Source organism: Pseudomonas sp. LBUM1661 (assembly GCF_059695925.1).
This window is the reverse complement of sequence record NZ_CP166794.1, coordinates 1085266-1315951: the sequence shown is the minus strand read 5'-3', so window position 1 is coordinate 1315951 and position 230686 is coordinate 1085266. Positions and strand designations below refer to the sequence as shown.

Sequence of the window (230686 nt, the reverse complement as noted above, 5' to 3'; positions counted from 1 at the left end):
AGACGACTTTGCTCGGCTCTTCCCAATCCAGGTGAACGTTGACCACATGAGGATTCTCACGAACCTTGGCCGCGACTTTGCGCGCCAGCGCACGGACTTCCTCGATGTGCTCACCGGTCACCCGGAACTGCACCGGATAACCCACCGGCGGACCATTTTCCAGGCGCGTGACCCGCGAGCGCAGGGCCGGGAATTGTTCGTTGAGGGTTTCGATCAGCCAGGTCCGCAGGGGTTCGCGGTCCTCAATGGTTTTGGCCAGGACGACAAACTGCGCGAAGCTCGCCGCAGGCAGTTGCTGATCCAGCGGCAGGTAAAAGCGCGGCGAACCGGTGCCGACGTAGGCCACGTAATTGTCGATGCCGGCGTGATCCTTGAGCAGTGCTTCAAGGCGCTTGACCTCATCGGCGGTGTTGCTCAGGGATGCACCTTCGGCCAGTTTCAGATCGACCATCAACTCCAGTCGGCCTGATGCCGGGAAAAATTGCTGCGGGACAAAACGGAACAGGACGACCGAAGCGATGAACAAAATCACCGTCGCCGCGATCACTGTCTTACGCCGACGCACGCACCACTCCACCAGACGCCGAACCCGCTGATAGAAAGGCGTGGCGTACGGGTCTGGCTGATCAGAACCGTGTTTGGCCGCATGAATCTTCGCCAAATCCGGCAGGAGTTTTTCCCCCAGATAAGGCACAAACACCACCGCCGCCACCCACGACGCCAGCAGCGCAATGGTCACCACCTGGAAGATCGAACGGGTGTATTCGCCCGTGCCCGATTGCGCGGTGGCAATCGGCAGGAAGCCCGCCGCCGTGATCAACGTACCGGTGAGCATCGGGAACGCGGTGCTGGTCCAGGCAAAACTGGCCGCCTTGATCCGGTCGAAGCCCTGCTCCATTTTGATCGCCATCATTTCCACGGCGATGATCGCGTCGTCCACCAGCAAGCCCAGCGCCAGTACCAGCGCGCCGAGGGAAATCTTGTGCAGGCCGATGCCGAGGTAGTACATGCAGGCGAAGGTCATCGCCAACACCAGCGGAATCGCCAGCGCCACGACCATGCCGGTGCGCACGCCGAGGGAGAAGAAGCTCACCAACAGCACGATCGCCAGGGCTTCGACCAGCACCTGGACGAACTCGCCAACGCCGGTTTTTACCGCCGCGGGCTGGTCGGAGACCTTGCGCAGTTGCATGCCGGCCGGCAGGTTTTTCTGGATTCGGGCGAACTCGATTTCCAGCGCCTTGCCGAGCACCAGAATGTCGCCGCCGTCCTTCATGGCCACGGCCAGACCGATAGCGTCTTCGGCCATGAAGCGCATGCGCGGTGCCGGAGGGTCGTTGAAGCCACGGCGCACGTTGGCCACGTCCGAGATACGGAAAGTGCGATCGCCTACGCGGATCGGGAAGTTCTTGATCTCGTCGACTGTCTGAAAATTGCCCGACACCCGTAGCTGTAAACGCTCGCTGGTGGTCTCGAAGAACCCGGCCGTGGACACCGAGTTCTGCTCTTCAAGCGCCTGCTGCACCGCCGCCAAAGGCAAGCCGAGGGTGGCGAGTTTGACGTTGGAGAGTTCGATCCAGATCTTCTCGTCCTGCAACCCGAGCAGATCGACCTTGCCGACATCCTTGACCCGTTGTAGCTGGATCTGCACGCGATCGGCGTAATCCTTGAGCACCGCGTAGTCAAAACCATCGCCGGTCAGGGCGTAGATGTTGCCGAAGGTGGTGCCGAATTCATCGTTGAAGAACGGTCCTTGAATACCCGGTGGCAGGGTGTGGCGAATGTCGCTGATCTTCTTGCGGACCTGATACCAGAGCTCCGGGATTTGCACCGAGTGCATGGAATCGCGGGCGATGAACGTGACCTGGGATTCGCCCGGGCGCGAGAACGACACGATGCGTTCGTACTCACCGGTTTCCATCAGCTTCTTTTCAATGCGCTCGGTGACCTGACGCGACACTTCCTGTGCCGTCGCGCCCGGCCAGTTGGTACGAATGACCATGGCCTTGAAGGTGAATGGCGGGTCTTCGCTTTGGCCGAGTTTGGTGTAGGAAAGTGCGCCAACGATGGCCAGCAACAGCATCAGGAACAGAACGATCTGGCGATTACGCAGCGCCCATTCGGAAAGATTGAAACCCATCGGGGATTACTCCTTGTCGGCCAGATTGACCACGCGGTTGGAGCGATCCACCGGGCGCACCTGCTGCCCTTCGAGAAGCACATGGACACCGGCGGCCACCACCCAGTCGCTGGCGTTCAGGCCTTCGAGCACCGGCACGGTTTTCTCACCGAATGCGCCGACGCGCACCGGGGTCTTCTTCAAGGTGTTGTTGGCACTGACGACCCAGACGTAGGTCGTGCCGTTTTCGGCGGTCAGTGCGGAAAGCGGCACGGACAGCGGCACCACATCGGCGGTCTGCACGAACACCCGGGCGCTCTGGCCGAGTTCGGCGGGGACTTTGCCGGCGGTGAAGGCGATGCGTGCAGCGAACGTGCGCGATTTTGGATCGGCTGCGGGCGACAGCTCACGGATACGTCCGGCGAAACGCTGATCGGGTTGGGTCCAGAGTTCCACCGACACCGGCTGATCGACCTTGAAACGGCCGAAGCTCTGTTCCGGCAGACTGATCAACACTTCGCGCTCACCATCGGTCGCCAGGGTAAACACCGTTTGCCCTGCTGCCACTACTTGCCCGACTTCCACCGCCCGCTTGGCCACCACACCGTCCTGAGGCGCGCGCAGCACCGCGTAGCTCGCCTGGTTGGTCGAGACGTTGAACTCGGCTTTGATTTGCTTCAGGCGCGCTTCACCGGATCGGTAGAGGTTTTCGGCATTGTCGTATTGCGAGCGGCTGACCATCTGCCGGTCCATCAGGGTCTTGTAGCGATCGCGCTCGGCGCGAACCATGCTCAAATTGGCTTCGGCCGCCGCGACCTGGGCACGGGTGGCTTCCAGTTGCAGGCGCACGTCCTGCGGATCGAGCTCCGCCAGAGGCTGGTCAGCCTTGACCCGCTGCCCTTCCTCGACCAGTCGTCGGCTGACTTTGCCACCAATGCGAAACGCCAGGTCCGGCTCAAAGCGAGCGCGGACTTCACCGGGAAAGCTTTCCATGGCCTGGGCCGAAGGCTCTGGTTGCACCACCATGGCCGGCCGGACCGTGACTTGCGGCGCCTCTTCGTGACCACACGCCGTCAATAAAAATGCCAGGCTGACTGGCAACGCGAGGGGCAAGGCATAGCGGAACATGGTGAAGGGCCTTTCGCTAATGGTGCTTGGAATAATTATACTGACCAGTATGTTATTAATAGCAAACTCACCAGTCCAGTAATAAAAGCGAATATGTCGAACAATCCTTCAGCACCTAACGGTCCGGGCCGCCCCAAGGACCTGGCCAAGCGCCAGGCGATCCTCGATGCGGCGAAAATTCTGTTTCTGAGTCAAGGCTATGCCAACACCAGCATGGACGCCGTGGCCGCCGAGGCCGGTGTGTCGAAGCTGACGGTCTACAGCCATTTCAACGACAAGGAGACACTGTTCTCCGCCGCCGTGGTGGCCAAGTGCGAAGAGCAATTGCCGACGCTGTTTTTCGAGTTGCCGGACGGCATTGCGGTGGAAACCGTGCTGCTGAACATCGCGCGCGGCTTTCATCAGCTGATCAACAGCGACGAATCGGTCAACCTGCACCGGTTGATGATGACGCTGGGCAGCCAAGACCCGAAACTGTCGCAGATCTTCTTCGAGGCCGGGCCTGAGCGCATGCTGCACGGCATGGAGCGCTTGCTGACCAAGGTTGATCAGAGCGGCGCGCTGAGCATCGACAAACCGCACAATGCGGCTGAGCATTTTTTCTGTCTGCTTAAAGGGGCGGGGAATTTTCGGTTGCTTTATGGCTGCGGCGAACCATTGACTGGCGAAGCGGCCGAGAGACATGTGCGGGAAGTGGTGGGGTTGTTTATGCGGGCTTATCGGCCTGAGTGAGCCCGATGGGTTTTGGTTGTCTGGTATGGCCCCTTCGCGAGCAAGCCCGCTCCCACATTTGAACTCCATGCGACGCAGATCAAATGTGGGAGCGGGCTTGCTCGCGAAGCAGGCGACTCGGTCTTAAGGCTTGAGCGCTTTTTTCGGATAAATGTCATACCGACTGGATTTGCCATCCAGCGCATGACTCGGCTTCGGCCCCTCAATGCACGGCGCCTTGCGCGGGCGCTTGACCACCACCCGGTGGCTGGCGAGGGCCAACGCCGCTGCGAGCAACGCCGGCGCATCCGGATCATCGCCCACCAGCGGCCGGAACAGGCGCATTTCTTTCTTCACCAGCGCGGTTTTCTCCCGATGCGGAAACATCGGGTCGAGGTAGATCACCTGCGGCGGCTCGCCTTCCCAGTTACGCATTACCTCGATCGAATTGCCCTTGAGCAAACGCATGCGCGCCACGATCGGCGCCACGTCGAAATCTTCCGCGCCGCGTGCAAGGCCATCTTCAAGCAAGGCGCCGATCAACGGCTGACGCTCGATCAAGCTCATCTCGCAACCCAGGCTCGCGAGCACGAACGCATCCTTGCCCAGCCCTGCCGTGGCATCCAGCACCCGGGGACGCACACCCTGGGCAATGCCCACCGCCTTGGCGATCATCTGCCCCGTGCCACCCCCGAACAACCGACGATGGGCCGCACCACCTTCGACGAAGTCCACCCGCACCGGCCCCGGCGCATCAGCACCCAGCTGTTGCAGCTGCAAACCCTGGTCGCCCACCTGCAAGGCGAACTCGCCGTCATCCACCTGCAGGGGCAAGCCCAGGCGCTCGGCCCATTGCTCGGCCTGTGGCTGAAACGTCGCGCCCAAGGCCTCGACATGGATGCGGCAGGCCGCAGGTTGCTCAATCATGGGAAAACACGCTCAAAAAATTAATGATCGGCAAAAACGGCCGATAACAAAACTATCGAGCATTTTGCCAGAGCTGAGCGTCGACCGAGAGAAATGTCAGACATTCAACCCACAATCACAGGTTTTATCTCGCCCTACGGCGATTACAACCTGCGAAATACCCAGGCACTGAGCGGCGTCAGTCACATCTGGCAGGATTTCTTTGCCCGTGCGCTGGCCGATCAGTCGGGTGAAGTGCTGCCGGAATCGCTCAACTTTCCCCCGGTCGATCTCGACAGCCCGGTTGAACCAACGGTTGGCAGCGACCTGCTGGCGCACATTGTTTCCCAGCGTGAATGTGACGTGAAAGACAACGAAGTCCGCCCGCCCGAGCCGCTGTTCCTGCCGATTGCCGAGTTCGAAATGGACCTGGCCGACAAACCTTTCCCACCGTTCCCGGCGGAAGAAATCGTCGCTCAACAGCAACAACAGAACTTCGAAAGTGGCTGGGTACGCCCGCTCGTCCTGACCGCCGGCCAGCCTGTGCCGGAAGCCGGCCCGGCGCCACAACCGCGCCCGTTGCACTTGCCGATTGCCGAGTTCGAACTGCATCTGCTGGACAAGCCCTTCCCGCCGTTCTCGCCCGAAGAACTGGTGGAGCAACAGAAACAACTCGATTTCGATAACGGCTGGGCCCGCCCGATCATCCTGCAAAACCTGCGCATCGCCGCCTGAACCTCAGCGACACACCCACCACGGCCCGACATCGACATGAAAATGATTGCGGTGGGCGTCGTTGTAATCCGGGCTCAATACCACACTGAACATGTCGCAGGCGCCATCGCGGACCTGACGGAGAAACCGTGCGTCCTGATTATCCTTGGGCCAGTCCTTAAGCACATTGATGGTTCGGCCATCGGCCAATCTGAACCCGGCGATATCCAGCGCATTGGCGCTGGCATGCTGGCTGAGCCTGCCGTTCTCGCGGCCGTAGACATTGCGACAGGCAAAGCTGCCGAGATGATCGACACGCGTCACCGCCTGCCCATAGACCGCTTGTGCCGCCGGTTGCAGCGCGTGGCGGTCGAACAGCGCAAACGATACCGCCAAGCGACAACTGGCGAGGAAGCTGCTGCTCAGGGCCACCTCGCCGCCCTGCACACGCAGGGTGTTGGTCAACGGGCACTTCGCGTCAGGGCTGTCGGCCAGGTGCGTCACGCGTAGCCCGGAACTGCGCAAGGCCTGATCGCACAACTGCGGATCGTCGCGCAGGCGCATCAGTTTGTAGCGGGTCAGCAGGTTGGGGGCGGCCTTCACGTCCAGCGGCGCCCAAGGATTCCACTGCGGCGGCAACGAGACCCAGCCACGCCAGACGCTCACCGCCGCCGTGCCGATGATCAAAACCAGCACCAGCAAAACCCTGAGGAACCGCATGTTCAGCCTTTGAAAAATTGATTGGCTTTCGGGTAAGGCATGGACCGGGAGGTGAAGCCGAACGTGCCCGATTGCTGGATCTCTTCGGCCGCACGGAAGAACTCGCCATACGCCGCCAGGGCCAGGGCCGACCCGACGCTGACGCGTTTGACGCCCATTTCACTCAACTGCTCGACCGTCAGCTTGAGCCCACCGGACATCAACACATTGACCGGTTTCGGCGCCACGGCGCGCACCACCGCCAAGACATCTTCAGCACTGCGCAGTCCTGGCGCATAGAGCACGTCGGCACCAGCCTCGGCGAAAGCCTGCAAACGGCGAATCGTATCGGCGAGATCGGGAATGCCGTGCAGAAAATTCTCCGCGCGCGCCGTCAGCGTGAACGGAAAAGGCAAGCTGCGCGCCGCAGCGACCGCCGCCTCAATGCGCGCCACTGCGTGTTCGAAGCAGTAGATCGGGCGGTCTTCACGCCCGGTGGCATCTTCGATCGAACCGCCAACGGCGCCTGCGGCTGCAGCCTTCAAGATGCTTTGGGCGCATTCGGCGGGATCGTCGGCAAAACCGTTTTCCAGATCGACCGCGACGGGCAAATCGGTGGCCGCGACAATCGAGCGAACGTTCGCCAGGGTCTCGTCGAGGTTCAATGCACCGTCGGGACGTCCTTGGGAAAAGGCGTAACCGGCACTGGTGGTCGCCAGCGCCTCGAAGCCAAGGCTGGCGAGCATTTTCGCCGAGCCGGCGTCCCAGGGATTGGGAATCACAAAAGCTCCGTCGCGTTCATGCAGCGCTTTGAACGCCTGGGCTCGAAGGGTTTGCGCATCCATTTGGCAGGCTCCTGAAAAAGGGAACGAATCCGCTTCAGAGCAGGCCAAGTTGCTCCGCGGCGGGCTCTCTGTATAGCTCAGGCAGCGGCGGCAAGCCAGGCAAACGCAGCATCAGTTTTGCGTGAAAACGTTGCGCCAGCCTGGCGGCCAGCAGGTTGTCGGCGGTGTGCAGGAAGATATACGGCGTGCGGCCCTCTTCGATCCACAGGGCGATTTTCTCCACCCACGGCACCAGGAACGGATCATTGGCCTCAAGCTGCGGGTGGCCGATGAAGCGCACCTGCGGAAATTGGGTGAACGCCGCTGGACGGGGCGGAACCCTGGGCTTTTTCGATTGCGCGTGGAGCACCGACGGATCGGTCGATGTGCAGCTGAACAGCGCACGCGGATCGAGGCAGATGCGCTCGACGCCGCGGTCCAGCAACAGGCGATTGAGCTGGCGCTCGGCATCGCCCTTGGCGAAGAAGGCGTCATGCCGCACTTCGACGGCCAGCGGTCGGTCCATCACGTCGATGAATCCGGCCAGCTCCGACAGTCGTTGCGGTGTGAAACTCTTGGAGAGTTGCAGCCAGACTGGCGAAACCCGCTCACCCAGAGGGCTGAGCAATTGCAGGAAGGTTTCGGCGGCGGTCAGCTGTTCGCGCAGGTCACCGCTGTGGCTGATGTCGCCGGGGAACTTGGCGGTGAAGCGAAAGTGTTCGGGCATGGTCTCGGCCCAGCGCTGCACGGTGACGGCAGACGGGCTCGCGTAGAAGGTCGTATTGCCTTCCACGGCGTTGAACACTTGAGAATAGAGATTTAGAAAGTCGCTGGGTTTGGCGTCTTGCGGATACAGGTAGTCGCGCCAGGCGTTTTCACTCCACGACGGGCAGCCGAGGAAGTAAGGCAGCATCATCAGATGTACAGGTCGAGGCCCAGCACATCCGAATCCCAATCGACAAAACCGGCGGTGCTCAGGTAGCTGGCCAGGGCTTTCGCCACGCTGTTGCTCATGGCGCGGTGGTAAAGCATGTCTTGTTGACGGGCGGGGAGATTGCTCAAGCGTTGCGCGGAGGCTTTGGCGGCGCGGGCGGCCAGTTGCTCTTCGGAGGGGATTTCCAGCTCGCCGTCGATATCGACGGACTCGTCCTCCACCACTTGGCCTTTGCGAGGCTGGCGCTTGATGGGGTAGGACTGAGAAGAAAGGCCGTCTATACGCATGAGTACATGTCCGGTATCAATGATGGCAGTTTAGTGGCGCTAAGGGAGCTGCGCAAACGGCCGAGTGATAACTAGAACACAGAAAAGCGAAAAGGTTTAAAAGTGGGGGGATAAATCGACGATTGGCTATATCGGCTAGATCGCCTTCGCGGGCAAGCCTCGCTCCTACAAGGTTAGCGCTAACCCTGTAGGAGCGAGGCTGCCCGCGAATGAAACACCTCGGTGTAGCAGATCAACGCGCTTTAGGTGTCGCCACCTTATCTCTCAAATAAACCGGCTGCGCCTCATCCGCCACGATCGCTTCACCGCGTTCCCAGGCAAAACGCGCCAGGGTCAGCAGGTCTTCGGCATGCGGCAACATGCCCGCATCCTGCCCGCTCAGGCTGACGGCGATGCGCTCGGCATAACCCCAACCGGTGCCCGCGCCGAACCACTCGCCGCTGGCATCGGCCGGCAATGCCGCGACTTCCGGTGGCAATACCGCCTCTTTGCCGACCAGGCGCATCTCCCCCGCCGTTTCGCGGTAGCAACCCCAATACACCTCATCCATGCGCGCATCGATGGCCGCCGCGACCTGGCTGACGCCGTGTTCGCGATACGCGCGCTGCGCCAGCACAGCCAGGTTCGACACCGGCAGTACCGGGCGATCCAGCGCAAACGCCAGGCCCTGCACCACGCCGATGGCGATCCGCACACCGGTGAACGCGCCCGGCCCACGACCGAACGCAATGGCATCGACCGCTTGCAGCGTGGTGCCCGCATCGGCCAGCAACTGCTGGATCATCGGCAACAGCTTCTGCGCATGCAGGCGCGGGATCACCTCGTAATGGCTCGTGACTTTGCCGTCATGCAGCAAGGCAACGGAGCAAGCTTCAGTCGCGGTGTCCAGGGCCAGCAAGGTGCTCATCGATGTTTCCGTAAGAGAGGTTCAGAAAAAGTGCGCCAGTATAAACAACTACGGCCCGCAAGCGGGCCGTAGAAGATGAAGCGTTTCAGACTTTTCAGTTCAGCGCTTCAAGCACCTTGCCGGTGATCGCTTCAACCGAGCCAACACCTTCGATGTGGCTGTACTTCGGTTTGCCTTGAGCCGTCGACAGCTCCTGGTAAAACTTCACCAGTGGCTCGGTCTGGGCGTGGTAGACCGACAGACGATGACGCACGGTTTCTTCGGTATCGTCCTTGCGCTGCACCAGCTCTTCACCGGTGATGTCGTCGATACCGGCCACTTTCGGCGGGTTGTAGACGATGTGGTACACGCGGCCGGACGCCTCGTGAACACGACGACCGGCGATACGCTGGACGATGTCTTCGTCTTTAACGTCGATTTCCACGACGTGGTCCAGCTCAACGCCCGCCTTCACCAGGGCTTCTGCCTGGGGAATGGTGCGCGGGAAACCGTCGAACAGGAAACCGTTGGCGCAATCGGCCTGGCTGATACGTTCCTTGACCAGATTGATGATCAGGTCATCGGAAACCAGACCACCGCTGTCCATGACGCTCTTGGCGATCAGGCCCAGCTCGGTGCCGGCCTTGACCGCGGCACGCAGCATGTCGCCGGTGGAGATTTGCGGGATGCCGAATTTTTCGGTGATGAACTTTGCCTGAGTACCTTTACCGGCCCCGGGAGCTCCCAGCAGAATGACGCGCATCGATGTGCTCCTCAATTTTTTATTTAATAACAACGGATTCGCCTCGTGGGGCCAATCTCAAAAACAGGGTCGTGACCGCCCAAACGGCCAAAGGCTGCTCAAGATACACAGCAGGCCCGGACCACACAAGCCGCCGAAAGTCGGAGAAACCCGCGCCTTGCGTGACCTTTTAATGAGGTACCCCAAGTCGCAACCCCATCATTAACTGTCGCCTGGCAGCACTTTCCAACCTCTCCCCCGGCCGGCACCCGGCCCTTGCATCGAGTGCCTGCCCCCACGACAAAAACCTTAGCCGGTATTACGCAAACCGGCGGCAATCCCCGCTACAGACACCAGCAATGCCTGTTCTACCGGGCTGCCCTGCTCCACTTCCTGTTGCCGCGAGCGCGCCAACAATTCAGCCTGCAATAGATGAAGAGGGTCGAGGTAGGTGTTGCGCAAACGGATGAATTCGAGGGTGGCTGGGCTATGTGCCAGTAGCTGCGACTGACCGGTCAACCCGAGGACCACGGAGCAGGCCTGCGACAATAGGTCGCGTAAATGCACACCTAAAGGTAACAAATCCGACTCAACCAGACGTTCATCGTAGGACTGGGCGATATCAGCGTCGGCTTTGGCCAGGACCATTTCCAGCATATCGATGCGCGTGCGGAAGAACGGCCACTGCTCGCGCATCTGCCCCAGCAGCTCGCCTTCACCACGCTCCAGCGCCTTGCTTAACGCTGCTTCCCAGCCAAGCCAGGCCGGCAGCATCAGGCGTGTCTGGGTCCAGCCAAAAATCCACGGAATCGCCCGCAGGCTTTCGATGCCACCGGCGCGACGCTTGGCCGGGCGGCTTCCCAATGGCAGGCGTCCGAGCTCCTGTTCCGGGGTGGATTGGCGGAAATACTCGACGAACTGCGGATTTTCCCGGACCACGGCGCGGTAAGCGCTGACACCGTCAGCGGCCAATTCGTCCATCAAGTGGCGCCATTCAGGCGTCGGTGGCGGCGGTGGCAACAACGTCGCTTCCAGCACCGCCGCGAGGTACAGATTGAGGTTTTGTTCGGCGATGTCCGGTAGGCCGAATTTGAAACGAATCATTTCCCCTTGTTCGGTGGTGCGAAAACGTCCCGCGACCGAACCCGGTGGCTGCGACAGGATCGCCGCATGCGCCGGGCCGCCGCCACGGCCCACGGTGCCGCCGCGACCGTGGAACAACAGCAGTTCCACTTGTTGCTCGCGGCAAATGTCGACCAGACGCTCCTGTGCCCGATACTGCGCCCAGGCCGCCGCGGTGGTGCCGGCGTCCTTGGCCGAGTCGGAATAGCCGATCATCACTTCCTGCGGCCCTTGCAGACGCGCGCGATAACCCGGCAGCAGCAACAGCTTTTCGATCACCGGCCCGGCGTTGTCGAGGTCGGCGAGGGTTTCGAACAGCGGTACCACACGCATCGGGCGCAATACGCCGGCCTCTTTGAGCAGCAATTGCACCGCCAACACGTCGGAAGCGGCACCAGCCATGGAGATCACATAGGAGCCCAGAGACGCGCCCGGTGCCGCAGCGATTTCCCGGCAGGTCGCCAGCACTTCGGCGGTGTCGGCGGAAGGTTTGAAGTACGCCGGCAGCAACGGCCGACGGTTGTTCAGTTCGCGCATCAGGAAGGCGATGCGCTCTTCTTCACTCCAGTCTTCGTAGCGACCGAGGCCCAGGTAATCGGTGATTTCGGTCATCGCGGCTGAATGCCGCGACGAGTCCTGACGCACGTCGAGTCGTACCAGGAACAGCCCGAACGTCACCGCCCGCCGCAGGCAATCGAGCAGCGGCCCGTCAGCGATCACGCCCATGCCGCACTCATGCAACGACTGGTAGCACAGCTCCAGCGGATCAAGCAGGTCGCGATTGTTTTGCAGGACGTCGGCCGGTGCCGGTGTGGTGGTGGTCAACGAGGCGTGAGCCCAGTTACGGGTCGCGCGCAGGCGTTCGCGCAACTGTTTAAGCACGGCGCGATACGGTTCAGCGCTGTCCCCGGCCTTGGCCTTCAACGCGTCGCTGGCCTGCTGCATCGACAATTCGGCCGCTAGGTGATCGACATCGCGCACGTACAAATCCGCCGCCATCCAGCGCGCCAGCAACAGCACTTCGCGGGTCACGGCAGCGGTAACGTTGGGGTTGCCGTCCCGATCGCCGCCCATCCACGAGGCAAAGCGAATCGGTGCCGCCTCCAGTGGCAAGTGCAGGCCGGTGGCGTCGTACAGGGCTTTATCCGCCTTGCGTAAATAATTCGGGATCGCCTGCCACAGCGAATGTTCGATCACCGCGAAGCCCCACTTCGCTTCGTCCACAGGCGTCGGGCGGGTGCGGCGGATTTCTTCGGTGTGCCAGGCTTCGGCGATCAGGCGCTGCAGTTTCGCCTGGATCTGCTCGCGTTCGGCCGTGGTCAGGTCGCGATGGTCCTGGGCGGCGAGTTGCGCGGCAATGGCATCGTATTTCTGGATCAGGGTGCGGCGCGCCACTTCGGTCGGGTGCGCGGTGAGTACCAACTCGATCTCCAGTCGCCCCAATTGCCGGGCCAGGGAGTCAGCGCCATGCCCTTCGGCGCTCAGGCGGGCGAGCAGTTCCGGCAGCACCCGCGCTTCGAACGGCGCGGGCTGCGACTCGTCGCGACGATGAATCAGCTGATACTGCTCGGCGATGTTCGCCAGGTTGAGAAACTGGTTGAACGCCCGCGCAACCGGCAGCAACTCGTCTTCGCTCAATTGGTTGAGGCTGGCGCTCAGTTCGGCGTCCATCGAACCGCGACGGTCGGCCTTGGCGCCTTTGCGGATCTGCTCGATCTTGTCGAGAAAGCCGTCCCCGTACTGTTCACGAATGGTATTGCCCAACAGCTCACCCAACAGGTGAACGTCCTCGCGCAAGCGTGCATCAATATCGGTCATCAGCAGTTCTCCAGCAAAAAATCCGGGCGGCTATGAGCATAAAGAGTGCCGCTCTACAGCGCTTCTTACAAGCAAACGACGAAGGGACTTTAAACCCTGGGCGTTGAAGCTAGTCTGAAGAGTAAGCCGTACAACGGCTCAACCGGCCACCGCCGGACACCACACTGCCTGCCACGAGCAGGAGCGCATTGAGGTCATTATGAAAATCCGCGAGCTTGCCCAGCATTGGGAAGAAAACGCCAAGGGTCGCCTGACCGCGACGGGCTACACGATTCATCTGGACGTGGAAGCCGCCGCACGGCTGGCGGCGATTACCGAAATGTACCCCAAGCGCCAGCCTGAAGAACTGCTCGGCGAACTGATTGGCGCCGCGCTGGAAGAGCTGGAGAAAAGCTTCCCGTATGTGAAGGGGTCGACCGTCGTGGCGACCGACGAAGAAGGTGATCCACTGTACGAAGACGTCGGCCCGACGCCGCGTTTTCTCGCGTTGTCCCGTCGGCATTTGCATGATTTGTCGGCCGGTGACGACAAACCAAAACATTGATCCCTGTGGGAGCGAGCCTGCTCGCGAAGGCGTCAGTACATTCAACATGAATGTTGACTGATAGACCGCTTTCGCGAGCAGGCTCGCTCCCACATGGGTTCCAGTCCCCTCCAAAAATGGCGTATTCCCGATCAAAAAAAGGTCGGAACACCGTTGCGCATCGTGAAAAACCCGATCTAGAGCCTTGTCCGTTCGGTCAAAGTATTTTCGGGCATCGGGCCATCTTCTCTGAACTTTTGAAAAACGCCGCGGGTCACAGCCAGTAACCACGCCTGGGACGGCCGTTTCAAAACACCACGGAAACTGACGGTTACGGCTCCATACCCAGGATGGATTTTTAAGTTTTTCAGGAGTTAGCCCAATGGAGTTGAAGACCATGAAGACCCGAACTGCCCAATCCTCGTTTACCCACCTGCGCGGTTTGAAACTGGCCGCCCTGGCACTCGGCAGCAGCCTGGTTCTGGCCGGTTGTGCCGGTCACCCGCCGACCGAGCAATTCGCCGTGACTGAATCGGCGGTCAACAGTGCCGTCAGTGCTGGCGGTACCGAATTCGCCGCCGTGGAAATGAAGTCCGCCCAGGACAAGCTCAAACAAGCCGAACTCGCCATGCACGACAAAAAGTTCGACCAGGCCAAGACCTTGGCCGAACAGGCCGAGTGGGACGCTCGCGTGGCGGAACGCAAAGCCCAGGCGATAAAAGCCGAACAAGCTGTGAAGGACTCTCAGAAAGGGGTTCAGGAACTGCGTCAGGAAAGCCAGCGCACCGTTCAGTAACGGCGCGACACGACGTATTTCTTACTCGACTAAAAGGACGAAACCATGATGCGTAAACAATTGATGATCCCGGCTCTTCTGGCGGCAAGCGTTGCACTGGCGGCTTGCTCCACCCCGCCCAACGCGAACCTGGAACAGGCCCGCACCAACTACACCGGCCTGCAAGCCAACCCGCAGGCCAGTAAGGTTGCGGCGCTGGAAACCAAAGACGCCAGCGATTACCTGGACAAAGCCGACAAGGCCTATCAGGACAAAGAAGACCAGGCCAAGGTCGATCAGTTGGCTTACCTGACCAATCAGCGTGTTGAAGTGGCGAAGCAAACCATCGCCCTGCGCACCGCTGAGGCCAATCTGAAAAATGCCTCCGCGCAACGTGCCCAGGCCCGCCTGGATGCTCGCGATCAGCAGATCAAGCAGTTGCAGGACAGCCTGAACGCCAAGCAAACCGATCGCGGTACGCTGGTGACCTTCGGTGACGTGCTGTTCGCCACCGACCGGGCTGATCTGAAGTCCAGCGGTCTGGTGAACATCAACAAACTCGCGCAGTTCCTGTCGGAAAACCCGGATCGCAAAGTGATCGTCGAGGGTTACACCGACAGCACCGGTACCGCGAGCCACAACCAGTCGCTGTCCGAGCGCCGCGCCGGTTCCGTGCGCATGGCCCTGGTGAAAATGGGCGTTGATCCAGCGCGCATCGTCGCCCAGGGTTATGGCAAGGAATACCCGGTAGCGGAAAACGCCAGCGTCTCGGGCCGGGCGATGAACCGTCGGGTGGAAGTGACTATTTCCAACGACAACCAGCCGGTGATCCCGCGTTCGGCGGTGAGCTCGAACTAAGCTCGAATCGCTGATGCATAAAAGCCCCGCCTGATCTGATCAGGCGGGGCTTTTTTACATGGCGATCACTGAACCTGTGGGAGCGGCGGTGCGACGATTCGACTTGCCCGCGATAGCGGACTGTCACTCAACAAAGATGTTGAATGTGCCGGCCTCATCGCGGGCAAGCCCGCTCCCACATTTGATTTGTGTTGCAGGTTAATTCTGGTTATTGCTCAAGCTTCTGCGGAGTGTCCTGCCCCATGCAGCGCACAGCTTTTTTCTTGTTATTGACCAACACACCACTCAGGCCCTTCTGCTCGGTGTCGAACATCACCAGCACGCCATCGATGCACTGGGCCACTTGGGCTGCCGGTTCCAGGGAGATTTTGTACTCTTCGCCCGGCACGGTCTTGAGCATGGTGAAGTCGCTGAGCAGCAACGCATCCTCAGGCTTGGCGAAGTGCAGGTAACCGTAGAACCACAGGGCTCCAACAGTGCCGAGGATGCTGCAGATACCGGTGATGATCAGCGGGATGGCGTTACGTTCTTCACTCATTGCGGACTCTCTGGTGGTTCATTTTTTGAATTCGTGGGCGCCGGGTAGTTGGGGATTTCACCCAGGCGGCGCAGGCCGTTGAAATGCTGCGGATCGTCGAGATAGCGCAGCATGACTTTGCGCCAGACCGGGTCGGCGAACGTCTGCACATGACCACCACGGGTCAGTTGCAGCACTCGCGGCGGCGGCGCAGCTTGATACAGACGGATGCCGTTGGAAAGGGGCACGATCGGATCGTCGATGCTGTGGTAGATCAGTTTCGGTACGCCGTTGAGCTGCGCCATTGAGTTGATCGCACTGTCGCCGTCCGGCACCAGCCACGACAGCGGGACCTGGAACGTCCAGAACACCCACGAGTTGCTCAACGCATAACGACCGACACTGCGGTAACTGGCGGGTACGCCGTCGAGGACGAAGGCCTTGAGTTGCTTCTGTCGTTCGGGATGCTGGACGAGGTAGTGCACGGCCATTGAACCGCCGAGGCTCTGGCCCAGCAGGATTAGCGGCTTGCCCTTGACCTCCGGCGCCTGGTCGAGCCATTTGAACGCCGCATCGATGTCCTGATAAATCGCCGGCAGCGACGGTTCGCCCTCGGACAAACCGTATCCGCGATAGTCCACCAGCAGCACTTGATAACCTTCCTCGGGCAACCACCAACTGCCGCCCAAGTGCATCGGCAGGTTGCCGCCGTTGCCGTGCAGGTGCAGCACCGTGCCTTTGACCTCGACCCCTTTTTTCGCCGGCAACCACCAGCCGTGCAGCTTGAGGCCGTCGGCAGTGATCAGGGTGACGTCGCGGTATTCGAGCTTGGCTTTTTCCGGAGTGAACAACTGGCCGGGCTCGGGATAGAACAGCAGCGAGCTGCAACCGCCGAGGGTCAAGAGCAGGAAAAAAATACCGAGGATTCTCATCCCTTGAAACCTCGCGAAAATGGGTTGGCACAGGATCCTGTGGCAAAAAATCAACCTGTGGGAGCGGGCTTGCCCGCGATAGCGGTGTCACTGCCAACATGAATGCTGAATGTTAAGCCGCCATCGCGGGCAAGCCCGCTCCCACAATGGTCCCCACCGGCCTTAGAGGATGTTGGAGTAATCCGCTTCGATCCGGTCCAGGCTCAGGTGATTGAGGAAGTTGGAGAAGCACATCCACGCCGACAATGCGTTCAAGTCACGAAACTGGTCCGGCAGATATTTCGGCGCCACCACCAGGCCTTCATCGACCAACTGGCGCAAGGTGCGCATGTCTTCCAGCGTGGTCTTGCCGCAAAACAGCAGCGGTATCTGCTCCAGCTTGCCTTTACGCACGGCCAACTGAATGTAGTTGTAAACCATGATAAAGCCCTTGAGGTAGGACAAGTCTTTGGTAAATGGCAGACCGGTCGGCACCGAGCCACGGAAAACCCGGCTGGCGTTGCCGTAGCTTTCGGCCATTTCGAAACCTTGCTCACGGAAGAACTCGAAGATCTGCAAGAAGTCCGCGCCCTCCTCCACCATATGAATGGCGCGGGTGCGGTTGGTCAGTTTGCGCAGGCGGCTCGGGTACGAGGCGAAGGTGATGATTTCCATCAGGATTGCCAGGCCCTCCTGGGTCACCGTCGACGACGGCGGGCCTTTGGAGAGGAAGGTGCAGATCGGCTGGTTCAGCCCGTTGAGCGTGGTCCCCACATGCACCAGCCCCTCGTGGACTTCCAGGGCGCGCACGTCGCGGTCGTTGAACATCGCGTCGGCGCGGATCTTGATGTAGTCGGCGCCGGCCGCCGCATCGGCGACGATCCCGTCGGACTCAAATACGCGAATGGTTTCCTCGGCCTCGCCGAACACCTTGTTCAAGCGGGTTTGCAGCAGGTGGACGGCTTCCTTGGCGGTGAGGATTTTCGGTTCGTCCTTCAGGTCGCCACGGCCATCGATGTTGTTCAGGTAATCCGAGAGCATCAAGCCCAAGTCGGAAAGGGTCGGGTCGCCAGCGTGGAACGCGTCGGACGCGGCGCCGTACAGTTCCTGTGAAATCAGCCCGAAATCCTCGGTGCCGCGCGCTTCGAGCATGCGCACCACCATCCGGTATTCCTTGCACATGCGGCGCATGATCTGGCCGACCGGGTTGAACTGGCCCAGCTGGCGGGTGATGTCGCGCTCGATGTTCTGGAATTCCAGTTTCACTTTGCTGGAGTCGAAGGACAGCGGCCGGTTGAGGTAATAGTCGCGATCCACCGCCGGCATTTCCTTGCCTTTGGCCTTGAGGAAACCCTTGCGGATGCTGTCGTCCCACTTGACCGCATCGAGGACGCGGATCGGCGTCTGTGCCAGCACAATGCGATCGGACAAAATGCGTATCGACTGCTGGTAATCGTCCACCCGAAACTCCTGTAGAAAAACCGTTACGTACTGGGATTATTTGGCTTTGGCCGGGCGCTGGTAGCGCACTGCCTCGACGAACACATCGGAATTGGCTGGATCGTCGAGGTAGGCGAACACCTGATCCATGCTGGTGTTGATCAGCACGCCGTCGCCGTCGTCGGTCTGGAAGCCTTCGCCGCTCAGGACCTTTTGCCTCAACGCCTGGTTGATCTGCTCGAGGTCGAGGTTGTAGACCACCAATTCGTGTTTATCGGTGAGTTCGAAACCGGCGATCGTGAAATGCCCGCCGAACTGCGCAGGCACTTTCGCCGACAGGTACCAACGGCTGCCATGGCGCGTCACCGTGAACGGATAGGCTTCGCGTTCCTTGGGTTTAGCCTTGAAGTAGCTGACCGCCTGGTAGTGATGATCGCCGATGCGCGTCAGTTCCAGGTTCAGCGGCTCACCCCAGGCGTTGGTGCTGGTCCATTTGCCGAGTAACCCTTTGGGCGCGGGGTCGCTGTCGGGCAGAGGTTCCTTGAAGGTCACCAGACAGCCACTGAGCAGCAGGAACGACAAGGCGATCACAACGACACGCCAGGCTTTCATTCAACACTCCCTATGAACACACCGCCCCAAATGGTCACCGACCTTGTAGGAGCGAGGCTTGCCCGCGAAGGCGATATGTCAGTCAACATTGATGTTGAATGTTAAGCCGCCTTCGCGGGCAAGCCTCGCTCCTACAGGGGTGCGGTGCACCCGGGATTACACCGACGCCAGCACCAGGTGCATGTAGCGCGTGAGGATGCCGAGCATTTCGGCTTCGGCAACAGGCTCGGCGTCGTTGAGCAGGCCCTGATATTCCATCCGTCCGATAATGGCCGTCAACACTTTGGCATCCTGTTGTGGTTCGCGGGAACCCAGCACCTCGAAAAAATGGCAGGTGCCCTGCAGGAGAATCTGCTGGTGCGAGCGCACCAACACCGCCAGGCGCGGGTTCAACAGCGCTTCCTGACGGAACGCCTGCTCGGCCATCAAATGCTCGCGACGGTTCTGCAATTGGCGGTGTACATAATCGGACGTCAGCCGCGCAATGTCGTCCGCCAGCTGTGAACGGGACTCGGGGCTACCATCGCCATAGGCGACCATTTCCCGCAGCAATCCCTCGTTGTTGGCCCACAGCTTGGCCATGAAGGCCGCGCTGCGTTCCACGTATTGGGCGAAGGTATCGGTGAGCAGGTCATCGATATCCTTGAAATAGTAAGTGGTGGCCGACAACGGCACACCGGCTTCTGCCGCCACCGCACGGTGACGCACGGCCCGGACCCCCTCGCGCACGACAATGCGCATGGCTGCATCGAGAATGTCCTGGCGACGCTGCTCACTGCCCTGTCGGCTGGCCTTGCGGCCCTGGTACTGAACACTTTCAGCGACCGCAGTGGCGACACCCGCTGCACCTTCTTGAGCAATTGCATGATTCACGACAGGTCTTTCCTCTCAGATGAAAGCATCAAGTTGATACGTTTGTACCAGACAGGCAATAAAAAGCCGCCTGAATAGGCGGCTTTTTAATTGAAACACTTACGCTTGCGGCCGCATGTGCGGGAACAGGATCACGTCGCGGATCGACGGGGAGTTGGTCAGCAGCATCACCAGACGGTCGATGCCGATGCCTTCACCGGCCGTTGGCGGCATGCCGTACTCCAGCGCGCGAACGAAGTCGGCGTCGTAGTGCATGGCTTCGTCGTCGCCGGCGTCCTTGTCGGCCACCTGCGCCATGAAGCGCTCGGCCTGGTCTTCCGCGTCGTTCAACTCGGAGTAGGCGTTGGCGATTTCACGACCACCGATGAACAGTTCAAAACGGTCGGTGACGTTCGGGTTGTCGTCGTTGCGACGGGCCAGCGGCGACACTTCGAACGGGTACTGGGTAATGAAGTGCGGCTGTTCCAGCTTGTGCTCGACCAGCTCTTCGAAAATCATCACCTGCAGTTTGCCCAGACCTTCGAAGCCCAGCACCTTGGCACCGGCCTTCTTGGCGATGGCACGCGCCTTGTCGATGTCGTTCAGGTCGTCAGCGGTCAGCTCAGGGTTGTACTTGAGGATCGAGTCGAACACCGACAGACGCACGAACGGTTCGCCGAAGTGGAACACCTTGTCGCCGTACGGCACGTCGGTGCTGCCCAGCACCAGCTGCGCCAGTTCGCGGAACAGTTCTTCGGTCAGGTCCATGTTGTCTTCGTAGTCGGCGTACGCCTGGTAGAACTCCAACATGGTGAATTCTGGGTTGTGACGGGTCGAAACGCCTTCGTTACGGAAGTTGCGGTTGATCTCGAAGACTTTCTCGAAGCCGCCAACCACAAGCCGCTTGAGGTACAGCTCAGGCGCGATACGCAGGAACATTTCCATGTCCAGCGCGTTGTGGTGAGTCTCGAACGGCTTGGCCGCCGCGCCACCCGGAATGGTTTGCAGCATCGGCGTTTCGACTTCGAGGAAGTCACGCTGCATCAGGAAGCTGCGGATGTGCGCAATCACTTGTGAACGTACGCGGAAGGTCTGGCGCACTTCTTCGTTGACGATCAGGTCAACGTAACGCTGGCGATAGCGCTGTTCGGTGTCGGTCAGGCCGTGGTGCTTGTCCGGCAGCGGACGCAGGGATTTGGTCAGCAGGCGTACTTCAGTCATTTCGACGTACAGGTCACCCTTGCCGGAGCGCGCCAGGGTGCCAACGGCGGCAATGATGTCGCCCATGTCCCAGGTTTTCACCGAGGCCAGGGTTTCTTCGGACAGGGTTTTACGGTTGACGTAGACCTGAATGCGACCGGTCATGTCCTGGATCACCATGAACGAGCCACGGTTGAGCATGATGCGACCGGCAACCTTGACCGGGATTGCAGCCTCTGCCAGCTCTTCCTTGGTCTTGTCCGCGTACTGTTTCTGCAAGTCTTCGCAGTAGTTTTCACGGCGGAAGTCGTTCGGGAAGGCATTGCCCTTGGCGCGCTCGGCAGCCAGCTTTTCCTTGCGCAGGGCGATCAGGGAGTTTTCTTCCTGTTGCAGGGCTTGCGGGTCGAGTTCTAGGTCGCTCATGTCTTTAAATATTCCATCACAGGTTCGTTGTCCCCGGCCTGCGGCCGGGGATCGCGGGCAAGCCCGCTCCCACAGGGATCGCAGTGTGTCAGCCGATCCGGTATTGCATGTCTTACAGGCCTTGTTTCAGGCTTGCTACCAGGTATTCGTCGATGTCGCCGTCGAGTACCTTGTCGCAGTCGCTGCGTTCGATATTGGTGCGCAAATCCTTGATTCGCGACGCATCGAGCACGTAAGAGCGAATCTGGTGACCCCAGCCGATGTCCGACTTGGTGTCTTCCAGGGCCTGGGAGGCGGCGTTGCGTTTCTGCACTTCCTGCTCGTACAAGCGCGCCCGCAACATTTTCATCGCGGTGTCTTTGTTGGCGTGCTGGGAGCGTTCGTTCTGGCAGCTGACCACGGTGTTGGTCGGTACGTGCGTAATCCGTACGGCCGAGTCGGTGGTGTTTACGTGCTGACCACCGGCACCCGAGGAGCGGTAGGTATCGATGCGCAGGTCCGACGGGTTGATGTCGATTTCGATGTTGTCATCGATTTCCGGCGACACGAACACGGCCGAGAACGAGGTGTGGCGACGGTTGCCGGAGTCGTACGGGCTTTTGCGCACCAGACGGTGCACGCCGATTTCGGTACGCAACCAGCCAAAGGCGTATTCGCCCTTGATGTGGACCGTGGCGCCCTTGATCCCGGCGACTTCACCGGCCGACAGCTCCATGATGGTCGCGTCGAAACCGCGTTTGTCGGCCCAGCGCAGGTACATGCGCAGCAGGATGTTGGCCCAGTCCTGGGCCTCGGTACCGCCGGAGCCGGCCTGGATGTCCAGGTAGGCGTTGTTGGCGTCCATTTCACCGCTGAACATACGACGGAATTCGAGTTTTTCCAGGGATTCGCGCAGACGCTCGACTTCGGTCGCGACGTCATCGACGGCGGCCTGGTCTTCTTCTTCGGCGGACATCAGCAGCAATTCTTTGGCGTCGGCCAGGCCCGTGTGCATTTCGTCGAGGGTTTCGACGATCTGCGCCAGCAGGGACCGCTCGCGGCCCAGTTCCTGAGCGTACGACGGGTTGTTCCAGACATTCGGATCTTCAAGCTCGCGATTGACTTCAGTCAGACGCTCATGCTTTTGATCGTAGTCAAAGATACCCCCGAATAGTTTCGGAGCGCTCGGACAGGTCCTTGATACTGTTAAGGATCGGGTTGATTTCCATGGCGGGCAGCACTCGTTGGCGAACTTTTGAAAGCCGGCGAGTATACCGGCAAACGGCCTGAAACGGCAGTCCGCTTGGCTGAAAAGGCCTGCCCGCTCTTGTAGGAGCGAGCTTGCTCGCGAGAAATCCGTTAGCACCGCGTTTACTCAGGCAGCCATCGTCACCGTTGACGACCATCGCGAGCAAGCTCGCTCCTACTCGATACCGACCTGATTGCGCCCACTGTTCTTCGCCAGGTACAGCCCTTTGTCTGCCGCCGAGATCAGTTGACGGCAATCGGCGCCCGGTTGAGGGGTCATGGTCGACAAGCCGATACTAATGGTCAGGATCGAACCTTCTACCGGGAAAATGTGCGGGATCTTCAGCGCCGCCACGGTCTGGCGCAGTTTTTCCGCCACCAGCCGGGCACCGCCCAGCGATGTATTGGGCAGCACCAGGGCGAATTCTTCGCCGCCATAACGGGCCGGCAGGTCGGAAGGCCGGGCGCTGGCGTCACGGATGGCCGTGGCCACTTTGCGCAAGGCTTCATCGCCTTCGAGGTGGCCGAAGCTGTCGTTGTACGACTTGAAGTAGTCGACATCGATCATCAGCAACGACAATTGACTCTGGTCACGCAGTGAACGTCGCCACTCCAGTTCCAGGTACTCATCGAAATGCCGGCGGTTGGATAGCCCCGTCAGGCCGTCGGAGTTCATCAAGCGTTGCAGCACCAGGTTGGTGTCGAGCAACTGCTGCTGGCTGACCCGCAACGCCCGGTACGCCGCGTCACGTTGCAGCAAGGTCATGTAAGAGCGCGAGTGATAGCGGATGCGCGCCACCAGTTCGATGTTGTCCGGCAGTTTCACCAGGTAATCGTTGGCCCCGGCCGCGAACGCCGCGCTCTTGATCAGCGGGTCTTCCTTGGTCGACAGGACGATGATCGGAATGTCCTTGGTCGCCGGGTGATTGCGGTACTCGCGCACCAGCGTCAAACCGTCGAGACCGGGCATCACCAAATCCTGAAGAATCACCGTCGGCTTGATGCGGATCGCCTGGGCGATCGCCTGATGCGGATCGGCGCAGAAATGGAAGTCGATATTGTCTTCGTTCGACAGCCCTCGTCGCACGGCCTCGCCGATCATCGCCTGATCGTCCACCAATAACACCATCGCGGCGTTTTCGTCGGTTTTGAAGCCGTCGATCTGTAAGTCATTCATGTGCAGTCACCTGAGTACTACTTGGGCCAGGATTGCTGTGAAAATTGATCATTTGGGGAATATCTCCAGCAATCGTGGCGCTATCTTGTCCAGTGGTCGAATTTCGACGGCAGCGTCGACGGCCGCTGCCGCTTTGGGCATTCCGTACACAGCGCTGCTGTTCTGATCCTGAGCGATGGTCAGGTAACCTTGTTGGCGCATGAGTTTAAGCCCCTGTGCGCCATCGCGCCCCATGCCGGTGAGCAAAACACCCACGGCGTCACCGCTCCAGTAATGGGCCACGCTTTCGAAAAATACGTCGATCGACGGCCGATAGATCTCGTTGACCGGTTCGGCGGTGTAGGCCAGCGTGCCGTTTTTCAACAAACGGATATGGTGGTTGGTGCCGGCCAGCAGGACTGTGCCGCTTTGCGGTGGCTCGCCTTCCTGAGCCAGGCGAACATTCAGGCCGCTGGCACTGCTCAGCCATTCGGCCATGCCTGCGGCGAACACCTGATCGACGTGTTGCACCAGCACGATCGCCGCCGAAAAATCCCGCGGCAGACCTTTGAGCAGTATTTCAAGCGCTGCCGGGCCGCCAGCGGACGATCCGATGGCCACCAGGCGCTGGCGCGAACCCGAACTGCGCAGCGGCGCCGGTGCCGAGCGCTCGCGATTGCCACGGTCACCGATCAGCCAACCGATGTTGATGATTTTGCGCAGTAACGGCGCGGCCGCTTCCTGCGCATTGCCGGCACCGAGCGCCGGCGTATCGACCACGTCCAGCGCGCCATGGCCCATGGCCTCGAACACCCGGTGCACATTCTGCTGTCGGTCGACGGTGACGATGACAATGGCGCACGGGGTCTCGGCCATGATCCGCCGGGTCGCCTCGACGCCGTCCATCACCGGCATGATCAAGTCCATCAGGATCAGGTCCGGGGTGAATTCGGCGCAACGTTGCACCGCCTCGGCGCCGTTGCTGGCGACCCAGACCACTTCGTGCGCCGGCTCGAAGGCCAAAGCGCGGCGCAGGGCCTCTACGGCCATGGGCATGTCGTTGACGATTGCGATTTTCATGCCCGCGCTCCTCCGATGAGCTCAACCACTGCATCGAGCAGGGCGTCGTCATGAAAACTGGCTTTGGCTAGATAATAGTCGGCTCCGGCGTCCAGTCCACGACGACGGTCCTCTTCCCGATCCTTGTAGGACACCACCATAACCGGTAGCGATAGCAATCGATTGTCTCGGCGCAATAAAGACACCAGTTCGATGCCGTCCATGCGCGGCATGTCGATATCGGTGATCAGCAGATCAAAATCCTCCGAACGCAGGGCGTTCCAGCCATCCATGCCGTCCACCGCGACCGCGACGTCGTAGCCGCGGTTGAGCAACAGCTTGCGCTGCAACTCGCGCACGGTCAGGGAATCGTCGACCACCAGGATCCGCTTGCGCGCGGCTTCCACGACCTGATTGCTGTGGCGGGCTATCCGCTCCAGACGCCCGGTATTGAGCAGTTTGTCCACCGAACGCAGCATGTCTTCGACGTCGACGATCAGCACCACCGAGCCATCATCGAGCAACGCCCCGGCGGAAATGTCCTGCACCTTGCCCAGACGCTCATCCAGCGGCAATACCACCAGCGTGCGCTCGCCAATGAAACGCTCGACCGCCACGCCGTAGATCGCCTCGCGCTCGCGGATCACCACGACTTTGAGGGTTTGCGGGCTGTTTTGGCTCGCCGGGCGCTGCAACAGTTGACTGGCCGCCACCAGCCCGACATGCCGGCCTTCGTACCAGAAATGCTGGCGACCTTCGACCTGAACGATGTCCGCCGACTCCAGGTCGCACATGCGTTCGATGTGCGCCAGCGGGAAGGCATAGGCCTCGTCACCGACTTCCACCACCAGGCTGCGCACCACCGACAGGGTCAGCGGCACTTCGAGATGGAAGCGACTGCCCTCGCCCGCCGTCTGCTCCAGCACCACCGCGCCGCGCACTTGGCGGACCATGTGCTGAACCGCGTCCAGGCCGACGCCGCGCCCGGAGACTTCGGTGACCGTGTCCCGCAGGCTGAAGCCCGGCAGGAACAGGAAGGTCAGCAGTTCCTCTTCGCTCAACTGCGCGGCGGTCTCGGTCGGCGACAATTGGCGCTCGATGATGCTGCGGCGGACCTTTTCCAGGTCGACGCCATGGCCGTCATCGCTCAATTCCAGCACCAGCAACCCCGCCTGATGCGAGGCGCGCAGGCGAATCAGCCCTTCAGCCGGCTTGCCAGCCAGCAGCCGTTGCTCCGGGGATTCGATGCCATGGTCGACGGCATTGCGCAGCAGGTGCGTCAGCGGCGCCTCGAGTTTTTCCAGCACATCGCGATCGACCTGGGTCTTTTCGCCCTCGATCTCCAGCCGCACTTGCTTGCCAAGACTGCGGCCGAGGTCGCGGACCATTCGCACTTGCCCGGTCAACACATCGGCAAACGGCCGCATGCGACAGGCCAGCGCCGTGTCGTACAGCACCTGCGCCCGTTGACTGGCCTGCCAGGCGAACTCATCCAGCTCGGCGTTTTTTTCCACCAGCAGTTGCTGAGATTCCGCCAGCAACCGGCGGGCGTCCTCGAGGGCTTCCTGGGCTTCCAGGCTCAAGGCATGATCCTTGAGGTGGACGTTGAGGTTTTCCAGCGCCCGCAGGCCGTTGTTCTGCATGCGTTTGAGGCGCTGCATGGTGGCCAGGTGCGGCTTGAGCCGCAGGGTTTCCACCAGGGATTTACTCGACAGGTCGAGCAGGCTGTTCAATCGCTCGGCGGTGACCCGCAACACGCGTTCACCGTTTTCGGTGGTGCGCTTGGTCTTGCTCGGCTCGGCAATCGGTGTTGGCACTTCAACAACGGGTGCGGGCGCCTCGGGCTCGGGCGCGGACATGAAGGGTGCGATCGGCGTACTGATCGGCGCGGCCAGCGCCAAGGGATCGAGTAACCGCGCCATCAGGGCCACGTAGGCCTCGATGTCCGCTGTCACGGGATTGTTGTTCGGCGTGGCAATGCGCATCAGCAGATCGGTGCCTTGCAACAACGCGTCTATGTGCTCGGGTCGCAGGTACAGGCGCCCTTCCTGGGCACTGACCAGGCAATCCTCCATCACATGGGCCACGCTGACCCCGGCATCGACCCCGACGATCCGCGCCGCGCCCTTGAGCGAGTGCGCCGCGCGCATGCACGATTCGAGGTGGTCGGCCTGGGTCGGATCGCGCTCAAGCGCCAGCAGACCCGCGCTCAGCACCTGGGTCTGAGCCTCGGCTTCCAGGCTGAACAGCTCCAGCAAAGAGGCGTCGCGCATTTGCTCAGGGGTCATGTAAGGCTCCGGGTCACGGCGGACAGCAACTGTTCTTCATCCAGCCAGCGCAGGCTGCGACCTTTGAACGGCAATACGCCACGGGTGTACTTGGCGCTGGCCTGAGTGCCCGACCGCGAGGCGGCCTCGAGGATGTGCTCGTCGATGGCATGAATCCCGTCCACTTCGTCCACCGGCACCACCACCGGGCCGCCATGGGCCGCAATGATCAGCATCCTCGGCTTGACCCGCGCGCCGGACGCCACGCTGCTGACGCCATCAAGCCCGAGCAACTCAACCAAAGAAAGGCACGCCACCAGGGCGCCGCGCACATTCGCCACCCCGAGCAAGGCCCGGGACCGTTGATGAGGCAAGGAGTGAATCGCCTGCAACGGCGCCACTTCCACCAGACTGCGAGTCGCCAGGCCCAGCCATTCTTCGCCGAGACGGAACATCAACAGCGAGCGGGTTTTCACCTCGCTCTCGGCCACGGTGGACACTTGCCCGCGGTCTTCCTGCTGCAACGCGTAGCGGTCGAGCAAACGCGTGGCGGCGGCCGAATACACCGCGCAATTGCGGCAATGGATATGCTCGATCAGCAGCGGGCAGGACTTGTCGCCGTGGATACCGATGCGGTTCCAGCAGTCGTCGATGGCCTCGGCATCATCATGGGTGAGGCTAAAAGTGTCGGCGGCGTTCATCGTTTACGCTCACTGTCAGCGGCGCGCTCGCTGCGGGCGGCGCGGGCCTGCAAGCGCCTGGCTCCCGCCGTGTCGCCCTGGGATTGCAGCAAGGCGGCCAGGTGCATCAACGCGTCGGGATGTTGCGGTTCGAGGTACAACGCCTTGCGGTAAAAACCCTGGGCTTCAAGCGCACTGCCGGCCACATCGCTGAGCAGCCCCAGCCAATAGAACACCTGAGCCACCGGTTCGTGGCTGCGTAAATAGCGTTCGCACGCAGCGCGGGCTTCGGCACTTTTGCCTTCGTTGGCGAGGGCGGCGATGTTGGCCAGCAATGTCGCGGCGTCCGAAGTTTTCGGGGTGACGGGCAGCGGTGCAACCGTTGCAAACGGGCGACTGCGCACCGGCGGCGGGGCCACGTTGCGCACCGGCTGGCGCACGGGCAACGGGGTCGCAACGAAGACTGGCAGCGGTTCAGGCTCCGCCAGGCTCTGACGGCTGAAGGCAAAAGACTGCGGGATGCCGATCGAGCGCATGCCAAAACGCCCCAGCAAACTGCCCTCGGCCGGGCCGATAAACAGCACGCCGTCGACATGGGTCAGGCGCTTGAGCACTTCGAAGACTTGTTGCTGGGTCGGCTGATCGAAATAGATCAGCAGGTTGCGGCAGAACACGAAATCGTAAGGCGGCTCGCCAGCCAGCAACGCCGGATCGAGCAGATTACCGACCTGCAAACGCACCTGTTCGAGCACGCGTCCACTGAGGCGATAGCCGTCGCTTTCTGCGGTGAAATGCCGCTCGCGAAAGTCGATGTCCTGGCCACGAAACGAATTCTTGCCGTACAGCGCGCGCCGGGCTTTTTCCACCGACAGCGGGCTGACGTCCATCCCGTCGACCTTGAATTGATGCGGCTTGAGCCCCGCATCGAGCAGGGCCATGGCGATGGAATACGGTTCTTCGCCGGTGGAACACGGCAGGCTGAGAATCCGCAGCGCGCGCATGTGGTTGATCTCGGCCAACCGTTTGGTGGCCAGTTTCGCCAGCGTGGCGAAGGATTCCGGGTAACGGAAAAACCAGGTCTCGGGAACGATCACCGCTTCAATCAGCGCTTGTTGCTCGTCGTGCGAACCCTGCAAGGTGTGCCAATAGTCATCGGCCGTCAGTGCCTTGGACGCGGTGCTGCGCTGGCGCACGGCACGCTCGATGATCGCCGGGCCGACCGAGGTCACATCGAGGCCGATGCGCTCTTTGAGGAAATCGAAAAAACGCTGGTCGCTGCTCATGGCCGCTCCTCAAGCAACGCCAGGTCCATGGGCGGCGATGGAAACAGCAGCGCGCGGACCTGATCGTCGAGCAAGTCGGCGACCCGCACCCATTGCAACAGCCCTTGGGCATCCTCACGCACCGGCCCCAGGTACGGCGCCTCGCGGTTGTCCAGGCCATAGGGCTGGAAGTCCGCCGGGTTGCAGCGCAAGGTATCGGTCGCCTGCTCCAGAATCAGCCCGAGCAGTTGCGCCGGCGCGGTTTGATCCGGGCGGTAATTGACCAGCACCAATCGTGTGCTGGTCCGGGCTTGCGCCGGTTGGCCGAAGGTCAGCGCGCTGAGGTCGATCACCGGCACCACCGCGCCGCGATAGCCGAACACCCCGGCGACCCAGCCGGGCGCACGCGGGATGGGTTTCAACGGCAGGCGCGGCAACACTTCCGCCACCTCGATCGCCTGCAAGGCATAGCGCTCGCTGCCGATACGGAACACCAGGAACAACGATTGCGCCGCCGGTTTCACGGCGGTGCGTTTGGCCGTGAGTTCGCTCATCAGACTTTGAATCGCGAAACGCCGCTACGCAGCCCGACGGCCACCTGGCTCAGTTCGTCGATGGCAAAACTGGCCTGGCGCAGAGACTCGACCGTCTGGCTGCTGGCGTCGCCCAACTGCACCAGCGCGTGATTGATCTGCTCGGCACCGGTGGCCTGGGCCTGCATGCCTTCGTTGACCATCAACACCCGCGGCGCCAGCGCCTGTACCTGGTGGATGATCTGCGACAGCTGCTCGCCGACTTGCTGCACCTCGGACATGCCGCGGCGCACTTCTTCGGAGAACTTGTCCATGCCCATGACCCCGGCCGACACCGCCGACTGGATCTCGCGCACCATCTGCTCGATGTCGTAGGTGGCGACAGCGGTCTGGTCCGCCAGACGGCGCACTTCGGTGGCGACCACGGCAAACCCGCGACCGTATTCACCGGCCTTCTCGGCCTCGATCGCTGCGTTCAGCGACAGCAGGTTGGTCTGGTCGGCGACTTTGACGATGGTCACCACCACTTGATTGATGTTGCCGGCCTTCTCGTTGAGGATCGCCAGTTTGGCGTTCACCAGATCCGCCGCGCCCATCACCGAGTGCATGGTCTCTTCCATCCGCGCCAGTCCCTGCTGCCCGGACCCGGCGGCCACCGAGGCCTGATCGGCAGCAGTGGAAACTTCGGTCATGGTGCGCACCAGGTCACGGGAGGTGGCGGCGATTTCACGGGACGTCGCGCCGATCTCAGTGGTGGTGGCGGCGGTTTCGGTGGCGGTCGCCTGTTGTTGCTTGGAGGTGGCGGCGATTTCGGTGACCGAGGTAGTGACCTGCACCGAGGAGCGCTGGGCCTGCGACACCAGGGACGTCAGCTCGGTCATCATGTCGTTGAAGCCGGTTTCCACGGCGCCGAATTCGTCCTTGCGCTCCAGGTTCAGACGGCCGCTGAGGTCGCCGGTGCGCATGATTTCGAGGATCTGCACGATGCGGTTCATCGGTGCCATGATCGCGCGCATCAACAGCAAACCGCAGAGGCCGGCGGCCAGTACCGCGACCAGCAGGGAAATGCCCATGATGGCTTTGGCGGTGACGACGGCGTCGTCAATGGCTGCAATATCCTTGTCGGCCACGGCCTTGTTATGAAGCAGGATGTCATTGAGCTTCATTCGGCCGGCCGTCCAGGCCGGCGTCAAGTCTTCGTTGAACATCTTGATGGCATCGGCATCCTGGTTGCGCTTATGCAGCTCGATCACGTCATTCAGAATCCGGTGGTATTGCTCATGGAATTTCTGGAACGCGGCGTACTCGATCCTGTCATCATCGTCGGCGATTGTCTGGCGATAGAATTCCATCTGCTCTTGCAGACGCGCGGCATAGGCATTGAAATCCGAGGCATCCTTGGTGTTGAAGCCCTGACCTTCTTCAAGGCCAAGCATGGCCTGTATCCGCAGATAACTGTCAGACCAGGCACCGCGAATCATCGAGCTGTAAAACAACCCCGGAAGCGCATCTTCACGAACGCTGGCTTCGCTTTCTTCGATTTTCAACAGCCGCGAATAAGAGACGACGACCATCAGCAACATGATGGCGATAATTACTGCAAAGCTCGCCAGGATCCGTTGGCGCAACGTCCAGTTTTTCACAGTCATTCCTCGGGGCCGATCAAATGCTGCGGAGTATAGCCGAGGGTGGGGATGCATCTATCAAGGGTTGTGCAGCATTTTTCATCTCTGGCAGAAATAGCCGGAGTTGGGTCATTGAGGGCTGTGGCGGGGCTGGAAATGCCTTCGCGAGCAAGCCCGCTCCCACATTTGATCAGCGTCGTACACAGATTCTGTGCTCACTGGAGATTGGATGTGGGAGCGGGCTTGCTCGCGAAGGCGGCCTGAAGGGTTACAAAGAAGCCTGACGCACCTGCTTCTCCAGCTCCGCCTTCAACCCCGGCTCAAGCTTGAGCTGGCGCGCCAGTTCATCGAGGTAGGATTTCTCCATGAAATTCTCCTCGTCCACCAGCATCACGCTGGCGATGTACATTTCAGCGGCCATTTCCGGTGTGCTGGCGGCGCGCGCCACATCGGTCGGGTCAAGCGGCTTGTTGAGTTCTGCATGCAGCCAGTGCTGCAGTTCCTGATCGTTGTCGAGCTTGGTGAACTCGCCTTCAATCAACGCACGTTCGCGCTCATCGACATGACCATCAGCCTTGGCGGCGGCCACCAGGGCCTTGAGAATGGCCTGGCTGTGTTGTTCGACTTGCGCTGCGGGCACGCGATCGACCGTTTGCGGTTCGCCCGTCGGCGCAGTGCCTTGCTGGGCCTGCCAGTTGCCGTAAGCCTTGTAGGCAATCACGCCTAATGCGGCGAGGCCGCCGTAAGTCAGGACCTTGCCGCCGACGTTGCGGCCCTTCTTGCTGCCCAATAGCAGGCCCATGGCGCCGGCTGCCAATGCACCGCCGCCCGCGCCCGAGAGCAGGCTGCCAAGGCCACCCGAGCCAGCGCTGCCACCGAGCAATCCACCGAGCCCGCCCCCGGAAGACTTGTTCTGCGAGCCGCCCGCCTTGTTCTGCAACATGTCCTGACCGGACTTGAGTAGTTGATCGAGCAATCCACGGGTGTTCATTTGTTGCCTCCACGAAATGGGTGTAACCGACCTTAAGGCCTCCAGCCTAGATCGAAAGTGCCCGGTCTCCGGGCGTGAGAGTGCTTCGAGATGTTGCGCAGCTTCATGGGGCCGACTGCAGCACTTCAGAAAAATAGATATACACTCGAGTAAATCTATAAAACCGACTACCGGTACTGCCCCATGATGACCTTGCGTCAGATCCGTCACTTCATCGCCGTGGCCGAGACCGGCTCGATTTCCGCCGCCGCGCAAACCGCGTTCATTTCACAGTCGACATTGACCCTGGCGATCCAGCAACTGGAGCAGGAAATCGGCGTCGGCCTGTTCAATCGCCACGCCAAGGGCATGACGCTGACGCACCAGGGCCATCAGTTCCTGCGTCAGGCGCACTTGATTCTGGCCACCGTGGACAATGCCAAACGCAGCCTCCAGCAGAGCACCGACCAGGTGGCCGGGCAGTTGATCATCGGCGTGACCAGCCTGGTCGCCGGTTACTACCTGGCGGATTTGCTGACCCGCTTCCAGCGCGCCTACCCCAACGTCGAAATCCGCGTGATGGAAGACGAGCGGCCGTACATCGAACATTTGCTGGTCAGCGGCGAAATCGATGTCGGCGTGCTGATCCTCTCCAACCTGGAAGACCGTCACGCCTTGCAGACTGAAGTCTTGACCCATTCGCCGCATCGACTGTGGCTGCCGGCCCAGCATCCCTTGCTGGAGCACGACAGCATCAACCTGGCCGATGTGGCCCGCGAGCCGCTTATTCAGCTGAACGTCGATGAGATGGACCGCAACGCCCAGCGCATGTGGTCGGCGGCGTCGCTGCAACCGCGCATCACCTTGCGAACCGCCTCGACGGAAGCGGTGCGAAGCCTGGTGGCAGCAGGTTTGGGCGTGTCGATCCAGCCTGACATGACCTACCGCCCGTGGTCATTGGAAGGCGACATCATCGAAGCCCGGCCGATTGCCGACCTCAGCCAGACCCTTGACGTCGGCCTGGCCTGGCGTCGTGGCACCGCGCGCCCGGCGTTGGTGGACCCGTTCCTGACCGTCGCCCGAGAGCAACCGCACGGCGGACGCAAGCCATCTATTTAATCGAATGCCACCTTCAGTATTTAGTATTTGTCGACCTCGGACCGGCGCACTAGTCTTGTTGTATCTATATAAGACGGCCGGGCCCCAGTCACAGGGAGCAGCATGGCCACACAAGAAAAGAGAACCCGAAAAATGGCTGGCGCGCAGACCCCGTTGTTCACCGCGTTGTTGATCGATGGCGAATTGGTCGCGGGCCAGGGTTTTGTCGAACCGATCCTCAACCCGGCCACTGGTGAAGTGCTGACGCACATTGCCGAAGCCAGCACCGAGCAAGTCGAAGCCGCCATTCTGGCGGCCCATCGTGCCTTTGCCAGTTGGTCACGGACCACGCCGCAGCAACGTTCGAACCTGTTGCTGGACATCGCCAACGCCATCGAAAAAAACGCCGACCTCCTCGCCCGCCTTGAATCGCTGAACTGCGGCAAGCCGTTGCACCTGGCCCGTCAGGACGATTTGAGCGCGACGGTCGACGTCTTCCGCTTCTTCGCCGGTGCCGTGCGCTGCCAGACCGGCCAGCTCAGCGGCGAATACCTGCCGGGTTACACCAGCATGGTTCGTCGCGATCCGATTGGTGTGGTGGCATCGATTGCGCCGTGGAACTACCCGATCATGATGGCCGCCTGGAAAATCGCCCCGGCCCTGGCCGCCGGCAACACCCTGGTGTTCAAGCCGTCGGAACACACGCCGCTGTCGATCCTGGCCTTGGCACCGGCGCTGGCCGAGATTCTGCCGCGCGGTGTGATCAACATCGTCTGCGGTGGCGGCGAAGGCGTCGGCAGCCACTTGGTCAGTCACCCGAAAGTGCGCATGGTCTCGCTGACCGGCGATATCGTCACCGGGCAAAAAATCCTCCAGGCCGCGGCGAAAACCCTGAAACGCACGCACCTCGAACTCGGCGGCAAGGCCCCGGTGATCGTTTGCAATGACGCGGACATTCAAGCCGTGGTCGAAGGCGTGCGCACCTACGGCTATTACAACGCCGGCCAGGATTGCACCGCCGCCTGCCGGATTTATGCACAAGCCGGGATTCACGACCGCCTGGTGGCCGAACTCGGCGCGGCGGTCAGCAGCCTGCGCTTCGCTGGCAAGCGCGACGCCGACAACGAAATCGGCCCGCTGATCAGCACCCGCCAGCGCGATCGCGTGGCCAGTTTCGTCGAACGCGCCCTTGGCCAGCCGCACATCGAACGGGTGACCGGTGCGGCGGTGCACTCCGGCGCCGGCTTCTATTACCAGCCGACCTTGCTGGCCGGTTGCAAGCAGAGCGATGAGATCGTCCAGCGCGAAGTGTTCGGGCCGGTGGTCACCGTGACCCGTTTCGATCAACTCGAACAAGCGGTGGACTGGGCCAACGACTCGGAGTACGGCCTCGCCTCGTCGGTCTGGACCCAGAACCTCGACAAAGCCATGCAGGTCGCGGCGCGCTTGCAGTATGGCTGCACCTGGATCAACAGCCATTTCATGCTGGTCAGCGAAATGCCCCACGGCGGACTGAAGCGTTCGGGCTACGGCAAAGACTTATCCAGCGATTCGCTTCAGGACTACAGCGTGGTGCGGCACATCATGGCCCGCCACGGACAGCATCTCTGACTACGCTAATAACAAGCCGCCAGCGGCATGCTTCACCACGTTCACAACTGCCCCGACCATAATTAAAGAAGAGGGAACCCCCATGTTCGTGCACAAGACCGCACTGCTCAGTGCAATCACCACTGCATTGCTCGCCAGTGCCAGTATCCAGGCCGCCGAGCCGCTGAAAGCTGTCGGCGCCGGCGAAGGTCAGTTGGATATCGTGGCGTGGCCCGGCTACATCGAACGTGGTGAAAGCGACAAGGCTTACGATTGGGTGACCGGTTTCGAGAAGGAAACCGGCTGCAAGGTCAATGTGAAAACTGCGGCGACTTCCGATGAGATGGTCAGCCTGATGTCCAAGGGCGGTTACGACTTGGTGACAGCGTCGGGCGATGCCTCATTGCGGTTGATCGTCGGCAAGCGCGTGCAACCGATCAACACCGCGTTGATCCCGAACTGGAAAAGCCTCGACCCGCGCCTGAAAGATGCGCCGTGGTACGTGGTCAACAATCAGACCTACGGCACCCCGTATCAGTGGGGGCCGAACGTGTTGATGTACAACACCAATATCTTCAAAACAGCGCCGGACAGCTGGAGTGTGGTGTTCGAAGAGCAAACCCTGCCGGACGGCAAGTCCAACAAGGGCCGGGTCCAGGCATACGACGGCCCGATCTACATCGCCGATGCGGCGCTCTATCTCAAAGCGAAACAGCCGGAACTGGGGATCAAAGACCCGTACCAGCTCAACGAAACGCAATACAAAGCGGTACTGGACCTGCTTCGCAAGCAACAGCCCTTGATCCACCGCTACTGGCATGACGCAACGGTCCAGATGAGTGACGTCAAAAACGAAGGCGTGGCGGCGTCCAGCACTTGGGGTTACATGGTCAACGGCCTGGTGGCGGACAAGCAGCCGGTTGCCTCGGTTATTCCAAAAGAAGGTGCAACGGGTTGGGCCGACACCACCATGTTGCACGCCGAAGCCAAGCACCCGAACTGTGCCTACAAGTGGATGGACTGGTCGCTGCAACCGAAAGTCCAGGGTGACCTGGCGGCATGGTTCGGTTCGCTGCCGGCGGTTCCTGCAGGGTGCAAGGAAAGCGAGTTGTTGGGTGCCGAGGGCTGCAAGACCAACGGTTTTGACCAGTTCGAGAAGATCGCCTTCTGGAAAACCCCGCAGGCCGAAGGCGGCAAGTTCGTGCCGTACAGCCGCTGGACCCAGGATTACATCGCGATCATGGGTGGCAGATAACCCAGCCACGCACGACCGATCATTCCCACGCTCCGCGTGGGAATGCATCAACGGACGCTCCGCGTCCATTCGTGGCAGAGGTGACGCAGAGCGTCACGGGCTGCATTCCCACGCAGAGCGTGGGAACGATCATCACTGAAGTCAGAAGTCCAGGCAGGGCCGCTGCGACGGCCCTCGCCTTTTTGGAGCACCGCACCATGACGCTTGCAGTCCAGTTCACCAACGTTTCCCGTCAGTTCGGCGAAGTCAAAGCCGTTGACCGGGTTTCCATCGACATCCAGGACGGCGAGTTTTTCTCTATGCTGGGCCCTTCCGGCTCGGGCAAAACCACCTGCCTGCGCCTGATCGCCGGTTTCGAACAACCGAGCGCAGGCTCCATCCGAATTCACGGCGAGGAAGCCGCCGGGCTGCCGCCGTACCAGCGTGACGTCAACACCGTGTTCCAGGATTACGCGTTGTTCCCGCACATGAACGTCCTCGACAACGTCGCCTACGGTTTGAAAGTCAAAGGCGTCGGCAAGACCGAGCGCAACAAGCGCGCCGAAGAAGCCCTCGACATGGTTGCCCTCGGCGGCTATGGCGAGCGCAAACCGGTGCAACTGTCCGGCGGTCAGCGCCAGCGTGTGGCCCTCGCCCGCGCCTTGGTCAATCGCCCACGCGTATTGCTGCTCGATGAACCACTCGGGGCGCTGGACCTGAAGCTGCGCGAGCAAATGCAAAGCGAGCTGAAGAAGCTGCAACGTCAACTCGGCATCACCTTCATCTTCGTCACCCATGACCAGACCGAAGCGCTGTCGATGTCCGACCGCGTCGCGGTATTCAACAAGGGGCGTATCGAACAGGTCGACACGCCGCGCAATCTCTACATGAAACCGGCGACCACCTTCGTCGCTGAATTCGTCGGCACCTCCAACGTGATTCGCGGCGATCTGGCGAAGCAGCTGAGCGGCAATCCACAGCCGTTTTCGATTCGCCCGGAACACGTGCGTTTTGCCGAAGGTCCGCTGGCCAGTCACGAGATCGAAGTCAGCGGTCTGCTCCACGACATCCAGTACCAAGGCAGCGCCACGCGCTATGAAGTGAAACTGGAAAACGGCCAGACCCTGAACATCAGCCAGGCCAACGTGCAGTGGCTGGACGTCAGCGCGCAACATCAGACCGGGCAACGCATCAGCGCACGCTGGGCACGGGAAGCCATGATCCCGCTGCACGACAATACTGTCGGCGGGGTGTGAGATGACCAGCGTGGCTATCCCTCATACCCCGGCGGGCGGCTCGCCGCTGCGCAGGTTCGCCAACCTGCTGTATCGCCGACCGAACTTTTACCTGTCGCTGCTGCTGGTGCCGCCGCTGCTGTGGTTCGGCGCGATCTACTTAGGTTCGCTGCTGGTGCTGCTGTGGCAAGGCTTCTACACCTTCGACGACTTCACCATGGCGGTCACGCCGGACCTGACGCTGGCGAACTTCGCCGCGCTGTTCCAGCCGTCGAACTTCGACATCATCCTGCGCACCTTGAGCATGGCCGTGGCCGTGTCGATCGCCAGCGCCATCGTCGCATTTCCGATCGCCTACTACATGGCGCGCTACACCACCGGCAAGACCAAGGCGTTTTTCTACATCGCGGTGATGATGCCGATGTGGGCCAGTTACATCGTCAAGGCCTATGCCTGGACGCTGCTGCTGGCCAAGGGCGGCGTGGCGCAGTGGTTCGTTCAGCACCTGGGGCTGGAGCCGGTGCTGCAGTTCGTGCTGGGTATTCCGGGTGTCGGTGGCAGTACCTTGTCGACCTCGCACCTGGGGCGCTTCATGGTGTTCGTCTACATCTGGCTGCCGTTCATGATCCTGCCGATCCAGGCGTCGCTTGAGCGCCTGCCGCCATCGCTTCTGCAAGCCTCTGCCGACCTCGGCGCCAAGCCGCGCCAGACCTTCATGCAGGTGACGTTGCCGCTGTCGATTCCGGGCATCGCTGCCGGTTCGATCTTCACGTTTTCGCTGACCCTGGGCGATTTCATCGTCCCGCAACTGGTGGGCCCACCGGGCTACTTCGTCGGCAGCATGGTGTACGCCCAGCAAGGTGCGATCGGCAACATGCCGATGGCCGCAGCGTTCACGCTGGTGCCGATCGTGCTGATCGCCATTTACCTGTCCATCGTCAAACGACTGGGGGCCTTCGATGCACTCTGAAAAAGCGTCTATCGGGCTGAAAATCGCAGCTTGGGGCGGGTTGGTGTTTTTGCACTTCCCGATCCTGATCATCTTCCTGTACGCCTTCAACACCGAAGACGCGGCGTTCAGTTTTCCGCCGAAGGGCTTCACCCTGAAGTGGATTGGCGTGGCCTTCTCGCGGCCCGACGTCCTGGAAGCGATCAAGCTGTCGCTGCAGATTGCCTCCGTCGCGACGTTGATTGCGCTGGTTCTCGGCACGTTGGCGTCGGCGGCGTTGTACCGGCGGGATTTCTTCGGCAAGCAAGGCATCTCGCTGATGCTGATCCTGCCGATTGCGTTGCCGGGGATCATCACCGGGATCGCCTTGCTGGCAACCTTCAAGACGCTGGGCATCGAGCCGGGGATGTTCACCATCATCGTCGGTCACGCGACCTTCTGTGTGGTGATTGTCTACAACAACGTCATCGCCCGTTTGCGCCGTACGTCGCACAGTTTGATCGAAGCCTCGATGGACCTCGGCGCCGACGGCTGGCAGACCTTCCGCTACATCGTCCTGCCGAACCTTGGCTCGGCGTTGCTGGCCGGCGGCATGCTCGCGTTTGCGCTGTCGTTCGACGAAATCATCGTCACCACCTTCACCGCCGGCCATGAACGCACCCTGCCGCTGTGGCTGCTTAACCAGCTCAGCCGCCCACGGGACGTGCCGGTGACCAACGTCGTCGCGATGCTGGTGATGATGGTGACCATGCTGCCGATTCTCGGCGCCTATTACCTGACCCGTGGCGGCGAAAGCGTTGCGGGCAGTGGCGGGAAGTAAATTCATAACAGACACCACTGTCCCCTGTGGGAGCGGGCTTGCCCGCGATGGGAGCGTCACATTTAACGATGATGTTGACTGATCCACCGCTATCGCGGGCAAGCCCGCTCCCACAGGTTTTTCGGTTCCGACAGAAAAATAAAAGCTGCAATGAGGACAATGCCATGCAAACCAAACTCTTGATCAACGGCCAACTGATCGACGGCGACGGCCCCGCCCAACCGGTGTTCAACCCGGCCCTCGGCCGCGTGTTGATCGAAATCAACGAAGCCAGCGAAGCCCAGGTCGATGCCGCCGTGCGGGCTGCCGATGCGGCGTTCGACAGCTGGTCGCAAACCCCACCGAAAGAGCGCTCGCTGTTGCTGCTCAAACTCGCCGACGCCATCGAAGCCCACGGTGAAGAGCTGGCCAAACTGGAATCGGACAACTGCGGCAAACCCTACAGCGCCGCGCTGAACGACGAGATTCCGGCGATTGCCGACGTGTTCCGCTTCTTCGCCGGTGCCAGCCGGTGCATGAGCGGTTCGGCCGGCGGTGAATACCTGGCCGGCCACACCTCGATGATCCGCCGCGACCCGGTCGGCGTGATCGCTTCCATCGCGCCGTGGAACTACCCGCTGATGATGGTTGCCTGGAAAATCGCCCCGGCCCTCGCCGCCGGGAATACCGTGGTGCTCAAGCCGTCGGAACAAACCCCACTGACCGCCCTGCGCCTGGCCGAACTGGCGTCGGAGATTTTCCCGGCCGGCGTGCTCAACCTGGTGTTCGGCCGTGGTCCTACGGTCGGCAGCCCACTGGTCACGCACCCGAAAGTGCGCATGGTGTCGCTGACCGGCTCGATCGCCACCGGCTCGAACATCATTTCCAGCACCGCCGACAGCGTCAAACGCATGCACATGGAACTGGGTGGCAAGGCCCCGGTGATCATCTTCGACGACGCCGACATCGACGCGGCCGTGGAAGGCATTCGCACCTTCGGTTTCTACAACGCCGGCCAGGACTGCACGGCTGCTTGCCGCATCTACGCCCAGGCCGGCATCTACGAAAAATTCGTCGAAAAGCTCGGCGAAGCGGTCAGCAGCATCAAGTACGGTTTGCAGGATGATCCATCGACCGAACTGGGGCCGTTGATCACCGCACAACATCGCGACCGCGTCGCCGGGTTCGTCGAACGTGCCGTGGCGCAGCCGCACATCCGTTTGATCACCGGTGGCAAGGCTGTTGAAGGCAATGGTTTCTTCTTTGAGCCGACGGTGTTGGCTGACGCGCAACAGGACGACGAAATCGTCCGTCGCGAAGTGTTCGGGCCGGTGGTGTCGGTGACCAAGTTCACCGATGAAGCCCAGGTACTGGGCTGGGCCAACGATTCGGACTATGGGCTGGCGTCATCGGTCTGGACCGCGGACGTCGGTCGCGCGCATCGCCTTTCAGCGCGGTTGCAGTACGGCTGCACGTGGGTGAATACCCACTTCATGCTGGTCAGCGAAATGCCCCATGGCGGTCAGAAATTGTCCGGTTATGGCAAGGACATGTCCATGTATGGGTTGGAGGACTACACCGTCGTGCGGCATGTGATGTTCAAGCATTAAAAGCATCGCCAGCAGGCTGGCTCCCACATTTGGAATGCATTTCCCCTGTGGGAGCCAGCCTGCTGGCGATGGCGTCACCTCGGTTTCAAGGCCGAAACCGGCAGTACGCACCACCAGGTTCCACCCCAAAGCAGCCAAAACAATAACCACCGATTCGGGCGGCGCCCCCAAGGCCCCGTCACGGCTTCGGACATCCGAAATCTGCCGATTTTCCGGAGCGAACACACATGAGTGCATCACCCGAACTCTCCACAGCCGTCGTCGACAGCGATGCCGAGCAACTACGCAAACTGGGTTACACCTCGAACTTCAACCGCAGCATGAGCCTGTGGGAAAACTTCGCCCTGGGCTTCACTTACCTCTCGCCGGTCGTAGGGGTTTATACCCTCTTCGGCCTGTGCCTCGCCGCTGGCGGGCCACCGATGTTCTGGGCCTATTTACTGGTCGGCTGCGGCCAGTTGCTGGTGTGCCTGATTTTCGGTGAAGTGGTCTCGCAGTTCCCGATTTCCGGCGGCGTGTACCCGTGGGCCCGCCGCCTGGTGGGCAAACGCTGGGCGTGGATGGTCGGCTGGATCTACTCCATCGCCCTTTGCGTCACCATCGCCGCTGTTGCGGTCGGTGCCGGTCCGTACCTGGCCGCGATGATGGGCTTTGAACCGAGCAACAACACCAACATTGTCATTGCGCTGTTCCTGACGCTGTTCGCCACCCTGGTCAACCTCAGCGGCACCAAAGTGCTGGCACGGATCGCCATGTTCGGTTTCCTCTGCGAATTGGTCGGCGCCGTGATTGTCGGCGTCTACCTGCTGATCTTCGAGCGTCATCAATCGATCAGCGTGTTGTTCAACACCTTCGACATCAGCATCGACGGCTCTTACCTGCCGGCCTTCCTCACCGCTTCGCTGGCGGGGATGTTCCTCTACTACGGCTTCGAGGCCTGCGGCGACGTGGCCGAAGAAACCCCGAACCCGAGCAAGCAGATCCCGGTGGCCATGCGCATGACCATCTACATCGGCGGTATCGCCGCGATGTTCGCGTGCCTGGCGCTGATTCTCGCCGTGCCCGACATGCAAGCCGTGATCAACGGCACCGACAAAGACCCGGTCACCACCATCCTCAACAACGCCTTCGGCCCGGTCGGTTCGAAAGTGGTGATGGGCGTGGTGATGATTTCCTTCATCTCCTGCGTCATCAGCCTGCAAGCAGCGGCGAGTCGCCTGCTGTACTCCTACGCCCGGGATGAAATGGTCATCGGCAGTTCACTGCTGAAAAAGATTTCCCCTACGACCCAGGTGCCGGTTGCTGCACTGTTCGTCTCCGGCGTACTGCCGGCGCTGATCATCATCCTCGGCTTCTTCCTGCAGGACGCGGTGGCCACCATCGTCAGCTTCGCGGCCATCGGCATCTACCTGGCCTTCCAGATGATCGTCCTCGCGGCCCTTTATGCACGCATGAAAGGCTGGAAACCGAGCGGCAAATTCACCCTCGGCGCCTGGGGCTGGGCGGTGAACATCGGCGCGCTGGTTTACGGTGTTGGCGCGATTATCAACATGGCCTGGCCACGCACGCCGGATGCGGCGTGGTACATCAACTATGCCATGGTGCTGAGTACTGCGATCGTGATTGGGTTGGGGCTGCTTTATATGTGGCTTGCCAAGCCGTATGACCACGGGACGGCGCCTGCGGGGGATGCCTGGAAGTTTAGTCGGTAACGGCGATTGCCCTGCTCGCAGTGATGCGGGCAGGGTTCGTGATGCTAGATTGCTTGAGGCATGGAAAGGGAAACACTGTGGGTTGAGGCTTGAACCGCGGAGCCTTTCGATCAAACAGCCGTATCGAACGCGCCATGGTCAACCCCGCCTTATCAATGGCAACCCGCAATAACGACCTTCAAAGTAGCGTTTCTCGACGTCCTCCCCTTCCCGTCCTTCAAAATCGTGTACAGAGAAAAGACCGGTTGCGCCGTTAGCATCTCGTTCGGTGATCCAGAACTGATCGCGCCGAAGCGTTTTGGCGTCCATTAGATGTGTGTCGTGAGTGGTAAAGATCAGTTGAGTGTCCAACCCACTGTCCCCGCCAGGCGTTGTGAACTTCTCCGCCACCTTCAAGGCTTGAGCCAAAAACATACCGCTCCTTTTCATCATCAAAGCGACGCTCATACAGCAGCGTTTCTTTGCCATTGGGGTATGAAACCAATTGCTCCTCAGTTATCCGCTGCGCCGTCATGCGCAGAACAAACCGATAGCGGAGCCTGCCTTGAATGAAGTTGTACTCAAAGAAACTGGGTTCGTCCTTGAGCTGCGGGTCAAAACGAAACGGTGAAACCGGCAGAGGTTCATCATTTGAAGTCGCTGTAGAAGCGAGTAAATGCCCCATGATTCCCATCGCCCGAATCATCGAAGATTTGCCGGACGCATTGGGTCCGTAAATCGCGGCCACCTTCAGCAAGTCCGGCAGCTTTTCTCCCTTTACGGGTGGTTTGAATACGTTGCGTTTTTTGCTCAGGCGCGGCGTCGCAGCCATGGACAGGGTTTGCTTCTCACGGAAGGAGCGATAATTGGAAACCGAAAACTCGATCAACATGTAGCAAACCTGCAGTTCATGACTGAAAGCAGAAAAACTATAGGAAAAACTTCAGGTGCGGCGCTGCTTCACTGCACTTCATGCAAAAACAGGAAATTCCTACAGATCAGCCCTTCTCGACAGAACACCAATTCCTACAACCTATTAAGAAAACCTCAGCACAGACACGCACTTTTTAGCAGCTGGCGAAGCCTGCGTTCCGCTGCGCAGCAGACGTGAAATCAGACGGCGCGGTGCTTCAGGAAGACCGTGCGCTCAGGTTTTACGACTGCTTCGCAGCCGAACGCAGGCTGCGTCAGCTGATACAGACCGCGGCCGCAACACAGCGCCACGGCCAGGTCCTTCGCCTCCTCAAAACCTTGAAACACTCCTCATCGCATCCACCAGATACCGCATCGCAATCCGGTCGCTCTCCGACAACTCCCGGTACCGCTCCACCAATTTCATTTCCTCCGAATTGAGCCGACGCCTGCGCCGCCCTGTCACCAGGCATGGAAAGATTCCCAACAGTTCAGTGATGCCTTGTACTTTCGACATGGACGATGTCCTTCTATACGTCAAAGAAATCTGAAAAACCTGCATCGCCCTATTACTTTCAGCGGTCGCTCTGTGCCCGCTGAAACCCACCGGCCTGAAGGGCCGAAACCGGTCATGCCCATAGAATAGGAAGTAAATCGGCGCTGAAAAGCGTTTTTAGAGTAATTAGTCGAAAAAAGCAGATATGCCCTATAAATCAGAAAGTCCTGTCGGAAAACTTCACCGACATTTCTTGTTTCATTGCCGCGCTGTCACGTTGATATCAATCATTTTTCCTCCGCAACCGAACGGTTTAAGCTATTTGGCATCTGTTTAGAGTCCGTTGCGTTTGGCCGAAGGCATGTCCGAACCGTTATTTTTGATCCAGTACGTGCCAGGAACGGCGCGGGATTGTTCACGACAGGTTGATACTTATGCACCGCAGGAATTTGCTCAAAGCGTCCATGGCCATTGCGGCCTACACCGGTCTTTCGGCCAGCGGCCTCCTGGCCGCTCGTGCCTGGGCCGGTAATGGCGCGGCCGACGGCGACGCCCAGGCCTTCGACTTCGAAGCCTTGAAGATTCAAGCCAAGCAGCTCGCTGGCAATCGATATCAAGACACCAAGCAGGTGCTGCCGCCGACGCTGGCGACCATGACGCCGCAGAACTTCAACGCGATCCGCTACGACGGCAATCATTCCCTGTGGAATGATCTGAACGGTCAGCTGGATGTGCAGTTTTTCCACGTCGGCATGGGGTTCAAGCAGCCGGTGCGCATGTACAGCGTCGATCCCAAGACGCGTCAGGCGCGGGAGGTGCATTTCCGCCCGTCGCTGTTCAATTATGAAAAAACCACGGTCGACACCAAGCAGCTCGGCGCCGACCTGGGGTTTTCCGGGTTCAAGCTGTTCAAGGCTCCCGAGCTGGATAAACACGATGTGTTGTCCTTCCTCGGCGCCAGCTATTTCCGTGCGGTAGACGCCAGCGGCCAGTACGGCCTGTCGGCGCGCGGCCTGGCGATCGATACCTATGCCAAGAAGCGTGAGGAATTTCCGGACTTCACCAAGTTCTGGTTCGAAACCCCGGACAAGGACAGCACCCGCTTCGTGGTCTATGCCCTGCTGGATTCGCCGAGTGCCACCGGCGCCTACCGTTTCGACATCGATTGCCAGGCCAGCCAGGTGGTCATGGCCATCGACGCCCACATCAATGCGCGCACCGCCATCGAACAATTGGGCATTGCCCCGATGACCAGCATGTTCAGCTGCGGCACCCATGAGCGGCGCATGTGCGACACCATTCACCCGCAGATCCACGACTCCGACCGTCTGGCCATGTGGCGCGGCAACGGCGAATGGATCTGCCGTCCGCTGAACAACCCGGCCACCCTGCAATTCAACGCGTTTGCCGACACTGACCCGAAAGGCTTCGGCCTGGTGCAAACGGATCACGAGTTTGACAGCTACCAGGACACCGTCGACTGGTACAGCAAGCGCCCAAGCCTGTGGGTAGAACCTACAACCGCATGGGGCGAAGGCTCTATCGATCTGTTGGAAATTCCTACGACCGGCGAAACCCTGGATAACATCGTCGCGTTCTGGACCCCGAAAAAACCGGTGGCTGCCGGCGACTCGTTGAACTACGGCTACAAGCTCTACTGGAGCGCCTTGCCACCGGTCGGCACGCCGCTGGCCCGGGTCAACGCGACCCGTTCCGGCATGGGTGGTTTCATCGAAGGCTGGGCACCGGGCGAGCATTATCCGGAAGTCTGGGCGCGGCGTTTCGCCGTGGACTTCACGGGCGGCGGTCTGGACCGTTTGCCCGAGGGCGCCGGGATCGAGCCGGTGGTCACGTGCTCGAACGGTCAGGTCAAGGACTTCAACGTGCTGGTGCTCGATGACATCAAGGGCTACCGCATCACCTTCGACTGGTACCCGACCAACGACAGCGTAGAGCCGGTGGAGCTGCGGTTGTTCATCCGCACAAATGACCGCACGTTGAGCGAAACCTGGTTGTACCAGTACTTCCCGCCAGCGCCGGACAAGCGCAAATACACCTGATATCAGGCTAACGTCGATATTTCATTCGGTTTTCCGAACGCGACCTGCCGGTCGGTTCGGTTAACCGGATTATCCAGTGGCCAATTCGGCGCCACAAATATTTAATCCCCTTATAAATCAATAAGTTGATCTGTCAGGCCTGGCCTGGCACGAGTCATGCTCTACACTCTTGGACGAATGCTTTGTTGCGCCAACCCTTCAGGAGCCGGCAGACATTCGAAGCACAAAAAGGGCCGATGAACTGGCTCCATAAAAAAAACAATGTCGAGGAAAATTTGATGCGCATCGTTCCCCACATCCTGGGCGCAGCCATTGCTGCCGCTCTGATTAGCACTCCAGTTTTCGCTGCCGAACTCACCGGCACACTGAAGAAGATCAAAGAGTCCGGCGTCATCACCCTCGGGCATCGTGACGCATCCATTCCGTTTTCCTATATCGCAGACGCTTCCGGCAAACCGGTTGGCTACTCCCACGATATCCAGCTGAAAATCGTCGAAGCCATCAAGAAAGACCTGGACCTGCCGAACCTGCAGGTCAAATACAACCTGGTCACTTCGCAAACCCGTATCCCGCTGGTGCAGAACGGCACCGTGGACGTCGAGTGCGGTTCCACCACCAACAACGTCGAGCGTCAGCAACAAGTTGCCTTCTCCGTCGGCATCTTCGAAATCGGTACCCGCCTGTTGTCCAAGAAAGGCTCCGCGTACAAGGATTTCGACGACCTTAAAGGCAAGAACGTCGTGACCACCGCGGGCACCACGTCCGAGCGCATCATCAAATCGATGAACGCCGACAAGCAGATGGGCATGAATGTCATCTCTGCCAAAGACCACGGTGAGTCGTTCCAGATGCTGGAATCGGGCCGCGCTGTTGCGTTCATGATGGATGACGCCTTGCTGGCCGGTGAAGCCGCCAAAGCCAAGAAGGCCGATGACTGGGCCGTGACCGGTACTCCACAGTCCTACGAAATCTACGGCTGCATGGTCCGCAAGGGCGACGAGCCGTTCAAGAAGGCGGTCGACGACGCCATCATCGCGACCTACAAGTCGGGCGAGATCAACAAGATCTACGACAAATGGTTCATGCAGCCAATCCCGCCTAAAGGCCTGAACCTGAACTTCCCGATGAGCGACGAGCTCAAGGCTTTGATCGCTAATCCGACCGATAAAGCGGCTGACGACAAGAAGTCCTGATTTCTGACTAACCTTATCTCCTGAGAGGGCCTCTGCCCTTTCAGGAGGTTGTCACTCCCTGCTGGCATTTTTGGAAACACTCGAACCGGTGGCTGTCGAGCCGCTCGTGTGTGCCTGATTTTCAATCGGGCGGGAACGGAGTTTCCCCAGGCGGGCATTTGTACATCGAACGATCTGAGGGGAGACCCTAATGAATTACAACTGGGACTGGGGCGTGTTCTTCAAGTCCACCGGCGTGGGCAGCGAGATTTATTTCGACTGGTACCTCTCCGGCTTGGGCTGGACCATCGCCATTGCCGTTGCTGCCTGGATCATCGCGCTGCTGCTGGGCTCGGTGCTGGGTGTCATGCGTACGGTGCCGAACCGTATCGTGTCGGGCATCGCGACCTGCTACGTCGAACTCTTCCGTAACGTGCCGCTGCTGGTGCAGCTGTTCATCTGGTACTTCCTGGTGCCCGATCTGCTGCCGCAGAACCTGCAGGACTGGTATAAACAGGACCTGAACCCGACCACCTCGGCCTTCCTCAGCGTCGTCGTGTGCCTGGGCCTGTTCACCACCGCACGGGTTTGCGAACAGGTGCGCACCGGCATCCAGGCGCTGCCTCGTGGCCAGGAAGCGGCCGCTCGCGCCATGGGCTTCAAGCTGCCGCAGATCTATTGGAACGTGCTGCTGCCCCAGGCGTACCGGATCATCATTCCGCCGCTCACCTCGGAATTCCTCAACGTCTTCAAGAACTCCTCCGTGGCGTCGCTGATCGGCCTGATGGAGCTGCTTGCACAGACCAAACAGACCGCCGAGTTCTCCGCCAACCTGTTCGAAGCGTTCACCCTGGCCACGTTGATCTACTTCACCCTGAACATGGGCCTGATGCTGCTGATGCGCGGCGTCGAGAAGAAAGTCGCCGTGCCTGGCCTGATCTCCGTGGGGGGTAAATGATGGAATTCGACTTCTCGGGCATCATCCCGTCCCTGCCGGGCCTGTGGAACGGCATGGTCATGACCCTGCAACTGATGGCGCTGGGCGTCGTCGGCGGGATCATCCTCGGCACTATCCTGGCGCTGATGCGCCTGTCCCACAGCAAACTGCTGTCGAACATTGCCGGCGCCTACGTTAACTACTTCCGTTCGATCCCGCTGCTGCTGGTCATCACCTGGTTCTACCTGGCGGTGCCGTTCGTGCTGCGCTGGATCACCGGCGAAGACACGCCGATCGGCGCGTTCGCCTCGTGCATCGTGGCGTTCATGATGTTTGAAGCGGCGTACTTCTGCGAAATCGTCCGGGCCGGCGTACAGTCGATTCCCAAGGGCCAGATGGGTGCCGCCCAGGCCCTGGGCATGACCTACGGCCAGATGATGCGCCTGATCATCCTGCCGCAAGCGTTCCGCAAGATGACCCCGCTGTTGCTGCAACAGAGCATCATCCTGTTCCAGGACACCTCGCTGGTCTATGCGGTCGGCCTGGTGGACTTCCTCAATGCCTCGCGCGCCAGTGGCGACATCATCGGGCGCTCCAATGAGTTCCTGATTTTTGCCGGTTTCACCTACTTCATCATCAGCTTTGCCGCCTCGCAGCTGGTCAAGCGTCTGCAAAAAAGGTTCGCCGTATGATCTCTATCAAGAACGTCAACAAGTGGTATGGGGACTTCCAGGTACTGACTGATTGCAGCACCGAGGTCAAAAAAGGCGAGGTGATCGTGGTGTGCGGACCGTCCGGCTCCGGCAAATCCACCCTGATCAAATGCGTCAACGCCCTGGAACCGTTCCAGAAAGGCGACGTGGTGGTCGATGGCACGTCCATCGCCGACCCGAAGACCGACCTGCCGAAACTGCGTTCGCGCGTGGGCATGGTGTTCCAGCATTTCGAACTGTTCCCGCACCTGAGCATCATGGACAACCTGACCATCGCTCAGGTCAAGGTGTTGGGTCGCAGCAAGGACGAGGCCTCCAAGAAAGCCCTGCAACTGCTCGAACGCGTCGGTCTTTCGGCCCACGCGAAAAAGCATCCGGGGCAACTCTCCGGCGGTCAGCAGCAGCGTGTGGCGATTGCCCGTGCGTTGGCGATGGACCCGATCGTCATGCTGTTCGACGAACCGACGTCCGCGCTCGATCCGGAGATGGTCAACGAAGTGCTCGACGTGATGGTGCAACTGGCCCATGAAGGCATGACCATGATGTGCGTGACCCACGAAATGGGCTTCGCCCGCAAAGTGGCGGACCGCGTGATCTTCATGGACCAGGGCAAGATCATCGAAGACTGCAAGAAAGAGGATTTCTTCGGCGACATCAGCCACCGCGCCGAGCGTACGCAGCACTTCCTCAACAAGATTCTGCAGCACTAAGTCCTGCCACCGCTCCCACCCTGTGGGAGCGAGCCTGCTCGCGATGACGGCTTAACAGTCAACATCGACATTGACTGACCTAGCGCATTCGCGAGCAGGCTCGCTCCCACAAGGGTCGGCGACGATTCACAAGCAAGTGTTGTGGTTGACCCAAGGCATCTGTGATGAAATGCGACCCCACTCTCTATCGCGCCGCGCCGCCATCACTCGCCGTGAAACCCCGTCTGATTCGCCATTTGTTCCTGCCGCCGCTGGTCATCGCCCTGATGATCGGATTGGGCTACATCGGCTTCTGGGTCAGTGAGCACTACGGCATCCGCAGCCTCAGCGAGAACGGCCAGCGACAGCTGGAACTGCACGCCCGCGCCGTCGAGAGCGAGATCAGCAAGTACACCTACCTGCCCAGCCTGCTGGAACTCGAAACCAGCGTTTCAAAGCTGTTGGCCGACCCGACGCCGGAACACCGACAGACGGTCAATGATTACCTCGAAGGCCTGAACCGGCGCAGCCGCAGTCGGGCTATCTACGTGATGGACACCACCGGCCGTGTCATGGCCACCAGCAACTGGCGCGATGTCGACAGTTACCTCGGTGAAGACCTGTCCTTTCGCGCCTATTTCCAGAACGCCGTGCGCGGTCAGCCGGGACGCTTCTACGGCATCGGCAGCACCAACGGCGAACCCGGTTATTACCTGGCCCACGGCCTGGAAGAGCACGGCAAGATCATCGGCGTCGCGGTGGTCAAGGTCCGCCTCGAAGCCATGGAAGAACGCTGGCAGCGGGCGCGCCTTGAAGCGTTCGTCAGCGACGAGAACGGCATCATCATTCTCTCCAGCGACCCGGCGCGGCGACTCAAATCGGTTGTTCCGCTGAGCGACGACACCAAGGAGAAACTCGCCCGCAGCCTGCAGTATTACTGGTTCCCGCTGAACGAACTGCAACCGCTGGCCCGGGAGAAACTGGCCGAAGGCGAGGAGAAACTGACGTTCCCCGCCAACAGCGAAGTGGAATCCGACGAAGAGGACATCAGCTACCTCTCGCAAACCCGCCCGCTGAGCGACACCCCGTGGCATTTCACCCTGCTCACGCCCCTCCAGGATTTGCGCCGCGAGGCGATCAATCAGGGGATTCTGGTGGCGGTGGCATTTGCCCTGGTGGCGTTCCTGCTGATCGCCTGGAACGAGCGGCGCAAGGTGATCGCCACCCGCCTCGCCGCCCGCGAAGCCTTGCAGGAAGCCAACAATCAACTGGAGCGTCGGATTACCGAACGCACCACCGACCTGCGCGCCAGTAACGAACGGCTCAAGGGCCAGATCCGCGAACGCCGTCAGGCTGAAGAGACGTTGCGCCGGGCTCAGGATGAACTGGTGCAGGCCGGTAAACTCGCCGCCATCGGCCAGATGTCGACCAGCATTGCCCATGAATTGAACCAGCCGCTGGCGGCGCTGCGAACCTTGTCCGGCAACACTGTGCGTTTTCTCGAGCGCGGTCAGCTGGACGTGGCCAGCACCAACCTCAAGACCATCAACGAACTGATCGACCGCATGGGCCGGATTACCGCCAGCCTGCGCTCCTTCGCCCGTCGCGGCGATGACAAAGGCCAGGCCTGCCTCGGCAAAGCGGTGGATGCCGCGTTGCAACTGCTCGGGGGTCGGGTGGATAGCATCCATCTGCAACTGCATCGTGACTTTGCCGATGTGCAGGTGCAGATCGACCAGACCCGTCTGGAGCAGATCCTGGTCAACCTGATCGGCAACGCCCTCGACGCGATGCAGGCGCAACCGCTGCCGGAGTTATGGCTTGAAGGCGAAGTGTTCGATGGCAAATATCGCCTTCGGGTGCGCGACAACGGCCACGGCATCGACGCCGAAGCGCGCAAGCATCTGTTCGAACCGTTCTTCACCACCAAACCCGGCGAACAAGGCCTGGGCCTCGGCTTGACCTTGTCGGCAAGCCTGGCCGCCGCCACCGGCGGGCACCTGGGTGTCGAACACCCGGCCAGCGGTGGTACCACCTTCGTCCTCAGTTTACCGTTGGTAAGCCTCACTTCCGCCGAGCCAATATGAACAACGACCTTAGTGTGCTGATCGTCGAAGACGACCCCCATGTGCTGCTCGGCTGCCAACAGGCGCTGACCCTCGAAGACATTCCCTGCGTGGGCGTGGGCAGCGCAGAAGAAGCGCTGGAGCGCGTTGGCGACAACTTTGCCGGGATCGTCATCAGCGACATCCGCCTGCCGGGCATCGATGGCCTGGAACTGCTGACCCGGCTCAAGGCCCGCGACCGCAGCCTGCCGGTGGTGCTGATTACCGGCCACGGCGACATTTCCATGGCCGTCGGCGCGATGCAGAAAGGCGCCTACGATTTCATGGAGAAACCTTTCTCCCCCGAACGCCTGGTGGACGTGGCGCGCCGCGCGCTGGAGCAACGCAGTCTCGCGCGGGAAGTCTCGTCGCTGCGTCGACAACTGGCCGAGCGCGATTCCCTCGAAGGCCGGATCATCGGCCGCTCGCCGGCGATGCAGAACCTGCGCGAATTGATCGTCAACGTCGCCGATACGTCGGCCAACGTGTTGATCGAAGGCGAGACCGGCACCGGCAAGGAACTGGTTGCGCGCTGCCTGCACGACTTCAGTCGGCGCCACACCAAACAGTTCGTCGCGCTGAACTGCGGCGGCTTGCCAGAGAACTTGTTCGAAAGCGAGATTTTCGGCCACGAGGCCAATGCCTTCACCGGCGCCGGTAAGCGGCGGATCGGCAAGATCGAACACGCCGACGGCGGCACGTTGTTCCTCGACGAAGTGGAAAGCATGCCCCTGCCCTTGCAGATCAAATTGCTGCGGGTGTTGCAGGAACGCACCCTCGAACGCCTCGGCTCGAACCAGAGCGTGGCGGTGGATTGCCGGGTGATCGCGGCGACCAAGTCCGATCTCGACGAGTCGAGCAAGGCCGGCGAATTCCGCAGTGACCTGTATTACCGGCTCAACGTAGTGACCCTGGAACTGCCGCCACTGCGCGAACGTCGCGAAGACATCCTGCAACTGTTCGAACACTTCCTGCAGCAGTCGTCCTTGCGTTTCGACCGCGCCGTGCCGGACCTGGATAACCAGACCTTATCGAACCTGATGAGCCACGACTGGCCGGGCAACGTGCGTGAGCTGCGCAACGTCGCCGAGCGCTTCGCCCTCGGTCTGCCAGCGTTCAAGAAATCCGGTGCCAGCGGCAGCAATCAGGGCCTGGCGTTCGCCGAAGCGGTGGAAGCGTTTGAACGTAACCTGCTCAGCGATGCGTTACAGCGCAGCGGCGGCAACCTGACCCAGGCCAGCCTGGAACTGGGGATGGCCAAGACCACCTTGTTCGATAAGGTGAAGAAGTACGGGCTGAGCCACTGATGGACCTGATTCTCAAAGCCACCCTGGGCGCGGCGGTGGTGCTGATCCTCGCCGCCCTGGCCAAGACCAAAAACTACTACATCGCCGGACTGGTGCCGCTGTTTCCGACCTTTGCCCTGATTGCGCATTACATCGTCGGCAAGGGGCGCTCGCTGGAGGATTTGAAGACCACCATCGTGTTTGGCATGTGGTCGATCATTCCGTACTTCATCTACCTGGCGACGTTGTACGTGATGGTCGACCGGATGCGGCTGGAGGCTTCACTGGCCGTGGCGGCGGTGGCGTGGTTGATGGCGGCGACGGTGTTGGTCACGGTTTGGGTTCGCTTCCACGCCTGACCACCCTCTGATCGTTCCCACGCGTGGGAACGATCGTCAACTGCTGGCCCGGCCCTTGCATTTACCCCTAAAAGCCCTCTCGGCCGGCCTTCATGATGGATGGAGCCGGTGTCTGGGAGGGTGTGCCAAGGGTGAATTGCGACCTTGAACATTTTAGATCTCGACCACAGCCTGACGGCTCAGGCACCGATCGCGCAGCTGCTCGACAGCGGTCGTGCCAAACGCCTGGACCTGCTCGACCTCGGCCCGAAACTGCGGCTCTGGTCCAGCGAACGAACCTGGCGGCGCTTCGCTGAACGCCTGCAGCAACGCCCGCGCCACAGCGGCCCGCAGCCTGAAATCTTCTTCGTGGGTTCCGGTGACTACCATCACCTGACACCGGCCTTCCTGAGCGATTTGCCGGAACCGGTGAGCCTGATCCACTTCGACAATCACCCCGACTGGGTCCACTTCGCCCCACGTCGGCATTGCGGTTCGTGGGTCAACCAGGCGCTGAAACTGCCGAACATCCGGCGCATCGTCACGCTCGGCCCGTGCAGCGACGACTTGCAAAATCCGCAGCTCAAGGGCGGCAACCTCAGCGCCCTCAGGCGTGGAGTGTTGCAGCTGTTCCCGTGGCAGCACCCGCCCTCCAAGGTCTGGGGCCGGGTTGGCGATGGTGCCGGGCATCAGCAGCAGGAAAACCTGCTGCACTGGCGCAACCTGGCCGAGCTGGACTGGCCGGTGTTTCTTCAACAGATGATCGCCAGCCTGCCCACCGACGCGGTGTGGATCACCCTCGACAAGGACGTATTGGCCAGCGAAGACGCGGCGACCAATTGGGATCAGGGCGGCATGCGCCTCAGTCATCTGCTGCACGCCATACGCATGCTGGCGGCCGGTAAACGAATCATCGGCATCGACATCTGCGGCGAATACGCCCCGCCGGCCTTCAGCAACGCCTTCAAACGCTGGGAAGCCAAGTCCGACCAGCCGCCCGCCGAACGCTGGAGCCACACCGATCTGCTGCGCAACGCGGCGACCAATCAGGCGCTGATCGAGCTGTTCGAGGAGTTGTTCCCATGACCTTCACGGTGATTGTCCTGGTGGCGTTTTCCATTGTGCTGGACGTCATCGGTCAGCTCTGTTTCAAGCTCGGTCTGGACCGCCTGCCCGAGCTTGAAGGCGGCTTTCGGCTGAATGCGTTCTGGGGCCAGGTGTTCAACGCGCCGCTGCTGTGGTGCGGCATCGGCGCCTACGTGATCGAGTTTTTCGTCTGGCTCGAAGCCTTGTCCCGGGCACCGCTGAGCCTGTTGTTTCCGGCGGCGGCGCTGGCGTATTGCGGCGTGGTGCTGGCCGGAAAACTGATCCTAGGTGAAACCGTCAGCCGGCGGCGCTGGCTTGGCACGTTGGTGATTACGGCGGGCGTCATGCTCGTGTGTGTCGCCCATGCATGAGGCTCAATCGATGCTCAAAGGCAAGACCGACTGGCTGCACGAGCGCCTCGGCACCGTGGTGCTTTGGGCGCTGTTGATCGGTTTTGAAAGTGCCGGCCAGATCGCGACCAAGGTCGGCGGAGATCAACTGGGGCAGATGGATTTCAATGTGCAATGGCTGCTGGCGGTGGCAGTCACCCCCGGCGTGTGGCTGGCGATTGCCTGCTACATCGGCGCTTTTTTTGTGTGGATGCTGATACTGCGGCGTAGCAGTTTGTCCCTGGCTTTTCCGCTGAGCTCGCTGGTGTTTGTCGGGGTTTTGTTGGGGTCGTGGCTGGGGTTGGGCGAGCAGATCAGCGTGCTGCACTGGGTGGGAGTGGCGGTGATTATGGGCGGGATTGCGTTGCTCGCCGAGGGTGAAGAGAAGTAGATGTCTGTCGAATTCAAGGACGCTTTCGCGAGCAGGCTCGCTCCCACATTGGTATGCATTCCCCCTGTGGGAGCGAGCCTGCTCGCGATGGCGCCAGTCAGGGGTGTGCGCGCATCAATCCCCGCCCCTCGCGCAAGCACTCATGTTGATTGTAGCGACCTACAAAAATTGTAGCTTCGCCCACCGCGAATCCCGCCAAAACCCCAGCCCTGCTGGGCCTAACCCGATTGGCACACTCCCTGCTCTACCCCTTTTGCAGCGCAGGCAGCACAACCTGCGCACACTTTTTACAAGAAGGTACAGCAGATGATTGACTGGCATATCGTGTGTGATTTCGACGGGACCATCACCCGCACCGACGTGATCGACAGCATCCTCCAGCGTTTCGCCGACCCGAGTTGGGAAGCGATCGAAAACGAGTGGCTGGCGGGCGACATCGGTTCCCGTGAATGCCTCAGCCGCCAGCTCTCGCTGGTCAAGGCCACGCCCGCCGAGCTGCTCGGGTTCTTCGACAGCATCGACATCGATCCGGACTTCCCTGACTTCGTCGACCACGTGATCGGCCTCGGCGCTTCCCTTGAAGTGGTCAGTGACGGCATCGAACAAGGCATCGCGCGGATCCTGGCGCGCCACTACGTCAGCCTCTTGCCGATCCTCGCCAACCGCTTGCGCCAGGTTGACCACCAGCGCTGGCGCATCGACTTCCCGCACTCAAGCGACGCCTGCCGCGCCGCGTCCGGCAACTGCAAATGCAAATCCACCCCCGGCACCAAACGGGTGCTGGTGATCGGCGATGGCCAGTCCGACATGTGCGTGGCCGCCACCGCCGATTTCGTGTTCGCCAAGGATCGCCTGGCCGAGCACTGCGAACGCAATGGCATCGCCTATGCGCGCTTCGACAGCTTCGCCGAACTGCCTGCGCTGCTGGCCTTGTTGCCAAACGCCAGCGCCGCCAACGCCACCTCCTTCAACGCAGAAACACAGGAACTCTTCCACCATGTCTGATATTCGAATCGCCACGCCTGAAGACCAGGTCCTTCTGGAAAAAGAAGCCAGGTACTGCTCCTACGGCGACACCGTTCACTACATCGAACCGCCACGAATCTTCAGCCGTTGCGAAGGCTCCTACGTCTGGGACACCGAAGACCAGGCCTACCTCGACCTGCAAATGTGGTACTCGGCGGTCAACTTCGGCTACGCCAACCCGCGCCTGAACAACGCGCTGAAACAGCAGATCGACACCCTGCCGCAAATCGCCAGCCAGTACCTGCACAAGGGCAAGATCGAGCTCTCGGAAATGATCGCCGTCGATGCGAAGAAAAAATTCGGCCTCGATGGCCGCGTGCACTTCAACGTCGGCGGCTCGCAGTCCATCGAGGACTCGCTGAAAGTCGTGCGCAACGCCACCAACGGCAAAAGCCTGATGTTCGCTTTCGAGGGCGGCTACCACGGACGCACCCTCGGCGCCTCGTCGATCACGTCCAGCTACCGCTATCGCCGCCGCTATGGCCACTTCGGCGAGCGTGCGCAATTCATCCCGTTCCCGTACCACTTCCGCGGCCCGAAAGGCATGAGCAAGGAAGAGTACGGCAGCCATTGCGTACGGAATTTCGCCCGGTTGTTCGAGACCGAATACAACGGCGTCTGGGACCCGAAAGTCGGCCAGAGCGAGTACGCCGCGTTCTACGTCGAGCCCATCCAGGGCACCGGCGGCTACGTGATTCCGCCAATGAATTTCTACAGCGAGCTCAAGCATGTGCTGGACCAGCACGGCATCTTGATGGTGGTCGACGAAATCCAGATGGGCTTCTACCGCACCGGCAAGCTGTGGTCGATTGAGCACTTCGACGTCAAACCGGACGTGATTGTTTTCGGCAAAGCCTTGACCAACGGCCTCAACCCGCTGGGTGGCATCTGGGCCAAGGAAGAATTGATCAACCCGAAAATCTTCCCGCCCGGATCGACGCATTCGACCTTCGCGTCGAACCCGTTGGGCACCGCAGTCGGCCTCGAAATGTTCAAGATGACCAGCGAAATTGACTACGGCTCGATGGTCATGAACAAGGGCAAATACTTCCTTGAAGGCCTGAAGGATTTGCAGAAACGCTACCCGATCATCGGCGACGTCGATGGTCTGGGCCTGGCCCTGCGCTGCGAAATCTGCGGCCCGGACGGTTTCACCCCGGACAAGGCGACCCTCGATTTCATGGTCGAGGAAGGCATGAAGGGCGACATCGAAATCGATGGCAAACGCCTGGGTCTGATTCTCGACGTGGGCGGTTACTACAAGAACGTGATCACCCTCGCGCCGTCGCTGGAAATCAGCTACCCGGAAATCGATCTGGGCATCGCCCTGCTCGACCGTCTGCTGCACCGAGCGATGCAAAGATGATGGCCGAAGCGATCGACATGGGCGGAGGCAGTGCCGGTTTCGTTCTCGGCAGCGGCGAGGTCGCGGTGCTGTTGATCCACGGCCTCACCGGTACGCCGACCGAATTGCGCCGGGTGGCCACCGGACTGGCCAAGGCTGGGTGCACGGTCTACGTGCCGACCCTGGCCGGGCACTGTGGGGACAACGCCGACCTGCAAGCCACCGGGTGGCGCGACTGGTACGAGAGCGCGCGTAAGACCTTCATCGGCGTACGCCGCAAACACGAGCATGTGTTTGTCGGCGGTTTGTCCATGGGCGCGGTGCTGTCGATGTACCTGGCCGCCGAGCATCCGGGGCAGATCGAAGGCTTGTTGCTGTATTCGACCACGCTGCGTTACGACGGCTGGAACATGCCCAAGGTCGCGGTGCTCACGCCGTTGCTGATGGCGATTCCGTTTGGCGTGCACCTGTGCCGTTTCAACGAAAAATCCCCGTTCGGTATCAAGGATGAACGCTTGCGGGCCCTCGTCGAGCGGCAGATGAAGGCCGGTGAAAGCACCAACGCCGGGCTGCTGACGATGTCCGGCGTCAGTGTTCGGGAACTGCACCGGTTGGTGGCGGCGGTGAAAAAACGCATGCCGCAGATCACCACTCAAACACTGGTCCTGCACTCGCGCGAAGACGACATCACCAGCCGCTGGAACGCCGACTATGTCGAACGCAAGCTGGGCGGCCCGGTGGTGAAGATCCTGCTGGACGACTGCTATCACATGATCACCGTCGACCTGCAATACCGCCGCGTGGTGGAGTTGAGCGCGGACTTCATCCAGCACCGTTTCGCGCAACAAGGGACCGTCCCGCAACCCATACGCCAGGATTATCAGCAGCTGGCCTGACAGCAATGCCGAACGCCGGCTTCGCCAGCTGCTACGGGGATCGTGCAACGGCGTAGCGGCGGACGGCCGCAGTGGTGAGTAATTTTAAGGAAACGATGTGATCGCAGCCCTTGCCTTTTCAACGATCGAGGCCATCGACCGCAGTGCCTGGAATGCCTGTTTCCCCGCCGAACTGGAGGACTGGGATTACTACCGGGCCGTTGAACAGGCGGGCATTGCCGATTTTCAGTGGCGCTATCTGGCGCTGTATGAAGAGCAGGTGCTGGTCGCCGCAGCGGTGGCGTTCACCACCGCCTATGCGCTGGACACCACGGTTCAAGGGTTAGGCAAACGCGTCAGCGAACGCTTGCGCCGCTGGTGGCCTGGCCTGCTCGAGGTGCGCCTCTACGCCCTCGGTTCTCCGGTGGCCGAGCAATGCCATGTCGGAACGGCCCGACACATCGAACCCGCCCGGCGCCCGGTCCTGCTCGAGCGACTGTTGACCCTGGCGCGCAACGATGCCGATCAGGCCGGTATCGGCCTGCTCGCGGTCAAGGATGCCTCACATCGTGATGCGCAATGGTTGCAGGTCTGTCATGAGGCCGGTCTGCAAAGCATGCCCGGCCTGCCCAGCGCGGAACTGCCGATCAGTTTTGGCTCCGTGGACGCCTACCTCGGCACCCTCGGCAAATCCACCCGCAAAGACCTGCGCCGCACGTTGCGCGGGCAAGGTCCGAGGATCGAGTGGCGACGCTCTGTTGATGACCTGCTGCCGCGGATGATGCCGCTCTACGACGCCACCCTCGCCCGCAGCGACCTGACCTTCGAACGTTTGCCGCCCGCCTATTTCCGCCAAGTCCTGGAACAGCTCGACGAGCGAGCCGCTTGCGTGCTGTATTGGCTCGGCGATGAACTGGTGGCGTTCAACCTGGTGCTGCTGGATGAGCAGCGACTGGTGGACAAGTTTTTCGCCCACGACCTGAGCCAGACCCGCGAGCACAACCTGTACGTTCGCAGCTGGCTGGCCAATGTCGGCTACTGTATTGAACACGGTATCCCGATCTACGCGTGCGGTCAGGCCGGCTATGCCAGTAAGCTGCGCCTGGGTTGCTCGTTTACCGGCAACACCGTGTTTTTCCGCCATCGCAACCGCGTACTCGACGGCCTGTTGCGAGGGCTGAACATGTTTATCCGCCCGGACCGATCCGACCCTGCCATGGCTGCTGCAATAAGCGAAGCATGATGACCAGAGACCGACACGCCAACGCCCGACCTTTCGCCCTTTCCGGCTGGAGCCTGCAGCGCAAGCTGGTGCTGGCCTTCTGGCTGGTCAGCGTGATTCCGACGATGATCGCCGCCGAACTGGCGGCCGCCACCCTGTCCCGGATTTTCGACAGCAACGTACGGATCTGGCTGCAGGAATCAACCAAGATCGTCGAGGACGAAATCACCGAGATCCTGCGCGATAACGCCCGGGTCGCACAGTTGCTCCTGCGCTATACGCGCCCGCCAACCGATGAACAATCGAGTCAACGCGACAAACTGACCACCGACATCGCCGAAGCCATGGGCATCGACGTGGTCGCGCTGGTGCGCAACAGCGACCACAAAGTGCTGTTCAGCACCGCCACCGACGACATCGTCCGCCAGATCAGCACCGCCCCCAAAGCCGTGTTGCAGACCTTGCAAGTCGGCGGCGTCGCCACCGGCACGGTGGTCTCGACCTTCGAGACCGATCAGGACGGTGTCGATTACAAACTGGTGATTGCGACCTACCTCGACAGCAGTTTCCTCACCAGCGTGGCCGATGTGCATTCCCTCGACCTGCGCCTCTACCTGGCCAAGGCCGATGACTTCTCGGAGATTTTTTCCACCCAGCGATTCGAGGATCATCCGGCGGCCGTGCCGGAAAAAATCGAACAGATCCTGCGCAACACCAAGCAGCCGATCGAGCAATTCACCAACCGCTACAGCGGTATCTACCGACCGATTCTCAACGAAAACGGCGAGTTGCAAGGGGTGATTTTCAGTGGTCTGCTGCGCCACACCAGCCTGGTCGGGCTGGTGAACCAGAGCAACCTGTTCATCCTGATTTTCCTGCTCAGCTCGGCCGCGTCACTGGCGGTGGGCTGGCTGGTGTCACAGCGCCTGACCCAGCCATTGCGCGAACTCTCCAAAGGCGTGCAAGCGGTAATCGCCGGGGATTACCGCCAACGCCTGGCGGTCACTGGCGGCGACGAACTGGCGGAATTGAGCAGCACCTTCAACCACATGAGCGAACGCCTCGGCGAGTTGCAACACCTGGAATCGCAACTGCGCCGCCGCGACCGCCTGCATGCGCTGGGTGAAGTCGCCATGGGCCTGGCCCATGAAATCCGCAACCCGCTGGGCATCATCAAGACCGCCACGCAATTACTCCACCGGCGCGCCGATTTGCCCGAGACCGACAAGCGTCATCTGGAATACGTGGTCAGTGAAGTCAGCCGCATCAACGACCTGATTACCGAATTCCTCGATTTCGCCAAACCCAGCGCGCCGATGCGTTCGACACAGCTGGCGCGGCCGCTGGTGGATGAATTGATCGGCTTTTGCGCCCCGGAACTGGCCAGCCACAACATCGATGTGCGCATCGACGATCAGGCCCCCGCCGCGACCCTGTATGCCGACGCTCGGCAACTCAAGCAGGCTGGCCTGAACCTGATCGTCAACGCCATCGACGCGATGCCCGACGGCGGACGCCTGACCGTGGCGATCAGCAGCGATGCGTCGTTCACCGTCATCAGCTTTTCCGACACCGGCCAAGGCATCGAACCGGACATGCTCGAACGGATTTTTACGCCGTTCGTCACCACCAAGGCGTCGGGCACCGGGCTGGGTCTGGCCAAGGTCTTCTCGATCATGGAGAGTCATGACGGACGCATCGAGTGCGTCAGCGAAAAAGACGCCGGGGCCACCTTCACCCTGTACATTCCGGCCAACGGTGCAGACTTCGACGAGGGCAGCGATGACACATAACGTACTGGTGGTCGACGACGAGCCCAAGCTCTGCGACCTGCTGGCCTCGGCACTGAGTCAGAACGGCATTGTGGTGTTCACCGCCGGCAATGGCCTGCATGCGCTCAAGGTGCTGGAGTGCGAAGACATCGACCTTGTGATCAGCGACTGGCGCATGCCCGGCATGGACGGCCCGCAATTGCTGGCGGAAATCAAAACACGGTTTCCGCAGTTGCCGGTGATCGTCATGACGGCCTACAGCACCGTGAAAAACGCCGTGCAGTCGATGCGCAACGGCGCCTTCGACTACATCGCCAAGCCCTTCGACATCGACGAACTGGACATCACCGTCAGCAAAGCCCTGCAATTTCGCGACATCCTCAAAGACAACCAGCGCATGCGCGCCGAACTCGACGAGCACCAGCAGATCGACAGCCTGATCGGCGACAGCCCGAGCTTTCGGCGGGTGCTGCACGCGATCGATTCAGTGCGCGAAAGCAACGCGACGATTCTGCTGACCGGCGAAAGCGGCACGGGTAAGGAAATGGTCGCCCGGGCGATCCACAAACACGGTAATCGCGCGGACAAACCGTTTGTCGCGGTGAACTGTGCGGCGATCCCAGAAGGGTTGCTGGAAAGCGAAATGTTCGGCCACCGCAAAGGCGCGTTCACCGGCGCCGTGGCGGATCGGGTCGGGCGTTTCCTGCAGGCCGACAAGGGCACGCTGTTCCTTGATGAAATCGGCGAGATGCCGCTGGCCTTGCAGGCGAAAATCCTGCGGGCGTTGCAGGAACGAGTGATCGAACCGGTGGGCGACCCACGCGAGCGCAAGGTCGATGTGCGGGTGATCGCCGCGACTAACAAAAACCTGCTGGAGGCGGTGGCCAACAAGGAGTTTCGCGAAGACCTGTACTATCGCCTCAACGTGTTCCCGATTCCCCTGCCCGCCCTGCGTGAACGGGTCGAAGACATCGCCCCGCTGGCCCGACATTTCGCCCACACCCTGGGCGCCACGGCGGGCAAACGCATCACCGGTTTCAGCCCGGCGGCATTGCAGGCCATGGCCAATTACTCGTGGCCGGGGAACATTCGCGAACTGCAGAACTGCGTGGAGCGCGCGACCATCGTCGCTTCGGGGGCGGTGATCGAAGACGATGACCTGCCGGCCTATCTGTTTGCCTCACGGCCCGCCGATAGTGGCGCGATTTTCAGCGAGGGCAGCAACGTGCCTTCGGACCTGGAAGCGGCGCTGGCGGAAGTCGAGAAGGCCTACATCCTGGCGGCCCTGCAACAAAGCAACGGTGTGCAGGCCGCGGCGGCGCAGCTGATCGGAATTTCCGAGCGCAGCTTCTGGTATCGGCTGAAAAAACTGGGGATTCACGTGGACAAGATTGTGCGCTGACCGCAGCAGATGATCGTTCCCACTCTGCGTGGGAACGATCAACTCAAGGGGTTCAGCTTACCGTGCCGCCTTTCGCTTCACTCATGATCTGCCGAATCGCGGCGACAAACGTTTCCACCGGCTGCCCGCCACTGACCGCGTACTGCCCGTTGAACACCACCGTCGGCACCGAACTCACCCCACGGGACAGCCACAATTGCTCTTCGTCCAGCACCTCTTTGGCGAACTCGTCGGACGCCAGAATCGCCTCGGCCCGTTGCCGATCCAACCCGACGCTTTCGGCAATCTGCACCAACTGACGGTGATCGGACGGATTGCCGCCGTCGGTGAAATACGCCTTGAACAACGCCTCCTTCAGATTGAACTGCAACCCTTCCAGCCCCGCCCAGTACAACAAACGGTGAGCATCGAAGGTGTTGTAAATGCGGCTGTTGCCGTCCGTGCGAAAGGCAAACCCGACCTCGGCGCCACGTGCGCGGATCATCTCGCGATTCTTCTGCGATTGCTCTGGCGTCGAGCCGTACTTCTCGATGATGTGTTCAGTGATGTTCTGCCCTTCGGGGCCCATCTTCGGGTTCAGCTCGAACGGCTGAAAACGGATCTCGGCCTGGACCTCGTCACCCAACAGCTCCAAGGCCCGAGTCAGGCCATACAGGCCAACGACACACCAGGGGCAGGACACATCGCTGACGAAATCGATTTTCAAGGGGGCACTCATCACACACCTCGCAGACTGAAACACGCCGGAAAGTTCGAACGATACACCGACAGACCTGAGTGCGCAGCAGATCACTTGTGGGAGCGGGCTTGCTCGCGAAAGCGCGCTGTCAGGCGACATTGATGTTGGATGTGACGACCTCTTCGCGAGCAGGCTCGCTCCCACAGTTGAACTGAGTACAGCTGCGGGGAATGGGTCGGGTCGAAGGCCGCCTTCGCGGGCAAGCCTCGCTCCTACAAAGGCAAAAACAGGGCACACCCGCCGCTCTTCACCACTCATCAGGCCGAGCGTTAGCTCGCCTGCTTTTGATCTTGAACCACCCGCCCCGTCGGGAGGCTGAGTGGAGGTGTTCATCTGGGGGCAGGCGCGTAGCGCCGTTCGACGCAGTCGAACACATCGAGAGGAGGTCGTCGCGAAGCAGACCGGAGGCGATGCGCCCAGATGAATACCGGAGCGAAGGAACGCCGAGCCCCAGCGAGGGGCCGGACGCTGGGGCAAGCCTTTTTTTGCTTACTTTTTTGAGGCGTTTGTCAAAAAAGTGAGTCGCCGTAAGGGCGAAACCGTAAGTGGCCGTTACCGCAGCAATGGATATGTACACCTGAAAGAACATGGTCGGCTATCAGGCCGCCATCGCAGGCAAGCCATCTCCCACAGGGATTTATGGTGTTACAGCAGATTATGCTCAGCCACAGAATCAATCTGCGCCCAATGCGAAGTGTCTTCACGATGAGCCTGCAAATACGGCAACACCGCCGCCAGCAACGGCGCCTTGAACGCCTCCTGGAATCGATGCGCCAACCCCGGAATCAACCTCAACTGACTACCGCGGATATGCGCCGCCAAATGCACCCCATGCATCACCGGCAACAACGGATCAGCCGTGCCATGCACCACCAGCGTCGGCACCCGCAATTGATTCAGCAACGCCACCCGACTCGGCTCGGCAAGAATCGCCATGATCTGCCGCTTCACCCCCTCAGGGTTGAACGCCCGGTCATAAGACAGCGCCGCCTGATGCAACAACGCCTGCCGATCATCACTCACCGTCGGGCTGCCCAGCGCCGCCAGCAGATCAGCCTGCTGCTCCAGGGCCACTTCACGATTCGGCGCCCCACGGCGTGACAGCAACTGCACCAACGCCGCACTGGGCGCCGGCAAGCCCTCGGCCCCCGAAGTGGTCATGATCAAGGTCAGGCTCTCGACCCGCTGCGGCGCCATCGCCGCCATATGTTGGGCAATCATCCCGCCCATGCTGGCGCCCAGCACGTGGAACTGCTCGACGTGCAACGCGTCCATCAACCCGAAGCCATCATCAGCCATATCCGTCAGGGTATACGGCGCCGACACCGGCAAACCGAGCTTGTAGCGCAACACTTCGAAGGTCAGGTTGGCATCGACCGGCGCTTGCCGCCAGGTCGAGAGGCCGACATCGCGATTGTCATAGCGAATCACCCGAAAACCCTGCTGACACAACGCGACCACCACCTCGTCCGGCCAGTGAATCAACTGCCCGCCCAGGCCCATCACCAGCAACAGCGCCGGGTCCGACGCACGGCCGATACTCTGGTACGCCAGGCTCACCTGCGCCAGATCGACCCGTTCGGTCGGAACATTGACATCACAACGAGAGGCCGCGAAAGACGGCGGGCCGAACAACAACGTGGCCATGAAAAAGACTGTTGATAAACAAAAAGCACGCATGAAGAAACACCAAAACGCAGAACCCCAGTAGAGCGCGAGTCTGATGAAGTTTGTTCAAGCGCGCTGCCACAGTTCCATGACAGTTTGATGAAGAGTGCCGAGCGGTCATCGACTATTGAAACGGCACAACGCGATAACTATGTACCGCCACCCCTTCCCAAGACTGACCTCTAATGGCCCGGACGCCGGCAAAGCCCGGCCCTTGCCCCCTTGGAGACCCGTCGCCATGCTCGACGAACCCACGCCCCTGCCGGCCGACTTTGGCCTCGTCCACTCTTTGGCTCCCAACCCGGATCAAAGCCTGCTCCTGAGCACTTCGGCGCGCGGCAATGATTGCCGCGAGCAATGGCTCGAACTCATGGCGCAGAACCCGCAGTCGCCACTCGATGCCAACTGGTGGAGCGCACGTGCGCATGGCACCGACCTTTCACGCCGGGCCCAGGCGGCCCGCTTGTACCGTCAGCATTTCGAGGCCTCGAGCCAAGTGGCTTTCGCCCAGGGCAACCTGAGCGGCGCACAGATCAAAGCGCTGCAGGCGCTCATCGATCCAGCCCTGTCGGAAGGGCAGCCCGACATCCAGGTCAGCCAACCCGCGCTAACGACCACGGAGGGTCGGCGGGTCGAGCTGTCGGGGGCATTGGTCATCGGCCTCGATTCACCCCGGCCGGCAGCGCGATTGTTGTACCTGCCTTCAGGGCAACCGGCCTGGAGCACCTTTGAAACCCGTGACGCATTGGAGCGCTGGCTGATCGCACATCAGCCGCCGTTGCTCGGCCAATCCCGGCTCGAAACAGACACCCCCGGCGTCGGCTACACGGCCCTCGCCAAGCCCATTCTGCACACCGCTGCCGAATCGCTGCTGTCGCGCTTGTCCATCGCGCCGTTGGACCGGCAACGCAACGCAACGGTTTTTGCCCCGCCGCCCGACCTGCCGATGGCGGATACGAACGACAACAGTGCACCCTTCGGCCTGCTGACCCCGGACATTCCATTGGGCATGCGGCACAGTGCCCTGGCGCAACAGCAAATGGCGTTGGAGAGCCTGCTCGGCCCGGACTTTCAAGGCGCCCCCAACGACCCGCGCCTGCAACGGCTGCAACAGCAACTCGACACGCTCGCAACCGCCGAACAGGCCAGCAGCGCCGCCGCAACCGCGCTGTTGCAGACCGACGCGCTGAAGATGCTGGAGCTGCGTCACCAGCCAAACCCGCACTACGCCGAGCTGTACCAGGCACGCCTGAGCGGGCTGCGCGCCGAGGCCGAGCTGCAATTGAGCCTGAAGCAGATCAGCAGCGATGAGCATCAATGGCTGACAAGCGTGCTCGATGCCCCCACTCAAACCCGCCCACAAGAGCGGGTCGTCGCCCGGCTGACGCTGTCGGCCACCGACACCGAGGGCGAAACCACCCGCACGCAAACCCAGGAACTGGACGGTGTGCTGGTATTTGCCCAGCCGTCTGCGTTGCTGCCAACGTCGACCCAGTCTCTGTTGCTCTACTGGCCCGGACGCTTCGGTGGCCTGCAACGTTTCTCCTCACGTCAGGCGCTGGAGCAGACGCTGTTCAAACTGGCGGCCAATGACCCGACCCGTGCATTGCACTTCTCGGCACTGACCGGCGACCCGTTCGAATACGCGTTGCAGGCCCAGCTCTACACCTGCGAACAACAGGCAACCCGACTGATCACCGACAATCCCCTTCCGTCCCATATCAGCCAGCGTGCGGCGGGGCTGGATAACCTGAGGGAAAAGACCCTCGCCCGCTTGACTGTGCCCATCGCCGCCGCCAGGGAACGGGCTTACGCGCAGATCGTCGAGCAAAATCGCAGCAGCGCGCTGGCAGGTCAATTGCCATCGTGGCTCGACGCACCGTCCGGCGCGCAACGCGAGCGATTCACGGGGTTGTTCAAGTCCTATATCCGGGCGATGCAGCGTTCCCATGACATGCTTGAGCGCGAGCTACCCGCGCGGGAAGCCTTCAGCCAAAAAGCCATCGATGCCCGCCTGCGTCTGGAATTCGGCCTCACGCACAGCGTGGAGGTGCTGCTGGATGTGCCCGATTCAACCACCTGGCAGAAAGTCGTGACTGACAGCGCCGCGCCGGGCACGCCGCAGCAAAATGTGCTGATCGCCAGTCAACAGCGCAGCACGCTGTCACTGGCCGAACTGGCGCAAAGCAACATCGATCAAGGGATGTGGTGGCGACTGTCGTTCATGCAAGTCGAGATCAGCGGCGCTGACCAGACGCAACACCACAAGATCAAAACCGCCATCACTCAACCCTGGCTGCGCACGCTGGTCACCGAGCTGGACCTGTCCGGCAAGTATGAAACGCTGATCCGCGAGACCTTCCTCGGTACCTCGACTGCATCGACCTTCAGCAATGAATACCGGCGCGAATGCCTGAGCGAACCGTGGCGCCTGATGCTCCAGCTGCAAGGCGAGTTCGCCCTGTTGCAACGACAGATCAGCGCCGATGGCCTGCACGTGCTGCAAATCGCCATCGAGGCCCATAGTCGCGAAGCCTACGCGACCAGTGGCAAGCGAATCGTGCTGCTGCCGGCGCACCTGACCGTGGGCGGCGAAGACACGCAAAACCAGGGACCCAGCACGTTGGCCGGCGTGACCTTCATTGAGGAGCAGGTCAGCGGCCTGACCCTGCTCTACTTGCCCGACAGCCCCGACGATCAATTCCTGCGCCAGTACGACAGCCTCGAAGAGGCGCGCAACGCCCTGTTCAACTTGTGTCTGCACACACGAATGGTCAACTACCTGGCCGACCGCGCGTTGACCGGTGATATCGCCCGGCACGTCAGCCGGATCAATCAAGCCCTGTTGAAAAACTTCGACGCCCTGATTGGCACAGGTATGGCCTGGCCCGCGACTACCTCATTGGCGGCACACCTGCTCAATGTGCACATGGGCCGTTTGCTCGAAGCCCATCGCGCGACGTCGCGGTCCAACGATGCCTTGCTCCTTGAGCACGTCGCGTTGCAGTCCGGCGCCATGTTCAACTACCTGAAAATGGCCTTCGGCATGGTGCCGTTCGTGGGGACTGCCGTGGCGTTGTACGACGCCTGGGGCAGCGCCAATCTGGCGGTTGCCGCGTTCCTGCGTGGGCAGGTCGGTCATGGTCTGGCCGAAGTTGAAGCGGTGCTGTTGTCCTTGATTGACGCGGCGATGGATGTGTTGCCCGGCGTCGCCGCAACGCCGAGTGCTGCTCGCACCGCCACGCGCCATCGTCAATTGCGCACCGTGGCCAAAAGCGCCGGGGCCTTGCAGGCGTCAACGCAACAACAGGCCCGGCACACCCTCGATCGTTTCAGAGGCTACGAATACGAGCACGAGATTTCCCTCGCCGGCCTGCAACCGGAGATTCACGGGGTCTATCGCAATGTCTATCGACACGCCGAAGGTAACTTCATGATCAGCCAGGGACGCCTCTATCGCATTGATCTGAGCAGCGATGCACGGCATTGGCGTCTGCACGGCACTTGGGCGCGCCCGTACAAACAACCGATCGCCCTTGATGAGGCTGGAAACTGGAATACCCACTACGCGGTGTACGGCACCGTGATCGAGGGTGGCGGCGTCGGTGGCGGCGCGGTGCTCGGGCACATGGCCGACGGGCTGGACCCGCTGTGGCCCGCCGCGATTCGCCGTTGGTTGCCGCGCTGGTGGACCGATCGTGCCCTGCGTCGCCAATTGACCCTGACCCACACCGCCGATGCGTACTCCCGGCGACTCGACACCCAGACTCGCAGCACCAATGCCGCACTGGAGCAGTACTTCGCCCTGGAACCCGGTCAACGCCAACCCGAGCGAGCCCGTGTTGATCTGGCCTGCGCGAACGACATCGAGATTGCACAAAACCAGTACCTGAACCTGGAAGAACTGATGCCGTTCAGCCATGGCCGAAAGCGCACCATGATCGAAGACATTCAAAGTCGCTGCGCCTGGATAATCGTCGACCGCTCGATACGCCGAGTGATGCTGACCAAAGATCTTCTGGTGGAACACCTCAATCGTATCGACCAACTGATTGCCCGTTCTGATACCACACCGGCCACTCATACGGCCGCGCACTTGCGTCTGATGGCGCAACGCAAGGAGGTACGCAAAGACTTCCTCAAGGACTTCGATCAACTGCATGAGACGGTCCAGGAGGCTCATCGCTGGAATCGCCGGATCACCAATCGCGCGCAAAAATCGAAGATGGCCGAAGACATCGCGAACCTGAGCGACAAGTTCAGCGATGCCAATTATTACTACCTGAAAACGGCGCACGAGCTGGAAATCATCACTCACTATGAAGCCGTCACCGATCTGTCCTGGGTTTACTTTCATGTGCAGATGAAGAAGACGCGCACCCAGGTCGGACGCGCCTTGCTGACCCAGCATCATCTGCCGGAAGTGCGCGCCAGCTTCACCCAACGCAACAAAGTGCTCGAAGACTGCCTGGCCACGTATGCCGAGTTCCGCCGCAACCTCAGCGCGTGGGCCCTGGGTTATCCGCAGCATCTGGATCTGGAACAGGTCGCGGCGTTTCTCGACAACCTGGAGAAGGTGGAGGACTTCGCCCGCCAAGCCATCAGGAATCGCCCCGCCAACACACCGGGGGAACGCGCCAGTGGCAAACAACTTTTCGAAACCGAAGACAATCAACTGCTGATCGGGGTTGCCAGTACCGATGCCGCGACCCGGCAAAAGCGCTTCACCATTGAGGGTGTCGACGGCCGCACGGAAACCTGGCTGCCTCGCTCCAGCGGCAAGTACCACCTCAGTGAGCCGGTGGGTTCCGCGCAACCGCAACTGCCGACCGATGTCACGCCGCTGCTGACGGAAGCCCGCAAAAGACTGGCTGGCGTCGATGCGTATAAAAATCAAGTCGAAGGTTATGCGCGGCAAAACATGCTGCCCGTCGACCTGGAGCACATGATGAGCAGCGAAGCCGCGGAGTTGACCATGCGCGCCCAGGCCATCGAACGGCTGTCGCCGACGGAGCCGGTTGCGCTGCAATTGCGTGGCCGGGCGGATGATTTTTTGCGTATCGGGCGCACGCTGCGAATTGATCAAAGCATGAACAGCAAAACCCCGACCGAGGGCTATCTGGACTATCTGCTGGGCCAACAGGTTGTGGATATCCGCAAGGAAGGCGGGCTGCGGGATTTGGGCAAGCGCGCGGACGGGCGCAGGGATTTTTTGCAGGAGTATGAAGTGCGCGATCTGCGCGGAGAAACGGCCCAACCCTTATGGTATGCGCACTTTCACTACACCTCGGCCAAGCCTGCGTTCAACGAGTTCGTCAAAGGTCATTTGAAGTTGCCCGAGCAACGCAACCTGGGCCTGCAATGGCAACAGGCCCAGGCCAGTAGTGGTGCTCAGGTTGAATCGATCTGGCGTGGAGACATCGGCAAACCGCTGGGGATCCAACACTTTTCCGCGCTCTGAACACCGCAAAACCCTGAAGGAGCGAGCTCGCTCCTACAGGGATTGGGGATCAGGCCAGTTGGCTGCGTAGCTGACGGGCTGCCGCGACCATGTTGACCAGTGCCGCTTCGGTTTCCGGCCAGGCACGGGTTTTCAGGCCGCAGTCCGGGTTGACCCACAAGCGTTCGGCGGGAATGCGCTTCACCGCTTTGCTCATCAACTTGACCATCTCGGCGGTGTCCGGCACTCGTGGCGAGTGGATGTCGTAGACGCCCGGGCCGATGTCGTTCGGGTAGTCGAAGGCTTCAAACGCCTCCAGCAACTCCATGTCCGAACGCGAGGTTTCGATGGTGATCACGTCGGCATCCATTGCGGCGATGGCCTCGATCACGTCGTTGAATTCGCTGTAGCACATGTGGGTGTGGATCTGGGTTTCGTCACGCACACCGCTGGCGGTCAAGCGGAAGGCTTCCACCGCCCAATCCAGGTATTCCTGCCATTGCGCCCGGCGCAGCGGCAAGCCTTCGCGGAACGCGGCTTCGTCAATCTGCACGATCTTGATGCCGGCGCTTTCCAGGTCGAGCACTTCGTCACGCAAGGCCAACGCCAGTTGCTGCGCCTGGATTTTGCGCGACACGTCTTCACGCGGGAACGACCACATCAGCATGGTCACGGGACCGGTGAGCATGCCTTTCATGACTTTGTCAGTCTGGTTCTGGGCGTAGGTGATCCAATCGACGGTCATGGCTTTCGGGCGGCTGAGGTCGCCGTAGATGATCGCCGGTTTCACGCAACGGGAACCGTAGCTCTGCACCCAACCAAACCGGGTGAACAGGTAGCCGTCGAGTTGCTCGGCGAAGTACTCGACCATGTCGTTGCGTTCGGCTTCACCGTGCACCAGTACGTCCAGACCCAGGCGTTCCTGGATTTGCACGGCGTGGCGGATTTCGTGGTGCATGGCATCGGTGTAATCGTTGGCCGACAGCTTGCCTTGCTTGAAGGCCTGGCGCGCCAGACGGATCGAACCGGTCTGCGGGAACGAGCCGATGGTGGTGGTCGGGAATGCCGGCAGTTGCAAGCGTGCGCGTTGTTGCTCGATGCGTTTGGCAAACGGCGATTGACGTTGGCTGTCCGCTGCACCGATAGCAGCGATACGCGCCTGCACCTCGGCTTTGTGGATGCGTGGCGACTCGGCGCGGCTGACCTGAATGGCGCGGCTTTCGGCCAGGGCGGCTCGCACTTTCGGCGCTTGAGGGTCGTTCAGGGCATCGCGCAGCACGGCGATTTCGCCGCACTTTTGCACGGCAAAGGCCAGCCAGCTTTTCAGTTCCGGATCGAGTTTGTCTTCGCGCTCCAGGTCCACCGGGCTGTGCAGCAGCGAACAGGAACTGCTGACCCACAGGTTGTCGCCAAAGCGTTCCTGGGCAAATTGCAGCTGGGCCAGCACCGGCTCCAGCTCACAACGCCAAACGTTGCGACCGTTGACCAGGCCCACCGAGAGAACCTTGTAGGTCGGCAGGCGATCGAGCACGTGCAGCAATTGGTCGGGGGCGCGCACTGCATCGATGTGCAGACCTTGCACCGGCAGGCCGACGGCCAATCCAAGGTTGTCTTGCAAACCACTGAAGTAGGTCGCTACCAGTTTTTTCAGCGGCGAATATTGAAGGATGTGGTAAGCGCGTTCGAAGGCGTTCTTCCATTCCTGCGGCAGGTCGAGGGTCAGGATCGGTTCGTCGATCTGCACCCACTCCACGCCTTGAGCGGCGAGACGACCGAGGATTTCACCATAGATCGGTAGCAGGCGTTCCAGCAGGTCGAGCTTGTCGAAGTCGTTGCCTTTGGCCTTGCCCAGCCACAGGTAAGTCAGCGGGCCGATGATCACCGGTTTGACGGTGTGGCCCAGGGCCTTGGCTTCGTCGACCTCATCAAACAGTTGTTCCCAGCTCAGCTTGAACTGTTGGTCAGCGCTGAATTCCGGGACCAGGTAGTGGTAGTTGGTGTCGAACCACTTGGTCAGTTCCTGGGCGTATTGCGCCTTGGCGTGGTCCCCGCCGCCGCAGGTCGCCGTGGCGCCCCGGGCCATGGCGAACAGGGTGTCGAGGGTCGGCAGGCCGCGTTGGTCCTTGGCGCTGTCGAATCGCTCGGGAATCACACCGAAGGTCAAGGAATGGGTCAGGACCTGGTCGTACCAGGCGAAATCGCCCACGGGCAGCAGGTCGATACCGGCATCTTTCTGCAATTGCCAGTGAGTGGCGCGCAATTGGCGGCCGACGCTGTTCAGCGCGTCCTGATCGAGATCGCCCTTCCAGTAGGATTCGAGGGCTTTTTTCAGTTCGCGGTCAGCGCCGATGCGTGGAAAACCGAGGGTGTGGGCCAAGGCCATGGTGAGTTTCCTCCCTGTAAAAGATGGCGCCATTATCGACAGCCCACTCAACATGAGACAAACTCAACCTTTTCGTGTTGATCACAAGTTTTCCTCATGGAGACCCCGGTGCTTGAAATCCGTCACTTGAAGACCCTGCACGCCTTGCGTGAAGCCGATAGCCTGGTGGATGCGGCTGACCGCCTGCACCTGACCCAGTCGGCCCTGTCCCATCAGTTCAAGGAACTTGAGGAACGCATGGGCATGCAACTGTTCGTGCGCAAGACCAAACCGGTGCGTTTCACCAGCGCCGGTTTGCGCCTGCTGCAACTGGCCGATGCCACGTTGCCGCTGCTGCGTGGCGCCGAGCGCGACATCGCGCGGCTGGCCGGTGGCACCGCCGGGCGCTTGCACATGGCAATCGAGTGCCACAGTTGCTTTCAGTGGCTGATGCCAACCATCGACCAGTTCCGCGATGCCTGGCCGGAAGTCGAGCTGGACCTGGCGTCGGGGTTCTCCTTCGCCCCGCTGCCGGCCCTGGCCCGGGGCGATCTGGACCTGGTGGTGACGTCCGATCCGCTGGAACTGGCCGGGATCACTTACGTGCCGTTGTTCACCTACGAAGCGATGCTCGCGGTGGCGAACCAGCACCGTTTGGCGAACAAGGCCTACATCGTTCCCGAAGATTTGCTCACCGAAACCCTGATCACTTACCCGGTGGAGCGTGATCGGCTGGACATCTTCACCCGCTTCCTCGAACCGGCCGACATCGAACCGGCCCAGGTCCGCACTTCGGAACTGACGGTGATGATGATGCAGTTGGTGGCCAGCGGTCGCGGCGTCTGCGGCATGCCGCACTGGGCGCTGCATGAATACAGCTCACGGGGTTACGTGAAGGGCAAGCGTCTGGGTGAGAAAGGATTGTTTGCGACGCTGTATGCCGGGATCCGCGCCGACATGCTGGATGCGCCGTACATGCGCGACTTTTTGCTGACGGCCAAGGACACATCGTTCTCGACACTCGACGGTGTCAGCGCCGTCCGCTAGCTCACCACAGACCTGTAGGAGCGGTGATCCTTAGAGTTCACGCCACATGTGGATTTTGTCGAAGTAGTCCTCGCCGACCCGCACCGCCAGCGGTTCGAGGCCGAACTGGATGAAACCGCAGCGCTGGTAGAGGTTGAACGCCGCTTCGTTGCCGGCGGTGACGGTCAGCTGGATCAGCCTCAAGCCTTGACGGGTCTTCGCCTCAGCCAAAGCGGCTTGCACCAGTTGATAACCGAGCCCGCGCTGGCGGACCTTGCCGGACACGTACATGCCGAACAGCGTCGCCTTGTGCCGGGCTTTTTCCCGAGGTTCGAAAGCCAGGCCGACGATGCCCGCCAGTTGCCCCTCCTCAAACGCCCCGAGCACCACGTCGAGCTTGCTGGTCAGGCGCGATTCCCACCAACTCAACGGCATCGCCGCACGTTCGCGCACGCTGGAGGTAAACGCCTGGGGGTGCAGGTCGTAGGCTTCAAGCATCAGTGCCCGATAATCCAGGGCATGACTGGCATCGAGTCGTTCAATCCACATGGTCACGCCATCCGACGTTGTTCAATCATCAGCCGCACCGCCAGCGCAGACAGTACGAACCCCATGAAATAGCGCTGCACCGAGAGCCAGGTCGGATTGTTGACGAACCACGAGGCGATGCCGGCGGCGAACAGCGCGATCAGCAGGTTAACGCTGAAACTGACGCCAATCTGGGTCAGGCCCAGCACGATGCTCTGGGTGAACACCGAACCGTGCTCAGGCGTGATGAACTGCGGAAACACCGACAGATAAAACACCGCGATCTTCGGGTTCAGCGCACTGGTCAAAAAACCCATGGTGATCAGTTTGCGCGAGGAATCCGGTGGCAACTGCTGCGCTTCGAAGGGTGAACGCGCGCCTGGTTTGACCGCCTGCCAGGCCAGCCACAACAGGTACAGCGCGCCAGCCCACTTCAGCACTTCATAGGCCATCGGCACCGCCAGAAACACCGCCGTCAACCCGGCCGCCGCCGCGAACAGGTGCACGAAAAAACCGGCGACCACACCGAGCAACGAGGTCACGCCGGCCTTGCGCCCCTGGCAGATCGAACGGGAGATCAGGTAGATCATGTTCGGCCCCGGCGTCAGCACCATCAGCAGTGCGGCCGCGGCGAAGATCAGCAAGTCTTGAAGCGGGATCATGGCGGTTCCTTTGCGTAAATGATCAGGCAGTCGCGATCAGCGAAGCTCGATAAAACGGCAGGATCAGGTCCCGTGTCAATGGCGCCAGACTGAGATTGCCGTCGGTGGCCGGGTCGATCCAGCGCACTTCTTCGATCTCGGCTGCCGGGGTGACGTCTGAATCGATGGTCAGCTGAAAGAGTTCGGCCTGTACGACAAAACCCGGCTCATTGGCCGCCGGTGCCGAGAACTGCCCGAGGTAGGTGGCGTGCGCCGGATCGATAACCAGGCCCAACTCTTCTTCCAGTTCGCGGGCCAGGGCGTGAGCCGGTTGCTCATGGGCTTCGATCTTGCCGCCGGGTTGCATGAAGGCTTCGGTGCCGCGCTTGCGCACCAGCAGCGTGCGCCCGTCCGGGCCGATCAACAGGGCGGCGGCGATGCGAATAAGAGGGAGTGATGTTGTGGAGGAAAGCGTCATGGATCTGAATCGGCCTAGGGTGAAGGGCGCCAAGGATCACATGGCCGAAGGGGCGTCGTCACCCCGAAAAAAGCGGCGGCGCATCCCCCGGTCCCTGTGGGAGCGAGCCTGCTCGCGATGCACCCGAGAACGCCACGGAGCGTCAGGACGCCAGCGTCATCGTTGACGACCATCGCGAGCAAGCTCGCTCCTACAGGGGGGCAGTGCAGTCTGGAAGAATTAGCCGGCTTCGAGAATTGCGCCTTCTTCGTCCGGGATTTTGACGAAGATGCTGTATTTCGCGCCTTCCATGGATTCAAACGCAATCAGCTTCTCCACCAATGGCCCGTTCAGCACCTTGCCGGCATTGAGCAGCAGCATGCCGTTGTCGGCGTTGAGATTGCGCGCCAGGATCATGCCTGCCGCCACTTCCCGCGTGGTCAGCACCTTGACCGACGGATCGGCCAGCGAAACATCGCTCTGGTACGCGGCACAGACCTGAATGAAGTCCTCGACCATCTCGGGGTCGTAAAGCTTGCCGGCATAGTTGCGGATGTAGACCAGCGCTTCATCGCTGTTCATTTGCCGTTCGAGGATCAGCCCGCGCTGCAACTCGATGAAATCCACGGCCAGTTTCAACAGCCGCGAACCCAACGGAATCGCTTCGCCCTTGAGCCGATCGGGGAAACCGCTGCCGTCCCAGCGCTCCTGATGGTGAAGAATCAGACGGGCGGCGTCCTTCATCGGGTCGAGAGTCATCAACAGCGACTCGCTCTGTTTCGGATAACTGCGATAGCGCTCGCGGTCATTGTGGTGCAGCAGGTCCGAAGGCGCGGTCATCATGCTGTCGGTCCAGCTCAGCTTGCCGATGTTGTAGAGCGCGGCGGCCATGGCCAGGTCGCGGCTGGTGGCTTCGTCCAGCCCATGAAGTTTGCAATGCACCCGCACCAGCTCGATGACCTGGCGGTTGGTCTGTTTGGCCGGCGGCAAGCGCAGGTTGGCCAGCAACGAAAACACCTCGGTGCCGGTGACATAGCTGTGCTTGAGCTCTTCGTAGGCCAGGTCGAGCATGTCAGCGGTCTGCTGGAGTTCGGCCGTGCGCGAGGCGACGTGCTTTTCAAGCGTGGTATTGAGCGACTTCAATTGATCGTTCTGCTGCCGGGTCAGCAACTCCAGGCGCTCGCGCTCGCGCTCCGAGTGCTGGTGAGCCAGGGCCTGGCGCAAGGTCAGGAGTATTTCATCGTCGTTCCAGGGCTTGCTGATGTAGCGGTGGATCTGCCCTTCGTTGATGGCTTTGATGATCGTCGGCAGATCGGCGTAACCGGTCAGCAGGATGCGCGTGGTGGTCGGGTAGCGCTGATGGATATGCCCCAGCAACGTGGCGCCGTCCATGTTGGGCATGCGCGCGTCACTCATCACCAGGTCGATGGGCTGTTGCGCCATGATCTCCAGGGCCTGGGCACCGCTGGTGGCCAGCAGCACTTCGAAGGGCTGGCCGCGTAACAGGCGACGCAGGCTGTTGAGGATTGACTCCTCATCATCGACCAGCAACACCTTGGGTTTATCGGTCAAAGTCGTGGGGAGTTGCTCTTCCATGGCGTCACCTCAAGTGAAACAGCTACAGCTTCGTGTCAGGCTCCGGGCAAACATCCCCTATTGCTGGAGCCTGAACTACAGGCTAGATGATTTTCAGGCGGTCCCGGGAATTCATTCGCCTCATTCGGATGAGCGAAGTGCCAGTCAGAGGACTATGCTCTGATCACTCGGATCCATAATCTGTACGTTCGGCCAGGTGATCAGGGAAAGGATGCCCCCTATGAGCACACCGCACCAAACCGCTGGTCGCCGCGTATGTCGATGAATACGCTGCTGGCGCGGACCAACCGTCGGATTCTCATCGTCGACGACACCGCCTCTATTCATGAGGATTTCTTCAAGATCCTTAGCCCGCCATCGATCGATGACGCCAGGCTGACCAGTGCCGAAAACGCCCTGTTCGGCACCCCGGCGGCGATATCGCTGCAAAGTTTCGTGCTCGACTCGGCGTTCCAGGGCCTCGAAGCCCTGGATAAGGTCGAGACGGCGCTGGCCAACGACTTGCCCTACGCAATGGCCTTCATCGACATGCGCATGCCACCGGGCTGGGACGGGCTGGAAACCATCGCGCGGCTATGGCAGGTCGATCCCAAACTGCAAGTGGCGCTCTGCACCGCCTATTCCGACTATTCCTGGGAAGACATCGATGAGCGCCTGGAGCTGGGTGATCGCCTGCTGATTCTGAAAAAACCCTTCGATGCCATCGAAATTCGTCAAATGGCCAGTTCATTGACCGCCAAATGGCAAATGACCGAAGACGCGGCGCTGAAGATGTCGCTGCTCGAACAAGCCGTCGAGGAGCGCACCCGGGAGCTGTCCGACGCCAACATCATTGTGCAAAACAGTCCGACCATTCTGTATCGGCTGCGGGGCGAACCGTCGTTCCCGCTGATGTACATCTCCCACAACATCACCAAGTACGGGCACATCGCCGCAAACCTGGTGGCATCGGCCAACTGGTCTCAAGAGCTGGTCCATCCCGACGACCAAGTGAAAGTCGACACCGCCATGGCCCGGGTGCTGGACCGCCATGCGGCGGGGGCGTCCATCGAGTTTCGCATGCGCACCGGCGCCGGTGCCTGGCGCTGGGTGGAAAACCGCTATATCCCGGTGCGCGATGACGAAGGCCGTTTGCTCGAAGTCGAAGGCATCATTATCGACATTACCGAGCGCAAGGTGGCCGAAGAGAAAATCGCCCTGCTGGCGCGCACCGACGGGCTCACCGGGCTGGCCAACCGCGCGACGCTGATCGAACGGCTGCACCAGGCCTTCGCCGCTGCACGTCGAGGGGCGACACCGTTCGCGATCTTTTATCTGGACCTGGATCACTTCAAACGGATCAACGACACCCTCGGGCATCCGGTGGGCGATCTGTTGCTGCAAGAAGTCGCCCGGCGGATGAAATCCTGCGTGCGCGAAAACGATGTCGTCGCCCGCCTCGGCGGTGACGAATTCGCGATACTGCAACTGGACGTCAGCGACCCGACCCACTCCGCGGCCCTCGCCGCCAAGGTCCGCGATGCGCTGGTGCTGCCCTACGCCCTGGGCGGCAACGACGTGCGGGTTTCGGTCAGCATCGGCATCAGCAGTTACAGCGCGGCCTGCACCAGCGCCGACGGGCTGCTGACCCAGGCCGACATGGCGCTTTACCGTTCCAAGGAGAAGGGCCGCAACCAGTACCACTTCCACTCCGAGGAGATCAATCAGGAGGTGGTCGAGCGCATGGCCATCGCCAGTGATTTACGCGAAGCCATTGAACACAACGAACTCGAACTGCATTACTGGCCGGAAGTCGACCTGAGCAGCGGCAAGATCCTCGGCATGGAAGCGCAGGTCACCTGGAACCACCCCGAGCGCGGTCTGCTCGACGCCGCGGCGTTCCTGCCCGCCGCCGAGAAGACCGGCACCATCGTTGCCCTCGGTCACTGGGTGCTGGATCGCGCCTGCCAACAGATGCGCCAGTGGCGCGACGAAGGCATGGCGCCGCCGGTGATTGCGATCAAGTTGTCGCTGGCCCAACTCAAGAGTGGTCCCGAACTGATCTATGACGTGCTGCGCACCACCGCACGCTGGGAACTGTGCCCGTGGGACCTGCGTTTCGACGTCACCGAGGCGACGCTGGCCCAGACCAAATGGACCCACAACGATGTGCTGCCACGCCTGCGTGAGCTGGGGGTGAAGATCGCCATCGACGACTTCGGCACTGAATATTCTTCGTTCGACTACCTCAAGACCTACCAGGTCAATCACCTGAAACTCGCCCAGGCCTTCATCGACACCGCCGCTCGCGACCCGGCCAGCGCCAACACATTGCGCGCGATTATTAATTTCGCTCGGGAAGTAGGGATCGGAATCATCGCCGAAGGTGTCGAAACCCAGGAACAGCGCAGTTCGCTGATGGCCACCGGCTCGCCGATGAACGCCCAGGGTTACTTCTTCAGCAAAGCCGTCAGCAGCCAGCAGGCCGCCGAGCTGTTGAAGGCCGGGAGCATCGTGCCCGCCCACCGCGACATCGGGCCGATTCTGGACAACCCGCCACGCTCCACGGAGGACAAGGAATGAAAACGCCTTTCGTGCGGACCAATCGGCGCATTCTGATCGTGGACGACACGCCTTCGATCCATCAGGACTTTCGCAAGATCCTCAGCCCTGAAACCGAGGATGAACAGAGCCTGGCCGGCGCTGAAGAAGCCTTGTTCGGCACAATGCAGCTTGACCGGCTGACGTTCCAGCTCGATTCGGCCTATCAGGGCCAGGAAGCCCTCGAACTGGTCACGCAGGCGCTGGCCGAAGGTCGCCCCTACGCCCTGGTGTTCACCGACATGCGCATGCCTCCGGGCTGGGATGGCCTGGAAACCATCGAACAACTGTGGAAGGCCGACCCGCACCTGCAAATCGCGCTGTGCACGGCCTATTCCGATTACACCTGGGAAGCCATGGCCGAACGGCTGGAGTTCGGCGACCAGTTGCTGGTGCTGAAAAAACCCTTCGACAGCCTGGAAATCCGCCAGATGGCCAGTGCCCTGACCTGGAAATGGCAGATGGCCCAGGACGCGGCGATGAAGCTGCTCAGCCTGGAGCAGACCATCGAGGCGCGGGTCCACGAACTGCTCAAAGTCTCGCACCTGTTGCAGTACGACGTGTTGACCGAATTGCCCAACAGCACCTTGCTCGGTGACCGTTTGAACCAGTCCCTGGCCTTGTCTCGACGCCATGACAAGCAATTGGCGGTGATGTTTCTGGGCCTCGATCGCTTCAAGCGCATCAACAATGCCTTGGGGCATCCGGCCGGTGACGAGATGCTCAAACAGGTCGGGCGCAATCTGGTGGCGACGGTGCGTGAGTCCGATTCGGTGTTTCGCTACGGCTCTGACGAATTCGTGGTGATCCTCGGCGACATCCGCCACCCCCAACAGACCAAGGGCATCGCCGAAAAACTCTTGCACGCCATTCGCGCGCCCCAGCACATCGCCGGGCATGACCTGAGCGTGACCGCCAGCCTGGGCATCAGTATTTATCCCGACGACGGCTTCGATGCCATCGCGCTGATCAAAAAAGCCGAAACCGCGATGCGCAACGTCAAGGAAAGCGGCCCGAACGATTTCAGTTTTTTCATCGACGAAATGAACCAGCGCGCCCGGGATCAGCAAAGCATCGAGACCGGCATCCGTTTGGGCCTTGAGCGCAACGAGTTTGTCCTGCATTACCAACCCAAACTGGACTTGGGCAGCGGCCAGGTGGTCGGTGCCGAGGCCTTGATTCGCTGGCAAAAGCCAGGGCAAGGTCTGGTCTACCCGTCGGAGTTCATCAGTGTCGCCGAAGACAGCGGCCTGATCGTGCCGCTGAGCAAATGGGTGCTGGCCGAAGCCTGTCGACAAGCCTGCGCCTGGCAGGCTGCCGGGCTGCCGAAGATTTGCATGTCGGTGAACATGTCGGCGATCGATTTCCGCCAGCGCGACTTTGTCGATGGCATCGAACAGACACTGGCAAAAACCGGCCTGGAACCGGCGTTGCTGGAACTGGAAATCACCGAAGGCGTGTTGATGCAGAACATCGACACCACCGTAAACGCCCTGACCCGCCTCAAGGAAATGGGGGTGCGCCTGGCCATCGATGACTTCGGTACCGGTTATTCCAGCCTGAGTTACCTGCGGCGTTTTCCCATCGATGTGCTGAAAATCGACCAGTCGTTCATTCGCGGCTTGAGCAACGACAGCAATGACGCCGCCCTGGTCAGCGCGATCATCAGCCTGGGCCGCAGCCTCAACCTGACCATCATCGCCGAAGGGGTGGAAACCCTCGAACAACTGGATTTCCTCAAGTCCCATCAATGTGAAGAGGGCCAGGGTTATTACTTCAGCAAAGCCGTGGAGCCGGACGTCTTCGTGCAGTATCTGAGGTCCGTAAAACTTCCTCCCTGCGCAGTCAAGTGAACGATGCGAAACGACACACCGGCCATTCGCCAAGGAATCATAAGATGTCGTCCTCCTTCCACCGCCTGCTCATGGCGCCGCTACTCGGACTCTGCCTGAACGCCAGCGGCGCACCACTGGATGAACCGCTCAAACCGCTTCCGGCGGTGCCACAGCAGAACCCGTTGCGGGTCGAACTCGGTCGCCAGTTGTTCAACGAACCCCGCTTGTCGGTCAACGGCAGTCTATCTTGCGCCAGTTGCCATCGCCTGGAAAACGGCGGCGCCGACGACAAGGACTTTTCCATTGGTTTCGCCGGCCTTCCGGTGGCGGTCAATACTCCCAGCGTGTTCAACGCCAGCCTGAACTTCCGGCAATTCTGGAACGGCCGGGCCGGCACCCTGGAAACCCAGATCCATGAAGTGGTGCAAAGCCCCAGCGAAATGGGCAGCAACTGGGAGCACGTGGTGCAGACACTGACTGCCGATCCGGCTTACCAGGCGTCGTTCGGCAACGCCTACCCGGACGGCGTGACCATGAAAAATGTGCAAAACGCCCTGGCCAGCTACGAGCGCACATTGATCAGCGCCAATTCGCGCTTCGACCAATACCTGCAAGGCAACACCGACATTCTCAGCACCGAAGAGAAGTACGGCTACCAACGCTTCAAGGAGTACGGCTGCATTGCCTGCCATCAAGGCGTGAACATCGGCGGCAACATGTTCCAGAAGTTCGGGGTCCTGGGCGACTACTTCCAGACGCGGGGCAACCCGACCCAAACCGATCTGGGACGTTACCTGGTGACCCAGGATGAAGAGGATCGCAACGTGTTCAAGGTGCCGAGCCTGCGCAACGTCGCGGTCACCGCGCCGTATTTTCACGACGCCTCGGCGAAAACCCTGGAGGACGCGGTGGACGTGATGTTCAAGTTCCAGCTCGGGCGCATTCCCTCTGACGAGGACAAGACCCTGATCATCCAGTTCCTCAAGACCCTCACCGGTGAATGGGCAGGCAAACCCTTATGAAAACGTCCCGCCGCCGTAACCTGGTGCTACTCGGTTTCGTGACCATGCTGCTGGCTTCGACACTGCTGTTCCTGTACCTCAAATCGAACTCGAACCAGACGTCGACCTACGCCGAATCCCGGGACCTGATCGGGCGGATCAAACAGCTGAACGCGCAATGGGAAACCGAGATTCTCAAGGCCAGGATCGCCATCAGTCACAACTACGATCCCCTGGTCGCACCGCTGACCGAGATGACGCAACTGTGGGAACGGTTCGATACGATGGAGTCGAACCACGGCCGTAACGACACGCCCGTCTGGCGTGCCGGCCATGACGCCTACCTGAGCGCCATCCAGGAAAAGACTCGCCTGGTAGAGCAGTTCAAATCCCATAACGCGGTGCTGCGCAACTCGCTGGCATTCCTGCCGACCGCCGAAGACGACATTCAGGAACCATTGGCCCAACTGCAGGACGGCGACAAACTGCAACTGCAGAACATCGCCACGGACACCTATGACCTGGTGCTCAGCACCATGGAGTTTTCCATGGTCACCTCGGATGACAAGGCGGCTGAAATCCTGGTGGGTTTGAACAAACTGGGGGTGAACAAACTGCGTCTGCCGGAGCAGTTCCACAGTCCGCTCGATGTTCTGAGCAACCACATCAGTCTGATTATGCGTGAGCAACCGGTGGTCAACCGTTTACTGGAAAACATCGAAGCCATTCCCGTGGCCGAAGACCTGGACGACATCACCAGCCTGCTGAACGCCGACCAGCAGCGGGCCGATGTAGTCGACCAGCGCTATCACTTCTACATGCTGGTGTTTTCGGTGCTGCTGGTGCTGCTGTTGGTGTACCTGGCAGTTCACCTGATGCGCAGCTTCACCGAAATCAGTCGCGTCAACAAAGCCCTGAAAACCGCCAACGACGAGCTGGAGCTGCGGGTTGAAGAGCGTACCCGTGAACTCCGGGATACCCAGAGCGAACTGCTCGACACCGCGCGCCAGGCTGGCATGGCGGAGATCGCCACCAATGTGCTGCACAACGTCGGCAACGTGCTCAACAGCGTGAACATCTCGGCCGACCTGGTCAGCCGCAAAGTCCGCGCCAGCAAGGCGCAGGGCCTGGGCAAGGCGATGCAACTGATCAACCAGCATCAAGGCGACCTCGGGACCTTCCTGACTCAGGATGAGAAAGGCAAATTGCTGCCCGGCTACTTGAATCAACTGGTGGAGGCCATTGCCCTCGAACAACAGAGCATGACCGACGAGCTCGCCCAGCTCAGCAAAAGCGTCGACCACATCAAGGACATCGTCGCCACCCAGCAGTCCTACGCAGGTGCCAACAGCCTGATGGAACCGCTGCACATCAGTGAATTGCTTGAGGATGCGTTACGGATGAACTCCGGTGCCCTGACCCGGCACCACGTCAGGGTGGTCAAGGATTACAGCGACGTACCACAGGTGATGGGCGACAAGCACCGATTGCTGTTGATCCTGATCAACCTGATCAGCAACGCCAAATACGCGATGTCCGAGCTCAGCGATCGCCCACGGCAAATGACCCTCGGGGTAAAAATCGTCGAAGACACGACCCTGCAAGTCAGCGTCAAGGATGACGGCGAAGGCATTGCCGAGGAAAACATGACGCGGATCTTTGCCCATGGTTTTACCACGCGCAAAGAGGGTCACGGCTTCGGCCTGCACAGCTGCGCCCTGGCCGCCATCGAGATGAACGGCCACCTTACCGCCCATAGCGACGGCCCCGGCAAGGGCGCGTTGTTCACCTTGCAGATCCCGCTGAAAACCGTCACGGAGGACGCATGAACGCGCCGTCCAACCGACGCATTCTGCTGATCGACGACACGCCGTCCATCCATGTGGATTTCCGCAAGATTCTCACACCGACGCCGGTGCCGACGGTCGAACTGGACGAGATGGAAGCCGCGCTGTTCGGCAGTGAGGTGAAGTCCACCAGCCTCCTGTTCGAACTGGATTCGGCGTACGGCGGACAAGAGGGCTTGGGCAAACTCAAATGGGCTTTGCAGGAGCATCGGCCCTACGCCCTGGCTTTCGTTGACATGCGCATGCCCGAGGGCTGGGACGGCGCGCAGACCATCGAACACTTGTGGCAGGCAGACCCGCGCCTGCAAGTGGTGGTGTGCACCGCCTATTCCGACTATTCCTGGGATGAACTGCTCGACCGTCTGCAGGCCCACGACCGCCTGCTGATTCTGAAAAAGCCGTTCGACAACATTGAAGTGCAGCAGATGGCCAACACCTTGCTTACCAAATGGGACATGACCGAACGGGCCAGTGTGCAGATGGATGATTTAGGGCAGATGGTCGAACGCCGAACCCGGCAGCTCACCGAAACCAGCGTTGAGTTGCAGCGGGAAATCGACGAGCGCAAACAGCTTGAATCGCAATTGGTGCAATCGGAAAAACTCGCCTCATTAGGGCAACTGGCGGCCGGCGTCGCCCATGAAATCAACAACCCGATTGGCTTCATTTCCTCCAACCTCGGTTCCCTCGATGGCTACTTCAAGCAATTGCAGGAAATGCTCGACGCGTACCGGGACGCGGAAGAAGCGATCGGTTCCACTGAGCTTGTCGAGCGTTTGCAACGGCTGCGCGATAAGGTCGAACTGGAGTTCCTGCGCGAAGACATTCCACTGCTGATCAAGGAATCCAAGGACGGCATCAGCCGGGTCGGGCAGATCGTCAAGGACCTGAAGGACTTCTCCCGCGCGGACTCCAGCCAGGAGTGGCAGTGGGCGAATGTGCAGCAAGGCATCGAATCGACCCTGAACATCGTCGCCAACGAACTGAAGTACAAGGCCGATGTGGTGAAAGATTATCAGCCGCTGCCCGAGATTGAATGCCTGCCATCGCAAATCAATCAGGTGATCATGAACCTGATCGTCAACGCCTCCCAAGCCATTGGCCCGGAGCGCGGCACCCTGACCTTGCGCACCGGGCTTGAGGGGGAAACGGTGTGGATCGAAGTCGCCGACACCGGCGCCGGCATTACCCCGGAGCACCTGAAGAAAATCTTCGATCCATTCTTCACCACCAAACCGGTGGGCCAGGGGACAGGGCTCGGGTTGTCCCTGTCCTATGGCATCGTGAAGAAACACCGGGGGGATATTTCGGTGCGCAGTGAAGTGGGTGTGGGCACAACCTTCAGGGTCCAGTTGCCCGTGCACCAAACAAAACCCGCCGCCTGAACACAGTCCAAATGTGGGAGCGGGCTTGCTCGCGAAGGGGCCGTGTCAGTCACTTAGGAGGTCAACTGGCACACCGCCTTCGCGAGCAAGCCCGCTCCCACAAGGTTCTTCACGGGTCAGCCGATCAAGTGGCTTCCTGGAAATCCATTTCCGGTGGCTGGCGACGGAAACCGCCGGTCAGCACCGCCAGGTACACCACGCCAATCGCCAGCCAACTCAGGCCCAGGTAAATCGCCAGGTGATCGAGGCTGACCATCAACCACAAGTCCGCTGCCAGGCCAATGAAGGGGAACAGCAGGAACAGCACGAACTCGCGCAGGCCTTTCTTCTCGCCGCCGATCCAGTAATGAAAGATCACCGACAAATTCACCAGGCTGAACGCGAGGAACGCGCCGAAGTTGATGAACGAGGTCGACGTCGTCACGTCCAGTTTCAGCGCCAGCAAAGCCACTACGGCGCACAGCAGGATGCTGTTGACCGGCGTGCCAAAGCGTTCGTGCAAGCTGCCAAAAAAAGATTTTGGCAGGACACCGTCGCGCCCCATGGCGAACAGCAACCGCGAACCGCTGGCCTGCGCCGACAGGCCCGAGGCGAACTGGCCGACGATCAGGCCGATCAGGAAGATCGTCACGAACAGGTCGCCACCGATGTTGCGGGCGATTTCATAAGCCGCCGAATCGACGCTGTCGAACTGGAACGACGGGTGGGCGATCTGCACGAAGTAGGACACGCTGACGAAGATCAGCCCGCCGATCAACGTAATCAGCATGATCGCCCGTGGGATGGTGCGACGTGGGTCGCGGGTTTCTTCGGTCAGGGTGCTGACCGCGTCGAAACCTAGGAACGAGTAACAGGCGATGGCCGCGCCGCTCATGATCAACGGCATCTGCATGTCGCCATTAAAGAACGGTTTGATCGACCACAACGGCGTGCTCGCATCGCCGCCGACGTAGTGCACGCACAGCGCGACGAACGCGATCAGCACCAGGAACTGCACCAGCATCAGCAGCGCGTTGATGCCGTTGGCCAGCTTCAGGCCGATGATGTTGATCGCGCTGGTGATGCCGATGAACGCCAGCACCCAGATCCACTGCGGCACGGCCGGGAACGCGGAGTTGAGGTAGGCGGCACCGATCAGCCAAATCGCCATGGGCAGGAACAGGTAATCGAGCAACACCGCCCAGCCGGCGATGAAACCGAGTTTCGGGCTGATCGCCTTGCGCACATAGCTGTAGGCCGAGCCAGCTACCGGGAACGCCGCGGCCATGCGGCCGTAGCTCATGGCGGTGAAGAACATCGCCACCAGCGCCGCGAGGTAAGCGGCCGGGACCATGCCGGCGGTGGATTGAGCGAGGATGCCAAAGGTGCCGAGCACAATGATCGGTGTCATGTAGGCGATGCCGAACAGCACCACCGAACCCAATGACAGGGTGCGTTGCAAACGAGCCATGAGCGACTACTCCGAATTTATTAGATTTATGGCAGAGCCGAGTTCGGCGCAAATTACGGGTGTTGCGTTGTTTGTTGTTCTGGGTTCAACGGTCAAAAAGGTGTGTCGTGTGTCAGGGCCTCTTCGCGGGCAAGCCCGCTCCCACAGGATGTGTGTTGTTCACAAAATCTGAATCCATTGAAGATCACTGTGGGAGCGGGCTTGCCCGCGATGGCGTCAGCCCGATCGACACAGAATCCGGATCAGCCTTTGGGAATCAGCAGCTCGCGCAATCCCGACGCATGTTCGACTAACTCACCGGGCAACTTCAGCCGCTGATCATCCAGGTACCGATAATCCTGCCGCGCCGCCGTCAGCTGCTTCAGGTCCAGCTCCACCGCAAACTGCCCTTCCTCCCGCCCGGCCTCGAACAACAGCGTGCCCAGCGGATCCACCAGCGCACTGCCGCCGGCGAACAGCAATCCGCCATCGCCCTCTTCCACCCGGTTGACCATCAGCGCAAACGCCTGGTTTTCCTGGGCGCGGGCCATGATCGCGGTGCGGTGGGTCGGGCCGTACGGGTCCATGTTGCCGTTGGTGACGATCAGCAATTCGGCGCCCAACTGCGCCAGGGCGCGGGCGGTTTCCGGGAATTCGATGTCGTAGCAAATCAGCAGGCCCACGCGCACCCCGTTCCACAGGCAGGTGGCGTAACGATCGCCCGGCTCGTACACGCCGCGATCCGAGGCCCACAGGTGAGTCTTGCGGTAGCGCAGGGCAATGCCTTCGGGCGTGATCAGCAGCGTGGTGTTGAAGAAGCGGCCGTTATCGTTCTCGGCCGTACCGATGACCACCGCAATGTTGCGTTCACGGGCGGCGGCGACAATCGCGCTGACGGTCGGGCCGTTCAGGGGTTCAGCGATCGCAGCCACTGTGTCGGCCGAAGGAAAGCCCATCAAGTGGCTTTCCGGAAACATGATCAGCTGCGTATCGGCGGCGCAGGCAGCAATCGCCGCCAGGGCACGTTCGAGGTTGTAAGCCGTGTCATTGTCACGACCTGCCAATTGGGCGAGTTCGACCTTCATGGGTATTCCTTGTTATGGCCCGGGTCCAGAAAGATTGCCCGGTCGGTGTCTGTGCGCCAGTATGCGCAGCAAGCAACCGGCCAGGGAATTACGCGGCTGGGGTAACCCGATAGGGGTAGAGGCATGACACTCTCGTTAGACGACATCGCCTGGCACCGCTCGGTCGGGCAACTGATCGATGCGCTGGACAAGCCGAATTTCTGGACGCAACTGGTCCGGTTGCTGGACCAGTACGTGACCTTCGACAGCTGGGTGGCGCTGCTTTTCAGCGCCGATCAGCACCCGCAGGTGTTCGCCGAATGTCCCGGAGCGGACGGCAGCCCCGATCAGTTGTTCCAGGATTACCTGCGCGGCTTGTACCTGCTTGATCCGTTCTACATCGCCTGCCGCGAGCAATCGCGCACCGGGCTGTATCGCCTGTCGGAGGTCGCGCCGGAGCATTTCGAGCTGACCGAGTATTACCAACGCTACTTTCGTCTGAATGTGGTGGCCGACGAAATCCAGTTCAATTGCCAGCTCGAAGGCGATCGCACGCTGTGCCTGTCACTGGGCAGCAAGCAGCGCTTCAGCGGCCAGCAGATTGCCTTGCTGTCGCTGATCCAGCCCTGGGTGCTTGGCCTGTTACGCCAGCGCCTGCCTTACGAAATCAACGAAGTCGTGGCTCTCGCACCGGCGCCGATCCAGGGCGACTGGCGGGTTCAGCTCGAAGCCTCGGTGCAACAACTCAAAGGCGCGCAATTGACCGCCCGGGAGCTGGACGTCGGGCGGTTGATGCTCAGCGGTTGCTCCAGTAAGGAAATCGCTCGCAAGCTGGAAATCTCAGTTGAAACCGTGAAAGTCCATAAGAAACACATGTACAGCAAGCTGGGGATCAAATCCCAGTCCGAGCTGTTTTCCATCTTTCTCCAGGCCCAAAATGCCTGATACAGCGCTGAGCCGCTTTTATGTGGGAGCGGGCTTGCTCGCGAAGAGGCCATCACATTCAACATTGATGTCGGCTGACACACCGCCTTCGCGGGCAAGCCCACTCCCACAGTGGTTTGTGTGTAGCCAAAATTATTGAGTCCGAACCCAAGGAACCCGTATGAGCCTGTCACTCCTGAGCCGCTACGCCTTCTTTGCCGTCTGTGTGATGTTCACCCTCGCCAGCCTGCCCTTCCTCGAACACGACTGGCTCTGGCCAATCACCGCCGTGACGGGCGTCCTCAGCCTGCTGGGCCTGTTCGACCTGCTGCAAAGCCCTCACGCCGTGCGGCGTAATTACCCGATCCTCGGCAACATTCGCTACCTGGTCGAAGGCATCCGCCCGGAAATCCGCCAGTACCTGCTCGAATCCGACAGCGACGCCCTGCCCTTCTCCCGCGCCCAACGTTCGCTGGTCTATTCCCGGGCCAAGAACGAAAGCGCCGACAAACCTTTCGGCACGTTAATCGACGTGTATCAGTCAGGTTTCGAATTCATCGGCCACTCCATGCGCCCGGCGCCATTGAGCGACCCAAGCAGTTTCCGCGTGACGGTCGGCGGCCCGCAGTGCACTCAGCCGTACTCGGCGTCGGTGTTCAACATTTCGGCCATGAGTTTTGGCTCGCTCAGCGCCAACGCCATTCGCGCGTTGAACCAGGGCGCCAAACTCGGCAATTTCGCCCACGACACGGGTGAAGGCAGCATCAGCGCCTATCACCGGGAAAACGGCGGCGACCTGACCTGGGAACTCGGCAGCGGCTACTTCGGTTGCCGCACCGCCGACGGCCGCTTCGACCCGGAACGCTTCGCCGCCCAGGCGCAAACGCCACAAGTGCGGATGATCGAAATCAAGATGAGCCAGGGCGCGAAACCGGGCCACGGCGGCATCCTGCCCAAGCACAAGGTCACCAAGGAAATCGCCGAAACCCGCGGCATTCTGATGGGCGAAGACTGCATCTCGCCGTCGCGGCACAGCGCGTTTTCCACGCCGATCGAGCTGATGCATTTCATCCAGCAACTGCGTGAACTGTCCGGCGGCAAACCGGTGGGTTTCAAGTTTTGCCTCGGTCACCCATGGGAATTCATGGGCATCGCCAAGGCCATGCTGGAAACCGGGATCCTCCCGGACTTCATCGTGGTCGACGGCAAGGAAGGCGGCACCGGCGCCGCCCCCGTGGAGTTCACCGACCACATCGGCGTACCGATGCGCGAAGGCTTGTTGTTCGTGCACAACACGCTGTTCGGCCTGAACCTGCGGGACAAGATCAAGCTCGGTGCCAGCGGCAAGATCGTCAGTGCTTTCGACATCGCCAGCGTCCTGGCCATCGGCGCCGATTGGGCCAACTCGGCGCGCGGCTTCATGTTCGCCATCGGCTGCATCCAGTCGCAAAGCTGCCACACCAATAAATGCCCGACTGGCGTTGCCACCCAGGACACCCTGCGCCAACGCGCGCTGGTGGTGCCGGACAAGGCCCAGCGCGTGTTCAACTTCCACCGCAACACGCTCAAGGCTCTGGCCGAAATGCTCGCCGCTGCCGGCCTCGATCATCCGTCGCAGTTGTCGGCCAAACATTTGGTAAGACGCATGTCGGCCACCGAGATCAAACTGTTCTCGCAGCTGCACGTGTTTTTGAAACCGGGGGAATTGCTCACCGGTGAAGTAAACGGCGAGTTTTATTCGCGGATGTGGCAGATGGCGCGGGCGGACAGTTTCGAGCCGAATGAATTGGCAGCGGCCTGACCCTGACGGCTCCTTTCATCGCGCGTCACCAGCGCAGCGTCTTGATCGGGGCCGGTTCTTTGATGACGATAAAACCGTAATCGCCCAGCAGGAAAATCCGGTAGTACGGGTTTTCCAGCAGCGGTGGATAACCCCGATACCCCACTCTGGTCGCGTTACGTCGTTCCTTCTCCGCGACCACGTTGGTGATGCCCACTTTTGGCAAGCTCTCGGCCAGGATGAAAAAGTCGATGTTGAGCAAATAGTGCAACACCGGCATCTGCTTGAACGACCCCGCCGCCCCCACCAACCAGTGATCGGAATAGGTCACTGACAGGTAAATACGCTTTGCCTCACGCAGCTCTCGATGGGACGCAATGTCGTATTCAAGGTTCAGCAGCGCACTGGACGCGAAGGTTTTCTGCAGCGTCAACACCCGGCCATAGGCATACGACAACGACAGCATCGCCAGCAGTGGAATCAGCAACAACAGCGGCAGCCGCTCGTGGATGCGTGCCAGCGCCAAGTGACTCAAATAGAACAACAGCACCAACAGGACCGCGAAGCCCATCAGCGTCCTGGCGCCTTCATTGAAATCCCGAAAAATCAGCGCGACACCCGACACCAGCAAAATCACCGCCGGCAAGGTCAGTAAACACAGCAGACCGATCAGGCATTTCCTCAGCCCGGTGTCCTGACGCTCCAGCACATTCAGGCCAAGGCGCACGGCGCCGGCAATGGCACACAACAATAGCGCCGCAAACACCCAGGCAAATCCACCATGAAACAGCAGCACGACTTTTTCCAACACCCTGGCGATGTTGGTTTGAATTTGCAGCAGCGGCGCCGCCGTCCAGTTCAACAGCAACGTGCGATTGTGCGCCATGAACGGGTAGGCACTGGCGGCGTAGATCAGCCAGGCCAGAACCGTCTGGGCGATTTTCCAGCCGATCACGTCGCGCCATTGCGACCAGGGCAATCGCTCATTCGCGCCCCTGAGCAGCTCCAGGCAACACAAGCCCAAAAACACGTTGAAGCTCACCTGATAGAGACCCAGCGCCAGCGCAATCAGGAAGGACGGCACCAGCCATTGAAGAATGCGTGATGGATGCCGAAACGTCATCGCATAGATCACCGCCACCACACTCAAGGCCATCGCGGCGCCGTCGTACTGGTAGGACAGGTTTTGCAGGAAGAACGGGTTGTACCAAAGCGGCAACACCACCAGACAGCAAGACACGGTCGGTTGCCGAAAATAATGAAACGTCAGACTGGTCAATGCCGAGGCTATGGCCAGCGTGGCGATCAACAGCGGTAATGGAAAGATGTTCGGAGCGCCAGCGCTGAAGGTGAGCAGGTTGTAGAACAGTTCGGTGAACAACCGCCCCTGCTCCGCCCAGGCCATACCGGCCGAGAGCGAGCGCCAATTGTCATCGATATAGGGATAGTCCGCGAGGATCAGCGGCAGGACGTACACCAGGGTCGCGAACAGAAAAAACAGCCAGACCTGCCGGCGTCCGAGTTCTTTGCTGAGAAAGTCGCTGAACCGGCCCATGCTAAAGACCGCGCCGGTCTTTGCCGCCGACGATGTCTTTGACCACGTAGCGCGGTCGATGCTTGGCCTCGATGTAGATGCGGCCGACGTACTCACCGAGGATGCCGATGCCGATCAGTTGTACGCCGCCGAGAAACAGAATGGCGGTCATCAACGACGGATAACCGGGCACGCTGTTGCCGAAGAAAATCTTGTCCAGCACCATGTACACCGCGTAGAGCACCGCGAAGATCGAAATCCCGCCACCGATGTACGTCCACAACCGCAACGGCACCGTGCTGAACGAGGTCACGCCTTCCAGCGCCAGGTTCCACAGCTTCCAGCCGTTGAACTTGCTGGATCCCGCCACCCGCCTGGCACGTTCGTACTCCACCACCACCGTGTTGAACCCGGCCCACGACAGCACGCCCTTCATGAACAACTGATGCTCGGGCAGTGCGCGAATCACGTCGACCACCTTGCGGTCCATAAGCCGAAAATCGCCGACGTTCTCTTCGATGCGGGTGTACGCAATACGGTTCAGCAAGTGGTAGAACATCGCCGCGCTGTAGCGTTTCAAATAGCTGTCGGCGGTCCGGTCGCGGCGCTTGGCGAGCACCACGTCGGCGCCTTTCTGCCATTCTTCAATCAAGCGCGGGATCACGCTGATCGGATCCTGCAGGTCCACGTCCATGGGGATCACCGCATCGCCGGTGGCATACTCCAGGCCGGCGAACAGCGCCGGTTCCTTGCCGAAGTTACGTGAGAAGTTAATCAGCATGACCTGTTCATCGGCCTGCGCCAGGGCTTTGACCTGCTCAGCCGTGCGGTCGGAACTGCCATCGTTGATGAACACGATCTCGACCTCACCGTTTTCAAGCTTCAACTCACGCCGCACCGCCAGATAAAACAGGCTGATCGCCTGTTCTTCATTGAATACTGGAACGATCAACGAGACTTTCATGTGTCACGCTCGCGAAACACCACGTACTTTGAAAACAGGAAGCCCAACACCAGGCTCGACGCCGAAAATATAGCCACTGTCAGCAGACCGTGCAGTCGCCATACGTCTCCTGCATGGCCGACGCCGAGGCTCAACGCGCCCATGGCCGCGAGAAACAGCAGATAACCGCCGACCGAGGCCTTGGCGTCGAAGGTGTACAACGCGTTCATGTAGAAGGAAAACGAGGCGGCCACGCAGAAGGCGGCCAGGTTGCTGAGTGCCTGACTGCAACCAGCCGCGACGCTGAGCAGGAAAAAGATTTGCCAGTGAATCAGCGTGTTGGCGACCCCGATCACGGTGTAGCTGGAAAACCCTTTCCACATGAGTCGCATGGTGACCCTCCTGCTCCGAGCGTGGCACGAACCCGTCATAAGGCTTTGAACCTGTCTACTGTCAGAAATCACAGGTCTGATGGCCTTTCAGACCAGCGGTTAACGCGCAATGCGATGCCATGAGACATCCCGTAATATCCAGACTTTGCAATTGCCGGCGAATCACGCCACCCTGCGCGCCGCCCGATGCACGGCGCGCACTCACCGGCGCCTTCGGCTACTCCTTATTTCAACACCCGTTCACGAGCCCGCCGTCATGACGTTTGAGCGCGATCACCGGATCGATTTTTTCCGGGGCCTGGCATTGATCTTCATCTTCTGGGATCACGTGCCCCACAACCCGTTGGGTCAAATCACCTTGCGTAACTTCGGCTTCAGCGACGCTGCCGAAATCTTCGTGTTCCTGGCCGGTTATGCGGCCGTCCTGGCCTACGGCAAAATCCTCGCCCGCGACGGTTTTCTGATCGCCTGCATCAAAATCCTGCGGCGCGCGTGGGTGCTCTACGTGGTGCATATTTTCCTGCTGGCGATGCTGATGGGCATTGTGTTCTTCGCCAACAGCCACGTGGAAACCCGCGACCTGGTCGAAGAAATGGGCATGCATCACTTCATCAGCGAACCCCAGCAGGCCTTGATCGATGAGCTCCTGCTGCGCTTCAAGCCGAACCTGATGGACCCGTTGCCGCTGTACATTTTGTTGCTGGCGGGCCTGCCGCTGGTGCTGCCGCTGCTGGTGCGCAAGGCCTGGGTGGTGGTGGTCATGTCGTTGGCGGTGTACCTGATGGTGCCGCTGTTTGGCTGGAACCTGGCCGCCATCAAGGACGGCGTGTGGTACTTCAACCCCGTCGCCTGGCAGCTGCTGTTTGTACTCGGCGGCGCGGCGGCAATTCACGGCACCCGGCCACGCTTGTCCGACACTCGCCCGCTGGCGCGCCAGCCGTTGTTTGTGAGCGCGGCGGTGTACGTGGTGGTCGCTGGGGTGATTACCGTGGCATGGCGCTGGCCGCCGATTCATGACGCCTTGATGCCCGCCAGCCTGAGCAACCTGTTGTACCCGATCAGCAAGACCGACCTGTCGCCGGTGCGCCTGGTGCATTTCCTGGCACTGGCTTACGTCACCGCGAAACTGCTTCCAGACACCGGATGGACGCAGAACTGGCTGGCGCAGCAATGCTGCCGCATGGGACGTTTTTCCCTGGAGATCTTCTGCCTCGGGGTGCTGCTGGCGCCGCTGGCGGACATGCTCAACGCGCTGACCGACGATGCCTTCGCGATGCAGATTTTCACGGCGTTGCTGGGGGCCGGGTTGATGGCGTTGCTGGGCGCGTGGCTGGAGTTCAACAAGCGGTTGACCGCACCGGTTCGAGTCGCCAGCGCCTTGCCGCAGTAAAGCGTGCCTCAACAAAAAGCCCCGATCATCACGACCGGGGCTTTTGCGTTTCAGGCGTTACGACTTACGAAGCCGAACGCACCGCACCTTGCGACACATTGGTCGGTTGCAGCTTGAACACGTAGAACAACACTGTCAGCAGCACCAGAAACGCCGGGCCGACATACAGCGCCACGCGGGTGTCCGGGAAGTACGCCATCAGGCCGACCACCAGCACCAGGAATGCCAGCGCCAGGTACGAACTGACCGGGTACAGCCACATTTTGTATTTCAGGCCGGCACGTTCGCTGGCGCTCAGGCCTTGGCGGAACTTGAGTTGGGCCAGCAGGATCATCACCCAGGTCCAGATCGCGCCGAAGGTGGCAATTGCGGTCACCCAGACGAAGACTTTTTCCGGCACCAGGTAGTTGAGCAGTACGCCCAGCAGCAAGGCGCCGATCGACAGCAGCAAGGCGCGACGCGGCACACCGTTGCTCGAAGTTGTGGCGAAGCCGGCCGGGGCCTGGCCGTTCTGCGCCAGGCTGTAGAGCATGCGCCCGGTGCTGAAGATGCCGCCGTTGCAGGACGACAGCGCGGCGGTAATCACCACGAAGTTGATGATGCCGGCGGCGGTCTTGATGCCCAGACGCTCGAACGTCATGACGAACGGACTGCCTTGGGTGCCGATTTCGTTCCACGGGTAGATCGACAGGATCACGAACAACGCGCCGACGTAGAACAGCAGAATCCGCCAGAACACCGAGCCGATCGCATTAGGAATGGTTTTCTGCGGGTTCTTCGCTTCACCGGCGGTCAGGCCGATCATCTCGACGCCGAGGTAGGCGAACATGACCATTTGCAGCGACATCAACACGCCTTGCACGCCGTTGGGCATGAAGCCGCCGTGAGCCCACAGGTTGGAAACGCCCAGCGCCACACCGTCGTTGCCAAAACCGAAGGCGATCACACCGATGCCGCCGATCACCATGGCAATGATGGTGACGATTTTGATCAGGGCGAACCAGAATTCGAATTCACCGAAGGCCTTCACGGCGATCAGGTTGATGGTGCCCATGCTGATCAAGGCCGACAGTGCCCAGATCCAGCGCGGCACGTCGGGGAACCAGACGCCCATGTACACCGCCACCGCAGTGATTTCCGCCACGCAGGTCACCAGCCACAGGAACCAGTAGTTCCAGCCGGTCAGGAAGCCCGCCAAGGGGCCGAGGTAGTCTTGCGCGTAACGGCTGAAGGAGCCGGCGACCGGGTTGTGCACGGCCATTTCGCCGAGGGCGCGCATGATCACCAGGATCGCCAGACCGCCGATGATGTAGGACAGCATGATGGCCGGGCCGGCCATTTCGATGGCCTTGGCCGATCCAAGGAACAGGCCGACGCCGATACAGGCACCGAGTGCCATCAAGCGAATATGCCGTTCGCCGAGTTCGCGTTTGAGCGGGCCGCCTTGAGCGGTTTCGCCTTGGGGCAGGTGGTTGCCAACTGGCATAGGGGTACAACCTCGTCTTGTTATTGGGTATGACCACCGAGTCAATGAATCGCAGGCGGGTAAGCCGGCGCTTCCTGATACCGGGCTGCCTTGTGGGCAAACCCGTCTTGTAGGACAAAACCTGCAAGATCAGCGGGGCGTGCAGTATAAAAAGCTGGCGACAGAGATTTTCACTCTATAAACCACAAAATTCAGTCGTTAATCTCGGTAAAGCGGGGGTTTGCAGAGATAGATTGTCTGGGATTTGTAGGATTTGTCGCTGTTTGAAGCGCTGGGGAGTATTGCACGGCTTTGGTGCATCGTCATGATTCTGTGTGGGGTCTTTAGTACTGTGTAGGGCTCTGGGTCGGTTGTTTCAGGCTTTCTTTGTACATATCCATTGCTGCGGTAACGGCTGATATTGGTTCCGCCCTTACGGCGGGTCACTTTCGAAAATCCGGAAGCCGGCCCAGTCGAAAGTAACCAAAGCGCTTCTGCCCCTTTCGTTCGGTGCCTCGCTAAGGCTCGGCATGCCCTCGCTCCGGTCCTGCTCCGTGGGCCCGCCGCCATCGGCCATCCATGGCCGGGGGCGGCTAACCCGGCATCCATGCCGGGTTGCCCACTGCGCAGAACCTCCACTCGGCCTCTCGATGGGGCGGTGCGTCAAAATCAAAAGCACGGCGGCCTGCAGGCCGGCCTGATTTCTACACACGCATTCCCCAGTTACCTGATCGCGATGCTGTTGATCTTGCCGTTGCTTTGCTTTGCTTTGGCTTCAGATCTGCCGCCCCTTTCCCAGAGGCCGAACGCAGGCGTTGCGTAGGGGGTACCGCGGCAAGGATGCCGCGGTAGCCGCCCCCGGCCATGGATGGCCGATGGCGGCGGGCCCCCGGAGCAATGCCGGAGTGAGGGCATGCCGAGCCTTAGCGAGGCACCGAATGGAGGGGCAAAGCCTTTTGGTTCCTTTTTGGCGTTTGAAAAAGGGACTCGCTGTAAGAGCGAAACCGCCAGCAGCCGTTACCGCAGAAACGGATATGTACACGATCAAAAAACAACCATTACCGAAAAACGGATAGGTACCCGAATCCCAACTTTGGATCCTCACAATTTTTTCACCATCGCCATCCACCGTCTAAGCTTCAGACAAGTCCGATCAATCTGCGTGAATGGATCAATCGACTATGGGCGCTTTATGGCAAACCGATTCGAGTAAAACCGTGGTTCCGACTGAACGTGTGGATGAAGCGCCTTTACCTGAAAAAACCCTTCGCACCAAGCACGGCTGGAAGGCGTTCTGGTTATTGCTGCTGATTATTCTGATTGTCCTGGGCCTGGCCGCTGCCAAGGAAATGCGCACCTCGAAATTTCAAGCCCGGGAAGTCAGCAAATATGCCGAGTCCCTGAGTTACGACATGCAACCCGGCCCCAGCGACGCGATTCGCTACCCCGGTGCAGGGCCGTTCGATCTGCGACTGGGCTACAGCTCCCTGGATGAATTCCTGCCACGGCTGCTCAAGCGTGATTACGTCATTTCATCGCAAACACGCTTTTCCCCGGCGCTGATGAACTACAGCGACAAGGGTTTTTTCGTGCCCTATGCCGAGAAAATCCAGGCCGGGTTATTGATCACCGATTGCCGCGCGGCACCGCTGTACCAGTACAAATACCCACAACAGCTCTATTCCAGCTTTGCAGCGATCCCGCCGGTGGTGGTCAACAGCTTGCTGTTCATCGAAAACCGCTTCCTGCTCGATCCGCGTCAGCCGCTGGCCAACCCTGCGGTGGATTGGCCACGGTTCGGCATGGCCGCCTGGTCCCAGGTCGCCAAGCTGATGCACCTGCCCGGCCAGTCGGCGGGCGGCAGCACCCTGGCCACGCAACTTGAGAAGTACCGGCATTCGCCCGATGGCTTGACGGTGTCGGGAGGGGAAAAAATACGCCAGATGATTTCCGCCAGCGTGCGGGCTTATCAGGCTGGGCCGCAAACCCTTGAAGCGCGGCAGAACGTGGTTCGCGACTACCTCAACAGCGTGCCGCTGTCAGCCGTACCGGGTCACGGTGAAGTGCATGGCATGGCCGAAGGCCTGCGCGTCTGGTACGGCGCCGACTTCAACAAGGCCAACGAACGGCTGGCCAGCACCGCGACCGATCCGAAAAGCATGGCCGAAAAAGGCCTGGCCCTGCGTGAAATGCTCTCATTGATGATTGCCCAGCGCCGCCCTTCGCATTACCTGACCAAGGGTCACGACGAACTGGCCGACCTCACCGACAGCCACATTCGCCTGCTGGCGCAGAACGGCGTGATCGATGCGCCCCTGGCGGCAGCGGCGTTGGCCAGCAAAGTGACCTATCGCGACTGGCAAACCCAGCCAACCATCCAGCCGATCGAAACCAACAAGGGCATCAGTGTGGCGCGCAGCCGTTTGGGCGGCTTGCTCAACCGTCCACTGTACGACCTCGACCGCCTCGACCTCTCGGCCACCAGCACCCTGCAAGGCGAGTTGCAAACCAAGGCCACCGAATACCTCAAGCACCTGGCCGACCCGGCGTTTGCGGCGGAAATCGGCCTGATCGGCGAACGCCTGCTCACCCCCACCAGTACCACGCAAGTGCGCTACAGCTTCACGCTGTTCGAACTGACTCCGGACGGCTCGCGGGTGCGGGTGCAGACCGACAGCACCGATCAGCCATTCGATATCAACGAAGGCAGCAAACTGGAACTGGGCTCCACCGCCAAAATGCGCGTGCTGACCACCTACTTGCAGATCATTGCCGAACTGCATGACAAATACGCCGCGATGACCGTCCCGGAACTGAAAAAAGTCGACGTTCCGGATCAGGACCGTCTGAGCCGCTGGGCCGTCGATTACCTGATCCAGAACAAGGATCGCGACCTGCGGACGATGCTGGGGGCCGCCCTGGACCGCAAATATTCCGCCAGCCCCGGCGAGGCTTTTTTCACCGGTGGCGGGCTGCACACGTTCCATAACTTTCGCAACGAAGACAACGGCCGCTTGCCGACCCTGCGCGATGCAATCCGAGAGTCGATCAACCTGCCGTTCATTCGGCTGATGCGTGACCTGGTGCGCTACACCACCTATTCCGGTCCCAACAACAGTGCCGAACTGCTCAAGGACGACCGCGACCCAAGGCGTCAGGAATACCTGGCCTCGTTCGCCGACCGCGAAGGCACATCGTTCCTGCTGAAGTTCTGGAAAAAGTACAAAAACAAGGACACCCAGGCGCGGCTTGAGACCTTCCTCGACAGCATGCGCCCGACGCCGATTCGCATGGCTGCGGTACACCGCTATTTGCTGCCACAGGCCAGCCAGGAAAGCTTCAACAGCTTCGTGCGTTCGCACCTCAAAGGCGCCAAGCTCACCGAAAAACTCACCGACGAACGTCTGGAACGTCTCTACGAGAATTACCGGCCAGGCATGTATGACCTGCCGGACCAAGGCTTCATCGCCAAGGTCCATCCACTTGATTTGTGGTTGATGGGCTACCTGCTGAACAACCCCGACGCCAAGTTCAGCCAGATCGTCAAAGCCAGTCAGTTCGAACGCCAGGAGGTGTATAGCTGGCTGTTCAAGAGCAAACACAAGGGCGCCCGCGACAGCCGTATTCGCACCATGCTGGAGATCGAGGCGTTCCTCGACATTCATCAGCGCTGGCAGAAAGTCGGCTATCCGTTCGACCATCTGGTGCCCTCGCTGGCCACCGCCATCGGCAGCTCCGGCGACCGTCCTGCGGCGCTGGCGGAGTTGATCGGCACGATTCTCAACGATGGTGTGCGCATGCCGACACTGCGCATCGACAGCTTGCACTTTGCGGCAAACACGCCGTATGAAACCCAACTGGTCAATGACCCGGATGTCGGCAAGCGGGTCATGCCATCCGAAGTGGCCTCGGCGATGCGCGAAGCCCTCTCCCAGGTGGTGGATGCCGGTACGGCCAAACGCGTGTCCGGCAGTTTCAAAACAGCCGACGGCACCCCGCTGGCCATGGGCGGCAAGACCGGCACCGGTGACAACCGCATCGAAGCCATCGGTTCCGGCGGGCGGATTCTCAGCTCCAAATCGATCAACCGCACGGCCACCTTCGTGTTCTACATCGGCGATACCCACTTCGGCACCCTGACCGCGTTCGTGCCGGGGCGCTCGGCGGAGAACTTCAAGTTCACCTCGGCGCTGCCGGTGCAAGTGCTCAAGGGCATGGCGCCGATTCTGTCGCCGTATCTGCAACCGGGCACGCACACCATGTGCGAGCAGCCCGTCGTAGCAACGGCTGAACACTAAACGGCGCCGCTACACCTCCCATCGCCGTCACACGTTCCCTGTAGCAGCTGGCGAAGCCTGCGTTCGGCTGCGCAGCAGTCGTAAAATCAGACGATGCGGTACCTCAGACCCACGTGCACTCAGGGTTTACGACTGCTGCGCAGCCGAACGCAGCCTCGCAGCTCGACAGCTGCTACAGAACCGAACGCAGGCTTCGCCAGCGGCTACATATTGCGTTTGCCTTGGCGGTAATTATGTATTTTTCACTCTTTGATTTTGCGGGGTTCGACGCGAGAACAAGCACCGTTTCAAGCAGGTTTTTGAGCTTTTTTTGGGCAAGCCGCTTACCTAGTCTGGTCGCTCCACTCTTGATCAATGGACGATCAAACGATGTACAAAATACCCCAGACACTGGATCGGTCAGATCAGGCGCCTTCCGCCGATCCCGATAACAGTGTTCACTATGAGTTGGTCAAAAAGGCCATTCCTGCCTGGCTGCTGAACACCTCACCTGCGCGCGTCGAAGCCCTGAAAACCGTCAAAGTGACGTTGCCCGACTGGCACAGAAATGCGTCGACCGAGGCCCACCAAAACCTGAAACATGAAATGGAGTTGGCCTGGAACGCGCAGAACCACGTCGATAAGGCGCTGAGCAATCTGCAAGACGTTGCCGCCTACGCCAAACCCTTGTTGCAACAAGCCTTGAAAGATCGCTTAGGTGTAGAGGATGACGTCGAGCAAACCTGGCTGCGCTTGTACGCACCGGTGAATTCGTCTTGGTGGGTGCACGACTTCGGATCAGGCACTCGCAGCCGTACCATCTCCTTGCTCGATGCCGCGCTGCATAACTTTTCCAGCGGCGAGACCTTCACCGACGACTCTGAATTCATTACGCGCCCCAATGCCCTTGGTCATTTCACAACAAAACACCTGAAGCAAAAAATCAGCATCGGGCAGTTCAAGTCCCTTTGTCGCGAATTGGACATCGGTGCCCGATACGAACAGCATCTGAACGAGTTTTTTCTGTCGGCAAACCCTGTGGCAAGCAGCGTCCTGCGCCACAAAGTCACCCTCAGCCAGAAGCACGCACTCACCGTCGCGGCCCACATGGCCCTGATGAAAAAAGACATCGACCAGGATGCCTTTGACCTGGTACGGGGGATGCTCGACGACCATGAGATTCAGCGATGGAACGGTCAACGCATCGCCTATTACAACCTGGCGATGATGGACGCAGCGCTCACCGGCATTGTCGTGATCACTGCCGAAACACTTGCCAACGGCGAACCTGCTCCCCTGCTCGCCTATGTCCCCCACGACCCGCAACACCCGCTCAAGCAATACCCGTCGTCGCTGGAGTTCATGACTGAACTGACACGGCAGTTACGCGATACCTCATCCCCCGAAATTTATCAGCAGTTCTTCAGCCAGTTCGTCGACCATCAGCAACGCGGGCATTTTTTTGCCGGGTTGAATGACCGCTTGAGCAAAGTGCAATGGCAGCCGGCCGCGCCGGGATCAAACCTGCCCAGCTGGCGCGAAACGCCTGTGGATAACCCCAATCTGCAATTTGGCCTGACGAAGATTCAGGATGATCGCGCGACCCGCTTCACCGGCGATCTGTGGGAATACTTCTACCGCCAGAAGCTGAACAAGATTCTCAACGATGCCCGGGAAATCGCGATTTCCACCGAGTACGCCGACCGCATGGCCCGCTGGGCCTGGTGGGACAACCTGGAAAAAATGCTCTCGGACATTCTCAACGTTGCGTTGCTGGTGGCGACGCCGTTGCTGCCCGGCCTGGGCGAGTTGATGCTGGCCTACACCGCGTATCAACTGACCGACGAAGTGGTCGAGGGCCTTGTCGATCTGGCCGAAGGCCGCGTGGCCGAGGCCGGCGAGCAGGCTATCGGGGTACTGGAAAGTGTTGTACAGCTGGGCGCGTTCGCCGCAGGAACGATGATTGGCAACGTGGCACGAGCGAAACTCTCGCCGTTTTTCGAAGGCCTGAAACCGGTGCAATTGCCTGATGACCAGACGCGCCTGTGGAACCCTGACCTCACCCCTTATCAGCAATCGGACTTGGCGCTGCCGACGGAAATCCGGCCGGATCAGTTAGGCATCCATCAGCATCAAGGCCAGCAAATCGTGCGGCTCGACGACCAACTCTTCAACGTGGCAGAAGATCCCGCCACCGGGCAATACCGCATCCAGCATCCGCAGCGAGACGACGCCTACGCACCGACCCTGCGGCACAACGGCCAAGGCGCGTGGATCAGCGAAACGGAGAACCCGCGGGAGTGGGAAGGCCCGGCACTGATGCGCCGACTGGGTCACGCCACTGACGAATTCAGCAATGAGCAACTGGAACAGATTCGCCAGATCAGCGGCATCCCGGAAGCGGCGCTGCGCCGGATGCACATGGACAACGCCCCGCCGCCACCATTGCTGATCGATAGCCTGCAACGCCTCGGATCGGCCGCGCCTGCGGTTGCCGAGTTACCCGCCGAGATGTCCTCGCTGTTCAGCGAATTTCCCGAGTTGCCTGACACGGTAGCGCAAAGAATCCTGGCCAACGCCAGCGCCGAGGAGCGCCAGCAGATCGAGCAGCACAACCGCCTGCCATTGCGCCTGCAAAGCCAGGCGCGGGAACTGCAATTCGAGACGCAATCGGTCCGCGCCACCCAGGGCCTGTACCACGATGCCTTGAGCAATATCGACACCGAACGACTGGTACTGGGCACCTTGCGCATTAACAGCGACCTGTTCGGCGACCTGCGCATTGAAGTTCGTGAGGGCACCTTTGACGGTGAACTGCGGTGCAGCGCCGGGCCCGAAAATGCAGCGAGAGTCCGGGTTCTGATTCGCGACGAGGCAGGGAAATATCAGGTGCGCGATGGCACTGACCAGCCGATCCATGCAGCGGATGTTTTTTTTGAAGCTTTGCTTCAGGCCACCGAAAAGAATGGACAGTTCGCGCTGGGCTATAGGCCAGGAGACGCCGCAGATTTCAGGCAATGGGTCATGGCTAAAACTGCTGCGCCCAACGAACGTCGCACAATCCTTGCCACACCGCCCATCCGCGCCCTGCCCGTGCATGAGACCGTCTTGCTGCTGCGCGGCGCCTGTAACAGCAGGGCTGGCGAAACCCTGCACGAGCGCATCCTGAACCTGCACTCGGACTTCAGTGACAACGAGGTCGATGCCTTCGCCGATGCGTTGATCGCTCAAGGCCAGCCGCTGCTCGCCATCGAGCAACGAGAAAATGATTTCGCCGAGTTGGTCGACATCCTGACGCGCTGGAAAAAACAGCACGAAAAAAGCGCCTACAACGCGTTTCGCGATAACGGCGGCCTGCATATCGCCTCAGCCCTCGGCAAAGGCTTCGAGCGAGCGAACACTGGCCTGGGCGGTCGTACCGACCCGAACAGCTACGCGTTGGACCTGTCCATACAGGGACCGTCACTGGACCTGGAAACCTGGTGGTCGAAACGCCCGCAGGGGCTGCAGAAATTCCTCGATAAAATCACCCTTTTGAAACTCGACAATATTCGTTTTTCCAGCGAGTCGAACGGATTACTCAAAGCCTTCCCGAACCTTCGTGAACTCAGTGCCAGAGGCTGCGACCTCACGAGCCTGCCGAAAAGCATCGGGGCCATGCCGCGTCTGGAGCGGCTGCAACTGAGTGACAACAGGATCGTGCTGGACGCAAACGCCGTCGAACAATTCAAGCACCTGACCTACCTGGAAATACTCAGACTCGACGGCAATTCATTTACGCAGTTGCCGGACATTGGTCGCATGCCGAGGCTGAAAGTCGTGTCGGTAAAAAACACCGGGCTGACCACATGGCCCGAAGGCACATTGGCCAAACCCAGACCTCGCGGCTTCCTGCTGGACCTGCGGGATAACCCGATCAGCGTGATTCCCGAAGTCGTTCCCGGCTCACCGAAAGCCTGGGTCGTGGCGCGTACCCGACTGGATGTCGGTAGCCTGTCGGAAGCGAACCAGCTGCACTTTCAGGACATCCGTCGCGCACTGGCACTGCCGCCGGAGCCCAGCATGACCTCCAACAATCGGGCAGCCGTAGACATCCTCGTGACCCGCCCGGAGTTCTGGACCGATGTGCCCGGTTGGGGATCGAAGCGAACCGTCTACTGGCCGGAACTGAGCGACGACCCCAGGTCCCAGCGGTTCCTGGAAGTGCTGACTGAAACCAAAAGATCTGCCGATTTCCGCGCCGGTGGTCCGGCCCGCGAGCTACTGCTGCATCGCACCGTGCGCATGCTCGACGCCGTGTACATCGATACCGAGTTGCGGGAAAAGCTCTTCACCATGGCGATTTCCCCGGTCAATTGTGCGGACGCCGGGGCGCAACTGTTCAACAACATGGGCATTCAGGTGCTCGCTTCAGAAGCGTATTCATACTCCACCGATCCCGCGCAGCTGGAACAGCGGTTGGTCAGCCTGGCCAAAGCCGCAGCACGGCTGGAGCAGGTCAACGAGATTGCCCACGCCGATGTCGCCAACCGCCGAGGCACCACTGACGATGTCGAAGTCTATCTGGCCTACCAGACCGGCCTGGCCCATCGCTTGAACTTGCCTTGGCAATCGGAAGGCATGTTGTACAGGCTGACGTCCGGCGTCACCGACCGCATGATCGATCAAGCGTACGACACGGTATTGGCCTTGGGCGAAGGCGACGGCCTGGTCGACAAAATGCTCGAACAGCAGTTTTGGCAGGACTATCTGGAAGAAACCTATCCGATACAAACCAACACCAACAAACAACAGTACGAGAGCAAATCCGACGCACTGGACACCCTGCGATCCACCCAGCGTGAATGGCTCCAATCCTCGTCGGACCTGCAACGAGCTGACCGGCGCAACCAGCTCATGGCGCTCATGAACGATCTACCGGTGCCGGAGTCGGTGGTCTTTACCGATGAGCCGATCAGCGACGAGAAGTACTACGCGATGTTCGTCGACCTTGCTGACGGCGAAAAAGAACTGTTCAGACAGTTGACCCGCAAGGCGCTGAAAAAAGCCGGGCAATAAAGGAAATCTGTAGGAGCGAGCTCGCTCGCGATGGACGCTAACGATAACGCGTGTTTGTTGGATAAACGCGTTGCCCTCAGGTCTATCGTCGGAACGCCGCCCGGAGCAAGCACGCCCCTACAAGGTCAGCGGACTCACACCCATCACGGACGATCAAGCAATGCCAGGTTCCCCTGCAAATCTTCAAACATCGAGTCAGGATTCATCGGCCTCAGCCCCGGAAAGTGTCCATTACGAATTGATCAAAAGGGCGATACCGCCGTGGTTGGCGAATTCTTCCGCGCAAAGAATCAGCGCCTTGAAAAACGCCAGGTTACAGATTCCCGATTGGTATAAAACTGCTACGTCGGCGGACCACCGACGCTTGAAGAATGACCTCAAACTCAACTGGACCGCACAGAACAACGTGGATCAGGCGCTGAGCGATCTTCAGGATGTTTACGCCTTCGTCAAACCCTTGCTGCAACAAAAGTTGAAAGAGCGCTTCGGTGTCGAAGACGACGTCGAGCAAACCTGGCTGCGCCTGTATGCCCCCGTGAAAACCTCGTGGTGGGTGCATGACTTTTCCGCAGGAACGACCAGTCGAACGGTGTCGTTGCTGGAGGCTGCGCTGCATAACTTTTCGCGCGATGAGGCATTCAGCCAGGACTCGGAATTCATCACCCGCCCCGACGCCCGCGGGCATTTCGGGGTTAAACAGCTCAAGCACAAACTGAGCATCGATCAGTTCAAGACACTGTGCCGCGAACTGGACATTGGCGCCCGATACGAACAGCACCTGAATGAATTTTTACTGCCGACCAACACCGTCGCCAGCAACGTCCTGCGCCACAAAGTCACCCTCAGCCAGAAGAGTGCACTGAATGTCGCGGCGCGAATGGCGCTGATGAACAACGACATCGACCAGGACGCATACGACGTCGTGCAGGGCATGCTCGATGACCGCAGAAACCTGCAATGGCAGGGGCAACCTGTCGGCTATTACAACCTGTCGATGATGGATGCCTCGCTGACCGGTGTGGTCCTGCTCGCCCCCGACGTATTCACTGCCAGTGCCACCGCTGCGGTGATTGCGTACGTCCCCCATGACCCGCAGCACCCGCTCAAACAATACGCATCACCGCTGGAATTCATGGCCGAACTGACGCGGCAGTTGCGGGACACATCCTCCACCGAAAGCTACCAGCAGTTCTTCAGCCAATTCGTCGATCATCAGCAGCGCGGGCATTTCTTTGCCGAGTTGAATGAGCGTCTGAGCAAAATCAAATGGCAGCCAACCACGGCGGGATCGAACCTGCCGAGTTGGCGTGAAACACCTGTGGATAACCCCAACCTGCAATTCACGTTGACGAAGGTGCAGGACGATCGCCAGACCCGCTTCAACAACGATCTGTGGGGCTATTTCTACCGCCAGAAACTCAACAAGATCCTCAACGATGCCCGTGAGATCGCGATTTCCACCGCCTACGCCGACCGCATGGCGCGTTGGGCCTGGTGGGATAACCTGGAAAAAATACTCTCGGACATACTCAACGTCGCATTGCTGGTGGCGACACCGTTGGTGCCAGGCCTCGGCACGTTGATGTTGGCCTACACGGCGTATCAACTGACCGACGAAGTGGTCGAGGGTCTCGTCGATCTGGCCGAAGGCCGCTTGGCCGAGGCGGGCGAGCAGACCATCAGCGTGCTGGAAAGTGTCGTGCAGCTGGGCGCGTTCGCTGCGGGAGCGGCGATTGGCAATATCGCACGGGCCAAACTCTCACCATTTTTCGAAGGCCTGAAACCGGTGAACCTGGCTAATGGGCAGGCCCGTTTGTGGAACCCCGATCTGGCACCGTATGAGCTGAACGCATCAGCCTTGCCGACAGACGCGAAACCCGATGCACTGGGCATTTACCAGCATCAGGAACAACGCATCCTGCGATTGGACAATCAACACTTCGAAGTGCGAGAAGACCCGTCCACCGGGCAGCACCGCATCCGGCATCCGCAAAGACCCGAAGCCTATTCGCCAACCCTGCGGCATAACGGCCAAGGCGCGTGGGTCAGCGAAACGGAAAACCCGCGCGAGTGGCAAAGCCCGACCTTGATGCGACGCCTCGGTCACACCACCGATGCCTTCAGCGACGAGCAGCTGGAACAGATTCGCCAGATCAGCGGCACCGACGAAGCCGCGCTGCGCCGGATGCACATGGACAGCGCACCGCTGCCGCCGTTGTTGACCGATACCTTGCAACGGCTCGGATCACCCGTGTCCCCGATTACCCCGCTACCCGCCGACATGTCCTCGCTGTTCAGCGAGTTTGCGGAATTGCCTGATACGGTGGCGCAAAAAATTCTCGCCAACGCCAGCGCTAAAGAGCGCCAGCAGATCGAACAGAAAAAACGTCTGCCGCTGCGCCTGAAAAGCCAGGCGCGGGAACTGCAATTCGAGACGCAATCGGTGCGCGCGGCCCACGGTTTGTACGATGACGCCTTGAGCAACATCGACACCGAACGCCTGGTGCTGGGCACCTTGCGCATCAACAGCGACACCTTCGGCGACCTGCGTATTGAAATTCGTGAGGGGACCTTCGAGGGTGAGGTGCGGTGTAGCGCGGGGCCTGAAAATGCAACGCGAGTCCGGGTTTTGATTCATGGCGACGCGGGGAAATATGAGGTACGCGATGGGGCGGATAAACCAATCCATGCTGCGGAGGGCTTCTTCGAAGCCCTGCTCTACGCCACCGAACGCAATGGCCATAACGCACTGGGCTACAAGCCGGGGGACGCCGAGTTGTTCAGGCAGTGGGTCATGGTCAAGCTTGAGCCCACTGGCGAACGTCGGACGATTCTCGCCACACCGCCGATCCGTGCCGTGCCCGAGCACCAGACGGTTTTACTGGTGCGCGGCGCGTTCACCAGCAAAGACGGCGAAACCCTGCAAGAGCGCATCCTGGACCTGCATCCGGACTTCAGCGACAACGAGGTCGACGCCTTCGCCAATGCCTTGATTGCCAAAGGCGAGCCGATGAAAGCCATCGAGCAACGAGAAAACGAACTTGATGAACTGCGCGGCATTCTCAATCGCTGGGACTACCAGCAAGAAACCTCATGGGGCCCCGGCAGCAATGACTATCGTGATGGCGGCGGTCTCCATATCGCCGAGCGACTCCTGGAAAGCTTCGAGCGAAAAAAAACCGACATCGGCAGCCGCACCGACCCAGACAGCTATTCGCTGGACCTCTCCAGAGAAATGCTCCCACTGAACCTGCAAACCTGGTGGGCAAAGCGCCCAGCGGAGCTGCAAAAATTCCTCGATAAAATCACCGTCCTGAAACTAGACAACACGCGGTTTTCCAGCGAGTCGAACGGACTGCTCAAAGCGTTCCCGAGCCTTCGCCAACTGAGCGCCAGAGACTGCGAGCTGACGAGCCTGCCGAAAAACATCGGCTCACTGCACCGACTGGAACGGCTGCAATTAAGCGATAACTTGATCGTGCTGGACGCGAGCGCCGTCGAACAACTCAAGCACCTGACCTACCTGGAAATCCTCAGGCTCGACGGCAACCCGCTGGCGTTGCTGCCAGACATCAGCCGCATGCCCAGGCTGAAAGTGGTCGCGATGAAAAAAACCGGACTGACGACATGGCCGCAAGGCACGCTGGCCAAAACCAGACCACGCGGTTTCCTGCTGGACCTGCGGGAAAATCCGATCAGCCTGATTCCCGAAGTCGTTCCTGGGTCACCACAAGCCTGGGTCGTGGCGCGGACGCGGCTGGATGTCGGTAGCCTGACGGAGCCGAACCAGCTTCGGTACCAGGAAATCCGCCGCTCGCTGAAGCTGCCGCCAGAGCCCATCGTGGCGTCCACCAGCCCGATCAACGTGGTCATCAACGCCACCAACCCGAACAACTGGGCCGACGTGCCCGGTTGGGGAATAGAACGGGCGACACACTGGCTTGAACTGACCGACGACCCGCAATCCCATCGGTTCCTGACCGTGGTCCACGACACAAGAAGTTCTGCCGACTATCGCCTCGGTGGAGAGCCCCGCCGGCAGTTGATGCAACGCGTGGTGCGCATGCTCGACGCGGTTTACATCGACACCGCCCTGCGCGAAAAGCTCTACACCATGGCCATCGCGCCGGTCGATTGTGCCGACGCCGGGGCGCAGTTGTTCAACAACATGGGCGTTCAGGTGCTGGCTTCCGAGGCCTGGTCGTACTCCACGGACCCGGTGGAGCTGGAGCAGAAACTGGTAACCCTGGCCAAAGGCGCCGCGCGGCTGGAGCACGTCAACGAGATTGCCCGCGCCGATATTGCCAGTCGCGGCGGCGACCCGGACGATGTCGAAGTCTATCTGGCTTACCAGACGGGCCTGGCCGATCGCTTGAAACTGCCTTGGCAATCCGAAGGCATGCTGTACCGGCCGGTGTCCGGTGTCACTGACGCCATGATCGATCAGGCGTACGACACGGTTCTGGCTTTGGGCGAAGGTGATGGCCTGGTCAGCAAGATGCTTGAGCAAGCGTTTTGGGAGGACTATCTGCGAGAAAAATACCCGGGGCAGATCGAAGCGAACAAACGCCAGTATCAGCACAAATCCGAGGTGCTTGAGACCCTGCGCGCCACTCAGCTCGAATGGGTCGAATCCACATCGGACCGTCAGCGAGCCCAATTGCGCAGTCACCTCAATGAACTCATGAACGATCTGCCGGTGCCCGCGACGGTGGTCTTCGCCGATGAACCGATCAGCGAGGCGATCTTTGACAGGTTGCTCGTCGACTTGGGTGACGAGGAGAAAGAGTTGTCGAGACGCTTGACCCGTGAAGCCTTGAAGCGAGCCGGTCAATAACCCCGGCTGATGCAGCTGACGGCACAAATGCCGTCACGCTGCATCAGCCCCCTCACACTTCGGAATCCCAGATCACCACGATATTGCCGCGATAACTGCCTCCTTCACCGGACTTCACGATCTCGTCCACCCAAAAAGGCGACATTTCAAAGTGCAGGGTGCCGGGCGCCCGATCGACGTAGAACCCCGGTTGAAACACCAGACGCTCCTGACCCAGATGGATGCGTATTGGCTGGCGATTGACCGGCTGCCCGTTGAGGTCCGTCAGGCCATTGGGCAGGCTGACGCTCACCTGCACCACGGCGGTACGTTGCGACACCGGGTCGCGGATCGCGCAATTGAACAGTTGAACGAATTCGCACTCCAGGCTCATCTTGAAGCGCGACGACGCCGAGATATTGAACGTCTGGTCACGAAACAATCGCACCGGCTTGCGCCCCGCTTGCAGCCAGCTCTGCCAGCCGCCGGCCGGTACCAGCTGGACCTTGTCACCCCCAGGGGGAATATCGACCTTGAGGGTGTGCTGCACGTCGAGGTTGAAGTTCAGGGTCAAGGTTGAACTGGTCGGCACCATGACATCGCCAAAATCGAAATCTCCGTTGGGACCGACGGTGTACGTCAGCGAGCCCAGGTAATGCCCCGACGTCATGGCCAAGGGGTCAGGCGTTTCAAGTTCATAGGCAAAGTCGAGGTGCTTGAAACGCAGCCACGGCACATTGAACTTGGCTTGTTTTGCACACACGGCCTCTGATGGGGTTTTCCAGAAAAAACCATAGTTGCGAGTGTCGTACCAGCCAACCCCGCTATAGAGGCAAGGTGCAGGACTATTGACCCAACTTCCCCCCCCCCACAGATTGTTGTGCGCGGCACGATAATCCGCGGCGCCGCCTACGAGTTGCATGACATCCTCGGTTTCATAGGTAGAGCCGATACCGACAATCCGCACCCTCACCGTCTGCGGTTGCTGGGTCACTTCATGGACGACCGTCAGCACCTGCCATTGAGCGGGCACCTTCAGCATGGCGCCCTGACGCACAGACGCGTGATTGGCCACAATTGCCGACCTGGAATCGAATTGAATCGGCACCTGCAGACTGAACATCTGATTGACCCTGCACTGCTCCGGATAGTGAGCGCAATAACCACTGGCCGGCGTGGTGTTCAAGAACCTGTTCACTTGCGGACGGGCCGGATCGGGTTTGAACAACGCAGTGATTTCCACCTGCTCGGCTCCGGCTGGGGCGGCCAGCATCCAGGCCATCAAAGCGCCCCATAACCAACGTATGACGATCATCTATACCGCTCTCCAATAACCCTGTTCATTCCGGGAAAGACCGATTCAAGGTGCCGTAGCACTGTGGATGTTGAACACACCGCTGGCTCGACTCATCGATGCGCAGCCCATCAGATTTCCGAATCCCAGATGATAAAGACGCTCCCGGAATACGTGCCTGCAACACCGGGTTGCAGCATGAATTCCATGTTCTGTGGCTCGATCTCGAAATGCAGAATCCCCGGTGCTCGGTCCACAAAGAAACCGGGCTGAAACTGTTGCGCATTTTCCGGGCCCGGCAACAACCGCTGGCGCCTGACCGGTTGACCGGAAGGATCGGTCAAGCCGTTCGGCAAGCTGACGCTGACGTTCATCCTGACTCGACGGTTCGCCGCGTGGTTCACAATCACGCAATCGGTCTGATCGATGCTGACTCCGCATCTCAACTGCATCTTGAATCGCGTTGAGGCCGAGATATTGAAGGTCTGGTCACGGAGCAAGCGCACCGGCCGGCGTCCGGCCTGCAGCCAGCTTTGCCAGCCACCCGCCGGAACCAACTGGACTTTATCGCCACCGGGAGGAATGTCGACTTTAAAGGTGTGTTTGACATCGAGGGTAAAGTTGATCGTCAAGCTGTCATCGTCCGGCAGCATGAGATCCCCCATATCAAAATCGCGACCCGGCCCTACTCCGTAGGTGTAGCTGCCCAAGTACGTCCCCCTGGACATTTTCAGCGGCTCGGGCGTGCGAAGCTCGTAGCCGATCTGAAACGAGTCATAGCGCAGACTTTCGATCCGATATGCCGCCGTTGGCGCGCAGGCGCCGCCGGGCGCGGTCAACCAAAAGAACGATCGCCAGGTAGGCTCGACAAAGCTGCCTCCGGTGTAGGCGCAGGGCGCCACGGGGAACGTCCAGTTATACCCACCCCAGAGCATTTGATGCGCGAGCGGATTACTCGCTGGAGCGCCTTGACCAATGACGTTTTGAACGGTATCGGGCAGATAATACCGGGCACCAATCGAGGCGATACGCACCTCCACGGTCGACTGTTCCCCAGTCTCCAGATGCGTCACCTGTAGCGATTTCCACTCCGTCGGGACCTTGAACATTGCGCCCTTACGGATATCGTCATGCCCGGCTTCGATCGGGCGAGTGGAGTTGAATTCGATCGGAACCAAAATAGTGAAGAGGGACAACTCCTCACAAAATGTCGGGTAGACCGCGCAATGCCCACTAAAAGGCGTTGTATTGGTGAATTCGTTTCGCATCGGGTTGCCAGGATCAGGCGTAAATGATGCCGTAACCTCTATGGAGGCGGCCTCTGCCCGCACCGAAAACACCAGAGACAGCAGTGCCGCGACGGAATGCAACGACAGCCGGCGAAACCCATTGCAGACCTGTACGTTCAAACGCCCGGCGGCAAGTAGCCAAACCATAAAAGCACCGCATAACCCACGTGAGACGTTCATCTATACCTTTCTCCAATAACCCTGTTCATTCCGGGAAGGACCGGTTCAAGGTGCCGCGGCACTGAAGATCAGTTGCACGCTGCCGTAGTACCGACCTGGCTTGTACCCGCCTGCGGGCACTTTCGGCTGGATCTGCAGGGGAAAGCGCCCGCCCGCGACAGCCTGGGCGCGCGTCAGCACTTCACGGGGTTGCGGGTCATGGCTCAGTTCCTTGCCGTTGAAGCTGACGAGCAAGTCAATGTTCTGCTCGTCACGCCCGTTGGACAGATAGGGCTCGCTGTCCAACCGCGCATTGATGGCGCTGCTGTCATGCTTGACGTCGAAGTTCTTGCGCAGCCCCTCCAACGTCTTGGTGTTGATGTTCCAGGGCAATGTCTGCTCGAGATGAATCCAGTTCGACTCGGCCGGTATCACGTAAAAACCCAGGGTCGGAATATCCACCGACACTTCGAAGCGGTGCTCCTCCCGTGCGCCGAATGCCGGGGAACTCATCAGTGCCGTGACGCCTGTCCACAAGGCGATGGCCGATAACTTGATCATTTTTCAGGTACCTGTTGCGTCAGAAAAAGCGGCGAGCAACGGTGGCCACTCGCGTGTGCCGGTCGTTACTGGCTGGCAATGCGCAGGGTCTTTTTCGAAGTGCCTTCCACCAGGTTGAAGCGGTATTCACGTCCGGGCTTCTTGTCGAACGCGAACTCCTTTCCCGCGCGGATGTGATGCTTGGTGGTGGGTTCGCACTCGTTTTCCTGTTTGATCGAGCAGTTGCGAAATTCGTCGACGACCACCGATGTATTGCCGTTGTTGCGGATGCGATAGGTGCTGGCGCCGTTCTCGATCACGCTGTCATAGCGGCTATCCTTTGGCCTGACGAAGAACACCGTGCCGAACCCGGTCATCACGTTGACGCCGGCCGACAGGTTGTTTTTGTAGTCCTCGCGCTCTTCGCTGGACACGGCGAATTCGTCTTCCTTTTCTGGCACGACCGGGATGAAGCGCACCCGGAAATATCGCTCGGTGTCCCGCGCGCCCATGAACAACAGCCGCGTGCCCTGCATGCCGTTGGCCGGAACGATCAGGCGTGCCGGACTGGCCATCAGCCCGTCGCGCGAGGTCGCACCCGGCTCGCTTATGACCGGTACTTCACTGGGCGTGCCCTCGGCGTCGTAGACGATTTCCAGGATGTTGACCTTGACGAACGCCGTGCTGTCGCCGCTGTTGAACACCCGCTTGAGGTAGGTGCTTTTGTCACCGTCCAGATAGTCGTACACCGTGCCGACGTTGATCTGCGGCCCCGCCTGCACACCTGCACAAAACCCAATCAAACCCATTACTGGCAACAGACGTTTCATAACCTTGAACCCCACAACATTGAACACACCGCTGGCTCGAATCATCGATGCGCAGCCCATCAGATTTCCGAATCCCAGATCACAATGACAACGCCGGCGATACGCACCTCGAGCCTTTGCGTTTCCCCGGTCTGCGTGTTCGTCACGTTGAGTCCACTCCAACCCGACGGAACCTTGAACATGGCGCTGTTACGTGGGGATGCATTGGGCTGCATGACCCTGACGGAATTGACACGCACCGGCAGGCGGAAGCTGAAGATGTTGTGGTCCTCGCACTGATCGGCATGAGCCGCGCAATAGCCGCTGGAGGGGGTCTTGTTGACGAACTTGTCGCTTTGCGGATTGTTCGGATCAGGCGTGAACAACGCCCTGATTTCCCGGGAGGCGGCCTGGACCGCGGGCGCCAGGAACAGCGCCAGCAAGCACAGCCACTGCGGCAGATACGTCTTGCGATTCACCATTCAGCCTGCCTCCTGTCGATTCACTGAGGCATCCGCCAAGGTATCCGGCGAACAGCGCAGATCCCCGATCATCAACACGTTGTTTTCACTGCGGTGCTTGTCGGTATCGAGGCGGAACTGACACAGCAACTGGTCGGCGTAACGCACTTGCAGCGTCGGCGACCCCGCGTGCATTTCCATCGAGAAGAACCCGTCGACTTCACTCACGCCACGGCTGGCGTGGTTGATCACGTGGTGGCCCTTGAGCGGCCGCCCTTGCGGGTCGACCAGGCGACCGAGCACGGTCAGGGTTTTCATTACGTAGACCTTGCGATATTCGACGCCGCCCTTGTTCAGGTGATAGCGGGTGCGGGACGGCTCGATGCTGGCCGCCGGGGCGTCGTTGCCTTCGAAGTCGAAGCTCACCGAGCTGTTTTTGTAAGCCGTGAGCGGAATGAAATTGCGCCCCGGCCGTAGCGCCGCGCTGCCGCCACTGAGATCGTCGGCACGCAGTGCGATGCCATCGATATCGGACTCGACATCGACGATCATCCCGGCGACGCGGCCTTGATGCTGGCTGGTCAGCGCCACGCGCTGACCACCGACGACCACCGTGCTGTCCAGGTTCAAGCCACCGGTGAAATTGCCGTTGAACGATGAACGCTGGATAAACCCGTCGCCGTTGATCGCACCGGTACGGAAGTTCGCCAGGCTCGACAGACCAACGCCGTAGGTGTCGGTCAGCGCGGTCACCGAAACGCTCTGCAACACATGGTCTTTCAGGTCTTTGCGATAACCGAGCGATGCATTGGTGTCGCGGCTGCCATCACGCGCGGTGCGGCTGCCGATGCTGCCGGAAATCTGCTGGCCGGGACCGCCGAGCGCCATGTTGATGCTCAGGTCGACGCCGCGATTGCGCGCATCGCCGCTGCTGTAACTGCCCGGCCGATCGAACAGCGACAGCCGCCAGTTGGCATCGCTGCCCAGCACCGTCGTGCGTTGCGTCCAGCCCAGGTCCACGCCGACGCCTTCGACGTTACCCTCGCTGTGGGAGACCCGCGCATTGAGCGAGCTCTTGCGGCTGATCCGGTGGTTCAGCGCCAGCGATGAATTGCTGGTCTCGCCGGTGAACACATTGCGTTGGCGCACGCGGGTGCCGTCGGGCAGGGTGTCGTAGGTGTTAGTCGTGTCCAGCCAGCTGCGGTTGTGGCTGACCACCACGCTGCCCGAGCCATAGTTATAGAGCGCTTGCAGATCGGCGCCGGTGCCGTGGTCTTTGGTCTGGTACAGGTTGGCGTAGAAGTTGACGCTGTCGGCCAGGCTCCAGTCGATGGAGCTGCCGTACTGCAACGTGTCGCGAACCTGACGCGCCGAGAGCCCGAGAATCACCCGCGGATGCAGCAGGTAGTTGATCGCAGCGCCCGCCGTTGTGTCACCACTGTCTTGTTGATCCCAATTGCTCAGCAGTTTGCTTTCTTGCCCGGCGAACAGGTTGTAGCGCCAGCGCTCCTCAAAGTTGCGCCAGTTGCTCGGCTTGTAGATCAGTTCCTGGGTGGTCGAGGTGGTCTGGCCGTCTTCGATCAGGCGCACTTCCACTTCGTAGATACCGCCGGGCAATGGACGGGTATCGAGGGTTTGCAAACCGGCTGGCACCGATTGGGTGTTGATCAGCAAACCATCGCGATAGATCTCCACCGAGGCTTGGCGATTGGCGGTGACGTAAACCGGATAAACGCTGGGTTTCGGACTGTCGATCGCCAGGCTGTCGGAACTGCCGTACATCACGCCCACGGCGGTGTCGGGGCTGGTGCCGAACGAACGCGGCTGACGGGTCAGGCCTTCGGAATTGGGGGTGAAGTAACCCAGGCGGAAAAAACTGCCTTGCAGTTCGCGCTGGGTGTAAAGCTCGTGTACGGCGTGATAGGTCTTGGTGTCCGGCCCGCCAAGGCGTGCCAGTTGCATGTTGAAGGTCTGGCTCCAGTTGCCCAGGCTGCCGCTGGCTTCCAGGCCAAAACGTCCGCCCAGGTCCTGGTCCTGGCCGCCGTTGAGGTTGAGCTGGTTGCGCACCATCAGGCCGCTGCTGCCACCTTCGGGCTGGTCGTAGAACCGCTTGGCTTCGCTGTCGCGTTCGGCATTTTCGGTGACGATCGACAGCAACGAGTTTTCCAGGTTGTAGTGAACCGCCAACATCTGTTCCGGGCATTGACCGGCGCAACCACCCAGCGCCGCGCCGGGTTTCAGAACGCCGGCCCAGGTCTCGCGTTCGCTGGCACTGAAACGGCTGTCACTGGTGTCGGTGAATTCGAGCAAAGTGACCCGGTCATCGCGGGACAACACAATCATCGCCTCGCCGAGGGGTTGTTGATCGAGCTCGACCCGAACCGCCAGCGGCACATCGAAAAAGTGCTCTTCGAACTCCGCCGGCAAGCCTTTGGCCTGGGCCAGCAAACTTCGAGGCGTGTTATCAACAGAAGTGGGCGCCGCAAATGCACTGCTACATAACAGCAACGCAAGCGCTGCCGCGATGGGCGTCATCGGGAACATGAACAAGTACTCTGATTACAAGAAAGTCAAAGCCCGGCCGGCAAACCGAAACAGCTTGCCGACCGGTTACGCTACTTGAATAAGTAAACGTTTTGCCGTCGCAGATGTTGCTTAGACGGAAGGTTCAACAACCAGCATGACGACGCCAGTGTAATCACCGGCATCAGGCTTGGCGCCAGTCGCGCTGATTTTGAACGGTGCGCGATAGCGGACGTTGGACTCAGCTTCGCCAACGACTTCCTGCGAAGTGGTCGTCAGCGTTTTGCCGTTGAGCTCGACTTTCAAGTCGATGGTCTTGTTCCCGGCAATCAGCTTCGGCAAGCCTTCCAGGCGGGCGTGAACCTTGCCGGCGGTGTGCAGAACGTCGAAGTGCCCGTCGACAGTGCGCATGGTGCCGGTAGACGGGTTGTAGCTCATGTCCTGATCCTTGTTGACCAGGTCCGCATCGACTGGCACCGCGAAGAAATCGTCAGACGGCACGTGGGCAACAATGCTGATGGAGTGCTTGGCTTCGGTGGCCGCAAACGCCATCGAGGAACTCAGTGCCAGAAGAGCCAGAGGAGCAGCAAACGCGATTTTCTTGAACATCTTTCAGTACCTGTCTTTTCAATAAAAAGGGTCTAAGTATTGAAAGTTCCATTGGAGCACAACAGTCACGAGCAGTGATGTTCCAGTGCAACTTTCAACGCCGAAAGATGATCGACCAAATAATCTTGAAAGTAAGCAGGAAAGTTCCTCAAAGCGCGTAGCCAAAGTGCCACGACCGCGGAAAGAAAAATACTGAAGTATTGATAAAGTCACTGTTCGACTGTCAGAACAAGACTACATAAAGCCAATACACTGGCAATAAAGGCCGACAACGACACTGCCATTTCTGTAGGAGGGATATTACAAAGCTAATGAATTAAGGTGTGAATCGTCACTTTAGAGAGTTAACACTAATTTCAACTTGTTGGCCCGTTTTAAAAGCTGATTTTGGAGCGGCGAAAGCGCCATTTTCAGTGACGTTTTCGTCTGGTGTTGTGATCAGCCGTTGGTCGGGGGGCCTTGCGAACCTCTTAAGATATATCTTAAGTTGTATCTAAACACGACGAGAGAAGGAAAAAATGAGAGACCATCATTCCCCCCACCGCGAGCACGGCGACGGCCGCGACGGCTTCGAGAAACGCCCCGGTCGCGAGCGCGGCGGCCGCGGACCACGGGTGTTCGCCCCCGGTGACCTGAAATTGCTGCTGCTGGCGCTGATCGCTGAACAGCCGTGCCACGGCTACGACCTGATCCGCCAGATCGAAGGCATGTTCGACGGCGCCTACAGCCCCAGCCCCGGCGTGATCTACCCGACCCTGACGTTCCTGGAAGAAAGCGAAATGATCCAGGGCGATGCCGAAGGCGGGAAAAAACGCTACGCCGTTACCGACGCCGGGCGTCAATCGCTGAGCGAACAGGCGATTGCCCTTGAAGGTGTGCGGATGCGCATCGACGTCAGCAAACGCTCGCTGCGCGGTCATGATCGCCCGCCCGAAATCCACGAAGCCGTGCACAACCTGCGGCACGCGCTGCAGCTGCACCATGGCCGCTGGAGCGCGGAAGAAATCCGGCGTGTCGCCGCTCTGCTCAACAACACGGCCAAAGCCATCGTCGACGGCCCTGCCGTTCAAACTGCCCAGGAGAACGCCGAATGACTGAAGTGATCCAAACCATTCACCGCGTCATGCACGAGATCAAACGCCGTCGTCTGGAAGTGCTGCGAGTGGTCGACCTGACCCCGCGCATGCGCCGGATTACCTTGGGCGGCCCGGAGCTGGCAGGTTTCATCAGCCTGGGCACCGATGACCACGTAAAGCTGCTGTTCCCACAGAACGCAGCGGAACACGCCGCGCTGGACACCCTGGTCCTCGGTGCCGGTAAAGACAACGGACCGATGCCGGCCATGCGCGATTACACGCCGCGTCGTTACGACCTCGACACGCTGGAGCTGGACATCGACTTCGTGCTGCACGGCGACGGCCCTGCCGCGACCTGGGCCGAGCAGGCCAAACCGGGGCAGTTCCTGCACATCGGCGGGCCACGGGGTTCGATGATCGTGCCGGACATGTTCGACAGCTACCTGCTGATCGGCGACGAAACCGCCCTGCCCGCCATCGCTCGGCGCCTGGAAGGTCTGGCGGCTAACCGGCGTGCGTTGGTGATCGTCGAAGTGGAGAACGGCAAGGAGCAGCAAGTGCTGGAGAGCGCCGCCGAGGTCAATGTGATCTGGGTGTTGCGTGAAGGTGGCGAGGATCACTTGCTGGCGACTGTGCGCCAGGTCAAGGTACCTGCTGGCAGCTTGTATGCCTGGGTGGCGACCGAGAGCAAAGTATCGCGGCAGATCCGCCGAGTGCTGCTGGATGAGCATGGGCTGGATGAGCAGTTCGTCAAAGCGGTGGGTTACTGGCGGTTGGATGACAGCGTGGATGAATGACAGCCTTTAGGGCCCCATCGCGAGCAGGCTCGCTCCCACAAGGATCTGGTGTACGCCAATCCCATGTGGGAGCGAGCCTGCTCGCGAAGACGGCATCGCAAACGCTACAAATCCAAATCCGTACCACGACGCCCGCGCCACCGATCCAACCCAATCACCACCAGCGCAATCACCACAAACCCCGCCAACAACCCCGCCGCATTGATAAACACCTGTGGATAACCCAGCTTCTCCACATCTATGAACGGATACGGATACGTCGCCAGCAAATGCCCGCGCAGCAGCGAATACGCGAAGTACACCACCGGGTAAATGACCCACAACGCGAGGTGCTTTAACCGTAACGTGCCCTTGGGCACACAGCACCACCAATAGATCAAAAACAGCAGCGGCATGACGTCGTGCATCAGCTCATCGGCCAGCCATTGCCAGCCTTCGGGGTGCCACAAATGGCGCAATAACACGCTGTACGCCAAGCCGACCACGGCGATGCTCACGGCAACGCCACTGCTGACCCACGGCTGCAAAAACCAGCGTCGCGCCGCCGATTCACGGGACGTCAGTTCACACGTCAGCACGGTTGCCACCAGGGTATTGCTCAGCACGGTGAAATAGCTGAAGAAGCTCATCAGCCCGCCCATCAGGCTGGCGGCCAGCGTCCAGCGTGAGTAGAAAATCAGGTACAGCTGAATGCTCAAACCGGCCCAGCCGAGCACCGCCGCCACCGCCACAAAACGACGCCTCGCGGCAGCACCTGGCGTCGGTTGGGTGAGCATGTTCAGAGCGGGCGCTTGGTGCGCATCAACTTCACGTACAAGCGTTCGACCTTCTCCCGCGCCCATGGGGTTTTGCGCAGGAAGGTCAGGCTCGACTTGATGCTCGGGTCACTCTTGAAGCAGCGAATGTCGATGCGTTCGGCCAGCCCGGACCATTCGTAGTGTTCAACCAGGGCGTTGAGGATTTGCTCCAGCGTCACGCCGTGCAGCGGGTTGTTGTTCTGTTCGGTCATGCCGGGCCTTTGAGCGAAGTAGGGATTGGAAGCCGCGCACCTTAGCCGAGGGCTTCGTTGGGGGGAAGCGATCAGTGTGCGGGTCTGTTAAATGTAGGTGAAACGCAAAAGATCGCAGCCGGGGACTGTTACCAAATCCGAAATGATCCATGTCAGTAAAAGCCCTTTCTCTATTTGTAACAGGACATTATCCTTACGCCCGCCAAGCTGAAACGCTTCCGCTAGCTGCATCATTCCTGTTGTGTTCAGTTCATCCCCCAGAAAAAGATCAAGAATTCCTTCTCTTATGCCTTATTTTCAAACTTCGCGAGATAGCGCTGTCTTACCAGCTATTGCCAGCCGAAAAGCCCTGAACCTCATCGGTGGATTAACCGCGTTGGGTTTCGCCACTTGCACCCAGGCCGCTGCGGCCTTCGATAGCGAGTCGCCGTGGATGCTCGGCGACTGGAACGGCAAGCGCACCGAACTTTCGGAAAAAGGCTACGACTTCAAAGTCGATTACACCGGTGAAATGGGCAGCAACCTGCACGGCGGCTACGACCACGATCGCACCGCCCGTTACAGCGACCAGTTTGGCCTCGGCACGCACCTGGACTTGCAGAAAATCCTCGGTTGGGACGACGCCGAATTTCAGCTGACCATCACCGAGCGCAACGGCAACAACATCAGCAATGACCGGATCAACGATCCGCGCGTTGGCGGCTTCACCTCGGCCCAGGAAGTCTGGGGCCGTGGCCAGACCTGGCGCCTGACGCAGATGTGGTATCAGCAGAAATTCTTCGATCAAAAGCTCGACATCAAGGTCGGTCGTTTTGGCGAAGGCGAAGACTTCAACAGCTTCCCCTGCGACTTCCAGAACCTGGCGTTCTGCGGCTCCCAGGTCGGCAACTGGGTCGGTGGCATCTGGTACAACTGGCCGGTCAGCCAGTGGGCGCTGCGGGTCAAATATCACCTGACGCCCGAGCTGTATGCGCAAGTCGGCGCGTATGAGCAGAACCCGTCGAACCTTGATCGCGGCAATGGCTTCAAGCTCAGCGGCAGCGGCACCGAGGGCGCGATCCTGCCGGTGGAACTGGTCTGGACGCCGAAACTCAATGGCCTGCCGGGCGAATACCGCGCCGGTTATTACTACAGCAGCGCCAACGCCACCGACGCCTATAAAGACAGCAACGGCCAGCCCGCCGCCCTGAGTGGCGAGGCGTACCGCAGCGCGTCGAGCAAGCACGGCGTTTGGCTGGGTATTCAGCAGCAAATCACTAGCCGTGCCAGCGACAATTCACGCGGTTTGAGCGTGTTTGCCAACGGCACGATGCACGACAAGAAGACCAACGCCATCGACAACTATGTCCAGGCCGGGGTCGTCTACAAAGGCCTGCTCGATGCCCGCGCCAAAGATGACATCGGCTTCGCCTTGGCCCGCGTCCACGTCAACCCGGCCTATCGCAAGAACGCCGAAGCGACCAATCAGGCCCGCGCCGTTTTCGACTATGACGACCCGTCGTTCCTGCCACCGCAGGACACCGAATACAGCGCCGAACTCTATTACGGCGTGCATGTCACGAACTGGCTGACCGTGCGCCCGAACCTGCAATACATCCGCCACCCCGGTGGCGTGGACAAGGTCGATGACGCACTGATTGGCGGCATCAAGATCCAGTCGTCCTTTTAAGACTCCTGCAAAAAACCTGTGGGAGCGAGCCTGCTCGCGATGGCGGTGTGTCAGTCGACATCAATGCTGAAGGTTAAGACGCCATCGCGAGCAGGCTCACTCCCACAAGGACCGCATCAACCACACAGCTTTTATCTGAACCATGCCCGCTCAGGATCATCATCTACAGTGAACTTGCGCGGGACTACTTGAAACGTCACGGAGAACCACACTATGAGCACTGATGGTGCTTTGAGTCGAAGCCGTCTGCTGCCGAGCCTGCTCGGTATCCTGCTTCTGCTAATGGGCCTGGCCATGCTGGCCGGGGGGATCAAGCTGAGCATGCTCGGCGGCTCGCTGTATTACCTGCTGGCCGGTATCGGCCTGGCGCTGACCGGCGTGCTGCTGATCATGGCTCGCCGCGCGGCGCTGGGCCTGTACGCACTGGTGCTGTTCGCCAGTACCGTGTGGGCCCTGTGGGAAGTCGGCCTCGACTGGTGGCAACTGGTGCCGCGTCTGGCGCTGTTGTTTGCACTGGGCCTCGTCATGTTGTTGCCATGGTTCCGCCGTCCGCTGCTGCTGAACGGCGCGGCCCCGATGGGCACTGGCGCGCTGAGCGTAGCCGTGGTGCTCGCTGGCGTTACGGCATTGGCCAGCCAGTTCACCAACCCTGGTGAGATCAAAGGCCAACTGGATCGCGACAGCGTCCCGGGCATGACCAACACCGCCCCGGCCATGCCCGACGGTGACTGGAACTCCTACGGCCGCAGCGCCCATGGCGATCGTTACTCGCCACTGGCGCAGATCACGCCGCAGAACGTGAACAAGCTGGTACCGGCCTGGACCTTCCGCACCGGCGACCTGCCGGGGCCGAACGACCCGGGCGAAACCACCGCAGAAAACACCCCGCTGAAAGTCAACGGCATGCTCTACGTCTGCACGCCGCACAGCCAGGTGATTGCCCTGGACCCGGACACCGGCAAGGAAATCTGGCGTTTCGATCCGAAGCTCTCCACGCAAAACGCGGCGAACTTCAAGGGTTGGGCGCACATGACCTGCCGTGGCGTGTCGTATCACGATGACGCCGCCTATGCCTCCGAGCAGAGCCCGACCGGCAGCGCCAGTGCGCCCATTACCAGCGCCTGCCCACGCCGGATCTTCCTGCCAACCGCCGACACCCGCCTGATCGCCCTGAACGCCGACACCGGCAAAATGTGCGAAGACTTCGGCAACGGCGGCCAGGTCGACCTGAGCGCCAACATCGGCGGCTTCACCGCCGGTGGTTACTACTCCACCTCGCCACCGGCCGTCACCAAGGACTTGGTGGTGATTGGCGGTCACGTCACCGATAACGTCTCCACCGACGAGCCAAGCGGCGTCATCCGCGCGTTCGACGTGCACACCGGCAAACTGGTGTGGAACTGGGACAGCGGCAACCCGGACGACACCACGCCAATTGCTGATGGCAAGGTCTACACCCGCAACTCGCCGAACATGTGGTCCATGTTCGCCGTCGACGAAAAACTCGGCATGCTCTACCTGCCGATGGGCAACCAGACCCCGGACCAGTTCGGTGGCGCACGCACCCCTGAATCGGAACTGCACGCCGCCGGCCTGACCGCCCTCGACATCGGCACCGGCAAAGTGCGCTGGCACTTCCAGTTCACCCACCACGACCTGTGGGACATGGACGTCGGCGGCCAGCCAACCCTGATGGACCTGAAAACCGCTGACGGCGTAAAGCCAGCGCTACTCGCGTCCACCAAGCAAGGCAGCATCTACGTACTCGACCGCAGTACCGGCAAGGCCATCGTGCCAATCAACGAAGTGCCCGTGCCACAAGGCGCTGTCGAAGGTGACCACACTTCGCCGACCCAACCGAAATCCGACCTGAACCTCATGCCGCCGCCGTTGCAAGAACGCGACATGTGGGGCGTGACCCCGTTCGACCAACTGATCTGCCGGATCGACTTCAAATCCCTGCGCTACGACGGCCCGTTCACTCCGCCCTCGCTGCAAGGTTCGATCGTTTATCCCGGCAACTTCGGCGTGTTCGACTGGGGCGGCATCTCGGTTGACCCGGTGCGTCAAATCGCGTTCGTGAACCCGAGCTACATGGCGTTCAAATCGAAAATGATCCCGGCCGCCGAAATCGCCGCCCAAGGTCCGCGCAAAAGCGAAACCGAAGGCGTGCAACCCAACAAAGGCGCGCCCTACGGCGTCGTCCTCGAAGCGCTGTTGTCGCCCATGGGCCTGCCGTGCCAGGCGCCGGCCTGGGGCTACGTGGCGGCCATCGACCTGACCACCGCCAAAACCCTGTGGAAACACAAAAACGGCACCGTGCGCGACAGCTCACCGGTTCCGATCCCGCTGAGCATGGGCGTGCCAAGCCTGGGCGGAACCTTCACCACCGCCGGTGGCGTCGGCTTCCTGAGCGGCACCCTCGACCAGTACCTGCGCGCCTACGACGTGAAAAACGGCAAGCAACTGTGGGAAGGCCGGCTGCCAGCAGGCGCGCAAACCACACCGATGACCTACACCGGCAAAGACGGCAAGCAATACGTGCTGGTCGTTGCGGGCGGTCATGGTTCGCTGGGCACCAAACAGGGTGACTACGTGATTGCGTACAAGCTGTCTGAGTAAGTTTTAGCGGCGGTAAAAGCAAAGGCGACTCCTGTGTGGGGGTCGCCTTTTTTTGTGGGTGTACATATCCATTCCTGCGGTAATGGCCGCTGGCGGTTTCGCTTTTACAGCGAGTCACTTGGAAAAGCCCCAAGTAACCAAGGGCTCTTGCCCCTCCATTCGGTGCCTCGCTAAGGCTCGGCATGCCTTAACGAAGGCATTGCTCCGGGGGCCCGCCGCCATCGGCCATCCATGGCCGGGGGCGGCTACCGCGGCATCCTTGCCGCGGTACCCCCTGCGCAACGCCTGCGTTCGGCCTCTGGGAAAGGGGCAACAGATCAAGATCAAAAGCCGAAGCAACGGCAAGATCAAAAGCGAACGCAATGTCCGAAATCACCGCCCCTCCCTGTAGGAGCGAGCTCGCGATGGACACACAGGCACCGCGTTTATCCTGTTAAAACGCGTCATTGTTGACGTTCTTCGCGAGCAAGCTCGCTCCTACAGGGGAATGCGTACTCCCCAATCAGGCCGGCCTGTAGGCCGCCGTGCTTTTGATCTTGATGCACCGCCGCCTCGAGAGGCCGAGTGGAGGTTCTGCGCAGTGGGTAACCCGGCAGGGATGCCGGGTTAGCCGCCCCCGGCCATGGATGGCCGATGGCGGCGGGCCCACGGAGCAGGACCGGAGCGAGGGCATGCCGAGCCACAGCGAGGCACCGAACGAAAGGGGCAGAAGCGCTTTGGTTACTTTCGACTGGGCCGGCTTCCGGATTTTCGAAAGTGACCCGCCGTAAGGGCGGAACCCATAGCCGCCGTTACCCCAACAACGGATATGTACTCAATCAACCAAGAGCATGGTCGGCCCGAAGGCCGCCAAGACCTGTCCAAACCCTGAACACACACCCAGAAATATCCGGAGCCATTGAAACCACCCCCCACCTGCCCCATCTAAGACCCATACCCCATTGCGCAGGTGCCCCATGAGCGACCAGCAAGAATTCCCTGAAGACCCGAGCGAATACGCCGACCCAGAGAACGCCGAACACCACTCCACCGGCAAAGGCCTCGCCCTGCCAGGCCAGAACCTGCCGGACAAGGTCTACATCATCCCGATCCACAACCGCCCATTCTTCCCGGCCCAAGTGCTGCCGGTCATCGTCAACGAAGAACCCTGGGCCGAAACCCTGGATCTGGTGAGCAAATCCGATCACCACTCCCTGGCCCTGTTCTACATGGACACGCCCCAGGAAGACCCGCGCCACTTCGACACCTCGGCCCTGCCGCTCTACGGCACGCTGGTCAAGGTCCACCACGCCAGCCGCGAAAACGGCAAACTGCAATTCGTCGCCCAGGGCCTGACGCGCGTGCGCATCCGCACCTGGCTCAAACACCACCGCCCACCGTACCTGGTGGAAGTCGAATACCCGCACCAGCCCACCGAGCCGACCGACGAGGTCAAGGCTTACGGCATGGCGCTGATCAACGCGATCAAGGAACTGCTGCCGCTCAACCCGCTGTACAGCGAAGAGCTGAAGAACTACCTCAACCGCTTCAGCCCCAACGACCCGTCGCCACTGACCGACTTCGCCGCCGCCCTGACCTCCGCCACCGGCAACGAACTGCAGGAAGTGCTCGACTGCGTGCCCATGCTCAAGCGCATGGAAAAAGTCTTGCCGATGCTGCGCAAGGAAGTCGAAGTCGCACGTCTGCAAAAAGAGATTTCCGCCGAAGTTAACCGCAAGATCGGCGAGCATCAGCGCGAATTCTTCCTCAAGGAACAACTCAAGGTCATCCAGCAAGAGCTGGGCCTGACCAAGGACGACCGCAGCGCCGACATCGAACAGTTCGAACAACGCCTGGAAGGCAAAGTGTTGCCCGCCCAGGCGCAAAAACGCGTCGAAGAGGAAATGAACAAGCTGTCGATCCTCGAGACCGGCTCGCCGGAGTACGCGGTCACCCGCAACTACCTCGACTGGGCGACCTCGGTGCCGTGGGGCGTGTACGGCGAGGACAAACTCGACCTCAAACACGCGCGCAAGGTGCTGGACAAACACCACGCCGGCCTCGACGACATCAAGGACCGCATCCTCGAATTCCTCGCGGTCGGTGCCTACAAAGGCGAGATCAGCGGTTCCATCGTATTGCTGGTCGGCCCGCCGGGCGTGGGCAAGACCAGCGTCGGTAAATCCATCGCCGAATCGTTGGGCCGGCCGTTCTACCGCTTCAGCCTCGGCGGCATGCGCGACGAAGCCGAGATCAAGGGCCACCGCCGCACCTACATCGGCGCGCAGCCGGGCAAACTCGTGCATGCGTTGAAAGATGTCGAAGTGATGAACCCGGTGATCATGCTCGACGAGATCGACAAGATGGGCCAAAGCTATCAGGGCGACCCGGCCTCGGCGCTGCTGGAAACCCTCGACCCGGAACAGAACGTCGAATTCCTCGACCACTATCTGGACTTGCGTCTGGACCTGTCGAAAGTGCTGTTCATCTGCACCGCCAACACCCTGGACTCGATCCCCGGCCCGTTGCTGGACCGGATGGAAGTGATCCGCCTGTCGGGTTACATCACCGAAGAAAAAATCGCCATCGCCAAGCGTCACCTGTGGCCCAAGCAACTGGAAAAGGCCGGCGTGTCGAAAGGCAGCCTGAGCATCAGCGACAGCGCCCTCAAAGCGTTGATCGACGGTTACGCCCGTGAAGCCGGCGTGCGCCAGTTGGAAAAACAACTGGGCAAACTGGTTCGCAAAGCGGTGGTCAAGTTGATCGACGAACCGAAAGCCGTGATCAAACTCGGCCCGAAAGACCTTGAAGCCTCACTCGGGCATCCGGTGTTCCGTAACGAGCAAGTACTCTCCGGCACTGGTGTGATCACCGGCCTGGCCTGGACCAGCATGGGCGGCGCGACCTTGCCGATCGAAGCGACCCGCATCCACACGTTGAACCGTGGCTTCAAACTCACCGGGCAACTGGGTGATGTGATGAAGGAATCGGCGGAAATCGCCTACAGCTACGTCAGCTCCAACCTGAAGTCGTATGGCGGTGATCCGAAGTTCTTCGACGAAGCCTTCGTTCACTTGCACGTACCGGAAGGCGCGACGCCCAAGGACGGCCCGAGCGCCGGTGTGACCATGGCCAGCGCCCTGCTGTCTCTGGCGCGGAACCAGCCGCCGAAAAAAGGCGTGGCGATGACCGGCGAATTGACGCTGACCGGGCATGTGCTGCCGATTGGCGGGGTGCGCGAGAAAGTGATCGCGGCGCGGCGGCAGAAGATCTTCGAATTGATCTTGCCGGAGCCTAACCGTGGGAGCTTTGAAGAACTGCCGGACTATTTGAAAGAAGGCATTACCGTGCACTTCGCCAAGCGTTTTGCGGATGTGGCGAAGATTCTTTTCTGAAAGTGAAGTAGCGTCCATTCGATCGCCATCGCGGGCAAGCCCGCTCCCACAGGGAATTGAGTCGAACACAAAATTTGTGTACACGCTCAATCACTGTGGGAGCGGGCTTGCCCGCGATGACGTCGGCACTCACAACGCCGACCCCGGCGGCTGTCACAATTTGTCGCATCTTCGGTTATGCTCGCCGTTCGTCGTGAATGCCGGAGCCGCTGATCTTATGTCCCCCACCCGCCTGTTCGTCCCCCTCAGCCTCGCCCTGCTGGCCGCCTGCGCCACGCAACCGAAACAGAACGTGACCGTGGAAAAACAAAGCGAATGCCCGGCGAAACTGCACAACGGGCAAAACCTGATCCTGACCCTGCCCAGCAACCCGACCACGGGTTACCGCTGGGCGATCCAGGATTCGGCCGGCGGCGTGTTGCGCGCGCTCAGCCCCGAGGTCTACAGCAATCCGGAAGATGCCGGCGTGGTCGGTGCGGCCGGGATCTCGACCTGGCGCTTCCAGGCCTTCGCTACCGGAACCGGGCGTTTGCGCCTGACGTCCCAACAGCCCTGGGCGCCGGAAGTGTTGCCAGTGGAAACCTTCGACTGCGCGATCTCGGTCAACTGATCGTGGGCTGGCTGATCCTGGCGCTGATGGGCGCGGTGACCTTCCTTTACGGCCTCAGCGTGCACGCCACGCTGCTGTGCCTGATGGTGAAGCCGCTGCCGGTGCTGGCGCTGCTCGGCTGGCTGCACGACGCACCGCCCAGCGAATACCGGCGCTGGATCAGTCTTGGATTGATTTTTTCCCTGCTGGGCGACGTGCTGCTGGCGTTACCGCAAGATTTGTTCGTGTTCGGTCTCGGGGCGTTTCTGGTCGCTCACCTGGCGTATCTGAAGGCCTATTTGAGCGATTGTCGGCGGTTGGCGGTGTTGCCGCTGATCCTCGCGCTCGGCGTCGGAGCCCTGCTGCTGGGGATCCTGATTTCCCACGGGCTGGGGCCGTTGCTGATTCCGGTGATCGTCTACGGTCTGGCGATCAGCGCCATGCTCTGGCGCGCGTTGGCCCGGCTTGGCACCGACGTGCCCAAGCGCTCGGCGCTGCTGGCGGCGGCCGGTGCGGTGGCGTTTGTGTTCTCGGACAGCGTGATTGGCATCAATCGGTTTGTTTCGCCGTTTCATGCCGCGCCTTACGTGATCATCCTCAGCTACTGGCTGGGGCAGTGGGGCATCACGGCGTCGGCGTTCACTCCGAAACCGCGCTGAACCCATCGCGGGCAAGCCCGCTCCCACACGAACTGCGCTGAACCTGTGGGAGCGGGCTTGCCCGCGATAGCAATATCTCTGACGGCGAAGATCCAGGGCCTACCCGGCGGTTTATCAGACAACCCGCGCATCCACGCGCCAAGTTGGCTAAAATGCCGGCCTTTTCAACCGAAGCCGCTGGAACTGCCGTGAGCAAAGAACCCGATCGCCTTTTCGCCCAGCCTCTGGCCCAGGTGCCCGACTTCGCCTTTAACGAGGACGTGGTGCGGGTATTCCCGGACATGATCAAGCGCTCGGTGCCCGGTTATCCGACCATCGTCGAAAACCTCGGCGTGCTCGCCGCGCAGTTCGCCCAGCCCAACAGCGTGCTCTACGACCTCGGTTCGTCGCTGGGCGCCGTGACTCAGGCCTTGCGCCGTCACGTGCGTACCGACGGTTGCCGCGTCATCGCTGTGGATAACTCGGCGGCGATGGTTGAACGCTGCCGCGAGTACCTCAACGGTCAGGATTCGATGTTCCAGGAGCTGCTGCCGGTCGACGTGATCGAAGGCGACATCCTCGCCCTCGAGTTCCAGCCGGCCTCGGTGGTCGCGCTGAACTTCACCCTGCAATTCATCGCCCCGGACCAGCGCACGGCGTTGCTCAGCCGCATCCGCCAGGCGTTGCTGCCCGGCGGCGCGCTGATCCTCTCCGAGAAGCTGCGCTTCACCGATCCCGAAGAACACGCGCTGCTTACCGAGTTGCACGTGGCCTTCAAACGCGCCAACGGCTACAGCGAACTGGAAATTGCCCAGAAGCGCAGCGCCATCGAAAACGTCATGAAGCCCGACAGCCTCGAAGAACACCGCGAGCGCCTGTTGGCCGCCGGGTTTTCGAAAGTCGTGCCGTGGTTCCAGTGTCTTAACTTCGCCTCGTTGATTGCCTTGCCATGATTGATCTGTCCCCCCTCGCCCGCCGTCTGGCCGGTACTCCGCTGGCCGACTGGGCCAACACCCTGCAAGCGCAACTCGACAAGAAAATGGAAAAGGGTCATGGCGACCTGGAGCGCTGGCAGAGTGCGCTGGACGCGTTGCCGAAAATTCAGCCGACTGAAGTCGATCTGCTCAATGGCCTGACGCTGGACACCGATTGCGACGCTGAAACCCGCGTGCAGATGCGTGCCGCGCTGATGGGCTTGTCGCCTTGGCGCAAGGGGCCGTTCGACCTGTTCGGCGTGCATGTCGACACCGAATGGCGCTCGGACTGGAAATGGTCCCGGGTCGCGCCGCACCTGGACTTGAAGGGTAAACGCATCCTCGATGTCGGCTGCGGTAACGGCTATTACATGTGGCGCATGCTCGGTGCCGGTGCCGACAGCGTGATCGGCGTCGACCCGAACTGGTTGTTTTTCTGCCAGTTCCAGGCGGTGCAGCGTTACCTGTCCGAGCCTAATGCCTGGCACCTGCCGTTTCCCTTCGAAGACTTGCCGCCGAACATGGAAGGCTTCGACACGGTGTTTTCCATGGGCGTTTTCTATCACCGCCGCTCGCCGATCGAGCATTTGCTGGCGCTGAAGGATTGCCTGGTCAAGGGTGGGGAACTGGTGCTGGAGACGCTGGTGATCGAAGGCGATCAGCAGCAGGTTCTGGTGCCGGAAGACCGCTACGCGCAGATGCGTAACGTGTGGTTCCTGCCGTCGGTGCCCGCCCTGGAATTGTGGCTGCGCCGTGCCGGGTTTACCGATGTTCGCTGTGTGGATGTCAGCGTGACCACCGTCGAGGAACAACGCGGGACCGAGTGGATGAAGTATCAATCGCTGAGCGACTTCATTGATCCCGAAGATCACAGCAAAACGATTGAAGGCCTGCCAGCGCCGATGCGTGCGGTGATCGTGGCCCGTAAGTAAATAGAGATCCCCTGTGGGAGCGAGCCTGCTCGCGATGGTGTGTCAGACGACATCAGCGTGTCTGATACACCATCGCGAGCAGGCTCGCTCCCACAGGGGTTTGTGTTTAGTCTGACGGTTTCGCGCGTCGGGCCTTGAAGAACTCGCTCAGCACCGCGCCGCACTCCTCCGCCAGCACACCGCCCTCAAACAACACCCGGTGGTTCAAAAACCCTTGGGTAAAGAACTGTCCCTGGCTCTGCACAATCCCGGCTTTCGGCTCCAGCGCGCCATACACCACCCGCGCAATCCGCGAATGCACGATCAACCCGGCGCACATGCTGCACGGCTCAAGCGTCACGTACAGCGTGCTGCCGGGCAGGCGATAGTTGCTGGCCGCCAACGCCGCAGCGCGGATCGCGACCATCTCGGCATGGGCGCTCGGGTCATTGCCGCTGATCGGGCAATTGAAGCCCCGGCCGATGATTTCCCCGTTCTGCACCATCACTGCGCCCACCGGCACTTCGCCAAGCGCCGCACCTTGGGCGGCCAGAGCCAGCGCCTCACGCATAAAGTCGCGATCGCGGCTGCGGTCGATGATTGCCGTCGGGCGTATCTGGCGCATCACGCCACCTCGATGGCGGCCATCAGGCCGGTTTCCATGTGATCGATCACATGGCAATGGAACATCCAGATTCCTGGGTTATCCGCCACCAGCGCCACTTGCGCGCGCTCGTTCTTGCCCAGCAGGTAGGTGTCGGTGAAGTACGGAATGACCTTGTGCCGGTTCGAGGCGATGACCTTGAAGCTCATGCCGTGCAAGTGGATCGGGTGCTGGTATTGAGTCATGTTCTTCAATTCGAAAATGTAGCTCTTTCCCTTCTCAAGCTTGGCAATCGGGCGGTCGGCGCAGGTCTTGTCGGTGATGTCCCAGGCCTTGCCGTTGATTTGCCACAGGCTCGGCGGCTTGCCGTTGTCGACGTTGACTGACACCGAGCCCACCCATTCGAAATTGAAGTTGAGTTTCTCGGCGTTGGCCAGGTCCGGCTCGGCCACCGGGTTGGCGGGCAACGCGGGCGGCCACTCGGTCGGTGCCTCGGTGTTCGCCACGGAACGCAACGTGCCCAGCCGCACCGGGCCATTGCGCAGGGACAGCTCTTCACCGGCCGGTGGCGCCTTGATCGCCAGGCAGATGCGCATGCCGGGGCCGAGCCAGTATTCCTTGCCCAGCGGGCGCGGTTCGATGGGGTTGCCGTCCAGCGCGTAGATCTGCGCTTCGACGCCGGGAATATTCAGGCGATAGGTCAGGGTGTTGTCGAGGTTGAGCAGGCGCACACGGGTGATCTGCCCGGCCGGCAAGTCGATCACCGCTTGCGCGACGCCATTGATAGTCGACAGTCGTCCCGCTGTACCACCACGGGCCGCTTCACGCGGAATACTGAACGCGACGAACGCGCCCTCTTCATCGACGTGCCAGCTCTTCAGGCTCAAGGTTTTTTCGTACTTGAAACCGGTGGGCTCGCGCTCTTCGATGATCAGCGGGCCGACCAGGCCACGGCCGAGTTCTTCGCTGCTGTTCACGTGCGGGTGATACCAGTAGCTGCCGGCATCGGGCACGCGGAATTTGTAGTCGAAGTATTCGCCCGGCAACACCGGTAGCTGCGAAACGTAGGGCACGCCGTCCATTTCCAGCGGCAGACGAATGCCGTGCCAATGGATGGTGGTCGCGACCGGCAGGTGATTGATGAAGCGCACCCGCAGCCATTCGCCCTGACGCACGCGCAACTCGGTGCCGGGCGCCGACGGGCCGAAGGCCCAGGCTTCGGTCGTGTGCCCGGCCACCAGTTCGACGTCCAGCGGCGCGGCGATCAGTTCGTAGTCGTGACCGGCGTCCGCGTCGGCCCTCTTGCCCAGCCAGTAACGCGACGCGCCACCGGCCCCCACGCCAACCACCACAAGACCGGCCAGACCACCGAGTATTTGTCGACGGGTAAAGGACATGAACTCAACTACCTCACGTATCAGCACCAGGCACGGGGGCCTGCAAAAGGCGAATACGATACACCTGCGGTTGAGAAACAGTAAGGGCGGCGCGGCGACTGGTCACAGTGATCGTTCCCACGCTCCGCGTGAGAACGATCAGTGTGGGAGGCCTGTGATCAGATGCACCACCCCAGCGTCCAGCATCATGACGCCTGGCACACCCGCCATCGTCAACGCTTGCCGATCCATCCGCGCCACATCGCGCAATTCCACCCGTACACGGGTCAGCGCTACAGGCTGCTGCGACTTGAGGTTATCCACACCGCCCAGCGCCGCCACGACCTCCGCTGCCAATCCCGAAACCGCCTGAGCCACCGCCTTCGGCTCATCCACCACCAGATCCGGCGTCAACGCTTTCCAGAACGCTCGCTGCATTTTCTCGAACATGCTCAGTTCTCCAGAACCCGTGAAGTATTGACCGTCGCCTCATGATGCCGGCGCAAGGCATCGCGCACTTGCTCGGCACTTTCCAGCCCCAGCACCTGCTGGGCGATGGCCTGGCAATCGACCAGATCCACTTCGCGCACCGCCGCTTTGACGGCCGGAATCAACGGCACGCTCACCGACAGCTCATCCACTCCAAGCCCCAGCAACAGCGGCACCGCCAGCGTCTCGGAGGCCATGGCGCCACACACGCCGACCCATTTGCCATGGGCATGCGCCGCCTTCACGGTGCTGGCGATCAGTCGCAGCACCGACGGGTGAAAACTGTCGGCCTGACTGGCCAGGCGCGGATGGTCGCGGTCCATGGCCAGGGTGTATTGCGTCAGGTCGTTGGTGCCGATGGAGAAGAAATCCACCTCCGGCGCAAACAGATCGGCCATCAACGCCGCCGCAGGCACTTCGATCATGATCCCCAGTTTCGGCAATTCAGTGAGGCCCAGGGCCAGCGCTTCCTCTTCCAGCATCTGCCGCGCCAGTCGCAGCTCCGACAGCTGCGTGACCATCGGCAGCATGATGTGCAGACGGGCCAGGCCGGCGCTGCTGAGGATGGCCTTGAACTGATCGCGCAACAGCTGCGGGCGTTCCAGGCACAAGCGAATCCCGCGCATGCCGAGGAACGGGTTGGCTTCGCTCGCCATCGGCACGTAGGCCAGCGGTTTATCGCCACCGACATCCAGCGTGCGCACCACTAGACTGCGAGCCGGCCCCAGTGCGCAGGCGATGGCACTGTAAGTGGACGCCTGTTCGTCATGACTCGGCGCGTGATTGCGATCCAGGTACAGGAACTCCGAGCGCAACAGCCCGACGCCTTCACCGCCGAGGGTCATGGCCTGCTCGGTTTCGCTCAGCGACGCGACGTTGGCCGTCACCTCGACGTGATGACCGTCTTGGGTACAGGCAGCGAGCGCGGCGTGCGCCAGTTCATGTTGCTGACGCTTCTGGCGCAGCTGACGATGGGCTTGCAGCTGCTCGATGGCCGCCAGGTCCGGGGCCAGATTCAGCTCGCCCTTATCGGCGTCGAGCAAAACCCGTGTGCCGTCGGCCAGCGCCAGCACTTGCGCGGGCAAGCCACAGATCGCCGGCAACCCAGCGGCCCGCGCCAGAATCGCGACGTGGCTGGTGGCGCCGCCGCCGACCGTGGCGAACCCCAGCACCTTGCGGGTATCGAGCCCGGCGGTCTGCGACGGCGTCAGTTGTTCGGCAATCAGGATGGCGTCGTCTGGCATCGCCATGACGCGGTCCTCCACCCCGAGGATCAACTTGAGCACCCGCTGGCCGACGTCGGCGAGGTCTGCCGCGCGCTCCGCCAGCAACGGGCTGCCCAGGCCCTTGAACAGCGCTGACGTCGCCTCGGTCGCCGCCCGCCAGGCAAACCCGGCGCTCTTGCCTTCGCTGATCAGCGCCTGGGCCTGATCCAGCAAGCTCGGGTCTTCGAGCAATTCTTGGTGCGCCTTGAAGATGTCTGCCTGAGCATCGCCGGTGGCGTTGTCGCGCAAGTGCTGCAAGGCCAGCAGCGCCTCCGCCAACGCGCGAGACAGATGCTCGCGCTCAATCTGTGAACCTGCGCCGGGTTCGCTCACCTCAAGCTTGGTCTCGCTAATCTGCACCACCTGACCAAACGCCGACCCCGCCGATGCACACACCCCGCGCAGCACCGTCAGCGTCGAGGCCTCGACCGGCGCTGCATCCGCCACCACCGTCACCGTTTCGCCACAGCCATCCACCAGCAACTGCGCCAGCGTCTTGATTGCAGCTTCAGCATCCAGCCCCACCGCGCTGACTTGCACGACATCACCCTGCGCCGTCTGCAACGCCATGATCGCCACCAGGGATTTGGCGTTGGCGCTGTCCTGCTGTTTATGCAGGCAAATACTCGCCGAAAAACCTTTCGCCGCTTGCGCGAACACCGCCGCTGGACGTGCGTGCAAGCCGTTCGGGTTGGCCAGCGTCAGCGGTTTGGAGAACAGCGCCTCGCCTTCCTCCGGCACCGGCTCATCGGTTGTCTGCACGGCAAGATTCAGGCTCAGCAGCGGCTGGCCGCTTTCAACACCACCCGTTTCCGGCGCCAGCCAGGTGAACGGTTCGCCACTGACCACCAGCATCAAGGTCAACAGACTGCGCGCCTGCAAGGCGATGTAATCGGCATCGAACTCGATCAACGCCTGCCCGGCCTCTACCCGCTGACCTTCCTCCACCAGGCGAGTAAAACCTTTGCCCGCCAGGTTCACCGTGTCGAGGCCGATGTGCATCAACACCTGCACACCGTGGTCATCGGTAATGCTGACGGCATGCCCGCTGGCCTGCACATTGCTGATCACCCCGGCCAGCGGCGCGCACAGGGTTTGCGAGGTCGGGTCGATGCACAGACCGTCGCCGATCACGCGGCTGGAAAAAACCGGATCCGGCACCAGGTCCAGTGGCATCAGTACGCCGGACAAAGGCGCGAGCAGTTGCAATTGTTGGGGTGTGGCCATGACGTCACCTGCTGTTTTGTTCTTTGAAGTGCCGATGGAGCGCGAGGCTCCGACAGCATCGCTTATTTCCACCAGTACTCGACTTGCAATCCGACGTTCGAACCGTGGCGCGCCGTGCCGAAAGCGCCGGTGTCGGACAACGCCGAACCCGCCGCCAGTTCATTGGCCGCCCGTTTGGCCGCCTCGTTCCAGCGGGCATAGGTGTAATACAGACGCACCTCGGGACGCTGCCAGAATTCCGGCCCCTTGGGCGACCAGGTCGGCGCAAACGTGAACTTGCTCAGCTTGCGCGTACCGCCCGTGGCCTCCACCTGATCGTGGCCCAGCTCGGTCACCAGTTTGAACTGCTCGCTGATCGCGTAGGCCGGACGAACGCCCAGGGAAAGCCAGTTCTGGCCTGATCCATCCGCGCGAATGTCTTTCTGATAAACCGCCTCGATTTGCCCGCCAAAACGCGGCGTCACTTGCCAGTCGAAGAACTCCACCACACGGTAGCTTTTGTTGCTGTCGTCCAGCTTCACGTTACCGGTATAGCCCAACCCGGTCCCGGGACCTTCGCCGTACTGAAAGGCCAGTTTGTTCTTGCCGCCCAGAAAGCCCTGTTGCACATGCTGGGTGGTGATCGCCCAACCGCGATGCGCGTCGCGGCTGTCCGGTTTGTCGATGTAGCTCAGTCCCAATTCCAGCGCGCCACCGGGGTTGGTGTTGAAGCCGGCCACGTTGAAATCGTGGCGGTTGATGTAGTCCTTCTGGTACAGGTTGTCCTTGCGCGAGAAGGCGTAGCTGTATTTCAGATCGCCGATCAGCACATCCTCGATACCGCCGCCGGTAGCGCTCTGGTTCCAATAGTAGAAATCGGAAATGTGGATATCGTTCCGCTTGTAATAACGCCGACCGGCCCACAGCGAACCGCCGTTGAGACTGGGCATGTTCGACCATTGCGCATACAGCTGCGGCATCCGCACCGAGCCATTGTCACCGTTGAAGGTCAGGTCCTTGTCGTACTGGTTATACAGTGACGCCATGCCGTCGACGCTAAGCACTGAACCGTCGTCGAGCGTGAACAGATCCTGGCGCAACTCCAACTCCCCGTACTGTTCGCATTCGTTGCCCAGACGGTATTTGGATTGCGCGCCTGGCAATTGAAAACATTGCTGTTTACCGCTGTCGGTCGAAGTCCCGACCCCGCTGCGCAAGTAACCGCCGAACTCCAGCGCCTGGGCCGACAGTGGCAACGCCAGGCATACACACGCGGCTGCAAGGCTGCGATTTAGTGTTGTTTTCAAGAGCCATCCCATTATTTTTATTGTGTGATTCGGCAAATTCGGCGCGCAAAACTCCCCCGCGCAGCGTTCTGCGTGTTTTTTTAAATCGGTGCTTTTATTGGTTGAGCTTTAGTGGTTAGTCAGGTGCAGCACGAACGACTCATAAGGCCGCAAAGTGACCTGCCGAATTCGCGGCGGGCAGTCCGGGTAGTTGCTAATTACCAGGCGCTGGCCCATCGCTTCGTTGATGACTTCCTCCGGCAGTTCGACTTCACATGCGGTGCCGTAGAAGTTGTTCAACACCAGCAGTCGTTCGCCCTGGCCTTCCCGAACATACGCCCAGATTTGCCGGTGCTCGGGCAACAGTTGCCGATAAACGCCGTCGGCTATCAGCGCTTCACGGCGACGCAGGGCAATCAATTGACGGTAGTGATGCAGAACGGAATCAGGGTCATCGAGTTGGGTCGCCACGTTGATCTGCGCAGCGTTGGCCGGCAGGCCGATCCACGGTTCGCCAGCGCTGAAACCGGCGTTCGGTTCGGCATTCCAGTGCATCGGCGTGCGGCCATTGTCGCGGGACTTCTGCATGATCGCTGCCATGTTGTCGGCGTCACTCGCGCCCGCCTCGCGCTTGAGGCGGAAGATGTTCAGGGTCTCGACATCGCGGTACTGGTCGATGTGATCGAAGCCCGGATTGGTCATGCCCAGTTCTTCACCCTGGTACACGAATGGCGTGCCCTGGAGGAAGTGCAGCGCGGTCCCGAGCATCTTCGCCGACACCACCCGATGCTCGCCGTCATGGCCGAAACGCGAAACCACGCGCGGCTGATCGTGGTTACACCAGAACAGCGCATTCCAGCCACCGCCGGCCTGCATGCCGGTCTGCCAGTCGGAGAGGATGCGCTTGAGTTCGAGGAAGTCGAAGTCGGCGCGAATCCACTTTTGCAGGTTCGGGTAATCGACCTTCAGGTGATGGAAGTTGAAGGTCATCGACAGCTCTTTCGACTCGGGTCGCGAGTAGCGAATGCAGTGGTCGAGGCTGGTCGACGACATCTCGCCGACGTTGATCAGGTCGTGACCCTCGAACACTTCGCGGTGCATTTGCTGCAGGTACTCGTGGACGTGCGGGCCGTCAGTGTAGAAGCGTCGACCGTCGCTGTTGTCCTCGGGGAAATCCGCCGGTTTCGAGATCAGGTTGATCACATCGAGACGGAAACCACCCACGCCTTTGTCGCGCCAGAAACGCATCATCTTGAACACTTCGGCGCGCACCTTGGGGTTGTCCCAATTCAGGTCGGCCTGGGTGTGATCGAACAGGTGCAGGAAGTACTGGCCGGTCTGGGCTTCGTACTCCCAGGCTGAACCACCGAACTTGGATTCCCAGTTGTTCGGCTGGTCGCGCCAGATGTAGAAATCGCGGTACGGGTTGTCGAGGCTGCTGCGGGCTTGCTGGAACCAGGTGTGTTCGATGGACGTGTGGTTGACCACGATATCGAGCATCAACTTGATCCCGCGCTTGCCGGCCTCGGCAATCAGCAACTCACAATCGGCCATGGTCCCGTAGCTCGGGTCGATGGCGTAGTAGTCGCTGATGTCGTAGCCATTGTCGCGCTGCGGCGAGCGCAGGAACGGCGTGATCCACAGGCAATCGACACCCAGCCAGTGCAGGTAGTCGAGCTTGGCGACGACGCCGAGCAAATCCCCGGTGGGGTTGCCGGCGTGGCTGTGAAAGCTTTTCGGGTAGATCTGGTAGATCACCGAGCGTTGCCAGTCTTGCATGGCACTATTCCTTCAGTAAGTTGATGCGGTGACCGTTATGGCCCCTTCGCGAGCAAGCCCGCTCCCACATTTGGAATGCGGTCAACTGTGGGAGCGGGCTTGCTCGCGAATGCGGTTTGTCAGGCAACCCGATACCCAGGCCGAACAATCTTCATGCTCAACCCACAGGTCAAAACAAACGGCACGACCATGGCGATGATCATCCCGATCACAAACATCGGGATGAACTGCGGAATGATCGAGATGAAACCGGGCAACCCGCCGACACCGATTGCCGAGGCCTGGACCTTGTTCAGCGACAGGAAAATGCAGCCCAATGCCGAGCCGATCAGGGCCGCATAAAACGGAAACTTGTAGCGCAGATTGACCCCGAACATCGCCGGTTCGGTGATGCCGAAGTAAGCGGAAATCGCCGAGGTCGAGGCCATGCTTTTGTCGCGCACATTGCGCGTCATGTAGAACACCGCCAGGGCGGCACTGCCTTGGGCGAGGTTGGACATGACGATCATCGGCCAGATGAACGTCCCGCCCTGGGTGGAGATCAGTTGCAAGTCGACCGCGAGGAACATGTGGTGCATGCCGGTGATCACCAGCGGCGCGTAGAGCAAACCGAATATCGCCCCGCCGACCATCGGCGCCAGGTCGAACAGCATGACCACGCCTTCGGTGATCAGAATCCCCAGGTGCCGGGTCACCGGGCCGATCACGGCCAGCGCCAACACACCCGTCACGACGATGGTGGTGATCGGCACCACCAGCAATTGCACCGCGTTCGGCACCCGTGCCCGCAGCCATTTTTCGATAGTGCTCATGACGTAGGCCGCCAGCAGGATCGGCAGAATCTGCCCCTGATAACCGACCTTCTCGATCTGGAACAGACCGAGGATGTCGAAGTACGGCAGGCGCTGGCCATCCAGCCCGGCCACTGCCTTGCCGTAGTTCCAGGCATTGAGCAGGTCCGGGTGCACCAGCATCAGGCCGAGCACGATGCCGAGAATTTCGCTGCCGCCGAACCGCTTGGCCGCCGACCAGCCCACCAGCGCCGGGAGGAACACGAACGAGGTGTTGGCCATCAGGTTGATCAGGCTCCAGAGCCCGTCAAGTTTCGGGTAGGCGTCCAGCAGGGTCTGGCCCTCGATGAACATGCCTTTGGCGCCGATCAGGTTGTTGATGCCCATCAGCAGGCCGGCAATGATCAGGGCCGGCAGGATCGGCATGAACACGTCGGAAAACACCCGCACCAACCGTTGCATGGCGTTGATCTTGTCGGCGCTTTTTTGTTTGACGTCGGCGATGGTCGACGCCGCGAGTCCGGTTTGGCGGCGCAGTTCGGCGTAGACCTTTTCCACTTCGCCGGGGCCGATGACCACCTGGAACAAGCCGCCGGTGAAGAACGAACCTTTGACCAGGTCGATCTGGTTCAAGGTGGCGCTGTTGACCAGGCTCGGGTCCTTGAGGGCCAGGCGCAGGCGCGTGACGCAGTGCGCGGCCTGCTCGAGGTTGTCGCTGCCACCGAGGCTGTGCAGCAGCTCAGTGACGATATTCGGATAGTCGTGGCTCATGCTTGTTTTTCCGCTGTGGTTTTTTGTTTTTGGCAGCACGCCGAAGCGAAAAGTACTCGTCTGTACGAGTTAAAGCAACAACTCGTACAGACGAGTTTCATTTTTGTTTATCCAACAACCGATACAAAACTCCCTGTAGCAGCTGCCGAAGGCTGCGTTCGGCAGCTGCTACACACTGCATCATGGACAAACCCCGACCCTGCCCTTAAGGTTCAAAACCTTGAGTACAGCGCGGCACAGAGCCATCCCCATGAGTAAATACAACCAGATCTACAGCGATCTGCTTGCCAGCATTACCACCGAACGTCTGGAACGCGGCGCCCGGTTGCCTTCCGAAACCGAATTGATGGAGAGCTATCAGGCCAGTCGCGGCACCGTGCGCAAGGCCATCGAGCAACTGCAGGAGCGCGGCTTTGCCCAGAAAGTCCACGGCAAAGGCACCTTTGTGCTGTCGACCAACCCGATCGAATTCCAGCTCGGCGGCATCGTCAGTTTCCAGGAAACCTACCCACGGCTGGGCAACGACGTCAGCACCGACGTAGTCGAGTTCACCCAAATCCCCCTTGAAGGTCCCCTGCTGGAACACATCAAGGCGCAGGAAGGCAGCCTGATCACGCGGATCAAACGGGTGCGGCGGATCGACGGCAAACGAGTGATCCTCGACATCAACCATTTCGTCAGCGATGTGATTCCCGGCCTGTCCCGTGACATCGCCGAACACTCGATCTACGCCTTCATCGAGCAGACCCTGCAATTGCAGATCGCCTATGCCCAGCGCACCATCGAAGCGGTACCGCGCAGCAAGGACGACCAGCAACACCTGGACCTCGACGGCCAGAGCCATGTGATCGTGGTCAGCAACCAGACCTTCCTCCAGGACGGTCGACAATTCGAGTACACCGAGTCTCGGCATACGCTGGACAAGTTCTACTTTTCCGATGTGGCCAGACGCTGACACTACACCCTCGCGGAGCGCCAAAAAGCATAACTATGTAGTGCACCTTCTTTGAGCAATCGGGCCAATCTCGACGGCCCATCTCTCAAGGATAGAGCGCATGAACACGACAGACACCCGCCCATTGCCCAATGCCGCCGACAAGGCAGCGCTCAAGGCAATCGCCACCACCGTCATCCAGACCTGCCCCAGCCTGCAAGACACGGCGCATGAGGTCGCCAGCGATGTGCTGAAGAAATACGCCATCACCGGCCTTGACCCGGATCAGGTGTATTTCCACCGCTTTGACGCCTCGCAAAGCAGCTCGACAGCCTTCACCGGTTGGGAGCACGTTCATGCAACGCCAACGTCGACCATGACCCTGACGCAACTGGTGATCCAGCGCTTTCGTGTGGGAGACCAGGACAACGCCGATTTACTGGACGTGTACGGAGGCTTTTATACCGCAGGCCCGAACGCCGGTACCTTCAATGAAACCAACGAAGTGCGCCTGCATGGCAACGAGGTGTTGAAGGACTTCTGGAGCATTGACTTCAGCTCGTTATACACCGAGCGACTGACAGCCTTCTGGAATGATTCCGGCACCGATTTCCGCACCCTGGCCAAGTGCAATTTCCTGATCAAAGCCGTGCAGGCGCGGGACAAACGCCAGTTAAGCGACGAGGATTTTCAGTTCGTCACCCAAGCCGTCATCGGCCCGATTACCTGGCCGGTCAGCCTGCCGATGCTGCAGGCACAACACCCTTGCACCGGCAGCGTTCGCACCCTCGATGTCGCAGGCTACGTCGCGGTCAACGCGCTTCGATTTGTCGCCGCCAAGGGCCGGCAGATTGTCTACCTGCCCGGCGAAGTCGATGCCTTTCAGATCATGGAAACCGCAACGGACATGCACTACTGGATGTTGCTGCAAATGAACAAGGCGCCTGCGCGCCGGGCGTTCATGACGCATTTTTCCCTGGCCGACCGGCAGGCCATCACCGAGAACCTCAACGATCTCCTGAACCAGCTCGTCAGCACCTGGAGCCAATACGACCATCACCTCATCAACCAGAAAAACCAGCCCGTCACCGGCGACGCCTTCACCTGGCTGCGCGACTCGACCAAAGACGCGATGTTCGCCGAGGCCGAGCTCTCGTTGACCTCCAATGGTGATCTGCGCAAGCAACTCTGGATCGGTTACCTCAGCGCCGGCGTGAAAGTCTTCGGCCCGATGGCGGTCGTCGGCTGGCCGGTCGCTCTGCCAGTGATCGGGGCCAGCATCGCTAACCTGGGCTTGAACATCGATCAGGCGGTCAACGCAAAAACGGCTGAAAAACGTAAGGCCGGTATCCTGGGCGCGGTGCTCAGCGGCATTGATGTGCTGTTCAATTTGCTCGTCCTCAAGGGACCGGGTTCGCTCGCAGACGTCGGCCCCGAGATTGACGCCGCTGAAGCCAAGGAAATGGCCGATCTGATTGAATCGACGCAGCCGGCCGAAGGTGCCGGGGCGGTAGCCGTTGAGAAAACACCGATGACTACCGGTTTACCCACCGACAGCACCCCATCAGTGCCGGATAACTTCAAGATCGACATACCGTTGGGTGATGACACGCTCATCCTTGAACCCGGCAAATTCCAGGGTATTCACCAGCTCGCCTCCAACCCTTCTACCGCGATCACGCTCAACGACAGCGCCTATTACGTGCGTTACGAGAGCGAACTCAACGGTCGCGGAAACTGGGCCATCATCGACCCGACCAACCCAAATGCCTTCTCGGGCTCGATTCCCGTGCGCTTGAGCGCCGAAGGCAAGTGGGAAGTCATTCCGCGCCTGGGGTTGCAGGGCGGCATGGACGTGCCACCGGTAACCGTCGAAGGCGCAACCGGCGAACCTGTTGTCGAGGAATGGGCGCGCCCCGCCGGCGTTCATGTTCCCGGACTCGACGACCCCCAAATGAGGGAGTGGGCACTGGGTGGTGCCGACGTCCAGGCACGGTTCAGACGGATATGGACGGTTGGCGGTGTCGACGTGCGCAGTGTGCTCGACTCCGACGTCAACACTGAGGCCGCCCGCAGCGTGTTCATGTCCCCGGTGGACGAAGCGATCGAAACAATCAGTGAGTTCGAACTGGCTCAGGAGGAACCTCGCAGAGTACTGATCAGCGATGCAAACGCCTGGTACGAACTTCATCCGCCGACCGCTCGATTGCCCGTATCGACGACGTGGCCCTTGCGGACCCAGAGCGAGCTGCTTGAAAGCGCATTGGCGGAAAAACCCGGGCTGGTCATCGGCGAAAACCGAGGCAGTATTGGCAGCAAGAAACTGCTGATCGAAGAGATGCCGAAACTGGCCCGCAGTGGCTTGAAAACCCTGTACCTCCAGGAGTTGCTGGCCAACGTCAATCAGCTCGACCTGGATGCGTTCGCTCGCACCGGAGATATGTCCGAAGAGCTGGAAAACTACTTGAAGCGACTCGACTTCAAGGCCGGTAACGACCCCGAAGGCAAATTCAACCTCCTGTCATTGGTCAAGGCCGCCAATGCCGAGCGAGTCCGGGTGCAAGCCATCGACCTGTCGACGACCTACAACATCAATAAGGACTCGCTGCATCCGGTCCCGAACAATCAAATGTCGAGGAGCTTTTTTGCCAGCGAAGTCATTCGTTTCGATCAGGCATTGAAAGGCCCGGGCAAATGGATTGCCCTGGTCGACCAGCAAAACATGGCCACGTTCAGAGGCTACCAGGGCATCAGCGAACAGACCGACGCGCTGAGCGTACGCATCGATGACGTCACCCCAGGACGGGCACACACTATCGGCTCTGATCCCGGCCTGTGGGTGGAATATGCGGATTATCCCGACTCCCCTGTCGAAGAAGTGGTGGGTTCGCCCGAGCTCGACAACCTCCATGAGTTGATCAAGGGCGACTGGCGGTTGCAGCTGGAAACGCCGTGGGCGTACCGGTCCCCGCAAAACCTGAGGGCGTTATTGTCTGAGCAGGGAATGTTCACCTTTCAGCGCTACAGAAGCAGCGTGCTGGTGGTTTATCGCAACGCCGATGGACGAATGGCTGATAGCGTCATCCGCTCGACACCCGGCGGGAGAATCAGCCTGGATACGCCGCTCGGCCCAGCCTACGACTCCATCACGGTGGATAACCTTGGGGAACTGAAACAGGCACTGATCGCCAAAGGCATGCGGCCAATGGGCTGGCCGCCACTGCAAGACCTGGCGCAAACGCACCCGCGACCGACCATCCCGTCCAACTGGCAAGCCAACGAACTGCTTGAAGGTGAAACACTGGTGACCGAGCCTGGAAAATTCCGGGGCATTTATCGACTCAAGGCCAACCCTTCAACCGCGATCATGCTGGACCACACCCCGTACTACGTGCGCTGGGAGGCCGACCTCAAGGGTGGCGGGCATTGGGCGGTCGTCAACCCGGAAAACCCCCATGCTTTCTCCGACTCGATCCCGGTGCGACTGAACGCTAAGGGCGAATGGGAAACGATGCCACGCGGCGGGCTCAACGGTGGGGGCAAGACACCCGGTTTACAGGTGCCCGCTTCAGAATACGACATGCCCGAGCACCTCAAGACCGCCTTGAAAGACGGCGCGACCGGACTGGACGACGCGTCGCTGCGAGACTTCTACGACAGCCTCAACGAGCACGATCCCTACCGGGAGTTCAAGGTGATCAGAAAGCGCCTGTATCGCGATGCCCTGCGTTTTTATGCCGAGCTTCAACTGCCCGGGCGCCCGCCGATTCCAGCCTTCAATCCTGACGCCCGTGCCGAGCAGATTATCGAGAAAATCCTGGAACATGCCCGAGGGTTGATCATCGGCGAAAGCCATAGCGCCATCGGCAGCAAACAATGGCTGATCGAAAACATGGAACTGTTGGCCAGCAAAAACGTGAAGACGCTGTACATGGAGCATCTGCTGACAGACTTCCATCAGGCGGCGCTGGACTCGTTCTTCGAAACAGGCGTGATGGCCAAAGACCTGGAGAGCTACCTCAACGCGCTTGATGTCGGCAACATGACCGACCCACTGGGTCGCGACACATTCCTGGAACTGGTCAAACAGGCGCATCGATTCAAGATTCGCGTACAGGCCATCGATTGCATGGCGAGTTACCGGCTCAACGGCATGGAACGTGTCGGGTCGCTGGAGCCTGCCATTGAGCCCACCGCGCGGCAGAAAATGATGAACTACTTTGCCAGGTCGGTCATTCGCCGCGACCAGGCGCTGCGGGGGGCGCACAAATGGGTGGCACTGATGGGCAACTCGCACTCCAACACGTTCGAAGGCGTTGCGGGGGTCAGTGAACTGGAAGAAGCCATCGGCATACGCGCTGAAGACGTCGCCGAAGGCATCTCGACAGGCATCGAGCCCGATCCCGGAAGAATCCTGCCCTTGGGCGGTACCGCGGCTGATCGCAACGCCCTGGTCAGAGGTGATTTGCGCCTGCGAATGGCATCGCCGTGGACCGCACAAACCATGTCGGAAATCGAAGCGGCCTTGCCTCGGCAAGGAATGTACACGTTGAAACTACAACCCAACATGACCTTCCTGGTTCATCGCAGCCGCAGCAAGGCGCTCGTGCGCACGCTCATCGAAAGCGCTGACGGCAGTTACTACATCGAACGCCCGAACTGGCCTTCGGTGAGCGGCAAACGCTACGCCAGTATCAAGGCGTTGCTACAGGCTCTGGACACCGTGGGCCTGACGCTGGCCGGCTGGTCGAAACCGCTGTAACGCAAAAACGAAAAAGCCGTGTGAAATCGAAATTTCACACGGCTTGTTCATGCATCAGCGTTCAAGGCTGGCGCCCGATCATTCCCACTCAATGGTCGCTGGCGGCTTGCTCGACACGTCGTAAGTGACGCGGGAGATGCCTTCGATTTCATTGATGATGCGGCCGCTGACGGTTTCCAGCAGTTCGTAAGGCAGGTGTGCCCAACGCGCGGTCATGAAGTCGATGGTTTCCACGGCACGCAGGGCCACGACCCACGCGTAACGACGGCCATCGCCGACCACGCCAACCGATTTCACCGGCTGGAACACTACGAAGGCCTGGCTGACCTTGTGGTACCAGTCGGCCTTGCGCAGTTCTTCGATGAAGATGTGGTCGGCGCGACGCAGCAGGTCGGCGTATTCCTTCTTCACCTCACCGAGGATCCGCACGCCCAGGCCCGGGCCCGGGAACGGGTGACGGTAGACCATGTCGTACGGCAGGCCGAGTTCCAGGCCCAGACGACGGACTTCGTCCTTGAACAGCTCGCGCAGGGGTTCAACCAGCTTGAGGTTCATTTCTTCCGGCAGGCCACCCACGTTGTGGTGCGACTTGATCACGTGAGCCTTGCCGCTTTTGGCGCCAGCCGACTCGATCACGTCCGGGTAGATGGTGCCTTGGGCGAGGTACTTGATGTTGTCCAGTTTGTTGGACTGGGCATCGAACACGTCGATGAAGGTACGGCCGATGATCTTGCGCTTCTTCTCCGGGTCGCTTTCGCCGGCCAGATTGTCGAGGAACTGATCTTCAGCGTTGGCGCGGATGACCTTGACGCCCATGTTCTCGGCGAACATGGCCATCACTTGCTCGCCTTCGTGCAGACGCAGCAGGCCGTTGTCGACGAAGACGCAGGTCAGCTGGTCGCCAATGGCTTTGTGCAGCAGTGCGGCAACTACGGAAGAGTCAACGCCGCCGGACAAGCCGAGCAGTACGTTGTCGGTGCCGACCTGGGCGCGAATGTTGGCGATGGCGTCTTCAGCGATCTTTGACGGTGTCCACAGCGCTTCGCAGCCACAGATGTCGAGGATGAAGCGCGAGAGGATGCGACCGCCCTGCTTGGTGTGGGTCACTTCCGGGTGGAACTGCACGCCGTAGTAGCCGCGAGCGTCGTCGAACATGCCGGCAATCGGGCAGCTCGGGGTACTGGCCAGGATGTGGAATTCCTGTGGCATCTTGGTGACTTTGTCACCGTGGCTCATCCACACGTCGAGGCCGAACAGGCCGTCGGCGTCGATGTGGTCTTCGATGCCGTCGAGCAGGCGGCTCTTGCCGACCACGTCAACACGGGCGTAGCCGAATTCACGCAGCTCGGAACCTTCGACTTTGCCACCCAGCTGTTCAGCCATGGTTTGCATGCCGTAGCAGATACCGAAGACCGGTACGCCCAGGTCAAACACCGCTTGCGGGCAGCGCGGGCTGTCGGCGACGTGTACGGACTCGGGGCCGCCGGCGAGAATGACGCCTTTTGGAGCGAATTCGCGAATCGCTTCGTCATCCATGTCGAACGGGTGCAGTTCGCAGTACACGCCGATTTCACGCACGCGGCGGGCAATCAGCTGGGTGTACTGGGAACCGAAGTCGAGGATCAGGATGCGGTGAGCGTGGATGTCGAGGGCCATGATTCAGTCTCGTCTAAGTCATTCAGAAACAGTCGTGATTCAGAAACAACTCGGGGCTGAATAAAACAGCCCCGGTTACTTAACTTTTTTGCTTGAAGCCTCAACCTACGCGGTAGTTTGGCGCTTCTTTGGTGATTTGTACGTCGTGGACGTGGGACTCGGCCATGCCAGCGCCGGTGATCCGCACGAACTCAGGTTTGGTGCGCATTTCTTCGATGTCGGCACTGCCGGTGTAACCCATCGAGGAACGCAGGCCGCCCATCAGTTGATGGATGATGGCACTCAGGGAGCCCTTGTAAGGAACACGCCCTTCGATACCTTCCGGCACCAGCTTCTCGGCACCCGCGGAGGAGTCCTGGAAGTAACGGTCGGAGGAACCTTGAGCCTGGGACATGGCGCCCAGCGAACCCATGCCGCGGTAAGCCTTGTACGAACGACCCTGGAACAACTCGATCTCGCCTGGCGCTTCTTCAGTACCGGCGAACATCGAGCCCATCATCACGCAGGAAGCACCGGCCACGATGGCCTTGGACAGGTCACCGGAGAAACGGATGCCGCCGTCGGCGATCAACGGAACGCCAGTGCCTTCAAGGGCGGCGGCGACGTTGGCGATGGCACTGATTTGCGGGACACCGACACCGGCGACGATACGGGTGGTGCAGATCGAGCCCGGGCCGATACCGACCTTGACCGCATCCGCGCCCGCTTCGACCAGGGCCTTGGCCGCTGCGCCGGTGGCAATGTTGCCGCCGATGACCTGCACTTGCGGGAAGTTGTCCTTGACCCAGCGAACGCGATCGATAACGCCTTTGGAGTGACCGTGAGCCGTGTCGACCACCACCACGTCAACGCCGGCATTGACCAGTGCAGTCACACGTTCGCCGGTATCCTTGCCAGTACCGACGGCAGCGCCAACGCGCAGACGACCTTGATCGTCCTTGCTGGCCAGCGGGTACGCCTTGGCTTTTTCGATGTCTTTGACTGTCATCATGCCTTTGAGGGCAAACTTGGCGTCGACGATCAGGACTTTTTCCAGACGGTGCTTGTGCAGCAACTCGCGGACTTCGTTCTTGTTGGCGCCTTCGCGTACGGTGACCAGGCGCTCTTTAGGCGTCATCACTTCACGTACGGTGGCTTCCAGACGCGTTTCGAAACGCACGTCACGGGAAGTGACGATGCCGACCAGGTCGCCATTGTGCAGTACCGGAACGCCGGAGATATTGTGCAGGCGGGTCAGTTCGAACAGATCACGAACCGTGGCGTCAGCCTCGATGGTGATCGGATCCTTGACGACGCCGGCTTCGAACTTCTTGACCTTGCGAACTTCGGCAGCTTGCTGCTCGATGGTCATGTTCTTGTGGATGATGCCGATGCCACCTTCCTGAGCCATGGCGATTGCCAGACGGGCTTCAGTAACGGTGTCCATTGCGGCAGAAACCAGAGGAATATTCAGCTCGATGCCACGGGTTAGGCGGGTCTTGAGACTGACTTCGTTAGGAAGTACCTCGGAATAACCGGGCACTAGGAGAATGTCGTCGAATGTCAGAGCTTCTTGGCTGATACGCAGCATCGCGGGGGCTCCCGAGCGGGAAAATGGAAGCGCGCCATTATAGTCAGACACCCCCTCGGGTTCAATGTAAAACTCTGTCTATTATTGGCATTACTGACATACGGGATGGGATGGCTGTTTTTTTGTAGGCGCGAGCTTGCTCCGGGCGGCGTTCCGACGATGGCCGTGAACGATGACGCGTATTGTCTGCGAACAAGCGTCGCCTGCGCGTTCATCGCGAGCGAGCTCGCTCCTACAGATGTTCAGATTCGCGGTGATGCTGTGGGAGCTGGCCTGCCAGCGATGAACGATAACGCGGTCATTACAGTTCGACTTTGACCCAACTGACGGGTTGATCGAGCCAATCGGCAAACTCGTCGATGAAGCTCTGCTTGAACCCGGCCTCGGCCCAGTTGTTGAAAATGAACCCCAAGTTGGAAAAGCCGCATTCCTGCAAGAACAGAAAGCCGTTGATGTCATCTTCATGCCCGCATTCGGGGCAGGTGAAGTTATCGGTGCGCCCTGGCATCCACTCTTCCAGGCTTTCGAACAGCGCTTCGCCGATTTCCTTGCGGCACTCGGCGCAGCCGGCTTCGCCGAGGAAACCCTTGGCCGGCGTATAGATGCAACGCTTGGTGATGATTTCCAGGCCGTTGATCGGCTCACCGAACGGCAGGGCTTCCGGGTGCAGGACCACGGCACGGGCACCGTCGCCGATGGCGTGAGCCATGCGATTGCCGGTGCGCCCGCAGGTGGTCAGTTCTTCCTTGATAATGTTCTTGCGCACCAGCCAACGCACGATCGCCCGTGCCCGGGGCTCGTGCACCGGCAGTGTGGAGATTTTCGGGACAATGATGCTTTGCGAATTCATGGCGACAGGCCTGGATGCATTTAAATGAAGGATATTGCGCGGGAATCCAATGCCAATTTCAAACAACTCCCCCTGTAGGAGCGAAGCTTGCCCGCGAAGGCGATTTCATAGCCAACAATGATGCTGAATGTGCAATCGCCTTCGCGGGCAAGCCTCGCTCCTACAAGGTTTGTGGGGCGAGCCTTGCTCCTAGTAGGTATAGGCCCGCCGAGAGGGTTTTTACAGTTCGACAACCACCGCCTGCGACGCACGGGTGGCCTTGGCGCGCGCGGCTTCGATCGACTCGTCGCGAGCCAGTGCCACGCCCATCCGGCGCTGGCCATTGACCTCAGGCTTGCCGAACAGACGCAACGCGGTATCCGGCTCGCTCAACGCCGCACCCAGGTTGGCGAACGCCGTCTGGGTCGACTGGCCTTCCACCAGAATCACCGCCGACGCCGAAGGCCCGAACTGACGGATCAACGGAATCGGCAGGCCGAGGATCGCCCGTGCGTGCAGGGCGAACTGCGACAGGTCCTGGGAAATCAAGGTCACCAGACCGGTGTCATGTGGGCGCGGCGAGACTTCGCTGAACCACACCTGATCACCTTTGATGAACAGCTCGACGCCAAACAGACCACGGCCCCCCAGGGCTTCGGTCACGGCTTTGGCAACGCGCTCGGATTCAGCCAGGGCAACCGGGCTCATGGCTTGCGGCTGCCAGGATTCCTGGTAGTCGCCCTTCTCCTGACGGTGGCCGACTGGCGCGCAGAACATAGTGCCGCCGACGTGGCGCACGGTCAGCAAGGTGATTTCGTAGTCGAAGTCGATGAAACCTTCGATGATCACGCGCCCCTTACCGGCACGGCCGCCTTCTTGAGCGTAATCCCAGGCGGTTTTCACATCGTCGACGTTGCGCAGCAGGCTCTGGCCCTTGCCCGACGAACTCATCACCGGCTTGACCACGCACGGGAAGCCGAGGTCTTCGACGGCCTTGCTGTAATCCTCGAAGGTGTCGGCGAAGTGGTACGGCGAGGTCGGCAGGTCCAGCTCTTCAGCGGCCAGGCGACGGATGCCTTCGCGGTTCATGGTCAGCTGCGTGGCGCGCGCGGTCGGGATCACGGTGAAGCCTTCGGCCTCCAGTTCCACCAGGGTGGCGGTGGCGATGGCTTCGATTTCCGGCACGATGAAGTGCGGCTTTTCGGCCTCGATCACGGCGCGCAGGGCGGCGCCATCGAGCATGTTGATCACATGGCTGCGATGGGCGACTTGCATGGCCGGCGCGTTGGCGTAGCGATCCACGGCAATCACTTCAACGCCCAGGCGTTGCAGCTCGATCACCACTTCCTTGCCCAACTCGCCACAGCCACACAGCAATACGCGGGTCGCGGTGGGCGACAATGGAGTTCCGATACGGGTCATCTCAGGTCCTCAAAGGAGCGGATCATCGAGGGAAGCGCGCTTCCCATGGGGAGAAAGCGCGGCATTTTACATGAACCTGCGGGTTTGGCTTCAGCTGACGACGGCTTGCTTGCGCAAGCGCCACGCCATGATCAGCCACACGGCCGTCACGCCAGCGAACTTCGAGCCCATGGCGGTGAGGATGACGCCGGGGGTGAACGCGTCGATCATGCCGAAGAAAATGAAGGTATCAAGGGGAATGCTCAGGGCCGAACTTATCCACAGGCGGTCGTGCAGCGGGCGCTTGGTGATGCTGAATACCAGCCAGTCGATGCACTCGGACACCGCGAACGCCGTGGCGCTGGCCAACGCGATGGACGGATCGGACGTTACATAGGAAAGCACCAGCGCCGCCAGCATCGCCGCAATGGCGCCGTGGCCAAAACGGGTTTGCACCATGTCGCGCAAGATAAACACCAAACCGCCCCAGGCTGACCAGATGATGTCCAGGTGCGGCGCGGTGGAAAAGGCGTAGTTGATCAGCACGACACTGCTGATGTAAGCGATCAGGAAGAGCATGGGGCGCGGGAATACCTGTCAATTTGGCGCACAGGGTATTTCACCCCAACACAAACACCAACCTCTAACACGGACCTGTAGCAGCTGCCGAACGCAGCCTTCGGCAGCTGCTACAGATCTGGGGTTTTGCCTAGCATCCAAAGGATTCCGCTGGACTTGGCGCGCTCGTGGCACAAGCCCAGCACCTTGCGGCGCTCTTCATTATCCATCCGGCTCCAGCGCGTGATCTCGTCCACCGAGCGCTGACACCCGGTGCAAATATCATCCTCATCCAGCGCGCAGATGCTCACGCAGGGAGAAAGTACCGGTCGTTCGGTGGCGTTCATTCTTCCTGCTCGACCAGATCGCGGGCATAACGCTGTGAGTTATGTACATAGTGCGCGGCGCTGGCTTCGAGCATCTTCTTCTGCTGCTCGGTCAACTCACGCACAACCTTGCCGGGCGAGCCCATGACCAGCGAACCGTCGGGAATTTCCTTGCCTTCGCCGATCAGCGAATTGGCGCCGATGATGCAGTTCTTGCCGATTTTCGCGCCGTTGAGAATCACCGCATTAATACCGATCAGGCTGTAATCGCCCACGGTGCAGCCATGGAGCATGGCGTTGTGGCCGATGGTCACGCCGGTGCCGAGGGTCAGCGGGTAACCCATGTCGGTGTGCATCACCGTGCCGTCCTGAACGTTGCTGTTCTTGCCAATCAGGATCAGTTCGTTGTCGCCACGCAGCACGGTGTTGAACCAGACGTTGGCGCCCTCTTCCAGTTTGACCTTGCCCACCAGCACGGCATTGGGTGCAATCCAGCTCTGCGGATGGGCATCGACGCGGGCGTCGCCCAGGCGGTATTTCATCGTATTGTCCTCAAGGCTCAGGTTGCCGCGGGTTCTGGCCATTCGCGCGATGGCTTCAGGTGTTGATAAAACTGTTGGGCGGCTGATGCAGACTGATTTTGGCGTCATAGAGCAGGTTGATCAACTCGACGATCATGATCGCCGTCAGGCCCCAGATTTTGTATTCGCCATAACGATAGCTTGGCACATACCAACTGCGCCCCTGGTAATCGATGCGGTGCGTGTGTTCCCGAGGGTCCTTGCGGAAGAATTCCAGCGGGACGCTGAACACCGCGGCGATCTCGGCATCGTTGGCCAGGTATTCGACAAAATCCGGAATCACCCCGACATACGGCGTGACCTTGATGCCATGCAGGGAAATCAGCGGGCTGAGCGGGCCGATAATTTCCACCAGCCCGGGCGGCAAGCCGATTTCTTCTTCGGCTTCGCGCAAGGCAGTGAAAATGAGGTCAGGGTCTTCGGGGTCGCGGCGCCCGCCGGGGAAGGCAACTTCGCCGCCATGGGTCGAGAGCCCGCTGGCGCGCAGGGTCAGAACCAGTTCCGGTTCATCACTGCGAGTGATCGGGACCAGTACCGCGGCCTCAGGGAAACGTTTGTCGGTTTCCATTGTGCTTGGGGTGTGGTTGCTTACTCGATGCAGTAGCTCGTCCAGCATGAGACTTCTCGACTTATTCTCTACCTCGCATCATGCACCAATCGAACCGACCGCCCAACCCCATAACTGCTCCATGTCGCTAAACGACAACTTGCCGACAGACACCGCCGCACGCCAAGATAGGCGCAGCATTCAGGAACCCAAGCATGAAATTTTGCAGTCAGTGCGGCAACCCGGTGACCCAGCGCATTCCCGAAGGCGATTCGCGCCTGCGTTTTGTCTGTGACAGCTGTCAGGCCATTCACTACCAGAACCCCAATATCGTCGCCGGTTGCGTGGCGACCTGGGGCTCGAAGGTGCTGCTGTGCCGTCGCGCCATCGAGCCACGGCTCGGCTACTGGACCCTGCCCGCAGGTTTTATGGAGAACGGTGAGACCATCGAGCAGGCGGCCATTCGCGAGACCGCCGAGGAAGCCTGCGCCCGGGTGCGCAACCTGAGCATCTATACCTTGATCGACGTGCCGCACATCAGCCAGGTGCATGTGTTCTTTCGCGCCGAGCTGGTGGACCTGGATTTTTCCGCCGGCCCCGAGAGCCTGGAAGTGCAGCTTTTCGAAGAAGCCGACATCCCTTGGTCCGACCTGGCTTTCCGCACGGTGGGCCGTACCTTAGAATGCTTCTTCGCTGACCGGCGGACCGAGGTCTACCCCGTGCGGTCCGAATCGATCCCGCCGCTTGCTCAGCCTGCCATTACTTAAGCTCTTATTAGTAAAAAACCATCTATAAATAAATAGTCGCGACACCTCTAGGGATATCGTTTCAATGCGCTGGTTGCTTGCCCTGTTTTGCTTGTCGTTCGTTGCGTTTTCCCAGGCTTCCACCGTGGTGACGCTGGACGGCAAACCCATCGATAAGGTGTTGGTGCTCAAATCCGCCCATCAATTGCAATTGATCGCCGATGGCAAGCCGCTGCGAACCTACCGCATTTCCCTGGGCAAACAGCCCCGGGGCGCCAAGCTGATGGAAGGCGATAAACGCACGCCGGAAGGCTTTTATTGGGTGGACTGGCGCAAGGTCAGCGACCGCTTCAATCTGGCCATGCACATCTCCTACCCGAACGTGACCGATTCTGCGCGCTCCCGACGTGAAGGCGTCGACCCTGGCGGCATGATCATGATTCACGGCACCCCAGACACTTATGATTACCCGGAAAACCTGTTCCACACCCTGGACTGGACCGACGGCTGCATCGCCATGCGCAACATGGACATGCGCGAAGTCTGGGGCCTGGTGCCGGACGGCACGATGATCGAGATTCGTCCGTAACTCCCGAACTGATCGTTCCCACGCTCTGAACTGACCCCACAAAGTTGGACGTTTACCCATCTATGCCTGAGCGACCTTCGGTCGCTCATCAAAAAATAAACTCAAAAAATCTCTGCTTGCCGCGGCGCCAACCGGGGTAGATACCAGTTCCCCCCGAAGACGCGGCCGCAGGCTGCGATCTTTGCTTGCGAAATCCCCACCTCTAATACCACTTAAGACCGACCCCACCGCAGCCAGCCCTTAACGGCAAGCTTTTCCACGCCTACAGCAAAGTGGTCTCATTGACATGGTATTTAAGTGGTATTAGGTTTCACCTCACAACCGGGCGACAACAATCCTATATCCGCATCGGACCAAACCTACATGAATGACCTTCAAGCCCTACGTCCTGACGACACCCAGCCCACGCCGTTGTACCTGCAACTGGCGCGCAACCTGGAAGCGGCGATCCATGCCGGCCAGTGGAAAGCCGAACAGGCCATGCCCTCGGAGCGCAATCTCAGCGAAGTGCTGGGCATCTCCCGCGTCACGGCCCGCAAGGCGTTGGAAGTGCTGTTCGAACAAGGTCTGATCCGCCGCAACCAGGGTTCCGGCACGTTCATCACCCCGCGCCTGGAACAACCGCTGTCGCGCCTTTCGGGTTTCAGTGAAATGCTCCGCCTCAAGGGCTTCGTCCCCGGCTCGCAATGGCTGGAGCGAGAAATCACCCCGCCCACCCACGAAGAACTGATTCGCCTCGGCCTTTCGCCCAACGACAAGGTTGCGCGGCTCAAACGCCTGCGCAAAGCCGACGACACGGTGATGGCGATCGAAATGAGCACCCTGCCCGCCTCGATCATTCCCAAGCCGCAAGCGGTCGGTGATTCCCTCTACGAATACCTCGACGGCATCGGCAAACCGATCGTCCGCGCGCTGCAACACATACAGGCAGTCAACGCCTCGGACGAGTTCGCCGCACTGGTGGGCATCGCCCCCGGCACCGCGATGTTGCTGATGACCCGGGTCGGCTACCTGGAAGACAACACGCCCATCGAAGTCACCGACACCTATTGCCGCAACGACTACTACGACTTTGTCGCAGAGCTTCGCCGCTAAGTACTGAGAACCGATCATGTCCGAAGACAACATCCTCACCGCCAACGGCTGGGTACGCGGCCGGCTGATTCACCAACACGGCAAGGTCGTGGCCATCGACGGCCAGCCGTGCGATCCGGCGGACAACGACCTGCCTTACCTGCTGCCGGGTTTCATCGATCTGCACGTTCACGGTGGCGGCGGCAAAGACATCATGGAAGGCGCAACCGCCTTCGAAACCATCACCAAAACTCACGTGCGTTTCGGCACCACGTCGCTGCTGGCCACCACCATGACCGCGCCGGGCGAAGAGATCTCCCGCGTGCTCAAGGACGTCGGCGCGTTCTACGAGCAGCGCCCGCAAGGTTGCGCCCGAGTGCTCGGTGTGCACCTGGAAGGCCCGTACATCAACCCTGGCAAACTCGGCGCCCAACCGAATTTCGCCCACACCGCTCTGATGGCCGAAGTCGAAGCATACTTGGCGCTGGCGCCGATCCGGGTGATTACCATTGCCCCGGAAATCGCCGGCCACGACGCCTTGATCCGCGCCCTCAGCCAACGCGGCGTGCGCATGCAAATCGGCCACACCCTCGGCAGCTATGAAGAAGGCGTCGCCGCGCTTGAGGCCGGCGCCAGCAGTTTCACCCACCTCTACAACGCCATGAGCCCGCTGCATCACCGTGAACCAGGGATCGTCGGCGCGGCACTGGCCCACGCCCAATACGCCGAACTGATTCCGGACTTGCTGCACGTGCACCCCGGCGCGATCCGCGTGGCCCTGCGGTCGATCCCGTGCCTGTATTGCGTCACCGACTCGACCGCCGCGGCGGGCATGCCCGACGGCGAGTACAAACTCGGCAGCCACACCGTGACCAAATGCCTGGGCGGCGTGCGGCTGCCCGACGGCACGTTGGCGGGCAGCACCCTGACCATGGATCAGGCGCTGCGCAATCTGGTGAAGATCGGTTTGCCGATCGCCGAGGCCTCGCAACGTCTTTCGCAATTCCCCGCCGACTACCTCGGCATCAGCGAACGCGGTCGCCTGCAACCCGGCGCCTGGGCCGACTGCGTGCGGCTGGATCGCTCACTCACACTCACCGCCGTCATGGTCGAAGGAGAAGACATTGACTTCAAAAATGCTTGAAGAGGCGCTGTCCTCGTTCGAGGCCGTGCAAGCCCAATTGCAGCAACTCGACCCGCAGATGATCGAGATCGCCGGGCGCCTGCGCCGTCAGCCGCCGCAAGTGGCAATGACCGTCGCGCGCGGCAGTTCCGACCACGCGGCGAGTTACTTCGCCTACTTGACCATGCAGCAATTGGGCTTCCCGGTGGCGTCGTTGCCGATGTCGGTGGTGACCATGCAGCAGGCGCCGTTGAAAGTCAGTGGGCAGGTCGCCTTCGCGTTTTCGCAGTCGGGGCAAAGTCCGGATCTGGTGAACAGTATGCGTCTGCTGCGCAAGCGTGGCGCCTTGAGCATTTCCATGGTCAACGCCGAGAGCTCGCCTTTGGAAGCGGCGTGCGAATTCAGTCTGCCGCTGTGCGCCGGCACCGAAAGCAGCGTCGCCGCGACCAAGAGTTTTATCGCCACCCTCAGCGCCAGCGCCCGTCTGATCGCCCATTGGAAGGAAGATGCGGAACTGCTGGAAGCGGGCCTCGCCCTACCGCAAGGCCTGCGCGACGCGGCGCAACAGGATTGGAGCCTGGCCATCGATGCGCTGCGTGATTGCCAACGCCTGATGGTGATCGGCCGTGGCGCCGGTTTCGCCATCGCCCAGGAAGCCGCGTTGAAATTCAAGGAAACCTCGGCGATCCAGGCTGAAGCCTTCAGCAGCGCGGAGGTCCGTCACGGCCCGATGGCGTTGATCGGTGAGCACTATCCGCTGCTGGTGTTCGCCCCACGCGGTGCCGAGCAAGCCGGTTTGCTCAGCCTCGCGGCCGACATGCGTCAGCGCGGTGCACGGGTGCTGCTGGCCGCGCCGGATGACGTCGTCGAACGCGACCTCACCCTGACTCGCGCCGAGCACCCAGCCCTCGACCCGATATTGGCGATACAGAGTTTCTACGTCATGGCCGCCGGTCTGGCCGTCGCCCGAGGCATGGACCCGGACCAACCACGGCACCTGAGCAAAGTCACCCGCACCCACTGATCAACCCTGTAGGAGCGAGTTCGCTCGCGAAGGACGTTAACGATAACGCGCTCTTCCTGAATGCACGTGTTGCTCTCAGGTTTTTCGCGAGCGAGCTCGCTCCTACAGGGGGGCGTTGATCTGAACTGTATTTTTAATGAGACCGAGCCATGCACAACAATAATAAAGAGCTGACCCTCAGCGCCCCGCTCAGCGGCCCGGTGCTGACGCTCGCCAAAGTCCCCGACCCGGTGTTCGCCAGTGGCGCCATGGGCGACGGGATCGCCATCGACCCGCTGAACGACACCCTTCACGCCCCTTGCGCCGGCGTCGTGGTGCACGTAGCCCGCACCGGCCACGCCGTCACCTTGCGTGCCGACAACGGCGCCGAATTGCTCCTGCACCTGGGCCTCGACACCGTCGAGTTGCAGGGCGACGGCTTCTCGATGCTGGTCAAGGAAGGCGCGCGCGTCGCCAACGGCCAGCCGCTGTTGCGCTATGACCTGGACAAGGTCGCGCAGCAGTGCAAAAGCCTGGTCAGCCTGATGATCCTGACCAACAGCGAGGATTTCCAGGCGCGGCCAATCACGCTGAAATCGGTGAAAGTCGGCGAGCCATTGCTGCACATCATTCGCCGACACGCCCCGGGCGCTGCGGAGGAAACAGAGCCGTCGGGCGAGGAAATTGTCGGCCACATCCGCATTGCCCATCGAGGCGGTTTGCATGCCCGCCCGGCAGCGCTGATTCGTCAGACCGCGCACGGTTTCAAAAGCAAATCCCGACTGCATTTCGCTGGCAAATCCGCCACCTGTGACAGCTTGATCGGGTTGATGGGTCTGGCCATCGGCGAGCAGGATGAAGTGCAGATCAGTTGCCAGGGCCCGGACGCCGAAGCCGCGCTCCAAGCGTTGTTGATCGCCTTATCCACAGCCCTGGCCGAAGACAGTCACGCCGCCGCGCCACCAATGGCCCGACGTAATCGGGATGCCGAAGCAGGCGTGTTGCACGGTGTCTGCGCCGCCCCCGGTCTGGTTGGCGGGCCGTTGTTTCGCTTGAACGCGATCAGCCTGCCGGTGGACGCCGGCGATCATGATCCCGAGCAGCAACTGCTGGCCCTCGATACCGCTCTGTCCGTCGTGCGCAGCGAAATCGACCAGACCTTGGCCCAAGCCAGGAAACACAAAAACACCGACGAAGAAGCGATCTTCGCCGCGCACCTCGCGTTGCTTGAAGACCCGGCGCTGCTGGACGCCGCCCATCAATCCATCGACCAAGGCACCGCCGCGACCCACGCCTGGAGTCAGTCCATCGATGTGCAGTGCGACATCCTCCTGCAACTCGGCAGCCCGTTGCTGGCCGAACGCGCCAACGATCTGCGCGATCTCAAGCAACGGGTGCTGCGCGCACTGTTCGGTGAAACCTGGCATTACGAGGTGCCGGCCGGCGCCATCGTCGCGGCCCACGAGTTGACGCCGTCCGACTTGCTGCAACTCAGCCAGCAAGGCGTGGCCGGGCTGTGCATGTCTGAGGGTGGCGCGACGTCGCACGTTGCGATCCTCGCTCGCGGCAAAGGCCTGCCTTGTCTGGTGGCCCTGGGTTCGACGCTGCTCGATCAAGAGCAAGGTCAATCGGTGGTGCTGGATGCCGACGGCGGTCGCCTCGAACTGATGCCGAATACCGAGCGTTTGGCGCACGTGCATCAGGCACAACTCGACCATCAAATTCGCCGCGCCCAGCAACAGGCTCAGGCGCACATCCCGGCGCTGACGCGTGACGGTGTGCAGATCGAAGTCGCCGCCAATGTCGCCTCCAGCGCCGACGCGGCTGATGCCCTGGCCAATGGCGCCGATGGCGTCGGCCTGCTGCGCACCGAGTTTCTGTTTGTCGATCGCAACACCGCGCCGGATGAACAGGAACAATGCGCCGCCTACCAAGCCGTGCTCGATGCCATGGGTGACAAGTCGGTGATCATCCGCACCATCGACGTCGGTGGCGACAAGCAACTCGACTATTTGCCACTGCCGGTGGAAGCCAATCCAGTACTCGGCCTGCGCGGCATTCGAATGGCCCAGGTGCGGCCGGAACTGCTGGATCAGCAACTGCGCGCGCTGCTGCATGTGCGCCCGCTGTCGCGATGCCGGATTCTGTTGCCGATGGTCACCGAAGTCGATGAGCTGCTGCACATCCGCCAACGCCTCGATACGTTGTGCACTGAACTCGGTGTGAGTGAGCGCCCGCAACTCGGCGTGATGATCGAAGTTCCGGCCGCCGCGCTGTTGGCCGAACAACTGGCCGAGCATGCGGACTTCCTGTCGATCGGCACCAACGACTTGTCCCAGTACACCCTGGCCATGGACCGCGACCACGCCGGCCTCGCCTCCCGGGTCGACGCCCTGCACCCGGCCCTGCTGCGACTGATCGCCCAGACCTGTGCCGGCGCAGCGGTGCATCAGCGTTGGGTCGGCGTCTGCGGAGCGCTCGCTTCTGATCCGCTGGCCACGCCGGTACTGATTGGCCTGGGCGTCAGCGAGTTGTCGGTGAGCCCGGTGCAAATCGGTGAAATCAAGGACCGCGTGCGCCACCTCGACGCCGCCGAATGCCGACGCACTGCGCTGGACCTGCTCAAGCTGAGCAGCGCCAGCGCGGTGCGTCACGCCTGTCATCAACAATGGCCTCTGAGCTGAACACAACAACAAAAATCCAGGGAGATCCGCCATGTACCACTACTTCATCGAAGGCCTGCAGCGCCTCGGTCGCGCGCTGATGCTGCCGATCGCGATCCTGCCGATTGCCGGGCTGTTGCTGCGCCTGGGCGATACCGACCTGCTGAACATCGCGATCATCCACGACGCCGGCCAAGTGATTTTCGCCAACCTGGCAATGATCTTCGCCATCGGCATCGCGGTCGGTTTCGCCAAGGACAACAACGGTACCGCAGGCCTCGCCGGCGTCATTGGTTACCTGGTGATGATCTCCACCCTCAAAGTGCTCGACGCGAGCATCAACATGGGCATGCTCGCCGGGATCGTCAGCGGCTTGATGGCCGGCGCGCTGTACAACCGTTTCAAGGACATCAAGCTGCCGGAGTACCTGGCGTTCTTCGGTGGTCGACGCTTCGTGCCGATTGTCACCGGGTTCGCGGCGGTAGGCCTGGGCGTCGTGTTCGGCCTGATCTGGCCGCCGATCCAGCACGGCATCAACGACTTCGGCGTCTTGATGCTGGAAAGCGGCAGCCTCGGGGCCTTTATTTTCGGCGTGCTCAACCGCCTGCTGATCGTCACCGGCCTGCACCACATCATCAACAACATGGCGTGGTTCGTCTTCGGCAACTTCACCGACCCGACCACAGGCGCCCTGGTGACCGGCGACATCTCGCGCTACTTTGCCGGCGACCCCAAGGGCGGCCAATTCACCACCGGCATGTTCCCGGTGATGCTCTTCGGCCTGCCCGCCGCATGCCTGGCGATGTACCGCAACGCACTGCCGGAACGCCGTAAAGTCATGGGCGGGATTTTCCTCTCCATGGCCCTGACCTCGTTCCTGACCGGCGTGACCGAACCCATCGAATTCGCCTTCATGTTCCTCGCGCCGCTGCTGTATTTGCTGCACGCGTTGTTGACGGGCTTGTCCATGGCGGTCACCAACCTGCTGAACATCCACCTCGGTTTCACCTTCTCCGGTGGCTTCATCGACATGATCCTCGGCTGGGGGAAATCCACCAACGGCTGGCGGGTGCTTCCGGTGGGGTTGGCGTATGCGGTGATCTATTACGTGGTGTTCGATTTCTGCATTCGCCGGTTCAACCTCAAGACGCCGGGGCGTGAAGATGTTCCGGCGGGTGACAAAGTGGTCGTGGCGGAAAACGAACGGGCCGGGGCTTTCATCAAGGCGCTGGGGGGTGCGCACAATTTGATTACGGTGGGTGCGTGCACCACGCGTTTGCGGCTGGACATGGTGGATCGCAACAAGGCATCCGATGCAGAGTTGAAAGCGCTGGGTGCGATGGCCGTGGTTCGTCCGGGCAAGGGTGGGAGTTTGCAGGTGGTGGTCGGGCCGATGGCCGACAGCATTGCCGATGAGATCCGTCTGGCGATGCCTGCTTTGGGCCGCGCCCTTATCTCCACCCCTCCCGCGGCTGTCGATGCGCCGAAACCTGCCGCAGTGGCGGCGTCCGAAGCGCAGCAATGGCTGAATGCGTTGGGGGGTGGCGAGAATGTGTTGCAGATGGATTGCATCGCCATGACCCGGATTCGGCTGCAACTGGCGAATGGCAGAGCGTTGTCGGAATGCGATTTGAAAGCGCTGGGGTGCCAGGGCGTGAGTCAGTTGGACGGTGGTGTTTGGCATTTGTTGGTGGGTGATAAGGCAGCCAGTTTGAGTGATGCGCTGGAGGTGCTGGTTAATCGCAGTGAGGTGAGTGCCAAGGTTTAGGGTTTTTTTGATTTGAGTACATATCCGTTATTTCGGTAACGGCTGTTATTGGTTCCGCCCTTACGGCGGGTCACTTGGAAAAGCGCCAAGTAACCAAGCGCTCTTGCCCCTTTCGTTCGGTGCCTCGCCTAGGCTTGGCATGCCCTCGCTCCGGTCCTGCTCCGTGGGCCCGCCGCCATCGGCCATCCATGGCCGGGGGCGGCTAACCCGGCATCCATGCCGGGTTGCCCACTGCGCAGAACCTCCACTCGGCCTCTCGATGGGGCGCTCAGATCAAGATCAAAAGCCAAGGCGAGCTAACGCTTGGCCTGATGAGTGGCTGTACAACGATTCATTGTGGGAGCTGGCTTGCTCGCGAAGCTGTTGATCTTGCCGTTGCCGTTGCTGTGGCTGTGGCTGTGGTTGTGGTTGTGGCTTTTGAACTTGATCTTGATCTGTTGCCCCTTTCCCAGAGGCCGAACGCAGGCATTGTGCAGGGGGCACCGCGGCAAGGATGCCGCGGTAGCCGCCCCCGGTAATGGATGGCCGATGGCGGCGGGCCCCCGGAGCAATGCCTTCGTTACGGCATGCCGAGCCACAGCGAGGCACCGAATGGAGGGGCAAAGCCTTTTGGTTACTTTTCGGCGTTTGGAAAAGTGACTCGCTGTAAGAGCGAAACCGCCAGCCGCCGTTACCGCAGCAACGGATATGTACACCCAAAAGAAAATGGTCGGCTACTAGGCCGCCATCGCTGGCAGGCCAGCTCCCACATTTCGACTATGTACATCTGCAGGAGAATGGTCGGCTATCAGGCCGCCATCGCTGGCAAGCCAGCTCCCACAGTTTGATCTTCATACACACATAAAATCGGGGGCAATAAAAAACCCGCTGACGAATCAGCGGGTTTTTTATTACAGCGGCAAGTGGATCAGAAATCCTCCAACCGCCACACCTCGTAAGCTGGCGTCTCGTAGGGATGACTCTGTTTCAAAGCATCCACCACCGAGCGAATCAACTCATCCGCCACCACAAGCTCAACCTTCCATTCCTCAACCTGCTCGACCTGCCCCGCCTGGCCAATGAACGGCTGACTGCCCTCCAGTGGACGAAACTGACCCAGGCCCAACACCTGCCATGCACAGTGATCATAAGCCCCGATCCGCCCACCACCGGCAGCGAACACAGCACCTTTGACCACCTCGACATGACTGGCCGGAACAAAAAAACTGAGCTTATACACGGCCCTTAGTTCACCCAAACGCGAGCATTACGGAACATACGCATCCAAGGTGCGTCTTCGTTCCAGTCTTCCGAACGCCACGAGTTCTGCACCGCGCGGAACACCCGCTCCGGGTGCGGCATCATGATGGTCACGCGACCGTCGCGGCTGGTCAAGCCGGTGATCCCGCGCGGCGAGCCGTTCGGGTTGGCCGGGTAGCTTTCGGTGACCTTGCCATGGTTGTCGACGAAACGCATCGCCACGCAACCCGACAGATCCGCTTCCAGCAACGCTTCTTCGCTGGCGAACTCGGCATGACCTTCACCGTGAGCAATGGCGATCGGCATCCGCGAACCGGCCATGCCCTGCAGGAAGATCGAGTTCGACTCCTGGACCTGAACCATCGCCACACGGGCTTCGAACTGCTCGGAACGGTTACGCACGAAGTGCGGCCAGAACTCGCTGCCCGGGATCAGCTCGTGCAGGTTGGACATCATCTGGCAACCGTTGCACACACCGAGGGTGAAGCTGTCGGTTCGTTCGAAGAAGCTCTGGAACGCATCGCGAGCGCGGCTGTTGAACAGTGCCGACTTGGCCCAGCCTTCGCCGGCGCCCAGCACGTCGCCGTAGGAGAAACCGCCGCACGCCACCAGACCTTTGAACTCGTTCAGGTCGACACGGCCGGCCAGAATGTCGCTCATGTGCACGTCGATCGCGTTGAAACCCGCGCGGTCGAACGCGGCCGCCATTTCCACCTGACCGTTGACGCCCTGCTCACGCAGTACGGCAACTTGTGGGCGGATGCCTTTCTTGATGTAAGGCGCGGCGACGTCCTGGTTGACGTCGTAGCTCAGCTTGACGCTCAGGCCCGGGTTGTCTTCTTCCAGCAGCACGTCGAACTCTTGCTCGGCGCAGTCGGCGTTATCACGCAGACGCTGGATCTGGTAGCTGGTTTCAGCCCAGGTACGTTGCAGCAGACGACGCTGACCTTCAAACACGGTTTCGCCGTTGAAGGTGATGTTGATCTGGCCGTTGTTCATCGGCTGACCGATCACCGACACGCACTCGCCCAAACCGGCAGCGCTGAACTGCGCGAGGATGTCCGGGGTCGCGTCCTGGCGAACCTGGATCACGGCGCCCAGTTCTTCGTTGAACAGGATCGCGGCGATGTCGGCGGAGGTTTCTGCCAGACCGTCGAGGTTCAGGCTCAGGCCGCAATGACCGGCGAAGGCCATTTCCACCACGCTGGTCAGCAGACCACCGTCGGAACGGTCGTGGTAAGCCAGCAAGTGACCGTCGGCGTTGAGGCCCTGGATCACCGCGAAGAAGGCTTTCAGGTCTTCGGCATCATCGACGTCCGGCGCTTGCGAGCCGAGCTTGCCGTGAACCTGGGCCAGGATCGAGGCGCCCATGCGGTTCTGGCCACGGCCGAGGTCGATCAGGATCAGGTCGGTAGTGCCTTTGTCCATGCGCAGTTCCGGCGTCAGGGTCTGACGAATGTCAGCCACCGGCGCGAAACCGGTCACGATCAGCGACATCGGCGAGGTGACCGTCTTGTCTTCACCGTTGTCGTTCCAGCGCGTGGCCATGGACATCGAGTCCTTGCCCACTGGAATGGTGATGCCCAGGTCCGGGCACAATTCCATGCCGACCGCTTTCACGGTGTCGTACAGACGCGCGTCTTCACCCGGGTGACCAGCCGCCGACATCCAGTTCGCCGACAACTTGATGTCGGAGATCTTGTTGATGCGCGAAGCGGCGATGTTGGTCAGGGTTTCGCCGATGGCCATGCGGCCCGACGCCGGAGCGTCCAGCAATGCCAGCGGAGTACGCTCGCCCATCGCCATGGCTTCACCGGTATAGACGTCGAAGCTGGTGGCGGTGACGGCAACGTCGGCCACCGGAACCTGCCACGGGCCGACCATTTGGTCACGGGCCACGAGGCCGGTGATGGTGCGGTCGCCGATGGTGATCAGGAAGCTTTTGCTCGCGACGGCCGGGTGATGTAGGACGCGTTCAACGCAGTCGGCAATGTCCAGCGTCGACGGATCGAAATCGTCGCCCAGTTCGTTTTCACGAACGGCCGAACGGTGCATGCGCGGGGCTTTGCCCAGCAGCACTTCGAGTGGCATGTCCACCGGGCTGTTGCCGAAGTGACTGTCGGTGACCGTCAGTTGCGGTTCGGCAGTGGCTTCGCCGACAACGGCGAATGGGCAACGCTCACGTTCGCAGATCGCCTGGAAGCGTTCGAAGTCCGCCGGGCCGACCGCCAGAACGTAGCGTTCCTGGGATTCGTTGCTCCAGATTTCGTGCGGGGCCATGCCCGGCTCGTCGTTTGGAATGTTGCGCAGTTCGAAGCGACCGCCACGGTTGCCATCGTTGACCAGTTCCGGGAAGGCGTTGGACAGACCGCCCGCGCCGACGTCGTGGATGAAGCTGATCGGGTTTTTGTCACCCAACTGCCAGCAACGGTCGATGACTTCCTGGCAGCGGCGTTCCATTTCAGGGTTTTCGCGCTGTACCGAGGCGAAGTCCAGGTCAGCCGAGCTGGTGCCGGTGGCCATGGAGGAAGCGGCGCCGCCACCCAGGCCGATCAGCATCGCCGGGCCGCCGAGCACGATCAGCTTGGAGCCAACAGTGATCTCGCCTTTCTGCACGTGTTCGGCACGGATGTTACCCATGCCGCCGGCCAGCATGATCGGCTTGTGGTAACCACGAACTTCGTCGCCACGCGGGGTGGTGATCGACTGTTCGAAGGTCCGGAAGTAACCGGTCAGGGCTGGACGACCGAATTCGTTGTTGAACGCGGCGCCACCCAGTGGGCCTTCGATCATGATGTCGAGCGCGGTAACGATGCGCTCAGGCTTGCCATACGGCACTTCCCACGGCTGTTCGAAGCCCGGGATTTGCAGGTTGGATACGGTGAAGCCGGTCAGGCCAGCCTTTGGCTTGGCGCCACGACCGGTAGCACCTTCGTCGCGAATCTCGCCGCCACTGCCGGTGGATGCGCCGGGGAACGGGGCAATCGCGGTCGGGTGGTTGTGGGTTTCGACTTTCATCAGGATGTGCACCGGTTCCTGCACCGCACCGTACTGGCGGGTTTCAGGGTCCGGGAAGAAACGGCCGGCGACGTTACCGACGATCACCGAAGCGTTGTCCTTATAAGCCGACAGAACGCCTTCGCTGTGCATCTGGTAGGTGTTCTTGATCATGCCGAACAGGCTTTTTTCCTGGCTCTGACCGTCGATATCCCAACTGGCGTTGAAGATTTTGTGACGGCAGTGCTCGGAGTTTGCCTGGGCGAACATCATCAGTTCGATGTCGTGCGGGTTGCGCTTCAAGCCAACGAAGGCGGCGACCAGGTAGTCGATCTCGTCTTCGGCCAGGGCCAGGCCCAGCTCGGTGTTGGCTTTTTCCAGCGCGGCGCGGCCGCCACCCAGCACGTCAATCGCGGTCAGCGGTTTCGGCTCGGCGTGGCTGAACAGGCCGGCGGCTTGTTCAAGGCTGGCGAGGACGATCTGGGTCATGCGGTCGTGCAAGGCACCTTCGATCAGCTGCGCTTCGGCGTCGCTGAACTGGCCGGCCACGTAGAACGCGATGCCGCGCTCCAGGCGCTGGATCTTGCCCAGGCCGCAGTTGCGAGCGATATCGCTGGCTTTACTGGACCACGGCGAAATGGTGCCAAAACGCGGCAACACGAGGAACAGACGACCGGTCGGCTCTTGTACTGGAACACTTGGGCCGTACTTCAGAAGGCGCGCGAGCACCTGCTGTTCGTCGCCGGTCAGGACGCCGGTGACTTCGGCGAAGTGAGCGAATTCAGCATACAAGCCGCTGACAGCCGGGACCTTCTGGCTCAGTTGCTCAAGGAGTTTGCTGTGGCGAAAGGCAGAAAGGGCAGGAGCGCCGCGCAGGATCAACATCTTCGGGACAGCCTCGGGAAGGGGTGTGCTTTGAGGCCGTGCATTCTAGCCTAAACAGCCCGCGACATCACCCGAAACGGTACGGGCGGCTGCACCCGGACGTCGGGCCGGGTATTTGCGCCTTAAACAGATCGCCGCCGAGGGTTATTTTTACTGTCAAAAAATGCGGTGAAAGCCTATTCCTGCGGGCTCCGGCCGGGTTTTTCGCTCTCTAGCAGAACCGCCCTTCGCTGTCGAGATATGGCGCTCGTGGTCCTTTGCGTATACTGCGCAGATGTTTTCCCCAACGGCTTTGCGTCCGCGGTACGCCAAATGGCTGATCGCAACCGGACTCTTCCTGGTGCTCAGTGGCTGTGTTGATAAACCCAACACGCTGGAGCGCGTAAAGGAGGATGGCGTGCTGCGGGTGGTTACCCGTAACAGCCCCGCCACCTACTTTCAGGATCGCAACGGTGAAACCGGCTTCGAATACGAGCTGGTGAAGCGCTTCGCCGACGATCTGGGGGTCGAACTCAAAATCGAAACCGCCGACAACCTCGACGACCTGTTCAATCAGGTCGGCAAGCCCAACGGGCCGGTGGTCGCTGCGGCCGGCCTGGTCAGCAGCGAGGCACGCAAAAAGCAGGTGCGGTTTTCCCACTCTTACCTGGAAGTCACCCCACAGATCATCTACCGCAACGGCCAATCGCGGCCGACGGATGCGGGCGATCTGGTCGGCAAGAAGATCATGGTGCTCAAGGGCAGCACCCACGCCGAACAGTTGGCGGCGCTGAAAAAGAAATATCCCGGCATTGAATACGAAGAGTCCGACGCGGTTGAAGTCGTCGATTTACTGCGGATGGTGGATGAAGGTCAGATCGACCTGACGCTGGTCGATTCCAACGAAGTCGCGATGAACCAGGTGTATTTCACCAACATCCGGGTCGCCTTTGACCTCGGCGATGCCAGCAATCAAAGCTGGGCCGTGGCCGCAGGCGAAGACAACAGCCTGCTCAACGAGATCAACAGCTACCTCGACAAGGTCAAGAAGAACGGCACCCTGCAACGCCTGAAGGACCGCTATTACGGCCACGTCGATGTTCTCGGCTACATGGGCGCCACCACCTTCGCCCAGCATTTGCAGCAACGGCTGCCCAAGTACGAACAGCACTTCAAGGCATACGCCAAGAAAGAGCAAGTCGACTGGCGCCTGCTGGCAGCGATCGGTTATCAGGAATCCCTGTGGCAAGCGGCCGTCACCTCGAAGACCGGCGTGCGCGGGCTGATGATGCTGACCCAGAACACCGCCCAGGCCATGGGCGTGTCCAATCGACTCGACCCGAAACAAAGCATCATGGGCGGCGCCAAGTACCTGGCCTACATAAAGGATCAGCTGGACGAGTCGATTCAGGAGCCGGATCGCACCTGGTTTGCACTGGCGGCCTACAACGTCGGCAGCGGCCACCTGGATGACGCGCGCAAACTGGCGGCGAAGGAAGGGTTGAACCCGGACAAGTGGCTGGACGTGAAGAAGATCCTGCCGCGCCTGTCGCAGAAACAGTGGTACAGCAAAACCCGCTACGGCTACGCCCGGGGCGGTGAGCCGGTGCATTTCGTGGCGAACATCCGTCGCTATTACGACATCCTGACCTGGGTCACGCAGCCGCAGCTGGAAGGCGATCAAGTGGCCGAAGGCAACCTGCACGTGCCGGGGGTCGACAAGACCAAGCCGAATCAGGAAACCCCACCGCTCTAATCCGGACAACCAAAATCAAATGTGGGAGCGAGCCTGCTCGCGATAGCGGTGTATCAGTCAAAGTTGATGTCGACTGAAACACCGCTATCGCGAGCAGGCTCGCTCCCACAGGGTTTTGTGGTCGGCTTTAGGCTTTTGCTGCGGCCAGGATCAACGCCTTCATTTCCGATACCGCCGACTTGAACCCGACAAACAACGCATGGGCCACCAGCGCATGGCCGATGTTCAATTCGTTGATGCCCTTGATCGCCGCCACGGCTTCAACGTTGTGATAGTGCAGGCCGTGGCCGGCATTGACGATCAAACCCTGGGCCAGGCCAAACGCCACGCCATCGGCAACACGCTTGAGTTCTTCCGCCACGTCGGTCGGCGTCTCGGCGTCTGCGTAACGGCCGGTATGCAACTCGATCGCCGGCGCACCGACGCGCTTGGACGCCGCAATCTGGCGCTCGTCAGCATCGATGAACAGCGACACTTCACAGCCGATCTTCGCCAGGCGATCCACCGCAGCCTTGATCCGCGCTTCCTGCCCCGCGACGTCCAGGCCGCCTTCGGTGGTCAGCTCCTGGCGGGTTTCCGGCACCAGGCAAATGTGCGCCGGACGGATGCGTTCGGCGAACGCCATCATTTCTTCGGTAACGCCCATTTCGAAGTTCATGCGGGTCTGCAGGACGTCCTTGAGCAGCAACACGTCGCGCTCCTGAATGTGCCGGCGGTCTTCGCGCAGGTGCACGGTGATGCCGTCAGCGCCCGCCTCTTCCGCGTCCAGTGCTGCCTTGACCGGATCCGGATAGCGCGTGCCCCGGGCCTGACGCAGGGTGGCAACGTGGTCGATGTTCACGCCAAGAAGAATGCGATTGCTGGTGGTCACGGAAGCGCTCCTGAAGATGGGAAAGTTCGGTGCACAGCATACGGGGTGATCAGGGCTTGCGAAACAACTCGCGACTGACCAAGGGACGACCACCCAAATGCACAGCCAGTGCCTGGCGCATCAAACGTTTGGCGGCAGACAGTGCGCCGGGTGCGGTCCAGTCGGCTTCGGACATGGCCAGCAACTCGGTGCCGTTGAACAGACCGGGTTGCAGCAGGTAAACCCGCTCCAGACCCGCATCCACTTGCAAACGATAGAGGCCGTCTGAGGCAATGGGCTCGCCATGGATGTCGGTGGTCAGGGCGAAGCCGTAACCCAGGTCATCCAGCAGCCGCCATTCGAATGAGCGCAGCAACGGCTCCAGCGGACGGCCTTCGGCCAGTGCCAGCAGGGTCGCGGCGTAGTGATCGAAAACGGCGGGATGCGGATCTTCAGCGGGCAACAGGCGAATCAGCAGTTCATTGAGGTAGAGGCCACTGAACAGCGCCTCACCATTGAGCCAGGTAGAAATGCCGGCACTTTCCATGCGACCGACATTCTTCAGCTCACCGCGACCGCGAAACTCGACTTCCAGCGGCACGAACGGCCGTGCCAACGTCCCGGCCTTGCCCCGCGCACTGCGCAACACCGCCCGCAGCCGACCTTGCGGCGTGAGGAAATCCACCAATGCGCTGCTTTCGCGGTAGGCACGACTGTGGAGCACGTAGGCGAGTTGGCCAATGGGAGGGGTTTGGGACATGGAGGTCAGCGTTCTCAATGAGTCAGCACAGATTTATAAACCACCCAAAACCAATGTGGGAGCGAGCCTGCTCGCGATGAGGACCTGACATTCAACATTGATGTTGACTGGCAGACCGCTATCGCGAGCAGGCTCGCTCCCACAGGGTACTTCGGTGTATCAGGAACCGGTGTTACAAGTCGCCGTAACCCAGCGAACGCAACGCGCGCTCGTCGTCGGACCAGCCGCCTTTCACTTTCACCCAGAGGTTGAGCATGATCTTGGAGTCGAACAGCAGCTCCATGTCCTTGCGCGCCTCGGTGCCAATGCGTTTGATCCGCTCACCCTTGTCGCCAATGATGATTTTCTTCTGGCCGTCACGTTCCACGAGGATCAACGCATGAATGTGCAGGGTTTTCCCCTGCTGCTTGAACTCTTCGATTTCCACGGTGATCTGGTACGGCAGCTCGGCGCCCATCTGGCGCATGATTTTCTCGCGCACCAGTTCAGCGGCGAGGAAGCGGCTGCTGCGGTCGGTGATCTGGTCTTCCGGGAAGAAGTGATCGTTTTCCGGCAGGTAACCGGCAATCACCCGCTCCAGCGCTTCGAGGTTGTGCCCGTGCTGGGCCGAGATCGGCATGATCTGCGCGTTCGGCAGCTGCTCCTGCAACCAGCTCAGGTGCGGCATCAGCTCGGCTTTGTCTTCGATGCGGTCGGTCTTGTTCAGCGCCACGATCAGCGGGCCGGTCACGTACTGGACGCGCTCGAGGACCATCTGGTCTTCGTCGGTCCACTTGGTGCGGTCCACCACGAAGATCACCACGTCGACGTCTTTCAACGCGGCCGAAGCGGTCTTGTTCATGTAGCGGTTCAGGGCCTTTTCGCCGCCCTTGTGCATGCCCGGGGTATCGACGTAGATCGCCTGCACGGCGCCTTCGGTCTTGATGCCCAGCATGTTGTGGCGAGTGGTCTGAGGCTTGCGCGAGGTGATCGCCAGCTTCTGACCGAGGATGTGGTTCAGCAGCGTGGACTTGCCCACGTTCGGACGGCCGACGATGGCGACATAGCCACAGCGAGTTGCAGTTGAATCAGTCATGGCCATTCTCCACGCCCAGGGCAATCAGTGCTGCGGCGGCCGCTACCTGTTCGGCAATACGACGGCTCACACCCTGACCTCGGCTTTTTTCATTCAGTAAGGTGATTTCACATTCGACGAAGAACGTCCGGCAATGCGGTTCACCCTGGATATCCACCACTTCGTAACGTGGCAGCTCACAGCCCCGCGACTGCAGAAACTCTTGCAGGCGGGTTTTCGGATCTTTGTTGGTGTCGACCAGCGTCAGGCCTTCGAACTCACCGGCCAGCCAGGCCAGCACGCGTTCGCGCGCCATGTCCATGCCGGCGTCCAGGTAGATCGCACCAATCAGCGCTTCCAGGGCATCGGCCAGAATCGACTCGCGACGGAAACCGCCGCTTTTCAACTCACCGGAACCCAGGCGCAGGTAATCGCCCAGATCGAAACCGCGGGCCAGTACGGCCAAGGTCTCACCTTTCACCAGGCGGGCGCGCAAACGCGACAGCTGGCCTTCGCGCGCCAGCGGGAAGCGATCGAACAGCGCCTCGCCGGCGACGAAGTTAAGGATGGCATCACCGAGGAATTCCAGGCGTTCGTTGTTACGCCCGGCAAAGCTGCGGTGAGTCAGGGCCAGGACCATCAGTTCCTGATCCTTGAAGGTGTAGCCGAGCTGACGCTCGAGACGGCTTAAGGAGACGCTCACGGTTTACCCACGCTGAGTTCGTGGTTGGATTCCACCGCCATCGCCGTGGTGCGGCGCAGGCTTGGGACACTTAACGCTGTGTTCAAAAATTACGTCCTGAATATCATTGTTTTCATGCTTCCGGTGCCGATTGTGCCGACTCCAGAAATGCATTCGGCGCTGTGTTCAACAGCGCCGTGTGTGATTACTTGATCAGGCCAACCCGCGAGAAATTCGGCAGGTGACTGAGTTTAGGTTCCGGCCAGCTCATCCAGACTGCGAAGGCCTTGCCGACGATATTCTTGTCGGGAACCATGCCCAGCAGATCCTTGGGAATGCTCGGATCATCCCAGTAGCGACTGTCATTCGAGTTGTCGCGGTTGTCGCCCATCATGAAGTAGTGCCCGGCAGGCACGGTCCAGGTACGGTCCGGCGATGCCCGATAGCGGCTCATTTCCTTGCGGATCAGGTGCTCGGCGACGCCGAGTTTTTCCTTGTAGAGCTCGGCGCTGCCCAACGTGCCCGGCTCGGAACCGACCAGTTGTTCGGCGATCGACTCGCCGTTGACGAACAGACGCTTGTCAGCGGTGTAACGAATCTGGTCACCCGGCAGGCCCACCACACGTTTAATGTAGTTGACGTTCGGATCGCTCGGGTAGCGGAACACCATCACATCGCCGCGCTGCGGATCACCGACTTCGATGACTTTCTTGTCGATCACCGGCAGGCGGATCCCGTAAGAAAACTTGTTCACCAGAATGAAGTCGCCAACGTCCAGGGTCGGTTTCATCGAGCCGGACGGAATCTGGAACGGTTCCACCAGGAACGAACGCAGGACCAGCACGATGAACAACACCGGGAAGAACGACTTGCCGTATTCGACCAGCAGCGGCTCTTTGTTCAGTTTCTCGACCACCAACCCGTCAGGCTGGCTGACGCTGCCCTGATAGGAGGCAATGGCAGCACGCCGACGCGGCGCCAGGAAAACCAGATCGAGCAACGCCAACAGGCCGCAGACGAACACGGCGATGACCAGCAACAGCGGGAAATTTAGTGACATAGGACCTAACTATCCAACCTGAGCACTGCAAGGAAGGCTTCTTGTGGAATTTCCACGTTGCCGACTTGCTTCATGCGTTTTTTACCGGCCTTTTGCTTCTCCAGCAGTTTTTTCTTACGGCTAACGTCACCGCCGTAGCATTTGGCCAATACGTTCTTTCTGAGTGCCTTGACGGAGGTCCGCGCAATGATCTGCCCGCCAATGGCGGCCTGGATCGCGACGTCGAACATCTGGCGCGGAATCAGCTCTTTCATCTTCTCGGTCAACTGGCGACCTTTGTAGTGCGCGTTATCCTTGTGCACGATCAGCGCCAGGGCGTCGACCTTGTCACCGTTGATCAGCACATCCAGTTTCACCAGATTAGCCGATTGATAACGATCGAAATGGTAATCCAGCGACGCATAGCCACGGCTGGTCGACTTCAGACGGTCGAAGAAGTCCAGGACCACTTCGTTCATCGGCAAATCGTAGGTCACCTGGACCTGAGTACCGAGGAACAGCATGTCGTGCTGCACGCCACGCTTCTCGATGCACAGGGTAATGACGTTGCCCAGGTGCTCTTGCGGCACAAGAATATTGGCCCGCACGATCGGTTCACGCATGTCTTCGATCGAGGACAGGTCCGGCAGCTTCGACGGGTTATCGACGTAAATCGTTTCACCGGTTTTCAGCAACAGCTCGAAAATAACCGTCGGCGCGGTGGTGATCAGGTCCAGGTCGTACTCGCGCTCCAGGCGCTCCTGGATGATTTCCATGTGCAGCATGCCGAGGAACCCGCAACGGAAGCCGAAGCCCAGGGCATCGGAGCTTTCCGGGGTGTACTGCAGGGACGAATCGTTGAGCGTGAGCTTTTGCAGCGCTTCACGGAAATCTTCGAAGTCGTCGGAGCTGACCGGGAACAGGCCCGCGTAAACCTGCGGCTGAATGCGTTTGAAACCTGGCAGTACGTCAACGTCGGGGGTGGAGCTCAAGGTCAGGGTGTCACCGACCGGCGCCCCGTGGATGTCCTTGATACCGGCGATGATGAAGCCTACTTCACCGGCCTTCAGGTCAACGGTCGCGGTGTGTTTCGGGTTGAAGACACCGACACTGTCCACCAGGTGGATCTTGCCGGTGGACTTGACCAGAATCTTGTCGCCCTTCTTCACACGACCGTGACGTACACGTACCAGGGAGACAACGCCCAGGTAGTTGTCGAACCAGGAATCGATGATCAACGCTTGCAGCGGATCTTCGTAGTTACCGGTTGGCGCAGGAATGGTAGCGACCAGACGCTCGAGCACTTCGTCGACACCCAGGCCAGTCTTGGCGCTGCACTCGACCGCATCGGTAGCATCGATGCCGATGATTTTCTCGATTTCTTCTTTGACGCGGTCCGGATCGGCCTGTGGCAGGTCGATCTTGTTCAGGACCGGCATGACTTCCAGGCCCTGCTCGATCGCCGTGTAGCAGTTGGCAACCGACTGCGCCTCAACGCCCTGACCGGCATCGACCACCAGCAACGCACCTTCACAAGCCGCCAGCGACCGGCTGACTTCGTAGGTGAAGTCAACGTGGCCCGGGGTGTCAATGAAGTTCAGCTGATACTTGATGCCGTCTTTGGCGGTGTAATACAGGGTGACGCTGTGGGCCTTGATGGTGATCCCGCGTTCACGTTCCAGGTCCATGGAGTCCAGCACCTGGGCTTCCATTTCGCGCTCGGCAAGGCCGCCGCACATCTGGATGAAGCGATCGGCCAGCGTCGACTTGCCATGGTCAATGTGGGCGATGATGGAGAAATTGCGGATATGACTCAAATCACTCACGGATCAACACTCAAAAAGGCTGCAGGCATAGCCCGCCGAAAAATAGCCGGGAATTGTACCTGATCCACGGCGCAAGCGTCACGTTCGCAGGTCAGACGGCGCGTACAAAAACGCCCCGGTCTTGCGACAGGGGCGTTTTTGCTCATCAGCCAGGCCGGAAAATGCCCGGGATCAACCGGCGCGGCGCAACATCCAGAGCCCGGCCAAGGCACACACACTGGCCGGCAACAGCACCGCAACCAGCGGCGGGAAGCCGAACACCAGGCTCGAAGGCCCCAGCAGATCCTGGACGATACGGAAGGTAAAGCCCACCAGCACACCGGTGAACACGCGCTGACCGAGAGTGACCGAGCGCAGCGGACCGAAGATGAAGGAGATCGCCATCAGCACCAGCGCAGCGGTGACAAACGGTTGCAACACCTTGACCCAAAATGCCAGCCAGTAGCGACCATTGCTCAGCCCCTGGTCAGCCAGGTAGTGGATGTAGCCCCACAGACCGGTAATCGACAGCGAATCGGGCGACATCACCACGGTACTGAGCAATTGCGGGCTCAGCGCCACGTTCCAGCGCTCGACCGGCGCGGTGACCACTTCCGTCCTTTTTTCGTGGAACAGGGTGGTCGTGACGTCGCTTAGCTGCCAGTGATCCTTGTCGAATTCCGCGCGTTTGGCGAAGCTCGAAGACAGCATGTGGCGTTGATCGTCGAAGCGATAACGGGTGACGCCATACAGCAAGCCGTTCGGCTGCACGGAGTTGACGTGAATGAACTCGTCACCCTGGCGGTGCCACAGACCATGCTTGGCGCTTTGCGCATCGCCGCTGCCCTGGGCCAGGGAGCGATTGGCCTGAGCCGTGACTTCCGTCGCCGGCGCGATGTACTCGCCAATGACCAGCCCCACCACCATCAGCACCAGCATCGGCTTCATGACCGCCCAGACGATCCGCCCGACCGACACACCCGCAGCGCGCATGATGGTCAGTTCGCTGTGGCTGGCCAGGCTGCCGAGGCCGATCAGGCAGCCGATCAGCGCCGCCATCGGCAACATGTCGTAAAGGCGACGCGGCGCGGTCAGCAGGACATAACTCAGTACATCGACCAAGGTGTAGGTATCGCTGACTTCACCCATTTCGTCGATAAAGGCAAACAGCGTCGCCAGACCGAGAATGATCCCCAGCACCGCCAGAATCGCTACGAATACGCTGCTACCGATGTAGCGATCGAGCTTAACCACGGGCCACCTCCAGCGCGCTGCGGCGACTCGCCAGCTTCAACTTCAGGGTTTCCCAATAGAGCAGACCCAGGCCGATGACCAGGAAGATTGCATGCACCCACCACAAGCCCAGCGCGGGCGGAATCTTGCCCTTTTCGAGGGCGCCGCGAGCGGCAATCAGGATGCTCAGGTAAGCCATATAAAGAAGAATCGCCGGCAGCAGTTTGAGGAAACGGCCTTGACGCGGATTGACCCGCGACAGCGGCACCGCCATCAGGGTCACGATGAACACCAGCAATGGCAGGGACAGGCGCCACTGCAATTCGGCGTTCGAACGGATGTCGTCATTGTCCAGCAAGGAACGGGTCGTCAGGGCATCACGATCCGTGACTTCGTCGCTGACGTCCGGCTTAGGCAGCAATACGCCGTACTCGTCGTACTTGATCGCCCGGTAGTCGGCCTGCCCCGGATTACCGTCGTAGCGATAGCCGTTGTCGAGAATCAGGTAGCGGTTACCGTCGGGACGGATTTCCTGGCGACCTCTCTCGGCCACCAGCACGGAAATCCCGCGGTCCTTATTGTCCGAATTGACGTTCTTTTGCGAGATGAAGACGCCACCGAGATTGATGCGGTCATCCGACAGCGTTTCGGTGTAGGTCACCCGTGTTCCGTCACGCAGCGCCTGGAAGCGGCCCGGCTCAAGGGTGTCGAATTCAGTCAGCGCGTCCTGCTTGTTCAGCAGCAACTGGAACTGATTGGCCCCTTGCGGCGCCAGGCTCAGGCTCAGCCAGGCCACGACCAGCGCAACCAGGGTGGCCGGGAAAAAGGTCATGGCCAGCAGACGCTGCTGACTCATGCCGGTGGCCGACAGCACGGTCATTTCACTTTCCAGGTACAACCGGCCATACGACAGCAGAATCCCCAGGAACAACCCCAATGGCAGGATCAGTTGCAGGAAACCCGGCAGGCGAAAGCCCATGATCAAAAACAGTGAACCCGGATCCAGCAGGCCCGAAGCCGCCTGGGCGAGGTATTTGATGAAGCGACCGCTCATGATGATGACCAGCAGCACGGCGCTGACGGCGCTCAAGGTCAACAGGACTTCGCGGGATAAATAACGGAAGACAATCAAACCAGACACTCCAGGGTTGTCAGGCTAAGGCGGCCAAACAAGCAAACGTATCAGACAGCCCGCAGGACAGGGCTGCCGAAAAAGATGGGCATTATCCTGTGATTGGGTGCACCTGTCACTGCGCAATGCATTGGCATGAGGACTGTAGGAGCGAGCTCGCTCGCGAAGGTCGTCAACGATAACGAGTAAATCCTGACCCCCCACAGCGCTCTCGGGTTTTTCGCCGGCAAGCCAGCTCCTACAATGGCCGGTAATCATTGAAGATCGTACAACCGAGGGTTGTCAGGCGCTGGTAGCGAGGTTCAAACTGCGGCCTTTGTCGCAAGCCGTGACTTGCGTCTTTCTGTTTATAAGCAAGCTCGAAGGCATTTCCTCGAGCACTTGCGTGTTGACCCAATCATTCAGGGACCCGGACATGGAACTGGTTGTAAAAAGCGTTAGCCCAGAAACGTTGAAAACCGCCACGCTGGTCGTCGCCGTCGGCGAAGGCCGCAAGCTCGGTGCCGTGGCCAAACAACTCGACGAACTGAGCGGCGGCGCCATCAGCGCTGTGCTCAAGCGCGGCGACCTGGCCGGCAAGGTTGGCCAAAGCCTGTTGCTGCACAGCCTGCCTAACCTCAAGGCCGAACGCGTGCTGCTGGTGGGCGTGGGCAAGGACGAAGAGCTGGGCGATCGCCCGTTCCGTAAAATCGTCGCCGGTATTCTCAACACCCTGAAAAGCCTGGGCGGCAGCGATGCAGTGCTGGCCCTGGACGAAGTCGTGGTCAAGGGCCGCGACAGCTACGGCAAGACTCGCCTGCTGGCCGAAACCCTGGTGGACGGCGAATACACCTTCGACCAGTTCAAAAGCCAGAAAGCCGAGCCGCGCGCCCTGAAGAAAGTCACCTTGGTGACCATCAAGGCGGCACAGGCTGAAATCGAACGCGCCGTGGCCCACGCCACCGCTATCGCCAACGGCATGGCGTTTACCCGCGACCTGGGCAACCTGCCGCCGAACATCTGCCACCCGACGTTCCTGGGCGAACAAGCCAAGAACCTGGGCAAAGAATTCAAGAGCCTGAAAGTCGAAGTCCTCGATGAGAAGAAGATCAAGGACCTGGGCATGGGCTCGTTCTACGCCGTCGGCCAGGGCAGCGCCCAGCCGCCGCGCCTGATCGTCATGCAATACAACGGCGGCAAGAAATCCGAGAAGCCGTACGCACTGGTCGGCAAAGGCATCACCTTCGACACCGGTGGTATCAGCCTGAAGCCGGGCGCCGGCATGGATGAAATGAAGTACGACATGGGCGGCGCTGCCAGCGTCTTCGGTACCCTGCGTGCCGTGCTCGAACTGAAACTGCCGATCAACCTGGTGTGCATCCTGGCCTGCGCCGAGAACATGCCGAGCGGCAACGCTTCGCGCCCGGGCGACATCGTCACCACCATGAGCGGCCAGACCGTGGAAATCCTCAACACCGACGCTGAAGGCCGTCTGGTGCTGTGCGATGCCCTGACCTACTCTGAACGCTTCAAGCCGCAAGCGGTGATCGACATCGCGACCCTGACCGGCGCTTGCGTCGTCGCATTGGGTTCCCACACCTCGGGCCTGCTGGGCAACAACGATGAACTGATCGGCCAGCTGTTGAGCGCCGGCCAGTCCGCCGACGACCGCGCCTGGCAACTGCCGCTGTTCGATGAGTATCAAGAACAGCTGGACAGCCCGTTCGCCGACATCGCCAACATTGGCGGCCCGAAAGCCGGCACCATCACGGCGGCCTGCTTCCTGTCGCGTTTCACCAAGAACCTCAACTGGGCGCACCTGGACATCGCCGGCACGGCCTGGACCAGCGGCGGCAAGGACAAGGGCGCCACTGGCCGTCCGGTTCCCCTGCTGACTCAATACCTGCTGGATCGCGCCAAAGCCTGAAACCGATGACCCTGGGCGGCGTTGCTTGCGGGCAGCGCCGCGCTCGGTCAAGGAACCGCAATGACCAAAGTCGACTTCTATATCCTGCCCAGCGCCGATCCTTCGGCACGGCTGGATTTCGCCTGCAAGCTCACCGAAAAAGCCTGGCGCATGGGCCATCGCATCTACCTGCATTGCAGCGATGCCGCCCAGCGCGAGAATCTCGATGCGCGCCTGTGGGCCTTCAAGGGCGAAAGTTTCGTGCCCCACGGCCCCGCCGAAAGCGAACCGGATGGTTTGATTGTGTTGGGTCTTGGCGATGACTGCGGTCAGCATCAGGACCTGCTGGTCAACCTCGACCTGAAAGTCCCGGCCTTCGCCCAGCGTTTCGCCCGCGTGGCGGAAGTGGTGGTGGAAGATCCGACGATTCGACAGGCCGCGCGGGAGAGTTTCCGTTTCTACCGCGAACAGGGCTATCCTCTGCAAGATCACCGTTTACAGCGACTCTGAGCATTCCGATGGACACTCCAAAACCGCAACAACAGTCCGCGCACCTGCTGGATGACCTTGAGTCGATCCGCCAACTGCTCGGCGATGACAACCTGCAACCACCGCTGCTGACCGACACGGTCGAGGACGGTGATCAGGAACAGATTCCGATGTTGTTCGATACGGTCGCCGCCGCGCCCCAGCCTGTCGAACCGACACCACCCGCCCCGGCCGCCCCACCGGCTCCGGTCGTCAGCAAGAACCCCGACGACCTGCTGCACCTGGACAGCGAACTTCGCGCCGCCGCGCAATTGATCATGCAAGACGTGATCGACGACTTCGCCCCGCACATCGAAACCGAAATCAAACGCCGCCTCAGCGCGCGGCTGGAACGGTTGTTGAGCCAGTACAACGACTGACCATCGTCTGTACGCGGACTTTTTTTGTAGGAGCGAGGCTTGCCCGCGAAGGCGTCCTCGAGATCGCCTTCGCGGGCAAGCCTGGCTCCTACGAAGAGCGGGCCTTGGTTAGCTGCTTAGATAGCGCCCGATCAAGGCGATCCCGCTCGCCAGCACCAACCACGTCACCAGCCGCACGAACGCTTCGCGGGACAGGCGCAAGGTCAACCGCCGGCCGATCCACAGCCCCAGCACCATGGCCGGCAACAAACACAGCGCCAGCATCAACAACGGCAGCTCGGCATAAACACCCGCGATAGCAAACAGGCTCAACCGCACCACCGTGCTGCAACTGATCAACGCACTTTGCGTCGCCCGGGCCGCGTCCTTGGGCAAGCGACTGTTCAAATAGATCGCATACAAAAAGCCGCCACTGCCAAACAGCGCCCCGAACATCCCGCCCACCGTGCCCATCGGCAACGCCCAACCCGCTGATAATTGCGTCGGACGGGTTTTGACCCACAGGCTATAAACCGCATAGGCGCTGATAAACAGCCCCATCAAGAGCAGCAACAGGTCGGATTTGAGGTTCAGCAGAAAAATCACCCCCAACGTGCAACCCACCGCCATGCACGGCAGCAATCGCAGCAACTCCAGCCTGGCCACATCGCGCCGCGAGGGCAGCAGATTGCCAAACGCCGCGACGAAATCCAGCAGCACCAGCAGCGGCACGATCTTCGACAGCGGCATGAACAGAATCAAAATTGGCCCGGCCACCAGCGCCGTGCCGAAACCGGCGATGCCAAACACGATGTAGGCCAGGGCAATGCCCAACCCGATCACCAGCCAACCCACCGCCCCGAATGGCCATTGGTTTAACAACTCAAGCACGCTCATCTCAATGTCTTCCTTGAATATTGCTGACGACGTCGAACCTGTGGGAGCGGGCTTGCTCGCGAAAGCGATGTGTCAGTCGATGTAGCGGCTGGATGTTAAACCGTATTCGCGAGCAAGCCCGCTCCCACAAGGGATTTTCGCTGACTCATGGAGATTCGCGGGCGAATGCCTTTAAACTGCGCCCCATGATTAAAGATCCCTTTGCAAGACTCGGCCTGGACCGTGAAGTCCTGACTGTCAGCCAGCTCAACGGCCGCGCGCGGGTGTTGCTCGAAGACGTGTTCAGCAACATCTGGGTCGAAGGCGAAATCTCCAACCTCGCCCGCCCGGCGTCTGGCCATGTGTATTTCACCCTCAAGGACAGCGGCGCCCAGGTGCGTTGCGCATTGTTCCGGCAGAACGCGGCGCGGGTTCGCCAGGCGTTGAAGGACGGTCTGGCGGTCAAGGTGCGCGGCAAGGTCTCGCTGTTCGAGGGGCGTGGCGACTATCAACTGATCCTCGACACCGTGGAGCCGGCCGGCGACGGCGCCCTGCGTCTGGCCTTCGATGCCCTGAAAGAAAAGCTCAGCGCCGAAGGCCTGTTCAGTGCCGAGCGCAAAGTGCCGCTGCCGGCGCACCCGCAGCGCATCGGCATCATCAGCTCGCCCACCGGCGCGGTGATCCGCGACATCATCAGCGTGTTCCGCCGCCGTGCGCCGCAGGTGCAACTGACGCTGATCCCCACGGCCGTGCAGGGGCGCGAGGCCACCGCGCAAATTGTCCGCGCACTGAAACTGGCGGATGCCCGAGGTTTCGACGCGCTGATCCTGGCCCGTGGCGGCGGTTCGCTGGAAGACCTCTGGTGTTTCAACGAAGAAGCCGTGGCCCGTGCCGTGGATGCCTGCGTGACGCCGATCGTCAGCGCCGTCGGCCATGAAACCGATGTCTCGATCAGCGACTTCGTCGCCGACGTTCGCGCTCCAACGCCCTCCGCCGCCGCCGAATTGCTCTCACCGGATTCCAGCGACCTGGTGCGTCGGGTCGAAAGCCTGCATCGACGGTTGGTGATGCGCATGCGCGACCGTTTGATGCGTGATCGCCTGCGCCTGGAAGGCATTTCCCGTCGCTTGCGCCATCCCGGTGAACGCCTGCGCCAGCAAGCGCAGCGCCTGGATGACCTCGACATGCGCATGCGCCGCGCCTTCGAACGCAGCCTCAACACCCGCCGCGAACGACTGATTCGCCTTGAAACCCGCCTCGCCGGGCAGCATCCGGGGCGGCAACTGGCGATGCTCCGCCAGCGCCTCGACAGCCTCGCCGAACGCTTGCCCCGCGCCATGCGCGAAGGCTTGAAGGGCCGCCGCCTGCAACTGCAAAGCCAGATGCAGACGTTGCATGTGGTCAGCCCCTTGGCGACCCTCGGCCGTGGCTACAGCATTCTGCTGGACGAACGCGGCAACGCGATCCGTAACGCCGCGCAGACCCACACCGGCCAACGCCTGAAAGCCAAACTCGGTGAAGGCGAACTGCAAGTGCGGGTCGAAGACAATCACCTGACGCCCGTCACCCTTTCTTTACTGGATTGATCCATGCCGCGTTTTTTCGCTCCGCTGCTGTTGCTGTGCCTGACCTTCAACGCCCACGCCGACAGCTACATCACCCGTCTGTTGAACAAACCGGTGCCGGGCGGCGTGGCCGTGGTGGACCTGGGTTCCGCGGCCCAGGCGCCAAAGGCCAGCTATCAGGGCAAACCGGTGCTGGTGGTCAAGGAACAGAACAACTGGCTGGCGATTGTCGGCGTGCCGTTGACGGTCAAGCCGGGGACACAGCAGGTCAGCAGTGGCGGGCGTAATCTGAGCTTCACCGTCGGCAACAAAAAATACCCGGAACAGCGCATCACCCTGAAGAATACGCAGCAGGTCAATCCAGACCCGGAAAACCTCAAGCGCATCGAGCGCGAACTGGCCGAGCAGATTGCGGCCTACCGCACCTTCAGCCCGAACACACCGAGCAATTTGCTGTTGGACAAACCGGTCAACGGGCCGCTGTCGAGCAAGTTCGGCGTGCGCCGCTTCTTCAACGGTGAAGAGCGTAATCCTCACTCCGGCCTTGATTTCGCCGTGGGCGCAGGCACACCGATCAAGACCCCGGCGGCGGGCAAGGTGATTCTGATCGGCAACTATTTCTTTAATGGCAACACGGTGTTTGTCGACCATGGCCAAGGGTTTATCAGCATGTTTTGCCACATGTCGAAGATTGATGTGCAGGTCGGGCAGCAAATGGCTCGTGGCGGAGTGGTGGGCAAGGTGGGTTCGACCGGGCGGGCGACCGGGCCGCATATGCACTGGAATATCAGCCTGAATGATGCACGGGTGGACCCGGCGATCTTCATTGGTGCCTTTCAGCCTTGAATCTGCGGTGAGGCTACCGGCCTCTTCGCGGGCAAGCCCGCTCCCACAATGATCTATGGTGTACGTAAAACCTGTGGGAGCGGGCTTGCCCGCGAAGGCGGCCTCGCAGGCGGCGCGAAATAACCCGCAAGCCGCTTATTCAGCCTCAAGATCCTCAATCCCATGAATCTCCCTGTGCGCCTGGCGCTCTTTGATCCATGCCTGGGTTTCCTCCGAGAAGCCAGCCAACTCTTGCGGCGTGATCAATTCATGGGTACACAACCCCAACAAATGAGCAGGCGCCTCATTGCGTGAATGACTGAAAACTCCAAACGCCCAATACAGCTCCTGTTGACCGGCCTTCAGCCTTTCTTCGCTGGCCTCTATCCGCTCATAAGGTGCCAGGCTTTTATCCAGCACCGTGCGCTCGACCTCTTCCATGATCCGGACACACATCCGCTCATGGGCCATAGGACGCAGCGCGCTATAAAGTTTCCAATCCGACTCGTTCATTGCCGACTCCTGCCTGCCAGTCGCCTGTTGAGGCTTTAAGAATAGCTGGGCTGGTACGGCCCATCAGCCGCATCCTTCGATTGCGCATCGCTCAAACCTCGCGCAAACATCCGAAGAATCAGCGTCTTCAAGAACAATAAAATCGCGGCAAATACGCTTTTACGAGGATTCCTCTCAATTTTTTTCGACTGCTTGCCATCCTTCCCCCTCGCGGTTAGGGTTGAAGGCATGAAAACCTCTCACACCCTCATTCAGCTTCGCCAGCACCGCAGTCTGTGCCTTGTCAGTGCACGACTGCCGGGCTGAATCGCGGTGCCTCGTCCTGTGCTTTATCCTCTTAACTTTTGATCCACCGGCAGGCCGCCTTTTTTCGGCCCACACAATAAGGATTTCCCGATGAGCATGCTCAAAGACCCGTCTTCGAAATACCGCGCGTTCCCGACCATCGATATCCCGGATCGCACCTGGCCGTCGAAGACCATCACCGCAGCACCGATCTGGTGCAGTTCGGACTTGCGTGACGGCAACCAGTCGCTGATCGAGCCAATGGACGCGGTGAAGAAGCTGCGTTTCTGGAAAACCCTGGTGTCGGTGGGCGTGAAAGAAATCGAAGCGTCGTTCCCGGCCGCTTCGCAAACCGACTTCGACTTCGTTCGTACCCTGATCGAAGGCAACCACATCCCGGACGACACCACCATTCAGGTGCTGACCCAGGGTCGTGAAGACCTGATCGAGCGCACCTTCGAATCCCTGCGCGGCGCGAAAAAAGCCATCGTCCACCTGTACAACGCCACCTCCCCTTCCTTCCGCCGCATTGTCTTCAACCAGGACAAGGACGGGATCAAGGAAATCGCCGTGAGCGCGGCCAAGCTGTTTGTCAAATACGCCGCCCAGCAGCCGGACACCGAGTGGACCTTCGAGTACTCGCCGGAAACCTTCAGCGCGACCGAACTGGAGTTCGCCAAGGAAGTTTGCGACGCAGTGATCGAAGTCTGGAACCCGACGCCTGAACACAAGATGATCCTCAATCTGCCAGCCACCGTCGAATGCGCCACGCCGAACATCTATGCCGACCAGATCGAATGGTTCGGCCGTCACATCAACCGTCGTGACAGCGTGATCATCAGCCTGCACACCCACAACGACCGTGGCACTGGCGTTGCGGCAACTGAACTGGGCCTGATGGCCGGCGCGGACCGTGTCGAAGGCTGCCTGTTCGGCAACGGCGAGCGCACCGGTAACGTCGACCTGGTGACCGTCGCGTTGAACCTCTACACCCAGGGCGTCGACCCTGAGCTGAACTTCTCCGACATCGACGGCGTGCGCAAAGTCGTCGAAGAGTGCAACCAGCTTCCGGTGCACCCGCGTCACCCGTACGTCGGCGACCTGGTTCACACCGCGTTCTCCGGCTCCCACCAGGACGCCATCCGCAAGGGCTTCGCCCAGCAGAAACCGGACGCCCTGTGGGAAGTGCCGTACTTGCCGATCGACCCGGCCGACATCGGCCGCAGCTACGAGGCGGTGATCCGCGTCAACAGCCAGTCGGGCAAGGGCGGTATCGCCTACCTGCTGGAACAGGAATACGGCATCAACTTGCCGCGTCGCATGCAGATCGAATTCAGCCAGGTCGTGCAGCGTGAAACCGATCGCCTGGGCCTGGAGATGACTGCCCAGCAGATCCACGCGCTGCTTCACAGCGAATACTTGCAGGCCAACACCCCGTACGCGCTGGTCAGCCATCGCCTGCAGGAAGAAAACGGCCACAGCGCCGTGGAAGTGGAAGTCTCCGGCCAAGGCCAGGGCGAAACCAACCTGCATTGGCGCGGCAAGGGCAACGGCGCCCTTGAAGCACTGGTGGCCGGCCTGCCGATTCCGGTGGAAATCATGGACTACAACGAACACGCCATCGGCGCGGGCACCAATGCCAAAGCGGCGGCCTACATTGAACTGCGCGTGAACGGTGAGCGTGCGGTGCACGGTGTGGGTATCGATGAGAACATCACGACGGCCAGCTTCAAGGCACTGTTCAGCGCGCTGAATCGCTCGCTGAGCCAGCCGGAAGCGAAAGCGGCGTAAGCCTTCGCTGAAATGCCAAAGGCCCCTTGGTGTGAACCTTGGGGCCTTTTTGTTTGCGTGGTGTTTTTGTGCTGCCTGACCGGGCCTGATCGCGAGCAGGCTCGCTCCCACAATGGGTTTTTGGTGGACACAAAATCTGTGTTCACATTGATCAACTGTGGGAGCGAGCCTGCTCGCGATGAGGCCATATCAGACACCGGAGATCTCAGGTGAACTCAAACGTATCGGCATCCAGATTCGCCGGAAACCGCGTGCGATAAGCTTGAAGGTCGGCAGCATTCAGAACCACCTGAAACACCCCGTCCGCCTCCCCCGCGCTGAGCAACGTCTCGCCCTGGAAATCCAGCACCTGACTGTCGCCGGTATAGGCGAAGCCCTTGCCATCGGTTCCGATGCGGTTCACCGCCGCCACGTAGCAAAGGTTTTCAATCGCCCGCGCCGGCAGCAAACGGTTCCAGTGCTGACGCCGTGCACCCGGCCAGTTGGCGGTGTACAGCAGCAGATCGGTGTCCTGAGCATCGCGGCTCCACACCGGAAAGCGCAGGTCGTAGCAAATCAGCGGCCGCACTCGCCAGCCCTTGAGCTCGAATTGCACCTGACGTTCGCCGGGCGTGTAGTGGTTGTGCTCGCCGGCCATGCGGAACAGGTGGCGCTTGTCGTAATGCAACACCTCCCCGTCCGGTCGCGCCCACAACAGGCGATTGCGGTGGCTGCCGTCAGCTGCCTGGACGATCAGGCTGCCGGTAATCACGGCATCCAGCTTCGCCGCCTGAGCGCGCAACCATTTGCTGGTCGGGCCGTTCTCCGCCTCGGCGAGGGTTTCCGACTCCATGGAAAAACCGGTGGTGAACATCTCCGGCAGGATAATCAGATCAGCTCCGCGAGCCTGCTCGAACAGTTGCTCGAAATGCTCCAGATTGGCCTGGCGGTCATGCCAGGCCAGGGTGGTCTGGATCAGCGCGATGTTCAGATTGGGCAGTGCACTCAGATCACGCATAGTTTTTCCGCCGCTTCACGCAGGGTCTCCTCACGTTTGGCGAAGCACAAGCGCACCAGGCGCTGGCCTTCGGGTGGGGTCTGGTAGAACACCGAGATCGGGATGCTTGCCACGCCATGTTCGCGGGTCATCCACAGCGCCATCTCGACGTCGTTGAGGTCCGGGCGGATCTGCGAGTAATCGACCAACTGGAAATAGGTACCGGTCACGCGGGTAAAACTGAAGCGCGATGGCGTCAGCAAATCGCAGAACAGATCACGCTTGGCCTGATAGAACGCCGGCAGCTGTTCTACATGTTCCGGGTGCTCGGCCATGAAGTCGGCCAACGCATATTGCAGCGGGGTTACGCCGCAGAAACTGACGTATTGGTGAACCTTGCGCAGCTCTGCGGTGAGCGCCGGTGGCGCGACCACGTAGCCGGTTTTCCAGCCGGTGACGTGATAGGTCTTGCCGAAGGAGCTGACCACGAAGGCGCGTTGATACAGCTCTTCGTGATTGAGCACGCTGGCGTGCGGCACACCGTCGTACACCAGGTGTTCGTAGACTTCGTCGCTGACCACATAGATGTCGCGGTCGCGGATCAACGCCGCCAATTGCTCCAGCTCGGCACGGTTGATCAGTGCACCGCTGGGGTTGTGCGGGGTGTTGAGGATGATCATCCGCGTGCGCGGGGTAATGGCTTGGCCGAGCTTCTGGAAGTCGATGGAGAAATCGTTCAGGCCTAGTTGCACGTGCACGCAACGACCACCGGCCAGCTCCACCGAAGGCTCGTAGCTGTCGTAGGCCGGATCGAACACGATGACTTCATCACCACTGTGGATCACCGCCTGAATCGCACAGAAGATCGCCTGGGTCGCGCCGGGGGTGACCGTCACTTCGTGATCGGCATCCACATTGACGCCGTAGTGGCGGGCAATCTTCGCCGCAATCTGCTGACGCAACGCTGGCAGGCCGGTCATCGGCGAATACTGGTTGTGACCGTTGGCAATGTGCCGACCGACCGCATCGCACAGGGCCTGCGGGGCATCAAAATCGGGAAACCCCTGGGACAGGTTCAACGCCCCGGTTTGTGCCGCGAGCTGAGACATCTGAGTGAAGATAGTGATGCCGACATTCGGCAGCTTACTGGTGATCATCGTTGAGTCCCTGCTCTACACCCGGCTCTAACGGCGGCGCGGGAGCGTCCGAGGATAGCCCATCCGGCGCCCATAAAAAAAGGGCGCCATCAGCGCCCTTCTTTAACCCGATCCCGTGGGAGCGAGGCTTGCCCGCGAAAGCCACACCGCGGTGTATCGGAACACCGCGTTATCGTTCTTCGCGGGCAAGCCTCGCTCCTACGGGATTCAATCAGCGCTTGTCGCGGCGCTTTTTGTCGGCTTTCTTGTTGTGCGACATCATCCGACGCTTCTTGTTGACCTGGCGATCGGTGAGCGAGTTCTTGTTGCCTTCGTACGGGTTCTCGCCGCCCTTGAACTCGATGCGGATCGGCGTACCGACCAGTTTCAAGACACGGCGATACGTGTTTTCCAGGTAACGCACGTAAGACTTCGGCACCTTCTCGATCTGGTTACCGTGAATCACGATGATCGGCGGGTTGGCGCCACCCAAGTGGGCATAACGCAGCTTGATCCGGCGGTTGTTGACCATCGGCGGCGCGTGCTCACCTACCGCATCTTCCAGAATCGTGGTCAGGCGGTTCGTTGGCCAGCGGGTGACCGCAGACTTGAACGAGTTCTGAACGGAGGCGTAGAGGTTGCCCACGCCCGTGCCGTGCAGGGCCGAGATGAAGTGAATGTCGGCGTAGTCCACGAAGAACAGTCGACGTTGCAGCTCGACCTTCACGAAGTCGCGCTCGCTCGGCGTCATGCCGTCCCACTTGTTGATCGCGATGACCAGCGCACGACCCGACTCAATGGCGAAGCCCAGCAGGTTGAGGTCGTGATCGACCACGCCTTCGCGGGCGTCCATCACAAAGATCACCACGTTGGCGTCTTTGATCGCCTGCAAGGTTTTGACCACGGAGAATTTTTCGACTTCTTCGTGGATCTTGCCGCGCTTGCGCACACCGGCGGTGTCGATCAGCGTGTACTTCTCGTCGTTACGCTCGAACGGGATGTAGATACTGTCGCGGGTGGTGCCGGGCTCGTCATAGACGATAACCCGGTCTTCACCGAGCATGCGGTTGACCAGGGTCGACTTGCCGACGTTCGGGCGGCCGATGATGGCGATCTTGATCCCGTCTTTTTCGCTAGGGCCAGGAATGCGCTTGGCTTCCTCGCCTTCGGCAACGATCTCTTCCTCGCCTTCTTCCAGCTCGTCATCGTCTTTCGGGAAGTCGCTCAGGGCGATTTCCAGCATCTGGGTGATGCCACGACCATGCGCACCGGCGATCGGAATCGCGTGGCCCATGCCCAACGGGGCGAATTCGGCGCGGGCCATTTCAGGGTCGATGTTGTCGACCTTGTTGGCCACCACGTAGGAACGCTTGTTACGTTTGCGCAAATGCTCGGCGATCATCTGGTCGGCGGCGGTAAAACCGGCCTTGGCATCTACCAGGAACAGAACGACATCCGCTTCTTCAATGGCCAGCAGCGACTGCTCGGCCATTTTTTCGTCCATACCGTGCTCGTCACCGGAGATACCGCCGGTGTCGACCAGAATGTAGGAACGCCCTTGCCACTTGGCCTCACCGTACTGGCGATCACGGGTCAGACCGGACAAGTCGCCGACGATGGCGTCACGCGTCCTGGTCAGGCGGTTGAACAAGGTGGACTTGCCGACGTTCGGTCGGCCCACCAGGGCGATTACGGGAACCATGCGGCTCTCCACTTCGTTATTTCAGAAAATACAAAAGCCGCTGCGAGGCAGCGGCTGGTGCTCGGGGCAATCACTGCGTGCTTTTCTGTAGGAGCGAGCTTGCTCGCGAAAAACGCAAAAACACCGCGTTTAACCATGTCGCCAACGTATTCGTTGACGCCCATCGCGAGCAAGCTCGCTCATACAGTCCTGCACAGGTGAAGCCGCTTGGGGTTTAACCCAAGCATAGTCAAACCTTTACTTGATGGTCAGGGCTTCCAGTTTGCCGCTGTTGCCATACAGATAAATCGTGTCACCCACCACCAGCGGACGGGCACGCAGGCCGTCGCTGTCGATGCGTTCGCGGCCGACGAAACGACCGTCCACCTGGCTCAGCAGGTGCAGGTAGCCTTCCATGTCGCCAACTGCAACGTAGCTGGAAAATACTTCCGGAGCCGACAATTGACGGCGAGCCAGCGAATCGTTGCTCCACAAGGCTGTGGTGGAACGTTCATCGACGCCTTCAACAGTGCCCGAAGACAAGCTCACGTAGACGCTGCCAAAACCCTGGGCGACACCGGCATAGCTGGAAGCATCACGCTGCCACAGCTGACGACCGCTTTGCAGGTCCAGTGCCGCAACGCGACCCTGGTAGCTGGCGACGTACAGCGTTTCGCCGGACAGCAGCAGGCCACCGTCGATATCGACGACGCGCTCCAGTTCCGAACGACCTTGTGGAATCGCTACGCGTTGTTCCCACACCGGCACGCCGTTGGTGATATCCAGAGCAACCACTTTACCGGTCGACAGGCCAGCCACCGCGAGGCGGTTGGTGACGATCGGTGCACTGGTGCCGCGCAGGGTCAGGACTGCCGGGGTGCTGTCGTACAACCAGCGCTGGTTGCCGGTCGCGGCATCCAGACCGATCAGACGGTCATCCTGAGTCTGAACCACCACAACGTCACCGTTGTTGGCCGGTGGTGCAAGCACTTCGCTGGACACGCGAGCGCGCCATTTCTCTTCACCGTTGATGGAGTCCAGCGCAACGATTTCGCCCTTGGTTGTACCGATCAGGAGCAGACCGTAACCCACGCCAACGGCGCCGGAAACAGGCAGATCGAGATCTTTCTTCCATTTGACGTCGCCGTTGCTGCGATCCATCGACATCACCACGCCGGTGACGTCGGCGGCATAGATGGTATCGCCCTCGATCGCCGGAACCAGCATGTTGTAGGTTTCGCCCTGACCGTCACCGATCGAACGACTCCACTGCTTTTGCAAAACCACTTCTTCTTTGAAGTCGGTCAACTCGGCCGGTGGCAATTCCTTTTTGCTGTTGCTGCTGCAACCCGCGGCCAATATGGCCAGAGCCAGCAATGCTGCATGTTTCCAACGAATCACGTCACGCATCCCCTTTGGCCAGGTCGTCCAGCTTGATTTGAAGGCCACCGACCGCCGCTTCATCCGACAGCGCGGCCTTGGCTTTTTGATACGCCGTGTTCGCTTCGTCGGTACGACCCAGCTGCACCAGCAGGTCGCCTTTGAGTTCTTCGCGAGTCGCCAGGAACGCCGTGTCGGCATCGCCTTCGAGCAGTTTCAGGGCTTCATCGGCCTTGTTCTGCGCGGCCAGTACCTGCGCCAGACGCTGACGGGCAATTTCGCCCAGCGCCGGGTTGGCCGGCTTGGCCACGATGGCTTTCAGCTCGGTGGCGGCGTCATCCAGCTTGCCGCTGTCGACCGCGACTTTCGCCACGAACAGGCTGCCGTATTGCGCATAGGCAGTACCGCCGAACTCGCTGTTGAGCTTGCCGGCCAGGTCCGCAACACGGGCGGCATCTGGTTTGCCATCAGGCGTCAGTGTGGTTTCCAGCAATTGCTGATAGAGAATCGAGGCGCCTTGCGACTGATTGCTCTGATACTTGTGATAGGCCTGCCAGCCGAACACGATGACCAGCGCCAACAGGCCGCCAGTGACCAGGGGCTTGCCGTTGCGTGTCCACCAGTCCTTCAAATCCGACAGCTGTTCGTCTTCGGTACTCGACACCCCAATACTCCTTAATCGCTAAATCGGCTGTTTGACAGCTTCAACCCTGCACGACGCAGGTGGCCAGGTGTGCAGCAAGCGCATCCCAGGCAATGCTTTGTTGTTCGCCCTGGCCACGCAGGGGTTTGAAACCTACCACTTGCTGGGCCATTTCGTCGTCACCGAGGATCAGTGCGTACAGCGCACCGCTCTTGTCGGCTTTCTTGAATTGGCTTTTGAAGCTGCCGGCGCCGGCATTGACTTGCAGGCGCAGGTTGGGCAATTGATCACGCACACGTTCACTCAGGGTCAGACCGGCCAACTCGGCGGCTTCACCGAAGGCACAGAGGTAGACGTCGACCTGACGGGAAATTTCTTGCGGGATTTGCTCCAGGGTTTCCAGCAACAGCACCAGACGCTCGATGCCCATGGCAAAACCAACGCCCGGGGTCGGCTTGCCGCCCATCTGCTCAACCAGACCGTCGTAACGACCACCGGCACACACGGTGCCTTGGGCGCCCAACTTGTCGGTGACCCATTCGAAAACAGTCTTGCTGTAGTAATCCAGCCCGCGAACCAGCTTCGGGTTGATCACGTAAGGAATGCCGGCAGCGTCCAGGCGAGCCTTGAGGCCCTCGAAGTGCACGCGGGACTCTTCATCGAGGTAGTCGGCCATTTTCGGCGCGTCGACCAGGACCGCTTGAGTGTCGGCGTTCTTGGTGTCCAGAACCCGCAAAGGGTTGGTCTTCAGACGGCGCTGGCTGTCTTCGTCAAGCTTGTCCAGGTGCGCCGAGAGAAACTCGACCAGCGCATCGCGATAACGACCGCGGGATTCGCTGGTGCCCAGGCTGTTGAGTTCGAGTTTGACCGCGTCACGGATACCCAGCTCGCCCCACAGGCGCCAGGTCAGCACGATCAGCTCGGCGTCGATGTCCGGACCGTCGAGGTTGAACACTTCGCAACCGATCTGGTGGAACTGGCGATAACGGCCTTTCTGCGGACGCTCGTGGCGGAACATCGGGCCGATGTACCAGAGTTTCTGCACCTGGCCACCGCCGGTGATGCCGTGCTCGAGCACCGCACGCACGCAGGCCGCCGTGCCTTCAGGGCGCAGGGTCAGGGAATCGCCGTTGCGGTCGTCGAAGGTGTACATCTCTTTTTCGACGATGTCGGTCACTTCACCGATGGAGCGCTTGAACAGCTCGGTGAATTCAACGATCGGCATGCGGATCTGCTTGTAACCGTAGTTATCCAGCAGACGCGATACAGTGCCCTCGAAATGACGCCACAGGGGAGTCTGCTCGGGCAGGATGTCGTTCATGCCACGTATGGCTTGCAGAGACTTGCTCACAATAAATCCTTAAATTCGTTCGATCAGCCGCGGGCGATTACTGCCGCGTCGGCTTCGACCTTTTCGGCCGCTTTCTGGCGGATCAAGCGTTCAAGCTCATCCACCAGATTGTCATTCGTCAATTTCTGCGACGGCTTGCCGTCGATGTAAATCAGGTTTGGCGTGCCGCCGGTCAAGCCGATATGGGCTTCCTTGGCTTCGCCCGGCCCGTTGACCACGCAACCGATGACCGCGACATCCAGCGGCACCAGCAGGTCTTCGAGGCGCCCTTCCAGTTCGTTCATGGTTTTGACCACATCGAAGTTCTGACGCGAGCAGCTCGGGCAGGCGATGAAGTTGATGCCACGGGAACGCAGGTGCAGGGATTTGAGAATGTCGTAGCCGACTTTCACTTCCTCGACCGGGTCGGCCGCCAACGAGATGCGAATAGTATCGCCAATCCCTTCGGCGAGCAGCATACCGAGGCCTACGGCGGATTTCACTGTGCCTGAACGCAAACCACCGGCTTCGGTGATGCCCAAGTGCAGCGGCTGGACGATTTCCTTGGCCAGCAAGCGGTAAGCGGCGACGGCCATGAACACGTCGGAGGCTTTCACGCTGACCTTGAAGTCCTGGAAGTTCAGGCGTTCAAGGTGCTCGACGTGACGCAAGGCAGACTCGACCAGCGCGGCCGGGGTCGGCTCGCCGTATTTCTTTTGCAGGTCTTTTTCCAGGGAACCGGCGTTGACGCCGATGCGGATCGGGATCCCGCGATCACGGGCGGCATCGACGACCGCGCGCACGCGATCTTCACGTCCGATGTTGCCCGGGTTGATCCGCAGGCAGTCGACGCCCAGTTCGGCTACACGCAGTGCAATCTTGTAGTCGAAGTGGATGTCGGCAACCAACGGCACCTTGACCAGTTGCTTGATCTTGCCGAAGGCTTCGGCGGCGTCCATGTCCGGCACGGAAATCCGCACGATATCGACGCCAGCGGCTTCCAGACGGTTGATCTGGGCCACGGTAGCGGCCACGTCATTGGTGTCGCTGTTGGTCATGCTCTGCACAGCGATAGGCGCATCGCCGCCAACAGGCACGTTACCGACCCAGATCTTGCGAGATTCGCGACGTTTGATTGGAGATTCGCCGTGCATGACTTATTGACCCAACTTCAGGCGAGCAGTCTCGCCACTGGTGAACGGAGCGACATCGACTACCTGACCGTTGTAGCTCACCTGGGCGCCACGGGCGAAGCCCAGACGCACGGAGAACGGCGGTTTGCCGCTGACGGATACGTTTTCGCCTTTGCGCTTGAGACCGCTCAACAGCACTTTGCCGCTGCCGTCGGTCACTTGCGTCCAGCAATCAGCCGTGAATTGCAGCTGCACCTGGCCTTGGCCGGCTACCGGCGCCGCTGCTGGAGCGGGAATGGTCGGAACCGGAGCGGTCACAGACGCTGGTGGCGCTACCGGCGCCGGTGTTGCTGGCGTGGCAACTACTGGCGCCGCGCTGTGCGTCGGGGCAGCAGACGCTGGGGCAGTGCTGTGCGTCGGGGCAGCGGCTGCAATCGGAGCGGCAGGCGCGGTGGCCTCAGCCTCGGCCGGTGCTTCAGTGGAGTTCTCGGCTTGTGGCAATGCCAGTGACGTCGAGCCTTCAGCCTGACCTTCCGCGACAGCCTGGTCTTCCGGCTCGTCCAGCGGATGGATCTGGGTGGTGCCGTCGGCGCCTTCGACTTCAACGTGTTCCGGGCTCAGGCTGATCGGGTCTTTGCTGCGTGATGAGGTTTGATCCTGCCACCAGACAAAACCACCGCCAATCACCGCGATCAGCAACAACAGGCTGACAATTCGCAAAATAGTGTGGGACACCCGAACCGGCTCTTCGATGCGACCCAGGCTATGAACGTTGCTACCTTGGGAGTCGGTGCCGGTGGATTGGTCGAACTGCTGGACCAGAACGGTCTGGTCCATGCCAAGCAATTTGGCGTACGCGCGAATATAACCGCGGGCAAAGGTATGCCCAGGCAGCTTGTCGAAAGCGCCGGCTTCCAGATTGCTCAGGGAATTGACGGTGAGGTTGAGCTTGAGGGCCACTTCGGCCAGCGACCAGCCATTGCTTTCGCGGGCCTGGCGTAAAGTCTCACCGGGATTAACGCGATTCGCTGCTACAACTTCGGGATGCGCCGCTTTCATCATTGCTCCGACAGGTATTGCTGATATTCCGGCGTACCGGGATAGAGTCGTTTTAGTTGCAGGCCAAAACTGGCGGCCTTGTCGCGATCTTCAAACACTTTTGCCAGCCGAACGCCGAGCAATAGACTACGTGCATTTTGCTCGGTGAGCAGGCTAAAACGATCGTAATAGTCACGCGCGGGCACATAATGCCTGTCTTCGAAGGACAACTCAGCCATTTCGAGCAATGCACGCGGCTGTTGGCGATTCAGACGCAGGGCTTTTTCCAGTTGCTGCCGGGCCAGATCACGCTGACCAAGCTTCGAAGCGGTCATGCCAAGGTTTTCGAACACTCGCGAACGCTCAGGATACAGGGTATCGGCGGCGGCCTGTTCGAAGCGCTCGTAAGCCTCTTTGTAACGTTTTTCTTCGTAGAGAAAACTACCGTAGTTGTTGAGAATTCGCGCATCGGCAGGACGGGAGGACAGCGCCTTGCGAAAATGCTGGTCTGCCAACTCCGGCTCCATCTCGGCCTGGAAGACCAGGCCCAACGCCGCGTTGGCGTCCGGATCGGATTCATCCAGGTCCAGCGCCTTCTTCAGTGGAACCTTGGCACGTTCCGTCATGCCTTGCTGCAAGTACCCCAGCCCCAATTGCACGTAAGCGGCACGCGCTTCATCGCGGCCCTTGCTGGTCTTCATCGGGTTGAAATCGCCCGACAGGACACAACCAGTACAGAGACTGGCCCACAGCAACAGCAGCGCGAAGCGCAGGGACATAGAGATCCTCTCTTAATTATTGTTCGCAGCGTTCTGTGCGATATCGTTTTCGGCGCTCAACTCGCGCACGGCGATATAACGTTCGCTGCGACGGGTGCGATCCAGCACCTGCCCTACCAATTGGCCACACGCGGCATCGATGTCTTCACCGCGGGTGGTGCGCACGGTGACATTGAAGCCGGCATGGTGAAGCTGATCCTGAAAACGGCGAATCGCGTTGTTGCTCGGACGCTCGTAACCGGAATGCGGGAACGGGTTGAACGGGATCAGGTTGATCTTGCACGGGATGTTCTTGAGCAACTCGATCATCTCGACCGCGTGTTCAACCTTGTCGTTGATGTCCTTGAGCAAGGTGTACTCGATGGTCAGCACGCGCTTCTCGCCCAGGGACGACATGTAGCGCTGGCACGACTCGAGCAGCATCTTAAGCGGGTATTTCTTGTTGATCGGCACCAGTTGGTTACGCAATGCGTCATTCGGTGCGTGCAGCGACAACGCCAGGGAGACGTCGATGTGCTTGGACAGCTCATCGATCATCGGCACCACGCCCGAAGTGGACAGGGTCACGCGGCGCTTGGAAATCCCGTAGCCCAGGTCATCCATCATCAGATGCATGGCGGCCACGACGTTGTCGAAGTTCAGCAGCGGCTCGCCCATGCCCATCATCACCACGTTGGTGATGGCACGGTCGGCGGTCGCCGGGATGCTGCCGAACGATTTATTGGCAATCCACACCTGGCCGATGACTTCGGCGGCGGTGAGGTTGCTGTTGAAACCTTGCTTGCCGGTGGAGCAGAAACTGCAATCCAGGGCACAGCCTGCCTGGGACGAAACGCACAAAGTGCCGCGTTTGCCCTGGGGAATGTAAACGGTCTCGACGCAGCTGCCGGACGCCACGCGCACCACCCACTTACGGGTGCCGTCGGTGGAGATGTCCTCGCTGACCACTTCGGGGCCGCGAACTTCGGCAATGGCCTTGAGCTTGTCGCGCAGGGCCTTGCTGACGTTCGTCATGGCGTCGAAATCATCGACGCCAAGGTGGTGAATCCATTTCATTACCTGACCGGCACGGAAACGCTTCTCCCCGATTGAGTCGAAGAATTTTTCCATTTCCAGCTGAGTCAGACCCAGCAGGTTAGTTTTAACAGTCGATGTAGTCATGGATTCACCTTCACTCTTAAGCCAATGCTTAGCGAGTGGTTACTTCAGTAGCTGCGAAGAAGTACGAGATTTCGCGAGCAGCAGCGGCTTCGGAGTCCGAACCGTGTACAGCGTTGGCGTCGATGGAATCAGCGAAGTCAGCGCGGATGGTGCCGGCAGCAGCTTCTTTAGGGTTGGTAGCGCCCATCAGCTCACGGTTCAGAGCGATAGCGTTTTCGCCTTCCAGAACCTGAACGACAACCGGACCGGAGATCATGAAAGCAACCAGGTCGCCGAAGAAACCACGAGCGCTGTGTTCAGCGTAGAAGCCTTCAGCTTCAGCTTTGGACAGTTGCTTCAGTTTCGAAGCTACAACGCGCAGGCCAGCTTTTTCGAAACGAGTGGTGATCTCGCCGATAACGTTTTTTGCAACAGCGTCAGGCTTGATGATGGAGAAAGTACGTTGAACAGCCATGGTGTAACTCCAGAAACGGTAATTTGTGAAAAATTAAACCCGCGAATTATACGCGGGTTCTTGGGTATTGCCTAACTGCGTACGGTGCAGACTCAGTCTGCTTCTTCGATCCAGGCGGCCTGAATGGCTTCAAGCACCTTCTCGCCACCGCGTGTCGGATCATCGCTGAACTCCGGCAATGCCAGCACCCACTTGTGCAGATCGACGAAGTTCACGTAACGCGGGTCCACTTCCGGCTTGGATTCAGCCAGCTGGATCGCGATTTCCAGCACATCAACCCATTTCAGACTCATGTCGGTTCCCTTGAATCAGTGCGGCGCTTCGGCGGCATGGTTGAGCGAGTACTTCGGAATTTCGACGGTCAGGTCTTCAGTCCCGACGATCGCCTGACAGCCTAGACGCGATTGCGCTTCCAGACCCCAGGCCCGATCAAGAAAATCTTCTTCCAGTTCGTCGGCTTCTTCCAGCGAGTCAAAGCCTTCACGAATGATGCAGTGACAGGTGGTGCAGGCACACACGCCGCCACAGGCGCTTTCCATCTCGATATGGTGCTCGTGGGCCAGTTCGAGAATGGAGGTACCGGGCTCGGCCTCCACAACCATGCCGTCCGGGCAAAACTTATCGTGTGGCAGAAAAATGACCTGCGGCATCAGTTATCCTCGATTTCATTCAGGTTGCGCCCCGCCAGAGCGGCTTTCACCGTCGAGTCCAGGCGGCGGGCAGCAAAGGCATCGGTCACTTGCGACAGACGCTTGGTCTGCTGCTCGATGGCGTAACCATCGGTACCTTTCATCAGTTCGCTCAGTTCCTGCATCTGCAAGTCGATGACCATGCGCTCTTCGGCGTCGAGCAAGCGTTCGCCGTCGGCATCGATGGCGCCTTGCACCGCTTCGAGCAGGCGCTGGGCATCGACCTGCTGCTCACGCAGCACACGAGCGACTTTGTCGTCGTTGGCATGCTGGAACGAATCCTTGAGCATCTTGGCGATTTCGCCGTCGGTCAGGCCGTAGGACGGCTTGACCTGGATGCTGGCCTCGACGCCCGAACCCAGTTCGCGGGCCGAAACGCTAAGCAAGCCGTCAGCATCGACCTGGAAGGTAACGCGAATCTTCGCCGCACCGGCGACCATCGCTGGAATGCCGCGCAATTCGAAGCGCGCCAGGGAGCGGCAGTCGCTGATCAGCTCGCGCTCACCCTGCAATACGTGGATCGCCATGGCCGACTGGCCATCTTTATACGTCGTGAAGTCCTGGGCGCGAGCGACGGGGATGGTGGTGTTGCGTGGAATCACCTTTTCCATCAGGCCGCCCATGGTTTCCAGCCCCAGGGACAACGGAATCACGTCCAGCAACAGCAGTTCGCCGCCGTCGCGCTTGTTGCCAGCCAGCGTATCGGCCTGGATCGCAGCACCAATGGCCACCACTTGATCCGGATCGATTTCAGTCAGGGGTTCGCGACCGAAGGCTTCGGCAACCGCTTCGCGAACGCGAGGAACGCGAGTCGAACCGCCGACCATGACCACGGCGTGCACTTCTTCCAGTTCGACACCGGAATCACGCACAGCGCGGCGGCAGGCTTTCAGGCTGCGGGCAACCATGGGTTCGATCAGCGCATTAAAGGCTTCGCGGGTCAGCTCGGCTTTCCAGTCGCCATAAGCGACCTCGACAGCCGCAGCATGGGTCAGGGCTTCTTTGGCCGCACAAGCGGTTTGCAGCAGATGACGTTGCGCACCCGGATCGAGGTCAGCCGACAAACCGGCGCTCTCGATGATCCAGCCAGCGATCGCGTGGTCAAAGTCATCGCCGCCCAAGGCGCTGTCGCCACCGGTCGCCAGCACTTCGAAGACACCGCCGGTCAGGCGCAGAATCGAAATATCGAAAGTGCCGCCGCCCAGGTCATAAATGGCAACCAGGCCTTCAGCATGTTGATCCAGACCGTACGCCACGGCGGCAGCGGTTGGCTCGTTGAGCAAACGCAGCACGTTCAGACCGGCCAGTTTGGCCGCATCCTTGGTGGCTTGACGCTGAGCATCGTCGAAATAGGCCGGAACGGTGATCACCGCGCCCACCAGCTCGCCGCCCAATGTCGCTTCGGCGCGCTGACGCAGCACCTTGAGGATATCGGCGGAGACTTCGACCGGGCTTTTCGGGCCCTGAATCGTTTCGATGAACGGCATGTGCGACTCGCCGCCGACAAAGCGGTACGGCAGTTGATCGCCCAATTGCTTGACGTCGGACAGACCACGACCCATCAAGCGCTTGACCGACAGCACGGTGTTCAAGGGATCGGTGGCGGCCGCCAGCTTGGCCGACTCGCCAACTTCGACGCGATCGGCGTGATAGCGCACGGCGGACGGCAGGATGACCTGCCCGTCAGCGTCGGCCAGAGGCTCGGAAAGACCACTGCGCAACGCAGCGACCAGCGAATTGGTAGTGCCCAAGTCGATCCCCACAGCCAGACGACGCTGGTGCGGTTGAGGACTTTGGCCGGGTTCGGCGATCTGCAGTAGGGCCATCGTTATCAGGACTTATCTGTATATCAGGCGTGCGACCGGAGCGGCACTGGGTTAATCGTCGAGGCGCTCTTCTAACTGGCGCACTTCGTAGGTGAGCTTGTCGAGGAACTGCATGCGCCGCATCAGGCGTTCGGCCTGTTCACGTTGCGCTGCATCATCCCAACAGGCTGCGAAGCTTTCGTTCAGCTCATCCTGAGCCTTCTTCAGGCGACGCTTGAACACTGCAACACCGGCCAGGTCGGCACTGTCTTGCAGGTCTTCGAGCTCTTCACGCAGCTCCATCTGCTGCAGAAGAAACTCCGGATCATGCACCGTGACCTCCAGCGGCAGCTCGCCACCGCCCAATGCGAGCAAGTATCGCGCGCGCTTCGGGGGACTTTTGAGCGTCTGGTAGGCCTCGTTGAGGCTCGCGGATTGCTCTAGCGCCAGCCGCTGCTCGCGCTCGGAAGCGTCTGCAAAGCGGTCCGGATGAACACCGCGCGCCAACTCACGGTAGCGCGTGGCCAGCTGATCGAGATCCAGACGGAAGCTCGGTTTCAGCTCAAATAAAGCGAAATGACAAGGAGTACCCACGAGCAGCCTCAGATGTTGAAGCTTTCGCCGCAGCCACATTCACCGCGCACGTTGGGGTTGTTGAACTTGAAGCCTTCGTTCAACCCTTCCTTGACGAAATCGAGTTCGGTGCCGTCCAGGTAGGCCAGGCTTTTCGGGTCGATGATCACTTTCTCGCCGTGACTTTCGAACACCTGATCCTCTGCAACCACCTCGTCGACAAACTCCAGCACGTAGGCAAGGCCGGAACAGCCTGTGGTGCGGACACCCAGACGAATCCCTTCACCTTTGCCGCGCCCGTTGAGGGAGCGTCGCACGTGTTGAGCAGCCGCTTCTGTCATGCTGATAGCCATCGGTGACTCCTTACTCGTCGCCAAATCTTGAAAGTCAGATCAAGCCTTTCTTCTGCTTGTAGTCGCGAACGGCCGCTTTGATAGCGTCTTCAGCAAGTACGGAGCAGTGAATTTTTACTGGCGGCAAGGCCAGTTCTTCAGCCAGCTGAGTGTTTTTGATGGTCTCTGCTTCATCCAGAGTCTTGCCTTTCATCCACTCGGTCGCCAGGGAGCTGGAGGCGATAGCCGAACCGCAACCATAGGTCTTGAACTTGGCGTCTTCGATGATGCCTTGCTCGTTGACCTTGATCTGCAGGCGCATCACGTCGCCGCACGCCGGAGCGCCAACCATGCCGGTGCCGACATCAGGGTCTTCCGCGTCCATCTTGCCGACGTTGCGCGGGTTTTCGTAGTGGTCGATGACCTTTTCGCTGTAAGCCATGATTCTTAATCCTCACTCATCAGAGAGTCGCTCTTGAGCCCTGAAACCTGGGTTTACAGGGCCGGTTTGCGGCGACTTGAAATCAGTGTGCCGCCCACTCGATCTTCGAAATGTCGACACCGTCTTTGTACATATCCCACAGCGGCGACAAGGTGCGCAGCTTGGTAACGGCCTCGCAGACTTTCTGCGCGGCGTAGTCGATTTCTTCTTCGGTAGTGAAACGGCCGAAGGTGAAGCGAATCGAGCTGTGTGCCAGTTCGTCGTTGCGGCCCAGGGCGCGCAGTACGTACGAAGGCTCAAGGGATGCCGAGGTGCAGGCCGAACCGGACGAAACCGCCAGGTCCTTGAGCGCCATGATCAGCGACTCGCCTTCGACATAGTTGAAGCTCAGGTTCAGGTTATGCGGTACGCGGGCGGTCATGCTGCCGTTGATGTACAGCTCTTCCAGGCCTTCGACCTGTTTGAAGAAGCGGTCGCTCAAGGCTTTGATGCGCACGTTTTCGGCAGCCATGTCTTCCTTGGCCACACGGAAGGCTTCGCCCATGCCGACGATCTGGTGGGTCGCCAGGGTACCGGAACGCATGCCACGTTCGTGACCGCCGCCGTGCATGGTCGCTTCGATGCGAACACGCGGCTTGCGGCTCACGTACAGTGCGCCGATGCCTTTAGGGCCGTAGGTTTTGTGGGCAGAGAACGACATCATGTCGACTTTCAGCTTCGACAGGTCGATGTCGACCTTGCCGGTGGACTGAGCGGCGTCAACGTGGAACAGGATGCCCTTGGAACGGGTCAGTTCGCCGATGGCTTCGATGTCGTTGATGGTGCCGATTTCGTTGTTCACGTGCATGACCGACACCAGGATGGTGTCATCACGCAGGGCAGCTTCGATCATGGCCGGGGTTACCAGACCATCCGTCTGAGGCTCGAGGTAAGTCACTTCGAAACCTTCACGTTCCAGTTGGCGCATGGTGTCGAGGACAGCCTTGTGCTCAATCTTGGTGGTGATCAGGTGCTTGCCTTTGGTGGCATAGAAATGCGCCGCACCCTTGATTGCCAGGTTGTCGGACTCGGTGGCACCGGAGGTCCAGACGATTTCACGCGGGTCGGCGTTGACCAGGTCAGCGACCTGACGACGGGCGTTTTCGACGGACTCTTCAGCTTTCCAGCCGAACACGTGGGAACGGGACGCCGGGTTACCGAAGTTTCCGTCGACCAGCAGGCATTCACTCATCTTTTGCGCGACACGCGGATCAACCGGGGTGGTCGCAGAGTAATCAAGGTAAATCGGCAATTTCATGGACTATCTCCTAAATCAGGCTGGCTGGCGTACCGCTTAGCTCTTCGGCTGTCATTCGACGGCGGACGCTTCAATCTTGTCCAGGCGTGGCGCCTTGCTGTTGCAACGGCGCTGATCCTGACGCTGGGCTACTTCTTGTACCTCACGGCGAGTGACAAGGTCAGCCAAGCTGATACCGCTCAGAAATTCGTGAATCTGCAGGCTCAGATCGCACCACAAGTGGTGGGTCAGACAGGTGTCGCCTTGATGGCAATCACCCTGGCCCTGGCATTTGGTTGCATCGACCGATTCGTTTACCGCATCGATCACCTGGGCGACCTGGATGCCCTGCATGTCGCGGGACAGTTGGTAGCCACCGCCCGGACCGCGGACGCTGGACACCAGATTGCTGCGGCGCAATTTGGCGAAGAGCTGTTCGAGGTAGGACAGGGAGATGCCTTGGCGCTCGGAGATATCGGCCAGGGACACCGGCCCGTGCTGCGCGTGCAACGCCAGGTCGAGCATGGCGGTCACGGCGTATCGGCCTTTTGTAGTCAGTCGCATGGACAATTACCACGGAGTTCGGAATGGGGCGAGTATGCAATTCCCGAGTATTTAAGTCAACTATAAGACCTAGTACTTTAGTCAGGATTACCCGCAAAAGAGCGCGCGCATCATAGCAAAGGCTGGCCGCTAACAGCCAGCAGTACCGAGCTATCGTTCATCGCGAGCAGGCTCACTCCCACACTCGACCTTCGTCGAACACAAATCCGTGCCCGCTGAAGATCCAATGTGGGAGTGAGCCTGCTCGCGATGAAGTTGACTCGGTTCAGCTAGCCTGGCTCTGATCCTTGTCCTTCACGCAGGCGAAGTCTTCTTCGCGCAGCTCAGGCAGGTCTTTCGCACAGTAATTACTGCCCAGATCCTTCAACGCTCCGCACATCCCCTCCAGACGCCCATCGACCGCCTGCAGGTGGTCGAGCAACTGGTTGATGGCGCGAGCCACCGGATCAGGCATGTCTTCAGTCACGCCGTAGGCATCAAAACCGATCTTCTCGGCCATGGCCTTGCGCCTGGCATCCTGCTCTTCGTCGGATTTGACGATGATCCGCCCCGGAATCCCGACCACGGTCGCCCCCGGAGGCACTTCCTTGGTCACGACAGCATTGGAACCCACCTTGGCACCGGCACCGACAGTGAAGGGACCGAGCACCTTCGCGCCCGCCCCGACCACTACGCCGTCACCCAAGGTCGGGTGACGCTTGCCCTTGTTCCAACTGGTGCCGCCCAGGGTCACGCCCTGGTAAATAGTGACGTCGTCGCCGATCTCGGCGGTTTCACCGATGACGATGCCCATGCCATGGTCAATAAAGAAGCGCCGACCGACCTTGGCCCCCGGATGGATCTCGATCCCGGTCAACCAGCGGCCGAAGTTCGACACCAGCCGCGCCAGCCACTTCCAGCCCATGCCCCACAGGGCCGACGACAGGCGGTGGATCCAGATGGCGTGCATGCCGGGGTAGCAAGTCAGAACTTCAAAAGCGTTACGCGCCGCCGGGTCACGATGGAAAACACTCTGGATATCTTCACGCAAACGCTCGAACATCATTAATCCTTCCGCTTTAGAAGCTCGCCACGGGCCGCTTTCTGGGTTTCCGTGAGGATGCCACGCAATATATTCATTTCCGCCCGGCTGACCGAGCTTCGTCCGTACAACCGACGCAGGCGCGCCATTAAGTGCCGCGGCTTTTCCGGGTCGAGGAATTCGATGGCCACCAGGGTTTGCTCAAGGTGTTCATAGAATCGCTCCAGCTCATCCATGGTCGCCAGCTCAGCGCTTTTGACGGAGGCCACTTCTTCCTTCTCGACCTTGCTCGGCTGCCCTTGGGCCGCCAGCCAGGACATGCGCACTTCATAACTCAACACCTGCACCGCCGCCCCAAGGTTCAGCGAACTGAACTCAGGGTCTGATGGGATGTGCACGTGATAATGACATCGCTGCAGCTCTTCATTGGTCAGACCGGAATCTTCACGACCGAACACCAAGGCAATCTCGGCGCCCTGCGCAGCTTCCTCGACCACTTTCGTACCGCATTCACGGGGGTCAAGCAGCGGCCAGGGAATCCGGCGATCACGAGCGCTGGTGCCGAGCACCAGATTGCAGCCGACCAAGGCATCTTCCAAGGTGGCGACGACTTGCGCGTTTTCAAGGATGTCCCCGGCGCCGGACGCACGCGCATCGGCTTCGTGGTGCGGGAACAAACGCGGTTCGACCAGCACCAGCCGCGACAGGCCCATGTTCTTCATGGCACGCGCAGCACCGCCGATATTGCCGGGATGGCTGGTATTGACCAGGACGACACGAATGTTTTGCAGCACGGGAGGCGTTCTCGAACACTTTAATGGGGAGCAGAATCTTACAGCTCAACCTACCGTTAAGCTATGAAAGCGAACACCGACCTTCTCCTGTAGAAACTTTCTGATAGAATGCCCGGCTTTCTTTAACAACCTTAGGTGACACATCCATGCAGCCCATGCTGAATATCGCGCTGCGCGCCGCCCGCAGCGCCAGTGAATTGATCTTCCGCTCCATCGAGCGCCTGGATACCATCAAGGTCGACGAAAAAGACGCCAAGGATTACGTATCCGAGGTGGATCGCGCCGCTGAGCAAAAAATCATCGACGCGCTGCGCAAGGCTTACCCGAACCACTCGATCCTCGGTGAAGAAACCGGCATGCACGCCGGCAGTGGCATCGAAGGCGAAGAGTACCTGTGGATCATCGATCCGCTGGACGGCACCACCAACTTCCTGCGCGGCATTCCTCACTTCGCTGTCAGCATCGCCTGCAAATACCGCGGTCGCCTGGAACACGCTGTTGTTCTGGACCCGGTTCGCCAGGAAGAATTCACCGCCAGCCGTGGTCGCGGCGCGCAACTGAACGGTCGTCGCCTGCGCGTCAGCGGTCGCACCAGCCTGGACGGCGCCCTGCTGGGTACCGGCTTCCCGTTCCGTGACGACCAGATGGACAACCTCGACAACTACCTGGGCATGTTCCGCGCCCTGGTTGGCCAGACTGCCGGCATCCGCCGCGCTGGCTCGGCGAGCCTGGACCTGGCTTACGTGGCTGCCGGCCGTTTCGACGCCTTCTGGGAGTCGGGCCTGTCCGAGTGGGACATGGCTGCAGGCGCCCTGCTGATCCAGGAAGCCGGCGGTTTGGTGAGCGACTTCACCGGCGGTCACGACTTCCTTGAAAAAGGCCACGTCGTTGCCGGTAACACCAAGTGCTTCAAGGCAGTGCTGACGGCCATCCAGCCGCACCTGCCGGCCTCGCTGAAGCGCTAAGCGCTCAGCCACAAAAAAGCACCCTTCGGGGTGCTTTTTTTATGCCTGGAAATTCACCCCTAAAAACACCACAAACCAAATGTGGGAGCGAGCCTGCTCGCGATGACTGAGCCATATTCAACATTGATGGTGGCTGACACACCGCTATCGCGAGCAGGCTCGCTCCCACAGGGGATCAGTGGTGAGCCAAAAATCCTGGGTACAAAAAAGCACCCCGCAGGGTGCTTTCTTTTGAATCTGTAGTTCAGCGGCTTATTGAGACGGCTCATTCTGCGACAGGATCAGCTTACCTTCCTTGTCGACCGGAATCTGGTTGCCCGGATCGCGATCCATCCGCACTTTGCCTTCCTTGCCATCCAGCGAATAACGCACGTCGTAACCGACAACTTTGTCGCTGATGTCATTCACGGTGTTACAGCGAGTCTGGGTCGTGGTGTAGGTGTCACGCTCCTGCATGCCTTCCTGAACCTTGTTGCCGGCGTAACCACCACCGACCGCGCCTGCAACCGTGGCAATTTTCTTGCCGGTGCCGCCGCCGATCTGGTTACCCAGCAGACCACCAGCGAGCGCACCGACCACCGTACCGGCGATCTGGTGTTGATCTTTGACCGGCGCTTGCCGGGTTACTGCAACGTCCTTGCAGACTTCACGTGGCGTCTTGATCTGTGTTTTAACCGGTTCAACGGCCAATACTTGCGCATACTCAGGGCCGCTTTTAACCAGGCTGTAGGTGGCAACAGCGCCCCCGGCAGTCACACCGACAGCACCCAGTACCGCACCAACCAGCAACGACTTGTTCACATGAACCTCCTGACCATCACATGCGGGTCAAAGCCCGCGCTTCTCCCAGCCTTGGAGCACAAAAAAAGGCGCGAGTTCAATACTCGCGCCTTTTCGGCCGACAGCTGGAAAAACGATAGCCGTTATGGGCGGTCGTCGACTTCCTTATCGGTAGCCACTGTAGGAATCAGGTCCTCAGTGCTCAGGTTCAGCCAGATCAGCACGACGTTGGCGATGTAGATCGACGAGTAGGTACCCGCCAGAACACCGATGAACAGGGCAATCGAGAAGCCGAACAGGTTGTCGCCACCAAAGAACAACAAGGCTGCGATCGCCAGCAACGTGGAGATCGACGTCGCCATGGTCCGCAGCAGGGTTTGCGTGGTCGAGATGTTGATGTTGTCGATCAAGGACGCTTTGCGCAGTACGCGGAAGTTCTCACGAACCCGGTCGAATACCACGATGGTGTCGTTGAGCGAGTAACCGATAATCGCCAGCACCGCCGCCAACACCGTCAGGTCGAAGGTGATCTGGAAGAACGACAGGATACCGATGGTCACGATCACGTCGTGGATCAACGAAACGATGGCACCGACCGCGAACTTCCACTGAAAGCGGAAAGCCAGGTAGATCAGGATGCCGCCGAGCGCCATCAGCATGCCGAGGCCGCCCTGGTCGCGCAGCTCTTCACCGACCTGCGGGCCGACGAACTCGACGCGCTTGACCGTCGCCGGGTTATCGCCGCCGACCTTCAGCAGCGCTTCAGCTACCTGATGACCCAGTTGCGGGTCTTCACCAGGCATACGCACCAGCAAATCGGTAGTCGCACCGAAGCTCTGAACGATGGCCTCGTGATAACCCGATGTCACCAGCTGCTCACGCACCTTGGTGACATCGGCCGGACGCTCGTAGGTCAGCTCGATGAGCGTACCGCCGGTGAAGTCCAGGCCCCAGTTCATGCCCTTGGTGGCAACACTGAACAAGGCCAGTGCGGTAAGGAACAATGTGACGCCGAACGCAAAGTTGCGAACGCCCATGAAGTTGATTGTACGTAACATGGCAGCCCCTTAAATCCACAACTTCTTGAAGTCACGACCGCCGAAGATCAGGTTGACCATCGCGCGGGTCACCATGATGGCCGTGAACATCGAGGTAAAGATCCCGAGGGACATGGTCACTGCGAAACCTTTGACCGGGCCTGTGCCCATCGCAAAGAGAATCCCGCCGACCAACAAGGTTGTCAGGTTGGCGTCGAGAATCGCGGTGAATGCCCGGCCGAAGCCTTCGTTGATTGCCCGTTGTACGCTCATGCCCGCCGCGATCTCTTCACGTATCCGCGAGAAGATCAGCACGTTGGCGTCGACGGCCATACCCATCGTCAAGACGATACCGGCGATACCTGGCAGGGTCAGCGTTGCACCCAGCAGCGACATCAATGCCAGCAGCAGCACCATGTTCACCGCCAGCGCGACGGTGGCGATGATGCCGAAGAAGCGGTAGATGGCGATGATAAACAGCGAGACAAACAGCATGCCCCACAGCGATGCATCGATACCTTTGATGATGTTGTCGGCACCCAGGCTTGGACCAATGGTGCGCTCTTCAGCGAAGTACATCGGTGCCGCCAGACCACCGGCACGCAGCAACAGCGCCAGTTCGGACGACTCGCCCTGACCGTTCAGGCCAGTGATACGGAACTGAGCACCCAGCGGCGACTGGATGGTCGCCAGGCTGATGATCTTTTTCTCTTCCTTGAACGTCTGGACCGGCACTTCTTTCTCGACGCCGTTAACCACTTGCTTGACGTAAGAGGTAACCGGACGCTGCTCGATAAAGATCACTGCCATGCTGCGACCGACGTTGCTGCGAGTCGCACGACTCATCAGCTCGCCACCGTGGCCATCCAGACGGATGTTCACTTCTGGCGTGCCGTGCTCGCCGAAGCCAGCCTTGGCATCAGTCACCTGATCGCCAGTGATGATCAAGCCACGCTCGATCTGTGCTGGCGGACGATTGCCTTCACGGAACTCGAAGGTTTCGGAAGTGGCTTTCGAAGCGCCCGGCTCAGCGGCCAGACGGAATTCAAGGTTGGCCGTCTTGCCGAGGATACGCTTGGCTTCGGCGGTGTCCTGCACGCCCGGCAGCTCAACCACGATGCGGTTGGCGCCCTGACGCTGAACGATCGGTTCGGCAACACCCAGCTCGTTGACGCGGTTACGTACCGTGGTCAAGTTCTGCTTGATGGAGTATTCACGGATTTCCGCCAGCTTGGCCGGGGTCATCGCCAGACGCAGTACCGGTTGGCCATTGAGGTCGGCCGGAACAATGTCGAAATCGTTGAAGCTCTTGCGGATCAGCGCACGGGCTTGTTCGCGGGCTGCTTCATCAGTGAAGCCCAGCTGAATGGCACCGTTGAGTTGCGGCAGGCTGCGATAGCGCAGTTTCTCTTTACGCAACAGGCTCTTCACATCGCCTTCGTACACTTTCAAGCGAGCGTCGAGGGCTTTGTCCATGTCCACTTCCAGCAGGAAGTGCACACCACCGGACAAATCCAGGCCCAGCTTCATCGGGTGCGCGGCCAGGCTGCGCAGCCATTGCGGGGTGGTTTGTGCCAGGTTCAGTGCAACGACGTAGTCATCACCCAATGCCTTGCGCACGACGTCTTTGGCAGGCAGCTGGTCTTCAGCCTTGGTCAGACGAATCAAACCGCCCTTGCCGTTCGCCGCCAGGGTGGCCGCCTTGACGTTGATCCCGGATTCCTTGAGCGCTGCGCTCACACGGTCCAGATCAGCCTGAGTGACCTGCAGCGAAGTGCTTGCACCGCTGACCTGAATGGCCGGGTCATCAGGATATAGATTGGGAGCGGAATAAATCAGACCGACCGCTAGCACCGCCAGGATCAGAATGTATTTCCACAGAGGGTATTTGTTCAGCATCACGCCGCCCGCTTATGACGCGGGGCGCCTTGCGCGCCCCGTCGATTGAGTAGAAGTTGAAACTTAGATCGCTTTCAGCGTGCCTTTTGGCAGCGTGGCGGCGATGGCGCCTTTCTGGAATTTCATTTCGACGGTGTCGGAAACTTCCAGAACAACGAAATCGTCGGCCACTTTAGTGATCTTGCCGGCGATACCGCCGGTGGTCACAACTTCGTCGCCTTTCTGCAGGCTGCTCAGCAGGTTTTTCTGCTCTTTGGCGCGCTTGGCCTGTGGACGCCAGATCATCAGGTAGAAGATGACCAGGAAACCGACCAGGAAAATCCACTCAAAGCCGCCGCCCATTGGGCCTGCAGCAGGTGCAGCAGCGTCAGCCATGGCATTAGAGATAAAAAAGCTCATTTAGCACTCCAGTTGCAAATGTTGAATCTTGGGGTCAGAAAACTCAGTCCAAAGGCGGAACAGGTAACCCGCGTTTGGCGTAGAAGGCATCGACAAAGGCCGCCAATGTACCCTGTTGAATAGACTCGCGCAAACCAGCCATAAGCACCTGGTAATGGCGCAAATTGTGGATGGTATTCAACATGCTACCCAGCATTTCGCCACACTTGTCCAGATGGTGCAGATAAGCACGGGAGAAGTTCTGGCAGGTGTAGCAATCGCAGGTCGGATCCAGCGGCGAATCATCATGGCGATGGAACGCGTTACGGATCTTCAGCACGCCTGTATCAATGAACAGATGCCCATTGCGGGCATTACGGGTTGGCATCACGCAATCGAACATGTCCACACCGCGGCGCACACCCTCAACCAGATCTTCCGGTTTGCCAACGCCCATAAGGTAACGAGGTTTGTCAGCAGGCATCAGACCCGGCAGGTAATCCAGCACCTTGATCATCTCGTGCTTGGGCTCGCCCACCGACAGACCGCCGATGGCCAGGCCATCGAAGCCGATTTTGTCGAGGCCTTCCAGGGAGCGCATGCGCAAGTCCTGGTGCATGCCGCCCTGCACAATGCCGAACAACGCCGCCGTGTTATCGCCATGAGCGTTTTTCGAACGCTGAGCCCAGCGCAACGACAGCTCCATCGATACGCGAGCGACGTCTTCGTCGGCCGGGTACGGGGTGCATTCGTCGAAAATCATCACGATGTCAGAGCCCAGATCACGCTGGACCTGCATCGACTCTTCCGGACCCATGAACACTTTCGCGCCGTCGACCGGGGAGGCGAAAGTCACGCCCTCCTCCTTGATCTTGCGCATGGCGCCGAGGCTGAACACCTGGAAACCGCCGGAGTCTGTAAGAATCGGGCCTTTCCACTGCATGAAATCGTGCAGGTCGCCGTGCTTCTTGATCACTTCGGTGCCAGGACGCAGCCACAAGTGGAAGGTGTTGCCCAGAATGATTTCCGCACCCGTGGCGGTGATATCCCGCGGCAACATGCCCTTGACCGTGCCGTACGTGCCCACCGGCATGAAGGCCGGGGTCTCGACGGTACCGCGCGGGAAGGTCAAACGACCGCGACGAGCCTTGCCGTCAGTGGCCAGCAGTTCAAACGACATACGACTCATACAGTTTCCTCAGGGCCCGATTCTTTAGGGGCAGTCGGCGCAGGATTACGGGTGATAAACATCGCATCACCGTAGCTGAAAAAGCGGTAACCATGCTCCACCGCTGCTTTATAGGCAGCCATGGCTTCGGGATAACCGGCGAACGCCGAAACCAGCATCAACAGCGTGGATTCGGGCAAATGGAAGTTGGTGACCAGGGCATCGACCACATGAAACGGCCGGCCCGGGTAAATAAAGATATCGGTGTCGCCACTGAACGGCTTGAGCACGCCATCGCGCGCGGCGCTTTCCAGTGAACGCACGCTGGTGGTCCCCACCGCCACCACGCGACCACCGCGAGCGCGACAGGCTTCGACGGCATCGACCACGTCCTGACTGACTTCCAGCCACTCGCTGTGCATGTGGTGGTCTTCGAGCTTCTCGACCCGCACCGGCTGGAATGTGCCCGCGCCAACATGCAAGGTCACGAACGCCGTTTCGACGCCCTTGGCGGCAATCGCTTCCATCAGCGGCTGATCGAAATGCAGCCCCGCCGTCGGCGCCGCCACCGCACCCAGGCGCTCGGCGTACACCGTCTGATAACGCTCGCGGTCCGAGCCTTCATCCGGGCGGTCTATATAAGGCGGCAACGGCATGTGCCCGACGCGATCGAGCAGCGGCAACACCTCTTCGGCGAACCCCAGCTCGAACAACGCATCGTGACGCGCGAGCATCTCGGCCTCGCCACCGCCGTCGATCAGGATCTTCGACCCGGGCTTGGGCGACTTGCTGGAACGCACATGGGCCAGCACGCGATGACTGTCGAGCACCCGCTCCACCAGGATTTCCAGCTTGCCGCCGGAAGCCTTCTGGCCAAACAGCCGCGCCGGAATCACCCGGGTATTGTTGAACACCATCAAATCGCCAGGGCGCAAATGCTCCAGCAGATCAGTGAATTGACGGTGTGCCAGGGCGCCGCTGACCCCATCCAGGGTCAACAGGCGACTGTTGCGACGCTCAGCCAAAGGGTGGCGAGCGATCAGCGAATCAGGGAGTTCGAAAGTAAAGTCAGCAACGCGCATGATGGGGTGTCGTCTAGCAGGGGCCGGAAGTCTAGCCGAAATAGTGAAAATTCTCTATGTACCTGATTGACCGACGGTAATCTCATCTCTATACTTCGCCGCCATTGAGCCCTGATGGCGGAATTGGTAGACGCGGCGGATTCAAAATCCGTTTTCGCAAGAAGTGGGAGTTCGAGTCTCCCTCGGGGCACCAAAATTAAGAAAGGTCTTGCTTTGCAAGGCCTTTTTTTTCGTCTGTAGAAAAGTGCCCTCCCCCCACCGCCGTCCTGTAGGAGCTGGCTTGCCAGCGATCTTTTGATCTTCGCACACTAGGCCGGCCCGATACCTCCCAAGGACTCACCCCATGGAACTGCTGCTGGAAACCGTCGCCCTGTTCTGCCTCAAGCTCGCTTATGAGACTGAAGATTCAAGTCCAATTCTTCGGGATGACCTGATGATGAGTGATTACGAACGGGAGGTTTTTGGGTTGCTGGTGCGTCGGGGGGATGTCGAGGCGATCCACAGTAAAGTGGATGAATGCCTGAAGTTGGCGCTGAGCGCTATCGGCGGTGCGGACACAGTCTTAGGCCGCGAATTGCATAGGTTGTCGGAAGACTTCAGCGCTGCACGGACGATGGAGCAACTCGATGCGCCGCTACTCGCACTCAAGCATTATTTGATAGATATCCAGTGAATGAAGCTGCTGGGATCTTTGGATTCTGGGAGCCACCCTGGGTAACCCCCCAACTGCAATGGTCGTCTTCAACCTCAAGATCGGGTAACCGCGCCACAACAATCGCATCAGATCAGCAGACATCCAACACACGTATGGCGCCCATTTTAATTAAATAATTTATAGTGCAATTCGTTGCCAACGAAAATAATTATTGAATACAAAAACAAGCCTGCACACAGACTGACTTTCATTATTTTCTTGTACACATTTTCATTAGAGCAATGATTTACTGCAACGACAGATAACATACTAACCGATAGCAGAATCAGCGCCAGCGCTGGCACGAAAACTTCCAAACCTTTGAACTCCAACAACCTGGATTGCCCACGACTTCCATAAGGCAGCACGAGGTATTTAAAATAAACTGCATAACCGGCCAACATTAAAAAAATTAAGGAAATAACGCTGAGTACAACCGCCAATCGGACTTTGGCCCCCTTCGACACAGTTGTTCCTCTTGGTTCATGCTTTGATTTTCTACATCCATAGCAGAGACTGCTTTTAATTCCTCTTGGACCTGCTTCATTTGTTGCGCCGCAAGATCTGCATTTTCTTGCTATTGGCTTCACTTTTCCACGAGCCATCAGTCCGCGCCTTAGAATCAAACGACCAGAAGCCAAAAAATGAACATCGCAAAGAATAATGCTCCGCCAGTAATCCATGGTGCCAATAACTTTCTCTTCAGGTGCACTGGCAAATTCAATAACTCATTTTTTTCTATTAAACCACGTCTTTCGCAGAGCCTAGGAAACAAAAACATCAATGCCATTGAACCGTTTCTGACAGCTTTACCGAGCAACCCCAACCCAGACAAAGCCTTACGATTACTTTCTACAAACTTACTCCTATCTAGATAACTTTCTATCAATTCCGTATACAGATAAGAGGACACATATATCCAGCAAGAAGCCAGCAATCCAAAAAAAATTATAAATGCTACGATACCTGCCAACGCGAAATCACTCATTGTGGCAAGGACTCATAAACCACTTCACCCACCCATTCTCCAGCACTCCCGCCAACTTCGCCTCCAGCCCACGCGCCGAGCCCGCCGCCAACCACAGCACACCCCAGCAATCCGGCCCCCGCTGTAACGAATCCAACAGCCACAGCACATCCGAATGTGGCCGCAACACTTCCGATATTGCCTCCCAAAGCTCCTAAGGCAAGACTTCCAGACAATTTGCCACCTTCAACATACTTAGCTTTTCTGCATTGCGTTTCTCGCCCAGTCGTACACGCGGTGTAGATAGATGATCCAGCTACAGCCACACTAATCCCGATACCCAGGTAAGTGCCTTTTTTCATGAGACTCGAAGCTTTCGCCACGCCGTTAATAGTTTCTGCGTAACCTGCTATCACCCCTGAGTGCAAATAGCTTTTCGTGGATATCCCAAGCATATTTTTTATAGAGCCTTGGTTGCGCAGGCCTGAACCATATTTGGCAAAACCTTTCAGTTGATCATCAAGTTTTTCAAATAACACCTCGCGCTTTGCTAAAAAACCAGATCGTGTCTGAGTTGTTCCACTTCTGAGATGATCGCGATGAACTGCTTCAATGTCTTCAAGGATTTGCTTGATACCATCAAGGTGTTTACTCCAGGCAGCGCCAACGCTACCTACCCCTATAGACGAATACCCAAGCACTGTTGATATAATCGTATGATTTTCAACCAAAAACCCATCACCTTGCATTCCATTGACCATTAATACTGAATGAACTTCAAATGCCTTCTTCATGTAGAACGCATCTTCGGCCGTACAGGAAGGTGTCGAATTATCACCTACAACTATTAGCTCGCCTGGCAGCACTACTGTATTGATAACATGAGCATTTAATACATCAAACTTTGACATTGAGTTTTTGCCAAGCGGCAATGTCGACTTCAAATATGAATAAGGCTGCATTCTTGGATTTATAAAGGTCTCTGGCATTGATGGCGACCTCAGGAGTATTTTTTATTGCTGATGCGATCCCAACCGCCCGCTACGTTACCTCCGCCGGCACCATCCGCTCGTTTTTGCTGGGTGTAGATCGTTTTAATACGTCCGTAATTCAAGCTAATGCTTTCAGTAGGCACGCCATCATTTGCAATGTGTGCGTAGCTTGAAACGATGACTTCTTCCAGCGTGACCTCAAAGTACTTTTGCTTCTCGCCTCCGGCGCGATGCAGTTTCAGTACAACCTCTTTCAGGTGGTCACCCGCACAACTGGTTTCTATGAGCTTACAGCTGGATTTGTCTAGGTTCTTGGTGAAAGTGAAGTCGCTAACAGTCGTGCGCCCCGATGAGGCGCCACCTGCTGAGCTGGCTGTAGCCGAAGTGCCTTGGTGAGTGCCGAAGCTGTACCCGGTAATTTCTATCCAGTCCTTATGTTGCTCATCAAGAGCTTCGCCTGGAATACCTTCGATTTTGATAAAAGCGTCAAATGACATACGACCGCTCCTTGGCAATAAGTTGTTTATCAATTTTTCAGGAGAGAATGTACGGCTTTCGGAACTAACAATCGCTCAATTAGATATCGTTAAATTCAAGATTCAGATCTCTCCTACTTTGTATTGACTGGTGGATGTCGGACGTTTCCGTCTTCATTATCTTTTTACCTAGCGGCTTGGATTAACGCCTTTTCGAAGGTTGCAGGAACGAGGCCTCCACGATACCCTCCCACCGTCGCTGCCAATTCAGCGGCCGGGTGTGAGAGCCCGAAACAATCAAGGCGCAAAGCGCCCCAAAACCTATCGTGGCGTTTTTTTTCGTCTGCGATATGGCTTTATGGCGGCTGTGCGTGGGAGACCTTCGGGTCTACCGGTTGCCTTGATTGCCGGTTTCTCACCCCGCGCACGGCTGTCACCCAAGCCCGTGAGAAGGCTCGTGGCAGCTCCTCAAATCAAGGACGTTGACCCATGACTAGAACAAATCCGTACGAAATTTGGCTTTTCCCTCTACGCAATTCCCAAATGCGTAACGCCCCACCGCTCCCCGTCTCCCACCACATCTCCATCATCGGAGGTGGCCAATGACTGAACAACCAGAACTCAAAACCATCGGCCTGACACCCGCGATCTACTGCGCGGATCAAGCGCTGTTCCATGTCACTCGCGGCGTTCCTCTCGCCGATGCATTGGCAATGGCCTCTGATTTTCTGTTCCTCGCCAAATCGCTTTGCGTGGATGCAGCTTATGAGAAGGACACTGACCGTCATGCCTGGGCTGCGCATTATTTGACGTCGATGAGTAAGGCTGTGGTGGATGATGTGATGAAGGTGTTGGAGCGGGAGCGTAATACGCCGCTTACGCCGACGCCTAAGCGGGCGGCGGCGAAACAGGAAAAGTAGTGGCTGAAGCTGTGGGATTGCGAAGTCGCTTTTTGTAGGAGCATGGCTCGCCCGCGATGGCGTTCGTGAGATCGCCTTCGCGGGCAAGCCTCGCTCCTACAGATCCGGTTTAAAGCAGATGCTGGGAAATCAGCTTTGAGACTTCCACCATCGATGTCCTGCCGGTGAATTCGAACTTCACCTTTCCCAACGACGAGAAGTAAATCTCCAGTTCCGAATCCAGGTCGAACGTACCCGAGGTTTCTACCGAGTACGCCACGATGTTTTTGTACGGCAGCGAGGTGAAGTCTTTTTTGCTGCCGGTGAGGCCTTGGACGTTGACGGCGATGATGCGTTTGTTGGTGAACACTACGCCGTCGCGCATGGATTTGTAGGCGTCGATGACGTGTTCGCCTTCGATCAACAGGTCGGATACGCGTTCGGCGTATTCGTTGTTTTGCTTGAGTTTGAAGAATCCTTTGTTGTTGAAATCAATCATCGGTCTTTCCCTGTTTTTCAAATGAACAGCTTGAGTATGACTTCAAAGCCAGCCCCCACACCACCGGCGAAATATCAACGCATCTGCTCCCTGGAATTACCCACCGATCTGATGCTTCTTCTAACCTGCAATGCTTGCTATACATCACTCATCGACAAGCCCGAAGGGCATTGCGCCAGTGAGTGAACGCCCCGCGCCCCACTCATCTAGACTTAATGGAGAGTCGTAGGCAGAACCGAACACGTCGCTTTGGTGCAGTTCGATCAATAGCCGCGTGGCAAGCTGCCCTTTATGCCCAATAGAGGCGCGACGAAGATCGCGCCGGGCACAACAAGATGCCCGCCAAGGGTGCCCTGGCCAACGGCCTGAAATTGCCACGATACCGTGACGTGGTGTGAGTGCCGCAGCCGACACTTTCGGACAAACGACAACCGCCTGGTTTGTCCGTGACCGTGAGGAATGCTGTATGCCTGATGAGATGTTGCACGTGCCTTTGGTCAACAACCTGCTGGAGCGCCACAAGGGCTCCCCGGGTGCACTGTTGCCCATTCTTCATGATATTCAGGAACGCATCGGTTACATCCCCGATGCGGCCGTCCCGGAGATTGCCCACGCCCTCAATCAGAGTCAGGCGGAGATTCGTGGGGTGATCAGCTTTTACCATGACTTCCGTACCGCGCCGCCGGCCCGGCATATCCTGCGTCTGTGCCGGGCTGAGTCGTGCAAGAGTCGCGGCGCCGAGCAGCTGGCCGCGCAGTTGCGCGAACGTCTGCAACTGGACGATGACGGCAGCAGCGCCGACGGCAGCATCAGTTTGCGGCCGGTGTATTGCCTCGGCGCGTGTGCCTGCTCGCCCGCTCTGGAACTGGATGGCCGGGTGCATGCGCGGCTGAGTGCCGAGCGTCTGGATACCCTGCTTGATGCTTGTCGGGAGGACGTATGAGCCTCTACTTACCTAGTGACTCCCTGGCCCGTGCCGTGGGTGCCGATGAGGTGGCTGTCGCCCTTATCACTCAGTCTCAGGAGCGCAATTTACAGCTGGAGTTGCAACGCACCAGTTCCCGCGGCTTGTACTGGCTGGAACCGCTGCTGGAGGTGGACAGCCCGCAAGGCCGGATCGGCTTCGGCCCGTTGACGGCTGACGATGTGCCGTCCGTGCTCGAAGCCCTGCTTGGCGATCCGTCTGCTCATCCACTGGCCTTGGGTCTGGTGGAAGAAATACCTTATTTGAAAACTCAACAACGCCTGCTGTTCGCCCGCGCCGGTATTACCCGGCCGTTGTCGCTGGACGATTACCGGGCCCACGGCGGTTTCGAGGGCTTGCAACGGGCCGTCACCATGGGCGGCGATGAGACAGCGACGGCGGTGTTCGACTCAGGCCTGCGTGGCCGTGGCGGCGCGGCGTTTCCGGCCGGGATCAAGTGGCGCACGGTGCGCGCCACCCAGGCGGCGCAGAAATACATTGTGTGCAACGCCGACGAAGGCGACTCCGGCACTTTCGCCGACCGGATGTTGATGGAAGGCGACCCCTTCCTGCTGATCGAAGGCATGGCCATTGCCGGCATCACTGTCGGCGCCAGTTACGGCTACATCTATGTGCGCTCGGAATATCCGGATGTCGTCGCCACATTGCGTGCAGCACTGAACATCGCCCGGACCGCCGGTTACCTCGGCGCCAATGTCGGCGGCAGCGGCCAGGCCTTCGATATGGAAGTGCGCGTCGGTGCCGGCGCTTACATCTGCGGTGAGGAAACCGCGCTGCTGGACTCGCTCGAAGGCAAGCGCGGGATCGTCCGCGCCAAGCCGCCGATCCCCGCCTTGAAGGGGCTGTTCGGCCAGCCGACGCTGGTGCACAACGTACTGACGCTGGCCTCTGTGCCGCTGATTCTGGCCAAGGGTGCGCAGTTCTATCGCGACTACGGCATGGGCCGTTCCCTGGGCACGATGCCCTTCCAATTGGCGGGTAATATTCGTCACGGCGGTTTGGTGGAGCGGGCTTTTGGCCTGACGCTAAGGGAACTGGTGGAAGACTACGGCGGCGGAACCGCCAGTGGCCGACCGCTGAAGGCTGCACAGGTCGGTGGTCCGCTCGGTGCCTGGGTGCCGCCGTCGCAATTCGACACGCCGCTGGATTACGAAGCCTTCGCCGTTATCGGCGCGATGCTCGGTCACGGTGGTGTGGTGGTGGCTGACGACACGTTGGACATGGCTCAGATGGCGCGTTTCGCGATGGCGTTCTGCGCCGAGGAATCCTGTGGCAAATGCACGCCGTGCCGCATCGGCTCAACCCGTGGCGTCGAGGTGATCGACCGAATGCTGGCCGCACCGGACCAGAGCGGTCGCGATGAGCAGGCGATCATCCTCAAGGACCTGTGCGACACGATGCAATACGGTTCGCTGTGCGCCTTGGGTGGCATGGCCCCCTTTCCGGTGGTCAGCGCCCTCAAGTACTTCCCCGCCGACTTCGGTCTGCAAGCCTCGGAGGCCGACCAATGATCACCCTCTTCGACCCGAAAACCGATATCGATCTTGGAACGCCGGCCCGGGACAGCGACGTGCAGGTCACGCTGAACATCGACGGCCGCAGCATCAGCGTGCCTGAAGGCACTTCGGTGATGCGCGCCGCCGCGCTGCTGGGCACCACCATTCCGAAACTGTGCGCCACCGACAGCCTGGAAGCCTTCGGCTCCTGCCGCATGTGTCTGGTGGAAATCGACGGCATGCGCGGCTACCCCGCGTCCTGCACCACGCCGGTCACTGAAGGCATGAGCGTGCACACCCAGACGCCGAAGCTCGCCACGCTGCGGCGCAACGTCATGGAGCTGTACATCTCCGATCACCCGCTGGATTGCCTGACCTGCTCGGCCAACGGCAACTGCGAGCTGCAAACCGTCGCCGGCCAGGTCGGCCTGCGCGAGGTGCGTTACGGCTATGAAGGCGACAACCATCTGGCCGACGTCAAGGACACGTCCAACCCCTATTTCGACTACGACCCGAGCAAGTGCATCGTCTGCAACCGATGCGTGCGTGCCTGCGAAGAAACCCAGGGCACCTTTGCCCTGACCATTACCGGGCGCGGGTTTGAATCCCGTGTTTCGGCCGCCGGTGGCGAGAACTTCCTCGACTCGGAATGCGTGTCGTGCGGCGCCTGTGTGCAGGCCTGCCCGACCGCGACCCTGATGGAAAAAAGTGTGGTCGAACTCGGTCAACCCGAACGCAGCGTCATCACCACCTGTGCCTATTGCGGCGTGGGTTGCTCGTTCCGTGCCGAGATGAAAGGCGACCAACTGGTGCGCATGGTTCCGGACAAAAACGGCCACGCCAACCACGGCCACTCCTGCGTCAAAGGGCGCTTTGCCTGGGGCTACGCGACCCACCCGGATCGCATCACCAAACCGATGATCCGCAAACACATCAGCGACCCGTGGCAGGAAGTCAGCTGGGATGAAGCGGTGACCTACGCCGCCAGCGAGTTCCGCCGGTTGCAGCAAACCTATGGCCGCGATTCCATTGGTGGCATCACCTCCAGCCGCTGCACCAACGAAGAAACCTACCTGGTGCAAAAACTGGTGCGTGCCGCGTTCGGCAACAACAACGTCGACACTTGTGCGCGGGTCTGTCACTCGCCGACCGGCTATGGCTTGAAACAAACCTTGGGCGAGTCCGCCGGGACCCAGAGTTTCGACTCGGTGATGCAGGCCGACGTGATCCTGGTGATGGGCGCCAACCCCAGCGACGCCCACCCGGTGTTCGCCTCCCAACTCAAACGCCGCCTGCGTGAAGGCGCGCGGCTGATCGTCATCGATCCACGCCGCATTGATCTGGTGGACTCGGTGCATGCCCGCGCCGAATACCATTTGGCCCTGCGTCCGGGCACCAACGTCGCCATGCTCAACGCGTTGGCCCATGTGATTGTCACCGAAGGCCTGCTCAATCAGGCCTTTATCAATGCCCGTTGCGAGGACGGCAATTTCGCCCACTGGAAAGAGTTCGTCAGCCGCGCGGAAAACTCGCCGGAAGTCCTGGGCGAGATCTGCGGCGTAGCGCCTGCCGACATCCGTGCCGCCGCCCGCCTCTATGCTACCGGCGGCAATGCGGCGATCTATTACGGGCTGGGCGTTACCGAGCACAGCCAGGGCAGCACCGCCGTCATGGGCATCGCCAACCTGGCCATGGCCACCGGCAACATCGGCCGCGAAGGCGTGGGCGTGAACCCGCTGCGGGGGCAGAACAACGTTCAGGGCTCCTGCGACATGGGCTCCTTCCCCCACGAGTTGCCCGGTTACCGACACATTTCCAACGAAGTGGTACGGGCGCAGTTCGAACAGGCGTGGAATGTCACCCTGCAACCGGATCCGGGCCTGCGTATTCCCAATATGTTTGAGGCAGCCCTCGGTGGCAGCTTCAAAGGCTTGTATTGCCAGGGTGAAGACATCGCCCAGAGCGATCCAAATACCCAGCACGTCACCGCGGCGTTGTCGGCGATGGAGTGCGTGGTGGTGCAGGATATTTTCCTCAACGAAACCGCCAAGTTCGCCCATGTGTTCTTGCCGGGCAGCTCGTTCCTGGAAAAAGACGGCACCTTTACCAACGCCGAACGACGTATCTCCCGAGTACGCAAGGTCATGGAACCGCTGGGCGGCAAGGCCGACTGGGAAGGCACCGTGGCCCTGGCCAACGCGCTGGGTTACCCGATGAGTTACCAGCACCCGTCGGAAATCATGGACGAAATCGCCAGCCTGACGCCGACGTTCACCAACGTCAGCTACGCCGAACTGGACCGCCACGGCAGTCTGCAATGGCCGTGCAACGCTGCGGCACCGGACGGCACGCCGACCATGCACATCGAGGAATTCGTGCGCGGCAAGGGGCGCTTCATGCTCACCGGCTACGTGCCCACCGAGGAGAAGGTCAACAATCGCTACCCGCTGCTGCTGACCACCGGACGCATCCTCAGCCAGTACAACGTCGGCGCCCAGACCCGGCGCACTGAAAACGTTGCCTGGCACGACGAAGACCGCCTGGAAATCCACCCGACCGACGCCGAAAGCCGTGGCATCAACGAAGGCGATTGGGTCGGCATCGGCAGCCGCGCCGGCCAGACCGTATTGCGTGCGCGGGTCACCGAACGGGTCGCCCCGGGCGTGGTGTACACCACGTTCCACTTCCCGGAATCGGGGGCCAACGTCATCACCACCGACAACTCCGACTGGGCGACAAACTGTCCGGAGTACAAGGTCACGGCGGTGGAAGTCAGCCGCGTCTACCACCCTTCGGAATGGCAAAAACGCTTCCAGGCCTTCAGTGACGAACAGCACCGTCTGCTCAAAGACCGCCGTCAGGCGAAAGCGGAGGTACGCCGATGAGCACGGCCAACCTGATCAAAATGGTCAACCAGATCGCCCAGTACTTCGCCAATGAACCGGACCAGCAACAGGCGGTGCTCAGCGTGCGCAATCATCTGCAAATGTTCTGGACGCCCGGCATGCGCAAGGAGTTGCTGGCGTGGCAGACGGAGCATCAGGGGGCGGAGTTGCACCCGTTGGCGCAGGCGGCGGTCAGTGGTGCGGGCTGGGAGGCTTAGGGCTCACTCGGTCTTGAGATTGGCTGAAGAACCTGTGGGAGCGGGCTTGCTCCCACAACGTTCATGGGTCGAAGCCGAATTCCGCGTACGCAACCAATCCACTGTGGGAGCTGGCCTGCCAGCGATGGACTCACAGCCACTGCGGTTATCCATCGAAAACGCGTCATCGGTAACGACCATCGCTGGCAAGCCAGCTCCCACAGGATCGGGTTCGTTCGCAAAAGCCAGCGTGGCTACTCGATCTCAATCGGGCCTTTCGTCTTCGCATCACTGTCCGTCCAGTAATCCTCTCCCATCAGCCGTCGATCACCTTGAATCGTGAAGGTGAGCTTGCCCTGGCGAAATTGCAGCGTGCCATCGGTGCGCTTCGCATTTACACGCTTGCCATTGACCCAGACCTGCTCCTTGGCATCGATGCGGATGGTGGCAACGGTCGCGCCGGCATCGCTCTTGGCGACCCATTGCCCGGCATAAGGCGTCTGGACGTTTGAGCTGTCCGCGGCGGGATTGGTGAACCCGGCCTTGGCATTTTCGGCCTTGCTCTTGTGGATATCGCAGCCTTGGGTTTCGCTGACTTGCGTGCAACCGGATTGCTCCAGTTGTTTGCGGTATTTGTCGTTGATGGCGTACGCCGGGGATTGCGCCAGCATCAACATGGCCAGTGCCGGCAGGATAATTTTGTTCATGAACCCCTCTCTCCAAATGACATATCGCGAAACCACCACAAACGTTGCGGCACGCTCACAATAACCGGTCCCGCCACCACCTGCGCTATGATCGCCCACCTCAGTGCATTAAGAGTCTTGTCTACGGATGTCTGTCACGCTACCACCGTCCGACGATCACCACGTCCTGCCACCGGTTCTGGTCGGCCCGCTGTTGCGACGCCTGGAGCCCACGCGCCTGGTGCTGTGGCTGGTGGGTTCCCGGGCGCTATCGCTGACGTTACGCCTGGAGGGTATCGGCGATATCCGCTTGAACGCTGAACAGTGCACGGTCATCCCGGTTGGCACTCACGCGTTTATCCATTTGATCGATGTGCCGCTGGAGGCCGCCCTGCCCTGCGACATGTTGATCGAATACGACCTGTTGATTGATGACACGGGCATCGCCGAATGGGCGCCGCATCTGCTGTATGGCGAGGCAAGCCGTCCGAACTTCGTGTTGCACTCGCGCATCGATCAACTGCTGCACGGTTCCTGCCGCAAGCCGCACTTCCCGGCGCCGGATGGGTTGCTGTGCGTGGATCGTTTGCTGGCGTCCGAGCCCGACGTGTCGAAGCGTCCGGCCCTGTTGATGATGAGCGGCGATCAGGTCTACGCCGATGATGTCGCGGGGCCGATGTTGCGGGCCATTCATGCCTTGATCGAGCGGCTCGGATTGTTCGATGAGCACCTCGAAGGTGCGGTGGTCAGCGACAGCGCCAAGCTCTACGAACACGCAGCCAGTTACTACCATCGTGCGGATTTGTTACCGGCCCTACAGAGCAACGAAACCCTGCGCGAGCGATTTTTCGGTGGGGTGCGTAAGCCGATTTTCACCAGCAGCAGTGCTGACAACCATCTGGTGACCTTCGCTGAAGTCATGGCCATGTACCTGCTGGTGTGGTCGCCGACGCCCTGGACGTTGATCGCGCCAAAGCCACCCAAATTGATCCCCGAACGACGCGAGCGATATGCGCTTGAGCAAACGCGCATCGATGGCTTCAAGGCTGGCCTTGGCGGTGTCGCCCGCGCGTTCGCGCACCTGCCGTGCCTGATGATTTTCGATGATCACGATATTACGGATGACTGGAATCTTTCCGCGCAATGGGAGGAAACGGCCTACGGCCATCCGTTCTCCAAGCGCATCATCGGCAACGCGTTGATCGCCTACATGTTGTGCCAGGGCTGGGGCAACAACCCGGATGCGTTCGGCGGGGTGCTGGAAAAAACCCGCGTGTTGAGTGCCACGGGGCATGATCACTACCTCGACAGCGACGTGCAGGATGCGTTGATCGATGAGCTGCTGACCTTCCAGAACTGGCATTACGTGCTGCCCACCAGCCCGGCGTTGGTGGTGCTCGACACCCGCACCCGGCGCTGGCGCAGTGAGATGACGCTCAAGCAACCGTCGGGATTGCTGGATTGGGAAGCCCTCAGCGAACTGCAACAGGAACTGCTGGATCACCCGTCAGCGATCATCGTTTCACCGGCACCGATCTTCGGCGTCAAACTGATCGAAACCGTGCAGCGCGTGTTCAGCTGGTGCGGTTATCCGCTGCTGGTGGATGCCGAAAACTGGATGGCCCATCGCGGCGCCGCCCAGGTGATCCTGAATATTTTCCGACACTCGCGCACACCCGGAAACTACGTGGTGCTGTCGGGCGATGTGCATTATTCCTTCGTCTACGAAGTACTGATCCGACACCGCAAGGCCGGTCCGCGAATCTGGCAGATCACCAGCAGCGGCATCAAAAACGAATTCCCACCCGCATTGCTGGAATGGTTCGACCGCCTCAACCGCTGGCTCTATTCGCCACGTTCGCCGCTCAACTGGCTGACCAAGCGACGGCGCATGCGCATTGTCCCGCATGTCCCTGAACATGCAGAGGCTGGCGAACGGCTGTGGAATTCGGCGGGGATCGGGCAGGTGTTCTTTAATGAAAAGGGCCAGCCGCGAGAGATTTATCAGCTGAATGCGGATGGTTCGGCGAAGACGCGGATGGTGGCGCCTGAAACTGACGAGTGAGGCTGGTGGACCGTATCGCCTGTTTCGCGAGCAAGCCCGCCCCCACATTTGATCGGTGGTGTTTATGAACCTCTCTCGAACTCTGATTATCGGGAACTCGGGGTCCGGGAAGAGTTGGCTGGCCGAGCGATTGGCTGGGCACCTGCAGGTGCCTTGGGTTGATCTTGATTCGATTCACTGGTTGTCTGACGAAGGCAGCATCGCCCGTCCACGGGCCGAGGCGTTGGGGATGGCGCGTGTTGCGGCGAGTGCTGAACGCTGGGTGATTGAGGGCGTTTACGGCTGGATGATCAGTGAACTTATCCACCGTGCCACGGCGCTGATCTGGCTGTGTATTGCGGATGAAGAATGCGTCGCCAACATTCGCCAGCGCGAGGCACACCGCGACGAGAACGACGAGTTGTTGATTGCCTTGGTGGATTGGGCAGGCAGCTATCGCATGCGCGAAGGGTCCAGTGGGTTTGCCGCGCATCAGCGTCTGTTCGACGGGTTTGTCGGTTCAAAGCTGCAACTGATCGACCGCTCTGAGGTGACGGCTTTCATACGTGTGCATAGGCGGGGAAAACAACCAAGGGATGGCATTTAAATCGGATCGGGATTACATCGATCACGGAAACGTCTCGAAGAACCTTCGGCGATACTTAATGCAAGCGCAGATGCGTCGTCTGCGTAACAACCACTCGCAGGTATCGCCTATCTGCTTCGCGCCCCAGCCAATGCCGAACGCCTGAGCAAATCGATCGGCAACCTTCGCGCCGGGAAAACCAAAGCAAGGCAACTCATCGAAGAATGAATATCGAGTTCACGACAGAAGGTTGGAATGACTATCTATGGTTCCAACAAAACGACAAGGCAGGACTGAAACGAATCAACTTGTTGATTAAAGCGATCCAGCCGGAACCATTTGAAGGCGTGGGTAAACCTGAGCCGCTCAAACACAATTTGAGCGGCCTCTGGTCCCGTCGGATTACCGCTGAGCATCGCTTGATCTACGCAATTGAGGACGGTGAGATACGCGTCGTGATGTGCCGGTACCACTACTGAAACGATCTCAGGCCATTTTCAGCGCCCGACACACGCCCCTGACAATCATCTCCACTTCCCGCTCATCGATCGTCAGTGGTGGCAGCAGGCGAATGGTCTTGCCTCGGGTCACGTTGATCAGCAAGCCGTGATCCCGTGCGGCGATCAGGGTCAGGTCGCGTATCGGTTGCTTGAGTTCGATGCCGATCATCAAGCCCTGGCCACGGATCGCCAGGACGTTCGGGTCATCGGCCAACTCGATGTGCAATCGGGCGAGCAGGCGTTCGCCCTGAAGCCTGGCGTTTTCCAGGAGGCCTTGTTCTTCGATAATCTCCAGCACGGTGCAACCCACGCGGCACGCCAATGGATTACCGCCGAAGGTGCTGCCGTGGCTGCCGGGTGTGAAGAGGTCGGCGGCTTTGCCCCGAGCGAGGCAGGCGCCGATGGGGATGCCGTTGCCCAGGCCTTTGGCCAAGGTCATGACGTCGGGGACGATGCCTTCGTGCTGGAACGCGAACCACTGGCCGGTGCGGCCGATGCCGGTCTGGATTTCGTCGAGCATCAGCAGCCACGAGCGCCGGTCGCAACGTTCGCGCAGGGCTTTCAAGTAGCCGGGCGGGGCCAGTTGGACGCCGCTTTCTCCCTGGATCGGCTCCATCAGGATCGCCACGATGCGCGCGCCGTGGGCTTGCTGAATCTTATCCAGCGCCTTGAGGTCGCCGAATGGCACTTTGACGAAGTCTCCCGGCAGCTCGTTGAAACCCAGGCGCACCGCCGGACCATCACTGGCGGACAAGGTGCCGAGCGTCCGGCCGTGAAAAGCGTTCTCCATGACCACCACCAGCGGTTGCTCGATGCCTTTGTGCCAGCCATACAGCCGCGCCAGTTTCAGCGCAGTTTCATTGGCTTCGGCACCGGAGTTGTTGAAGAACGCCCGCTCCATGCCCGCCAACCGGGTCAGTTTATGCGCCAGCCGCTGTTGCCAATCGATGCTGTAAAGGTTGGAGGTGTGCAACAACAGGCCCGCTTGTTCACTGATGGCCGAGACAATTTTCGGGTGCGAATGGCCAACGTTGGTCACCGCCACGCCCGCCACCGCGTCCAGGTATTCACGACCGGCCTGATCCCACAGGCGCGTGCCCAGGCCCTTGATGAAACTCAGGGCCAGTGGTTGGTAAGTGGTCATCAGGCAGGCGGCGGTCATGACATCAAGCTCCATCAATTGTCGGTGTTTTTGCAGTATGGTTAGCCACCTGAGCTGGATAAACGCTGCAACACTTCAATCATTTTAAAGCTGAGCTTGATAATGGATTTATTCCAGGCAATGACCGTTTACGTCAGGGTGGTGGAAACCGGCAGCATGACCGCCGCCGCTTTTCAGTGCGATATGTCCACGACCATGGTCGGCAATCACCTGCGGGCGCTGGAGCAACGGCTGGGCGTGCGCTTGCTCAACCGTACGACACGGCGCCAGCGGTTGACGGAATTCGGTACGGCCTACTATCAACGCTGCCTCGAAGTGCTGGGGTTGGTGGCCGACTCCGAGCGCCTGGCCGAACAGGCACTTGATGAGCCGAGCGGCACCCTGCGCATCACGGCCCCGCTGACGTTCGGCACCGAGAAACTGGCGCCGGCATTGAGTGAGTTCACGTTGCGCCATCCGCAGGTCAAATTGGACGTGGTGCTCACCAATGCGCGGCCGGACCTTCTCGAAAACGGTTTTGATGCAGCCTTTCGTTTGGGGGAAACAGAGCCTTCCAACATCATCGCCCGGCCACTCATCGACTACACCCTGACGATGTGCGCATCGAAGGAGTACCTGGCGCGCCGCGGAATCCCGGAACACCCCGATGATCTGCAACACCACGACTGCCTGTCCTTCGCCTATCCGGATGGGGATGACTGGCACTCGGTCGCGAAACAATGGCGCCTGTCCGGGCCCGAAGGCGAAATCCGCGTGGCGGTCAGCGGACCGATGCTGATAAACAGCTCGGCAGGACTGCATCAAGCGGCTCGAACAGGGATGGGCATCGTGATGTTGCCCGATGCGTTGATCGAGCAAGACCTGAAGGACGGAAAACTGGTGGCCGTGATGCACGGATATCAATTGCCAAGCCGCCCCCTGAACCTGGTGTACGCCCAGGATCGCTACCGTTTGCCGAAACTGCGCCGCTTCGTCGACTTTGCCATGCAGAGGTGGGGTAAGCACTAGCCCATTCCATGCGCGCCCACGCAGGACATAGCCTATCGTCACTTACATCCCCGCTTTCACCAATACCGGTTTCTCCTGATACCGATCCGGATACAGCTGCTTCAACTGCGCAACCTTCGGTAGATCGTTGATCACGATGTACGGATAGGATGGGTGTTCGGTCAGAAAGTCCTGATGTTCTTCTTCTGCCGGGTAGAACCCGTTGTAGGTTTCCAGTTTGGTCACGATGGGTTTGTTGAAGGAATGGGCGGCGTCGAGCTGGGCGATGTAGGCCTGGGCGACGCGTTGCTGCTCGCTGTTTTTCGGAAAAATCGCCGACCGGTACTGAGTGCCGCTGTCAGGGCCCTGACGATTGAGTTCGGTAGGGTTGTGGGCCACAGAGAAGTAGATTTGCAGCAAGGTGCCGTAGCTGACCTGACCCGGATCGAAGGTGACTTCAACCGATTCCGCATGGCCGGTATTGCCGTCGCTGACGCGTTCGTACTGAGCGGTATTGGCTGCGCCGCCGGCATACCCGGAGACCGCTTTCTTCACGCCTTTGACATGCTGGAAGACGCCTTGGACGCCCCAGAAGCAGCCTCCGGCAAACACGGCAGTTTCACTATGGGCCAGGGTGGTTTCGTCGATGGCCGGTGGT

At 60.2% G+C, this 230686-nt stretch carries 189 protein-coding genes, 1 tRNA gene and 2 pseudogenes (2 of these 192 running past the window's edge); 81 read left to right on the top strand and 111 right to left on the bottom strand.

The genetic code is table 11. The annotated features are described in order from the left end of the window. Positions 1–2140: the 5' portion of an efflux RND transporter permease subunit gene (locus ACA057_RS05875; RefSeq protein WP_497346677.1), read on the bottom strand. The gene continues 926 nt to the left of window position 1, outside the view; only the first 2140 of its 3066 coding nucleotides appear in the window; its start codon is at positions 2138–2140; its stop codon lies beyond the left edge, outside the window. A gap of 6 nt (positions 2141–2146) precedes the next feature. Then, on the bottom strand, positions 2147–3247 hold the full coding sequence (locus tag ACA057_RS05870) for an efflux RND transporter periplasmic adaptor subunit (RefSeq protein ID WP_497346675.1): 1101 nt from the start codon (positions 3245–3247) through the stop codon (positions 2147–2149). Positions 3248–3340: 93 nt separating this feature from the next. On the opposite strand from ACA057_RS05870, the gene ACA057_RS05865 reads away from it, so the two are divergent. Continuing rightward, positions 3341–3979: a TetR/AcrR family transcriptional regulator gene (locus ACA057_RS05865; RefSeq protein ID WP_497346673.1), complete on the top strand. Its 639-nt coding sequence runs from the start codon at positions 3341–3343 to the stop codon at positions 3977–3979. Between the two features lie 123 nt (positions 3980–4102). On the opposite strand, the gene ACA057_RS05860 is transcribed toward ACA057_RS05865, so the two are convergent. Next, positions 4103–4885, bottom strand: coding sequence for a class I SAM-dependent methyltransferase (locus ACA057_RS05860; protein ID WP_497346671.1), 783 nt, complete (start codon positions 4883–4885; stop codon positions 4103–4105). 93 nt (positions 4886–4978) lie between these two features. On the opposite strand from ACA057_RS05860, the gene ACA057_RS05855 reads away from it, so the two are divergent. Beyond that, positions 4979–5599, top strand: a complete 621-nt coding sequence (locus tag ACA057_RS05855; RefSeq protein WP_497346669.1) for an energy transducer TonB — start codon at positions 4979–4981, stop codon at positions 5597–5599. Positions 5600–5602: 3 nt separating this feature from the next. Here the strand turns inward: ACA057_RS05855 and ACA057_RS05850 are convergent, their stop codons facing one another. From ACA057_RS05850 to ppc, 7 genes are all read right to left on the bottom strand, one after another. Then, the gene (locus ACA057_RS05850) at positions 5603–6298 is read right to left on the bottom strand and encodes an extensin-like domain-containing protein (protein WP_497346667.1); all 696 of its coding nucleotides are present in this window, start codon (positions 6296–6298) and stop codon (positions 5603–5605) included. 2 nt (positions 6299–6300) lie between these two features. Next, complete coding sequence (locus ACA057_RS05845) at positions 6301–7122, bottom strand: isocitrate lyase/PEP mutase family protein (protein WP_497346665.1); 822 nt, start codon at positions 7120–7122, stop codon at positions 6301–6303. A gap of 34 nt (positions 7123–7156) precedes the next feature. Further along, the gene (locus ACA057_RS05840; protein WP_497346663.1) at positions 7157–8017 is read right to left on the bottom strand and encodes a DUF72 domain-containing protein; all 861 of its coding nucleotides are present in this window, start codon (positions 8015–8017) and stop codon (positions 7157–7159) included. Further along, positions 8017–8322: a hypothetical protein gene (locus ACA057_RS05835; protein WP_497346661.1), complete on the bottom strand. Its 306-nt coding sequence runs from the start codon at positions 8320–8322 to the stop codon at positions 8017–8019. Before ACA057_RS05835 ends, ACA057_RS05840 begins: the two co-directional genes overlap by 1 nt. Before the next feature lie 232 nt (positions 8323–8554). Beyond that, positions 8555–9229 carry a tRNA (adenosine(37)-N6)-threonylcarbamoyltransferase complex dimerization subunit type 1 TsaB gene (gene tsaB / locus ACA057_RS05830; RefSeq protein WP_497346659.1) on the bottom strand — a complete coding sequence of 225 codons (675 nt, stop codon included), beginning with the start codon at positions 9227–9229 and terminating at the stop codon, positions 8555–8557. A gap of 94 nt (positions 9230–9323) precedes the next feature. Then, the gene (gene adk, locus ACA057_RS05825; RefSeq protein WP_401364858.1) at positions 9324–9971 is read right to left on the bottom strand and encodes an adenylate kinase; all 648 of its coding nucleotides are present in this window, start codon (positions 9969–9971) and stop codon (positions 9324–9326) included. Between the two features lie 288 nt (positions 9972–10259). Beyond that, a complete protein-coding gene (gene ppc / locus ACA057_RS05820; RefSeq protein ID WP_497346657.1) occupies positions 10260–12890 on the bottom strand; it encodes a phosphoenolpyruvate carboxylase in 2631 nt (876 codons plus the stop codon). A gap of 199 nt (positions 12891–13089) precedes the next feature. On the opposite strand from ppc, the gene ACA057_RS05815 reads away from it, so the two are divergent. The 3 genes from ACA057_RS05815 (at position 13090) to lptF (ACA057_RS05805) (ending at position 15046) form a co-directional block, all read left to right on the top strand. Beyond that, complete coding sequence (locus tag ACA057_RS05815) at positions 13090–13434, top strand: pilin assembly protein (protein ID WP_497346655.1); 345 nt, start codon at positions 13090–13092, stop codon at positions 13432–13434. 361 nt (positions 13435–13795) lie between these two features. Then, positions 13796–14209 (top strand): DUF4398 domain-containing protein, encoded by a 414-nt coding sequence (locus ACA057_RS05810; RefSeq protein WP_497346653.1) that lies wholly within the window; start codon positions 13796–13798, stop codon positions 14207–14209. A gap of 48 nt (positions 14210–14257) precedes the next feature. Then, positions 14258–15046 (top strand): lipotoxin F family OmpA-related lipoprotein LptF, encoded by a 789-nt coding sequence (lptF, locus tag ACA057_RS05805; protein ID WP_497349823.1) that lies wholly within the window; start codon positions 14258–14260, stop codon positions 15044–15046. 208 nt (positions 15047–15254) lie between these two features. On the opposite strand, the gene ACA057_RS05800 is transcribed toward lptF (ACA057_RS05805), so the two are convergent. The 15 genes from ACA057_RS05800 to ACA057_RS05730 all read right to left on the bottom strand — a co-directional run bounded on the left by ACA057_RS05800 (position 15255) and on the right by ACA057_RS05730 (position 31801). Then, positions 15255–15584 (bottom strand): PA3694 family proteiin, encoded by a 330-nt coding sequence (locus tag ACA057_RS05800; protein WP_497346651.1) that lies wholly within the window; start codon positions 15582–15584, stop codon positions 15255–15257. Further along, positions 15581–16495, bottom strand: coding sequence for an alpha/beta hydrolase (locus tag ACA057_RS05795; protein WP_497346649.1), 915 nt, complete (start codon positions 16493–16495; stop codon positions 15581–15583). Before ACA057_RS05795 ends, ACA057_RS05800 begins: the two co-directional genes overlap by 4 nt. 162 nt (positions 16496–16657) lie before the next feature. Further along, positions 16658–17935, bottom strand: a complete 1278-nt coding sequence (locus ACA057_RS05790; RefSeq protein ID WP_497346647.1) for a flavohemoglobin expression-modulating QEGLA motif protein — start codon at positions 17933–17935, stop codon at positions 16658–16660. A gap of 36 nt (positions 17936–17971) precedes the next feature. Next, positions 17972–18526, bottom strand: a complete 555-nt coding sequence (locus tag ACA057_RS05785) for a hypothetical protein (protein WP_497346645.1) — start codon at positions 18524–18526, stop codon at positions 17972–17974. 156 nt (positions 18527–18682) lie between these two features. Further along, on the bottom strand, positions 18683–19399 hold the full coding sequence (locus tag ACA057_RS05780) for a TetR/AcrR family transcriptional regulator (RefSeq protein WP_497346643.1): 717 nt from the start codon (positions 19397–19399) through the stop codon (positions 18683–18685). Positions 19400–19498: 99 nt separating this feature from the next. Next, positions 19499–21001, bottom strand: a complete 1503-nt coding sequence (gene lysS / locus ACA057_RS05775) for a lysine--tRNA ligase (protein ID WP_497346641.1) — start codon at positions 20999–21001, stop codon at positions 19499–19501. A 112-nt stretch (positions 21002–21113) separates the two neighbouring features. Beyond that, positions 21114–22209 (bottom strand): peptide chain release factor 2 gene (gene prfB / locus ACA057_RS05770; RefSeq protein ID WP_401360828.1). Its coding sequence is split into 2 segments (ribosomal slippage): positions 21114–22136 and positions 22138–22209, totalling 1095 coding nucleotides; the frame shifts between segments, so codons are not numbered across the junction. Between the two features lie 194 nt (positions 22210–22403). After that, positions 22404–23405: a diguanylate cyclase domain-containing protein gene (locus ACA057_RS05765; RefSeq protein ID WP_497346639.1), complete on the bottom strand. Its 1002-nt coding sequence runs from the start codon at positions 23403–23405 to the stop codon at positions 22404–22406. A 48-nt stretch (positions 23406–23453) separates the two neighbouring features. Next, complete coding sequence (locus ACA057_RS05760) at positions 23454–24464, bottom strand: chemotaxis response regulator protein-glutamate methylesterase (protein WP_497346637.1); 1011 nt, start codon at positions 24462–24464, stop codon at positions 23454–23456. Continuing rightward, positions 24461–26731 carry a hybrid sensor histidine kinase/response regulator gene (locus ACA057_RS05755; RefSeq protein WP_497346635.1) on the bottom strand — a complete coding sequence of 757 codons (2271 nt, stop codon included), beginning with the start codon at positions 26729–26731 and terminating at the stop codon, positions 24461–24463. The genes ACA057_RS05760 and ACA057_RS05755 overlap by 4 nt, the downstream gene beginning before the upstream one ends. After that, positions 26728–27411 carry a chemotaxis protein CheW gene (locus ACA057_RS05750; protein WP_497346633.1) on the bottom strand — a complete coding sequence of 228 codons (684 nt, stop codon included), beginning with the start codon at positions 27409–27411 and terminating at the stop codon, positions 26728–26730. The genes ACA057_RS05755 and ACA057_RS05750 overlap by 4 nt, the downstream gene beginning before the upstream one ends. Next, positions 27408–28673 carry a CheR family methyltransferase gene (locus tag ACA057_RS05745; protein ID WP_497346631.1) on the bottom strand — a complete coding sequence of 422 codons (1266 nt, stop codon included), beginning with the start codon at positions 28671–28673 and terminating at the stop codon, positions 27408–27410. The genes ACA057_RS05750 and ACA057_RS05745 overlap by 4 nt, the downstream gene beginning before the upstream one ends. After that, positions 28670–29206, bottom strand: a complete 537-nt coding sequence (locus ACA057_RS05740) for a chemotaxis protein CheW (protein ID WP_497346629.1) — start codon at positions 29204–29206, stop codon at positions 28670–28672. Before ACA057_RS05740 ends, ACA057_RS05745 begins: the two co-directional genes overlap by 4 nt. Next, complete coding sequence (locus ACA057_RS05735; RefSeq protein ID WP_497346627.1) at positions 29206–30828, bottom strand: methyl-accepting chemotaxis protein; 1623 nt, start codon at positions 30826–30828, stop codon at positions 29206–29208. The genes ACA057_RS05740 and ACA057_RS05735 overlap by 1 nt, the downstream gene beginning before the upstream one ends. A gap of 250 nt (positions 30829–31078) precedes the next feature. Beyond that, on the bottom strand, positions 31079–31801 hold the full coding sequence (locus ACA057_RS05730; protein ID WP_497346625.1) for a tellurite resistance TerB family protein: 723 nt from the start codon (positions 31799–31801) through the stop codon (positions 31079–31081). A 183-nt stretch (positions 31802–31984) separates the two neighbouring features. Here ACA057_RS05730 and ACA057_RS05725 point away from each other — a divergent pair, with 183 nt between their 5' ends. The 8 genes from ACA057_RS05725 to ACA057_RS05690 all read left to right on the top strand — a co-directional run bounded on the left by ACA057_RS05725 (position 31985) and on the right by ACA057_RS05690 (position 42007). After that, a complete protein-coding gene (locus ACA057_RS05725; RefSeq protein WP_008072897.1) occupies positions 31985–32899 on the top strand; it encodes a LysR family transcriptional regulator in 915 nt (304 codons plus the stop codon). 132 nt (positions 32900–33031) lie between these two features. Next, positions 33032–34489, top strand: coding sequence for a gamma-aminobutyraldehyde dehydrogenase (locus tag ACA057_RS05720; RefSeq protein ID WP_497349821.1), 1458 nt, complete (start codon positions 33032–33034; stop codon positions 34487–34489). Positions 34490–34571: 82 nt separating this feature from the next. After that, positions 34572–35723 carry a putative ABC transporter substrate-binding protein YdcS gene (gene ydcS, locus ACA057_RS05715; protein ID WP_497346622.1) on the top strand — a complete coding sequence of 384 codons (1152 nt, stop codon included), beginning with the start codon at positions 34572–34574 and terminating at the stop codon, positions 35721–35723. A gap of 197 nt (positions 35724–35920) precedes the next feature. Then, positions 35921–36958 (top strand): ABC transporter ATP-binding protein, encoded by a 1038-nt coding sequence (locus ACA057_RS05710; protein ID WP_497346620.1) that lies wholly within the window; start codon positions 35921–35923, stop codon positions 36956–36958. Between the two features lies 1 nt (position 36959). Further along, complete coding sequence (locus ACA057_RS05705) at positions 36960–37907, top strand: ABC transporter permease (RefSeq protein WP_497346618.1); 948 nt, start codon at positions 36960–36962, stop codon at positions 37905–37907. Continuing rightward, positions 37897–38706 carry an ABC transporter permease gene (locus tag ACA057_RS05700; RefSeq protein WP_497346616.1) on the top strand — a complete coding sequence of 270 codons (810 nt, stop codon included), beginning with the start codon at positions 37897–37899 and terminating at the stop codon, positions 38704–38706. The genes ACA057_RS05705 and ACA057_RS05700 overlap by 11 nt, the downstream gene beginning before the upstream one ends. A 164-nt stretch (positions 38707–38870) precedes the next feature. Then, positions 38871–40295 carry a gamma-aminobutyraldehyde dehydrogenase gene (locus ACA057_RS05695; protein WP_497346614.1) on the top strand — a complete coding sequence of 475 codons (1425 nt, stop codon included), beginning with the start codon at positions 38871–38873 and terminating at the stop codon, positions 40293–40295. Positions 40296–40522: 227 nt separating this feature from the next. Continuing rightward, positions 40523–42007, top strand: a complete 1485-nt coding sequence (locus ACA057_RS05690) for an APC family permease (RefSeq protein ID WP_497346612.1) — start codon at positions 40523–40525, stop codon at positions 42005–42007. A gap of 138 nt (positions 42008–42145) precedes the next feature. On the opposite strand, the pseudogene ACA057_RS05685 reads toward ACA057_RS05690, so the two are convergent. Next, positions 42146–42878: pseudogene (locus ACA057_RS05685) on the bottom strand (AAA family ATPase). Positions 42879–43229: 351 nt separating this feature from the next. After that, positions 43230–43415 (bottom strand): hypothetical protein, encoded by a 186-nt coding sequence (locus ACA057_RS05680; RefSeq protein ID WP_150748243.1) that lies wholly within the window; start codon positions 43413–43415, stop codon positions 43230–43232. 413 nt (positions 43416–43828) lie between these two features. Here ACA057_RS05680 and ACA057_RS05675 point away from each other — a divergent pair, with 413 nt between their 5' ends. The 17 genes from ACA057_RS05675 to ACA057_RS05595 all read left to right on the top strand — a co-directional run bounded on the left by ACA057_RS05675 (position 43829) and on the right by ACA057_RS05595 (position 62202). After that, positions 43829–45454, top strand: coding sequence for a glucan biosynthesis protein D (locus ACA057_RS05675; RefSeq protein ID WP_497346610.1), 1626 nt, complete (start codon positions 43829–43831; stop codon positions 45452–45454). Between the two features lie 278 nt (positions 45455–45732). Next, on the top strand, positions 45733–46647 hold the full coding sequence (locus ACA057_RS05670) for a glutamate/aspartate ABC transporter substrate-binding protein (RefSeq protein ID WP_497346608.1): 915 nt from the start codon (positions 45733–45735) through the stop codon (positions 46645–46647). A 190-nt stretch (positions 46648–46837) separates the two neighbouring features. Then, entirely contained in the window at positions 46838–47584 is a 747-nt protein-coding gene (locus ACA057_RS05665) for an amino acid ABC transporter permease (protein WP_059407704.1), read from the top strand. Beyond that, complete coding sequence (locus tag ACA057_RS05660) at positions 47584–48255, top strand: amino acid ABC transporter permease (RefSeq protein WP_401360782.1); 672 nt, start codon at positions 47584–47586, stop codon at positions 48253–48255. Before ACA057_RS05665 ends, ACA057_RS05660 begins: the two co-directional genes overlap by 1 nt. Then, positions 48252–48986 (top strand): amino acid ABC transporter ATP-binding protein, encoded by a 735-nt coding sequence (locus ACA057_RS05655; RefSeq protein WP_059407702.1) that lies wholly within the window; start codon positions 48252–48254, stop codon positions 48984–48986. The genes ACA057_RS05660 and ACA057_RS05655 overlap by 4 nt, the downstream gene beginning before the upstream one ends. 164 nt (positions 48987–49150) lie before the next feature. Further along, positions 49151–51052: a two-component sensor histidine kinase AauS gene (gene aauS, locus ACA057_RS05650; RefSeq protein ID WP_497346605.1), complete on the top strand. Its 1902-nt coding sequence runs from the start codon at positions 49151–49153 to the stop codon at positions 51050–51052. Next, a complete protein-coding gene (aauR, locus tag ACA057_RS05645; protein ID WP_497346603.1) occupies positions 51049–52377 on the top strand; it encodes a two-component response regulator AauR in 1329 nt (442 codons plus the stop codon). The genes aauS and aauR overlap by 4 nt, the downstream gene beginning before the upstream one ends. A gap of 8 nt (positions 52378–52385) precedes the next feature. Then, positions 52386–52715: a GlpM family protein gene (locus tag ACA057_RS05640; protein ID WP_497349818.1), complete on the top strand. Its 330-nt coding sequence runs from the start codon at positions 52386–52388 to the stop codon at positions 52713–52715. Between the two features lie 144 nt (positions 52716–52859). Then, complete coding sequence (locus ACA057_RS05635) at positions 52860–53780, top strand: arginase family protein (protein WP_497346601.1); 921 nt, start codon at positions 52860–52862, stop codon at positions 53778–53780. Beyond that, positions 53777–54151, top strand: a complete 375-nt coding sequence (locus ACA057_RS05630; RefSeq protein WP_497346599.1) for a DMT family transporter — start codon at positions 53777–53779, stop codon at positions 54149–54151. Before ACA057_RS05635 ends, ACA057_RS05630 begins: the two co-directional genes overlap by 4 nt. Before the next feature lie 10 nt (positions 54152–54161). Then, positions 54162–54560, top strand: a complete 399-nt coding sequence (locus ACA057_RS05625; RefSeq protein ID WP_497349816.1) for a DMT family transporter — start codon at positions 54162–54164, stop codon at positions 54558–54560. 306 nt (positions 54561–54866) lie between these two features. Next, positions 54867–55565, top strand: a complete 699-nt coding sequence (locus tag ACA057_RS05620; protein WP_497346597.1) for an MtnX-like HAD-IB family phosphatase — start codon at positions 54867–54869, stop codon at positions 55563–55565. After that, entirely contained in the window at positions 55558–56952 is a 1395-nt protein-coding gene (locus ACA057_RS05615; RefSeq protein ID WP_497346595.1) for an aspartate aminotransferase family protein, read from the top strand. The genes ACA057_RS05620 and ACA057_RS05615 overlap by 8 nt, the downstream gene beginning before the upstream one ends. Then, positions 56949–57827, top strand: coding sequence for an alpha/beta hydrolase (locus ACA057_RS05610; protein WP_497346593.1), 879 nt, complete (start codon positions 56949–56951; stop codon positions 57825–57827). The genes ACA057_RS05615 and ACA057_RS05610 overlap by 4 nt, the downstream gene beginning before the upstream one ends. Positions 57828–57924: 97 nt before the next feature. After that, on the top strand, positions 57925–59049 hold the full coding sequence (locus tag ACA057_RS05605) for a GNAT family N-acetyltransferase (RefSeq protein WP_497346591.1): 1125 nt from the start codon (positions 57925–57927) through the stop codon (positions 59047–59049). After that, the gene (locus ACA057_RS05600) at positions 59049–60821 is read left to right on the top strand and encodes a sensor histidine kinase (RefSeq protein WP_497349814.1); all 1773 of its coding nucleotides are present in this window, start codon (positions 59049–59051) and stop codon (positions 60819–60821) included. The genes ACA057_RS05605 and ACA057_RS05600 overlap by 1 nt, the downstream gene beginning before the upstream one ends. After that, a complete protein-coding gene (locus ACA057_RS05595) occupies positions 60811–62202 on the top strand; it encodes a sigma-54-dependent transcriptional regulator (RefSeq protein WP_401360757.1) in 1392 nt (463 codons plus the stop codon). The genes ACA057_RS05600 and ACA057_RS05595 overlap by 11 nt, the downstream gene beginning before the upstream one ends. Positions 62203–62254: 52 nt before the next feature. On the opposite strand, the gene ACA057_RS05590 is transcribed toward ACA057_RS05595, so the two are convergent. Together ACA057_RS05590 and ACA057_RS05585 are read right to left on the bottom strand one after the other, a co-directional pair. Further along, entirely contained in the window at positions 62255–62920 is a 666-nt protein-coding gene (locus ACA057_RS05590) for a DsbA family oxidoreductase (protein WP_497346589.1), read from the bottom strand. A 666-nt stretch (positions 62921–63586) separates the two neighbouring features. Beyond that, positions 63587–64621: an alpha/beta fold hydrolase gene (locus tag ACA057_RS05585; protein ID WP_497346587.1), complete on the bottom strand. Its 1035-nt coding sequence runs from the start codon at positions 64619–64621 to the stop codon at positions 63587–63589. Between the two features lie 226 nt (positions 64622–64847). Between ACA057_RS05585 and ACA057_RS05580 the strand changes: the two genes are divergently transcribed. Further along, positions 64848–70070 (top strand): dermonecrotic toxin domain-containing protein, encoded by a 5223-nt coding sequence (locus ACA057_RS05580; protein WP_497346585.1) that lies wholly within the window; start codon positions 64848–64850, stop codon positions 70068–70070. A gap of 49 nt (positions 70071–70119) precedes the next feature. On the opposite strand, the gene metE is transcribed toward ACA057_RS05580, so the two are convergent. Further along, positions 70120–72432 carry a 5-methyltetrahydropteroyltriglutamate--homocysteine S-methyltransferase gene (metE, locus tag ACA057_RS05575; RefSeq protein ID WP_497346583.1) on the bottom strand — a complete coding sequence of 771 codons (2313 nt, stop codon included), beginning with the start codon at positions 72430–72432 and terminating at the stop codon, positions 70120–70122. Between the two features lie 108 nt (positions 72433–72540). Between metE and metR the strand changes: the two genes are divergently transcribed. Further along, the gene (gene metR, locus ACA057_RS05570; protein WP_497346581.1) at positions 72541–73458 is read left to right on the top strand and encodes a transcriptional regulator MetR; all 918 of its coding nucleotides are present in this window, start codon (positions 72541–72543) and stop codon (positions 73456–73458) included. Positions 73459–73488: 30 nt separating this feature from the next. On the opposite strand, the gene ACA057_RS05565 is transcribed toward metR, so the two are convergent. From ACA057_RS05565 to nosR, 4 genes are all read right to left on the bottom strand, one after another. Further along, complete coding sequence (locus tag ACA057_RS05565) at positions 73489–73986, bottom strand: GNAT family N-acetyltransferase (RefSeq protein ID WP_497346579.1); 498 nt, start codon at positions 73984–73986, stop codon at positions 73489–73491. Between the two features lie 2 nt (positions 73987–73988). Beyond that, positions 73989–74627, bottom strand: a complete 639-nt coding sequence (locus ACA057_RS05560) for a LysE family translocator (protein ID WP_497346577.1) — start codon at positions 74625–74627, stop codon at positions 73989–73991. Positions 74628–74649: 22 nt separating this feature from the next. Continuing rightward, positions 74650–75084, bottom strand: a complete 435-nt coding sequence (locus tag ACA057_RS05555; RefSeq protein WP_497346575.1) for an NUDIX hydrolase — start codon at positions 75082–75084, stop codon at positions 74650–74652. A gap of 219 nt (positions 75085–75303) precedes the next feature. Beyond that, positions 75304–76659 (bottom strand): response regulator c-di-GMP phosphodiesterase, NosR family, encoded by a 1356-nt coding sequence (gene nosR, locus ACA057_RS05550; protein WP_497346572.1) that lies wholly within the window; start codon positions 76657–76659, stop codon positions 75304–75306. 255 nt (positions 76660–76914) lie between these two features. On the opposite strand from nosR, the gene ACA057_RS05545 reads away from it, so the two are divergent. The 6 genes and pseudogenes from ACA057_RS05545 (at position 76915) to ACA057_RS05520 (ending at position 85307) form a co-directional block, all read left to right on the top strand. Next, a complete protein-coding gene (locus ACA057_RS05545; protein WP_497346570.1) occupies positions 76915–79221 on the top strand; it encodes an EAL domain-containing protein in 2307 nt (768 codons plus the stop codon). Beyond that, complete coding sequence (locus ACA057_RS05540) at positions 79218–81092, top strand: putative bifunctional diguanylate cyclase/phosphodiesterase (protein ID WP_497346568.1); 1875 nt, start codon at positions 79218–79220, stop codon at positions 81090–81092. Before ACA057_RS05545 ends, ACA057_RS05540 begins: the two co-directional genes overlap by 4 nt. Positions 81093–81136: 44 nt before the next feature. Beyond that, positions 81137–82096 (top strand): cytochrome-c peroxidase, encoded by a 960-nt coding sequence (locus tag ACA057_RS05535; RefSeq protein ID WP_497346566.1) that lies wholly within the window; start codon positions 81137–81139, stop codon positions 82094–82096. Beyond that, positions 82093–83904 (top strand): DAHL domain-containing sensor histidine kinase, encoded by a 1812-nt coding sequence (locus tag ACA057_RS05530; protein WP_497346564.1) that lies wholly within the window; start codon positions 82093–82095, stop codon positions 83902–83904. The genes ACA057_RS05535 and ACA057_RS05530 overlap by 4 nt, the downstream gene beginning before the upstream one ends. A 590-nt stretch (positions 83905–84494) precedes the next feature. Further along, positions 84495–84578: pseudogene (locus ACA057_RS05525) on the top strand (hypothetical protein); the annotation flags it as partial. 60 nt (positions 84579–84638) lie between these two features. Further along, a complete protein-coding gene (locus tag ACA057_RS05520; RefSeq protein ID WP_497349812.1) occupies positions 84639–85307 on the top strand; it encodes an ATP-binding protein in 669 nt (222 codons plus the stop codon). 124 nt (positions 85308–85431) lie between these two features. Here the strand turns inward: ACA057_RS05520 and ACA057_RS05515 are convergent, their stop codons facing one another. Together ACA057_RS05515 and ACA057_RS05510 are read right to left on the bottom strand one after the other, a co-directional pair. Beyond that, positions 85432–86757 carry an APC family permease gene (locus ACA057_RS05515; protein ID WP_497346562.1) on the bottom strand — a complete coding sequence of 442 codons (1326 nt, stop codon included), beginning with the start codon at positions 86755–86757 and terminating at the stop codon, positions 85432–85434. 242 nt (positions 86758–86999) lie between these two features. Then, on the bottom strand, positions 87000–87821 hold the full coding sequence (locus ACA057_RS05510; RefSeq protein ID WP_497346560.1) for a carbon-nitrogen hydrolase family protein: 822 nt from the start codon (positions 87819–87821) through the stop codon (positions 87000–87002). A gap of 123 nt (positions 87822–87944) precedes the next feature. Here ACA057_RS05510 and ACA057_RS05505 point away from each other — a divergent pair, with 123 nt between their 5' ends. Beyond that, the gene (locus ACA057_RS05505) at positions 87945–88745 is read left to right on the top strand and encodes a helix-turn-helix transcriptional regulator (RefSeq protein WP_497346558.1); all 801 of its coding nucleotides are present in this window, start codon (positions 87945–87947) and stop codon (positions 88743–88745) included. 160 nt (positions 88746–88905) lie between these two features. Further along, a complete protein-coding gene (locus tag ACA057_RS05500) occupies positions 88906–90525 on the top strand; it encodes an FMN-binding glutamate synthase family protein (RefSeq protein ID WP_497346556.1) in 1620 nt (539 codons plus the stop codon). Between the two features lie 25 nt (positions 90526–90550). On the opposite strand, the gene ACA057_RS05495 is transcribed toward ACA057_RS05500, so the two are convergent. Genes ACA057_RS05495 through ACA057_RS05485 form a run of 3 tightly spaced genes read right to left on the bottom strand, consistent with a single transcriptional unit; the run spans position 90551 to position 93373 of the window. Next, a complete protein-coding gene (locus ACA057_RS05495) occupies positions 90551–92059 on the bottom strand; it encodes a glucosyltransferase domain-containing protein (RefSeq protein WP_497346554.1) in 1509 nt (502 codons plus the stop codon). Between the two features lies 1 nt (position 92060). Further along, positions 92061–93002, bottom strand: coding sequence for a glycosyltransferase family 2 protein (locus ACA057_RS05490; protein WP_497346552.1), 942 nt, complete (start codon positions 93000–93002; stop codon positions 92061–92063). Next, positions 92999–93373, bottom strand: a complete 375-nt coding sequence (locus ACA057_RS05485; protein WP_497346550.1) for a GtrA family protein — start codon at positions 93371–93373, stop codon at positions 92999–93001. The genes ACA057_RS05490 and ACA057_RS05485 overlap by 4 nt, the downstream gene beginning before the upstream one ends. A gap of 256 nt (positions 93374–93629) precedes the next feature. Between ACA057_RS05485 and ACA057_RS05480 the strand changes: the two genes are divergently transcribed. Then, a complete protein-coding gene (locus ACA057_RS05480; RefSeq protein WP_497346548.1) occupies positions 93630–94763 on the top strand; it encodes an OpgC family protein in 1134 nt (377 codons plus the stop codon). 64 nt (positions 94764–94827) lie between these two features. Here ACA057_RS05480 and ACA057_RS05475 read toward each other — a convergent pair whose 3' ends face one another. Further along, the gene (locus ACA057_RS05475; protein ID WP_497346546.1) at positions 94828–96249 is read right to left on the bottom strand and encodes an amino acid permease; all 1422 of its coding nucleotides are present in this window, start codon (positions 96247–96249) and stop codon (positions 94828–94830) included. 1160 nt (positions 96250–97409) lie between these two features. Between ACA057_RS05475 and ACA057_RS05470 the strand changes: the two genes are divergently transcribed. The 3 genes from ACA057_RS05470 (at position 97410) to ACA057_RS05460 (ending at position 110400) form a co-directional block, all read left to right on the top strand. Continuing rightward, positions 97410–100526 carry a transglycosylase domain-containing protein gene (locus tag ACA057_RS05470; RefSeq protein WP_497346544.1) on the top strand — a complete coding sequence of 1039 codons (3117 nt, stop codon included), beginning with the start codon at positions 97410–97412 and terminating at the stop codon, positions 100524–100526. Between the two features lie 369 nt (positions 100527–100895). Next, complete coding sequence (locus ACA057_RS05465) at positions 100896–105563, top strand: dermonecrotic toxin domain-containing protein (RefSeq protein WP_497346542.1); 4668 nt, start codon at positions 100896–100898, stop codon at positions 105561–105563. Positions 105564–105723: 160 nt separating this feature from the next. Then, positions 105724–110400 (top strand): dermonecrotic toxin domain-containing protein, encoded by a 4677-nt coding sequence (locus tag ACA057_RS05460; RefSeq protein ID WP_497346540.1) that lies wholly within the window; start codon positions 105724–105726, stop codon positions 110398–110400. 52 nt (positions 110401–110452) lie between these two features. Here the strand turns inward: ACA057_RS05460 and ACA057_RS05455 are convergent, their stop codons facing one another. The 7 genes from ACA057_RS05455 to ACA057_RS05425 form a co-directional block, all read right to left on the bottom strand. Continuing rightward, complete coding sequence (locus tag ACA057_RS05455) at positions 110453–111694, bottom strand: hypothetical protein (RefSeq protein ID WP_497346538.1); 1242 nt, start codon at positions 111692–111694, stop codon at positions 110453–110455. 110 nt (positions 111695–111804) lie between these two features. Next, complete coding sequence (locus ACA057_RS05450; RefSeq protein ID WP_497346536.1) at positions 111805–113142, bottom strand: hypothetical protein; 1338 nt, start codon at positions 113140–113142, stop codon at positions 111805–111807. 45 nt (positions 113143–113187) lie between these two features. Further along, complete coding sequence (locus tag ACA057_RS05445; RefSeq protein ID WP_497346534.1) at positions 113188–113682, bottom strand: CS1 type fimbrial major subunit; 495 nt, start codon at positions 113680–113682, stop codon at positions 113188–113190. Positions 113683–113747: 65 nt separating this feature from the next. Further along, positions 113748–114491 (bottom strand): molecular chaperone, encoded by a 744-nt coding sequence (locus ACA057_RS05440; RefSeq protein WP_497346532.1) that lies wholly within the window; start codon positions 114489–114491, stop codon positions 113748–113750. A gap of 59 nt (positions 114492–114550) precedes the next feature. Beyond that, positions 114551–114952, bottom strand: a complete 402-nt coding sequence (locus tag ACA057_RS05435) for a hypothetical protein (RefSeq protein ID WP_497346530.1) — start codon at positions 114950–114952, stop codon at positions 114551–114553. Next, entirely contained in the window at positions 114953–117475 is a 2523-nt protein-coding gene (locus ACA057_RS05430) for a CS1-pili formation C-terminal domain-containing protein (protein WP_497346528.1), read from the bottom strand. A gap of 111 nt (positions 117476–117586) precedes the next feature. Then, the gene (locus tag ACA057_RS05425; protein ID WP_497346526.1) at positions 117587–118063 is read right to left on the bottom strand and encodes a CS1 type fimbrial major subunit; all 477 of its coding nucleotides are present in this window, start codon (positions 118061–118063) and stop codon (positions 117587–117589) included. 518 nt (positions 118064–118581) lie between these two features. Between ACA057_RS05425 and ACA057_RS05420 the strand changes: the two genes are divergently transcribed. Further along, a complete protein-coding gene (locus ACA057_RS05420; RefSeq protein WP_497346524.1) occupies positions 118582–119157 on the top strand; it encodes a PadR family transcriptional regulator in 576 nt (191 codons plus the stop codon). After that, positions 119154–119936, top strand: coding sequence for a siderophore-interacting protein (locus ACA057_RS05415; protein WP_497346522.1), 783 nt, complete (start codon positions 119154–119156; stop codon positions 119934–119936). Before ACA057_RS05420 ends, ACA057_RS05415 begins: the two co-directional genes overlap by 4 nt. Positions 119937–120040: 104 nt before the next feature. Here the strand turns inward: ACA057_RS05415 and ACA057_RS05410 are convergent, their stop codons facing one another. Both ACA057_RS05410 and ACA057_RS05405 read right to left on the bottom strand, forming a co-directional pair. After that, a complete protein-coding gene (locus ACA057_RS05410; RefSeq protein WP_497346520.1) occupies positions 120041–120712 on the bottom strand; it encodes a Pr6Pr family membrane protein in 672 nt (223 codons plus the stop codon). A 2-nt stretch (positions 120713–120714) separates the two neighbouring features. Then, a complete protein-coding gene (locus tag ACA057_RS05405; RefSeq protein WP_007903672.1) occupies positions 120715–120945 on the bottom strand; it encodes a VF530 family protein in 231 nt (76 codons plus the stop codon). A gap of 286 nt (positions 120946–121231) precedes the next feature. Here ACA057_RS05405 and ACA057_RS05400 point away from each other — a divergent pair, with 286 nt between their 5' ends. The 7 genes from ACA057_RS05400 (at position 121232) to cmoB (ending at position 131743) form a co-directional block, all read left to right on the top strand. Next, a complete protein-coding gene (locus ACA057_RS05400) occupies positions 121232–122614 on the top strand; it encodes a carbohydrate porin (RefSeq protein ID WP_497346518.1) in 1383 nt (460 codons plus the stop codon). Positions 122615–122827: 213 nt separating this feature from the next. After that, positions 122828–125236 carry a glucose/quinate/shikimate family membrane-bound PQQ-dependent dehydrogenase gene (locus ACA057_RS05395; protein ID WP_497346516.1) on the top strand — a complete coding sequence of 803 codons (2409 nt, stop codon included), beginning with the start codon at positions 122828–122830 and terminating at the stop codon, positions 125234–125236. Positions 125237–126192: 956 nt separating this feature from the next. Next, positions 126193–128610 carry an endopeptidase La gene (lon, locus tag ACA057_RS05390; protein WP_497346514.1) on the top strand — a complete coding sequence of 806 codons (2418 nt, stop codon included), beginning with the start codon at positions 126193–126195 and terminating at the stop codon, positions 128608–128610. A gap of 217 nt (positions 128611–128827) precedes the next feature. Next, positions 128828–129220 carry a protease inhibitor I42 family protein gene (locus ACA057_RS05385; RefSeq protein WP_497346512.1) on the top strand — a complete coding sequence of 131 codons (393 nt, stop codon included), beginning with the start codon at positions 128828–128830 and terminating at the stop codon, positions 129218–129220. Positions 129221–129222: 2 nt separating this feature from the next. Further along, on the top strand, positions 129223–129858 hold the full coding sequence (locus ACA057_RS05380) for a lysoplasmalogenase (RefSeq protein ID WP_497346510.1): 636 nt from the start codon (positions 129223–129225) through the stop codon (positions 129856–129858). Between the two features lie 188 nt (positions 129859–130046). Further along, positions 130047–130790 carry a carboxy-S-adenosyl-L-methionine synthase CmoA gene (gene cmoA, locus ACA057_RS05375; protein ID WP_497346508.1) on the top strand — a complete coding sequence of 248 codons (744 nt, stop codon included), beginning with the start codon at positions 130047–130049 and terminating at the stop codon, positions 130788–130790. Further along, entirely contained in the window at positions 130787–131743 is a 957-nt protein-coding gene (gene cmoB / locus ACA057_RS05370) for a tRNA 5-methoxyuridine(34)/uridine 5-oxyacetic acid(34) synthase CmoB (protein WP_497346506.1), read from the top strand. Before cmoA ends, cmoB begins: the two co-directional genes overlap by 4 nt. A gap of 106 nt (positions 131744–131849) precedes the next feature. On the opposite strand, the gene tadA is transcribed toward cmoB, so the two are convergent. The 7 genes from tadA to treP all read right to left on the bottom strand — a co-directional run bounded on the left by tadA (position 131850) and on the right by treP (position 141289). Beyond that, positions 131850–132347: a tRNA adenosine(34) deaminase TadA gene (gene tadA / locus ACA057_RS05365; RefSeq protein WP_497346504.1), complete on the bottom strand. Its 498-nt coding sequence runs from the start codon at positions 132345–132347 to the stop codon at positions 131850–131852. Then, on the bottom strand, positions 132347–133723 hold the full coding sequence (locus ACA057_RS05360; protein ID WP_497346502.1) for a multicopper oxidase family protein: 1377 nt from the start codon (positions 133721–133723) through the stop codon (positions 132347–132349). Before ACA057_RS05360 ends, tadA begins: the two co-directional genes overlap by 1 nt. Positions 133724–133861: 138 nt before the next feature. Next, a complete protein-coding gene (locus tag ACA057_RS05355; protein ID WP_497346500.1) occupies positions 133862–134152 on the bottom strand; it encodes a PTS sugar transporter subunit IIB in 291 nt (96 codons plus the stop codon). Between the two features lie 2 nt (positions 134153–134154). After that, positions 134155–136683 carry a phosphoenolpyruvate--protein phosphotransferase gene (ptsP, locus tag ACA057_RS05350; protein ID WP_497346498.1) on the bottom strand — a complete coding sequence of 843 codons (2529 nt, stop codon included), beginning with the start codon at positions 136681–136683 and terminating at the stop codon, positions 134155–134157. A gap of 62 nt (positions 136684–136745) precedes the next feature. After that, positions 136746–137969, bottom strand: a complete 1224-nt coding sequence (locus ACA057_RS05345) for a maltoporin (protein ID WP_497346496.1) — start codon at positions 137967–137969, stop codon at positions 136746–136748. Between the two features lie 108 nt (positions 137970–138077). Then, positions 138078–139727, bottom strand: a complete 1650-nt coding sequence (treC, locus tag ACA057_RS05340) for an alpha,alpha-phosphotrehalase (protein WP_497346494.1) — start codon at positions 139725–139727, stop codon at positions 138078–138080. Between the two features lie 119 nt (positions 139728–139846). Further along, positions 139847–141289 (bottom strand): PTS system trehalose-specific EIIBC component, encoded by a 1443-nt coding sequence (treP, locus tag ACA057_RS05335; RefSeq protein ID WP_497346492.1) that lies wholly within the window; start codon positions 141287–141289, stop codon positions 139847–139849. A gap of 250 nt (positions 141290–141539) precedes the next feature. On the opposite strand from treP, the gene treR reads away from it, so the two are divergent. After that, positions 141540–142244, top strand: a complete 705-nt coding sequence (treR, locus tag ACA057_RS05330) for a trehalose operon repressor (RefSeq protein WP_495028835.1) — start codon at positions 141540–141542, stop codon at positions 142242–142244. A 100-nt stretch (positions 142245–142344) separates the two neighbouring features. Further along, the gene (locus tag ACA057_RS05325) at positions 142345–146985 is read left to right on the top strand and encodes a membrane-targeted effector domain-containing toxin (protein WP_497346489.1); all 4641 of its coding nucleotides are present in this window, start codon (positions 142345–142347) and stop codon (positions 146983–146985) included. A gap of 78 nt (positions 146986–147063) precedes the next feature. Here ACA057_RS05325 and guaA read toward each other — a convergent pair whose 3' ends face one another. From guaA to ACA057_RS05285, 8 genes are all read right to left on the bottom strand, one after another. Next, complete coding sequence (gene guaA / locus ACA057_RS05320) at positions 147064–148641, bottom strand: glutamine-hydrolyzing GMP synthase (protein ID WP_059406339.1); 1578 nt, start codon at positions 148639–148641, stop codon at positions 147064–147066. A gap of 100 nt (positions 148642–148741) precedes the next feature. Next, positions 148742–150211 (bottom strand): IMP dehydrogenase, encoded by a 1470-nt coding sequence (guaB, locus tag ACA057_RS05315; RefSeq protein ID WP_497346487.1) that lies wholly within the window; start codon positions 150209–150211, stop codon positions 148742–148744. A 301-nt stretch (positions 150212–150512) separates the two neighbouring features. Beyond that, the gene (locus tag ACA057_RS05310; protein WP_497346485.1) at positions 150513–151061 is read right to left on the bottom strand and encodes a sugar ABC transporter ATPase; all 549 of its coding nucleotides are present in this window, start codon (positions 151059–151061) and stop codon (positions 150513–150515) included. 219 nt (positions 151062–151280) lie between these two features. Continuing rightward, entirely contained in the window at positions 151281–152462 is a 1182-nt protein-coding gene (gene purT / locus ACA057_RS05305; RefSeq protein ID WP_497346483.1) for a formate-dependent phosphoribosylglycinamide formyltransferase, read from the bottom strand. A 90-nt stretch (positions 152463–152552) separates the two neighbouring features. After that, positions 152553–153020: a 7-cyano-7-deazaguanine/7-aminomethyl-7-deazaguanine transporter gene (locus tag ACA057_RS05300; RefSeq protein ID WP_059406335.1), complete on the bottom strand. Its 468-nt coding sequence runs from the start codon at positions 153018–153020 to the stop codon at positions 152553–152555. Between the two features lie 110 nt (positions 153021–153130). Continuing rightward, complete coding sequence (locus tag ACA057_RS05295; protein ID WP_497346481.1) at positions 153131–153346, bottom strand: DUF1289 domain-containing protein; 216 nt, start codon at positions 153344–153346, stop codon at positions 153131–153133. Next, positions 153343–153867: a gamma carbonic anhydrase family protein gene (locus tag ACA057_RS05290; RefSeq protein WP_401356551.1), complete on the bottom strand. Its 525-nt coding sequence runs from the start codon at positions 153865–153867 to the stop codon at positions 153343–153345. The genes ACA057_RS05295 and ACA057_RS05290 overlap by 4 nt, the downstream gene beginning before the upstream one ends. 55 nt (positions 153868–153922) lie before the next feature. Continuing rightward, positions 153923–154522 (bottom strand): CoA pyrophosphatase, encoded by a 600-nt coding sequence (locus tag ACA057_RS05285; RefSeq protein ID WP_401356549.1) that lies wholly within the window; start codon positions 154520–154522, stop codon positions 153923–153925. A 146-nt stretch (positions 154523–154668) separates the two neighbouring features. Here ACA057_RS05285 and ACA057_RS05280 point away from each other — a divergent pair, with 146 nt between their 5' ends. The 7 genes from ACA057_RS05280 to nagE all read left to right on the top strand — a co-directional run bounded on the left by ACA057_RS05280 (position 154669) and on the right by nagE (position 163419). Further along, entirely contained in the window at positions 154669–155220 is a 552-nt protein-coding gene (locus ACA057_RS05280) for an NUDIX hydrolase (protein WP_497346479.1), read from the top strand. 64 nt (positions 155221–155284) lie between these two features. Next, positions 155285–155788 carry a L,D-transpeptidase family protein gene (locus tag ACA057_RS05275; RefSeq protein ID WP_497346477.1) on the top strand — a complete coding sequence of 168 codons (504 nt, stop codon included), beginning with the start codon at positions 155285–155287 and terminating at the stop codon, positions 155786–155788. 363 nt (positions 155789–156151) lie between these two features. Then, entirely contained in the window at positions 156152–156883 is a 732-nt protein-coding gene (locus ACA057_RS05270) for a GntR family transcriptional regulator (RefSeq protein ID WP_497346475.1), read from the top strand. A gap of 16 nt (positions 156884–156899) precedes the next feature. Next, the gene (nagA, locus tag ACA057_RS05265; RefSeq protein ID WP_497346473.1) at positions 156900–158006 is read left to right on the top strand and encodes an N-acetylglucosamine-6-phosphate deacetylase; all 1107 of its coding nucleotides are present in this window, start codon (positions 156900–156902) and stop codon (positions 158004–158006) included. Further along, positions 157987–159009 carry an SIS domain-containing protein gene (locus ACA057_RS05260; protein ID WP_497346471.1) on the top strand — a complete coding sequence of 341 codons (1023 nt, stop codon included), beginning with the start codon at positions 157987–157989 and terminating at the stop codon, positions 159007–159009. The genes nagA and ACA057_RS05260 overlap by 20 nt, the downstream gene beginning before the upstream one ends. Positions 159010–159158: 149 nt before the next feature. Next, on the top strand, positions 159159–161672 hold the full coding sequence (gene ptsP / locus ACA057_RS05255; RefSeq protein WP_497346469.1) for a phosphoenolpyruvate--protein phosphotransferase: 2514 nt from the start codon (positions 159159–159161) through the stop codon (positions 161670–161672). 31 nt (positions 161673–161703) lie between these two features. Then, positions 161704–163419 carry an N-acetylglucosamine-specific PTS transporter subunit IIBC gene (gene nagE, locus ACA057_RS05250; protein ID WP_497346467.1) on the top strand — a complete coding sequence of 572 codons (1716 nt, stop codon included), beginning with the start codon at positions 161704–161706 and terminating at the stop codon, positions 163417–163419. 907 nt (positions 163420–164326) lie between these two features. Here the strand turns inward: nagE and ACA057_RS05245 are convergent. Beyond that, positions 164327–164638 carry an NGG1p interacting factor NIF3 gene (locus ACA057_RS05245; protein ID WP_497346465.1) on the bottom strand — a complete coding sequence of 104 codons (312 nt, stop codon included), beginning with the start codon at positions 164636–164638 and terminating at the stop codon, positions 164327–164329. A 5-nt stretch (positions 164639–164643) separates the two neighbouring features. After that, positions 164644–168540, bottom strand: a complete 3897-nt coding sequence (gene purL, locus ACA057_RS05240) for a phosphoribosylformylglycinamidine synthase (RefSeq protein ID WP_497346463.1) — start codon at positions 168538–168540, stop codon at positions 164644–164646. Positions 168541–168814: 274 nt separating this feature from the next. Between purL and mltF the strand changes: the two genes are divergently transcribed. Next, positions 168815–170275, top strand: a complete 1461-nt coding sequence (gene mltF / locus ACA057_RS05235) for a membrane-bound lytic murein transglycosylase MltF (RefSeq protein WP_497346461.1) — start codon at positions 168815–168817, stop codon at positions 170273–170275. A gap of 127 nt (positions 170276–170402) precedes the next feature. Here the strand turns inward: mltF and pdxJ are convergent, their stop codons facing one another. From pdxJ to lptF (ACA057_RS05195), 8 genes are all read right to left on the bottom strand, one after another. Further along, the gene (gene pdxJ, locus ACA057_RS05230; RefSeq protein WP_401356526.1) at positions 170403–171146 is read right to left on the bottom strand and encodes a pyridoxine 5'-phosphate synthase; all 744 of its coding nucleotides are present in this window, start codon (positions 171144–171146) and stop codon (positions 170403–170405) included. A 49-nt stretch (positions 171147–171195) separates the two neighbouring features. After that, on the bottom strand, positions 171196–171885 hold the full coding sequence (recO, locus tag ACA057_RS05225; RefSeq protein WP_497346459.1) for a DNA repair protein RecO: 690 nt from the start codon (positions 171883–171885) through the stop codon (positions 171196–171198). A gap of 172 nt (positions 171886–172057) precedes the next feature. After that, the gene (gene era, locus ACA057_RS05220) at positions 172058–172960 is read right to left on the bottom strand and encodes a GTPase Era (protein WP_059403406.1); all 903 of its coding nucleotides are present in this window, start codon (positions 172958–172960) and stop codon (positions 172058–172060) included. Next, entirely contained in the window at positions 172953–173642 is a 690-nt protein-coding gene (gene rnc, locus ACA057_RS05215) for a ribonuclease III (protein ID WP_059403405.1), read from the bottom strand. The genes era and rnc overlap by 8 nt, the downstream gene beginning before the upstream one ends. Positions 173643–173826: 184 nt before the next feature. Further along, positions 173827–174681, bottom strand: a complete 855-nt coding sequence (gene lepB / locus ACA057_RS05210; protein WP_497346456.1) for a signal peptidase I — start codon at positions 174679–174681, stop codon at positions 173827–173829. Positions 174682–174686: 5 nt separating this feature from the next. Next, positions 174687–176486 (bottom strand): translation elongation factor 4, encoded by a 1800-nt coding sequence (gene lepA, locus ACA057_RS05205; protein ID WP_401356520.1) that lies wholly within the window; start codon positions 176484–176486, stop codon positions 174687–174689. A 171-nt stretch (positions 176487–176657) separates the two neighbouring features. After that, a complete protein-coding gene (lptG, locus tag ACA057_RS05200; RefSeq protein WP_497346454.1) occupies positions 176658–177719 on the bottom strand; it encodes an LPS export ABC transporter permease LptG in 1062 nt (353 codons plus the stop codon). Then, positions 177712–178830, bottom strand: a complete 1119-nt coding sequence (gene lptF, locus ACA057_RS05195; protein WP_497346452.1) for an LPS export ABC transporter permease LptF — start codon at positions 178828–178830, stop codon at positions 177712–177714. Before lptF (ACA057_RS05195) ends, lptG begins: the two co-directional genes overlap by 8 nt. A 415-nt stretch (positions 178831–179245) precedes the next feature. On the opposite strand from lptF (ACA057_RS05195), the gene ACA057_RS05190 reads away from it, so the two are divergent. Genes ACA057_RS05190 through ACA057_RS05180 form a run of 3 tightly spaced genes read left to right on the top strand, consistent with a single transcriptional unit; the run spans position 179246 to position 181623 of the window. Further along, a complete protein-coding gene (locus ACA057_RS05190; protein ID WP_497346450.1) occupies positions 179246–180736 on the top strand; it encodes a leucyl aminopeptidase in 1491 nt (496 codons plus the stop codon). A gap of 60 nt (positions 180737–180796) precedes the next feature. Further along, positions 180797–181225, top strand: a complete 429-nt coding sequence (locus tag ACA057_RS05185; RefSeq protein WP_497346448.1) for a DNA polymerase III subunit chi — start codon at positions 180797–180799, stop codon at positions 181223–181225. Between the two features lie 8 nt (positions 181226–181233). Then, on the top strand, positions 181234–181623 hold the full coding sequence (locus ACA057_RS05180) for a DNA polymerase III subunit chi (protein ID WP_401356508.1): 390 nt from the start codon (positions 181234–181236) through the stop codon (positions 181621–181623). A 108-nt stretch (positions 181624–181731) separates the two neighbouring features. On the opposite strand, the gene ACA057_RS05175 is transcribed toward ACA057_RS05180, so the two are convergent. Continuing rightward, on the bottom strand, positions 181732–182499 hold the full coding sequence (locus ACA057_RS05175; RefSeq protein ID WP_497346446.1) for a sulfite exporter TauE/SafE family protein: 768 nt from the start codon (positions 182497–182499) through the stop codon (positions 181732–181734). 185 nt (positions 182500–182684) lie between these two features. On the opposite strand from ACA057_RS05175, the gene xseA reads away from it, so the two are divergent. Continuing rightward, the gene (gene xseA / locus ACA057_RS05170) at positions 182685–184064 is read left to right on the top strand and encodes an exodeoxyribonuclease VII large subunit (protein WP_497346444.1); all 1380 of its coding nucleotides are present in this window, start codon (positions 182685–182687) and stop codon (positions 184062–184064) included. Between the two features lie 3 nt (positions 184065–184067). Then, positions 184068–184889 (top strand): peptidoglycan DD-metalloendopeptidase family protein, encoded by an 822-nt coding sequence (locus ACA057_RS05165; RefSeq protein ID WP_497346442.1) that lies wholly within the window; start codon positions 184068–184070, stop codon positions 184887–184889. Positions 184890–185024: 135 nt separating this feature from the next. Here the strand turns inward: ACA057_RS05165 and ACA057_RS05160 are convergent, their stop codons facing one another. Next, positions 185025–185381, bottom strand: coding sequence for a hypothetical protein (locus ACA057_RS05160; RefSeq protein ID WP_497346440.1), 357 nt, complete (start codon positions 185379–185381; stop codon positions 185025–185027). A gap of 396 nt (positions 185382–185777) precedes the next feature. Between ACA057_RS05160 and leuA the strand changes: the two genes are divergently transcribed. Further along, positions 185778–187457: a 2-isopropylmalate synthase gene (gene leuA, locus ACA057_RS05155; protein ID WP_401356494.1), complete on the top strand. Its 1680-nt coding sequence runs from the start codon at positions 185778–185780 to the stop codon at positions 187455–187457. Between the two features lie 205 nt (positions 187458–187662). On the opposite strand, the gene ACA057_RS05150 is transcribed toward leuA, so the two are convergent. The 21 genes from ACA057_RS05150 to trmJ all read right to left on the bottom strand — a co-directional run bounded on the left by ACA057_RS05150 (position 187663) and on the right by trmJ (position 206664). Next, complete coding sequence (locus ACA057_RS05150) at positions 187663–188454, bottom strand: amidohydrolase (RefSeq protein WP_497346438.1); 792 nt, start codon at positions 188452–188454, stop codon at positions 187663–187665. Then, complete coding sequence (locus ACA057_RS05145; RefSeq protein ID WP_497346437.1) at positions 188442–189590, bottom strand: pyridoxal phosphate-dependent aminotransferase; 1149 nt, start codon at positions 189588–189590, stop codon at positions 188442–188444. The genes ACA057_RS05150 and ACA057_RS05145 overlap by 13 nt, the downstream gene beginning before the upstream one ends. 211 nt (positions 189591–189801) lie before the next feature. Next, entirely contained in the window at positions 189802–191271 is a 1470-nt protein-coding gene (gene der, locus ACA057_RS05140) for a ribosome biogenesis GTPase Der (RefSeq protein WP_497346436.1), read from the bottom strand. 237 nt (positions 191272–191508) lie between these two features. Then, entirely contained in the window at positions 191509–192660 is a 1152-nt protein-coding gene (bamB, locus tag ACA057_RS05135; RefSeq protein ID WP_497346435.1) for an outer membrane protein assembly factor BamB, read from the bottom strand. Then, a complete protein-coding gene (locus ACA057_RS05130) occupies positions 192653–193294 on the bottom strand; it encodes a tetratricopeptide repeat protein (RefSeq protein WP_497346433.1) in 642 nt (213 codons plus the stop codon). The genes bamB and ACA057_RS05130 overlap by 8 nt, the downstream gene beginning before the upstream one ends. A gap of 40 nt (positions 193295–193334) precedes the next feature. Continuing rightward, positions 193335–194624 carry a histidine--tRNA ligase gene (gene hisS, locus ACA057_RS05125; RefSeq protein WP_497346432.1) on the bottom strand — a complete coding sequence of 430 codons (1290 nt, stop codon included), beginning with the start codon at positions 194622–194624 and terminating at the stop codon, positions 193335–193337. Between the two features lie 23 nt (positions 194625–194647). After that, on the bottom strand, positions 194648–195757 hold the full coding sequence (ispG, locus tag ACA057_RS05120; protein ID WP_010457850.1) for a flavodoxin-dependent (E)-4-hydroxy-3-methylbut-2-enyl-diphosphate synthase: 1110 nt from the start codon (positions 195755–195757) through the stop codon (positions 194648–194650). 3 nt (positions 195758–195760) lie between these two features. After that, complete coding sequence (locus ACA057_RS05115; protein WP_497346431.1) at positions 195761–196795, bottom strand: RodZ domain-containing protein; 1035 nt, start codon at positions 196793–196795, stop codon at positions 195761–195763. After that, the gene (pilW, locus tag ACA057_RS05110) at positions 196795–197553 is read right to left on the bottom strand and encodes a type IV pilus biogenesis/stability protein PilW (RefSeq protein ID WP_401356478.1); all 759 of its coding nucleotides are present in this window, start codon (positions 197551–197553) and stop codon (positions 196795–196797) included. The genes ACA057_RS05115 and pilW overlap by 1 nt, the downstream gene beginning before the upstream one ends. A 12-nt stretch (positions 197554–197565) precedes the next feature. Beyond that, a complete protein-coding gene (rlmN, locus tag ACA057_RS05105; protein WP_059403385.1) occupies positions 197566–198714 on the bottom strand; it encodes a dual-specificity RNA methyltransferase RlmN in 1149 nt (382 codons plus the stop codon). Positions 198715–198742: 28 nt separating this feature from the next. Then, the gene (gene ndk, locus ACA057_RS05100) at positions 198743–199168 is read right to left on the bottom strand and encodes a nucleoside-diphosphate kinase (RefSeq protein WP_007916882.1); all 426 of its coding nucleotides are present in this window, start codon (positions 199166–199168) and stop codon (positions 198743–198745) included. Positions 199169–199260: 92 nt separating this feature from the next. Further along, positions 199261–199461 carry a Fe-S cluster assembly protein IscX gene (iscX, locus tag ACA057_RS05095; RefSeq protein WP_017340315.1) on the bottom strand — a complete coding sequence of 67 codons (201 nt, stop codon included), beginning with the start codon at positions 199459–199461 and terminating at the stop codon, positions 199261–199263. 15 nt (positions 199462–199476) lie between these two features. Further along, positions 199477–199818 carry an ISC system 2Fe-2S type ferredoxin gene (fdx, locus tag ACA057_RS05090; RefSeq protein ID WP_059403383.1) on the bottom strand — a complete coding sequence of 114 codons (342 nt, stop codon included), beginning with the start codon at positions 199816–199818 and terminating at the stop codon, positions 199477–199479. Next, on the bottom strand, positions 199818–201683 hold the full coding sequence (gene hscA / locus ACA057_RS05085; RefSeq protein WP_497346429.1) for a Fe-S protein assembly chaperone HscA: 1866 nt from the start codon (positions 201681–201683) through the stop codon (positions 199818–199820). The genes fdx and hscA overlap by 1 nt, the downstream gene beginning before the upstream one ends. 51 nt (positions 201684–201734) lie before the next feature. Next, a complete protein-coding gene (gene hscB / locus ACA057_RS05080) occupies positions 201735–202256 on the bottom strand; it encodes a co-chaperone HscB (protein WP_059403381.1) in 522 nt (173 codons plus the stop codon). 8 nt (positions 202257–202264) lie between these two features. Next, on the bottom strand, positions 202265–202588 hold the full coding sequence (iscA, locus tag ACA057_RS05075; protein WP_007903589.1) for an iron-sulfur cluster assembly protein IscA: 324 nt from the start codon (positions 202586–202588) through the stop codon (positions 202265–202267). Positions 202589–202622: 34 nt separating this feature from the next. Beyond that, complete coding sequence (iscU, locus tag ACA057_RS05070; RefSeq protein WP_003443374.1) at positions 202623–203009, bottom strand: Fe-S cluster assembly scaffold IscU; 387 nt, start codon at positions 203007–203009, stop codon at positions 202623–202625. Positions 203010–203091: 82 nt separating this feature from the next. After that, positions 203092–204306: an IscS subfamily cysteine desulfurase gene (locus ACA057_RS05065; protein WP_401356469.1), complete on the bottom strand. Its 1215-nt coding sequence runs from the start codon at positions 204304–204306 to the stop codon at positions 203092–203094. Between the two features lie 51 nt (positions 204307–204357). Continuing rightward, positions 204358–204849, bottom strand: a complete 492-nt coding sequence (iscR, locus tag ACA057_RS05060) for a Fe-S cluster assembly transcriptional regulator IscR (RefSeq protein ID WP_007903581.1) — start codon at positions 204847–204849, stop codon at positions 204358–204360. A gap of 265 nt (positions 204850–205114) precedes the next feature. Next, positions 205115–205891, bottom strand: a complete 777-nt coding sequence (gene cysE, locus ACA057_RS05055) for a serine O-acetyltransferase (protein ID WP_497346426.1) — start codon at positions 205889–205891, stop codon at positions 205115–205117. 2 nt (positions 205892–205893) lie between these two features. Further along, positions 205894–206664 carry a tRNA (cytosine(32)/uridine(32)-2'-O)-methyltransferase TrmJ gene (gene trmJ, locus ACA057_RS05050; RefSeq protein WP_059403378.1) on the bottom strand — a complete coding sequence of 257 codons (771 nt, stop codon included), beginning with the start codon at positions 206662–206664 and terminating at the stop codon, positions 205894–205896. Between the two features lie 146 nt (positions 206665–206810). Here trmJ and suhB point away from each other — a divergent pair, with 146 nt between their 5' ends. Next, positions 206811–207629 carry a type III secretion system regulator SuhB gene (suhB, locus tag ACA057_RS05045; RefSeq protein WP_008057724.1) on the top strand — a complete coding sequence of 273 codons (819 nt, stop codon included), beginning with the start codon at positions 206811–206813 and terminating at the stop codon, positions 207627–207629. A gap of 252 nt (positions 207630–207881) precedes the next feature. Here the strand turns inward: suhB and ACA057_RS05040 are convergent, their stop codons facing one another. From ACA057_RS05040 to queA, 6 genes are all read right to left on the bottom strand, one after another. Beyond that, positions 207882–208430, bottom strand: coding sequence for a glycine zipper 2TM domain-containing protein (locus tag ACA057_RS05040; RefSeq protein ID WP_462007375.1), 549 nt, complete (start codon positions 208428–208430; stop codon positions 207882–207884). A gap of 122 nt (positions 208431–208552) precedes the next feature. Continuing rightward, the gene (gene secF, locus ACA057_RS05035; RefSeq protein WP_497346423.1) at positions 208553–209467 is read right to left on the bottom strand and encodes a protein translocase subunit SecF; all 915 of its coding nucleotides are present in this window, start codon (positions 209465–209467) and stop codon (positions 208553–208555) included. 9 nt (positions 209468–209476) lie between these two features. Continuing rightward, positions 209477–211345, bottom strand: a complete 1869-nt coding sequence (gene secD, locus ACA057_RS05030; protein WP_497346421.1) for a protein translocase subunit SecD — start codon at positions 211343–211345, stop codon at positions 209477–209479. 63 nt (positions 211346–211408) lie between these two features. Further along, the gene (gene yajC, locus ACA057_RS05025; protein ID WP_007982729.1) at positions 211409–211744 is read right to left on the bottom strand and encodes a preprotein translocase subunit YajC; all 336 of its coding nucleotides are present in this window, start codon (positions 211742–211744) and stop codon (positions 211409–211411) included. Positions 211745–211787: 43 nt separating this feature from the next. Next, complete coding sequence (tgt, locus tag ACA057_RS05020) at positions 211788–212903, bottom strand: tRNA guanosine(34) transglycosylase Tgt (RefSeq protein ID WP_185076698.1); 1116 nt, start codon at positions 212901–212903, stop codon at positions 211788–211790. 5 nt (positions 212904–212908) lie between these two features. After that, complete coding sequence (gene queA / locus ACA057_RS05015) at positions 212909–213973, bottom strand: tRNA preQ1(34) S-adenosylmethionine ribosyltransferase-isomerase QueA (protein ID WP_497346419.1); 1065 nt, start codon at positions 213971–213973, stop codon at positions 212909–212911. Positions 213974–214081: 108 nt separating this feature from the next. On the opposite strand from queA, the gene ACA057_RS05010 reads away from it, so the two are divergent. Then, positions 214082–214166, top strand: a tRNA-Leu gene (locus ACA057_RS05010). 150 nt (positions 214167–214316) lie between these two features. Next, positions 214317–214646: a hypothetical protein gene (locus tag ACA057_RS05005; protein WP_497346417.1), complete on the top strand. Its 330-nt coding sequence runs from the start codon at positions 214317–214319 to the stop codon at positions 214644–214646. Positions 214647–214792: 146 nt separating this feature from the next. On the opposite strand, the gene ACA057_RS05000 is transcribed toward ACA057_RS05005, so the two are convergent. Genes ACA057_RS05000 through ACA057_RS04985 form a run of 4 tightly spaced genes read right to left on the bottom strand, consistent with a single transcriptional unit; the run spans position 214793 to position 217123 of the window. Beyond that, positions 214793–215272 carry a hypothetical protein gene (locus ACA057_RS05000; RefSeq protein ID WP_497346415.1) on the bottom strand — a complete coding sequence of 160 codons (480 nt, stop codon included), beginning with the start codon at positions 215270–215272 and terminating at the stop codon, positions 214793–214795. A gap of 17 nt (positions 215273–215289) precedes the next feature. Further along, positions 215290–215655, bottom strand: coding sequence for a hypothetical protein (locus ACA057_RS04995; RefSeq protein ID WP_497346413.1), 366 nt, complete (start codon positions 215653–215655; stop codon positions 215290–215292). Further along, entirely contained in the window at positions 215652–216623 is a 972-nt protein-coding gene (locus ACA057_RS04990; RefSeq protein ID WP_497346411.1) for a hypothetical protein, read from the bottom strand. The genes ACA057_RS04995 and ACA057_RS04990 overlap by 4 nt, the downstream gene beginning before the upstream one ends. A gap of 11 nt (positions 216624–216634) precedes the next feature. Continuing rightward, positions 216635–217123, bottom strand: coding sequence for an Hcp family type VI secretion system effector (locus tag ACA057_RS04985; protein WP_497346409.1), 489 nt, complete (start codon positions 217121–217123; stop codon positions 216635–216637). 581 nt (positions 217124–217704) lie between these two features. Here ACA057_RS04985 and ACA057_RS04980 point away from each other — a divergent pair. After that, entirely contained in the window at positions 217705–218022 is a 318-nt protein-coding gene (locus ACA057_RS04980; RefSeq protein WP_497346407.1) for a DUF3077 domain-containing protein, read from the top strand. Between the two features lie 109 nt (positions 218023–218131). Here the strand turns inward: ACA057_RS04980 and ACA057_RS04975 are convergent, their stop codons facing one another. After that, a complete protein-coding gene (locus ACA057_RS04975; RefSeq protein WP_059403369.1) occupies positions 218132–218500 on the bottom strand; it encodes a PH domain-containing protein in 369 nt (122 codons plus the stop codon). A 466-nt stretch (positions 218501–218966) separates the two neighbouring features. Here ACA057_RS04975 and ACA057_RS04970 point away from each other — a divergent pair, with 466 nt between their 5' ends. From ACA057_RS04970 to ACA057_RS04955, 4 genes are read left to right on the top strand one after another with little or no spacing between them, the layout of a single operon-like run. Next, complete coding sequence (locus ACA057_RS04970; RefSeq protein ID WP_497346405.1) at positions 218967–219443, top strand: formate dehydrogenase subunit gamma; 477 nt, start codon at positions 218967–218969, stop codon at positions 219441–219443. Further along, positions 219440–220996 carry a formate dehydrogenase beta subunit gene (locus ACA057_RS04965; protein ID WP_497346403.1) on the top strand — a complete coding sequence of 519 codons (1557 nt, stop codon included), beginning with the start codon at positions 219440–219442 and terminating at the stop codon, positions 220994–220996. The genes ACA057_RS04970 and ACA057_RS04965 overlap by 4 nt, the downstream gene beginning before the upstream one ends. Then, positions 220993–223866, top strand: coding sequence for a formate dehydrogenase subunit alpha (gene fdhF / locus ACA057_RS04960; protein ID WP_497346401.1), 2874 nt, complete (start codon positions 220993–220995; stop codon positions 223864–223866). Before ACA057_RS04965 ends, fdhF begins: the two co-directional genes overlap by 4 nt. Further along, a complete protein-coding gene (locus tag ACA057_RS04955; protein WP_497346399.1) occupies positions 223863–224084 on the top strand; it encodes a formate dehydrogenase subunit delta in 222 nt (73 codons plus the stop codon). The genes fdhF and ACA057_RS04955 overlap by 4 nt, the downstream gene beginning before the upstream one ends. A gap of 233 nt (positions 224085–224317) precedes the next feature. On the opposite strand, the gene ACA057_RS04950 is transcribed toward ACA057_RS04955, so the two are convergent. Continuing rightward, a complete protein-coding gene (locus ACA057_RS04950) occupies positions 224318–224770 on the bottom strand; it encodes a hypothetical protein (RefSeq protein ID WP_497346397.1) in 453 nt (150 codons plus the stop codon). Between the two features lie 127 nt (positions 224771–224897). Here ACA057_RS04950 and ACA057_RS04945 point away from each other — a divergent pair, with 127 nt between their 5' ends. From ACA057_RS04945 to ACA057_RS04935, 3 genes are all read left to right on the top strand, one after another. Next, positions 224898–226814, top strand: coding sequence for an alkaline phosphatase D family protein (locus tag ACA057_RS04945; RefSeq protein WP_497346395.1), 1917 nt, complete (start codon positions 224898–224900; stop codon positions 226812–226814). A 64-nt stretch (positions 226815–226878) separates the two neighbouring features. Next, positions 226879–227400 (top strand): P-loop NTPase family protein, encoded by a 522-nt coding sequence (locus ACA057_RS04940; protein ID WP_497346393.1) that lies wholly within the window; start codon positions 226879–226881, stop codon positions 227398–227400. Positions 227401–227603: 203 nt separating this feature from the next. Further along, a complete protein-coding gene (locus tag ACA057_RS04935; RefSeq protein WP_497346391.1) occupies positions 227604–227858 on the top strand; it encodes a Txe/YoeB family addiction module toxin in 255 nt (84 codons plus the stop codon). Between the two features lie 7 nt (positions 227859–227865). On the opposite strand, the gene ACA057_RS04930 is transcribed toward ACA057_RS04935, so the two are convergent. Continuing rightward, complete coding sequence (locus ACA057_RS04930) at positions 227866–229041, bottom strand: aspartate aminotransferase family protein (protein ID WP_497346389.1); 1176 nt, start codon at positions 229039–229041, stop codon at positions 227866–227868. Positions 229042–229143: 102 nt separating this feature from the next. Between ACA057_RS04930 and ACA057_RS04925 the strand changes: the two genes are divergently transcribed. After that, complete coding sequence (locus ACA057_RS04925) at positions 229144–230049, top strand: LysR family transcriptional regulator (RefSeq protein ID WP_497346387.1); 906 nt, start codon at positions 229144–229146, stop codon at positions 230047–230049. A gap of 42 nt (positions 230050–230091) precedes the next feature. Here ACA057_RS04925 and msrA read toward each other — a convergent pair whose 3' ends face one another. Further along, a protein-coding gene (gene msrA, locus ACA057_RS04920) for a peptide-methionine (S)-S-oxide reductase MsrA (RefSeq protein ID WP_497346385.1) crosses the window boundary here: on the bottom strand, positions 230092–230686 show its 3' portion. Its footprint extends 110 nt past the window's final position; only the last 595 of its 705 coding nucleotides appear in the window; its start codon lies off the right edge, out of view — the gene reads right to left on this strand; the stop codon is at positions 230092–230094.

Coding starts and splice junctions, on each gene's coding strand:
- ACA057_RS05870 (WP_497346675.1), bottom strand. CDS start 3,247: ATGTTCCGCTATGCCTTGCCCCTCGCGTTGCCAGTCAGCCTGGCATTT.
- ACA057_RS05865 (WP_497346673.1), top strand. CDS start 3,341: ATGTCGAACAATCCTTCAGCACCTAACGGTCCGGGCCGCCCCAAGGAC.
- ACA057_RS05860 (WP_497346671.1), bottom strand. CDS start 4,885: ATGATTGAGCAACCTGCGGCCTGCCGCATCCATGTCGAGGCCTTGGGC.
- ACA057_RS05855 (WP_497346669.1), top strand. CDS start 4,979: ATGTCAGACATTCAACCCACAATCACAGGTTTTATCTCGCCCTACGGC.
- ACA057_RS05850 (WP_497346667.1), bottom strand. CDS start 6,298: ATGCGGTTCCTCAGGGTTTTGCTGGTGCTGGTTTTGATCATCGGCACG.
- ACA057_RS05845 (WP_497346665.1), bottom strand. CDS start 7,122: ATGGATGCGCAAACCCTTCGAGCCCAGGCGTTCAAAGCGCTGCATGAA.
- ACA057_RS05840 (WP_497346663.1), bottom strand. CDS start 8,017: ATGATGCTGCCTTACTTCCTCGGCTGCCCGTCGTGGAGTGAAAACGCC.
- ACA057_RS05835 (WP_497346661.1), bottom strand. CDS start 8,322: ATGCGTATAGACGGCCTTTCTTCTCAGTCCTACCCCATCAAGCGCCAG.
- tsaB (WP_497346659.1), bottom strand. CDS start 9,229: ATGAGCACCTTGCTGGCCCTGGACACCGCGACTGAAGCTTGCTCCGTT.
- adk (WP_401364858.1), bottom strand. CDS start 9,971: ATGCGCGTCATTCTGCTGGGAGCTCCCGGGGCCGGTAAAGGTACTCAG.
- ppc (WP_497346657.1), bottom strand. CDS start 12,890: ATGACCGATATTGATGCACGCTTGCGCGAGGACGTTCACCTGTTGGGT.
- ACA057_RS05815 (WP_497346655.1), top strand. CDS start 13,090: ATGAAAATCCGCGAGCTTGCCCAGCATTGGGAAGAAAACGCCAAGGGT.
- ACA057_RS05810 (WP_497346653.1), top strand. CDS start 13,796: ATGGAGTTGAAGACCATGAAGACCCGAACTGCCCAATCCTCGTTTACC.
- lptF (WP_497349823.1), top strand. CDS start 14,258: ATGCGTAAACAATTGATGATCCCGGCTCTTCTGGCGGCAAGCGTTGCA.
- ACA057_RS05800 (WP_497346651.1), bottom strand. CDS start 15,584: ATGAGTGAAGAACGTAACGCCATCCCGCTGATCATCACCGGTATCTGC.
- ACA057_RS05795 (WP_497346649.1), bottom strand. CDS start 16,495: ATGAGAATCCTCGGTATTTTTTTCCTGCTCTTGACCCTCGGCGGTTGC.
- ACA057_RS05785 (WP_497346645.1), bottom strand. CDS start 18,526: ATGAAAGCCTGGCGTGTCGTTGTGATCGCCTTGTCGTTCCTGCTGCTC.
- lysS (WP_497346641.1), bottom strand. CDS start 21,001: ATGAGCGACCTAGAACTCGACCCGCAAGCCCTGCAACAGGAAGAAAAC.
- ACA057_RS05765 (WP_497346639.1), bottom strand. CDS start 23,405: ATGAATGACTTACAGATCGACGGCTTCAAAACCGACGAAAACGCCGCG.
- ACA057_RS05760 (WP_497346637.1), bottom strand. CDS start 24,464: ATGAAAATCGCAATCGTCAACGACATGCCCATGGCCGTAGAGGCCCTG.
- ACA057_RS05755 (WP_497346635.1), bottom strand. CDS start 26,731: ATGACCCCTGAGCAAATGCGCGACGCCTCTTTGCTGGAGCTGTTCAGC.
- ACA057_RS05750 (WP_497346633.1), bottom strand. CDS start 27,411: ATGAACGCCGCCGACACTTTTAGCCTCACCCATGATGATGCCGAGGCC.
- ACA057_RS05745 (WP_497346631.1), bottom strand. CDS start 28,673: ATGAGCAGCGACCAGCGTTTTTTCGATTTCCTCAAAGAGCGCATCGGC.
- ACA057_RS05740 (WP_497346629.1), bottom strand. CDS start 29,206: ATGAGCGAACTCACGGCCAAACGCACCGCCGTGAAACCGGCGGCGCAA.
- ACA057_RS05730 (WP_497346625.1), bottom strand. CDS start 31,801: ATGAACACCCGTGGATTGCTCGATCAACTACTCAAGTCCGGTCAGGAC.
- ACA057_RS05725 (WP_008072897.1), top strand. CDS start 31,985: ATGATGACCTTGCGTCAGATCCGTCACTTCATCGCCGTGGCCGAGACC.
- ACA057_RS05720 (WP_497349821.1), top strand. CDS start 33,032: ATGGCTGGCGCGCAGACCCCGTTGTTCACCGCGTTGTTGATCGATGGC.
- ydcS (WP_497346622.1), top strand. CDS start 34,572: ATGTTCGTGCACAAGACCGCACTGCTCAGTGCAATCACCACTGCATTG.
- ACA057_RS05710 (WP_497346620.1), top strand. CDS start 35,921: ATGACGCTTGCAGTCCAGTTCACCAACGTTTCCCGTCAGTTCGGCGAA.
- ACA057_RS05705 (WP_497346618.1), top strand. CDS start 36,960: ATGACCAGCGTGGCTATCCCTCATACCCCGGCGGGCGGCTCGCCGCTG.
- ACA057_RS05700 (WP_497346616.1), top strand. CDS start 37,897: ATGCACTCTGAAAAAGCGTCTATCGGGCTGAAAATCGCAGCTTGGGGC.
- ACA057_RS05695 (WP_497346614.1), top strand. CDS start 38,871: ATGCAAACCAAACTCTTGATCAACGGCCAACTGATCGACGGCGACGGC.
- ACA057_RS05690 (WP_497346612.1), top strand. CDS start 40,523: ATGAGTGCATCACCCGAACTCTCCACAGCCGTCGTCGACAGCGATGCC.
- ACA057_RS05680 (WP_150748243.1), bottom strand. CDS start 43,415: ATGTCGAAAGTACAAGGCATCACTGAACTGTTGGGAATCTTTCCATGC.
- ACA057_RS05675 (WP_497346610.1), top strand. CDS start 43,829: ATGCACCGCAGGAATTTGCTCAAAGCGTCCATGGCCATTGCGGCCTAC.
- ACA057_RS05670 (WP_497346608.1), top strand. CDS start 45,733: ATGCGCATCGTTCCCCACATCCTGGGCGCAGCCATTGCTGCCGCTCTG.
- ACA057_RS05665 (WP_059407704.1), top strand. CDS start 46,838: ATGAATTACAACTGGGACTGGGGCGTGTTCTTCAAGTCCACCGGCGTG.
- ACA057_RS05660 (WP_401360782.1), top strand. CDS start 47,584: ATGGAATTCGACTTCTCGGGCATCATCCCGTCCCTGCCGGGCCTGTGG.
- ACA057_RS05655 (WP_059407702.1), top strand. CDS start 48,252: ATGATCTCTATCAAGAACGTCAACAAGTGGTATGGGGACTTCCAGGTA.
- aauS (WP_497346605.1), top strand. CDS start 49,151: ATGAAATGCGACCCCACTCTCTATCGCGCCGCGCCGCCATCACTCGCC.
- aauR (WP_497346603.1), top strand. CDS start 51,049: ATGAACAACGACCTTAGTGTGCTGATCGTCGAAGACGACCCCCATGTG.
- ACA057_RS05630 (WP_497346599.1), top strand. CDS start 53,777: ATGACCTTCACGGTGATTGTCCTGGTGGCGTTTTCCATTGTGCTGGAC.
- ACA057_RS05625 (WP_497349816.1), top strand. CDS start 54,162: ATGCTCAAAGGCAAGACCGACTGGCTGCACGAGCGCCTCGGCACCGTG.
- ACA057_RS05620 (WP_497346597.1), top strand. CDS start 54,867: ATGATTGACTGGCATATCGTGTGTGATTTCGACGGGACCATCACCCGC.
- ACA057_RS05615 (WP_497346595.1), top strand. CDS start 55,558: ATGTCTGATATTCGAATCGCCACGCCTGAAGACCAGGTCCTTCTGGAA.
- ACA057_RS05610 (WP_497346593.1), top strand. CDS start 56,949: ATGATGGCCGAAGCGATCGACATGGGCGGAGGCAGTGCCGGTTTCGTT.
- ACA057_RS05600 (WP_497349814.1), top strand. CDS start 59,049: ATGACCAGAGACCGACACGCCAACGCCCGACCTTTCGCCCTTTCCGGC.
- ACA057_RS05595 (WP_401360757.1), top strand. CDS start 60,811: ATGACACATAACGTACTGGTGGTCGACGACGAGCCCAAGCTCTGCGAC.
- ACA057_RS05590 (WP_497346589.1), bottom strand. CDS start 62,920: ATGAGTGCCCCCTTGAAAATCGATTTCGTCAGCGATGTGTCCTGCCCC.
- ACA057_RS05585 (WP_497346587.1), bottom strand. CDS start 64,621: ATGCGTGCTTTTTGTTTATCAACAGTCTTTTTCATGGCCACGTTGTTG.
- ACA057_RS05580 (WP_497346585.1), top strand. CDS start 64,848: ATGCTCGACGAACCCACGCCCCTGCCGGCCGACTTTGGCCTCGTCCAC.
- metE (WP_497346583.1), bottom strand. CDS start 72,432: ATGGCCTTGGCCCACACCCTCGGTTTTCCACGCATCGGCGCTGACCGC.
- ACA057_RS05565 (WP_497346579.1), bottom strand. CDS start 73,986: ATGTGGATTGAACGACTCGATGCCAGTCATGCCCTGGATTATCGGGCA.
- ACA057_RS05560 (WP_497346577.1), bottom strand. CDS start 74,627: ATGATCCCGCTTCAAGACTTGCTGATCTTCGCCGCGGCCGCACTGCTG.
- ACA057_RS05555 (WP_497346575.1), bottom strand. CDS start 75,084: ATGACGCTTTCCTCCACAACATCACTCCCTCTTATTCGCATCGCCGCC.
- nosR (WP_497346572.1), bottom strand. CDS start 76,659: ATGGAAGAGCAACTCCCCACGACTTTGACCGATAAACCCAAGGTGTTG.
- ACA057_RS05545 (WP_497346570.1), top strand. CDS start 76,915: ATGTCGATGAATACGCTGCTGGCGCGGACCAACCGTCGGATTCTCATC.
- ACA057_RS05540 (WP_497346568.1), top strand. CDS start 79,218: ATGAAAACGCCTTTCGTGCGGACCAATCGGCGCATTCTGATCGTGGAC.
- ACA057_RS05535 (WP_497346566.1), top strand. CDS start 81,137: ATGTCGTCCTCCTTCCACCGCCTGCTCATGGCGCCGCTACTCGGACTC.
- ACA057_RS05530 (WP_497346564.1), top strand. CDS start 82,093: ATGAAAACGTCCCGCCGCCGTAACCTGGTGCTACTCGGTTTCGTGACC.
- ACA057_RS05520 (WP_497349812.1), top strand. CDS start 84,639: ATGCTCGACGCGTACCGGGACGCGGAAGAAGCGATCGGTTCCACTGAG.
- ACA057_RS05515 (WP_497346562.1), bottom strand. CDS start 86,757: ATGGCTCGTTTGCAACGCACCCTGTCATTGGGTTCGGTGGTGCTGTTC.
- ACA057_RS05510 (WP_497346560.1), bottom strand. CDS start 87,821: ATGAAGGTCGAACTCGCCCAATTGGCAGGTCGTGACAATGACACGGCT.
- ACA057_RS05505 (WP_497346558.1), top strand. CDS start 87,945: ATGACACTCTCGTTAGACGACATCGCCTGGCACCGCTCGGTCGGGCAA.
- ACA057_RS05500 (WP_497346556.1), top strand. CDS start 88,906: ATGAGCCTGTCACTCCTGAGCCGCTACGCCTTCTTTGCCGTCTGTGTG.
- ACA057_RS05495 (WP_497346554.1), bottom strand. CDS start 92,059: ATGGGCCGGTTCAGCGACTTTCTCAGCAAAGAACTCGGACGCCGGCAG.
- ACA057_RS05490 (WP_497346552.1), bottom strand. CDS start 93,002: ATGAAAGTCTCGTTGATCGTTCCAGTATTCAATGAAGAACAGGCGATC.
- ACA057_RS05485 (WP_497346550.1), bottom strand. CDS start 93,373: ATGCGACTCATGTGGAAAGGGTTTTCCAGCTACACCGTGATCGGGGTC.
- ACA057_RS05480 (WP_497346548.1), top strand. CDS start 93,630: ATGACGTTTGAGCGCGATCACCGGATCGATTTTTTCCGGGGCCTGGCA.
- ACA057_RS05475 (WP_497346546.1), bottom strand. CDS start 96,249: ATGCCAGTTGGCAACCACCTGCCCCAAGGCGAAACCGCTCAAGGCGGC.
- ACA057_RS05470 (WP_497346544.1), top strand. CDS start 97,410: ATGGGCGCTTTATGGCAAACCGATTCGAGTAAAACCGTGGTTCCGACT.
- ACA057_RS05465 (WP_497346542.1), top strand. CDS start 100,896: ATGTACAAAATACCCCAGACACTGGATCGGTCAGATCAGGCGCCTTCC.
- ACA057_RS05460 (WP_497346540.1), top strand. CDS start 105,724: ATGCCAGGTTCCCCTGCAAATCTTCAAACATCGAGTCAGGATTCATCG.
- ACA057_RS05455 (WP_497346538.1), bottom strand. CDS start 111,694: ATGATCGTCATACGTTGGTTATGGGGCGCTTTGATGGCCTGGATGCTG.
- ACA057_RS05450 (WP_497346536.1), bottom strand. CDS start 113,142: ATGAACGTCTCACGTGGGTTATGCGGTGCTTTTATGGTTTGGCTACTT.
- ACA057_RS05445 (WP_497346534.1), bottom strand. CDS start 113,682: ATGATCAAGTTATCGGCCATCGCCTTGTGGACAGGCGTCACGGCACTG.
- ACA057_RS05440 (WP_497346532.1), bottom strand. CDS start 114,491: ATGAAACGTCTGTTGCCAGTAATGGGTTTGATTGGGTTTTGTGCAGGT.
- ACA057_RS05435 (WP_497346530.1), bottom strand. CDS start 114,952: ATGGTGAATCGCAAGACGTATCTGCCGCAGTGGCTGTGCTTGCTGGCG.
- ACA057_RS05430 (WP_497346528.1), bottom strand. CDS start 117,475: ATGTTCCCGATGACGCCCATCGCGGCAGCGCTTGCGTTGCTGTTATGT.
- ACA057_RS05425 (WP_497346526.1), bottom strand. CDS start 118,063: ATGTTCAAGAAAATCGCGTTTGCTGCTCCTCTGGCTCTTCTGGCACTG.
- ACA057_RS05420 (WP_497346524.1), top strand. CDS start 118,582: ATGAGAGACCATCATTCCCCCCACCGCGAGCACGGCGACGGCCGCGAC.
- ACA057_RS05415 (WP_497346522.1), top strand. CDS start 119,154: ATGACTGAAGTGATCCAAACCATTCACCGCGTCATGCACGAGATCAAA.
- ACA057_RS05410 (WP_497346520.1), bottom strand. CDS start 120,712: ATGCTCACCCAACCGACGCCAGGTGCTGCCGCGAGGCGTCGTTTTGTG.
- ACA057_RS05405 (WP_007903672.1), bottom strand. CDS start 120,945: ATGACCGAACAGAACAACAACCCGCTGCACGGCGTGACGCTGGAGCAA.
- ACA057_RS05400 (WP_497346518.1), top strand. CDS start 121,232: ATGCCTTATTTTCAAACTTCGCGAGATAGCGCTGTCTTACCAGCTATT.
- ACA057_RS05395 (WP_497346516.1), top strand. CDS start 122,828: ATGAGCACTGATGGTGCTTTGAGTCGAAGCCGTCTGCTGCCGAGCCTG.
- lon (WP_497346514.1), top strand. CDS start 126,193: ATGAGCGACCAGCAAGAATTCCCTGAAGACCCGAGCGAATACGCCGAC.
- ACA057_RS05385 (WP_497346512.1), top strand. CDS start 128,828: ATGTCCCCCACCCGCCTGTTCGTCCCCCTCAGCCTCGCCCTGCTGGCC.
- cmoB (WP_497346506.1), top strand. CDS start 130,787: ATGATTGATCTGTCCCCCCTCGCCCGCCGTCTGGCCGGTACTCCGCTG.
- tadA (WP_497346504.1), bottom strand. CDS start 132,347: ATGCGCCAGATACGCCCGACGGCAATCATCGACCGCAGCCGCGATCGC.
- ACA057_RS05360 (WP_497346502.1), bottom strand. CDS start 133,723: ATGTCCTTTACCCGTCGACAAATACTCGGTGGTCTGGCCGGTCTTGTG.
- ACA057_RS05355 (WP_497346500.1), bottom strand. CDS start 134,152: ATGTTCGAGAAAATGCAGCGAGCGTTCTGGAAAGCGTTGACGCCGGAT.
- ptsP (WP_497346498.1), bottom strand. CDS start 136,683: ATGGCCACACCCCAACAATTGCAACTGCTCGCGCCTTTGTCCGGCGTA.
- treC (WP_497346494.1), bottom strand. CDS start 139,727: ATGCAAGACTGGCAACGCTCGGTGATCTACCAGATCTACCCGAAAAGC.
- treP (WP_497346492.1), bottom strand. CDS start 141,289: ATGAGCCACGACTATCCGAATATCGTCACTGAGCTGCTGCACAGCCTC.
- treR (WP_495028835.1), top strand. CDS start 141,540: ATGAGTAAATACAACCAGATCTACAGCGATCTGCTTGCCAGCATTACC.
- ACA057_RS05325 (WP_497346489.1), top strand. CDS start 142,345: ATGAACACGACAGACACCCGCCCATTGCCCAATGCCGCCGACAAGGCA.
- guaA (WP_059406339.1), bottom strand. CDS start 148,641: ATGGCCCTCGACATCCACGCTCACCGCATCCTGATCCTCGACTTCGGT.
- guaB (WP_497346487.1), bottom strand. CDS start 150,211: ATGCTGCGTATCAGCCAAGAAGCTCTGACATTCGACGACATTCTCCTA.
- ACA057_RS05310 (WP_497346485.1), bottom strand. CDS start 151,061: ATGAATTCGCAAAGCATCATTGTCCCGAAAATCTCCACACTGCCGGTG.
- purT (WP_497346483.1), bottom strand. CDS start 152,462: ATGACCCGTATCGGAACTCCATTGTCGCCCACCGCGACCCGCGTATTG.
- ACA057_RS05300 (WP_059406335.1), bottom strand. CDS start 153,020: ATGCTCTTCCTGATCGCTTACATCAGCAGTGTCGTGCTGATCAACTAC.
- ACA057_RS05295 (WP_497346481.1), bottom strand. CDS start 153,346: ATGAACGCCACCGAACGACCGGTACTTTCTCCCTGCGTGAGCATCTGC.
- ACA057_RS05290 (WP_401356551.1), bottom strand. CDS start 153,867: ATGAAATACCGCCTGGGCGACGCCCGCGTCGATGCCCATCCGCAGAGC.
- ACA057_RS05285 (WP_401356549.1), bottom strand. CDS start 154,522: ATGCTGGACGAGCTACTGCATCGAGTAAGCAACCACACCCCAAGCACA.
- ACA057_RS05280 (WP_497346479.1), top strand. CDS start 154,669: ATGAAATTTTGCAGTCAGTGCGGCAACCCGGTGACCCAGCGCATTCCC.
- ACA057_RS05275 (WP_497346477.1), top strand. CDS start 155,285: ATGCGCTGGTTGCTTGCCCTGTTTTGCTTGTCGTTCGTTGCGTTTTCC.
- ACA057_RS05270 (WP_497346475.1), top strand. CDS start 156,152: ATGAATGACCTTCAAGCCCTACGTCCTGACGACACCCAGCCCACGCCG.
- nagA (WP_497346473.1), top strand. CDS start 156,900: ATGTCCGAAGACAACATCCTCACCGCCAACGGCTGGGTACGCGGCCGG.
- ptsP (WP_497346469.1), top strand. CDS start 159,159: ATGCACAACAATAATAAAGAGCTGACCCTCAGCGCCCCGCTCAGCGGC.
- nagE (WP_497346467.1), top strand. CDS start 161,704: ATGTACCACTACTTCATCGAAGGCCTGCAGCGCCTCGGTCGCGCGCTG.
- purL (WP_497346463.1), bottom strand. CDS start 168,540: ATGTTGATCCTGCGCGGCGCTCCTGCCCTTTCTGCCTTTCGCCACAGC.
- mltF (WP_497346461.1), top strand. CDS start 168,815: ATGTTTTCCCCAACGGCTTTGCGTCCGCGGTACGCCAAATGGCTGATC.
- recO (WP_497346459.1), bottom strand. CDS start 171,885: ATGTCCCAAACCCCTCCCATTGGCCAACTCGCCTACGTGCTCCACAGT.
- era (WP_059403406.1), bottom strand. CDS start 172,960: ATGACTGATTCAACTGCAACTCGCTGTGGCTATGTCGCCATCGTCGGC.
- lepB (WP_497346456.1), bottom strand. CDS start 174,681: ATGTCACTAAATTTCCCGCTGTTGCTGGTCATCGCCGTGTTCGTCTGC.
- ACA057_RS05190 (WP_497346450.1), top strand. CDS start 179,246: ATGGAACTGGTTGTAAAAAGCGTTAGCCCAGAAACGTTGAAAACCGCC.
- ACA057_RS05185 (WP_497346448.1), top strand. CDS start 180,797: ATGACCAAAGTCGACTTCTATATCCTGCCCAGCGCCGATCCTTCGGCA.
- ACA057_RS05180 (WP_401356508.1), top strand. CDS start 181,234: ATGGACACTCCAAAACCGCAACAACAGTCCGCGCACCTGCTGGATGAC.
- ACA057_RS05175 (WP_497346446.1), bottom strand. CDS start 182,499: ATGAGCGTGCTTGAGTTGTTAAACCAATGGCCATTCGGGGCGGTGGGT.
- xseA (WP_497346444.1), top strand. CDS start 182,685: ATGATTAAAGATCCCTTTGCAAGACTCGGCCTGGACCGTGAAGTCCTG.
- ACA057_RS05165 (WP_497346442.1), top strand. CDS start 184,068: ATGCCGCGTTTTTTCGCTCCGCTGCTGTTGCTGTGCCTGACCTTCAAC.
- ACA057_RS05160 (WP_497346440.1), bottom strand. CDS start 185,381: ATGAACGAGTCGGATTGGAAACTTTATAGCGCGCTGCGTCCTATGGCC.
- leuA (WP_401356494.1), top strand. CDS start 185,778: ATGAGCATGCTCAAAGACCCGTCTTCGAAATACCGCGCGTTCCCGACC.
- ACA057_RS05150 (WP_497346438.1), bottom strand. CDS start 188,454: ATGCGTGATCTGAGTGCACTGCCCAATCTGAACATCGCGCTGATCCAG.
- ACA057_RS05145 (WP_497346437.1), bottom strand. CDS start 189,590: ATGATCACCAGTAAGCTGCCGAATGTCGGCATCACTATCTTCACTCAG.
- der (WP_497346436.1), bottom strand. CDS start 191,271: ATGGTTCCCGTAATCGCCCTGGTGGGCCGACCGAACGTCGGCAAGTCC.
- bamB (WP_497346435.1), bottom strand. CDS start 192,660: ATGCGTGACGTGATTCGTTGGAAACATGCAGCATTGCTGGCTCTGGCC.
- ispG (WP_010457850.1), bottom strand. CDS start 195,757: ATGCACGGCGAATCTCCAATCAAACGTCGCGAATCTCGCAAGATCTGG.
- ACA057_RS05115 (WP_497346431.1), bottom strand. CDS start 196,795: ATGAAAGCGGCGCATCCCGAAGTTGTAGCAGCGAATCGCGTTAATCCC.
- pilW (WP_401356478.1), bottom strand. CDS start 197,553: ATGTCCCTGCGCTTCGCGCTGCTGTTGCTGTGGGCCAGTCTCTGTACT.
- rlmN (WP_059403385.1), bottom strand. CDS start 198,714: ATGACTACATCGACTGTTAAAACTAACCTGCTGGGTCTGACTCAGCTG.
- ndk (WP_007916882.1), bottom strand. CDS start 199,168: ATGGCTGTTCAACGTACTTTCTCCATCATCAAGCCTGACGCTGTTGCA.
- iscX (WP_017340315.1), bottom strand. CDS start 199,461: ATGAGTCTGAAATGGGTTGATGTGCTGGAAATCGCGATCCAGCTGGCT.
- fdx (WP_059403383.1), bottom strand. CDS start 199,818: ATGCCGCAGGTCATTTTTCTGCCACACGATAAGTTTTGCCCGGACGGC.
- hscA (WP_497346429.1), bottom strand. CDS start 201,683: ATGGCCCTACTGCAGATCGCCGAACCCGGCCAAAGTCCTCAACCGCAC.
- iscA (WP_007903589.1), bottom strand. CDS start 202,588: ATGGCTATCAGCATGACAGAAGCGGCTGCTCAACACGTGCGACGCTCC.
- iscU (WP_003443374.1), bottom strand. CDS start 203,009: ATGGCTTACAGCGAAAAGGTCATCGACCACTACGAAAACCCGCGCAAC.
- ACA057_RS05065 (WP_401356469.1), bottom strand. CDS start 204,306: ATGAAATTGCCGATTTACCTTGATTACTCTGCGACCACCCCGGTTGAT.
- iscR (WP_007903581.1), bottom strand. CDS start 204,849: ATGCGACTGACTACAAAAGGCCGATACGCCGTGACCGCCATGCTCGAC.
- cysE (WP_497346426.1), bottom strand. CDS start 205,891: ATGTTCGAGCGTTTGCGTGAAGATATCCAGAGTGTTTTCCATCGTGAC.
- suhB (WP_008057724.1), top strand. CDS start 206,811: ATGCAGCCCATGCTGAATATCGCGCTGCGCGCCGCCCGCAGCGCCAGT.
- secF (WP_497346423.1), bottom strand. CDS start 209,467: ATGTTACGTACAATCAACTTCATGGGCGTTCGCAACTTTGCGTTCGGC.
- secD (WP_497346421.1), bottom strand. CDS start 211,345: ATGCTGAACAAATACCCTCTGTGGAAATACATTCTGATCCTGGCGGTG.
- yajC (WP_007982729.1), bottom strand. CDS start 211,744: ATGAGCTTTTTTATCTCTAATGCCATGGCTGACGCTGCTGCACCTGCT.
- tgt (WP_185076698.1), bottom strand. CDS start 212,903: ATGTCGTTTGAACTGCTGGCCACTGACGGCAAGGCTCGTCGCGGTCGT.
- queA (WP_497346419.1), bottom strand. CDS start 213,973: ATGCGCGTTGCTGACTTTACTTTCGAACTCCCTGATTCGCTGATCGCT.
- ACA057_RS05005 (WP_497346417.1), top strand. CDS start 214,317: ATGGAACTGCTGCTGGAAACCGTCGCCCTGTTCTGCCTCAAGCTCGCT.
- ACA057_RS05000 (WP_497346415.1), bottom strand. CDS start 215,272: ATGGCTCGTGGAAAAGTGAAGCCAATAGCAAGAAAATGCAGATCTTGC.
- ACA057_RS04995 (WP_497346413.1), bottom strand. CDS start 215,655: ATGAGTGATTTCGCGTTGGCAGGTATCGTAGCATTTATAATTTTTTTT.
- ACA057_RS04990 (WP_497346411.1), bottom strand. CDS start 216,623: ATGCCAGAGACCTTTATAAATCCAAGAATGCAGCCTTATTCATATTTG.
- ACA057_RS04985 (WP_497346409.1), bottom strand. CDS start 217,123: ATGTCATTTGACGCTTTTATCAAAATCGAAGGTATTCCAGGCGAAGCT.
- ACA057_RS04980 (WP_497346407.1), top strand. CDS start 217,705: ATGACTGAACAACCAGAACTCAAAACCATCGGCCTGACACCCGCGATC.
- ACA057_RS04975 (WP_059403369.1), bottom strand. CDS start 218,500: ATGATTGATTTCAACAACAAAGGATTCTTCAAACTCAAGCAAAACAAC.
- ACA057_RS04970 (WP_497346405.1), top strand. CDS start 218,967: ATGCCTGATGAGATGTTGCACGTGCCTTTGGTCAACAACCTGCTGGAG.
- ACA057_RS04965 (WP_497346403.1), top strand. CDS start 219,440: ATGAGCCTCTACTTACCTAGTGACTCCCTGGCCCGTGCCGTGGGTGCC.
- fdhF (WP_497346401.1), top strand. CDS start 220,993: ATGATCACCCTCTTCGACCCGAAAACCGATATCGATCTTGGAACGCCG.
- ACA057_RS04955 (WP_497346399.1), top strand. CDS start 223,863: ATGAGCACGGCCAACCTGATCAAAATGGTCAACCAGATCGCCCAGTAC.
- ACA057_RS04950 (WP_497346397.1), bottom strand. CDS start 224,770: ATGAACAAAATTATCCTGCCGGCACTGGCCATGTTGATGCTGGCGCAA.
- ACA057_RS04945 (WP_497346395.1), top strand. CDS start 224,898: ATGTCTGTCACGCTACCACCGTCCGACGATCACCACGTCCTGCCACCG.
- ACA057_RS04940 (WP_497346393.1), top strand. CDS start 226,879: ATGAACCTCTCTCGAACTCTGATTATCGGGAACTCGGGGTCCGGGAAG.
- ACA057_RS04935 (WP_497346391.1), top strand. CDS start 227,604: ATGAATATCGAGTTCACGACAGAAGGTTGGAATGACTATCTATGGTTC.
- ACA057_RS04930 (WP_497346389.1), bottom strand. CDS start 229,041: ATGACCGCCGCCTGCCTGATGACCACTTACCAACCACTGGCCCTGAGT.
- ACA057_RS04925 (WP_497346387.1), top strand. CDS start 229,144: ATGGATTTATTCCAGGCAATGACCGTTTACGTCAGGGTGGTGGAAACC.